Source organism: Chromobacterium sp. W521, from assembly GCF_052805975.1.
This window is the reverse complement of record NZ_JBRBAF010000004.1, coordinates 226,082-404,162: the sequence shown is the minus strand read 5'-3', so window position 1 is coordinate 404,162 and position 178,081 is coordinate 226,082. Positions and strand designations below refer to the sequence as shown.

Sequence of the window (178,081 nt, the reverse complement as noted above, 5' to 3'; positions counted from 1 at the left end):
ACCCGACTATCCATGAAAAACGGGCCAAAGCTTAGCTTCGACCCGTGTTCGACTCCATCCTAAATGATGGAAGTCACGGCAAAACCGGCAGTCTTTCCAAAGCCTGGACCAGCTCCACCTCGCTCAGACACCAATCGCTGCCCTTATCCATTACCTTGCCTAAGGAAAGCTGAAAATGCTTACCCTTGGCCGTCATGTAGAACTCTTTGCCCAATACATATAAGGAGAGCGGCAGCAGCAAAGCGTTGACCACCTTGCCCGAACGCTGACAAGGCACGAACAAGGCGATATGCCCTGCCAGCCAAACTTGCTCAGGCGGCAGCGTCGGATCGATCAATCTCACATCGGTTGGCCGCAACGAAGCCGCCACGGGTCTTCGGCTCAGGGTTTCAACTCCCAGATAGATCTGATCCGCAGAGTTCCGCTTCACTCGACGCACCACGCCCAGGCTCCAACCATCCACCGACTTCTCGCGAAAGCCAATCAGCGCGCCCAAGCCCACCCATTCATTCCCCATCGCGCCAAGGGTAACGCCAAGCCCGGTTTGGCTGACATTATCTACCTCCCAACGCGAAAACTCCTCTTTGGCCGGCGGAGAAACGGCCTCCCCAGCCGAGGCGAGCCCAGGGATGGGAGCCCCCTTGTCCCGCTTCCTCGTGGTAACGAAGCCGTAAATACGGATATTGGCAGCGTCATCGAAGTTGCCCTCTTCCAGCGAGCCCGTTTGCTTGGCCTCGTCCACACTCCGAATCAAACGGTGCAGCACAGGCAGGCGATACGCCACTTCTATGCTCTGGCCGGAAACAGGCACTCGTTCAGCTCTCTCGAAACGCATTTGCTGGGGAGACCACTCACGCATCAAAGCGCGCAGGGTATTGGCGTCGATACCCGGTTCCATCATTCTTTTGATTTCGGGCGGCACTCTGCCGGCATCCAGCACAATGCTCCAGCCGTGCAGAATCTCGACCAAGTCCGTCGTACCCCAATAGCGGGCGGCCTCATCCACCAAACCGCCTGTCACTCTCGCCGCGGGATGAGGTCCTTTTAAAGAGACCGCAAAACTCGAATATTCCGCGCATACACGCGTCAAAGACATGCGGTTACTCAAAACCTGCAGCAGTTGATAGGCAAAATGCAACTGTCTGGCGCTAAGATTGCCCCCGGACAACACAGCGAGCATATGCAAGATGAGAAATTGATCCTGAACCGTGGTCGCCGGCTGGCCATCTCCGAATAAAAACACCGGCACGGAATCGCAACCATGGTGCTCTGCAAACCAATAGAGTTGGTTTACTCCCAGCCAAAAAGCCTCCTCCGGATTAAAGCTCCGGATCCAGTGCCAGCGCGCATGCTCTCCAAGATAGAACATCATTCGCGCCAGCACGATGGGCAATAGGGTCAGCACTTTGGCACCCTCAACCGAGTCGGCGTCGACAGTCAGCACATGCTGATAGCTATCTATAAAGCATTTTCCGTACGCCAGTATCTGGCTTCTGAGCTGCGCTTCCAGCGCTTTGGGCATGCGCGTATTCAGCAAGTATTGCGCGCAGAGGTTTTCATGTAGCGATTCCGTCTCTTGGTTGAGCGCTAGCAGCGCTTCGACGCGATCCACTGAAATATTGTGCCAATCCAACTCCAATGGCGACAGCAATGCCACCACGCGCTCATGCGCGGCCGCACCGTGTTCCTTCTTCAAAGCCGCCACAAACTCCCTGGCCGCTTCCGCGCTAGCCAAAGGATCGGAGCGACCTTTAGCCCCTCTTGAAAAAAAATCCAGCATAGCCGCCCACTCTCAAGACAATGTCAGCACATTTCAATCACTACACGAAACAGCTTGAACGCTACATCCATTTATAGCAAGCCTCAAGCTGGACCGCTGGCCGTCAGATAAAGAAAAAGCGCCCATGACAGGCGCTTTTGAAATTCATTGCAAACCTGCTGTTTGCTTAGATAGCCAGAGCTTCCAGCGCTTTGCCGCTGGAGATCCACTCTTGTACCCACACCGGCTTGCGGCCGCGACCGGTCCAGGTCAGTTCCGGGCTAACCGGGTGACGGTACTTGGCTTCCACCGGCTTGCGCACGCCGCCGGTTTTGCCCAGTACTTCTTCAACGCTCAGGCCGTAAGCGCGAGCAAGCTCAATGATTTGTTTCTTGGCTTTGGACTTTTCTTCGCTTTCGCGGCGCTTGATTTCAGCTTCGACATCGGCGCGCAGAGCCACCAGCTGGGTAAAATCCAATTTCGACAGTTCCATTAGCATGTTCCCAAATATATTGTAAGAGTAGTGGTGCATTACAGATGATAATGTAGCCAAGCCTTTCTACTCAAGTCAAGGAAACAAAACAGAAATTATCAATTAATTCTCAAGCCCCTCATTCAAGGAATAGGGCAGGTCCAGTTGCTGAAGCCTTATTGTATAGGCCTCGTCAGCATAAATACCCTCTTCCCAAGCTTGAAATTGAACAACCGCCAAACCTTCATATTGTTCCGGAGCCACTTGGCAAACCGCCGACAACATGCCAATCGACTGACCCGCTACAGATGGGCTATAGAGTTTAGCGCCGATGGCAAGCGGCTGTTTAAATGCTACTTTGAACAAACGACGCTTCAATTTTCCCAAATACTGCGATCTGGCGACGATTTCCTGCCCCGGGTAGCAGCCTTTCTTAAAGCTCACCCCTCCAATCAACTCCATATTCGCCATCTGCGGCACAAATTGCTCCTGAGTCGTCAGATGGACCCAAGGAATACCCGCGTCGATATCCCGCCATTCCCAAACACCGGAAGAAATCAGGCTGGCGTCGTCCGTCAGCTTTTCCCCCACCCACTCTGCGCCTGCCTCGTCCACAACCAGCACCCAACCTGTCCCGGGCAAGCCTATCAACAGGCCCGGCTCAACCCGAACCATCTCTCGCGGCCCCGGTGTTGAGGCCAATGCGGACTCGATCGTCAGCGCCGCCAAGGCCGCCTTGCCCGCAAGGCCTATCAAGGTCAGGTTATCCGCAATCGATACCTTCACCTTGGAGCGCAGCACAAACATGCTCAAGCGCTTGGCCACGTAATCGGCCAAATCCGCAGATACCGCCAGGTAATAAGTTCCATCGCAACGCCAAACCAGAAAACTGGCCAGCATCCGTCCTTTGGCCGTAGAGTAACTGCTGTACTGAGCGCGGTTTTCATCCGACAACTCACGCACATCGCTAGAAAGCTGCCCTTGTAAAAAGGCCTCTGCGTCCTCTCCCGTCACCTGGATGACTTTGTGCTTATCCAAAATCGATATTGCGACGCCGGCGCGCAATGAGTCCAACTGCCGCAGATGAACATTCATTTCCACCGCATCTTTATTTGCCCGCTGCGCGCGCGCATCCAGCGTGAGCTTCCCGTCCAGATTCATTTAACCCACCTCAAAAACGCGGCTATTCCCGCATGGTCAACAAACGAAATTTTAACGCGCCGCAGCCCCCCTTCGCCAGCGATGAATTGCCGGCGCATGCCCCGCCTTCGCGCCGCTTGGCGGGCCCAAGCGATTTTCAGCCGCGCAAGTGTTGACAGCCCGACAGGCTGAAGCTATAGTTCGCCCTCACTCAAATCCCTGATAGCTCAGTTGGTAGAGCGACGGACTGTTAATCCGCAGGTCGCAGGTTCGAGCCCTGCTCGGGGAGCCATTACGGCCCTGTTTGAGAATTGCTTGTTTTCCATTCCCTGATAGCTCAGTTGGTAGAGCGACGGACTGTTAATCCGCAGGTCGCAGGTTCGAGCCCTGCTCGGGGAGCCAAAACAAGACAGCATTACTGAATGATGATCCCTGATAGCTCAGTTGGTAGAGCGACGGACTGTTAATCCGCAGGTCGCAGGTTCGAGCCCTGCTCGGGGAGCCAAGTTTCCAAAAGCCACAATCGCCGGATTGTGGCTTTTTCCATTTCCGCTTCCGTTTTACAATCGGCCCACCTTCCCCATTGGAATAATAATGATTTCCAAACCGATTGCTTTTGCCGGCGGCGCTATCTTGCTATGGGCTTCGCTGGCCACGCTTGGCACCCAAACCCGCTCGCTTCCCCCATTTTTCGTGGTTGGCGTCTGCCTGTTGATCGGCAGCCTGCTCAGTATCCGCCATTGCCGCGACTGGAAAGTGCCGCCGCGCACCTTACTGGTCGGAATCTATGGCTTGTTCGGCTACCATTTCTTGCTGTTCTTCGCATTTCGGCACGCGCCGGCCATGGAAGCCAATCTGCTAAACTATCTATGGCCCTTGTTGATCGTGATGCTCGCGCCCATCCTGGTTCCCGGCACCATACTGCACGGCCGTCACATTCTGGCCGGCGCGCTGGGTTTCAGCGGAGCGGCGCTGATTGTCAGCGGAGGCAAGCTCGCCTTGTCCAGCAACTATCTTGTCGGTTATCTGCTGGCCATCGGCGCCGCCGTTGTGTGGTCGACTTTTAGCCTGCTGACGCGCAGGCTGCCCAGCTTCCCCAATAGCGCGGTCGGCGGGTTCTGCCTGCTGTCCGGCTTGCTTTCCCTACTATGCCACGCCCTGTTCGAACCCAACGTCGCCCCCAGCGCTGGTCAATGGTTGGCCTTGATCCTGCTGGGAATCGGCCCGATGGGCGGCGCCTTCTTCCTATGGGACCGCGCGCTGAAGGAGGGCGACCCCAGACAGATTGGCTCCTTGTCCTATGCCACGCCCTTGCTGTCCACCCTGCTGCTGATAAGCACCGGCCAAGGGCAATTGAACGCTATTGCAATAACCGCCATCGTGCTGATTCTTGGCGGGGCTCTACTTGGCAGCCTGCCCGTTCGTCCACGTTCGCTTGCTTGAGAATGCGCTTGAGGTGGAGCGCCGGCAATTGAATACCTTATAATGCTTAACGCTATTTAAACAGAGGTTAACCATGTCCATTATCAAAGAATTCAAAGAATTTGCCATGAAAGGCAATGTCATCGACTTGGCGGTCGGCGTGGTTATCGGCGGTGCCTTCGGCGCCATCGTCAAATCGCTGGTCGACGATGTGATCATGCCCCCCATCGGCCTGCTGGTCGGCAATGTCGATTTCTCCAATATGTTCTTCGTACTAAAAGAGGGCAGCAAGCAGCTTGGACCTTATGTGTCGGTGGCCGCGGCCAAGCAAGCCGGCGCCGTCACGCTGAATATCGGCCTGTTCATCAACGCCATGGTCAGCTTCACCATAGTGGCCTTCGCTATTTTCATGCTGGTCAAGGCCATCAATCGGCTGAAGCGCGAGGAGCCTGCCGCCGCCGCGCCGGCTCCCGCCACCAAAGAGTGCCCGTTCTGCGCATCCAATATTCCGGAAAAGGCTTCTCGCTGCCCTCAGTGCACATCTCAACTCTAAGCGCCTGCCCAAAGTCTCGCGAGTAAGAGCGAGACAAGGCGAAACAGGCTGAGAAAGCGGAGCGTACACACGGCACATGAGTATTTCGAAGACGTACTCACCGTGTAACGCTCCACAACGCGTGGCGGATCGTGAACAGGTTCAAAGCGCTCCGATTGCCCTGATACGCCAACTGATTTAGAATTTGCTGGTTCTGGGGGAGTAGCCTCGGCGCGATTTTCAGCGCCGGCATGCATCAACAGGCTTGGCCGTCACGGCCATGGTGCATGCGACGAAAACTTCCGTTTGGCAAGACCCATGACATGTCTGCGCAATGCGGGGCTGCGGCGCGGGCTTGTCATGGCGCATGCGCAGCCCCCGGAGTCTTCATGGAAGCCTTTCTCATTTCCACCGGAATCGTCGCCCTGGCTGAAATCGGCGATAAAACTCAATTGCTCGCCCTGATGCTGGCCGGCCGCTACCGTAAGCCGGTTCCCATCGTTCTCGGCATCTTCGTCGCTACTTTGTTCAATCATTTCGCCGCCGCAGCGGTAGGTCACTGGCTAATGAGCAAGATTGGACCGGATCTCATGCGTTGGGGGCTGGGTCTTTCCTTTCTCGCCATGGCGGGCTGGATGCTGATTCCGGACAAGCTGGATGAAGATAGCCGGCTCCTGGAGCGGTTTGGCGTGTTCGGCACCACCTGTATCGCTTTCTTTATCGCGGAAATGGGCGATAAGACGCAGTTGGCCACCGTAGCCCTGTCCGCGCGCTTTCCCGACGCCTTGCTGCTGGTGGTGGCCGGCACTACTTTGGGCATGATGCTGGCCAATGTGCCAGCGGTGCTCTTGGGCGAGGTGGCCGCGAAGAAGTTACCGCAAAAAATGGTGCACACCATTGCCGCGCTGCTGTTTGCCGGCCTGGGCGTCGTCACTCTACTGACCCCGCTGCAGATTTGAAGCACAGCTCAAAATAAAACGGAGGCCGCGGCCTCCGTTTTGTTTTGCTTCCAGCCGGCAACATATCAGTTCCGGCCAACTCCGCGTCCAAGCGACTCCAGCAGTTCCTCCGGGTTGAAGCCCAGTCGGAAGCCGCCCCAATGCTTGCCTGACAGCATGATGGGCAGCACCACCTCCGACAACACTTCTCCAGTATCGCGGGTGTACGTCTGCAACAGGAAGGATTGTGTGCTGCGAGCCGCGCGCAGGCCGGCGACGTCGGCAAACTTGCGCTTGTCTCGGCTATTGATCAAGTCCTTGGCCGGATCCCCGCTCAAGGGCTGGCTATACCAACTATTGTGAGTCGGCGCGTAGCCATTGGTATCCACCGCCAGACAGAACACGCCGCCGGGCACGGACTTGGCGGCGCGGTCGTACACTGGCTGCATCAGCTTTTCCAGCTTGGCATCGTACTGTGTGCGGAACTTGGCAGGCTTGGCGCCAGCGATGGGCTGGTAGTTTTGATCGAACAGCGGTACGCCCGCGGCCAGCTGCGCAGTCATGATGGCTTGCAACTCATCCCGCGCCCCCCGGGCCGTCTGCATGATCTGGTCGAACTCGCCCTCGCCCAAAATGAAGCGCGCCACTAACTGCTGCACCTGCTCCGCAGCGCCGGACAGCTTGGTGGCCGACTCTTCCGTATGGTTCAGGCGGTCCGTCACTTGATGACCTAGCTCGTGAATTTCCGCCACATGGAGATTGACCTGTCCATTAGAGGCGACGAACTCCGACATGGTGGCGGCGATCTGACTGAGACTATTCGCCGTTGTTTCAAAGTCTCCCATCATCTTGCTGAAATGCTCCGACGCCTTGGAGACGATTTCGCGAGCAGACTTGGTGTCCTCGGTGATCTGGGCGGTTTCCACCTGGGTTTCCGACACCAGCCCCAGCATATCGTCGATATTATGCGAAATCTCGTCCGTCGCTTTTTTGACTCGCTCCGCCAGCTTGCGCACTTCATCGGCCACCACGGCGAAACCGCGTCCGCTCTCGCCGGCCCGCGCCGCTTCGATCGCCGCGTTCAAAGCCAACAGATTGGTCTGGTCCGACACATCCTTGATCAGATCCACAATGGTCTTGATGCTGGACGAGCGCTGGCTCAAATCATCCACAGTGTGGTTGAAATGGCCCACCTTCTGATTAATGCCGTAAATGCTCTCAGCCACGGACTTGAGCTCGGCGTAGGACTCCCGCGCCACGTCCAGGTTGGCCAGGGTGGTGGATGAAATGGCCTGGGTCTGCTCCGTGACCTGGCCCACGCCCTCGGTGCTCTGATCACTGGCGGCCCGGACTTGTGTCGCCAACTGATCCTGTTTGCGCGCCCCCTCCAGCGACTCAACCACATTCTTTCGGGTGCGCGCCGAATCCATCGCGATCCGCACCGTCATCAACCGCACATTGCTGATGATTTCGCGCATTTTCAGCAGAAAACGGTTATACGACAGCGACAGTTCGCGGATTTCATCGTGGGTGATGGTGGGAATGTCTCTGGACAGGTCGCCCTCGCCGGCGCCTATTTCATTGAAAATCCGGATAATCATTTTTAGAGGCCGGACAATCAAAAAACGAAGATACCAGACCATAAAGGCAATGAAGACGAAGCTGACCATCCACAACGCCATCGTCCAAAACAGGGCTCCGTCTATGCTGGACTCGATGCCCGCCAACACTTGGGGCGAAGCGACTTGCCCTTTCAGCAGGCTCCGAATGTCTTCCAGAACATAATAAACATAAGCCACCATGCCCAACTGAAACAGGCTGATAAAAAAGAAACTGCACAATTTCTTGGTCAACGTATCCCAGAAAGTCTTTTCCACCAGGGTATACACGCGCCAGAACCACTGCATGACTTCTCCTCTTGCTCCGCAATCCTGTTCAGCGCCTGATTCAGGCCCCGCGCCATCCGGCGCTTTGGACCCGATTGCCGCTGTTATCTAGAATTATTGTTGTTTATTGACTTCAGTCAGCCATCCTAAGCGATGGCGGCCTTGTTTTTGGAATAGTTGGCGGACTATTGATTATCATCAAATAGGCAATGCCAATGTATTACAAATCTTCGCTTCCGTGTTGCCTTCTCCACACCATCCAGAACTCCTGACCGCCAAATACCGGCACGCCGTCCTCCTGCGGCTGACAGCTCTCCAACGCGAAAGCCGGCTCCAGCAAAGCGCTCAAGGCCGACATGCTCAGGCCGAACGGCGGGCCGCGCGGGGTGTCCGCGATGAAGAACACGCCCGCCAGCGCGCCGCCGGGGCGCAGCAAACGAGCCATGTGCTCCGCATAGCGTGTATGCCGGCGGGGCGGCAGCGCGCAGAGAAAGGCACGCTCAAACACCGCGTCGAAAGGCGGCTCGTGCTCGACGGCGAAAAAATCCGCCTGCTGGATATGAGCGGCCGCCTGCGGCCATTGCGCGCGCGCGATCGCCACGGCCTGCTCGCTGAAATCGATGGCCAACACCTGATGGCCGCAGTCCAGCAACAAGGGTAAATCTCCGGCGCTGCCGCAGCCTGGGAGCAGGATTCGGCTAGCCGGCTGACGCTGAAAAAACGCCAAGGCCTCCGGACTGGTTTGCGCGCCCTCCCAAGGGGTCACGCCATCGCGATAACGCACATCCCAAAACTCGGTCAAAGAACTGTCCTGCGCCATCTCTCCTCCTAGTGATGCTCAGCCCCTGCCTGCTCTCTCAGGAAGGCGGCAACCTGCGCCGGGCTCCAGCCGGCGCAATCCCGCTGGCAAACCGCACCTTCCCTCTCTCGCCAAAACAGGCAGTCTCCATCCATGCGGAACCATAAGGACAGGCAACGCACGCTCATCCACTCGCCGTCCTCAACTTGGTGAAGCTCCGGCAGGCAAGTGAAGACCGCGGCGATCTTCAACCCTCGCTGGCGCAGCGGCAGTTGCAACCAGACCCGTTCCCGCTCCTCCGCGTCCATAAAACACCAATTCGAGATTTCATCGAAGCTGCGCGCGCAGCCGCGGCAGATATCGTCGCCCACTGCGGTGGAACACACAGCGATGCAAGGCGAGTCAGGCCGTTCTGTCGTCATGCCCGTCCCTTGAAACAATAATGTCATATTTCTTGACGCGCCAAACTAAAGTGTCAGATAAATGAATAGTCATAAAAATAAAATATCCGCTGTCATGACCCGCAACGAAACCTTGATTTTCCGCACGCTGCGCCTGCTGCAGACCATGCACATCCAGTACCTGGACGAACACAAACTGTTTCTAGCGCTCTCTCGCGAATCCGGCGGCGAATACAGCGCGGACGACGTTCACGAGCATCTAGTCTACATGGAGCAAAACGGCTTGCTCAAACCCATCCGCACCGCGGACAACCATACCGCCTACGCGCTGGATTGGGGCGGCTACGATTATCTGGACCCCTCCTGAAAAGCAAAAAGGCAGCGCGAAGGCTGCCCATGATCCGCAACGCGTCAGCGCCGGTTCATAAATAATCCCGCATCCGGAAGTAAGCCATGCCCAGCACCAAAGCCGGCGTGCGCAACCAGCGGCCGCCGGGAAAGTGATTATGACGAATCTTGGCGAACAGGTCGAAGCGCGAAGCGTCGCCGGCCACCGCCTCCGCCACCACCTTGCCGGCCAAACCGGTGATGTTGACGCCGTGTCCGGAAAAACCCTGAAGGTAATAGATATTACCGTCCAAGCGTCCAAAATCAGGGGCGCGGTTTGCCGTGATATCGCAGAATCCGCCCCAAGCGTAGTCGATCTTGACGTCTGCCAGTTGCGGGAACACCCGCAACATGTCGCTGCGCATGCCTGCGGCCAGATTGCTTGGCTCGCGTCCGGAATAGCTGACCTTCCCGCCGAACAACAAACGGTGGTCGGAGGACAAGCGATAGTAATCCAGCACGAAATTGGTGTCGCACACCGCCATGTCGTTGGCGATCAGAGCCTCGGCCCGCTCCTTGCCCAAGGGTTCGGTGGCAATTACATAGGTGCCGGCCGGCATGATCCGCCGCTCCAATTCCGGCACCAGCGCGCCAATATAGGAGTTGCAAGCCAACACCACCTGGGTGCAATTGACCACGCCCTGCTCAGTCGCCACTTGCGGCCGCGCGCCGCGGCTCAGGCGTAATGCCGGGCTTTGCTCGTAAATGGCGACGCCCGCCTCGCGCGCGGCTCGGGCCAGCCCCAGCGCATAGTTCAAGGGATGCAGATGGCCCGAGCGCGGATCGTAAAGGCCTCCCTGATAGCGCTCGCTGGCTAGCCGCGTTCTGAGTTCGGCCTTATCCCACAGCTGCATGCCGCTGTAGTCATAGGTCTGCGCCGCCTCGCGCTGCCAGTCCTCCAATTCCTGCATATGCCGCGGCTTGACCGCCACGCTGACATAGCCGCGTCGCCAATCGCAGTCGATACGGTGCTGACTCACCCGCTGCTCAATGATCTCCACCGCCTCCACCGACATATTCCACATCTGCTTTGCCAGGCTGTCGCCCAACTGCGCGCGCAACGTGTCAATGCCGCAGGCGAACCCGGAAATCACCTGTCCGCCGTTGCGCCCGGAAGCGCCAAAGCCTATCTGCGCGCCTTCCAACAACACGACGGAAAATCCTCGCTCCCGCAGGTTCAACGCCGCCGACAAACCCGCCAACCCGCCGCCCACCACACAGACATCGCAGTCGACCGCGCCTTGCAACGCCGCCCTGGGCTCCCAAGGTTGAGCGGTGGCGGCGTAATAGGATGGCGCATGGGCTTGATGGGCAAAACGGAGCATGGAAACCTCTCATGAAGACAAATGATGCGGCGGCAGGACAAGGGATGGACAAATGCGTCAAAGCCTTCCCTTTCGCGATGGAAGATGAAAAAAGCGGATACCCGGCCGCGGGCATCCGCTTGCGGGCAGTTCTTACCGGGTCAAAACCACTGGAACATCCTGCCGCCAGCTGACGAACACCGCGTCGCCCCAGGTTGGCGCGGTTTCGCCCGCGTCATACCAGCGCGAAGACGGCACCACCGATTTGACGACCTTGCCGCTGGCCAGTTTCACGTGATAGATGGAATAACTGCCCAGATAGGCAATGTCCTCCACCACGCCGGCTGCGACATTAGGCCCCGCCGGCAGCGGTTTGATGTCCAGCCGCACATCTTCCGGGCGAATGCTGGCCCAAACACGCATGCCCTTGGGGCCGGTAATCCCGTGATCGATGCGGATGTCCCCGCCCAGCTCCGGCGAGCGGATTTCCACCAGGTCCGGCTCGTCCACCACCACCGCGCCCTCGAAAATATTACTCTCGCCAATGAACTCCGCGGTGAAGCGACAGTTGGGGTAATCGTAAATTTCAGACGGCGTGCCCACTTGCAACAAAGAGCCCTCGCTCATGATGCCGATGCGGCTGGCCATGGTCATCGCCTCTTCCTGATCATGAGTCACCATGATGCAGGTCACCCCCACCTGTTCGATGGTGTTGACCAGTTCCAGTTGGGTCTGTTGGCGGAGTTTCTTGTCCAGAGCGCCCAAGGGCTCGTCCAGCAGCAGCAGCTTGGGGCGCTTGACCAGGCTGCGCGCAAGCGCCACGCGTTGCTGCTGACCGCCCGACAACTGATGCGGCTTGCGGTTGGCGTACTTGCGCATCTGCACCAGGTCCAGCATCTTGCCCACCCGCTCGGCGATCTCGTCCCGGGACACCTTATCCTGCTTCAAACCAAAGGCCACGTTCTGCTCCACCGTCATATGCGGAAACAGCGCGTAGCTCTGGAACATCATGTTCACCGGCCGCTCGTACGGCTGCAGGCCCTGCATGTCTTCCCCGTCGAGGATGATGCGGCCCGAAGTCGGCGTCTCCATCCCCGCCAACATGCGCAACAGCGTGGACTTGCCGCAGCCGGAGCTGCCGAGCAAGGCGAAAATTTCATTTCTGCGGATATCCAGATCGACATGATCCACCGCGACATGATCGCCGAACTTTTTCAGCACGCCGGCAATGCGCAGATAAGCCTTGTCTGCGTCGGTCTGCGCCTCGGCGGCTTGGGCGTTGTGGGCGGAAAAAGCGGCTTGGGCCGGTTTGGCGGCAACAGCTTGCGTCATTGAGTCGTTCCCTCTATTGCAGTTCCGCAGCGGCGCGGGCCTGCTGCGTCCGCCGCGCGGCCCTCGTTTCGAGGCGGCGCGGCGGCAATCGAATGCCTTGCTTGATGATCGCGCCGGCCGGGGCTGGCGCGCATGGGGTCAAGAGTCCGTCCGGCTTTCCGCGCCGGCCGGCGGCCCCGCCGCGAGAGCGCGTGGCCATGCCGCCACCGCCGTGTCCGTTGCCAACATGATGTCTCCTCTGTGCGGCGCCGATAGCTGCCGCGGCCGGACGGCCGCGACGATAGCAAGCGCCTTTGTCGTTTTAGTCTTGAACAGAAGCCTATGCCACGTTTAATAAATTTGACAACATCTAGTGCAAACACTCTCGAAAAATTATCTCCGCTGTGGCGCGCGCGCCTCACCCGGACAGATCAGCAGGGCGCGCCAATCCGGCGGGCGCGATCAAGATGGCCGGCAAACGCGGCATGATCGTTATTGTTTAATTCGTCAAACACTTTACCCTTATCCAACGCTTGGGAACCGCCCGCGTAAATGCCGGCGTTGCGCCGGCCCGTCTTCCTGAGCCCGCGCCGCCAGCAAATTGCCCCGCAAGCGCCGGCGCGCTCTAGAATGAAGCATGCATGTTGACGTCGCCCAACGCCTGACCAAAGGAAAAACGCCATGCCCTATGCCGAAATCTCAGGACACAATGTCTATTACGAACTCAGCGGGCAGGGCGCCCAAGTGCTGGTGCTATTCAATGGCATCACCATGTCCACCGCAGCCTGGGCTCTGCTCCAGCCTCAATTGGAGCCGCATTTCCAGCTGTTGCGCTTCGATTTTCTCGGCCAGGGCCAAAGCGACCACCCCGGCGGCGACAAATATCCGCTCGGCGAACAAGCCGACCTCGCCGCCGGTCTGTTGAATCATTTGGGCATTGCCGAGGTCTATCTCACCGGCTTGTCTTACGGCGGCATGGTGGCGCAGCACTTCGCGCACCGTCATCCCAACCGCGTGTCGCGCCTGCTGTTGGCCGCCACGCTGGCTTGGGCCGACAGCGTCAACAATCACATCAGCGACAGCTGGATCGCGGCCAATCAAAGCGGCGGGCTGGACTTGCGCTACGCGGTCAGCGTCCCCTGGCTGTTTTCCAGCCGTTTTCTCGCCAGCAACGCCGCCATGCTGGACGATATGAAGTTGATTGCCGGCATGGTGGACTGGGACGCGGTCATCCGGCTGATCGCCGGCGTCACCGAGCACGACGCGCGCACCTGGCTGCACGAGCTGGCCATGCCCTGCCATATACTGGTTGGCGACGAAGACCGCCTGACGCCCTTGTATCAGGCCGAATTGCTGCGCGAACGCCTGCCTGGCGCGCAGCTGGAAATCCTGCCGGGCGCCGGCCATGTATTGCATATCGAGGCCGCGGACGCCTTTGTCCGCAGCATTATCCGTTTTGGCCACAGCTAAAACGCCCATCGTCAGAACAAGGAGAACCGAATGACCGTCGAGTCCGTTTTGCTTGCCGTTGATCCAAAGGGAATCGCCACCATCACCCTCAACCGCGCCGAGCTGCTGAACGCGCTGGACGACAACACCGTCGGCCTGCTGACCGCGATGCTGGAAACCCTGGCCGAAGACCCGAGCGTGCGCGCCGTGGTATTGACCGGCAGCGGCATCAGCTTTTCCGCCGGACACGATATCGACTGGATGCGGCGGATGGCCGGTTTCGGACGCGAAGAGCTGGAACGCCACGCCCGCCTTCTGGCCAAGCTGCTGCGCACGCTGGACACCTTGCCCAAGCCCACCATCGCCAAAATTCAGGGATCCGCCTTCGGCCTGGGCGCAGGGCTGGTCGCCTGCTGCGACGTGTCCATCGCCAGCTCGGAAGCGCTGTTCAGCTTTTCCGAAGTCAAACTGGGGGTCATCCCCGCGCTGGTGGCGCCCTATATGGTCCGCGCCATCGGAGAGAGATCAACGCGCCGTTACTTCATGACCGCAGAGCGCTTCAACGCCGGCAAGGCCAAGCGCCTGGGACTGGTGCACCAAGTGGTGGAAAGTGATGAGCTGGACATGGCGGTGGACTTCCTGATCAACCATCTGCTGATCAACGGCCCGGCGGCCATGCTGGAAGCCAAACGCTTGCTGGCCGACATCGCAGGCCTGGGCGTGGGGGAAGACAGCATGGAAATCTGCATCCAGCGCATAGTCTCCGTCCGCCTGAGCGAAGAGGGCCGCGAAGGCATCCAGGCCATGCTGGAAACACGCAAACCCTCATGGATGGATTGAGCGCCGCGGACGCACGAGAACGGCGCGGCTGGCCCCGCCGCCCCTATGGATGCGACAATGCGGCCAACTTCACCGCATTGTTGCCGCCATGTCCAATCACAGCTTCTTTTGGCACGATTACGAAACCTTCGGCGCCGTGCCCCGCCAGGACCGCCCGTCGCAGTTCGCCGGCATCCGCACCGACGCCGATCTCAATGAAATCGGCGAGCCGGTCATGCTCTACGCCCGGCCGGCGCCCGATTACCTGCCGTCTCCGGTGGCCTGCCTGCTGACCGGCATCACCCCGCAGTGGTGCTTGCAGCATGGCGTGGCCGAGCACGAATTCGCCGGCGTGATCGAACGCGAACTGGCGACGCCGGGCACGATTGGAGTTGGTTACAACTCAATCCGCTTCGACGACGAAGTCACCCGCTTTCTGTTCTGGCGCAATCTGATGGACCCCTACGCGCGCGAATGGCAGAACCAATGCGGCCGCTGGGATCTGCTGGACCTGGTGCGCGCCACCTTCGCGCTGCGCCCGAACGGCATTCAATGGCCGCAACACGAAGACGGACGTCCCAGCTTCAAACTGGAACATCTAAGCGCCGCCAACGGCCTGGCCCACGAAGCCGCCCACGATGCGCTCTCCGATGTGCGCGCCACCATTGCGCTGGCGCGCCTGATCAAACAGCATCAGCCCAAGCTGTTCGACTTCTACCTGTCGCTGCGCAAAAAAGACGCGGTCAAGGTTCAGCTCAGCCTTCACGCCCCCAAGCCCGTGCTGCACGTTTCCGGCATGTACGGCGCGGAGCGCGGCAATATGGCCGTGGTCTGGCCGCTGGCGGCCCACCCGTACAACGCCAACGAGGTCATCGTCTGGGACTTGTCCCACGACCCCCGCGAACTGCAAGGCCTGGGGCCGGACGCCATCCGCGAACGCTTGTACACCCGCAGCGAAGACTTGCCCGAAGGCGTGCAGCGCCTGCCGCTCAAAACCGTGCATATCAATAAATCGCCCTTCGTGGTCGCCAATCTCAAGGTGCTGAGCCCGGAACGCGCCGCGCATTGGGGCCTGGACATGGAGCAAGTCCAGCGGCACGCCGACGACGCCGGCGCCTTGCCGGACCTGACCCCGGTCTGGAGAAAAGTCTATAAGCGCGAGTCAGGCGAGCCCCGCGACGTCGACGAGAACCTCTACGGCGGATTCGTTTCAAATAACGACCGCAAAGTGCTGACCAAGCTGCGCCGCATGTCGGCCGACCAGCTCGCCGGTGAAATGGCTTTCTTCGAGGACCCGCAACTGGCCGAACTCTTGTTCCGTTACCGCGCGCGCAACTTCCCGCGTTCCCTGTCCGGCGAGGAGCAACAGCGCTGGCAGACATGGCGCCAAGCCAAGCTTAACGGCGGCCCCGGTCGTGATTTTCAGCAATTCCGTCAAGAACTGGCGGAGGCCCGCGCCGGCGAGCTAAACGAACAGGCGCAAAGCGTGCTGGCACAGTTGGAGGCCTACGCCGCGCAGCTGTAAGAACCCAATCACAGTCTCGCGAGCAAAAGCAAGACAAGGCGAAAACAAGCGAAAAAGCGGAATGGTCGAGGGGTACATGAGCATTTTGAGCTTGTACTCACTGTGCGACGCTTCACGAAGCGCAGCAGACTTTGAACAGGCTCCAAGACTACAGCGTCCGCACATAACGCCTGGCGACGAACAAAGCCGCCAGGCTCAAGCCCACGATCATGATCATCGCCAAGGTCGATGCGCCTTCATAGCCCCAATAACCAGACATATATCTCCCTTTAAAGCCTGTTCATAAATCTGTCGCTCCGTGAAGATACGACGTTGCAGCGCCTTCGAAAGGCTAATGCCTCATCGCCATGCCGCCGCCTCAGAACCCGTTCAAAGTCTCGCGAGCCAGAGCGAGACAAGGCGAAAACGAGCGAAAAGCGGAATGGTCGAGTGCATTTTGAGCTTGCGCTCACCGCGCAGCGCCTCACGAAGCGCAGCAGATGATGAACAGACTCTTAGCCATTCACACCTTGTCTCGCCGTTACCCGCGCGGTAGCTAACAGGTTCTCAAGCCAAACCGGTCTGGCGCATGCGCTCCAGCCCAAAATCGCTGACGCGATAGTTGAACAGCAGACGCGCCCCCTCTTCTTGCCAGCGCTCGCACAGCGCCACCACCAGGCCGCTGGCGCTCAAATCCGCCAGGCAGGCCCGTACCATGCCCAAACAATAAGCATCATCCGGTTTGTGGTACTCCCAGCAGATGCGCCGGGCCAGCTCCACATCCCACAAACCCGGTTGCCCGGCCAGGGTTTGCAGAATGAAACCTTTGATATGCACCTTCATGCCCCCTCCTCCACATTGCGCACCGCGCCCGGATGGCGCTCACTGTCCGACACCATGACGAAGCCGCCCAGAATCACCAAGGCCAGGCCAATCAGAAAATGCCACTCGGGAAAGTTCAAGGTAAACGCCGCAGTGAACAGCGTCGCGAACAGCGCGTAGAAAGCGCCGATTGCCTGGCCGCGCCCAACACCGATCAAGGGAAAGGATTTGTACCAGGCCACCGCGCAGAAAGCGAAACTGAGACCGCCCACCGCCAAATAGAGCATAGGCCGCCACGACCATAGCTCGCCGGCCAGCGAATACACCGGCAAAGGGGTCAACCAGGCCAACGCCGGCAAAATCAGCAACACCCAATACAGCGCCTCTGCCAGATAACGGATCGCCACCCCGCAATCGGGATCGGTCACATCCATCGCCCGTCCAACGATGGCGCCCTCCAGCCCCCAGCCCAGCGCGGCCAGCGCGCCGCCCAGATAGCCCAGCCAGCGCGCGGCGCCCTCTCCGGCCAGGTCGCCTGACAGGCCCGGCGCGTAAATCGCCGCCCCTCCCAGCACGATCACCGCGATGCCCAGTGCCGCGCGGCGGCCTATCCGCTCGTGATACCACAGGCGCGCCAGCGCCGCGCCCACCACCGGGTACAACAGGCCAGCCACTGCGGCGAACACCGCGCCCACATAGCCCATCGCCAGGTAGGAGCCGAAATTGGCCATCAAACCGCCCAATACCGCCGCGAGGAAATACCACTTGGAAATGCCGCCGAAACGCCATAGCGTGCGAAAGAAGTCGGCCAGCTTGCCCAAGGCCGCCAGCCATAACAATTGAAACGCCGCCACCAGGCAAGCGTGAAAAGCCGTCAACACCGCGGCCGCCATCAAAAACGGTTCGGGCCGCCCTTGCGCCAGCCCGGCCAGCGGCGCCTCGTGCCACACCGCGGCGCCCGGCACATACCATGCGCCCCACAATACCGCCGCACAAAGCGCCCAGCCATAGCCCCAGCGGGTCCGGCGGCGGAGATACTGCTGTCTGTGGATGCTGTTCATAGCGCGTCAGCTCCGGTTATCGGACGCCGCCCACACACTCTGCGGCGCCTACTCTGGGTTGAAACGCAACAAGACTCTATCCATCTGCCTTGCCAGACGAGGCACAAAAATTACCATAAGTTAATTTTTTTACCAACAGTAAATCAAAATGCCGTCGCCAATATGTGACCGCAAAGCGGGCGCAAAAAAGCCCGCCGACAAGCGGCGGGCTCCGTATCCCCCTTGGCAAACCGCAGGAATCAGCGCGGCCCCAGGGCTCCGATCAAGCGATCCACCACGCCGTCGCTTCCCCGCTCCGCCGCCAAGGACAACACCAGCGGCAAGGTTTTGCCGCCCTCGGCATGCCATAGCACATCCAGCTGCGCGCGGCTGGACATATTGAATATCCCTTCCAGGCTGTCCAACCAGCCCTGCCTCGACACGATGCGCAAGCCATCCAGAAAACGCTGTTCGGGGGCCTCCTCCAAGGCTTCGCCGAACAACAGCCGCGCGGCCTGCGGCGACAAGCGCAAGCGCCCGGCGGCAAGGTCCCACTCCCAGCTGGCCATGGCTATGGACTGCAGCGCCAGCTCGCTACGGAGCCGGGCCTCCTCCAGCGCGCGGCGGGCGGCGCGGCGCTCGGCCGCCTCCTCCACTACGGCAATCAAATGCCATGGCTCGCCGCTCACGGGATGACGGCTCAGCGAGACGCTGACATTCACCCAGACATGGCCGCCCTGTTTGCGCAGCAAACGCTTCTCCAGCGAAAAACTGGCCACCTCCCCGCTCAGCAGCCTATCCAACCTCAATAGATTGTCTTCCAGATCCTCGGGATGGGTCAGTTGCTGAAAGCTCATCCCCTCCATCTCCTGCGGCGGATAACCGGCCATCTCGGCCAAGCGCCGGTTCACCTTGAGCCAACGTCCGTCCAGGCCCAGATGCGCCAACCCCAGCGCCGCCTGTTCGAAAATCTCCCGAAAGCGCTCCTCGCTCTCGCTGTAGGCCAGCGCGGCCTGTCGGGTGTCGGTCACGTCTTGGGTAGCGCCTATCATCGCCTCCGCCCGCCCTTCCCCGTACAAGACCTCGCCCTCTTCGTGGATATGTCGGCGACGGCCGTCAGGCAGTAAGATGCTGTACTCCACGCAATAGGGTTGGCGCTCGTCTATCGCCCGTCGGATGGCCTGATCAATGCGCCCCCTGTCCTCCGGCGCCATCGCGGCGAAGTAGCGCTCCATCGTTACTTTGAAGGCCTGCGGTTGCCAGCCGAAAATCCGGTAGGCCTCGTCCGACCAGATACAGTCGTCGTTGCGCACGTCCCAAAACCAGCTTCCCAGATGAGCAATGGACTGCGCCTTGTCCAGAATGGCCTGGTTCTGGCGCAGCGCCTGCTCGGCCTGGCAACGCTGGGTGATGTCGAAGCTGACGCCTATCATCTTGACCGGCCGGCGGTCCGCGTCCGGCACGCAAGTGGCGCGCGAGGCGATCCAGCGCGTTTCGCCCGTCGGCCAGCGCACGCGGAACTCCGCCTCGTAAGCAAGGCCGGAACTTAAGCATGTCTCCAGTTTGGCGCGCAGCGCTGGCGCGTCGGCCGGCTCCAGGGCTAGCCAGAAATCCGTCAGCTCGCGGACGGGGCGGCCGAACAGCTGTTCCGCGTTGGCGGAATAGGCCACCGCATCGCTCAGGATGTTCCATTCCCAAGTCACAATGCCGGACACCTCCTGCGCAAACTTCATCCGCGCTTCGCTTTCCATGATCTCGGCCAGATGCTTGCGACGGATCTCCGTCAATTGCGCGTCCGTCGTTGCCGCCGTGGCGAGATCCAGCACCGCTTGTTCGCCGTAGCGCAGCCATATCCAGTTCACGCCTAGAAAGTCCGCTAACACCCGCAACTTGCGGTATTCGATCTCCCCCCCGCGTGTCCATTTGTGAACGGCCGCGGACGACACGCCCAGGGCTTCCGCCACTTGTTTGAGCATGACGCGCTTGCGTCCCAGCACGTCTTTCAGACGAACGGCGAAGGTTTCATCCCCAGCGGGAACTGCGGCTTGACTGAGTTGATTTGACGACACGGAACTGGTAGCGGCGGCGGGCCGCGCCTCCTGGGTAATTGAATGCGAACGGGACGCGGCGATGCGCGCGCGCCACAGCCTACGGCTGTCGACCCGCCATGTTAACCCAGGCTAGAAAAATCCCGAAGCGGACTAAAGAATCCGGCGCAGCCAAACCTCAACGGGCCTCCCCCCTGGCGGGAACACGAGCGATATAGCCAAAGCAAATCAAGCCATCGCCGCCATAGCCGGATCTGGATTGCAGTCCATGGCTAATCGACACTACAATTAAACCAAAGGTAAATTAATTTACCAATAGTTAATTTTACATTCTGTGCGAGGCTGCCATGATCTCAACCCAGCTCTTCATCGATGGCCAATGGCGCGACGCCGCCAATAGGCAAACCCGTCCGATTCTCAACCCCTGCGATGAAAGCGTGATCGCCGCCGCCGCGGACGGCGGCCGTGCCGACGCCCGGGCCGCCATCGCCGCAGCGCGCGCGGCTTTCGATCACGGCCCCTGGCGCTCCAGCACTCAGCGACAACGCAGCCGTCTGCTGCTGGACATCGCCCAACGGGTGGAACGCGAGAGCGAAAGCCTCGCCGCCTTGGAGACGCTGAACACCGGCAAGACCTTAAGCGAGAGCCGCACCGACATGGGCGACATCGCCGCCACCTTCCGTTATTTCGCTGGCCTGGTGGCCACCGAAAGCGGCCAGGTCAATTCCGCTCCTGAGCACGTGATCAGCCGAACCTTGCACGAGCCGGCGGGCGTCTGCGGCCTGATCACTCCCTGGAACTACCCCTTGCTGCAAGCGGCCTGGAAGATCGCGCCGGCCCTGGGCGCCGGCAATTGCGTGGTGCTCAAGCCCAGCAGTCTGACCCCGCTCAGCAGCTGGCGCTTCACTCAGTTGCTGGCCGAGCTGGACTTGCCTCCCGGCGTGTTCAACCTGGTCAGCGGCAGTTCCGAGGTAGGGGCCGAATTGGCGGAGCATGCCGATGTCGACCTGCTGTCCTTCACCGGCGGCGCCCAGGCGGGGGCCAGCATCATGCGCGCCGCCAGCGGCAACTTCAAACGCATCGCTCTGGAGCTGGGCGGCAAGAACCCCAACATCGTCTGCGCCGACGCCGATCTGGACGCCGCCGTCGACTACGCGCTGAATGCCGCCTTCTTTCACGCCGGCCAGGTCTGCTCGGCCGGTTCGCGGCTGCTGCTGCAAGACGAGATTCACGACGACTTCGTGAAGCGGCTGGCGGAACGGCTGCCGCGCATCGTCGTCGGCCCGGGCCAGCAGCCGGACACGCAAATGGGACCAGTGCAGTCGTCCCAACAACACGACAAGATCCTGAGTCTGATCGCCGCAGGCGTGAAAGAAGGCGCCCGCCTGGTCTATGGGGGAGGCCGTCCGGACGGCGAGCGCTACCGCAAGGGCTACTGGCTGCAACCCACGCTGCTGGTCGACGTCCACGCGGACATGCTCATCGCCAAGGAAGAGATCTTCGGCCCGGTCATCACCGTGGAGCGCTTCCGCGACGAGACCGAGGCGCTGCGGCTGGCCAACAACACCCCTTACGGCCTGGCGGCGGCGGTGTGGACCCAAGACCTGGCGCGCGCCAACCGCATGAGCCGCGCGCTGCGCTTCGGCACGGTTTGGGTCAACGACTACCACCCCTACTTCCCGGAAGCGCCGTGGGGCGGCTTCAAATCCAGCGGCATAGGCCGCGAGCTTTCGCGCATCGGCCTGGACGAATACACCGAGCTGAAGCACAGCTACATCAATCTGGCGCCCAAGCCCATGGGGTGGTTCGGCGCTTGAACCTCCCATCGCCCGGCCCCCGCCTTCGTTCACGTCCGAGGAGAATCAAGATGAGCACCACTCAGGAATACGACTACATTATCGTCGGCGCCGGCTCCGCCGGCGGCGTGCTGGCGGCGCGGCTGAGCGAGGACAGCGACGTCAGCGTGCTGTTGCTGGAGGCGGGCGGCCCGGATTGGCGGCTGGACTGGCGTACCCAAATGCCGGCGGCGCTGGCTTATCCCTTGCAAGGCACCACCTATAACTGGGCCTATATGACCGAGCCGGAGCCGCATATGGGCGGACGGCGCATGGCCCAGGCGCGCGGCAAGGGGCTGGGCGGCTCCTCTCTGATCAACGGCATGGTCTATATCCGCGGCAATGCGCTGGATTATCAGGGCTGGGCCGAGCTGCCGGGTCTTGGCGACTGGAGCTACGCCGATTGCCTGCCTTATTTCCGCAAGGCGGAAACCTATGACAAAGGCGCCAACGACTATCACGGCGGCGATGGGCCGCTTCACGTGACCACGCCCAAGGCCGGCATCAGCCCTCTGTTCGAAGCCTTCATCGAGGCCGGCGAGCAAGCCGGCCACCACCGCACCGACGACCTCAACGGTTACCGCCAGGAGGGCTTCGGCCCGATGGACCGCACCACCACCGCACAGGGACGGCGCTGCAGCGTGTCTCTGGCCTATCTGGACGCCGCCCGCGACCGCGCCAACCTTTCGGTGAAAACCCGTGCGCTGGCGGACCGCGTCTTGTTCGACGGCGCGCGCGCCGTCGGGGTGCAATATCTGCAGGGCGAGCGCAGCCAACGCGCCCGCGCCTTGCGCGAAGTCATCGTCTGCAACGGCGCGATCGCCTCGCCGCAGCTACTGCTGCGCTCCGGCGTCGGCGACGCCGCCGAGCTCGGCCGCCACGACATCGCCGTGGTCGCCCACCTGCCCGGGGTCGGCGCCAACTTGCAGGACCACCTGGAAATGTATCTTCAGTATGAATGTCTGAAGCCGGTGTCGCTGTACCCGTCGCTGAGCTGGTGGAACAAGGCCCGCATCGGCGCCCAGTGGTATCTGAACGGCAGCGGCCTGGGCGCAAGCAATCACTTCGAAGCCGGCGGCTTCATCCGCAGCGACGAGGGCTTCGCCTTCCCCAATCTGCAATACCATTTCTTGCCGCTGGCGGTGAATTACGACGGCAGCCACGCTGTCAAGATGCACGGTTTCCAATGCCACGTCGGCTCAATGCGCTCGCCCAGCATCGGCCACGTCAAACTGGCCAGCCGCGACCCGCGCGACCCTCCTCAACTTCAATTCAATTACATGGCCCACGACACCGACTGGCGGGAGTTCCGCGCCGCGGTGCGGCTCACGCGCGAGATCATCGGCCAACGCGCGCTTTCCGCCTTCCGCGGCCGGGAAATCCAACCCGGCGCGCGGGTAAGCAGCGACAGCGAAATCGATCACTTCGTCAAAACCCACGCCGAAACCGCGCTGCATCCGTCCGGCACCTGCAAGATGGGCAGCGCCGACGACCCGGCGTCTGTGGTCGACCATCAGGGCCGCGTGCACGGCTTGTCCGGCCTGCGCGTGGTGGACGCGTCCATCATGCCGCGCATCGTCACCGGCAATCTGAACGCGCCCACCATCATGATGGCGGAGAAGATCGCCGATCAGATCCGCCAATTGCCGCCGTTGCCGCGCTCGAACGCGCCGTTCTACCAGGCCGCCCGCGAGCAAGCCTCCGCGACGGACGATGCGCAAGCGCTTCCCCTATAGCCGTTTTCCCAGGAGCTTCGCCATGTACGACCTTATCGGCCTGATCGGCGTCATCAGCTATCTGGGCGCTTACTTGGGCAGCCAGCTATTCGGCTTGCGCACATCGGACCTTCGCTATTTCGTCCTGAATCTGCTGGGTCCGGTCTGTATCCTGGTTTCGCTGTCCAACCACTTCAACCTGGCGTCCTTCGTCAACCAGTGCATGTGGTTCCTCATCACCCTGGGCGGCTGGTGGCGCGCCAGCCGCCGCCGGGCACTGCCGGCGCCAGAATCCGGCTCTTGAGAGCGTGTTGACGATCTGCGAGCAGGGCGAGACAAGGCGACAACGGCCGGGAAAGCGGAATGTACGCGTGGTATATGAGCATTTCGAAGCCGTACTCACCGTGGGGCGCCTCACGACGCGCAGCAGATCGTAAACAGATTCTGAGTCATGGGCGGCGCTGTCCGCCCATGATCCACTTATGCGACAATCCGCCGATTGAACCGCAAGACCCGCTCATGAACGACATTCCGCACGCCATCCTGCTGATGGGCCCCACCGCCTCCGGAAAAACCGGCTTGGCGCTGGAGTTGGCTCGACATTTTCCGGTGGAGATCATCAGCGTGGACTCCGCGCTGGTCTATCGCGACATGGACATCGGTACCGCCAAGCCCAGCGCGGCGGAAATGGCGCAATGTCCGCATCACCTGATCGACATCATCAGCCCGCTGCAAAGCTATTCCGCCGCTCAGTTCCACGCCGACGCCAACAGGCTGATCCGCGAGATCAACGCCCGCGGGCGGCTGCCCTTGCTGGTGGGCGGCACCATGCTTTACTACAAGGCCTTGCTGGAAGGCTTGTCCGACCTGCCTCGCGCCGACGCCGCGCTGCGCGCGCAATTGGACGCCGACGCCGCGCAAGCCGGCTGGCCGGCGATGCACGCGCGTCTGGCGCAACTGGACCCGGACACCGCCGCCCGCCTCAATCCCAATGATTCGCAACGCATCCACCGCGCGCTGGAAGTCTGCCTGCTCAGCGGCGAGCCGATGTCGCGCTTGCTGGCTCGCGGCAAGGAAGCCGCGGCGGATTTCCGCCTGCTGTCGCTGGGTCTGGTGCCTGCGGAACGCGGCTGGCTGCACCAACGCATCGCACAACGCTTCGAACTGATGCTGGAACAAGATTTCCTGGCCGAAGTGCGGCGCCTGCGCGCCGATTATCCGGCGCTGACGCTGGAGCTGCCGTCGATGCGTTGCGTCGGCTATCGCCAGGCCTGGGAATATCTGGACGGCGCCGGCGATGGGCAAACCTTCATCGACAAGGGCGTCGCCGCTACCCGCCAGTTGGCCAAGCGCCAGCTGACCTGGATGCGCAGCCTGGACCTTGTGCCGGTCAACGCCCAGCGGGCCGACTTGGCCGAAGAGCTGGGCGCCGCCGTCGCCGCCTTCCAGGCCGGCGAGCCCATGCCCGCCGGCCTGCGTTTCAACGGCGTGTATTAATTGCTCACCAGGGCCGGCTGGCCGACGCGCACAGCGGCACCACCGGTCCGTTGCTGCCTGTGTCGAGGAAGCCGTCGCTGATCCAATCGCCTCCGCGGGTGCGGTTCCACACATCGGTGCGGCCCCATACGCCCTCCACCGCTTCGGCGCGCACATGGCACTGCAAAGCGACGCTCTCTCCGCGATTGACCGTGCCGGTGACGCCGGCGCTCAGGCTGGGCGCGCTACGCAGATTCACCCTCCCCTCGCCCTGCGCCGGCGTCGCCACCCCGCTGGCGCCCGCGGGCGCGCCGCCGCCGTAGTTGTTCAGCAGGCCGCCTACATTGACCCGCGTTCCGTTGCGCAAAGCGTACCCTTGGTAAGCGCGGTTGCCGGCGAAGAACTGCCAGCCGCCGAACAGCTTGCCGTTCACCGGCTCGGCCCGGCCCTGATACAACAAGGAAAAATGCACGTGCGGGCCGGTGGTGCTGCCGCCGCAAGGCAGGCCATTGCCGATGGTGCCCAGATAAGCGCCCGGATTGACCCGCGTACCGTCCGCCAGCGTGTTCAGATTGATCATATGGTAGTAAGTGGACGAGAAGCCGTTGTCGTGCACCAGCTTGACCAAGCCGCTACCGCCGCGCACGCAGCTCTTGTAGATCACCCCTGCCTGCGGCGCGAGCACCCTGCCGTCTCCGCCGGCGAAATCGATGGAATCGTAAGGCTGACTTTCGCCGCTGTAGCCGTGCGGGCCGCCGGTCATGCGCCAAGCCGCGCCCTGACGCCACGGCAGCCCCAGGCCGGTGGCGTTGGGCGCGAACGGCTGTCCCGGCCGGACCGACTGACTGCCCCAGGCGCGGCGCTCGTCCGCGCTGAGCCAGTTCGCCGGCACCTGGGTCAACATCGCCGCGAAACCCGGGCTGCCTTCCAGCTCCAGCGTCCAGCCTTGCGCGTCCCGGCGCGCCAGGAACAGCTTGGACACCGGCACATGATCCATCGCCGCGATCGTGGTCATCGTCGGCAGGGGCTGGGTTACCGACCCCAGCACCCAGCGTCCGTCCTCGCTGTCGCGGTTGACCTCCACCAGCATATCCAGCGCCTCCCCCTTGGCCAGCGGCAACAAGGGCTGCAAGGCGTTGGCCGCCGCCTGACGCAACAGCGGGTCCGGCTGCTTCGATTCCGCCTGCGCGCCGCCGGCCAAGCTTGCCAATACCGCCATCATTAGAGCTGCTTGTTTCATTTTGGGCTCCATTCCTGGTTGGGAAAAACCAAAGCGACGCAATGCCAATGACATTACGTCGCGAACCATAGGGTTATAGAAAGACCCGTTCTTATTTCCTGCTGGCCTTTGGCCCAGCAGACAGCCTGCAAAAATCAATAAAAAAGCCCACGTCGCATGACGTGGGCGGTGGCGGCGGCAAGGACCTTTTAGAACCTGTTTACGGTCTGCGGCGCATCGGCGGGATGGATATAGAAAGGGGCATTGAAAACGGCTTCGAAATGCTCATCTAACACGCGTACATTCCGCTTTCTCAGCCGCTTTCTCAGCCGCTTTCGCCTTGTCTCGCCTTAGCTCGCGAGATCGTAAACACGTTCTTAGCGTGCGGCCACCAGCTTGATTTCCACTTTCCAAGCCGGATTGGCCAGCTTGGCTTCCACCGTGGCGCGCGCAGGCACGCTTCCGGCCGGCACCCAGGCGTCCCAGGCGGCGTTCATCGCATCGTAATCGGCCAGGCTGGCCAAGAAGATGGTGACGTCGACGATCTTGCTCTTGTCCGAATCCAGCTCCGCCAACAGCGCGTCGATCTGGCCCAGCACGTTTTCAGTTTGCGCCTTGGCGTCGGCGTCGGTGTTTTCCGGCACCTGGCCAGCCAGGAAGATCAGGCCGTTGGTGACCACGGCTTCTGCCAGACGCGCGCCTTGCTTGTGACGATAAATGCTCATGCGGATTCCCCTTGGTGAGTCGGATCAAGACAAAGATTCTAACCCGGTCGCGCAGGCTATTGCCATGCCTGACGCAAGTCCTCGATCAGCGCGGCCTCGCCCTCGATGCCCACCGACAAACGGATCAGATTATCGGCAATGCCCAGCTCGCGCCGACGTTCAAGCGGAATCGACGCATGCGTCATCGCCGCCGGCAGGCACACCAGGCTCTCCACTCCGCCCAGGCTTTCCGCCAGCGTGAACAACTTCAAACGCGCCAGCACCCGCCGGGTTTCTTCGGCGTCGCCTTTCAAATAGAAAGACACCACACCGCCGAAACCCTGCATCTGCCTGCGCGCCAGCTCATGTTGCGGATGGCTGGCCAGGCCCGGATACAATACCCGCTCCACCTGCGGCTGGGCTTCCAGCCAGCGCGCCACCGCCAGCGCGTTGCTGTTGTGGCGCTCCACCCGCAGGGCCAGCGTGCGCAAGCCGCGCAACACCAAGAAACTGGCGAACGGGTCCAGCACCGCGCCGACGGCGTTGTGCAGGAAAGCCAGCTGCTCGGCCAGCTCAGGCCGCCGCCGGCTCACCACCGCCGCGCCGGCGATCACGTCGGAATGACCGTTCAGATATTTAGTGGCGGAATGGACGACGATGTCGAAACCGAAAGCCAGCGGCCGTTGCACCACCGGCGAGGCGAAGGTGTTATCCGCCACCGTGATCAGGCCGTGCCGCCGTCCCAGCTCGGCCACCGCCGCCAAATCCACCAGCTGGTTCAGCGGATTGGACGGGGTTTCCACCCAAATCATGCGGGTGTTCGGTCGGATCGCCGCCTGCAAGGCCTCTAAGTCCTCCGACGCCACATAGCTAATCTCCAGCTGAGCGCTTTGCTTGCGCACCTGCTCGAACAATCTATAAGTGCCGCCGTACAGATCGTTGACCGCGATCAGGTGGCTGCCCGCCGGCAGCAGCTCCAGCACCGTGGCGATGGCCGCCAGGCCGGAGGGAAAGGCGTAGCCGCGCACGCCGTCTTCCAGCTCCGCCAAAGCGCGCTCCAAGGCTTCGCGCGTCGGGTTCTGCGAACGTGAATACTCGTAGCCGCTGTGTTCGCCCGGCGCGTACTGCCGGTAAGTGGAGGTGGCGTAGATGGGCGGAATTACCGCGCCGAAGGCGTCCTGATGCAGTCCGGCGGTGATGGATAAAGTGTTGAAATCGGTCATGGCGTTTACTTTCAATACGGATGGCCGGTCCCGTTCGGACCGGCGCTTAATTAGGACTAAACGGAGCGCGAGCGCGGCTGACGGCGCCAGAAAGCCAGCAGGTCGGCCTGAGTGATCAGGCCCAGATAGCGCTCGCCGTCCACCATCAAGGCAACGTGGCCGTCGTTGAAAATATGCAGCAGATCCTGCAAAGAAGCCCGCGGCGACAGGGTGCGCACCTCGCTGGTCATCGCGCTGCGCACGTTCTGACGGAAGTTTTCCGGCTCGCCGTGCACTGACAGCAGCAAATCCCACTCGTCCAGAATGCCGACCACCTTGTCATCGGCCAGCACCGGCAACTGCGACACATCGTGCAGGCGCATGCGTTGATACACCACGTTCAAGGGCTCGTCCGGGTGGCAGGAAACGGTGCTGCCGTCGGCGTGGCGGCGCACGATCAAGTCGGTCAGATCGCCCAGCCGCGGCAGCTCCACCAAGCCGTTGTCCACCAGCCAATCGTCGTTGTACATCTTGGATAAATACTTGTTGCCGCTGTCGCACACCAGCGTCACCACCCGCTTGGGCTCGGTTTGGGCGCGGCAATAACGCAAGGCCGCCGCCAGCAGCGCTCCGGACGAGGATCCGGCCAGAATGCCCTCCTGGCTCAGCAAAAGACGGGCGCTGTCGAAGCTTTCCTGATCGCTGATGCGATAAGCGCGCTTGACCAGGCTGAAATCGGTTTGCGGCGGGATGAAGTCCTCGCCTATGCCTTCGATCAGCCAGCTGCCGGCCTCGCCGTGCCGCCCGGTTTCAACATGGTCGGCCAATACCGAGCCCACCGGATCCGCCAGCACGATCTCCACTTGCGGCGCCTCTCGGCTGAAAAAACGCGTCAGCCCGGTCAAGGTGCCGCTGGAGCCCACGCCCACCACCACCGCGTCCAGTTCATGACGCATCTGCTCCCAGATCTCCGGGCCGGTGCCGGTTTCATGCGCCAGCGGATTGGCCGGGTTGTTGAACTGGTCGATGTAATAAGCGTCCGGCGTTTCCTTGGCGATACGCGCGGCCAAGTCCTGGTAATACTCCGGATGCCCCTTGCCCACGTCGGACCGGGTCAGCACCACTTCCGCACCCAAGGCCTGCAGATGCAGAATCTTCTCCCGACTCATCTTGTCCGGCACCACCAGCACCAGCCGATAGCCTTTTTGCGAAGCCACCAGCGCCAACCCCAAACCGGTGTTGCCGGCGGTGGCCTCGACAATGGTTCCGCCCGGTTTCAGCTTGCCTTCGCGCTCGGCCGCGGCAATCATCGACAACGCCACCCGGTCCTTGATCGAACCGCCCGGATTGTGGCTTTCCAGTTTCAAATACAGCTCGCACAGGCCGGTGTCCAGATGCGCCACCTTTACCAGCGGCGTATTGCCGATCAAGGACAAAACGGATTGGTCTTGCATATTGAAATCTCCTAGCTACCGCATATAAATATTATTTTTAAAAACTTGTAGTTATATAGAGAGTAAAAAAACCGCCGCTTCACACCACGGCGGTGGCTTGCAGAAAACTATAGAAAAACACCAGCTCCGGATTGCTGCGCAATTGGCGCAGTTCCCGCGTCATCGCCGCCACCAGCCCGGCGTCCACTCGTCCGGCCTCGATCAGTTGATCCGCGGCCGACAACAACAGCTCGGTCCAGTAGTCCAGCACTTGCTGTCGGCGGTGCGGGTCGCGGCTATCCAGATGCCAGGTCTTGACCTGGGTTTCGACATGGCGGAAACCCAGCCGCAGCAGCATATTGCCCAGCTTGGCGCCAACGAAGGGATCTCCTCCTACCGCCAGTTGATGATCATTGAAAGCCAGCCAGTATTGCTGCAGATGGGAGGAATAAGGCGACAGGAAGAAAGAGGCGTTCATCGCCTCGGTGGCGTAGAGCCGCGCGCCAGGCTTCAAGACGCGACGCACCTCGGCCAACACCCGCTCCGGCGACAATACATGCTCCAGCACCCAGCACAGGAAGGCGGCGTCGAAGCTGGCCGGCTGGAAGTCCAAATCCTCGGCATCCATATGCAGCAGCCGAGCACGGTCCTGCCATGGGCTGCCTTGCAGACGCTGGCGGGCCACAGCCAACTGACGCTGGCTGAAGTCGACGCCGGTCACCTCCAGATCAGGATAGCGCCGCAACAGAATCTCGGTCTGCGCACCGACGCCGCACCCTACTTCCAGCAGTTGGCCGACGCCGGAGAAATCGATGTCCCGGTACACGACGGATTCTGAGAAGCGCGCCTGGCGCACCAAACGCGCCTGCTCGGTAGCGGAAAAACCATGAATATAGGGCAGCTCGCTCGCCCCGTCGGTCAGTTGCAGTGTAGCCATGTCCATCTCGCAGAGTTGCATCAAGATGGCCCATTATATTTCCAAATATTATTACAAATATAAATTTTATTTCTTATTTTTATATAAAAAACAAATCTAATTGGCATGCAAAAAGCATGGTTGCCAACCCGCGCGGACGCAAAAAAACCCGCAGCGCGCTGCGGGTTTTTATCGAATCAAACCGGCTTAAACCATTGCGGCCTGACGCAAGCTTATCGAGAAACGCTGCAAGGCGGCGATGCCCGAAGCCTCGGCGCGGGTGCACCAGTCCTGCAGCTCCTTGAGCAGTTGCTCGCGGCTCAGCGTGGAGCGCTCCCACAGGCGGGTCAGCTCCTGACGCATCGAATACACCGTGGCCAGCACCTGGCTGTGTTCCATCAAAGCGGCCAACTGCATGCGCTCGGTTTCCGGCGTGTCCTTGGCGTCCTGCTTCAACCACACTTTCATCTTGCGGCTCAGCTTGCTGCCGGAAAAGTCGGGCAGATTGATCTTGTCCAACTCGCTGCGATACACCTCCTTCAACTCACGCGCGTAACGGGAAGCGATGGCGTAGCGGTTGGAAATGATGGCCTGCAAATGTTCAAGATCCAATTGCGGACGCGAAGCGTCCTCGGCCAAGCGCGGCGCCACCTTGCGCACCTTGGCCAGCCCCAGGATTTCCAGAATGCGGATATACATCCAGCCGATGTCGAACTCGTACCATTTATACGACAGCTTGGCCGAGGTGCCGAAGGTATGGTGGTTATTGTGCAACTCTTCGCCCCCCACCAGGATGCCCCAGGGGAAGATATTGGTGGACGCGTCCTCGTTCTCGAAGTTGCGGTAGCCCCAGAAGTGGCCAATGCCGTTGATGACGCCGGCCGCCCAGAACGGGATCCAGATCATCTGCACCGCCCAGATCGTCAGCCCAATAGGCCCGAACAACACCAGATTGATCAGCAACATCAGCACGATGCCCTTGGCGCTGTGACGAGTGTAGACATTGCGTTCCAGCCAATCGTCCGGGGTGCCGTGGCCGAACTTGTCCATGATGGCCTGATCCTTGCAGGCGCCGCGGTACAGTTCCGCGCCCTCCCACAATACCTTCTTGATGCCCAAGACCTGCGGGCTGTGCGGGTCGTCCGCAGTCTCGCACTTGGCGTGATGCTTGCGATGGATGGCGGCCCACTGTTTGGTGACCATGCCGGTGGTCAGCCACAACCAGAAACGGAAGAAGTGGCTGGGAATGGGATGCAAATCGAGCGCGCGGTGCGCTTGGTGACGATGCAGAAAGATGGTGACCGCTGCGATGGTGACGTGGGTCAGAGCCAAAGCGACCACGATATAGCCCCACCAGGGGAGGTCAAGCACGCCGTTTATCCAATTCATGTACTAATCGCGCCTCGTAAATCAAACTAGAAGAAAGACTCTATTCTATACAAGCGGTCCGCCAATGTCAGACCGTTTTGCGTTTTCGCCGATTATCCATCCGCCGCAAACGCGAGTTTGGACCCCGCCAGCGCCCTTGGGTTCACTCGCCGGCAGTAACGCAAGCGGCGGACGATGGTGTACCATAGGGCTTCATTCCATCCTAGTTAAGAAAAAGCGCTAGTGTTGCCAAATCGTCGTCTGATCATTGCCGGCGCCACCCTCGGTGGCCTGTTCGTTCTGTATGGAGGCGCAACCCTGTGGGCCGGCGTCAAGGCGGAGCAGACCTTGCAGGAACAGCACAAGATGCTGGCCGACCTGCCGCTGTTCAAAGTCAAATCCCACAGCTACCAACGCGGTTGGTTCTCCTCCACGGAAACCACAGAACTGGTGTTCAACCGCCATTTGTCCGGCCCGTATGAAAACATGCTGCCCGACAATGTGAAGCCCTTGTTGAACGCCACCATCAAGTTCACCAACCACGTCAAGCACGGCCCCCTTCCCGGCATCGGCGATTTCGACTTCCGGCCCGGCCGCGCGCTGGTGCGCACGGAGTTCGCGATGAGCGACTCCACCCGCAAGACGCTGGCCAGCTTCTTCGGCGACAAGGAACCCATCACCATCTTCAACCGTCTGGGCTTCGGCGGCGGCGGCGAACTGGACGTCAAGGTTCCGGCCTTCGACTATGAGGAAGCGCTGTCCGGCGTGAAGATGAAATGGAAGGGCTTTGACCTGAAGCTCGACTACGCAAACGGCTACAAGGAATACAAAACCGAAGCGCTGTCTCCCGGCTTCCTGCTGGAAGCCGCCAGCAAAGGCACGGTCGCCTTCGACGGCGTGCGCTACGTTTCCGACATCCGTCCGGGCAGCACCGGCGTCAAGCTGGGCACCAGCGAACTGACCGTGGGCAATGTCCGGCTCAACTCCCGCGAAAGCGTGCCCTACAGCATCAAGCTGAACGAGCTGGTCTATCTGATGACCCGCGTGCGCGTTGGCGAGTTCATCAACCCGTCCGGCGAATTCAAGCCGTCCGCGGTGACGCTAAAGGATTTCCGCTATCAAATCGTCACCAGCGAGCAGGACGACTACGTCAACACCCGCGGCAAGCTCAACTTCGCCGAGTTCAACTTCAACGACCACCGCTACGGCCCGATGCGCCTGGATATCTCGGCCAACCACCTGCACGGCCCGACGCTGGTCAAACTGGACCAGGCCATCGGCCAAATCCCGTTCGAGGGCGTAGACCCCGCGCTGCTGCGCAAGCAATACATCGACACCATCAAGAAGAACGGCATTCCGCTGCTGCAGAACGACCCCAAGGTGGTGATCAACGAGTTCTACCTGAAAATGCCCAACGGCGAAGCCAAGCTGGAAGGCAGCCTGGGCGTCAAGGGCCTGCAGCCCGCGGACCTCAACGACGCGGCGCAGTTCATCCGGCGCTTCGAAGTGGACGCCAAGCTCAGCCTGCCGCGCCAGACGCTGGAAGACCTGGTGATCGCCCAAGCGCGCACGCTGTTCACCGTCGATCAGAGCGCCGAGGACCAGCCGAACATGAAGGAAGTGGAAGACCTGGCCAAGAACCTGCTGGACAGCCAGTTGGCGCAGTGGAAGAGCGAGCAGTACATCGTCGAGGACAAGGGCCAGATCAACACCGAGCTCAATTACGGCAGCGGCGTGCTGACCATCAATAAAAAGAAAGTGGCCCTGCCTTGGGAGGAAGCCGAGGCGGAAAGCCCGCGCGACGCCTCCCAGCCCAGCACCGACAAGAATACGGACAAAAAGAAATAAGGCGGCGGGCGCCGCATGCAAAAAGGGCTGTCGCAAGACAGCCCTTTTTCTTTCCCGACCCGGTCGAAACCTGGCCGCGTTTAATCGTCGTGCATCTGGCTTTGCAGGTAGTTCTGCAGCCCCACGCTTTCGATCAAGCCCAGTTGCGTCTCCAGCCAGTCCACGTGCTCTTCCTCGCTCTCCAGAATGTCTTCCAGCAAGTCGCGGGTCACATAGTCCTTGGCGCTTTCACAGTAGGCAATGGCTTCGCGCAACACCGGCAGCGCGTCCATTTCCAACTTCAAGTCGCATTCCAGCATTTCCTTCGGATTCTCGCCGATATGCAACTTGCCCAGGTCCTGCAGATTCGGCAAACCTTCCAGAAACAGCACGCGCTCGATCAACGCGTCGGCATGCTTCATCTCATCGATGGACTCGTGGTATTCGTGCTCGTTCAGTTTCTTCAAACCCCAGTTCTTGTACATGCGGGCATGCAAAAAGTACTGGTTGATCGCGGTCAGTTCGTTCTTGAGGATCTGGTTCAGATACTTGATAACTTTTTTATCGCCTTGCATCGCGCTCTCCGGGAAGAAATGATTCTTCCATTATGACATAGCGCGAGCCAGTCTCAAGTTATCACAAGCAAAATAAAGGACTACGCGCCGCGGGGTGCGGTGCGTGGGAGATTTGCAGTTCGCTCGGCCTTGGCCGAGACTAGCAACAGGCGAGGTCAGGAGTTAGGCGGCGCTGCGAGCGGTCGAAGCCGGTCCAAGCGCGTGGACAGCCTCCTTGCGAAGTTGGTTAGCCATGCAGGCGCATTTGCCGCACTCTGTCGCCACCCCGAGCTCGCGGCTCAGATCGCACATGCGGGTTGCTCCATTGTGCACCGCTTCGCGGATTTGCTTGTCAGTCACAGCGTGGCAGAGGCAAACGTACATGGCAGTTCCGGTGGTGAGTTAACTCGGGATTGAGTTAAAGTAATCGAGAATCGTTATCAAGAATATAGATTCAAACAAGAATCATTGTCAACAAGAAAGCGCAGACCATGACGCAGTGGAAACCAAATGCGACAGTTGCGGCAGTCATTGAGCTGGATGGGCGCTACCTGATGGTGGAAGAGGTGACCAGCGATGGCATTTGTTTCAACCAGCCCGCCGGCCATCTGGAATACGGCGAAACACTGGAAGACGCGGTAAAGCGCGAAGTTTTGGAAGAAACCGGCTGGCACTTCCGGCCCTTGGGGCTGGTGGGCATTTATCTGGTGGACCGCCCCAACAGCGACATCACCTATCTGCGTTTCGCCTTCTACGGCCACCCCTTGCGCCGCGAGGACTACCCGCGGCTGGACGAGGGCATCCTGTCCGCGCAATGGCTGAGCCACGATGACATCGTCGCGTTGCGCCCCCGGCATCGCAGCCCCGTGGTGCAGCAATGCCTGGACGATTACCGCGCCGGCAAGCGCCACCCCCTGTCGCTCATCCACCACCTCGACCGCTAGCGGGCGCCTTAGCCCGCAGCCCGGAGTCTGCATGTCCTTGAGATCATTGCCTTTCCTATTGGCTATGCTGGCCTGGTTTCCATGGGCCGCGCAAGCCAGCGCCATCAATATCTGCTACCATTACGGCTGTTCCAGACATGCCTACGTAAACATCTCCGCCGAGGCCGACGCCTGGCTCGCCGCTCGCCTGTCCGAGGCCAACAGCCCGGAAACCGAACGTTCCGCCGTCGGCGCCGCGGTCACCGCGCTCTATCACATCGCCGCGCGCACGCTGCCCATCTGGCAGGACAAGGGCGGCAATTTCCGCGACGGACCCGCCGAAGGCCGCATGGACTGCGTGGACCACAGCAGCAATGTCACCACTTTCCTCACTTATCTGCAGGATCACGGCTGGCTGCAATACCACACGGTGGGCAAACCGGCCTGGCGCGCGCCGCGCCTGCTCGATCTGCATTACACCGCGGTGCTGCGCGACATGCTTTCCGGCCAGGACTGGGCGGTGGACAGCTGGTTCAAGGACTTTGGGCAAGCCCCGGTGGTGCTTGCCCTTGATATTTGGATGGAAGGATATTCCCCGTGACGGGTAAGAAAAGAATTGTCGTCGGCATGTCCGGCGGCGTGGACTCCTCGGTGACCGCTTCGCTGCTGAAACAGCAAGGGCACGAGGTGATCGGCGTCTTCATGCAGAACTGGGAAGACGACAACGATGACGAGTACTGCTCGATCAAACAAGATGCGCTGGACGCGATGAGCGTGGCCGACATCGTCGGCATCGACATGGAAATCGTCAACTTCGCCAAGGAGTACAAGGACCGCGTGTTCTCCTACTTCTTGAAGGAATACTCCGCCGGCCGCACGCCCAACCCCGACGTGCTGTGCAACGCCGAAATCAAGTTCAAGGCCTTTCTAGACTATGCGATGGAGCTGGGCGCCGACTGCATCGCCACCGGCCACTATGCGCGCAAGCTGGAAAAAGACGGCACCCACTATCTGATGAAGGCGGTGGACCACACCAAGGATCAGAGCTACTTCCTGTACCGGCTGCAGCAGCATCAGTTGGCCAAGGCCATTTTCCCGCTTGGCGACATCCGCAAGACCGAGGTGCGCAAGCTGGCCGAGGAAGCCGGCCTGCCCACTGCGGCCAAGAAGGACTCCACCGGCATCTGCTTCATCGGCGAGCGGCCGTTCCGCGAATTCCTGCAGCGCTATCTGCCCACCAAGCCCGGCGAAATGATCCTTCCGGACGGCAAGGTGGTGGGCGAGCACATCGGCCTGATGTATTACACCCTGGGCCAGCGCAAGGGGCTGAACATAGGCGGCGCGCGCGACGGCACCGGCGAACCGTGGTTCGTCGCCGGCAAGGACATTCCCGGCAACAAGCTGATCGTGGTGCAAGGCCATGACCACCCGCTGCTGCTGAAGCCCACCTTGGCGATGGCTGACCTGAGCTGGACGCTGCCGGCACCGCCGGCGGCAGGCGAATACGCCGCCAAGAACCGCTACCGCATGGCCGACGCCAACTGCAATCTATCCGCCATCGTCGACGGCCAGGCCACGCTGACCTTCCGCGACAAGCAATGGGCGGTCACCCCCGGCCAGTCCGCGGTCCTGTACGACGGCGATGTCTGCTTGGGCGGCGGCATCATCCAATAAGAAGCGGTTCAAAGTCCGCTGCGTGCCGACTGCACAATGAATAAGCCCTGCGCCAAGCCGCAGGGCTTTTTTCTTTCAGGCTCAAGGTTGCGGCAAGGGCTGCAGCCGCCTCAAGCCCAGGCTGATCGCCAGCATCGCCGCCAGGCTGGCCGCCAGCACCGCGGCAACGCCTTGCCAACCGCCCCTCCCCCACATCAGGCCGGACAAAGACCCCACCAAGCTGGAGCCCAGATAGTAGGCACTCAGATAAATGGCCGAGGCCAGCGCCCGCCCCTGCCGCGCCCGCAGCCCCACCCAGCTGCTGGCCACCGAATGACCGGCGAAAAAACCGAAGGTGAACAAGGCGATGCCGGCCACCAGCAGCGTCACGCGGTCGCTCAGGGTCAAGCCCAGCCCCAGCAACATGGACAGGACCATCAGCCACAGCACATTGCGCCGGCCCAGGCGGTCCGACAACTTGCCAACCCAGGCCGATGACCAGACGCCGACGATATACAGCGAAAACACCAGCCCCAACAAGCTCTGGCTCATATTGAACGGCGCGGCCAGTAGACGAAAACCCAAATAGTTGTACAAGCTGACGAAACAACCGGACAACAAAAAGGCGCTGACGAACAACCAGGGCAGTCCTGGATCGCGGAACAAGCCCTTGGCTTCCCGCCACATGCGGCCGAAATCATGCCTGCGCGGCTGGAAATGACGCGACGGGGGCAGATTGCGCCAGAACAAGCAAGCCCCCGCCACGCCAAGCAAGGCCAGCGTCAGCAACGCCCAGCGCCAGCCTAGATGATCGGCCAGCAAGGAAGCGATGAAACGGCCGCTCATCCCGCCCAGCGCATTGCCGGCGATATACAGGCCCATAGAGTGGCCCAGCGACTTGGCGTCCACCTCTTCGCTCAAATAGGTCATCGCCACCGCAGGCAAGCCGGCCAGAGCCACCCCGAACGCCGCGCGCAGCCACAGCAGATGCTGGAAGCTGTCCGCCAGCGCAGACAGCAACATCAGCAGCGCGCCCAGCGCCAGCGCCGCGTTCATCAAGGGGCGCCGGCCCAGGCGATCCGCCAGCAGGCCGGCGGGAATCAGGCTCAGGGCCAGACTGCCGGTGGCCAGCGACACCACGCCGCTGGAGGCGGCCGGCGACAGGGCGAACTCCTGAGCGAACATCGGCATCAGCGGCTGCGCGCCGTAAAGCATGGCGAAGGTGCAATAGCCGCCGACAAACATGGCTCGCGCGGTGGCGCGAAATTCTGGGGTGCCGGCATGCAATTTGGCCGGGGGAAAGCTGGGTTCGGACGGTGGCGGCGCAAGGCCGCGAAGGCAAGGAGACGACGAATCGGCGGACATGAAAAGCTTTCAATGCGAAATATGGCTTTGAGCTTAGTCTTGGCCGAAAGCGCAGTCCAATATATATTTAAACATCATTTGATACTTTTGAAATATCAATCATGGAACTGCGCCATCTACGCTACTTCGTTGCGGTTGCCGAGGAGCTCCACTTCACCCGCGCGGCCCAGCGCCTGCACATTGGCCAGCCTCCGCTCAGCCAGCAGATCCAGGCCCTGGAATCCGAACTGGGTGTGCGGCTGCTGCGCCGCCACCAGCGCAAGGTGGAGCTGACCGAGGCCGGCCGCCAATTCCTGGGCCGCGCCCAACGCATTCTGGCCGACGCGGAACTGGCCGCGATGGAAGCCCGGCGTGCCGCGCGCGGCGAAATCGGGGAGTTGAGCATAGGCTTCACCTCCTCTTTGCCGCTGTCCCCCATCCTTCACACCGGCTTGCACGATTATCGCCAGCGCTTTCCGGAAGTGCGGCTCAAACTGCGCGAGATGTTCACCACAGACCAATACCAAGCCTTGCAACAACGGCGACTGGACATCGGCTTCGTGCGCTTCAACGGTCTGGAGCCCATGGCGGACATCGCGATGGTGGAATTGCAGCGGGACGCTTTGCGGGTGGTGATCAGCGCCGATCATCCGCTGGCGGGCCTGCCGGCGCTGCGGCTCGAGCAATTGCGCGGAGAGAGCCTGATCGGCTATCCCCAGGAGGCCGGCACCGGCTTGAATACGGTGCTGCGCGAACTGGCGCGCCGCCAAGGCATGGACTGGCGGCCGCGACAGGAGGCGGGCGAGGCGATCACTCAAATCGGCCTGGTGGCCGCCGGACTCGGCATCGCCATCCTGCCCTCTCCGCTGGAATGCGTGCGGCTCCCCGGCGTGCGCTATGTGCCGCTGTTGGACGAGGGCGCTTATCTGGCGATGGGCTTGGCCACCCGTCAGGACGAAGATTCGCCGCTGGTGGCCCAGTTTCTCAACTTGATGCGAGAGCGCTGGCTCAACGACCGCCGCTGACGTCCAGCAAGCTGCCTGTACAGAAAGAGCTGGCGTCGGACAACAGCCAGACAATGGCGGCCGCCACCTCCTCGGCCGCGCCGCCGCGCCCCATCGGCACGCTGCCGGCCAGGCGCTCCACCCGGCCGGGCTCGCCGCTGGCGGCATGAATGCCGGTATGGATCAGCCCCGGCCGCACTGCGTTGACGCGGATGCCTTCGGCGGCCACCTCCCGCGCCAGGCCCAGGGTCAGGGTATCGATGGCCCCCTTGCTGGCGACGTAATCGACATACTCTCCGGCCGAGCCCAGCCGCGACGCGCCGGAAGAGACGTTGACGATGGCGCCGCCAACGCCGCCATGGCGGGTGGACATCCGGCGCACCGCCTCACGACAACAGAGGACGGGGCCCAACACATTGCTGCGCAAGACTTGCTCCACCCGTTGCGCCGAGTAATCCTCCAGCCGGCCAATCGGCGCGGTGACGCCGGCATTGTTGACCAGCGCGTCCAGGCGGCCAAAATGCGCCGCCACCGCGTCGAACAAGCCCACGATGTCCGCCTCGAGCGAGACATCAGCGCAAAACGCTTCGGCGTCCGCGCCCGCTTGCCGCAGTTCGGCCACAACCGCCTCCGCTCCGGTTTGGTCAAGGCGGTAATTGACTGCAACGCGCCAGCCCTCCACTGCCGCCAGACGCGCCGTCGCCGCGCCTATGCCGCGCGAAGCGCCGGTAATCAACACCACTTTGACGCCCATCTTCACCCCTTGCGCATGAATTGCTGATGCCAGCGCGTGCGCGCGCCGCGCGCCGCGCCGAAACGCTCCGCCAAGCGCTCTCCGTCTCCCGCCGCCAGCATTTGACGCAATTGGTCCAAACCGGCGCGATAGCGGTCGAGTTCCTCAAGCAAGGCGTCCCGGTTGGCCAGGCTGATGTCGGTCCACATTTCCGGATGGCTGCCGGCAATGCGGGTGAAATCGCGAAAACCGGTGGCGGCGAAATCAAAGCAGCGCTCGGAGTCGGCCTTGCCCGCCACCATGTCCACATAGGCGAAGGCCAGCAAGTGCGGCAGGTGGCTGACGGTGGCGAACACCGCGTCGTGCTCCTGCGCCGTCATGCAGTGGATTTCCGCGCCGCAGGCGCGCCATAGCGCCGCCACTCGCTCGGCGACGGAAGGCAGGGTCTCCGGCAACGGCGTCAGCACGACTTTGCGGTTTTCGTACAAGCCGTACTGCGCGGCGGCGGCCCCGGATAGATCGGAGCCGGCAATGGGATGCGCCGGCACGCAATGCGCCAACTGGTCCGGCAAATGCCGGCGGTACAACTCCACCACGTCGCCCTTGGTGCTGCCGGCGTCGGTAACGACCGTCTCCGGCCGCAGCCGCGGCGCCATCGCCGCCATCAGCGCGCCCATCTGCCCCACCGGCGAGGCCAGCAACACCAGATCGGCGCGCCCGGCCACCTCGGCCAAATCCTGGCTGATTTCGTCCACCACGCCCAGTTCCAGCGCCCGCTCCAGGTTTTCCCGGGTGCGGCCGACGCCGATCACATGCCGCGCCATCCCGGCGCGCTTCAGCGACAGGGCGAACGAACCGCCAATCAGGCCCACGCCCACCACCACCAGGGTATCCATCCCTTGCTGCACCGCTTCTCCTCTATCCATCGCCTTGGAACCTAGAACGGCTATCATACCTGCCTAGTGTTGGCTGACAACCACTCCGTTGCGACGCATCAAGCGCGCGCCCTGCATAGGACATCCGATGAGCTACAGTTTTTATTGCTATTTCAAGGTCGACACGGACAACGCGCCCCTGCTTGCGCGGCTGCGGGCGCTGCAAGCCGGCGTTCTGGCCCGCGCGGGTGTCGCCGGCCGCCTGCTGCGTCGACGCGACGACGCCGGCACCTGGATGGAAGTTTATGAGGAGATAGCCGACGCGGACGCTTTCCGACGCGTCTGGCAGGAGGTCAGCGCCGAATGCGGACTTACGGCCTTAAGCCGCCATGAGGAGTGGTTTCAGCCGCTGGATTAAGAAGCTGTTCACGATCCGCTGCGCGTTGTGGGGCGTGACACGGTGAGTATCCCTTCGAAATGCACATGCACCGTGTCAGCCGTTTTCAAGGCGGTATCGCCGAAGCGCAGCAGACTTTGAACTGGTTCTAAGAGCCTGTTCACGATCTCGCGAGCAAGCGCGAGACAAGGCGAAAACGAGCGAAAAAGCGGAATGTACACGTGGCACATGAGCATTTTGAGCTTGTTTTTAACGCCGTATCGCCGCAACGCAGCAGATCGTGAACAGGTTCTAAGAAATCGGCCAGCTCAGGGTATCTGCCGGCCGCGCCAAGTGAAATCCCTGGACAAAGTCGCAGCCGGCGGCGCGGGCGATGTCCAGTTGCATCTCGCTTTCTATGCCCTCGCCCACCACCTTGGCCCCGTGCAGCTTCAGGATGGCCACCAACTCGGCCAATTTGTCTCGCAACGCCGGCCGCATCAAGGCCCGCCGCATTAGCACCTTGTCCAACTTGACGTAATCAGGCTCCAGCAGCCACACCCGTTCCAGATTGGACGCGCCCTGGCCAAAGTCGTCCAGGGAAATCAGGAAGCCCAGATCGCGGTAGCGTTGCACCGCGCCATGCAGCCGCACCGGATCGCTGACCGCGTCCTCGACAATCTCCAGGCACACATGGCTAGGCTGCACGCCCAGCAGTTGCAAGACCTCGGCGAAAAACTGCCCATGCGCCTCGCTGACGTTCACCAAGTGCTGGGCATTGACGTTTAGCGACAGCACCAGGCCCGGCGGCGGCGCTTGCAACAAGAAATTGAGCAGATGCAGACAGCGCAGTTGCCGGTCCACATACACGGTGCGGCGCGGCGTGGTTTCCGCGGCGAACAGCACCGTGGGAATCAATTGGCCCCCAAAGCGGTCCGACACCCGCGCCAGCGCCTCCACCGACCACAACTTCGGCTCGCCGTCCTGCAAACGAAACACCGGCTGGAAGACGCTGCGAAAACGCCAGTCCTCGTGCTGTCCGCGCACGCGCTCATCACGCCAGGACAAGGGCTCCTCCTCGAAGCCATGCCGCGCCAGCATCTGATTCAAGCGCGGCAACGCCGCCTGCGCGCGCGGCGCGCCCAGGTCCCAAACCGCCACCTCACACTCCGCCATCGCCGACATCGCGCCTCCCGGCATGCGCCAAGAAAACAAACAAGAAAAAGGCCGAACATCGTTCGGCCCAAACAGGATACGAGAGAAACCTGCATGCGGTTCCATTGAACCGGCAAACAGAAAAAGGCCGGCTTTCAGGCGACAGCGCCGCCGAAAGCCGCCAGCGCTCTACTGCGCCAGAAAGACCGGCTCAATATACATGGCTCTCTTTATCTCTAAAAATAATTAAATGCTCGTTGTATAGTTCGTATAAATCTATGAGTCGAATTCAGGCTTGCTGCGAAGCCGGCTTGGCTTCCGCCTCATCCGTCTCCCCCGCCGGCCTTCCCATGATGCGGTCCAGCCACAGCGCGATCACGCCGTCGCCGGTGACGTTGCAGGCTGTGCCGAAACTATCCTGCGCCAAATAGAGCGCAATCATCAGGGCCAGGCTGGCCTCGGGGAAATGCAACATGCTGGCCAGGATGCCCAGCGCCGACATCACCGCGCCGCCCGGCGCGCCCGGCGCCGCCACCATGGTCACGCCCAAGAGCAGAATGAAGGGGAACATCACATCCCAGCTAGGCACATCCAGACCGGCCGTCATCAACATCACCGCGGTGGCGCAAGTCACCAGCGTGATGGTGGAACCGCACAGGTGGATTGTGGCGCACAGCGGCATCACGAAATCCGCCACCGGGCCGGAGACTTTCATCTGCTTGGCCGAGCGCAACGCCACCGGAATCGTCGCCGCCGACGACATGGTGCCCAACGCGGTCAGGTAGGCCGGCAGCATATTGCGGATCAAAGACCAGGGGTTGCGGCCGCTGGCGAGGCCCGTCACCGTGTACAGCAGGGTCAGCCAGATCCAATGCATGGCGATGGCCAGCACCAGTACCACCCCAAAGGTCTTCAACGTGGAGAACACGGAGCCGTCGGCCGCCATCTCCGCGAAAACGCAGGCGATATAGGCAGGCAACAACGGAATCAGCACTTTGGCCAACACCAGTTCGACGATGTCCTTGCCTTGATCCACCACTTCCTTGAGGCGCTGCGCGCGGGTGACGGCGATGCCCAGGCCAAACACGAAGGCCAGCATCAAGGCGGTCATCACATCGAACAGCGGCTTGATCTCCAACGTGAACAAGGCCTTGATCGCCGCCGGCTTATCGGTGGCGTGCACCCCCTGAGCGATCAGCGACGGCAGCACGCCGGAGGAGACGGCGAAGGCCGCCAAACCGGACAGAATAGTGGAGCAATAGGCCAGCCCCACGGTCCAGCCCAGCATCTTGCCGGAGTTGGACTCCAACGCGGCGATGCCGCTCATGATGTAAAACACGATAATCAGCGGAATCATGAAGCCGATGAACTGCCCGAACAGGGCTTTGAAAGTCATCAGCAAGGCCAGCGGCCCATCCGGGGCCCATAGCCCCAGCGCCAGGCCAACCGCCATGCCGGCCAGTAGTTTAAGGATCAATTTCACGGCAACCTCTCTGAGCTTGGTCTTAATGTTGTTCGCGATCCGCGCATGCGCTTGCCGCCATGCCCGGTCCGGACACGGCGCGCCAGTCGGAAGAATGGAATCCGCCCGGCAAGGGCGGCTTGGACAAGAAAGCAGACGCGGTCTGGGCAGGCCTGCCGACAACACCGGGAACTGCCCTCCCGGCGCCAGGCTTCAACCTTCAGGCTTGAAGCGACAGGCTGTGTTGCAGGGCGCGCAGCAGTGGATGAGGTGTCCAGCTGCGCTCGCCCAAGCGGGTAATCTGCCAGATACCCATCAGGCTATTGGAGAGAAACACCGCATCGGCGTCAATCAAGCGCGACGTGGAAAGTCGCGTTTCAGTAAAAGAGCGTCCGATATCCAAACAATACGCGGTCAACCAATCCCGCACCGCTCCGTTCACACCGCAACGGTCCAGCCTCGGCGTGACGATCGCTTCGCCTTCCAGCACGTAGACATTGCTCATCGTGCCCTCGGCCACCCAACCCTCCATGTCCAGCATCAGGCCCTCGGCGACAGCGGGATCTTGCCACTCAGAGCGCGCCAGCACGTTCTCCAGCCGGTTTAGGTGCTTGATGCCGGCCAAAGCCGGCTGCAAGGCCAAGCGGGTTTCGCACCAGCGCGCCGTCACGCCCTGTTCAGATCGCTCCGGCGGATAGCCGTTCCAGGCCGCGGCGCTGACGATGCGAGTGCAGGACGGGGCCTCCGGCATCGCATAACCACGCGCGCCTGCGCCGCGGGTCAGCATAATCTTGGCCGCAGCGCGCGGCAGGCCGTCTCCCGCCGCGGCCAATTCCGCCAGCAGCAAGCTCTCCTCCGGCGGGGGCAGACGCAGCCTGCGCGCGTCGTCGCACAAACGCGCGTATTGCCACGCCCACAACCTGGGCTTGCCCTCTCTCAGCTCCAGCGTCCGAAACACGCCGTCGCCGTAGGCCAGGCCGCGATCCGCAGCAGCGACCCTCTCGTCGGCGCGGCCGTTGATCAGCATCGCCATCAGGCCTGCTCCACGCCCAGCGCCCGCAGCAGGCCGCGCGCCTTGTGGCGGGTTTCCTGCAGTTCGCGCTCGGGATCGGAATCGGCGACGATGCCGCCGCCGGCGCGAAAACGCAGCGAGGCGCCCTCTTGCATGAAAGTGCGGATCAGGATGTTCAAGTCCATGCTGCCGTCGCGGTTGAGGTAGCCAAGGCTGCCGGTATAGGCGCGCCTAGCGCTGTTTTCCAGTTCGCGAATAATTTGCATGGTGCGCACCTTGGGGCAGCCGGTGATGGTGCCGCCGGGAAACAACGCACGCAGCGTGTCAGCCGGACCCACGCCGGAACGCAGGCGGCCTCGAACATTGGATTCGATGTGATGGACATAAGCGTAGCTTGCCACGGCCATCAATTCGTTGACCTCAACGCTGCCGGGCAGGCAAATACGCCCCAGATCGTTGCGCTCCAGATCGATCAGCATCACATGCTCCGCCCTCTCCTTGACGCTGGAAATCAAACGTTGCTTCAAGGCGGCGTCTTCCACCGGGTCCTTCGAGCGCGGATGGGTGCCGGCGATCGGCCGCGTTTCCGCCCATCCCTCGCTCACCCGCACCAGTCTCTCCGGCGAAGAGCTGACGATCTGCGCGTCGCCAAAGTCCGCTAAGGCCGAAAACGGCGCCGGGTTGGCGCGGCGCAGAGCGGAGAACAGATCGACGGCGGCCACGCCGGCTTCCAGCTCGGCGCGCCAGCCGCGCGAAATATTCACCTGGAACACATCACCTTCGTAGATGTAGCGCTTGAGACGGACGACCGCGTCGGTGTACCACTGCGGCGGATCTTCCTCCAAACCCCGCAGGGCCACCGGACGCGGCGCGAACACCGGCGCAGCTTGGGCCAGGCTCAACGCCCGCTGCCACAGTTCGGCGCTTTCCGCCACGATCCAGCCGCAGCCCTCGCGGCGATCCACCAGCACCGCGGCCGGGGTGCGCGCCAACGCCGCCAGCGGAAAGCTGTCCGGCAACGCTTCGGGTACGCTGGGCTCGAACTCGGACAGCAGATCGTAGCCCAGGTAAAGAAAATGCCCGCCGACAAAAGGCAGTTGGTGGCGGTTATCGACCGCTTGCGGCTTGAACTCCGCCAAGCGGCGCAGGAAATCGCCGCCTTCCCCCGCGTAAAACAGCTCGCGCCCGTCTTCCAGCAACAAAAGATCCCAGCCAGTGTCCCCGGAGGACATCATCAAGTAGGGAAAGGTTTGCGGATCCGCCGCATGTATCGCCAGCAAGTCCGGCGCAAAATCCAGTTTCTGAGTGAACATCGAGAAAGTCCCGGGCCGGCAGCCCGGCGCAGCTTGCCGCCCGCTTTGACCCGGACGGCGTGAAAACAAAGAAAAACCGCTGCGAGTGTAGCGCAGCGGTTCGGGCAGTCAATCGACAAGACTACGATCAGACGCGCTTGAACACCAGCGTGCCGTTGGTGCCGCCGAAACCGAAGGAGTTGGAGATGCCGATGTCGATCTTCATCTCGCGAGCGGTATTGGCCACGTAGTCCAGATCGCAGCCGGCCTCCACATCCTGATCGTGCAGGTTGATGGTGGGCGGCGAAACCTGGTTGTGCACCGCCAAAATGGTGTAGATCGCCTCCACGCCGCCAGCGCCGCCCAGCAAGTGGCCGGTCATCGACTTGGTGGAGTTGACCACCAGCTTCTTGGCGTGGTCGCCAAAGGCCAGTTTGAGCGCCGTGGTTTCATTGGCGTCGCCCAAAGGCGTGGACGTGCCGTGAGCGTTCACGTACTGCACTTGGTCGGCGTTGATGCCGGCGTCGCGCAGCGCGTTGCTTATGCCGCGCGCGGGACCCTCGGCGCTGGGCGCCGTGATGTGGTGGGCGTCCGAACTCATGCCGAAGCCGATCAACTCGGCGTAGATCTTGGCGCCGCGTTTGACCGCGTGCTCATAGTCTTCCAGCACCAGCACGCCGGCGCCCTCGCCCATGACGAAGCCGTCCCGGCCCTTGTCCCAGGGACGGGAAGCCGTGGCCGGGTCGTCGTTGCGCGTGGACAAGGCCTTCATCGCGGCGAAACCGCCGATGCCCAGGCGGGAAACCGCGCCTTCGGCGCCGCCGGCCACCATGACGTCTGCGTCACCGTACTGGATCATCCGCGCCGCGTCGCCGATGCAATGCGCGCCTGTGGTGCAGGCGGACACGATGCCGTAGGTCGGCCCCTGATAACCTTTCAGGATGGATACCTGGCCGGCGATCAAATTGATCAGCGAGCCCGGAATGAAGAACGGGCCGATCTTGCGCGGGCCGCCTTCCTGCAAGGCCACGCCGGTTTCCTCGATCAGCGGCAAGCCGCCGATGCCGGAGCCGATGTTGACCCCGACCCGGGTCTTGTCCAGGCCCGGAATATCATCCAGCCCAGCGTCCGCCACCGCCTGCAAGGCCGCGGCGATGCCGTAATGGATGAACAGGTCGTTGCGGCGGGCTTCCTTCGGCGAGATATAGTCGCTGATCTCAAAGCCCTTCACTTCGCCCGCGATCTGGCAAGCCATATCGCTGGCGTCGAAACGGGTAATCTTGGCGATGCCGCTGTGGCCGGCCAGCAAATTGGCCCAACCGGTGGCGACGTCGTTGCCGACCGGGGACACATGGCCCAGGCCGGTTACTACAACTCTGCGTTTTGACACGAAGAATCTCCGTGAGAGATGGGAGGGCAGTCTCCCGACGAGACCGTCCACGCATTACGATGCCCTACGGTTTGGCAGGGATCAAACGCGCGTTTGGCATCCTCTTGGCAAAAGACCTCTGCGAAGAGACCAGAAGGCTCCGGGCAGAGGTCCTAATACCCCTCGAAAGGGAAGGAATTACTTGTTCAAGTGAGCAGTGACGTAGTCGACGGCTTGCTGAACGGTGGTGATCTTCTCGGCCTCTTCATCCGGAATTTCGCACTCGAACTCTTCTTCCAGAGCCATTACCAGCTCAACGGTGTCGAGGGAGTCGGCGCCCAGATCGTCCACGAACGAAGATTCGATTTTCACTTCGGCTTCGTTCACGCCCAGTTGTTCGGCAACGATCTTCTTAACGCGCGCTTCGATGTTTTCCATTTGTTTAAACCCTTGACCTTTCTGATTCGGGATAACAAAACCCCGGTATTCTACAAAAAAAAATTAGAGCAGCCTACCTAAATCTCCAGGCGGGCCGCAAGCTCGTTCACGGCATCAACATGCCGCCGTTGACATGCAGCGTCTGGCCGGTGATATAGCCAGCGCGATCCGACGCCAAAAATGCGGTGGCGTCGGCGATATCCTTGGCGTCGCCCAGGCGGCCCAGGGCAATCTGCTCGACCAGCGCCGCGCGTTGCGCTTCCGGCAGCGCGCGGGTCATGTCGGTATCAATGAAGCCGGGCGCCACGCAATTGACGGTGATGTTGCGGCTGCCCACTTCGCGCGCCATCGACTTGGTGAAGCCGATGATGCCGGCCTTGGCCGCCGAATAGTTGGTCTGGCCCGGATTGCCGGACACGCCCACTACCGAGGCGATATTGATGATGCGGCCGAAGCGCGCCTTCATCATGCCCCGCAGCACAGCCTTGGACGCCTTGAACACCGATTTCAAATTGGTGTCCATGATGTCGTCCCAGTCTTCGTCCTTCATCCGCATCAGCAAGCCGTCGCGAGTGATGCCGGCATTATTGACTAGGATCGCGATTGCGCCGAATTCTTTCTCGATGGATTCGACCAGCGCGTCGATCGCGCCGGCCTCGGTCACATTCAGCACCCTGCCGGCGCCGCCCTGTGCGGACAGACGCTCATGGATGCTCGCTGCGCCGGCCTCGCTGGTTGCGGTGCCGATCACCACGGCGCCTTCGGCGGCCAGCGCCGCGGCGATCGCCGCGCCGATGCCGCGCGATGCGCCGGTGACCAATGCCACTTTGCCTTGCAGGCTCATTGCAGTCTCCTTATCGTTATTCCCGGCCCCGTCTTGGCGAGGCCGCATTACATTCAGTTCAGTTCGCCGCGAGCGGCTTCCAGCGCCGCCACATCAGTCAGCGCCAGACATTTGACGTTACCGTCGATGCGCTTCGCCAAGCCGGCCAATACCCTGCCCGGCCCGCATTCCGCCATCTGCGTCACGCCATCGGCGGCCAGCTTCTGGATGGTCTCGGTCCAACGCACCGGCATGTACAACTGGCGCGTCAGCGCGTCGCGAATCTGCGCCGGCTCGGTGTAGCTGGCGACGTCTGCGTTGTGCAGCACCGGAATGGCCGGAGCGCTGATGTCCGCCTGTTCCAGCGCCGCGGCCAGCTGCTCCGCCGCGGGCCGCATCAGCGCGCAATGCGAGGGCACGGACACCGGCAAGGGCAGCGCGCGCTTGGCGCCGCGGGCCTTGCACTGCTCCATGGCCCGTTCCACCGCGCCTTTATGCCCGGCGATCACCACCTGGCCCGGCGAATTGAAATTGACCGCTTCCACCACTTCGCCCTGAGCCGCTTCCGCGCAAGCGGCGCGGATGTCCTCGTCGGACAAGTTCAGGATGGCGGCCATCGCGCCGACGCCCACGGGCACCGCGGATTGCATCGCCTCGGCGCGCAGACGCACCAGTTTCACCGCTTCGGCGAAGGGCAGCGCCGCCGCCGCCACCAAGGCGGTGTACTCGCCCAGGCTGTGACCGGCCACCAGCGTCGGCTGCCGGCCGTTCAACTCCTGCCAGGCCAGGTAAGTGGCGTAGCCGGCGGCCAGCATGATGGGCTGGGTGTTGACGGTGGCGTTGATCTCGTCGGCCGAGTCCGCCTGCAGCATCGCCCACAGGTCGACGCTCAAGGCGTCCGATGCTTCGTCAAAAGTGTGTTTCACCACGGGCAAATCGGCAAAGCCATCCATCATTTTCAAGCTTTGCGAGCCTTGGCCCGGGAACAGAAATGCAAACGCCATAGTCGACTCCTGAGAATTCGACGCAAGAATGACGCAAACCGGCGACGTCTGCCAAGCCTAACGATCAAATATCGCTCAGACTAGTGACCTCACGGTCAGCCGTCGGCGGCTTGCGCGCCAATGTTTGGATCAGATCTTCAACAATACAGCGCCCCAGGCGAAACCGCCGCCTATACCTTCAAGCAATACGGTCTGGCCCCGACGAATGCGCCCGTCGCGCACCGCGCTGTCCAAGGCCAGCGGAATCGATGCGGCGGAAGTATTGCCCTGTTGCGGCAATGTGACGATCACGCGGTCCATCGGCAAGCCCAAATGCTTGGCGGTGGATTCGATGATGCGCAAATTGGCCTGATGCGGCACCAGCCAGTCCACTTCGCTCTTGTCGACGCCGGCTTCCGCCAGCGTCTTGACGGCGATGTCGGACAAGGCCTTGACCGCGAATTTGAACACAGCCGGGCCATCCATGTGCAGATAGGGCATGCCCTGGATCTTGCCGCCTGAAATCTGGGCCGGGGTGTTGAGAATGTCCTTGTAGCGTCCATCCGCCGCCAGCTTGGCGTGCAGGATGCCCGGCTCGTCGGAATCGCCGAGAATCACCGCGCCGGCGCCGTCGCCGAACAGCACACAGGTGCGGCGGTCGTCCCAATCCAGCACCCGCGACATGATTTCCGCGCCCACCACCAAGGCGCGACGGGCCATGCCGCTCTTGATGTAGTTGTTGGCGGTTACCAAGGCGAACATGAAGCCGGCGCATACCGCCTGCACGTCAAACGCCGCGCAGCCGGGAATGCCCAGTTTTTCCTGCAGCAAACAGGCTGTGCTGGGGAAAACCATGTCAGGAGTGGTGGTGGCGACGATGATCAGATCGATCTCGTGCTTGTCGATGCCCGCGCTCTGGATCGCGGCTTCCGCCGCCTTGAGCGCGAGATCGCTGGTTTTGTGTTCGTCTGCCGCAATATGGCGCGCGTGGATGCCAGTGCGCGAGACTATCCACTCGTCGCTGGTATCCACGCGTTCGGCCAACTGCGCATTGGTGAGCACCTGCTCGGGCAGAAAGCTGCCGGTGCCTAGAATGCGGGAATAGCCCATGGTTGTCAGTTCGCTTCCGCCTCGGACTGCTTGAGATTATTTAATTGGTGCGCAATCCGGTCGGCGATGTGACCAATCACGTCGGAGCCGGCTTCCTCGCAAGCCTGCTCCAGCGCGTAACGGAATCCTGTGACATCGGTCCCGCCGTGGCTTTTCACCACGATGCCGCGCAGGCCCAGCAAGCTGGCGCCGTTGTAGCGGCGAGGATCAATGCGTTTCTTGAAGAGCTTGAGCACCGGCAGCGCGGCCAGCGCGCACATGCGCGTCCACCAACTGCGGCCAAACTCTTCTCTCAGGAACACGGCGAACATGTGAGCCAGCCCCTCAGCTGTCTTCAAAGCCACATTGCCGGTGAAACCGTCGCAGACTACCACATCCACCGTGCCTTTACAGATGTCGTCGCCCTCCACGTTGCCGTGGAAATTGAGTTCGGACTGGCGCAGCAGTTCAGCGGTCTTCTTGATATTGTCGTTGCCCTTGATGTCTTCCGAGCCGATGTTCAGCAGGCCCACGCAAGGAGTGGCGATGCCGCTAAGGCACACCACCAGTTCGGACCCCATGATGCCGAACTGCAACAGTTGTTCTGGAGTGCAATCGACGTTGGCGCCCAAGTCCAACACGCAAGACAAGCCCTTGACGGTGGGCAGCATCTTGGCGATGGCGGGCCGGTCGATGCCGGGAATGGTCTTGAGCACGAAACGCGCGGTCGCCATTAGAGCGCCGGTATTGCCGGCGGACACGGCGGCCTGAGCCTCGCCTTCTTTGACCAGATTGATGGCCACCCGCATCGACGAGTCTTTCTTGTTTTTCAAGGCGAGCTGAGGCGCCTCATCCATGCCCACCACTTGGGTAGCGTGCTGGATGCGGATGCGTTCACGCGCGACGCCTTGGTGCGCGTCCAGTTCCGCCTCTAGGGCAGGCTGGTCGCCAACAAGAATCAAACGGGTGTCGGGATGGTTCTGCAGGAATTGGATCGATGCAGGGACGGTAACCTTGAGGCCAACGTCACCGCCCATTGCATCAACCGCGACGGTGATAGTCATCAACGAGTGCGGTAATAGTGCTGCCTAATCAGTGAGGAAAGTAGGAAAACGGGGAGATTACTCGCCCTTGGTCTTCACAACTTTGCGGCCGCGGTAAAAACCGTTCGGGCTGATGTGGTGGCGCAGGTGTGCTTCACCGGTGCTGGCTTCTACGGCCAATGCCGGGGCGGTCAGAAAATCGTGTGCACGATGCATGCCGCGCTTGGACGGGGACTTTTTGTTCTGTTGAACAGCCATGGTCGACTCCTAAGAAATTCAAGTAGATTCGGTTCGAATCCGGGTTTTACTCGGACTTGGGTCTCTTAAGCGCCGCCAGCACCGCAAACGGATTGGGCTTGTCAGCCTTGGCGAGCGAGAGAGTTTCCCTGCCGCAATCGTCGTGTTTCGGCGACAACGGCAAGCCCATAATGATTTCGTCTTCGATCAGCGCAGTCAGGTTCAGTTCCGGTTCGGCGATGATTGCGTCCAGCTCTTCGTCTTGCTCGCAAGCTTCTTCCAGCTTGTCCGGATCGGTAAACAAGGTGACCACCGAATCGGTGTCCAGGCTGTACGGCATGCTTTCCATGCAGCGCTGGCAAGTCACTTTGAGTTCCGCCGACAAATGAAGACGCAGCGACAAACGGTTCAACCGGTCGCGAAAACCGTCCAGGGCGTATTTTACTTCCCCGGAGGCGTCGGACAGGTCGCTGTGCACACGCTCATCCAGCTCGCCAACCGGCAGTTTGCCGGCTTGCGAACGCCCTTCCCGGGCGAACTTGAGCGGATCGATCAAAATCGGTTTAGACATAAACCTCGCATGGTACAATCCATTCCCCTGATTTGTCAAAAGAAACAAGGAGCCCTCCGCGCGCGCCGCCAGGCCGCCCCGGCTCCGCAACAAGCGACGTCCACACCATGCAGATCGTACTGGCCTCCACTTCCCGCTATCGCCAAGAAATCATCGCCCGTCTGGGCCTGCCCTTCCACGCTGAACCGCCGGTGTGCGACGAAACCCCGCTGCCGGGCGAAACCGCGCTGGAAACCGCGCTGAGGCTGGCGCGCGCCAAGGCGCAATCGCTGGCGGAGAAGCATCCGCAAGCGCTGATTATAGGTTCCGACCAAGTGGCTTTGCTTGACGGACAGCAGATAGGCAAGCCAGGATCGTTTGAAAACGGCGTCAAGATGTTGCAATGGATGAGCGGCCGTACCGTCGTCTTCCATTCGGCGCTGGCCTTGTACAACAGCGCCGAAGGCCGCCTGCAGGAAACGGTGGGCATCACCCGCGTTACCTTGCGCGAACTGAGCGAAGCGCAAATCCGCAACTACCTGGAACGCGAACCGGACGCGCTGCACTGCGCCGGCAGCGCCAAGAGCGAAGGCCTGGGCGGCGCGCTGCTGGAACGCGTGGAATCCGACGACCCCAACGCGTTGATCGGCGTGCCCTTGTTCAAATTGATTACGATGCTGGCCAACGAAGGCGTGGAGATTTTGCGATGAGCGGCACCCTGTTTCTAATCCCCGCCCCCTTGGGTGACGAATCCATCGCCTGGCTGCCCGAAGCCGAACGCGCCAAGGTGCTGCACCTGACCCGCTTCGTGGTGGAGGCCGAAAAAACCGCGCGCAAGCATCTGAAGGCGCTGGGCGTCAGCGCGCCCATCCGCGAACTCGCCATGAGCACGCTGAACGAGCACACCCCGGCCGCCGACGTGGCCGCCTTGCTCCAACCGCTGCTGGACGGCCACGACCTCGGCCTGATTTCCGAAGCCGGCTGCCCGGCGGTGGCCGACCCCGGCGCGCAACTGGTGGCGCTGGCGCACGAACGCGGCTTGCGAGTGGAGCCCTTGATCGGCCCCTCTTCCATCCTGCTGGCGCTGATGGCCAGCGGCGCCAACGGACAGTGCTTCGCCTTCCACGGCTATCTGCCGGTGGACGCGGCGGACAAGGCCAAAATCGTCAAGGAACTGGAGCTGCGTTCGCGCCAGCGCAACGAAACTCAAGTCTTCATCGAAACGCCGTACCGCAACAATGCCTTGCTGCAACAGCTGCGGGACACGCTGTCCCCCGCCACCCGGCTGGCAGTGGCTTGCGACCTGACTTTGCCGAGCCAGACCATCGTCAGTCGCCGGGTCAAGGACTGGCCCAAAGACGCGCCGGATCTGCACAAACGTCCGGCCATTTTCATCATTCACGCCGCCTGAGCCCGCCCATGGCCAAAATTCCGCCGCTGATCCACTCCCTGCTGGACACCGATCTTTACAAGTTCACCATGCTGCAAGTGGTGCTGCACCAGTTCCCCGCCTCGCACGGCGAATACGAGTTCAAGTGCCGCAACCGTCCAGACATGCCGCTGACCCAGCTGAAGAAGGAGTTGGAAGCGCAACTGGACTGGCTGTGCCAGTTGCACTTCACCCAGGAAGAGCTGGCCCATCTGCGCACGCTACGCTTCATCAAGAGCGATTTCGTCGATTACCTGGAGCTGTTCCACCTGCAGCGGCGCTTCATCACCGTGTCCTGCCAAGACGAGGAACTGGTGATTCGCATCAAGGGCCCGCTGGTGCAAGCGATGTTCTTTGAAATCTTCGTGCTCGCCATCGTCAACGAACTGTATTTCCGCCGCCTCGATTCAGCCGAGGTCCGCGCCGAGGGCCTCCGCCGGCTGGAAGCCAAGATTGCCGTGCTGGAACGCTTCCGCGACAGCGAGGCCGAACAGCAACGCTTCCCCTTGCTGATCGCCGATTTCGGCACCCGCCGCCGCTTCAGTCGGGAATGGCAGCAGCACGTGGTGGAACGCCTGAACAACGCGCTGCCGGACATTTTCCGCGGCACCAGCAATGTTTATCTGGCCTGGAAACTGGGCATCACCCCGATAGGCACCATGGCGCATGAGTTTTTCCAAGCCTTCCAGGCGCTGGGGGTGCGACTGCGCGATTTCCAGAAGGCGGCATTGGAATCCTGGGTGCAGGAATATCGCGGCGACCTCGGCATCGCGCTGACCGACGTGGTGGGCATGGACGCTTTCCTGGCGGACTTCGACCTTTATTTCGCCAAGCTGTTCGACGGCCTGCGCCATGATAGCGGCGACCCCTATCAATGGGGCGAAAAGGCGATCGCACATTACCGCAAGCTACGCATCGACCCGGCCACCAAAATGTTGACCTTCAGCGACGGCCTGAGCGTGGACAGCGCGCTGGACCTGCACCGCCACTTCAGCCCCAACATACAAGTCAGCTTCGGCATCGGCACTCATTTCACCAACGACATGGGGCTTGAGCCACTGCAAATTGTCCTCAAATTGGTCAGCTGCAACGGCCAGCCGGTGGCCAAGCTGTCCGACAGCCCGGGCAAGACCATGTGCAGCGACGAAACCTTCCTCGCCTATCTGCGCCAGGTGTTCAAGGTGGCGCTGCCAACCTGAGAGCGTACTCAAAGTCCGCTGCGCGTCGGAAGGGAAATTGTGCGATGAGCGCCGGCTTCGAAATGCTCATGTACCACGCGTACATTCCGCTTTCTCAGCCGTTTTCGCCTGTCTCGCCCTAGCTCGCGAGACCTTGAACAGGCTCGGAGCCCTCCTCGAACGCCAGCGCGCTTAGCACTTGCCGGCGCGCCGGTTCTGGCAACCCTTCGCCGGCCAGCGCGACCGTCTGTCTGCCCAAGGCTTGATAGACGGCGCGCAACTCGCCATCGTCCATCGCCTGCAAATGCAGGGCCACCGTCGACGCGTCGCCCCGCGCGATCGGCCCGGTCAAGGCCGCTTGCGGCCCTAGCGCCAGCGCGTTCTCCAAGGTCTGCCGCATCAGACCGCCCAGCAAGGGCGTAATCAATTCTTCCGGCACACCGCCCTGCCCGGCCAAGTGCCGCGCGATGGCGGTCAGCGTCACCAGATAATTGGACGCCACCGACAAGGCCGCGTGATAGGCCGGCTTGCCGCCGTTGGTTAGTTCAAACGGCCGCCCGCCTATGGCCTGCGCCAGCGCCCGCAAAGCGACGCACGCCTCGGCGTCGCCCTCCAGCGCGCACAGCACGCCGGAAAACCCTTCAAGCGCGACAGCGGGATCGGCGAAGGAAAACGCCGGATGCAGGCTGCCGATATGCGCGCCGCGCGCCGCCGTCGGCCGCAATAATTCGGCCCCGCTAACACCGCTGGCGTGAAACACCACAGCGCCGGACGGCACGCCGGACGCGGCCAGCCGCTGGGCGCAATCGGCGATCGCCGCATCCGGCACCGCCAGCAGATAAAGATCGGCGGCGGCCAAATCCGCCCACTCCGTCACCGGCCGGCCCATGCCGATGAAGGCGCAGGCGGCGGCGGCGGAGTCCATATTACGCGTCATCACGTCCTGCACGCTGTAGCGGCCGGAACGCCGCGCCAACGCCGCCAAGGTCTTGCCCAGGCGCCCCGCGCCTATGATGTTGATCCGAATCACGCTTCCCCCTGAATATCTCAACCGCCTGGGCGAGACCCGACCCGGGCGCAGACAAAAAAACATCGTTGCACGATAATGCGGTGCATGGACGCCGCGCATCGGCGACGCCTGCCTCCGGAGAGATCCCACCATGAAGCTCGCCGTTTTTCTCGGCGTCATCGCCGCCGTCTTTCTCTACCTGATCACGCTATACAACGCGCTGATCAATTTGAAGCACCAGTTGACGCAAAGCTGGGCCAATATTGATGTCATCCTCAAACAGCGACACGACGAGTTGCCTAAGCTGGTGGAGGTGTGCCGGCAATACGCCCAGTTCGAACAGGAAACCCTGACTCAGGTCATGGCCGCCCGCGGCGCGGTGGCCGATTTCGCCCGGGCCCGGGATCCGGAAGCCCTCGGCGCAGCGGAAGGCCGCCTGCACGGTCTGATCAGCCAGCTGTACGCGGTGGTCGAAGCCTATCCGGCGCTGCAGGCGGATCAGCAATTCTCGCAATTAAGCGCGCGCATCAGCCAACTGGAAGAAGCGCTGGCGGATCGCCGCGAACTTTACAATGAGGCGGTCAAACTCCACAACGCCCGCATCGAACAGTTCCCCGATGTGCTGCTGGCCCGATTATTTCACTTCCCGCCGGCCCGGCCCCTGCGTTTTGCCGCCGCGGAAACCCGCGACGTGGACATGAAAGCGCTGTTCGCGCGCGACTGACATGCCGGCGCTCCCCTCTGTGCTGCAAGTCCTGGGGCTGACCCTGTATCTGCTGGCCGCAGCCATATGGCTCCTTGGCGGAGAAGCCCGCCACGGCCTGCTGATCGCGGCCATCGTCGGGCTGATAAGCTGGCGCATGAACTACCGCCATTATCGCCAGGTGGCGGACACGCCCACCTCCAGGCTGGGCAGCGCGGCGTTGGGTCAGGTCGAATTATGCGGCCGGGCCCGCTGCCATCCCGGCGCGCCCAACTACAGCCCCTTAAGCGGCCGGCGCTGCGCCTGGTATCGCTGCTGGCGCGTAGACGAGCGCCGCAAGCTGGACTGGGATGACTGGCTGGCCTGGGCCTTACAACGCTCCAACCGAATGGCGACCAGTGCCAACCCGCCGGAAATCAGCAGCGACGACAGCTTCCTGCTAGTAGACGGCGACGCGGAAGCCACCATCCTCCCCGGCGCCGCGCAAGTGGTCGCCCGCCACCGGCGCCGCTGGCACGAAGATGGCATGCTGCTGATAGAGGAATGGATAGATGAAGACGAGGCCATCTATGTCCGCGGCCAGTTGCGACGCCTGGATTCTCGCGCCACCGCTCTGGACTTGCGCCTGGACATCGGCGCCAAACTGGCGGAATGGAAAAACGACAAGGAAGACCTGTTGCGCCGCTTCGACCTGGACGGAGACGGCCAACTCAGCGAACAGGAGTGGTCGCTGGCGCGCGCGGCGGCGCAACGCGAAGTCATCGCCCTGCAGCAGGAACTGGCGCGACAGCCGGCCTCCTTGCTGCTGAGCGGCGATGAGCAAAGCGGGCCACTCATCATCACCACCTTGTCGCCGGAGCAAAGCGCGCGATGGTTCCGCCGCCGAGCCTGGCTCCACGCCGCCGTGGCGTTTGCCTGCGTATTGGGCTGGCTCAAGCTGGCTCGGCTCTAAAAACCTGTTCAAAGTCTGCTGCGCGTCGGCGATACGGCGTTAAAAACAAGCTCAAAATGCTCATGTGCCACGCGTACATTCGGCTTTCTCAGCCGTTTTCGCCTTGCCTAGCCTTAGCTCGCGAGATCGTAAACACGTTCTAAACCTCTATACTGAAACCAGAGCAATCGCCACGCGGCAGGAGCGCACATGATCCGCCTGATCTATAGCAGCGCAGCCCACCACCCGGTTTCAGCCGAAACCATGCATAAGCGCATCCGCCATTTTCGCGACTACAACCAAAGCCAGGGCATCGCCAGCGTGCTGCTGATGCTGAACGACGACTTTCTGCAAATACTGGAAGGCCCTGAAGAAAACATCGATGCGCTCTATCAACGTATCGCGCGCGACCCGCTGCACCATCAACTGACCTTGCTGTCGCGCGAGGAGATCGAACACCCCATGCTGGCGAACCATCCGTTGGAATACCTTGCTCCGGTGCCGCAAGCCGATGGCAAACCGCTATCCGCGGCCGCCATCGCCCGAGACGCCGGCTGGACCCTGCACGGCAAGGTCCAGCATGTGATTCAAAGCTTTCTCGACGGCAAATGGCATCACCACCTGCCCAACGGCATGAATCCGCAAGTGCTGCACCGCGGCTGAATCCATCTATATATATAGTGTCTTCGCGATCAACCGCGGCTTGCCCCCCCCCTCTTCGGCCCTCCATCTTGCCTCACACATCCGCAAACAAGCGTTACCTCGCCGCAGCAGTCAGCGCCTGGTCGATGTCGGCCAGAATGTCGTCGATATGTTCGATGCCTATCGACAAACGCACCATTTCCGGCCGCACCCCGGCGCGCAATTGCTCATCAGCCGACAACTGGCGATGAGTGGTGGTGGCCGGGTGGCAGGCCAGCGATTTGGCGTCGCCGATATTCACCAGCCGGGTCACCAGTTGCAAAGCGTCGATGAAGCGCCCGCCTGCCGCCGCGCCGCCTCGGATGCCGAAGGACAGCACACCGGAAGCCCGGCCGCCGAAGTAACGCTGGGCAAGGTGGTGGTCCGGGTGATCTTCCAGCCCGGCGTATTCAACCCACTCCACCGCAGGATGAGCTCGCAGATGCTCGGCCACTTGCTGCGCGTTGGCGCAGATTCGGTCCATGCGCAACGCCAGTGTCTCTATGCCTTGCAAAATCAGAAAGGCGTTGAACGGCGCCAGCGCCGCTCCCATATTGCGCAAGGGCACCACCCGCGCCCGCGCGATATAGGCCGCCGCCCCCAGCGCTTCCACATAGTTGACACCGTGATAGCTGACGTCCGGCGTGTTCAAGCGCGCGAAGCGCTCGGCATGCTCGGCCCAGTGGAAACGGCCGCTATCGACAATAGCGCCGCCTATGCTGTTGCCGTGTCCACCCAGATATTTGGTCAGGCTGTGCACCACGATATCGGCGCCGTGCTCGAACGGTCGGCATAGATATGGCGACGGCACCGTGTTGTCGACGATCAAGGGCAGACCATGGCGATGCGCTTGCTCGGCGAAAGCGGCGAAGTCGACTACATTGCCCAGCGGGTTACCAATGGATTCGCAAAACACCGCCTTGGTGCGCGCATCCGCCTTTTCTCCTATTTGCTCCGGATGACGGTGACTGACAAAGCGCACCTCGATGCCCAGCTGCGGCAGCGTGTGGGCGAATAAATTATAAGTGCCACCATACAGGGTGCTGGTCGCGATGATGTTGTCGCCGGCCTCGGCAACAGTTTGTATCGCGTACGTGATCGCCGCCATGCCGGAAGCCACCGCCAGCGCGCCAATCCCGCCCTCCAGCGCAGCCACCCGCTTTTCCAGCACGTCGGTGGTCGGGTTCATGATGCGGGTATAGATATTGCCCTGCACTTTGAGATCAAACAGATCCGCACCGTGCTGAGTGCTGTCGAATGCGTAGCTGGTGGTTTGGTACAAGGGCACCGCCACCGCCTTGGTTGTCGGATCCGGCGCATAGCCGGCATGCACTGCCAGGGTTTCCAGCTTCATCTTGTCGGTCCTTCCTTCTATCAGGGTAAGTGGCATACCGTTCGCCCATGCCACCCACCCACCTTAACCGGGAACCAAGACCAACAAAAGAAGCGAAACCTAACACCGCCAAACCAAACAATCTATGCGGACGCAAGAACAGACTGCAAACCTCATACAACTTCAAAACAGACAAAATAAAACAAAACATATTTTACAAACAACAAGTTAGCACTCACAGCCAATAGCATATATACAAGTGCGCCATCTCTTTTCAAGCTATTTACATAGACATCGCTTTCTATTATGATTCGATTGTGAATTCGTTCCGATGTGCGTCTTGCGGCATCGTGAATTCTCTTCAAGTCACGTTGATTTTTGAGCCCGCTCCTCGCGGGCTTATTTTTTTTCACCACCCCGAATCATTCTATTTCTTCCCCTCACCGCCGATAACCCTTTGGCATAAGGCTTTCCGCCGACAAGTGCATTTTTACAACACTTGCACGCAATGAGCCATTTTCATGATTTATCCATTTACTTCATTGGCTTAGCAAGACATTTCCATGTAAAACCACACATACAAAGCAACAATTGGTTGTTGATTTGCAACACCGTATTTACCTAAAAGTTGCATTTACACAACTTAGCCAATAGCATTTGCTCACATTCCTAAACCCATATAAAAGGATGACTTGACCATGAAAAAGAGTCTGATCGCCCTGCTGGTAGCTACTCTGCCGGCTGCAGCTTTCGCTGACGTGACCATCTACGGCAAAATCAAAGGCGGCGTTGAATACGTTGACAATGGTTCCACCAAGCAAACCAACATCGACGACCTGGGTTCCCGTATCGGCTTCAAAGGCAAAGAAGACCTGGGCAACGGTCTGAAGGCTATCTGGCAAGTTGAAACCGGTTTTGGCATTGATGGCCAATCCCGTACTGGTTCCAGCAGCGGCACTTTCGCTAGCCGTAACTCTTTCGTAGGTCTGCAGAGCGATCTGGGCACCCTGCGTCTGGGTAACGTGTCCAACTTCCTGGACAGCGACATGGGCATCGTTGACAGCTGGGAATACGGCAGCGACGCGCTGGGCCTGGGTATTTTCACCCGCGATGGCAGCCGTCTGAAGAACTCCGTGCGCTACGACCTGCCGAGCATCGCTGGCTTCAGCGCCGCTCTGCAATACGGCACCAAGGAAGACAAGAGCAAGAACACCCAAGCTCGTGAAACCACTATCGTTGGCCTGGGCTACGAAAACAGCGGCTTCTTCGGTAAGTATGCTTACATCCACGAGAGCAAAGCTCAATCGGCCGCCAATGTAATTGTTGACACGACGACCGGCAAAGCCATCGTATCCGACAAGGCTGGCGCTGGTCAGGTCTCTCTGGGTTCCTTCGTTAATCCGACCTCCAACGATAAGCATCGCCTGGAAGTTGGCTACAACGCCAACAACCTGCTGGTTGCCTTCGGCTACCAACAGCAAAAAGGTGGTTTGGATATCGTAGGCAGCACTTGGGCTAACCAAATCATCAACGGCGCCAACTACCCGGCTTCTAGCGTTATCGATGCCAACGGTAAAGTGAAAACCCGTGAATACGCTTTGACCGCTGCCTATACCATCGGCGCATTCACCCCGAAATTCACTTACGCTCACGGCGACAAGATTGAAGTTAGCGGCGTAAAACTGAACGACTCGCAATACAGCCAGTACGTACTGGGCGTTGACTACGCGATCTCCAAGCGCACCACCTTCGGCGCGCAATACGGTCAGATCGACGTTAAAGGCGGCCTGGACAACGCCAATAAAGACCTGAAGGCCTTCGGCGTGAACATGATCCACGCATTCTAATTTGTCGGTTCGACGCAAGAACCTACGAACATGAATGAGAAAAAGGCCCGCGCAAGCGGGCCTTTTTCATTGCCGGAGCCCTCTTTCCGGCTCACAGCCATTCCTGCGATAGCTATAGACGATAGTCTCTAGCAGCAGTCAGTCTCCTCCACACCTCCAAGAAAAAAGGGCAAGCTGCACGCTCGCCCTGTGATGGCCCTGCTACGCGTCGAATCAGGCCGGCGCCGCCTCGAACGCCCAAGTATCCTCCAGCCCGAATTCCACCCAGCACTCGCCCTTGGGCTTGGCTTGCTGACCAAAGGCGCGCAAGCGCAGATCTCCATGCTGCAACAGGTATTCCCAGCGGTCGCCCAAATACATCGACGCGATCAAGTGGGCCGGCAGGCTGTTGCCGCCCGGCTCATCTTGCACGCGCAACCGTTCCAAACGGATCACCGCCTCAGCCTGCTGCCCCACCTGCAATGCCTGCCTCGCAGTGGCGCGAAGTTGCCAGCCCTCGCCCTGCAAGGTGACGCTGGCGCCGTCCCGAGCAGCCACCTTGGCCTGCAGCGTATTGTTGGCGCCCATGAATTGCGCGGTATAAAGGGAAGCCGGCGCGGAATACAGCTCGGTAGGACTGCCTGCCTGTTCGATGCGACCGTTCTTCAACAACAAAATCTGGTCCGACATCGCCATCGCCTCACCCTGATCGTGGGTGACGCACAAGGCGGACAAGTTCATCGACACGATCAGTTCGCGCAACCACGCGCGCGCCTCTTCGCGCAGCTTGGCATCCAGATTGGACAGCGGCTCGTCCAGCAGGATCACCGGCGGGTTGTAAATCAGCGCCCGGGCGATAGCCACGCGCTGCTGCTGGCCGCCGGACAATTGATGCGGATAGCGCTCCGCCAAATGCCCTAGCCCCAGCTTGTCCAGAATCTGCCTCACCCTTGCGGCGATCTCTGCTGTCGAAGTCTGGCGCAATTTCAAACCATAGCCGACGTTCTGCGCCACGGTGCGATGCGGCCACAAGGCGTAAGACTGGAACACCAGGCCGAGGGAACGCTGCTCCACCGCCAGATTACAACCGACGGACGCGTCATACAAAGGCCTGCCGTCCAGCAGGATTTGACCTGCCGACGGCTGCTCCAGCCCGGCGATAGCGCGCAGCAAAGTGGTCTTGCCGCTGCCGGAAGCGCCAAGCAAGGACACCACCTGGCCGGCGGCCAGATCAAAGGAAACACCCTTCAAGATTGGATTCTGATCGTAATTCAGATGCAGATCGCGCACGCTCAGCTTAGTCATGCAGTTTCACTCCCAGACGCAAGGCCAGCGCCAAGCCGGCGCCCACCATCAAAATATTGATCACAGACAGAGCCGCCACTTGGTCCACCGCGCCGGTGGCCCACAGGGACACCAGCAGGGAACCGATCACCTCGGTGCCCGGCGACAGCAAATACACCGCGGTCGAATACTCCCGCTCGAAAATCATGAAGATCAGCAGCCAACTGGACAGCAGACCAAAACGGATCAAAGGCAAGGTCACGTCCAGACTGGTCCGCCGCTGACTGGCCCCGGCGGTGCGAGCGGCTTCTTCCAGCTCCGGCCCTACTTGCAGCAAGGCGCTCTGCACCAAGCGCATGCCATAGGCCAGCCAGACCACGGTGTAGGCCAGCCAGATCGACAGCATGCTGTTCTTCGCGCCTTGTAGGCCGGGCACAAACAAGAACACCCACAGAAAGGCCAAGCCGGCCAGGATGCCCGGCACCGCGCGAGGCAACAGCACCAGGTAATCCAGCAAGCGCGCCCCCCAATCGTGGCGGCGATGACCCGCGAAACCGACCAGGGTGTAGAAGCCCACCGCCAGCGCGCCGCCGATCACGCCGACGCCCAGCGTGTTGACGATGGCGCGGACGATGTTGTCTTCCTCGAACACCAGCGCGTAATGATCCAGCGTCAAGGTCTCCAGCAAGGACACGCCCTCGCCCCAGTGACTGACCACGGAGCGCAACGCAATGCCGGAAATCGGCACCACCACGGTGAGAAACAGCCACAACAGCACGATGGCCAGCGCCAGATAACGCCAAGGCCCCAGCGATAGCGGATGCTGGCGGCCGGCCTTGCCCTTGAGCGCGACGAAACGCTGAGCGCTGCGCAACAATCGGCGCTGCAACAGGACCAGCGGGAAAGTAATGGCGATCAGACACACCGCCACCGCGGCCATCAGGTGATAGGACGGCACGCCGAGTTTATTGGTCAGCTTGTACAGATAAGTGGCCAGCACCAGATGCCCTTCCGGATCGCCCAGCACCAGCGGCAGGCCGAATACCTCGAAACCGAGAAACACCACCAGTACGCCGGCAAACAGCATGGAGGGCATCACCATCGGCAGGCTGACGTCCCGCGCCACGCGGAAGGGACTGGCGCCGGCCACGCGCGCGGCCTCTTCCACGTCCGAGCCCAGATTGCGCAAGGCCGCCGACGCGTACAGATAGACATGCGGCACATGAGTCAGCCCCGCCACTACCGCGATACTCAGCAGGGAATAGATGTTCCACGGCACCTCTTCCACGCCGAACCACTGCTTGAACCATAAAGAATAAAAACCCACCGGCCCGGCCGCCACCACATAACCGAAGGCCAGCACCATGGGCGACACGAACACCGGCGTCAGCAGCAAGGGCTCCAGCCAACGCCGCCCGGGCAAGTCGGTGCGCGCCATCAAAAACGCCAGCACCCCGCCCAGCGGAATGGCGATCAGCGCCATGCCGGCGGCGATCACCAGCGAATTGCCGAGCGCGGACCAGAAATCGGGATCGGTGAACACAAAGCGATAGGCGACCAGCCCCACATTCTTGTCCGCCATGAAAAAGGGCTGATCCAGCAGGCTTTGGTAGACCACCAACGATAGCGGGGCCAATACCAGCAGGGCCAGCACGCCCAAGACCAGCCAACGGCCGGCGGCGCTCCCGCGTGGCCAGCCGCCGTGGACGGCGGCCTTGGCCGTCTCAACGGGGACTGCCGGATTAATGGAAGAGTTCATGCTTGCTCCCAGACCTGCGCGCAGGCCTCTGCGCCGTCCGCGCGCGGCGGACGGCTGATTCTGTCATTGGAAATGTCGGCCGCTGCGGCCGAGGACACGCTACTTCTTCAGCGCTTGCTGCCAGCTGCGCATGAAGTCCAGCCGCTTGGCCTGGTCCAGATAGACCAACAGGCCGGTGCCCACCTGGATAGGTTTGGCGCTGCCGCCCAATTGCTGGTTCAAGGCAGCGATGGAAGCCGCGCCGCTCACGTCGCTGCGCAGCGAGAACAGCTCGGACTGATTGGCCAACACGCTTTGGCCGCGCTTGGACAGCAAATAATCCAGCCACAGCCGCGCTGCGCCCGGATTGCGCGCCTTCTTGGAAATGATGGCCAAGCGGCTGACCACTTGGGTGTAATCCTTGGGATAAACGTAGCCGATGGCCGGGTCTTTTTTCGCCTTGGCGTAAGCGTAGGAGCCAAGGATGTTGTAGCCGATCAGGTTCTCGCCCGAGGAGATCCGCTCCATCATCGCGCCGGTGGAGGTTTGCAGTTTGACCCCCGTGGCGCCCAGCGTACGCGCCAACTCCCAGGCCCCGTTGGCGTTATGGCGCACGTCCTGAGTCAGAAAATTGAAGCCGACGCCGGACTTTTCCACATCGTAAGTCGTGACCTTGCCTTTGAAACGGGCCGGGTTCGCCTTGAGGATGCGCACCAGGTCGGCGCGGGTCTGCGGGATTTCCTCCGGCTTCAGCAAACGCTTGTTGTAGACAATGGCCACCGGCTCGTAGGTGGTGCCGTAGGCTTGCTGTTGATAATGCGCCCAGGTCGGTATATTGGCCGCCTCCGGCGAGGCGTAGCTGGCGGCGTAGCCATCATTGACGAACTTCACCTGCAAATCCATCGCCGAGCTCCACACCACATCGGCGCTGGCGCTATTGGCCGCGTTCTCGCTGATGAAGCGGTTGTAGATCTCGGTGCTGTTCATATCGTGATATTCCACTTTGACGCCGGGATACAAGGCTTGGAAATCCTTGATCAAGGGCCTCGCCGCGGCACTGTCCGTGGCTGAGTACACCACCACCTTGCCCTCCTTGACGGCGGCGTCCACCAAATTCTGGTAAGCGGCGGGATAACCGGCTGGCAGCGCCGCCCAAGCGGCGGCGGAACCCAGCGCACAGCACAGCGCGGACAGGCTTCTGACTCTATTCATGGTGTTGCTCCTAGGTAGATGAAGATGTTCGCGACATCTTTCGAATCGCGCAGCTCTATTGGCTTCGCTTCCCCAGCCATGATATTAGAGTAAAGCTTTCAATCCGCTTTCAGTGACCCACACCATGCGCTTGCTCTTAGTCGAAGACAATCCAGCCTTGTCCGAATCGCTGGCCCAGGCCTTGCGCCAGGCCGGCTTCGCCGTGGACTGCATGCTCAACGGCAGCGACGCCGATCATGTGCTCCGCACCCAGGACTACGCGCTGGCCATCCTTGACTTGGACCTGCCCAAACTCAACGGCTGGGAAGTGCTGCGCCGGCTGCGCGGCCGCAAGCAAACGCTGCCGGTGCTGATACTGACCGCGCACGGCTCGGTGGAGGAGCGGGTGCGCGGGCTGGACCTGGGGGCCGACGACTATCTGGCCAAGCCCTTCGATCTCAACGAACTGGAGGCGCGGGTGCGCGCGCTGATCCGCCGCAGCCACGGCAGAGAGAGCCCTCTGCTGGAATTAGGCCCCCTTAGCTACGACAGCGTCGGACGCCAGTTTCAGCTGAACGGCGACGCGCTGCATCTGACGCCGCGTGAACACGCGGTGCTGGAAGTGTTGATGTTGCAAGGCGGCAAGGCCATCGGCAAGAACCAGCTGTCGGAAAAGATTTTCGGCCTGGATGAAACCGGCAGCGCCGAAGCCATAGAAATCTATGTGCACCGCCTGCGCAAGAAACTCGCCGGCCAGCCGGTTTCCATCTTGACCCTGCGCGGGCTGGGCTATCTGTTGACCACTCCGTAAATGCGAACCGCCCTTTCCCGTCTCAAACCCGCCAGCTTGCGCAAGCAATTGCTGCTCGGGCTGTCCGTTCCGCTGCTGCTGATGCTGGCGCTGGACGGCTGGATGACTTACAACCGCGCCTTGCAGGCGGCCAATACCGCCTTCGACCGCATGCTGCTCAGCTCAGGCCGCGCCATCGCCGACGGCGTCGCCGCCCATGACGGCGCCGTCAGCGTGGACATCCCCTATTTCGCTTTGCAAATGTTCGAGTCCAACGCTTCCGGCAAGGTCTTCTACCGCGTCAGCCGCGCGGACGGCGCGTTGCTCACAGGTTACGACGACTTGCCGCTGCCGCCGCCGAACCGGCGCGAGTCCATCCGCTACCAGCCCGATTACATGGACATCACCTACCACGGCGAAACGCTGCGCCTGCTGACCTTACGGGTATCGGTGCGCGACATGAGCACGCTGCGCAGCCAGGACGTGTGGATACAAGTGGCGGAAACGCCGGAATCCCGGGAGCAACTGGCGCGCACCTTGCTCATCGGATCCCTGGCGCAGGAAACACTGCTCGGCATCCTCATGCTCGCCATCGTGCTGCTGGCGGTTGGCCACAGCCTGCGCCCTTTGCGTCGTCTGTCCCGTAATGTGGTGGCCCGCAAGGAAACCGATCTCAGTCCCCTGCCCAGCCGCGAGCTACCCACCGAGTTGACGCCCTTGGTGGATGCCCTGAACCAGCAAGGCGTGCGCTGGCACAAATTGCAGGCGGCGCGCCGCCGCTTCATCGACGACGCCGTCCATCAGCTGAAAACGCCGCTGGCGGTGATGCGGACTCAAGCGGAGTTGGCGCGTCGCCAGGCGCTCGAACCCTCATTGCGCCAGCAACTGGACAAACTGCTCGCCTCGCTGGACAGCGCCAGCCATGGCGTGCATCAGCTATTGCAACTGGCGCGGGTAGAGCCGGACAACGGCCAATCCATCAAACTGGACGACATGGACCTGGCCGCCTGGGTCAGGGACTGGGCATTGGAGCAAGCGCCCTGGGCGCACGGCCAAGGCGCGGATCTGGGTTACGAAGGAGAAGATACGGTGCGGATACGCGGCAACGCCGGTCTGCTGCGGGAATTGCTGGCCAACCTCCTGGACAACGCCATCCGCTACCACCCCAGGGACAGGGATGCGCAAATCACGATCGCGGCCGGCGCGTTGCCGACGCCGTGGCTGCGTGTCGACGACAACGGCCACGGCATCGCAGAAACGGAACTAGACAAGGTATGGCTGCGTTTTTATCGCATCGCCGGCGCAGCCAGTAGCGGCAGCGGCCTTGGCTTGGCCATTGTCAGGGAGATCGCCCACCGGCACGGAGCGGCGGTGGAGTTAAGCCGCAACGCCGGGGGCGGGCTCCGCGTCAAACTGCAGTTCCCCCCGGCCGGCAACGAAGCGGTTTAGAACGGAAGCTGGTACAAAGGGTTACGGCTATCGGCGCCTTCCGCTCGGATGCGCTCCAGCTCGGTGCGCAAGGCGGTCAGCAACCACTGTTCGCGCATTTTGTCCCCTTCCGGATGCTCGTTCAGCATACGGTACAAGGCCATGCCGTGGAAGGTGGTCATCATGGTCAGCAAAGTAGCGAAGAAGCCGGTAGAGATCGCGTAACGCGGAAACAGCGATGCCATCATCGCGACGAAGCGATCACGGAAGTAGTTGCTGGAGCTGGCCAGGAAGATTTCCCGCAGGTCGGCGGTGGTTCGGGCCGCCATCAGCAGTTCCATCAACACGATGTGGCGCGGCGACAGCACCAAGGCCTTCATCAGCGCGACGATTCTCTCCTCTTCCGGCATCGTGCCGGGCATTTCCGCCGCCAGCTTGAGCCCGGCCTCGAAAATATCGTCGACTACCTTGCGCCCCACCGGCAGCATCAGTTCGTTCTTGGTAGCGAAATGGCGGAACAAGGCCCCCTGAGAGACGCCGGCCCGGCTGCAGATCAACTGCACGCTGGTACCGTGATAGCCAAACTCCAGCAGACACTCGATGGCCGCTTCCACCAGTTTCCCAATGGTGGACTCCCTACGACTTTGTTGTGTTCGTCTAGTTTGCATTATATTCTTATGTCATGTTTATCCCAACCAAGCTTTGATGATACGCGAAACTTTTGCCATAAGCGAGGGTGAGCGCACGCTAAATAGGCCAGTGAGTAGTTTCAACTAGGGACAACCCAAAAAACGCTGTCCTTTTTAAGATTATTTCCCAATAACACTTAAAAAGAGGTCGCAAAAATTAAAATAATTATTATTAAATTGCTTAGTTCTAATGATTTGGAACATTTTGCATGACAGGCTGTCTTCGCAGCCGCGTCCATCGTGGTCTAGCGGCCGGCGTGGCATCCGCGCAACGTGGGAAAATAGCGGCAAGATCGCCGCTGATATGCGAAAAACAGCGCCATCGCCAAGATAATCGCTTGCACCGGCCTTTGACTCCCCAGCCCTCAGCCCACTCGCTCTCGGCGCACTGCGCTTCTTCTCAAGATAACAAGCACACACTCAAGCAATGTCACCCTTAGGAAGCAGACAGTTTCTAATCGAAAAAATAAATACTCTAAAACAACATTTCAACAAAAATACGATGCTGAATTAGTTGATACGGGAAAATATTCACTTATAAGTTCGCATCCGAACATTACCCTGAGTCTAGCGCCAGATGCTGACAAAACCTGACGGACCAGCCGCAAGCGGCCAGTCCGTCGGACTCAATTCAACTGCGCCCGCCCAAAGTCCACCCGCCCAAACGGGCTAACCGCATAGCCGCTCAAACTCTTGCTTGCCAATGCGTAAGCGGTGGGATGCGCCAACGGCAGCCACAGGGCCTGTTCCTGGATCAACTTTTGCGCCGCCAGATACAGTTTGGCGCGCTGCGCGAAGTCGCTGCTCTTCTTGCCGTCGCTGATGAGCTTGTCCAGCTTGGCGTCGCAGAAACGCGCGAAATTGGTGCCGGACTGCACAGCCGAGCAGGAGAATTGCGGTGTCAGGAAGTTGTCCGGGTCGCCATTGTCGCCAGCCCAACCCATGAACAATAGCTCATGCTCTCCGGCTTTGGCGCGCTTGATCAGCTCCCCCCACTCGATCACCTTGATCTGCACCTTAACGCCGATCTTGGCCAGATCCGACTGCAACAGCTCGGCGCCGGCCTTGGGATTGGGGTTCAGCGTGCTGCCGCTGGGCCGCACCCATACCGTGGTTTCGAAACCGTCTGGATAGCCTGCCTGGGCCAACAGCTTCTTGGCTCGCGCCGTATCGTAGGGATAGGGTTTCACGCCCTTGTTATAACTCCACGTATTGGGCGGATAAGGCAGGTCCGCCGCGGTGGCGGTGTTGTCGAATACCGTTTTCAGGTAGCTGCTCTTATCGAAAGCCAGGTTGAGCGCTTGCCGCACCAAGGGGTTGTTCAGCGGCTTTTTCTGGCTGTTGAAGGCGATGAAGGCCGTCATGAAAGCAGGGGTCTGCAACACCTGTAGCTTGGAATCGGCCTTGGCCGCCAACACATCCTGCGGCTTGGGCGACAAGGCCAGCTGGCACTCTCCCGCCTTCAATTTCTGCGCCCGCACCGCCGAATCAGGAGTGATGGCGTAGATCAACGCGCCGACCTTGGGTTTGGCGCCCCAATAAGCGGGGTTTGGCGCGTAGCGCACCACCGCGTCCTTCTGGAAGCTACGGAAGACAAAAGGGCCGGTACCGATGGGCTTGGCGTTCAAGTCCGCCTGACGACCGGCCGCCAGCAACTGCCCGGCGTATTCAGCCGAGTAGATCGATGCGAAACCCATCGTCAGGCTGGACAGAAAGGTGGCTTCCGGATAGTTCAGCTCGAAACGCACGGTATTGGCATCGACCTTCTGCACGGCCTTGATCAGCTTGGGAAACTGCATCGACTGCGCGTGCGGATAACCGTTCGGCGCGCTCTTGTACCAAGGGTGCGCGGGGTTGAGCATGCGTTCGAAGGTGAACACTACGTCGTCGGCCGTCAGCTTGCGGCCAGGCTTGAAATAATCGGTGGCGTGAAACGCGACATTGGGACGCAGCTTGAAGGTATAGCTGAGGCCGTCCTCGCTGATCTGCCAGCTTGCGGCCAGCCCCGGGGTCACTTTGCGAGTAGCCGGATCGTATTCGACCAAGCGGTTCATCAGCACGTCCGCCGACGCATTGGTGGTGACGAGGGAGTTGTACTGCACCACGTCGAACCCCTCCGGATTAGCGTCCGTGCACACGGTCAACGGGCGAGCGGCCAGCGCCAGGGTGGGTGCCAGGGCCAAGGCCAAAAGCGTCAATTGCTTGTTCATCGGCATTTCCTTATCAAACTGCATGGCATCTTCGGTATCAGAAACGAAGGTTAAGCGAATAGGCGCAAAAAACAAACCATCGATTATGCATATCCATATTCGCACCGCGGGCCAGACCGAAATTTGAGCCCTGCGCAAATTGCCGCTACAGTCAAAGCGAACAGCCAGAATACAAAGCGCCATCGACATGACCCGCCGCCACTGCCTGCTTGCTCTGCTTTTGACCTGCCTTGCCGCCACGCAACCGCGGGCCGCGCCGGGTCCCGCGCTGGATATCCTCACCGAGGATGATCCGCCTCTGACGTTTGAGCAAGACGGCAAGGCTTCCGGCCTGGTGGTGGAGGTGGTTCAAGGCATACAGCGCCGCGTCGGCAACCATGACCCCATCTCCGTTGTGCCTTGGGCGCGCGGCTACCGCCAAGCTCAACAGCAGCCGAACACCGTGCTGTTCAACACCAACCGCACCCCAGAACGGGAACGCATGTTCAAGTGGGTGGGCCCGGTTACCGAAACCCTGGGCTGCCTGTTCGTGCGGCGGGACAGCCCGATCAAGCTGCAGACGCTGGACGACGCCCGCAAACTGCCGCAGATCATGGTGGTTCGGGACTGGTATCTGCAACAGCTGCTGAGCGCGCAGAACTTCTCCAATCTGGCCACCGTGGCCACGCCGGATCAACTACTGACCATGCTGATGCGCAAGCGCGCCGATGTCATCGTCAGTGAAAACACCACCCTGCCCCACCAACTGCGGCAACAGGGCTTCGACCCCTCTCAGGTACGCAAAGCGCTGACCTTCTCCCACACCTACGGCTATATCGCCTTTTCCCGCCAGACGCCGGATGCGGTGATCAAGGCCTGGCAGCAGGCGCTGGACGAGATGAAGCGCGACGGCAGCTTCGCCGCGCTGTACCGGCACTGGCTGCCCGGCGAGGCGGTACCCGGCATTAACCCGCCCGCCCCCTGATCACTCGAAGCGGCTTCGCCACCAGGCCACCAGCTCCTCGGCCGGTAAGGATCGCGAATAGAGGTAGCCCTGACCGCTATGGCAGCCGCGCGCCAACAGCAAGGCGTGCTGGGACTCGGTTTCCACCCCTTCGGCCAGCACTTGCAGGCCCAGGCTTTCCGCCATCGACACGATGGCCGCCACCATCGCCAGGTCGCGCTCGTCGCTATCCAGCCTAATGATGAAGCTGCGGTCTATCTTCAATTCATCGATAGGCAGCCGCTTGAGGTAGGACAATGAAGAAAATCCGGTGCCAAAGTCATCCACGCTGACGTGAAAGCCCATGCGTTTGAGCGTAGGCAGCGCCTTCATCGCGCTGTCCGCGTCCATCAAGGTGCCCTCGGTAATCTCAAGACACAGCTGCTCCGGCGGCGCCCCGCTTTCCTCGGCGATCAAACGCAAGCGCGACACGGCGTCCGGCAAACCAAAGAAGCGCGCTGAAAGATTAACGCTGACGCGCCAGGGCGGCAGCCCCTGCTCTCGCCAGGCCATGACCTGCTTGCAGACATTACGGAACACGTATTCGTCGATATCGATGATCAGGCCGGTTTTTTCGGCGATGGCGATGAACTCGGCCGGCGATTGCTTGCTCCCATCCAACTCCCAGCGCAACAAGGCCTCCACCCCCAACATATCCTGGCTGCGCAGCGTCAGTTGCGGCTGGTACTCCAGCCTCAGCTCCTGCCGCTGCAGAGCCTGGCGCAGGCCGGTTTCAATCTGCAGGCGCTGACGCACGCCGTCGGCCATATCCTCGGAGAAGAAACAATAGCCGTTCTTGCCCGCGTACTTGGCGCGGTACATCGCCATATCGGCGTCGCGCATCAAACCCTCCGGCGTGTCGGCGTCGCAGGGGCAGCAGCTAACCCCGATGCTGGCGGACAAAAAATAACGGTGATCCCCGTCCTGGCACGGCGTCGCCAGCGCCGCCAGCATCTGTTCGGCCAAGTGCTCGGCGTCGCCGTCCGCGGCGTTTTCGGCCAAAGCCACGAACTCGTCGCCTCCGATGCGGAACAAAAGGTCGTGCCCGCGCACGCAAGCGCGCAGCCGTTCGGCCACGATGCGCAATAGGCGGTCCCCCACCTCATGCCCCAAGTTGTCGTTGATAAGGCGAAAATCGTCCAAATCCACCAACAACAGATACAAGCGCCGGCCCGAACGCTGATGATTCCTCAAGCTCCATTGCAGCCGCTCATTCAACTGCACACGGTTGGGCAGCTGGGTCAGGCTGTCATGCTTGGCGAGAAACTCGATATCTAGCTGCGAACGCTTCAAGGTGGATACGTCGCGGGCAAAACCCATGGCGCGCCGAGGCCGTCCCTGCTCGTCTCGCCACAGGCTGGCGCTCACCTGCATCCAAACCTGCCCCTGCTCCGGCGTGGCGACGCGAAACTGGCATTCGTGCAGGCTCTCTCCGGCCTCCGCCGGCAAAGCCAGCCACCGCCGGCGCAGCTCATCCAGATCCTCCGGATGGATTTGCCCCAGCAAAGCGTCCAGGCTGTCATGGCGATAATCCTCGGCCCGCCCGAAAATACGCCCCACCGGCCCCTCCTCATGCAAGACGCCATCGACCAGATCCACCTCCCAGGCAATCTGCTCCGCCGCGTACAACGCTTGCTTCAGACGCATCGCCGAGCGGCGCCGCTCTCCAATCAATCGCCCCACCCGCGCCAGCAACTCCGCCACGGAAAACGGCTTGAACAAAAACTCCTGCACGCTGTTCTGCAGCATCCGCAGCCGCAGCGAGTCGTCGGCCCTCGCTGACAGCATCACCACTGGAATGTCCTCGGTCTGTCGATTGCCGCGCAGCGCCGACACCAGCTCTTCGCCGCCCATGCCCGGCATCATCAGATCGCTAATGATCAAGTCCGGCTGCTCGCTCAAGGCCAATTGCAAACCGCGGCCGCCCTCCGGCGCCGTCATGACTCGATAATGTTTGCCCAGCGCACCGGCGATGAAGGCGCTCATATCGGGATTGTCTTCCACCAACAGCACCAGCGCTTGGCCGTTCTTGTCCGGCAAGGCCGTGGTCTCGCCCAGTTGCGGCGCGGGCAAAGGCACCGCGCCGCCGGCCAGCAGATCGTCCAGCCGCAAGTATTCCGACACCACCGGCGTTCCCGCCGGCGCCTCCAAGGGCAGGCTCAGTTGGAACAAGGCGCCGCCGCCCTCCGCCGCGGACAAACGCACTTCGCCATGGTGCAGTTCGATAAACTCCTTGACGATGGCCAGGCCCAGCCCGGTACCGCCATGGCGGCCGTAATCGCCGTCCTCCACTTGCACGAAGCGCTCAAAAACCTTGTCGCGCATCTCGGCCGGCACCCCCGGCCCATTGTCACGCACCCGAATGTCGGCTTGCCGGCCTTGCAGTTCCAGCGCGATCTGAATATGACCGCCGTCCGGCGTAAATTTGAAGGCATTGGACAGCAGGTTCAACAAAACCCGCTGCAACTTGATCGCATCGACCTGAGCCGGCGCCGTTGTCGGCGCGGCCACTTGGTAATCGATGCGTCTGTCGCTGGCCAGAGAAGCAAAATAAGAGGCTACATGGCGCACCAACTCGGCCAGATCCAGCTGCACATAACGCAGCTTCAGCTCCCCCGCGTCCAGCTTGGCCACGTCCAGCAAATCGTTCACCTGCTGCAACAACATGCGCGCCTGCCTCTGGATCAGGGATAGATTGGGCGCCTCCCCCGGCTCGGCTTGCCCGGACAGGAAGCGTTCGACCTGCCCCAGAATCAGCGTCAGCGGGGTGCGCAGCTCATGACTGACATTGGCGAAAAATCGCGTCTTCATCTGGTCCAGCTCCCGCATTTGCTGATTCAAGCGGGCCAGTTCGCTATTCGATTCCTTCAAGTCGGTATTGGCGCGAGCGATCAGCGCGTGCTGATTCACCATTTCGGCTTCTAAGACCGCCGCATTATTCTTCAACCATTCGACGGAAAAATCCCGCACCGCGCTCTCGCCGCGCAAGCGCACAAACTCGCTGACATCCTGAACGCTGTGGATGATGCAGCTGACGCTGCCGTCGGCGCGCTTCACCGGCCAATTGGTCGGGCTCCAGTAGCGCTCCTCGAAGCTCCCGTCCGGTCGGGGAATATCGTATTTCTGCATCGCCATGCTGTCCTCAACCCCGGTGGACAGCACACGCTGCAAAGAAATGCGCAGATTGCGCGAGCCTTCGCCTTCCGGTTCGTCGGGATTGACCGGAAAGATATCGAACAGATTGCGCCCCAGGATGGACTCGCGCCGGGTCAGCGTCGTCTGCAGATAAATATCGCTGGCGGCGACGACGTTGAAATCGGTGTCCAGCACCAAGTACAGCCCTGGCGACCGTTCGAACAGCAGCTGAAAATCCGGCGCGGCAATCGCAGCCGGCACGCTCAACGCCAACGCAGCCTCCTATTGATAGGGTTTACATACCAACGGCAAGCAGACTGCCGTCATATCCTCCATTAAATATGATATTCGTATATTCACTCAACTCCAGTGTCAGATGGCCGCGTCTACACGCAAAAAAGCCCCGGCCAAGGCCGGGGCTGCTTTACGCTTGCCTGCGCGAATCAGGCGTAGCTGTCGGTGGAAGGGCAACTGCACACCAGATTGCGGTCCCCGTAAACATCGTCGATGCGGTTGACGCTGGGCCAGAACTTGTTTTCCAGCACATAGGGCAGCGGGAACAAGCCGGTTTCACGGCTGTACGGACGCTGCCACTCGCCTGCGATGTCCGCCTTGCTGTGCGGCGCGTTGCACAGCGGATTGTCGTCCGCAGGCCACACGCCGTTCTGCACTTTGTCGATTTCCTGGCGGATCGCCGCCATCGCCGCGATGAAACGATCCAGCTCCGCCTTGGGCTCGGACTCGGTCGGCTCAATCATCAGCGTGCCCGGCACCGGGAAGCTCATGGTTGGCGCGTGGAAGCCGTAATCCATCAGCCGCTTGGCTACGTCCACCTCGGTCACGCCGCTGGCGGCCTTGAGCGGGCGCAGGTCGATGATGCACTCATGAGCCACCCGGCCGTTGGCTCCGGTGTACAGCACCGGAAAGTGCTCGGCCAATCGCGTCGCCACGTAGTTGGCGGACAACAAGGCGTTCTCGGTGGCCTGCTTCATGCCCTCCGCGCCCATCATCGCGATGTACATATAGGAGATGGGCAAGATGGAGGCCGAGCCGAAGGGCGCAGCCGACACCGCGGTCTGGCCCGGCTGGGCGGTGGGCACCGACGCCACCACGTGGTTGGCGATGAACGGGGCCAAATGCGCCTTCAAACCAATCGGGCCCATGCCCGGGCCGCCGCCGCCGTGCGGGATGCAGAAGGTCTTGTGCAGGTTCATGTGCGACACGTCGGCGCCGATGTCGGCCGGACGGCACAAGCCCACCTGGGCGTTGAGGTTGGCGCCGTCCATATACACTTGGCCGCCGTGCTGATGGATGATCGCGCAGATTTCGCGAATGGGCTGCTCAAATACGCCGTGGGTGGACGGGTAGGTAATCATCAAGGCCGCCAGCTGCGCAGAATGCAGCTCGGCTTTCGCCTTCAGATCGGCAACGTCGACGTTGCCCGCCTCGTCGCAGTCCACCACCACCACCTGCATATTCATCATCTGCGCCGTGGCCGGGTTGGTACCGTGAGCGGAACGCGGAATCAGACAGATATTGCGCTGGCCGTCGCCGCGCGACTCGTGGTAGCGGCTGATTGCCAACAGGCCGGCGTACTCGCCCTGGGCGCCGGAGTTGGGCTGCATCGAGATGATGTCGAAGCCGGTGATCGCGCGCAGCTGCGTTTCCAGACCGGCGATCATTTCCAGATAACCCACTGTCTGTTCGCGCGGCGCGAACGGATGCATATTGGCGAACTCCGGCCAGGTGATCGGAATCATTTCGCTGGTGGCGTTCAGCTTCATCGTGCAGCTGCCCAGCGAGATCATCGAATGATTCATCGCCAGGTCGCGGCTTTCCAGTTTCTTCATATAGCGCAGCATCTCGTGCTCGCTATGATGGGTGTTGAACACCGGGTGGCTCATGAAAGCGGATTCGCGCTTCAACCCGGCCGGAATCGCATCGGCAGCCGCGGCGTCCAAGGCGGCGATATCGGCGCTCTTGCCTGTGAAGATTTCAATCAGACGCGCCAGATCGGTTTCAGTGGCCGCCTCGTGGAAAGCTACGCCCAACACATTGCCGCCTGCGCGGCGCAGATTGTAGCCGGCGGCCAAAGCCGCCTGATACACCGCGTCGGCCTTGGGCGCGTCAACTTGCACCGTGTCGAAGAAACGATCGAACACCAGCTTGCCGCCAGCGGCCTTGACCGCGTGCGCGAAAATGGCGGCCAGACGGTGGATGCGAGCCGCGATGCGCTTGACGCCCTCCGGGCCGTGATACACCGCGTACATGCCGGCGATATTGGCCAGAAGCACCTGGCTGGTGCAGATATTGGAGTTGGCTTTTTCGCGGCGGATGTGCTGCTCGCGGGTCTGCAGCGCCATGCGCAGCGCGGTCTTGCCTTTGGCGTCCACCGACACGCCGATGATGCGGCCAGGCGCCGAGCGCTTCATTTCGTCCTTGAACGCGAAATAGGCGGCGTGCGGTCCGCCGAAGCCCATTGGCACGCCAAAGCGCTGAGTGTTGCCGATGGCGACGTCCGCGCCCATCTCGCCCGGGGATTTCAACGCCACCAAGGCCATGATGTCGGCGGCCACCACCGCCACCGCGCCCTTGGCCTTGACCGCGGCGATGTGCGGGGTCAGGTCGATCAAGTCCCCGGCCTCGCCCGGATACTGGAACAAGGCGCCGAAGTATTCGCCCTTGCCCGCCTCTTCCGGGTGGCCCAGCACCAGCTCAAAGCCGAAATACTTGGCGCGGGTCCGCATCACGTCCAGGGTTTGCGGCAGCACGCGGCTGTCCACGAAGAACTGGCCGGACTTGGCCTTGGACACCCGGCGCGCCATCGCCATCGCCTCGGCGGCGGCGGTGGCCTCGTCCAGCAAGGACGCGTTAGCCAGTTCCAGGCCGGTCAGGTCGATCACCATTTGCTGGAAATTCAGCAAGGCTTCGAGACGGCCTTGGGCGATCTCCGCCTGGTATGGGGTGTAAGCGGTATACCAGCCCGGGTTTTCCAGCAGGTTGCGCAAGATCACCGTTGGGGTCAGCACCGGGTAATAACCCTGGCCGATGAAGGATTTGTTGACCACGTTCTTGGCGGCGACAGCCTTCAGCGCGGCCAGCGCCTCGGCTTCCGGCATGGGATCCGGCAGCTCCAGCTTGCGGTTCAGGCGGATGTCGGCCGGCAGCGTCTGCGCCACCAGTTCGTCAATGGAGGCCACGCCGATGGCGGCCAGCATTTGCTCGCGCTCTGCGTCGGACGGGCCGATGTGGCGGGAGATGAATTCTTTGCGGTTGAAAAGTTCGGAGAGAGACATGAGTACGAGACCTTCTGTGCTTGCCGTCCGCGCCGCGGCTTTCGCGGCCAATCGGGTGTTGCTGGATATCCGGGCGAAAAAAACGCCTCGCGGCCAATCAGGACTGCGAGGCGGTTTTCACCATCAGGCGCCAATTTCCTTGGCGTAGGCGGCGGCGTCCATCAGGGCGTCCAGGTCCGCCGGATTCGCCGGCTTGATCTTGAAGAACCAGCCCGCCCCGTAGGGTTCGCTATTGGCCAGTTCCGGTTCGGCTTCCAGTTCCTCGTTGATGGCCAGCACTTCGCCGGCAACCGGACAGTAAATGTCGGAAGCGGCCTTCACCGATTCCACCACGCCGGCCTGCTCTTCCTTGGCCAGCTTGGCGCCCACTTTCGGCAGCTCGACGAAAACGATGTCGCCCAGCAATTCTTGAGCATGCTCGGTAATGCCCACGGTCACGGAACCGTCAGCTTCCAGACACAGCCATTCGTGGCTTTCAACGTATTTGAGTTCGGCGGGGATGTTGCTCATGAGTGTCTCCAGTCAAATCCAGGTCTTAACGATTATTCCCGGCCGCGTCGCGCGGCCTGCCTGAGCAATCGGCTCAGGCGAAAACTTTCTTGCCGTTGCGCACGAAAGGCATCTTGACCACGCGCACTTCGGTCAAGGTGCCGCGCAGGTCCACCAGCGCCTTGTCGCCTGTGCCTGCCGGCACGCGCGCGATCGCGATGGAATGCTTGAGCGTGGGCGAGAAGGTTCCGCTGGTGATCACCCCTTCGCCCACCCCTTCCACCACTACTTTCAGACCTTCGCGCAGCACGCCGCGCCCTTCCAGTACCAGGCCCACTTGCTTGGTCTTCACGCCGGCGGCTTTCTGCGCCTCTAGCGCCTTGCGGCCGATGAAGTCGCGCTCAGCCGGTTCCCAGGCGATGGTCCAACCCATGCCGGCTTCCAGCGGGGAAACGGTTTCGTCCATATCGTGGCCGTACAGATTCATGCCGGCCTCCAGCCGCAGGGTGTCGCGCGCGCCCAGACCGATGGGCGCCACGCCGGCGGCCTGCAATTGTTGGAAGAAAGCGGCGGCTTCAACGCCGGGCAGCATCACTTCCAGGCCGTCTTCGCCGGTATAGCCGGTGCGGGCATAGAACCAGTCTCCTGCCGGCTGGCCTTGAAACGGTTTCAAGTTCTGGATGACGGCGGCGAGCTCGGGCTTGACCGAACAGACCTTGGCGATGGCTTGCGGGCCTTGCACCGCCAAGATGGACAGATCGCGTCTTACTTTGATGTCGACGTTGAAGTCCGCCTTGTGCCCTTCCATCCAGGCCAGATCCTTGTCGGTGGTGCCCGCGTTGACCACCATGCGATAGCCGTAGGAGGTCAGGTAGACGATCAGATCGTCCACCACGGTGCCGTCGGGCGTGAGCATGCCGGAATACAGCGCCTTGCCTTCGAAGCCCAGCTTGGCCACGTCGTTGGCGATCAGCCGCTGGAGCCAGGCCTTGGCGTCCGGCCCGCTGATGTCCAGCACCGTCATATGGGAAACGTCGAACATGCCGGCGTCGCTGCGCACGATTTCATGTTCTTTTAGTTGGGAGCCGTAATGGATGGGCATTTCCCAGCCGGCGAAATCGACCATCTTGGCGCCGGCGGCGATGTGGGATTCAAACAGGGGGGTGCGTTTCGGGGCCGTCATTGGTGCGTCCTTAGCAAAAGCGTGTAGTGTTGCTCTATTCCCTACACCCCTCTGTCCCTGCACCTGAGATTTTCCGGCCTTGCGACCGTTAGCCCCTTCGGTGGGCATCCGTGGACGCCGCTCTCCAGATTCGGCGAACTGGCTGCGGCCAGTCCGATAATGCAGTCCTTTTGCCTGAGCGATTGCGGGTGCGCTTGCGCCTTCGGCGGTGGCGCGGACGGCCACTCTCTCCTGCATGACGTGCCAGATTATGGTTGCTGGACCGGGCCTTGGCAAGCCGTGTTTATCTTCAACTTAAACAATGACTTAAAATATTCGAAACCGCAAATCATTGAACGGATATTGCTTCGTTTAAGATCGATTACGAACACATTTCACTTCGTTATCGATCACGCAATCGACAAATTCCCCCTCCAAGCAAAGCTGATCGTAAGATGACATCCATCTTTACCCAGCACGAGCTCTATCCGATATGGAAAGGAAACCGCGATGCGAAAACTAATCAACGATCCGCGCCATGTGGCGCGGGAAATGCTGGAAGGCCTGGCCGACACCCTGCCCGGCCTGGCCCTGCTCGAAGAGGAAAACGTCTTGCTGCGCGCGGATCTTCCGGCTGACGGTCAGCTCGACAAAGTGGCGCTGATCTCCGGCGGCGGCAGCGGCCACGAGCCCGCCCACGCCGGCTACATCGGCCACGGCATGCTGGACGCCGCCGCAGTGGGCGACGTATTCACCTCGCCCAGCGTAGACACCGTGCTGGCGGCGATCCGCGCCGTCGCCGGCCCTAAAGGCGTACTGCTCATCATCAAAAACTACACCGGCGACCGGCTAAACTTTGGCCTGGCGGCGGAGCTGGCCCGTGCCGAGGGCATTGCCGTCGACAGCGTGGTGGTGGCCGACGATGTAGCGCTTCGCGACACCGTGGAGCCGGCGCGCCGTCGCGGCATCGCCGGCACCGTGCTGGTGCACAAGATTGCCGGCGCGGTTGCCGCCAGCGGCGCCAGCCTGGCCGAGGTCGCGGCCGCGGCGCGGCAGGCGGCGGAACAGGTGGCCACCATGGGCGTGGCGCTGGGCGCCTGCACCGTGCCGGCAACCGGCCGCCCCGGCTTTCAACTGGACGACGACGAAGTAGAGTTGGGGCTGGGCATTCACGGCGAAGCCGGCGTACGCCGCGTGCCGCGCCAATCCGCCGACGCCTTGTGCGCGACGCTGCTCGACGCCATTGTCAGGGACCGCGGTTGGCAGGCCGGCCAACGGGTGGCAATGCTGGTCAACGGCCTGGGCGGCACTCCGCCGATGGAGCTCGCCATCGTGGCGCGCAGCGCGCTGGCCTCGGCGCGACGGCTCGGCTTGCATGTGGAACGGCTATGGAGCGGTAATTTCATGACCGCGCTGGAAATGCCGGGCTGCTCGCTGTCGCTGCTGGCGCTGGATGAGCAGCGCCTCGGCTGGCTGGATCAAGCCACCCAGGCTCCGGCCTGGCCCGGCTCCGGCTTTCTGCCGGCGCGACGCCAGCTGCGGCCGGCGCCGCCGCGCGCGGCAGCAGAAGCCCTCTCCACCGCCAAAGCCGACCCCCAGCTGCGCGCCGCGGCTTGGGCCGCGGCCAAGGCGCTGGACGCCGCCGAACCGCTGTTGACTGAACTGGACGGAGCGGCAGGCGACGGCGATCTGGGCGTCAGCATGCAGCGCGGCGCGGCGGCGATCCGCGCTTTGCCGGACAGCGCCTGGAGCGATCCGGCCACGGCGCTGCGCACCGTCAGCCAGGCCTTGCGCCAGGCCATCGCCGGTAGCTCCGGCCCGTTCTACTCGACAGCCCTGCTGCGCGCGGCGCGGCGGCTGGACTCATCGAACGCGCCCAGCCCGCTCGACTGGGCCGCGGCGTTCAAGGACGGCGTCGCCGCCATCGCGGAACTGGGCGGCGCGCAGGTGGGCGACCGCACCATGCTGGATACCTTAACGCCAGCCGCCAACGCTTTCGAAGCCGCTCTGAACGACGGCCAAAGTCCAAACGCGGCGTGGCGTTCCGCGCTGGAGGCGGCGGAACGCGGCTGCGCGGCCACCGCCGCCATGCGGCCGCGCTTGGGACGGGCCAGCTATCTGGGCGAACGAGCGCTAGGCGTGCCCGACGCGGGGGCCAGCGCCGCGCTGGTCTGGTTGAAGGCGCTGGCCGGCTAGCGCTTGACGATGCGGCCGCCGCAAGCACGCGGCGGCCGCGTCAAATCAGGACGGCTCCAGCTCCATGGACGGGTAAACCCAGTCCACGCCCAAAGCCTGCCCCCACAGGCAGTCGCCCAAGTCGTAATGCCACCATTCCTCGGCATAATTGCTGAAACCGGACTGTTTCATCAGATTGAACAAGACGCGGCGATTGTGACGCACCGCCAACCATCGCTCGGACGAAAAGCCCTGCGCGGGATCGTGCGGCGCTTCGAAGTAGTCGGTGCGCGACGCCGGCTCGGCCGCGTCGAAGGCGGTGCCGAAATCGCAGATCTCCCCGGTATCCCGCCGGCAGATCGCCAGATCAATCGCGCCGCCCGAATTGTGCGGCAGCACCGCGAAACGGGCGGTATCGTCGGGATGGGCGGCAAACAAGCGCGCCTGCCGCTCCACCGCCGCCGCGTCCCAATCCGGATGCGCGGCGCGCACCTCGTCCAACACCATTTGAAATAGATCGGCCTGGGTCTCGCGGCTGCGGTAAGCGTCGAACAACAACAGGCCGTAATCCGGGGCCAGCCGCGCCGCCGCCTCGCACAAGCGGCGCGCAACAAAGGCCCGTGCCGAAATTCGCTCGGCGCAGCCTTTGCGGCCGGCAAGGTAATAGCTGTTTTCCGGAAACAAACCGTCCGCGCGCTCCAGCGCGCAAGGCTCGTTTTCCTCCCGCATCCGCGCCAGCGTTAACGCGTCCGGCATCGGGTAAGCGAAATCGATGGCGACAAGCAGGCTATCGACGGCGGCTATCCTCATTGCAACTCCCAGTCTGAAACCAAAGCGCCCAAGTAAGCCACCAGCCAGCGGCATAGGCAAGTCCATTTCGCCATGACAATAGCCTTGATCCCAAAGAAAACGCGGCCGAGGCCGCGTGTCGGATCCTGCGCCGCCTCGCTCACGAAGGGTCGGCGTAACGTTCCTTCACTTGCCAGACATAAACCGGCAGGCCCAGCAGCAGCAGGATCATGCCCCACATCACGATGTCGGCTCCGGAGCCGTATAAAGCCCACACCGAATAGGCGAAGCCCACGCCGGCGAAGCACAGCGGTGCCAGGTAGTCCTTGCGCTGGAACTGCTGGGGGCGCATCAGCATGATGGCCAGCAACGCCATTGAGCAAAACGCGTAAGGCAGCAAGGTAGTGGCGGTGGCCAGCAGAATAATGAACTCGAAAATTTTGACGCCGCCGTCGCCCCCGGCGTATTTCATCGCCATCAGCACCGTCACCAAGCCGCTGGACAACAACAGGCCGAAAATAGGCACGCCTTGCGGGTTCATCTGAGCAAAGCGGCGGGGAAACAGGCCGTCGTGCGCGGCGGCGGCCGGCACATGTGCCTGCATCAAGCTCCAGCCGTTCAGCGCGCCGAAGCAGGAGACAATGGCGCCGAAACCCACCAGATAGTAGCCCCAATCGCCCCACATCAACCTGGCTGCGTCGGCGAACGGCGCCTGCGAGGCCGCCAGCATCGCCGGCGGCATCAAGCCCATCAAGGCCACCGTGGACAAGATGTAGAGCACCGTGGCGATCAGGGTGCCCAGCACCGTGGCGCGCGGAATGGTTTTTTCCGGCGCGATCACGTCGCCCGCCGGCACCGACGCCGACTCCAGCCCCAGAAAAGCCCACAGGGTCAGCGCCATGGTGGCGGACACCGAACTGAGCAGGGGCTTGTCGTGAGGGTTGAACACGATGTTGTCCGGCTGCAAATGGAAAAACCCGAAGAAAGTGACAGCGGCCAACGGCAACAGCTTGAGCAAGGTGGTCGTCACCGCCACTAGGCCGGAACTGCGCGCGCCGCGGCTGTTGATCCAGGTGACGATCCAGATCAGGCTGATGGCGAATACGCCGGCCAGCAGATTATCGTGCCCCAACACCGGAAAGAAGACCTGCATATAACTGGTGGCGGCCACCGCCAGCGCCGCGTTGCCGGCCCACAGCGCAATCCAGTAACCCCAGGCGATCCAGAAGCCGGCAAAACCGCCGAAGGCTTCATGAATATACGCGTAGGGCCCGCCTTCCTTGGGCAGAATGGCCGCCAGCCGCGCAAACACCAAGGCCAGGCAGATCGCGCCGGCGGCGGTGAGCAGCCAGCCTATCATCGACACGCCGCCGAACGGCGCCAGCGACGCCGGCAACAGGAACACGCCGGAACCGATCATATTGCCCACCACCAGGGCGGTGCACATCCATACCCCCAGCGCCCGGGTCTTGGTCTTGCTGTCTAAATTGGTATTGCTCAAGGCTTGGTCTCCATCGGGCCTGCCGATTGACGGGCGCGCCGCGCGCGCGTGTTTCTACGATCATGCGATGGCGCCGGCGGAGCGGGTTCTGCCCGTTCCGTTCGCATTCAGACTGATACGACTGAAAAAGCGCCCATGATAGAGGGCCGCGCCCGCAAGCTGGGCATGCTTTCTTTAAGCCGCTTGACCGGAGTCAACTGAAGCGGGACTTTGCGCCAGTGCGCGCGCATGAAAAAAAGGCGGCATTAGAACACAAATTCGACATAAAAACATGTCGCATTTTCCGTATGTCAACGAGAAGGCGATGGCAGTCCGCTTGTCGCGGCCAATGATGCGCAACAAGCGCGTGCGCAGATGCCAATATAGGTCAGCAGACAGGGAAAAAAACACGTCAAATGCATAGTTTTGGCATAAAAGGGCGCAATTCAGGCGACCACCACCGGCCCTGTCGGTACCCGCGCCAGCGACCAGTGAGCGCGCGCCCACTGCCACAACTCGGCTAAACCGCCGCACTCCTCCGGCGGCGCATGCCCCAGACGGCTCAAGGCCAAACGCAGTGAAGCGGCGGCGTCCTCCGCCGCCACCGCCGGCGCCAGCGTCTGCTTGGACAGTTTCTCTCCCGCGGCGTTAACCAGCACCGGCAAATGGCAATAAGTCGGCGTATTCGCGCCCAGCGCGCGCTGTACCGCCACCTGGCGCGGCGTGGACACCAGCAGGTCGGCGCCGCGCACCACATCGCTCACCCCTTGCTCCGCATCGTCCACTACCACGGCCAATTGATAAGCCCAGTAGCCGTCCGCGCGCAGCAAGACAAAATCGCCGATATCGGCCGCCAGGTTCTGCCGGTACGCTCCTTGCAGGCGGTCATCCACCACGGTCTCGCCGGGTTCCACCCGCAGGCGCCAGGCTCGCCCCCCCTCCTCCGGACGCCTCAGCCGGCAATGGCCGGGATAAACGTAACCGTCCAGACCGCGCCTCGCGGTCTCCGCGATCTTCTTGCGCGTGCAATTGCACGGATAAGCATGGCCGGAGGCGACCAATTGCTCCAACGCCTGCCGATACAAGTGGTGGCGACGGCTTTGGTACACCACTTCGCCATCCCACTCGAAGCCATAGGCCTCCAAGGTGCGCAGAATGGCGTCCGCGGCGCCGGCCACCTCGCGCGGCGGGTCCAGGTCCTCCATCCGCAGCAGCCACTCGCCTCCGCGCGCGCGCGCCTCCAGATAACTGCCGACGGCGGTGCACAGGGAGCCGGCGTGCAACAAACCGGTGGGACTGGGGGCAAAACGCCCGCGATAGGGAGAAGCGTTCATGACGGATAGGAAATTTACGGCGGCAATGCGTTGTGAAGGGAATTTCTGGCTAATAATGTTGACTGATACGCTCAAATCATCGCCCAGAGGCCGCGCCAAACGGCGCAGCCGGCTTTCGACGACCAAGGAGCCAATATGGCCTACGTTGTAACCGATGCCTGCATCAAATGCAAATACACCGATTGCGTCGATGTCTGCCCGGTGGACTGCTTTCACGAAGGCCCCAACTTCCTGGCGATTGACCCGGAGGAATGCATAGACTGCACGCTATGCGTGGCGGAATGCCCAGTGAACGCGATCTACGCGGAGGACGACGTGCCGCCCGGACAAGAAGGCTTCGTCGCGCTCAACGCCGAACTTTCCAAGCTCTGGCCCACTATCACCGAAAAGAAGGATCCGCTGCCGGACCACGAGGACTGGGCGGCGGTCGAAGGCAAGCTGCAACACCTGGAACGCTGAGAACCGGTTCAAAGTCTCGCGAGCAAGAGCGAGGCAAGGCGAAAACCGCTGAGAAAGCGGAATGTACACGTGGTACATGAGCATTTCGAAGTGGTTTTTAACGCCGTATCGCCGATGCGCAGCAGACATTGAACAGGTTCTGAGAACCGGTTCAAATGAACAGTTCTATATCCCCGGACTTGCCGGCCACCTCCGGCTGCATCACCTGCTGGCGATAGCGGTTCTCCTCGGTGATCACGGTGCGGCTGCGCTTGAGCTTCTTGACCAGCACCTTGCCGCTGTCGGTGAAGAAATACACTTTGCGCGCGCAGTCGCCCAGCAGGTCTTCGGCCAGGATGGGAATCCTTTCCGCATCCAGATAAGCGTGGATGAAGCGGCGGTTGCGCTCGCCCACGTTCATCACCGACATGCCGTCCAGCACGTTGCCCCCGCCAAACACCTTGGCCTCCATGCGGTGTCGCATCGCCCCCAGCTTCTGCATCTCGGTGATCATCAATTCCATCGCGTGAACGCCGAAGCGCGCGGCGGATGCGCCCTCACCCACCTCGATGCTGCCTTCCGGCAGCAGGAAATGGTTCATGCCCGCGACATTGGCAGCCCGGTCCAACATGCACACCGCCACGCACGACCCCAGCAGCGTTACCAACAGCTGCGGCTGGCTGGTGACGTAGAAGCCGCCGGGAAACACTTTCACCGCCTGGCTTTGAAAATGCTTGTCGAAATAGGAATGGCTGCTGAAATGCACCGCGCCGCTGTTCATAACATCGCCTTTTCCGCCCTGCCGTACAGGCAGGCCAAGATTTTGGGGGCCAGCGCTTCCAGTGGCCACTCTTGTTGCACGCCGCCGGCCTTCATCGCCTCGCGCGGCATGCCGTACACCACGCAACTGGCCTCGTTCTGGCCGAATGTGACGGCGCCGGCGTCGCGCATCTTGCGCAGGCCATCCGCTCCGTCCCGCCCCATTCCTGTCAGGATGACGCCGATGGCACGCTTGCCCAGGCCTCGCGCAGCGGAGTCGAACAGCACATCCACCGACGGCCGGTGTCGGTTCACCCTCTCGCTCTGGTCCAACTCAATGCGGAAACCGCCTGCGGCGGCCTGCACCCGCATATGCCAATTGCCTGGCGCGATATAGGCGACGCCCGTCTTGATCGGCTCGCCGGCTTCCGCTTCCTTCACTCTCATCGGGCAGTAACTGTTCAGCCGCGCGGCGAAACTGCCGGTAAAATACTCGGGCATGTGCTGAGCAATCAGGATGGGCGGCCCGTCGGCCGGCAAGCCGCTCAATAGGGTTCGGATCGCCTCCGTGCCGCCGGTGGAAGCGCCCACAAAAATCATCGCTTGCTGGGCGCTGGCGCCCAGAAAAGGCGTCTGCGGCGCCAAGACCTCGGCCGCGCGATGAAAGCGGTGCGGCGCACGCACCCTGGCTTCCGCCACCGTCCGGATTTTGTCTCGGATCTCGTGGGCGTAATCGCCCATCCGTCTGGCGATGTCGTGCGCCGGCTTGGACATAAAGTCGATCGCGCCCAGCTCCAGCGCCGTCAGCGTCGCCTCCGATCCTTGCTGCGTCAGCGAGGAAATCATCAGCACCGGCGTCGGCCGCAAGCGCATCAAACGCCGAAGAAACTCCAAGCCGTCCATGCGCGGCATTTCGACATCCAGCGTGATGACGTCGGGGTCCAGCTCGCGGATGCGCTCGCGAGCGATGAATGGATCGGAGGCGGTAGCCACCACCTCCATGTCTTGCGCCTCGTTAATGATGGAGGTGAGCAGATTGCGGATCAAAGCGGAGTCGTCTACCACCACCACGCGAATTTTCTTGTCGAACCCCATCCACGCTCCCGAATCGATAAAAGGGCGAACACGCCGGCTAGGCCAGCCGGTAGCTGGTTTTGCCGCAAGGCAGGAAGGCGTCGCTCAGATGCAGGATGTTTTCCGAATGGCCCAGCAATAGCAAACCGTCCGGGGCCAGATGCCGCGCCATATGATTGAGTATGGCCGCCTGTGTGGGCTTATCAAAATAGATCAACACATTGCGGCAAAAAATGACGTCGAACTCCCCTAGCGGAGGCCACTCTTCCGCCACCAGATTCATCTGGAAAAAGGTCACCGCTTCGCGCAGATGTTTCTTCAAGCGCACCTTGCCGTCGTTGGCGCCCACGCCCTTATCGAAAAAACGGCGCAATTGCGGCTCCGGCAACTGGCTGACGCGCTCGCGAAGATAGACGCCGTACATCGCCTGCTCCAATACATGAGTATCAATATCGGACGCCAACAATTCACAGGGGAATGGCCGTAAAGACTCCGCCAATTCCGCCATGGTCATGGCGATGGAGTAAGGCTCCTCGCCCGTCGAAGACGCCGCGCTCCAGACCCGGTACGGCCGGCCGCGCTTCCGCCAGCGCTCGGCGTGCGCGCGCAGCATGCTGAAATGATGCGGCTCCCGAAAAAACGAAGTCAGATTCGTGGTCAGCGCATTGACAAAGTTCTGCCACTCCCCCGATAAAGCGTCCTGGTCCAGCCGGTCCAAGTACTCGGCGAAGCTTTTCAGCCCCAAGGCCCGCACTCGCTTGGCCAGCCGCGCGTAGGCCATATGGGTCTTGCTGTCGTTAAGAGCGATGCCCACCCGCCGGTAAACCATGCCGCGGATGCGGCGAAAATCGTCTGGCGTGAACTTGATGTCCAGTTCCAGCCCCATCAACTCGATCCCCTCGGCTCCGCTCTCAGCCTAGCCCGCGTCAAAACTCCTCCCACTCGCCGTCCGTCAGGTCCACTTGCGGGCGCAGTCGTTCAGGCACCACGATCTTGCCGGCGGACTTGGGCGACACGGCCTTGGCTCCGGCAACGTGTGCAACGACATGCTCCGCCGTCTGCGCGACGTGCGCCTGCATGGGCCGCAAACGCTGTCCCGGCTCTCCCAGCTTGAATACCTGCACCGCGTCGTCCAAATAGCGCGCTTGCTCTTCCAGCGACTCCGCAGCCGCGGCGGCCTGCTCCACCAGCGCGGCGTTCTTCTGCGTGTTTTCGTCCATCTGCGTCACCGCCAGATTGACCTGCTCGATGCCCGAGCTCTGCTCAATCGATGCGGCCGAGATATCGCTCATGATATCGGCGACGCGGCGGATGGAAATCACGATCTCATCCATGGTGCTGCCGGCCTCGTCCACCAGCTTGGAACCGGACTCGACTTTAGCCACCGAGCTGCCAATCAAACCCTTGATTTCCTTGGCGGCGGCGGCGGAACGCTGCGCCAGGTTGCGCACCTCGCTGGCCACCACGGCGAAGCCTCTCCCCTGCTCGCCGGCCCGCGCGGCTTCCACCGCGGCGTTGAGCGCCAGGATATTGGTCTGAAAGGCGATGCCGTCGATCACGCTGATGATGTCGACAATCTTGCGCGCACTGTCGTTGATCTCGTTCATGGTGGCCACCACGTCGCCCACCACTTTGCCGCCGCGCGCGGCGATGTCGGAAGCGCCAGTGGCCAGCGTGTTCGCCTTTTTGGCGTTCTCCGCGTTCTGCCGCACTGTGCTGGTGATTTCCTCCATGCTGGAAGCCGTTTCCTCCAGGCTGGCCGCTTGTTGCTCGGTGCGGCTGGACAGGTTGGCGTTGCCGGAGGCGATCTCGCGCGCGGCAGTGTTGATCGCGTCGGTGGACTCCTTGATGTTGGAGACAATTTCCTTCAAGCGCTCCACCGTGGTGTTGGTGTCGTTCTGCAACTGGCTGAACAGGCCCTGGTAGTCGCCCTTGATCGCATGAGTGAGATCGCCCTTGGCCAAGGCCGCCAGCACCGTGGCGATATCGCCCAGGCCCTGGCTGGTCACCGCCAGCAGCTGATTGACGCTTTCGCCCAACTGTCGGAAAAAGCCGTCCTTGCCTTCCAGATTGATGCGTCGGTCGAAATTGCCGGCCGCGGCCGCGGAGATGATGCCGGCCACCTCTTTCTCGATCTCAACTTCCCCGGTGCGATCCTTCCACTCCACCACCGTGCCCAACCGCGAGCCGTCGGTGCCGAACACCGGATTGGCCACCAAGCCGAAAATACGCTCGCCAATATTGATCTGCGCGCGATAAGTGGAGCGCAGATTGGCCAACAGGTCGCGCTGATGCGCCGGATTGCTGTGGAACACATCCATATTGGTGCCCAGCAAGGCGCGCGCGTCGAAATTGGGCAAGGCTTTGCGCATGTCGGCCTCGGCGCGGCGCATCATCTCCAGCACGCTGTGATTGGTGTAGATGATGTTGCGATCATTGTCGGCGATCATCACATTGGTGGAGGCGTTGTCCAGGGCATTGCGCACTCTGATGTTTTCAACCGCTTTCTCGGCCAGCAAACTCATCGACGCGAACAGACTATGCTTGTCGCCCGACTTGACCTTGATCTCGGAACGTACCTGGCCCTCGGTCAACTCTCGCATCACCTTGACCAGCTCCGCAGGCTCGCCGCCCAACTGGCGCATCAGCGAACGGATAATGAAGACGCCGAAGCCGATGCCGATCGCCAGCGCCAACAAAGTGAAGCCAAACAGCAGCTTGTAAGCCTGTTGGGAATTGTCGCTGGCATCCTGTCCCGCCTTGCGCATCAGCCCCTCCTCAAATGCGATGTAGCGATCGATCGAGGTCATGTATTTAAGCTGGGTATCGCGCAGGGTGACGAACAAGTAATCGCGAGCCTGCGCATCCCGTCCCTGCGCTTGCATGCGTCGGAACACATTCAGTTCAGAGCGGAAACTGGCTTCATCGGAGCGCATCGCCTCGAACAGCGGCCGCCCGGCGTTGCCGACATTCGGCTCCAAAGCCGCCATTCGCTGCGTCAGATTGACCAGGCTCTCGTCAATCTGCTGGTTGAGCTCCTTGGTAAGCTGGACATCCTTGGTCAACAACAAATTACGCACGTCCCGCGACGCCAGGTCGACATTGGCTGCAATCTTGTGCGCGGCGCTAACCTGCGGGATATGCACGCTGGAGATATTGACCAGATCGCCGGCCAGGCCCTGCAGTTGTCTGACCGCCAGCGTCATCGCCACCGCCAGCAACAGAATCAACAGGCCAAAGCCCAACACCAGCCGATGGATCACTTTCATATTATTCATGCTTCGCCCCCTCAAAACAGGCTTGCGGCCGCGTTTATACGCGGCCAGCGGCGTCAGTCAACGCCATTTCCTCGCTGCCCATCAAACGCTCGATATCGATCACGATGATCATGCGCTCGTCCAGCGTGCCCAGTCCTTCGATATAGGCGGTGTCCACCGCCGCGCCAAACTCCGGCGCGGCTCGCAGCGCTTCCCGCTCCAGTTGAATCACATCCGACACCCCGTCCACTACCGCGCCGATGACACGCCCGCACACATTCAACACGATCACCACGGTGAACTCGTTGTACACCGGCTCCCCGATGCCGAATTTCAAACGCAAATCCACGATAGGCACGATATGGCCGCGCAAATTGACCACGCCCTTGATGAAGTCCGGCGCGTTGGCGATGCGGGTCACCGCGTCGTAGCCGCGGATTTCCTGCACCTTCAGAATATCAATGCCGTACTCTTCCGCTCCCAGCGTGAACACCAGCAGCTCATTGCCCGAACGCCTGTGCGCCAACCCCGGGTCGTTCCGTTCCGCCACCATTTTTTTTTCCTTGTTGTTTCATGCGTCCAGCGCCATCCGCTGGTTGTGCCGCGCAATCGCGGCGATATCCAGGATCATGGCCACCTGGCCGTCTCCGAGAATAGTGGCGCCGGAAATGCCGTCCACCTTGCGGTAATTCGTTTCAAGGTTTTTCACCACAAACTGCTGCTGGCCGATCAAATCGTCCACTAACAGCGCCAGCCTGCTGTTGCCGGCCTCCACGATCACCAGGATCGCCTCGCTCGGGGTCTGTTTCGCTTCGGGAATGGAAAAAAACCGTCCCAACGGCACAATCGGCAGGTATTCGCCGCGAATGCCCACCACCTGGCCGCGCGCGGCCACCGTTTTGATTTCATTCGGCGCCGGCTGCAGCGACTCCAATACCGCCCCCAAGGGCATCACATAGGTTTCCGCGCCGATGCGCACCGACATGCCGTCCATGATCGCCAGCGTCAACGGCAAATGAATGCTGATGGTGGTGCCGATGTCGGCCATGGAGTCTATCTCCACACGGCCGCCCATGCTCTGGATATTGCGCTTGACCACATCCATGCCCACGCCGCGGCCGGAAACCTCGGTCACCTCGGCCGCCGTGGAGAAGCCGGCCTCGAAAATCAGGTTCCACACCTCAACGTCGCTTAGCGAATCCGGCGCAGCCAAACCGTTCTGTCTCGCCTTGGCCAGTATCCGCTCCCGGTTAAGCCCGGCGCCGTCATCGCTGACTTCGATGACGATATTGCTGCCTTGGTGGAAAGCCCGCAGCGTAAGACGCCCCACCGGATCCTTCCCGCCCGCCTGCCTCGCTTCCGGGGATTCGATGCCATGATCCAGGCTATTGCGCACTAGGTGGGTCAACGGGTCGGACAATTTCTCGATGAAGCCTTTGTCCAGCTCGGTGCTTTCGCCCATCATCGTGAGCTCCACCCTTTTACCCAAGCGACCGGCCAAATCCCTCACCACTCGCGGAAAGCGGTTGAACACAAAAGAGATGGGCGTCATCCGGATCGACATCACCGCCTCCTGCAACTCCCTCGCGTTGCGTTGCAAAGCGCCGATGCCGCCAAGCAGGCGCTCATGCGCCACCGGATCCAGGCCCGCCCCGGATTGCGTCAGCATGGACTGGGTGATCACCAGCTCGCCCACTAGGTTGAGCAGCAAATCCACCTTGTCGATATTGACCCGGATAGAACTCTCGCTCGCCGCGCCTCCGCGCGCCGCAGGCTTGGCCGCGTCGAACTCCGGCGCCAGCGCCGGAACTTCGTCCCGCTCTGCCGCCTCGGCAGGCGGGGGCTCGAACAGGCCGAATCCGTCTCCTTCCAGCCATACCGAGGCGTCCGGTTCCGGAGCCGCATCGAGGAACAAGCCGAAACTGCTCTCCTCCTCTACGCCATGATCGACGTTGATGCGGAAATGCTCCTGCGGCACGGCGAACGCCAGCGACTCCGCCACCTCCGCCGCGTCCAGCGGCGAGGTGAACACGGCAACCCAGGGCAGCTTGTCAAGCTCCTCGCCGCGCTGCACCACGCTCAAGTCGCCATGCTCGGCCAGCGACTCCAACAAGGCGTCGATGTCGACGCCGTCCACCACGTCGATTTCCAGATACAGCGTCCAGTGCCGCGCCTCCTCCGGCGCCCGGCGCGCCTCGGTTTCCGCCGGAGCGGCCGCCAGCGCCTCCAACTGCGCCTTTAGCTCATCGGCTTGCGCTGTGTCGACATCGCCTTTGCCCTTGTGAGCCGCCAGCATCCCGTACAACACATCTTTGGCTCGCAGCACCAAGTCCACTAGATCCGAACTCAAGACGCGCGCGCCGCGCCTCACCTCGTCCAACAACCCTTCCAACACATGAGTCAAATCCGCCATGTCGGCGAAACCGAATGTGGCCGCACCGCCCTTGATCGAATGCGCGGCGCGGAACACCGCATGCAAATCCTCCTGCTGCGGACAGGACTGATCCATGCCCAGCAGCAGGCTCTCCATGCTGGACAAATGCTCATCAGCTTCATCAAAAAACACCTGATGAAACTGCGACATATCGATGGCCAAAAGCTCGCTCCTCGTCGTGCCCAAGATCAGCAGATTCAGCCGATCACGCGCTTGACCACATCCAGCAGCTTCTGCGGGTCAAACGGCTTGACCAACCAGCCCGTAGCCCCGGCCGCGCGGCCAAGCGCCTTCATTTGGTCGCTGGATTCGGTGGTCAGCATCAGGATAGGCGTCGTCGTATACGCCGGCAGTTTACGTAAGGAGCGGATCAGGGTCAGGCCATCCATGCCCGGCATGTTTTGGTCGGTCAGCACCAGATTGAACTGGCCTCCCTGCGCCTTGGCCAGGCCAGCGTTGCCGTCCCCCGCCTCCACCACCTCGTAACCAGCGCTTTTCAAGGTGAACGACACCATCTGTCGAATCGAAGCGGAATCGTCAACCGTCAGTATTTTTTTGTGCATAACATCCCCGTTTCAGGAAACCTCCCAGCGCTCGCTCGCCTGACGCGGCTCTTCGCCCATCGTCAGTCCGACACCGTCCGCGCCGGGTCCATTTTCCATTCTTTACCTTGCTCGCTCGTCGTCTCGTTCCGCACCCGCGAGACAACCGATTCGCCCAAGCGCTGAAATTCGCGCAGATATGAATGAGTGATCAACTAAAAAGCCCGCCGATTCAAGCCTGAATCCGCACGGCGTCAACGCATGCGGCCGAGAAACGTCGTTAAACCGGCCCCGGAGACGCCGACGACGGCACCGCGAAAGCCAGTGACGACATGTCGTCATTGTATGGGCTGCTGAAGCCTAGCGGAATTGACGGCAAGGGGCCATAGCCGTACGCATCGGCCGGGGAAACGCTGGACAAGCGCAGCAGACGCGATAGCAGGTATGGCAGATCCGATTCCTCCATGCCATCGCTGTGCGCCAGGAAGTGCTGACCCTCCGCCCAGGGCAGCGCCAGAGGCGGCTGCAACTCGATGTCGGCGCGCAAGCCCAGCGGGCTGCACATGGAGGGAAAACGACGCTCAAGCCTGGTGGATAGAAACAGCAAGATATCCGGCATGCCGGCATTGACCAGCCGCACCTCGCGAGCGCCCCAGTCAATCTCCAGCAACGCGCTGCCAACGTAGCGCCCGTCGGCCACATGACGATGCATGAAGGCATTGAGTTCGCGCAACGCCGACAAGGACAAAGGCTGCCCCAACAGCACCCGCGACACCCCCAGCGCCAGCAGCGCGGCGTCCAGGGCGGATCCTTGCCCGTGACCGGACGCGTCCCCAAGGATCAGCAAGGTTCGTTCCGGCAAATCCGCGCGCAGCACAACATCGCCGCCCACCGCCTCTACCGGCTTGACGGACACCTCCAAGGGAAACGAGCGGACCGTAGCCTGTTTCGACGGACGATACAGAGACATGGCGCCGTTGATGATGTCGAACGCCGCCGCTCCGAATAAACACGGGCACAACGCATGTTGCTGCCAATGCCAGGCCAACAGCCGGCTGCGCAGCAAGTCCGCGTCGAAGTCCCCGCGCAGAAAGTGAATATTGGGCGTGGCCAGCCAGGGCGCAGGACGCCCTGACGAAAACACCCACAAGGGCTTGTCGCCCTCCCACTGCTCGAACAGTTCGGCGGGAGCGTCCGCCAGATTCGTCAGCCAAAGGTCCTGCCTGCCGCCCACTGCAAAGTCGGCGCCACCGCAAAACCACCAATCCAGCGCTGACAACCAAGGATCGCCACGAACCCGTGCCTCGGCATCAGCGGACAACCAGGCCCGGATGCGCACAGACGCTCCAATGCTTGAACTTACTTAATGGTGAACATCTTGTTGAAGCAGGCGATTTCGAACACCTGCATCACCGCCTCGCGACAATTGATCAAGGTCATGCTCTTTTTCTGCCCAGCCGCACGCTCCTTCAGCAACAGCAACATTCCAAGCGCGGAACTATCCAGAAACGGAACCTGATCGAAATCAATCTCAATCTCTTGCACCTCCGGATTGTCCAGCAGCTCCTGGCTGGCCTGACGGAATTCCCGGTGCAGGTTGAAATCGAACTGTCCGATCAGGATCATCTTCCCAACTCTGCCCTCTACTTTGACAATGGGTCTCATCCGGCGTCCTCGGCTTTCTTCTGAATAAACGGCACATCCATCACGGTTGCATCATCGGAAGGCTAAGCTCGAAACAGGCTCCGCCCTCCCCCTTGTTGAAACAACGCACTTGTCCGCCCAGCTCGTCCACCACTTTCTTGACGATGGCCAAGCCCAAGCCTGTACCGCCGGGGCGGGTTGTGAAGAACGGTTCGAACATCTTCTCCAACTCCTCCGGATTGAACCCGGGGCCCGAGTCCTCCACCCGAAACAGTAAAGCGGTCTCACCTTCCTCCACCGATAATCGCACCACATCCCCGCTTGCGGAGAAGTGCCAGGCGTTCTCCAACAGATTCACCAAGGCCCCCTGCAAGGCTTTGCGGTCCACCAAGACCTTTATGGCAGATGACACCACCACATTGCAATCAAAAAGCACGCCTTTTTCATGACATTGTGGTTGCATGACCGCGCGCAAATCCTCCAGCAGCCCTTCCAGATCCAAAGGCTCCAGCGTCGTTACCTGACCGCGGACAAAACTCAGCATGTTCTGGATCAAACTCTCCAGCGCCCGCATCCGCGCCAGGCTCTTGTCGACGAAACGGGCGCGGTCCTCGGCCCGCGGAATATCCTGCTTCAGATTCGCCGTATACAACATCGCCGTGGCCAAGGGCGTGCGCAGCTGATGCGCCAATGCCGCCGCCATGCCTCCCATGGACGCCAACTTCTGCTGACGGGCCAATTCTCCGGTCAATTGATGCAAACGAGATACATCGTGAATAAGCACAATCTGCCCTCCGACAGATGGCAGGTCCTGGCATTGCATCGTCAACACCAAACCCGGCTCTCCATGCCGATGGCAATAGGTGTCGTCCAGTTCCGAACGCGACAGCCCCGCTAGCATGTCCCGCCATAAAGCGCCTACAGAACAACCGTTTAGCATCCGGCTGGCCGCGGGATTCACCGCCGTGACCACGCCTTCGGCCGAGACTTGGACCACGCCCGCGGGCAGCGCCTCCAGCAGCAAACCCAAGCGCTCGGCCAGCATCGCGTTCTCGTCCCGCTGTTTGCGCAGCTGATTATTGGCTTCGTCCAATTGCGCATTGAGAACTGTCACTTGGCTCTCAAGTTGTCTATATGCATCAATAAGTTGGCCGGATACCGCATTGAATTGCTCGAACGCGGCTTCTAGTTGCTGCTGATCTTTGAGGCTTGAAACCATATGCCGAATCGCTTGCGAGTTATTTGTAAAAACCACTTAAACAGTATGATAATGAATGGGTATCGCTGAGCCAACCTGTTATCTGGCATGAGGCTCAGCAAAAAAAACCGGGCAAAACCGATATCTGGCGTATAAAGGGTAGTAGTACGCCACTTCAAAAGAATGCAGCGGAGGTTTCTGTGTCAGAGCTTCTCAAAAAAATCGACGCCAGGACGAAACTGGCCGGCACCAACAAGCTGGAAATCCTGCTGTTCTCGTTGGGCCAGGATCAGCGCACGGGGCGCAAGGAAATCTTCGGGATCAACGTGTTCAAAGTGCGCGAAGTCATGCGCACGCCGGAAATCACCTCCGCCCCTGAAATGCCCTCCTCCGTGGAAGGCATGGTCAGCCTGCGCGGCGCGCTGGTACCGGTCATCGACTTGGCCAAATACACCGGCGTCGTGACCAGCAACAAGCCGGAAATCATGATCGTCACCGAGTACAACGCCCACACCCAGGGCTTCCTGGTGGAAGCGGTGGACACCATCCTGCGTCTGGACTGGTCCGCAATGCGCGTGCCGCCGGAAATGATCACCAACCGCATGGCCGGCCTGGTGACCGCCGTCACCGAACTGGACAACGGCACGCTGGTGATGATGATGGACGTGGAAAAAGTGCTGGCGGAAACCACCATCATCGACGACGGCCACACCTTCCTCGGCATCGAGCCGGTCAAGGAACCGCGCCGGATCTTCTTCGCCGATGACTCCGCCGTGGCCCGCAAACAGATCGAGCGCACGCTGGAAGCGATGAACATCCAGTACACCTCCGCCATCAACGGCATGCGCGGATGGGAAGAATTGCAGAAAATGGCCAACCAGGCCGACCTGGCCGGCAAGAAGCTGTCGGATTCGCTGCACCTGGTGCTGACCGACGTGGAAATGCCGGAAATGGACGGCTATATGCTGACCAAGATGATCAAGAGCGATCCGCGTTTCAACGGCATTCCGGTGTTGATGCACTCCTCCCTTTCCGGTTCCTCGAATCAGAAACTGGGCGAATCAGTAGGCGTTGATTCTTACGTCGCCAAATTCGAACCGCAGAAACTGTCGATGAAACTGCGCCAGATGCTGAATCTGGAACCCAAAGACTAAGATCAAGTAAGCAAAAGCATTAAGGGAGAGGGACAGATATGGCAGCCACAGACGCCTCCTTGCTTGCAAGCGTTGACGCCAGGACCAAACTGGCGGGTTCCAACAAAATGGAAATCCTGCTGTTTTCGCTTGGAACGCGGGAAACCTTCGGCATCAACGTTTTCAAAGTGCGCGAGGTGTCGCAGACGCCCGCCATCACCAAAACGCCGAACATGCCTTTTGGCGTGGAAGGCGTGCTGTCGCTGCGCGGCAACATCATCCCGGTCATTTCGCTTGGCAAATTCATCGGCGCCGACCAGACCCGCAGCTACGAAACCATGATCGTCACCGAATTCAACAAGAGCACCCAGGCCTTCCTGGTTGACTCGGTGGACCGCATCATCCGCGTGGACTGGGACAAGGTGCGCGCGCCGGAAAACATGATGGCGGCCAGCGGCACCAATCAGAATCTGATCACCGCGATTACCGAACTGGAAAACGGCAAGCTGGTATCCATCCTGGACGTGGAGCAAATCCTGGCCAGCGTGGTCGGCGAGCCGCGTCTGCCCGACGTGCCCACCGCCCAGCTGGAAAACGATCAGTACATTTTCTTCGTCGACGACTCTGTCGTGGCCCGCAAGGAAATCACCGGCGTGCTGGAAAAGATGGGCATCAAATTCCAGCAGGCCACCAACGGCCGCGAGGCATGGGACCGGCTACAAACGCTGGCCAACCGCAACTTCGGCGAGGACGAGTGCCTGCACGACCACCTGAAGATCATCCTCGTGGACGCCGAAATGCCGGAAATGGACGGCTATGTGCTGACCAAGCTGATCAAATCCGATCAGCGCTTCCGCGGCATCCCGGTCGTGATGCACTCCTCGCTGTCCTCCAACGCCAACCGCGCGATGGGCTCCAGCGTGGGCGTGGACGCCTATGTCGCCAAGTTTGACCCCGGCGTGCTGGCCGAAACTTTGATTCCATTCCTGCAGAGGTAGTCGCTACAATATGCGGCTCGATGAATTTCAGATAAATCAGGACACACCTCAATGGCAGACAAGAATATTCGCTTCCTAGTCGTAGACGACTTCTCCACGATGCGGAGAATCGTGCGCAACCTTTTGAAAGAGCTAGGATTCACCAATGTCGACGAAGCCGAAGACGGCATGGTTGCGCTGCACAAGTTGAAGACTCAGCATTTCGACTTCATCGTTTCCGACTGGAACATGCCCAATATGACCGGCATCGAACTGCTCAAGGCGGTTCGTGCCGACGCCCAGCTCAAACACCTGCCCTTCATGATGATTACCGCGGAAGCCAAACGCGAAAACATCATTGAAGCGGCCATGGCCGGAGCCAGCGGTTACATCGTGAAGCCTTTCACTGCCGCCACCATGGAAGAGAAAATGAGCAAGATCTTCCAGAACATGAATAAACCAGCCTGAGTGCCGAAAAAAAACGGTCTGCGTCAGTATTGAGGAGGATTTACCGTGTCCAATCACATCATGGAAAGCGGGGATAACCCGGAGCTTGAGGCCCTGTTCGACAGCATCTCGATGCAACAGAGCGCCCCTCCGGAGCCGGAACCCGCCGCGTCGGAAGCCGCGGCGGCCTCTCCGCAGCCAGCCGGGACTGCCGGCAGTCCTACCTCGATGTACGAACAAATTGGTCAGTTAACCCGCAAAATGCATGATGCGCTACGCGATCTAGGCTACGACAAATCTCTGGAAAAAATGGCGGACGCGATTCCGGATGCCAAGGACAGGCTGACTTACATCGCCACCCTGACGGAAAATTCCGCCGAACGCGTGCTCAACGCCACTGACCTGGCCAAACCGTATCAGGACCAGCTGGAAAGCAAGGCGCTGGAATTGTCCTCGCGCTGGGAACGGCTGTACGCCAACCTGTTGACCGTGGAAGAGTTCCAGCAACTTGCAGCCGACACGCGCACCTACTTAAATGAAGTGCCGGCCCAGACTCAGGCCACCAGCACACAGTTGCTGGAAATCGTCATGGCGCAGGACTTTCAGGATCTGACCGGCCAAGTCATCAAAAAGATGATGGGCATGGTCAAGCTGCTGGAAAGCGAGCTGGTCAATTTCCTGATCGAGTTCTCGCCAGAGGCGAAAAAAGAAGAGCTGGGCATGGGCACCAATCTGCTGAACGGCCCCGTGATCAATCCGGAAGGGCGCACCGATGTGGTCAGCAGCCAGCAACAGGTCGACGACCTGCTGGAAAGCCTGGGCTTCTAACGAACAACACGCAGAACAGAGCACGCGAGCAAGGCGTGGCGGGAGTGGAAAATGAGCGAATTCGCCGGCATGGAAGAGCTGCTGCAAGACTTCTTGATGGAGTCTACGGATCTCCTTTCCGATGTAGACAATAAACTGGTCGAACTGGAAAAGCGTCCGGAAGACAAGGCACTGCTGAACGACATTTTCAGAGGCTTCCACACCATCAAGGGCGGCGCCGGCTTTCTCAACGTCGGCCCGATGATCAATCTATGCCATCGCACCGAAAACTTGTTCGACAAACTCCGCAACGGCCAACTGCACATCACCGCCGGCATCATGGACGTGATTCTTGACGCCACGGGCATCGTGCGCGACATGTTCGGCACCATGGGCCAGGGCCTGATGCCCAGCGAAGCCGATCCGCGCATCCTGGCGGCTTTGGACGCGGCACTGGCAGGCGAAGCGCTGTCCGAAGATACCGCGGCGGCCGAACCCGCCCCAGCGGCAGCCCCTGCTCCGGTTGCAACGCCAGCCCCGGCCGCTGCGGCCGCGCCGCAGCCCGCAGGCAACGGTCAAGGCCCGGACTGGAATCAGCTCTATCAAGCCGTCTCCCCCGGCGGCGCGCCCGCCGCCCCGACGGCTGCGCCCGCCCCCCAGGCGGCGGCTCCCGCTGCGCCACCGGCCCCGGTTGCCGCCGCCCCGGTAGCAGCCGCCCCGGCGGCTAAACCGGCGGCCAAGCCGGCTCAGAACAAACCGGCCGCCAGTGCGCCCAGCAGCAGCGGCCCCCAGGAAAACACCATCCGCATCGATACCGTGCGTCTAGACATGGTGCTTAACCTGTCCGGTGAAATCGGCCTGACCAAGAACCGCCTGACCACGCTGCGCACCGAGATCCTGCAAGGCAACCGCGACACCAACACACTGCGCTCGCTGGACGAGGCGATCAGCCAATTGGACCTGCTGGTGGGAGATCTGCAGAACGCGGTGATGAAAACCCGCATGCAGCCGATTGGCCGCCTGTTCCAGAAATATCCGCGCTTGGCGCGCGACCTCGCCCGTCAGTTGGGCAAGGAAGTCGAGCTGGTGCTTTCCGGCGAAGAAACCGAGCTGGACAAGACCATGATCGAGGATTTGAACGATCCTCTGGTCCACTTGGTGCGCAACGCCGTGGATCACGGCATCGAACAGCCTGAAGACCGCATCGCCGCCGGCAAGAAGCCTCAGGCTCTGGTGCAACTGACCGCGGAGCAAGTGGGCGATCACATCCTGATCGAGATCACCGACGACGGCAAAGGCATGAATGCCGACGCCCTGCGCCGCAAGGCGATCGAAAAAGGCCTGATCGACCAGGAAAGCGCCAACTCCCTGGATGAGAAGCAGTGCCTGCAGCTGATTTTCCTGCCCGGCTTCTCCACCAAGGACCAGATTTCCAGCGTGTCCGGCCGCGGCGTGGGCATGGACGTGGTCCGCACCAACATCCAGAAGCTGAACGGCCGCATCGACATCAATTCGGTGCCGGGCGAAGGCACCCGCATCAGCATCTCGCTGCCGCTGACGCTGGCCATCCTGCCGGTGCTGGTGGTGCGCGCCTGCAACCAACCGTTCGCCGTGCCTCTGGCGATGGTGCGCGAAATCATCACCATCGACCCGAACGCGATCCAGGAAGTGTCCGGCAAACCCACCATCGTGGTGCGCGACGAAATCCTTCCGCTGAAAACCCTGGCCGGCCTGCTGGGCTGGGAGCCAACGCAAAAGCCCTACTTCGGCGTATTGATGCAGTCCGCGGAAAAGTCCTTCATCCTGGCGATCGACTCCTTCGTCGGCCGCGACGACGTAGTGATCAAGCCGCTGCAGAACATTCGTCCGAAAGGCGTGGCAGGCGCCACCCTGTCCGGCGACGGCTCCGTCGTACTGGTTCTCGACATGGAAGATCTGCTTTCCTCCAGCGAGGCCAACAACAGCGTCACCCGATCCACGGACCTGATCGCCACCTGAGCAAAGGCATACCGGGACAATGACCTCGACGAGCGCCTTCATAGGCAGGCAGGCCGTTCTCAACCGCAACCAGCAGCTCATTGGCTATGAGCTGCTTTTTCGTCCCAGCGGCGAGGCCTCAGGCGTCGGCAAGCATACAGAACTGCAAGCCGACACTCAGGTGCTGGTCAACACCCTCAACAATATGGGCACCAGTTGGCTGATCGGCAGCAAGCTGGCCTTCATCAACATCGGCGAAGCCATGCTCAGCAGCGAGTTTCTTGAGCTGCTGCCGCCGCGCCGCGTCATTCTCGACATCTCGCCGCGCATCGTGCCCTCCAACGAACTGCTGTCGCGCGCGCGGCACCTTCGCTCGCTGGGTTTCGGCATTTCTCTGGACGACTTCAGCTTCGAATCGCCGGCTGCGGCCTTTCTGGAACTGGCCAACTACGTCAAGCTGGACATCCAGCACCAAGACACCAACCGCTTCCAGATGCTGGCGTCGCGCTTGCGCAGCTATCCGGTGATCCGCATCGCCGAACGCGTGGAAACCCACGCTCAGTTCCATCTATGCAAGGAACTGGGCATGGACGGTTTTCAGGGCTTCTACTTCGCCCAGCCGGAAACGCTGTCCGCCAAGGTCATCCACCCATCTTTTCGCAACACCCTGGAGCTGCTCAACCTGCTGCGGCTGGACGCCGACATCCGCGACGTCGAGCAGGTTCTCAAACGCGACCTGGCCCTGTCTTACAAGCTGCTGCGCTACGTCAACTCCGCCGCCGCCGGCCTGAACACCAGCATCAGCTCCTTCTCCCACGCCGTCACCGTGCTGGGATACCAAAAGCTCTACCGCTGGCTGACTCTGCTGCTGGTCACCGCCTCCGAGGAAGGCCACGCGCCCCCGGCGCTGCAAAAAACCGCCGTCACGCGCGGCCGCTTCATGGAGTTGCTGGGCAAAGCCCACGGCGAGCGCCACGACACCTGCGACAATCTGTTCATCATCGGCATGTTCAGCCTGTTGGACGTGCTGTTCGACATGCCGATGGCCAACATCATCGAGCACCTGCAGCTGCCGGAAACCATCACCGAAGCCTTGTTGCACGAAAAAGGCACGATGAGCCGCTTCCTCAAACTGGTCAAAGCCTGCGAGGACGGCCAACTCACCGGCGTGCCAGAACTCTGCGCCCAATTGAACCTCAGCAGCGAACAGTTCAACCAGGCCCATGTCTCCGCGCTCGCCTGGGTGGAAGAACTCGGCTTATAATTCGCAGTCTTGCAGTACGCGCTTAAGCTTGAGACCGAATTCCCCGATGAAATTGCTTGCCATTGATTGTTCCACCTCGTTTCTATCCCTAGCCATTGACAACGGCTCGCGTATTTTCTCCTTCCACGAGAAAATCGAGCAAAAGCACGCGGAACGCGCGCTGCCGGAATTGGCTCGCCTGTTGGAACAGGCGGAACTGCGCCTGGAGCAACTCGACGCCATCGCCTTCGGCCAGGGCCCCGGCTCCTTCACCGGCCTGCGCATCGCCTGCGGCCTGGCTCAAGGGCTGGCTTTCTCCGCCGGCATTCCCGTCATCGGCATTCCCACGCTGGACAACGTCGCTCAACAAGCCGGCGCTGGCACGGTGCTGGTCTGTCTCGACGCCAGGATGCAGCAGGTTTACAGCGCCTGCTATCGAGTCGCCGAAGGCGCCGCGCCGGAACGGCTGGACCCGATAAGCGTCGGCGCGCCGGAAGCCGTGCTTTGGCCGGAGCGAGTTGATATTGCCGCAGGCGACGGCTTTGAACGCTATCCCGGTCTGCAAGACAATGCCGGCGCCGCTATTGTCCGCGCGGATCTGCTGCCCAACGCCGTCGCCTACTTCTCCATGGCGCGCAGCGGCCGTTATCCGCAAACTCACCCGCGTGAAGCGGAACTGCTGTACGTGCGCAATAAAGTCGCCCTGACCGCACAGGAACAGCAGCAGGCGCGCCAGAAATGACCCCGGACTACCGCACCTTCCTGCCTGACGACGCGAGGCAGCTGGCCGAGCTAGAGAGCCGCGCCTGCGCGCACGGCTGGTCCGCCGCCCAATACCAGGACTCCGTGCGCTGCGGTCACCAGTTTCACGGCCTGTTCGCCTCGAACCAGCTACAAGGCTTCGCCGTTACCCAGAGCGTGCTGGACGAAGCGGAACTGCTCAACATCGTGATAGACCCACAATGGCAAGGCCAGGGCTTGGGCAAACAACTACTGCGAGAACTAAGCGCCACTCTGGCCGCAAGCGGTGCACGGCGCCTATTCCTGGAAGTACGGGCCGGCAACGCCGTTGCCCGCAGCCTGTACGCAAGCCAAGGTTTCATTGAAAACGGCAGACGCAAGAACTACTACCCCTGCGCTGACGGCCGCGAAGACGCGGTCCTGATGGAGACCACGCTATGAACCGCGCCGCGCTGATTCAAAGCGTGATAGGACTAGGCCCATCCTGGGAAGCTCGCCCCGGTTGGTTCGAGCAGCATCCTGCGGCGCTAAGCCGTCCACCGGAAACACTGTTGGAAACCGATATGGTGCCGGAGGAGTGCCTGGCGCCGCCGCGCGAGGACGCCGTCACGCCGGCCCAGCCGGCCGTACTGCTTGCCCCCTCGCCTGCAGCCGACATCGTCCCGCCCGTCGCGTCTCCCGCGCCTCAAGTCCACACCTCGCCTTTGCTAGAGTGGGACGCGCTCGAACGCGCGGTACGCGACTGCCGCGACTGCCGCCTTTGCCAAACGCGCACTCAAACCGTTTTCGGTCGCGGCAACAAGCAGGCGCGCTGGCTGTTGATCGGCGAAGCGCCGGGCGAACAAGAGGACAGACAAGGCCAGCCCTTCGTCGGCCGCGCCGGCCAGTTGCTGGACAATATGCTGAGCGCGACCGGACTGGACCGCGACCGCGATGTATATATCGCCAACGTGCTCAAATGCCGCCCGCCGGGCAACCGCAATCCTAGCGGCGATGAAATTGCCTCCTGTCAGAACTATCTGATCCAGCAAATTCAACACATCCAGCCCACATTGATTCTGGCGCTTGGCCGTTTTGCCGCCCAAACTCTGCTGCAAACAGAAAAAGGCATTGGTCAATTGCGCGGCAAGCTGCACAGCTACCAGGACATCCCTTTGATCGTCAGCTATCACCCGGCCTACCTGTTGCGCAATCAGCCGGACAAACAAAAAGCCTGGCAAGACTTGGTATTCGCCAAAAAGACTTTCAGCCGCCTAAGCGCCGATTAAACGCAAAACCCCGCCAAGCATGCTTGACGGGGTTTTTTAGTCCCGAACCATAAAGAAAAAACCCTTCTCCGTGCACCAGAGAAGGGCTCTTTACTTTCGCGTTCCCGCGGAAACCGGCTTATTTCAGCTTGGTTTCTTTGTACAGAACGTGTTTGCGAGCAACGGGATCAAATTTCTTGATCTCCATTTTTTCCGGCATCGTACGCTTGTTCTTCGTAGTCGTGTAGAAATGGCCGGTGCCAGCAGTGGACTCAAGCTTGATTTTATCGCGCATGTTATTACCTCAGTAGCTTTCTGGTTGACCGCAATCAGATCTCGCCGCGAGCGCGCAGATCAGCCAGCACTACATCGATGCCAACCTTGTCGATGGTACGCAGTGCCGCGTTGGATACGCGCAGACGCACCCAGCGGTTTTCGCTCTCAACCCAGAACTTGCGATATTGCAGGTTGGGCAGGAAACGACGTTTAGTCTTATTGTTGGCGTGGGAAACATTGTTCCCGGTCATCGGACGCTTGCCGGTGACTTTGCAAACACGCGCCATGTTAAACACTCCCAAAACCGGTAAAAGCTGGCTTTATATCATAGATAAAGCCAGACACTCAAGCAGAAAACGCACCCTTTTACTGCATGGGCGCGATCGTGTATGAAACAGTCGGCGGCAATTGTACCGTATTCGCCACAGAGATGCGAGCACTTCTTTGCCAAGCCGCGCGACGCGACCGGCGGCGGCTCGGGGTGTCGGCGCGACTTGCAACAACATGGTTCGAAGCGATTCAAATCGCAACGATTTCAGGGTAGAATCCCGGATTCCCATAGAGCCGTAATCTCATGACCAAGTACATCTTCGTAACCGGCGGTGTGGTGTCCTCCCTGGGTAAGGGCATTGCCGCTGCGTCCATCGCCGCCATCCTCGAGTCTCGCGGGCTGAAAGTCACCATGCTGAAGCTCGACCCCTACATCAACGTCGATCCGGGCACAATGAGCCCTTTCCAGCATGGCGAGGTGTTCGTCACCGAAGACGGCGCGGAAACCGACCTTGATCTGGGCCACTACGAGCGCTTCATCCACGCGAAGATGAAGAAAAGCAACAACTTCACCACCGGCCAGGTATACGAGTCCGTGATCACCAAGGAGCGCCGCGGCGACTACCTGGGCGGCACCGTGCAAGTGATCCCGCACATCACCGACGAAATCAAGCTGAAGATGCACGAAGGCGCGGCCGACGCGGACGTCGCCATCGTCGAGATCGGCGGCACCGTGGGCGACATCGAATCGCTGCCGTTCCTGGAGGCCATCCGCCAGATGCGCTCCAATTTGGGCCGCAAGAACACCCTGTACGTGCACCTGTCCTATGTGCCTTACATCGCCACCGCCGGCGAGATCAAGACCAAACCGACCCAGCACTCGGTAAAAGAATTGCGCGAGATCGGCATTCAGCCGGACATCCTGCTCTGCCGGATGGACCGCGAACTGCCGGAAGACGAAAAACGCAAGATCGCGCTATTCTGCAACGTGGAAGAAAACGCCGTTATCGGCTGTTACGACTCCGACTCCATCTACAAAGTGCCGGCCATGCTCCACAACCAGGGCATCGACGAGATCATCGCCGAGCAGCTGCAGCTGGACCTGCCCAAGGCGGATCTGTCGGTATGGGGCCGCATCATCGACGCGATCGAGCACCCGGACCACAGCATCAACATCGCCATGGTCGGCAAATACGTTGACTTGACTGAGTCCTACAAGTCGCTGACCGAAGCGCTGAAGCACGCCGGCATCCACACCCGCACCAACGTCAACATCATCTACGTCGACTCCGAGGAAATCGAGCGCGACGGCGCCGATTCGCTGAAGGACATGGACGCCATTCTGGTGCCGGGCGGCTTTGGCAAGCGCGGCGTGGAAGGCAAGATCAAAGCGGTGAAATTCGCCCGCGAAAACGATATTCCCTACATGGGCATCTGCCTGGGCATGCAGATCGCGCTGATCGAATACGCCCGCGACGTGGCAGGCATGGCCGGCGCCAACTCCACGGAGTTCGACCTCGACACCAACTTCCCCGTGGTGGCGCTGATCGACGAATGGGTCAACCACGACGGCAAGGTAGAAAAGCGCGACGAAAACTCCAACCTGGGCGGCACCATGCGCCTGGGCGGCCAGCAATGTGACCTGCTCCCGGAGTCCCTGGCGGCCAAGATCTACGGCTGCGGTGAGATCGTAGAGCGCCATCGCCACCGCTACGAAGTCAACAATTACTATATTCCGCGCTTGGAACAGGCCGGCCTGACCATCAGCGGCCGCTCCGCAGGCCATGAGAAGCTGGTCGAAACCATCGAGCTGGCGAACCACCGCTGGTTCTTCGCCTGCCAGTTCCACCCGGAATTCACCTCGACTCCGCGCGACGGCCACCCGCTGTTCATCTCCTACGTGAAAGCGGCGCTGCAATACCAAGCGGACAAGCAAGGACCCAAGGCATGAAACTGTGCGGATTCGAAGTCGGCCTCAACCAGCCGCTGTTCCTGATCGCGGGTCCCTGCGTGATCGAGAGCGAACAGATGGCGCTGGATACCGCGGGTCAGCTCAAGGAAATCACCGCAGAGCTGGGCATCAACTTCATCTACAAATCGAGCTACGACAAGGCCAACCGTTCCTCCGGCTCTTCCTTCCGCGGCTTCGGCATCGATGAAGGCCTGCGCATCCTCTCGGAAGTGAAACGTCAGATCGGCGTGCCCGTGCTGACCGATGTGCACAGCGAAAATGAAATCGTGCAAGTCGCCAGCGTGGTCGACGTGCTGCAAACACCCGCCTTTCTGTGCCGCCAAACCGACTTCATCCGCGCCGTCGCCCAGTGCGGCAAGCCGGTGAACATCAAGAAGGGCCAGTTCCTGGCTCCTGGCGACATGAAGAACGTGATCGACAAGGCCCGCGCCGCCGCGCAAGAGGCCAACCTCGAACCGGACAGCTTCATGGCCTGCGAGCGCGGCGTATCTTTCGGCTACAACAATCTCGTATCCGACATGCGTTCGCTGATGATCATGCGCGACACCCAGTGCCCGGTGGTTTACGACGCCACCCACTCGGTGCAGCTGCCCGGCGGCCAAGGGACTTCTTCCGGCGGCCAGCGCGAATTCGTGCCGGTGCTGGCGCGCGCCGCGGTGGCGTCCGGCATCGCCGGCATCTTCATGGAAACCCATCCGGACCCGGCCTGCGCAATGTCCGACGGCCCCAATGCCTGGCCCTTGCCGCGCATGAAGGAACTGCTGACTACGCTCAAGGCGCTGGACGAGTTAGTCAAGCACAATCCCTGGCCGGAACACACCCTGTAAACCGGCAGGCGCAGATCGCAACCGGCTCCGGCCGGTTGCTTGCCCTCCGCCCGAACACAACCAGCCTTTGAAGGAAATGTAAATGAGTTCGATCATCGATGTGGTAGCTCGTGAGATTCTGGATTCGCGCGGCAATCCGACCGTGGAAGCAGACGTATTGCTGGAGTCCGGCGTCATGGGCCGCGCGGCGGTGCCCAGCGGCGCCTCCACCGGCGAAAAAGAAGCGCTGGAACTGCGCGACGGCGACAAAAGCCGCTATCTGGGCAAGGGCGTGTTGAAGGCGGTGGAAAACATCAACACTGAAATCTGCGAAGCCATCATCGGCCTCGACGCCAGCGACCAGGCCTTCATCGACAAGACCCTGATCGAACTGGACGGCACCGAAACCAAATCCCGCCTTGGCGCCAACGCGCTGCTGGCCGTGTCCATGGCGGTGGCCCGCGCCGCAGCCGAAGACGCAGGCCTGCCGCTGTACCGCTACCTGGGCGGCGCCGGTCCGATGGCCCTGCCGGTTCCGATGATGAACGTCATCAACGGCGGCGCTCACGCCAACAACACCCTGGACATCCAGGAATTCATGATCATGCCGGTGGGCGCGCAAACCTTCCGCGAAGCGCTGCGCTGTGGCGCCGAAATCTTCCACAGCCTGAAGAAGATTTGCGATCAAAAAGGCTACGCCACCACCGTGGGCGACGAAGGCGGCTTCGCGCCCAACCTGAAGAGCCATGAAGACGCGATCAAACTGATCCTGGAAGCCATCGACGCCGCCGGCTACGTGGCCGGCCAGGACGTGATGCTGGCGCTGGACTGCGCCTCCTCCGAGTTCTACAAGGACGGCAAGTACCACCTGACCGCAGAAGGCCTGCAGCTCACTTCTGAGCAGTTCGCCGATTACTTGGAAACCCTGGTCAACAACTACCCGATTCTGTCGATCGAAGACGGCATGAGCGAGCATGACTGGGACGGCTGGAAGCTGCTGACCGAGCGCCTGGGCTCCCGCGTGCAGATCGTCGGCGACGACTTGTTCGTCACCAACCCCAAGATTCTGGCCAAGGGCATCGAAGGCGGCCTCGCCAACTCGCTGCTGGTCAAGGTCAACCAGATCGGCACGCTGTCGGAAACGCTGAAAGCGGTTGATCTCGCGAAGCGTTCCCGCTATACCAGCGTTATGAGCCATCGCTCCGGCGAAACCGAAGACAGCACCATCGCGGATCTGGCCGTTGCCACCAACTGCATGCAGATCAAAACCGGCTCGCTGTCCCGCTCCGACCGCATGGCTAAATACAATCAGTTGCTGCGCATCGAAGAAGAACTGGGCGATGCGGCCTACTACCCGGGCAAAGCTGCCTTTTACCACCTGAAGTAATCGTATGCGCTGGCTGACCCTGACTCTGGTGACAGTAATACTGGCCCTGCAATGGCCGTTGTGGTTTGGAAAAGGTAGCTGGCTCAGAGTCTGGCAGCTGGACAAGCAACTACAGGAACAGCGGGCGACCACCCAAAAGCTGGTGGCCCGCAACGCCGCGCTGGACGCGGAAGTGCGTGACTTAAAACAGGGGACGGACGCCATTGAGGAGAGAGCCCGCAATGAACTTGGCATGATTCGGAATGGTGAAGTTTTTTTCCAATTGCTGGATCCGGTGAAGCCAACGCCTCGCTAAATATCCGCCCGGACCGCACTGTAGAGCTGAACAGACAACAAGAATGACGTCCGGTCTAAAAAAGTCCAAGGTTTGGGCAATGACAACACAAAACCCCATCGAAGTCGCACGAGAAACGCTCAAACAGCTGACGGTGCGCAAGCTGTTGCCGACGCCGGAAAACTTTGAGCGGGTCTATCACGAGTTGACGCAAACGCCGGTCGACCGCGACAACAAGCTTGCCGTGTTGCTGCTGCGCGCACTGGAAACCCTGCCCCAGGAAAGCGTGCAGGCCAAAGTCACTCTTACCCGCCTCAAGCAAGTCTGCGACGAAAATCGCTGGGAACAAGCCCCGCAACTGATCATCGACTTTCTGCGCGCCTCTCTCAGCGCCAGCCAGCAACAACACAGCTGGGGCATGCTGATCCAAAATCTGATCCGAAACTGGGACCTGCGGCTCCCCAATATGCCGCAGCACCACAAGCAGTCCACGCTGGAACGAGTGCTGATCAATTACGGCAACCAGCCGGACGAACTGAACCAGAAACTGGCCACGCTGATTCAGAACTGGACCCAGTCCATGCCCCCGTCCAATGGCAACGGCGCGGCAAGCTCCGACACCCCCGCTCCGGCAGCCGGCCTCGATGAAGACGGGGCCGACGCGCCCAGCAACAGCTGGCTGGCCTGGCAGCGCACGCTAAGCTTCGCCCTTAAGCACGGCCTGGAGCCGCGCCTGATCAATTACCCGGAATTGGTGGATGCGCTGGAGGCGCTGCTGGGCGAACTGAATCAGGTGGCCGACGACGCCACGCTCAACGCCTACATGCCCAAGCTGCGGGCCTTCATGATCAAGCTGGAGCTGCAATCGCAGCAAGACGACCGCTTGGTGTCCGCGATGACCAATCTGCTGCGCCTGCTGCTGGAAAACATCGCCGAGCTCAACCACACGGACACCTACCTGGTGGGGCAGGTTCATTCGCTGCAAGACATCCTTAGCCATGAGCCGCTGTCCATGCAGCAGGTCTACCAGATGGAGTCCAGCCTCAAGGACGTAATCCGCAAGCAAGGCCAACTGAAAACCTCGCTGGACGAGGCGGCAAGCTCGCTGCGCTCCTTGCTGGACCGCTTCATCTCGCGGCTGGCGATGATGACGGACAGTACCGACGACTTCCAGAACAAGATCAAGGACCACAGCACTCGCATCAAACAGTCGCAGAACGTCGAGGAACTGGGCAGCATCATCGGCTCCTTGATGGAAGATACCTCGCTGATGCAACTGGACCTGACTCGCTCCCGCGATGAGCTGCTGTCCGCCAAGGAGCAAGTGGAAGCCGCCGAACAAAGAATCGCCGAACTGGAAACCGCGCTGGAAGCCGCCAGTGCCAAGGTGCGCGAAGATCAGTTGACCGGCGCTTTCAACCGCCGCGGCCTGGCTGAGCATTTCCAGCGCGAAATCAGCCGCGCGGAGCGCACCGGCGCGCCACTGTCGGTCGCCCTGCTCGACGTGGACAACTTCAAGCAACTGAACGACAAATACGGCCACCTAGCCGGCGACGATGCCTTGAAATACTTGGTGGACACGATCAAGCACAGCCTGCGTCCAGCCGACATCGTCGCCCGCTTCGGCGGTGAGGAATTCGTGATCCTGATGCCGGACACGCCGGAAGAAGAAGCCGTCGCCACCGTGCAGCGGCTGCAGCGCGAACTAACCAAAACGTTTTTCTTGGCCAACAACGACCGCCTGCTGATCACCTTCAGCGCCGGCGTCGCCAAATGGCATTTGGGCGAACAAGAAGCCGACGTGCTGGAGCGCGCCGACCAGGCAATGTATCAAGCCAAACTCAACGGCAAGAACCGCGTGCACTCGGCGGAGGAGCAGCCACCCTCACTGATGTCGCCCCAGCTATAAACAGCGCTCGGACATCCTCTCGGCGGCGGCTAGTTCCCGCCGCCTTTTTTCATCTGTTTTCCAGCCTCGGCGCGTTGACGCCGCACCGTCTTGGGGTCCGCGATCAAGGGTCGGTAAATCTCCACCCTGTCATGCTCGCGCAGCGGCACGTCGTCCTTGACCGCCTTGCCGAATACGCCCAGCTTCAAGCTCTCAGGCGCCCATTCAGGGACGCGCGCCAGCAGGCCGGACAGCTCCACCGCCTGGCGCGCCGTTGTGCCCGGCGCCACCCGCAAAACCACCAGCTCCTGACGCTCGGGCAATGCCAACGCCACTTCCACCTGCAAAACTTCAGTCATCACCGTACACCTTGTCCGCTTCCTTGATGAAGGCGTCCACCAGCGTGCCGGAAATATGTCCGAACACAGGGCCGATGATCATTTCCAGTATCTTGCTGGAAAACTGATAGCTGAGCCGGAACTCCACCTTGCAGCCGATCTCGCCCAAAGGCAGGAAACGCCAGCGCCCCTCCAAATGCTCGAACGGACCATCCACCAACTCCATCAGAATGGCCTCGCCCGCTTGATTGGTGTTGCGAGTGGTGAAATGCTGCTTCACTTTCAGATAATCGATGTGCAAGCTGGCCACCACCTGATCGCCCTCGCGCGACAACACCTCGGCCTTGCCGCACCAGGGCAGGAACCGGCTGTAATGCTCGATATCATCCACCAGCGCAAACATCTGCGCCGGCGTATGCGCCACCAACACGCTTTTTTCAACCACCTGCATCCATCGCTCGCTTATCGTCTCCGCTGCCCCATCCCTGGCCGGGAAATTGTCAGCATCGGTAAAAACCGCAAGTTTAACAAAATCCGGCGCGCCCTACCCGGCCTCATCCCGGCTTCGCGTCAAAGCGCTGTGTTTTCATGGCTTTGGCAAGCCGGCTGCTTCTGATACAATAGAGGATTCATTCAAAAAACATCCCGTAGGCGACATGAGCATCATCCAGAACCGCAAGGCCTTCCACGACTACTTCATCGAGGAAAAGCTCGAAGCCGGGCTCGTGCTGGAAGGTTGGGAGGTCAAGGCCATCCGCGCCGGCCGCGTCCAACTGAAGGAAAGCTACGTGGATTGGAAAAACGGCGCGTTCTGGCTGATCGGCTGCCACATCACGCCGCTGCAATCCGCGTCCACCCACGTCAAAGCCGACCCGGTTCGTCCGCGCAAGCTGTTGCTGTCCCAAGAACAGATCAACCGCTTCATCGGCAAGGTGGAACGCGCCGGCTACACCATGATGGCGCTGGACCTCCACTACACCCGCGGCAACATCAAGGCGGAAGTGGGGCTGGCCAAAGGCAAAAAGCTGCACGACAAGCGCGACACTGAAAAAGACCGCGAATGGCAGCGCGAGAAACAGCGCTTCATGAAAAACCAGCGTGGAGCCGCCTGATGAACCGCAGCGCGGCCTTGCCCATCGTGCTGATTTGCCTGGGATCGGTCTGGTTTCTGAAAAGCACCTCGCTGCTGCCCAACACATCCACCCTGCTCGCCTTGCTTCTGGCCGCCGCCGGAGTCTTGTTGTTCATCGTGGACGGCTTCAACAAATCCACCCTGGTCACCAGCCCGCTGCTGGTCTACGCCGGCGGCGCGATCTATCTCTACGACAACCTGGGCCTGCGCCCCAGCCATCTGCTGTCCTTCGGCATGATCGTCGCCGGCCTGCTGATGCTGCTGGCCCGCAGCGAGCATATACCGGAACGCAGCCGCAGATTCCGGCTGCCGTCGAGGGACGGCGAACAATGAAAGCAGGCCCGCGCCGCCGCGCGCTCAACCTCCTGCGACACACTCTCAATCATCATGGCCGCACGGCCCACAACATTTCCTGAAGGATAGGCATGGACAAAGTCCTCATTCTCGATTTCGGCTCTCAGGTCACCCAGCTGATTGCCCGCCGCGTACGCGAAGCTCACGTTTACTGTGAGCTTCATTCATTTGACATGCCGCTTGAAGAAATCCGCGCATTCGCGCCCAAAGCCATCATCCTCTCCGGCGGCCCGAACTCGGTGTACGAATCCGACTACCAGGCAGATCCGGCGCTATTCGAACTCGGCGTTCCCGTGCTGGGCATCTGCTACGGCATGCAGTTCATGGCCCAGACCCTGGGCGGCAAGGTGGAAAGCGGCGACAAGCGCGAGTTCGGCTACGCCCAGATCAAGGCGCGCCACCACTCCAAGCTGCTGGAAGGCCTGCAGGATCAGATCGACGACGCCGGCAACGGCTTCCTCGACGTATGGATGAGCCACGGCGACAAGGTGACCGCGCTGCCGGCCGGCTTCCAGGTGATCGCCGAAACCCCGTCCTGCCCGTATGCTGCGATGGCGGACGAAGCCCGCGGCTTCTACGGCGTACAGTTCCATCCGGAAGTGACCCATACCAAACGCGGCACCGAGATGATCCACCGCTTTGTGCTGCACGTAGCGGGCTGCAAACCCAGTTGGACCATGCCCAACTACATCGACGAAGCGGTGAAAAAAATCCGCGAACAAGTGGGCGACGAAGAAGTCATCCTCGGCCTGTCCGGCGGCGTAGACTCCTCCGTGGCAGCCGCGCTGATCCACCGCGCCATCGGCAATCAGCTGACCTGCGTTTTCGTGGATCACGGCCTGCTACGCCTGAATGAAGGCAAGATGGTGATGGAAATGTTCGCGCAGAACCTGGGCGTGAAAGTAGTGCATGTGCAGGCGGAAGCCGACTTCATGAGCAAGCTCGCCGGCGAAAGCGATCCGGAGAAGAAGCGCAAGATCATCGGCGCGGAATTCATTGAGGTGTTCGACCGCGAATCCGGCAAGCTGACCAACGCCAAATGGCTGGCTCAAGGCACTATCTACCCGGATGTGATCGAATCCGCCGGCGCCAAGACCAAGAAAGCCCACACCATCAAGAGCCACCACAATGTGGGCGGCCTGCCGGAAGACATGAACCTCAAGCTGCTGGAGCCGCTGCGCGAGCTGTTCAAGGACGAAGTTCGCCAGTTGGGCGTCGCGCTCGGCCTGCCGCACGACATGGTCTACCGTCACCCCTTCCCGGGCCCGGGCCTTGGCGTGCGCATCCTTGGCGAAGTGAAGAAAGAATACGCCGACCTGCTGCGCCAGGCCGATGCCATCTTCATCGAAGAACTGCGCAATACCATGGACGAGAAAACCGGCAAGAACTGGTACGAGCTGACCAGCCAGGCCTTCGCCGTGTTCCTGCCGGTGAAATCCGTTGGCGTAATGGGCGACGGCCGCACTTACGATTATGTCGTCGCGCTGCGCGCCGTGGTCACCAGCGACTTCATGACCGCCCACTGGGCGGAACTGCCTTACAGCCTGCTGGGCCGCGCGTCCAACCGCATCATCAATGAGGTGAAGGGCATCAACCGCGTGGTTTACGACGTGTCCGGCAAGCCGCCGGCCACCATCGAGTGGGAATAAGCGCCTTTCTATCAACCCCGGCCCAGCGCCGGGGTTTTTTCTTGTCCATGTCCGGTGTCATTTATGCCGTTAAAATGCAATTGACTATCGCCACATTTCCCGACACGCGCTAAACTGGCGGCATGTTTGCCATATCGCCATATTCGCATTGCCTTAAGCAGATCCGAGCCCCCCGACTAGCCACCGTCGGCGTGCATTGAATCCGACCCCAGCCCCTCCTCCGCCGTCGCCCCCGAACCCTCATGAACGCCATCTCCACGCCTGCCGCCGCACTTTCACGCACCGACTACCGCACCCTGGGACTGGCCGCATTGGGTGGCGCGCTCGAAATCTACGACTTCATCGTCTTTGCCTTCTTCGCCGCCACGCTCAGCCACCTGTTCTTCCCGCCGCAAATGCCGGAATGGCTGCGCTTGCTGCAAACCTTCGGCATTTTCGCCACTGGCTATCTGGCTCGCCCGCTGGGCGGCATGCTGATGGCCCACTTTGCGGACCGCCTGGGCCGCAAACGGATGTTCAGCCTCAGCATGCTGATGATGGCCGGTCCCTGTCTGCTGATCGGCCTGCTGCCCACCTACGCCCAGATCGGTTATCTCGCGCCGCTGCTGCTCTTATGCCTGCGACTGCTGCAAGGCGCGGCGGTGGGCGGCGAAGTGCCCAGCGCCTGGACTTTTGTCGCCGAGCACGCTCCGGCCCGCCACCGCGGCTACGCGTTGGGCCTGCTGCAGGCCGGCCTGACCATGGGCTACCTGCTGGGCGCGCTCACCGCCACCCTGCTGGCCGAAATCTTCAGCCCGCAGCAAATGCAGGATTACGCTTGGCGCATTCCGTTCTTGCTCGGCGGCCCGCTGGGCCTGTTCGGTGTCTGGCTGCGCCGCTGGCTGAATGAAACACCGGTATTCCTGTCCCTGCGCTCTCAGCGACAGGAACGCGCCTACCCGCTGTTGGAAGTGCTGCGCTCTCACCGGAGCACGCTGCTGCCGGCCGCGCTGCTGACCTGCGTGCTGACCTCCGCTGTAATAATCCCGGTCGTGGTAACGCCCACCTTGCTGCAGCAACACTTCGCCTGGTCGGCCAAGGATGCCTTCGCGCTAGGCAGCCTCGGCATCGTGTTTCTGAACATCGGCTGCGTGATCGCCGGCCGCGTTACAGACCGTGTCGGCCCTTTGCACAGCCTGATCCTCTACAGTCTGTTGCTACCCGTGGGCGTTGGCCTGCTCTACGCCAGCCTGATCGGCGGCTGGCGCTGGCCCGGCGTCGCCTACGCCATCGCCGGCTTATGCTGCGGCATCGTCGGCGTGGTGCCTTCGGCGATGATCAGCCTGTTCCCCGCGGATATCCGCGTGTCCGGCATCGCCGTCACCTACAACATCGCCTATTCGCTATGGGCCAGCGCCGCGCCGCTGCTGCTGATCGCCGCCGCACCCTGGAGCCCCTGGGTCTCCGCCTGGTTCGGCCTGGCCATGGGCGGCGTCGGCCTGTTCGCGGCCAGCCGCTTCCGCGCGCCTAGCGTTCCACATTGGGAAAACGCAGCCTATAGCCGGATTTGACGCAGTCGAAATCGGTCAAATCCAGTGTTTGACGTCACTGGCCCAGCCTGATAGGTTGATGGTAGTCAGCTTGATTGCTGCACCGCGAGAGCCGTGCCATCGCGGAGTTCCCATTCATTTTCACCAGGAGATCTTTATGTCCAATGCCGCTGCAATCGCCAAGGAAAAAGAACAATTACTGGATGACGTGCGCCAGGTTCTGGTCAGCACCGAAGAGCTGATCGACGCCTCGCTGGACGACGGCAGCCAGAAAAGCAAGGAAATCCGCCAGCGCGTCAGCGAAAAACTGAAAGTGGCCAAGGCCAAGTTGCTGGATGCCGAACAAGTGGTGGTCGGCAAGGCCAAGGTCGCCGCCAAGGCGACAGATCAATACGTGCATGAAAACCCTTGGAAATCGATCGGCATCGCCGCTGGCGTCGCCTTCCTGCTGGGCATGCTGGTTTCCCGCCGCTAAGGCATGCCGCAACGCCCATCCCCACCCCGTCCCGGCAGCCTGCGCTCCTTCGCCGGCGGGGTGGCTTCCCTGCTGCTGACCCGAGCGGAGTTGCTGTCGCTTGAAGCCCAGGAACTGAAAGACGACATCATCGGCAGCCTGTTCACCGGCATGCTGGCGCTGATTCTCATCGCCGTAGGCCTGACGGCCGGACTGCTGCTGGTCTGGACGCTGACTCCGCCGACTCTGCGCGCTTGGGTCCTCGCCGTCTGCGCACTGTCGTTCTGCGGCGCCGGCGCCTGGCTGGGCTTCAGCTTGCGCCGACGTCTTCGCGACCAAGGACCGGCCTTCGCCACCACCTTGGAAGAAGTGCGCAAGGACTGGGCGGCCCTGGGTGGAGGAGACGCTCCGTGAACCCAAGGGACCGCGCCATCAAGAAACAGTTGCTGGTGATGAAGGGCGAAGCGCTCAGAGTCAAACTGCGCCTGGAGTTGGATACTCTGCGGCGCCATCCTCTAGGCGCCGCCGGGGAAGGTTTGAAGGCCTGGAGCCGGCAGCGCGGCCTCGGCAAGATTCTGGCCACGCTCGGCAGCCTGCTGCCGCCCGGCGGACGACTGCAATCCTGGCTTGGCACCGGCGCGCGGCTATGGGCGCTATGGCAACTGGGACGCCGGCTCTGGCGCAGCCGCTGATCAAGCCTGGACGTTCACGCCCGCGCCGGCCTCCGCCTCAACGTGGACCTGAACGTCCATCTCTCCGTTCTCCGCTATTTCTCCAGTCGCCAGCATCTTCTCGATGCCCTCCATGTCCTTGTCCATCTCCTTGATCATCTTCCGAAGTTCCTGATCCGCTTGCAGCTGGCGCGTCTGCTGCTTGAGCCAGTTTTGCAGCTGCTTCAGCTTCATCATGATGTCCTGGATCACCGGGTCTCCCGCCACCGGATTGCCGCCGGAAAGCGGATTACCGCCCCCCGTCCGCGGCGCGGCGCCATCGTCGCGAGCCACGCCCCCTGCGTTCTTGTCGCCGTTGGCGGCAGCCGCGTCGCCTCGCGCTCCTGCGGCCGAGGACGCTTCCCCCGCCCCGTCCTTAGCCTGCCGCGTCTCATCCTCGGCGGCGGCGGCTTGAGCCTGAACCTGGGCCGCGGCGCCGGACGCGTCTCCGCCGGCATCCGCCGGTTCGGGCACCGCCGCATCCGAGGCGGCCGCGCTTGCCGCCTCCGCGTCGCCGCCTACGCTCACCGACATCATGGAATCGGCTGCGTTTTGCGTCATGCTGGCCACTAACTGTTTCAGCTCCTTAACCGCGCGGGCCAGTTCCCCCGCCAGCGCTTTCAGGCTGGCCTTGTCTCGGCCCGCCATCTGCGCCATCTTCAGCAGCATGTCCACCTTCTTCTTCAACATCTCCTTTTGCATGCCATCCACTTCGGGCGAACGCTTGGGCAATGGTCGCAAAGTCACTTTCAGTTGCTGCATGAATTTGCCCAAGCTTTGCTGCAAAGAAGATTGCAGCTGCTGACGCGCCTGTTGCGCCGGACTGGCCGGCAAGGAAGCTGTTGGGGAGGCCGCCTGGGCCGCAGCGGATTCGGCGAAAGAAGCTGCCGCGGCGCGGCCGGCCGATGACTTGGGTTGGGACGGCGTATAGGAGGCGGAATAGGGCTTTATCACGGGCATATAAGAAAAAACCTATGGTTATGACATTCTATCGGCCGTGAAAGGGATTTCTTTACGCTAAAATCGACATCATGCAAGACAAACCCCTCCCGTCCGCCAAGACCATCGCGATCAGCTCGCCGCTGACCTCGCCTCCTCTGCCGCCCGCGGCCATCGCCTGGCTCGCCGAAATCGGCATTATCGACGCCGACACCCTGCGGCAACGGGGCCCCGTCTTGGCTTTCTTGCAATTGAAAAGCCGCGGGCACACCGCCACCCGCAAACTGCTGTTCGCGCTGGAAGCCGCCTGCCGCGGCATTCATTGGAACCAGCTTGGGGACGAGGCCAAAGACGCCTTGCTGCGACAACTCGCCGCGCACCCGCCCGTGGCCGCGCCGCCGTCCGACACCGAAATCGCCCTCCATCTGACCCAAGCCCTGGAACTGGCCGCCCAGGCCGGCCAGGAAGGCGAGATTCCTGTGGGCGCAGTGGTTGTCCGACAAGGCGAAGTGATTGGACGCGGCTACAATCAACCTATAGGCCGGCATGACCCCAGCGCCCACGCAGAAATCATGGCCATGCGCGATGCGGCCGGCCAGCTGGGCAATTACCGCCTGGACGGCTGCGATCTATACGTGACGCTGGAACCTTGCCTGATGTGCAGCGGCGCCATCATGCACGCCCGCATCGCTCGGGTGATTTATGGAGCGCCGGACGCCAAGACCGGCGCCGCCGGCAGCGTGCTGGACGTTTTCGCAGACAGCCGTCTCAATCATCACGCCGCGGTGTTCGGCAAGCAGCAGGCGGAGGCCTGCGTGCAACCATTGACGGCGTTTTTCCAAACCCGTCGGAAAGGCTGATGCCATGCTGCGACTGATGCTCGTCCTATCCTTGAGCGCATCCGCTTTCGCCGCGGGCATGGAAGACGACGCCTCCCTGACAGTGGACCCGCTGGCGGCGGCGGCATTCGCTGCTGGCCAGCAAAGCGCCGCGCCCTTGCTGGACACCCGCCCCAATCCTCGCCATTACGGCGCGCCCTGGATTCTGGTTGGCGTACGCAGCCAAACCCTGCGTCATTACGACGGCTGGGGCCTGCTGCAGCGCGAATACCAGGTATCCACCGCGCGCAACGGCGTGGGAGAAGCCAGCGGCAGCTATCAGACGCCTCGCGGCTGGCATCGGGTCTGCGAACGCATCGGCGCCGGCGTAGAGGCCAATACCATTATTTTTCGCCGCAAAGTGACGCCCTGGAAATACACGCCGGAACTGCACGCACAGTATCCTACCAAGGACTGGATCCTCACCCGCATCCTGTGGCTTTGCGGCGAAGAGCCAGGAAAGAACCAAGGCGGCGAGGTAGACAGCTATAATCGAGCCATTTACATTCACGGTGCCGGGGACCATGTGCCTTGGGGCACCCCCAGCTCCCTCGGCTGCGTCCGCATGAAAAACCCGGACGTAATCGAACTGTTCGACGCCACCGACAACGGCATTGATGTCCTGATTGATGAGAACGCCTGATGCATTCCGCGCTGACCCTGACCACACCCGCCCTGCTGTTTCCCGCCATCTCCCTGTTGCTGCTGGCTTATACCAACCGTTTTCTCGGCCTGGCCGGCATCATTCGCAATCTGTATGAGGAGTACCGCGACAGCCAGGATCCAAAAATCCTGCGCCAGATCGGCAATTTGCGCACTCGCATCACCTTGATCAAATGGATGCAGTGCCTGGGCATCGCCAGCCTGTTCCTGTGTACCGTGGCGATGTTTCAGGTCTATACCGGCTGGCAGGCCTGGGGGGAGCTGACTTTCGGCATCAGCTTGCTGTGCATGATCTGCTCGCTGGCCGTGTCCTTGATAGAGCTACTGCGCTCGTCGGACGCGCTCAACATCCTGCTTTCCGATCTACAGGCGGAATACGACAAGCGCCGCTAAAAACCTGTTTACGATCTGCTACGCGTCGTGGAGCGTTACACGGTGAGTACACCTTCGAAATGCTCATGCCCCCCTCGACCACTCCGCTTTTTCACTCGTTTTCGCCTCGTCTCGCTTTTGCTCGCAAAAACATGAACGGCTTTACGCTGGGCGCCGCGCCACCAGCAAGCTTAACGGCATGCTCACTTGACGCGCTTGCCCGCCATCGCCCCAGGCCCGGGCGATGCGGCCAGAGGCATCGTCCAGCACATGCTCGCCCAAAGTCTGCTTGCACAGCTTGCTGGCGGAAAGCGTGTTGAGAAAACCCAGGTATTGTTCCAGCGTCCAATCGCAGCTAATCGCCAGCTCCGGCGTTTCAAGCGTAGGCAGCGGGCAACCCGCGGTACTGTAGCCGTCCCACAGAATCTGGCAGCGGCTAGACCAAAACGGCTCGATAATGGAAGTCAAAATCGCCGCGGCGCGGTCCACCTCGGGGGAAACCCGGCATAGATGATAGCCCCAAGCGGCGAATACCCCGCCCGGCTTGAGCACCCTGACCACTTCCGGCCAAAACGATGGGAAATGAAACCAATGCAGCGCCTGCGATACCGTGATCAAGTCGAAAGCGGCATCGTCAAAGGGTGTGACCTCGGCGGGACACTCCCGGTAATACACTTGATTATGCGCCTCGGCTTGGCCCAGTTGCGCGGAGCTGATGTCGGTGGCATCTACCCGCGCAAAACTCTCCCCCAGCCTCACCGCGGTCTGGCCGTTGCCGGTTGCGCAGTCCCAGGCCCGTTCACGCTCGAAGCACTGCGGCAACAACCACTGATACAAGGCCTCTGGATAAGCCGGACGAAACCGGGCATATAAATCCGAATACAGGCTGAAAGTAGCAACGGAATTGGATAGCATGTTCGCTCTCTACAATTGCTGTAGCTTTCCATTAGATGACAGCCTAGACCGTCATGTCCATTCGTCATAACAGACGTTCACAATATATTTCAGCCCAGGCGCATTCTCAAGTTGTCGCCGGCACCGGTAGGGCCGCTCATTCAGCACGCCCGCCGATAAAATGCTTATATCATATTCGACATGCAATCACCAGCCGTCGCAACGGCATCCGTGGCAGGAATTTCAAAGCGCACCAACGCAAATGAAACAGGCGGGAATGAAGAAACCAACAGCAATGGCCGCCGGAAATGCAAAAAGCCCGCGGCAGCGGGCTCATTGCAGTTTCAGAAGAGGATTGTGGTGCCGGTAAGAGGAGTTGAACCCCCGACCTTCGCATTACGAATGCGCTGCTCTACCAACTGAGCTATACCGGCACATCACTCCGCCCTGAAGCAGAGCGCATAATAATAAACAGTTTCCATCGATTTGAAAAGGGGCGGCGCGCGTTTCCAAATATCAGATTTAATTTATCCGCGCTTTAATGCAAAAACCCTGAATTCAAAGAATTGAATTCAGGGTTTTGAATCTGGTCGGAGTGAGAGGATTCGAACCTCCGGCCTCTACGTCCCGAACGTAGCGCTCTACCAGGCTAAGCTACACTCCGTTTACTGCTTTCAGCGCGGTAGCGCCGAGGAGCAGAAATTTACTACATCCAATGCTTTTTGACAAGCTATTTCTATTTGACTGGTCGGAGTGAGAGGATTTGAACCTCCGGCCTCTACGTCCCGAACGTAGCGCTCTACCAGGCTAAGCTACACTCCGACGACCATCCAAAGCTTGTCTGAAAACCGCCCCGCTGCCGTCTTGGCTGCGGTACAATCTGTGGCATCAGAGGACGCGCATTATGGAACAAATATGTGGTTTAGGCAACTATCTTTTTACCGTTTGAATCAAGACGACGCCCCTAACAACGAGCAACTTTCCGCCGCGCTGGAAAAGCGTCCATTCCAGCACTGCATGGGTCTGGACTGGTTCAGCGAGGGCTGGGTGCCCGCCGCCAACCATCTGGACGCGCCGGTTTACGCAGTGCGCGGCTGCCAGATGGTCTCGCTGCGCCGCGAGGACAAAGTGCTGCCCTCGTCGGTGATCCGCGATTTCGTCGAGCTGAAAGTCGCGGAAATCGAAGACAAAGAGCTGCGCAAGGTGGGCCGCAAGGAAAAGCTGGCGCTGAAAGAGCAGATCACCGACGACCTGCTGCCGCGCGCCTTTGTGCGCAGCAGCAGGATGAGCGCCTATCTGGACACGCGCCGCGGCTGGCTAATGGTGGATTCGGCCGCCGCCAGCAAGGCGGAGGCGTTGGTGTCCAAGCTGCGCGAAGCCTTGCCGCCTTTCCCCGCCGCGCTGCCTCGCACCAAGATTGCTCCGCACACCGCGATGACGGACTGGCTGGCGGCCGGCGAAGCCCCTGCCGGTTTTGAGTTGGACTCGGATTGTGAATTGAAGGACAGCGGAGAAAACGGAGCGGTGGTGCGTTGCGCGCGCATCGACTTGACCGCGGACGAAATCCGTCAGCACATTGCCACCGGCAAGCAAGTTACGCGGGTAGGCCTGATCTGGCAGGAAAAAATCCGCTTCCAGCTGACCGACATGCTGCAGCTGAAGCGGCTGCAATTCCTGGACCTGCTGCAGGATGAAGCCAGCCAGGCGGGCGATGATAGAGAAAGCCTGTTCGAAGCCACCTTCACCTTGATGAGCGAAGAACTGGGCGAACTGGTAGACGCCCTGGTCGCCGCCCTGGGCGGATTGGAAGAAGCATCCAGCCCGACAGTCTCACCCGCGGCAAACAGCACGGTTGCCGCCGTAGTTGAAAACTCGGCGGAAGTCCCCTGGGATTGATCCCTGACCCGCCCCGCAAACGAAGCGCTTGCGGGGCGCATTTTCCTCTCCCATTCTCACAACTTCATTTCTTGAGCCCCACGCTCATAGCTCCTGGCTAACCAAAAACAAAAAACAATCAATTTCACTGATAAAAACCGCTGAGCGATACTGAAAACAATCTAGCAACGGAGCCCCCGATGAAACAGGTCAACTGGCAAGCGTTCTGGCTGGAATTGTGCGCCAACTTCGCCTGGCTGCAATAAGCACAGCCCCCTCTGAGGAATACGCAGGTTTTCGCGACCCGCCTGCCAATTGCAGATTCCTCTCAGCTCCAGCCGCTCCACACAGGAGCGTTTATTTTGACATTCAAACAATAATGATTATCATTCAAATATAGGAGCGTCAAATGACCATGTATCGACAACAGCTCAGAAGGTTGAAGCGGCAGCCGCTTACCGGCAGGCAAGGCAGGCGCAATTGGCGACGCATCGCGGGCTTCCTCATCTTCATTGCGGGCTGCGCCATCCTGCTTGCCGGATGAAGTTAGGTCCGGCATCCGATCTCCGCCTAGCCGCCCCTCCGCCAAATTATTTCCAAAGAGTAAACAATAAAACCAATAAACTGCGGTTTATCAGAGAATCGGCGTGGCTTAAGCTGAAGCATCTCTTGAATGAAAGCTTCAGTCATGACCACTCGCCTACCCGCGCTGTTCATCTCGCACGGCGCTCCAACCTTGGTGCTGGAAGACAGCCCAAGCCGTCACTTCATCTCCCGACTGGGAACGGAGCTGCCCCGCCCTCGCGCCATCGTCATCGTTTCCGCGCACTGGGAAACTCGCGGCCTGGTGGTCAACCACAGCCCGAATCCGGAAACCATTCACGACTTCTACGGTTTCCCCGAAGCCTTATACCGCCTGAGCTACCCGGCACGCACCGATGCGCCGCTCTGCGCGCGTCTGCATGAATTGTTCGCCGCGGCCGGTCTTCCCGCTCAAAGCACCGAACAAAGAGGATTGGATCACGGCGCCTGGACGCCTCTGATGCTGATGTATCCGCAAGCGGATATTCCCATCGTCAATCTGTCGCTGCCGCATCAGGCGCCCGCATCCGAGTTGATGCGCATTGGCGAAGCGCTGCGCCCGCTGCGCGACGAGGGTGTTCTGATCATCGCCTCCGGCAGCTACACTCACAATCTGCGCGCACTGGCGCCGGAAGGTTCGGAACCGGCTCCGTGGGCGCTGGCTTTCCGGGACTGGCTGGACTTGCAGTTGGAAACCGGCGCGCATGAAGCATTGGCGGACTGGCTGAGGCTGGCCCCCGACGCGCGCCGCAACCATCCCAGCGACGAGCACATCGCCCCTCTGTGGATTGCGCTGGGCGCCGGGGGCCGCGACGCCAAGGCTTCCAAACTGCACGACGACTGGCGCATGGGCAATCTGTCCATGGCTAGCTGGCGCTTCGACTAGCCGCCCGCCGCCGGCGGCCCAGCATCGCCGTCTTGATCCTCATCGTCCCAAGCCAGCGGCTTGACGCTTGCCGGCAGCTCCGGCGGCGGCTCTCGCCTGGCCAACCGGATCAGAATACCCAGCGCCGTCACCGCTGGCGCGGCGGCGATGATCACCCAGAACAGGGTGGAATGCATCAAATCCATATCCGCTCCCATGCAAAACGCCCCGGTCTGAGCCGGGGCGCGATGGCTTGCCTTCCTGCGTTTAGCCTTGGCGCAGCAAGCGCGCAGCGTCCAGCGCAAAATAGGTCAGGATGCCGTCGGCGCCGGCGCGTTTGAACGCGATCAGGCTTTCCAGCATGCACTTTTCCTCGTTCAGCCAGCCGTTCTGGAACGCGGCCTTCAACATCGCGTATTCGCCAGACACTTGATAGGCAAAGGTCGGCACCCGGAAAGTATCTTTTACCCGACGGATCACGTCCAGGTAAGGCATGCCCGGCTTGATCATCACCGCGTCCGCGCCTTCCTCCAGGTCCTGCGCCACTTCCTGGATTGCTTCGTCCAGATTGGCAGGATCCATTTGGTAGTTGTTCTTGTCGGCCTTGCCCAGATTACCGGACGAGCCCAGCGCGTCGCGGAACGGGCCGTAGAAACCGGATGCGTACTTGGCCGAATACGCCAGGATTTTGGTGTGGATGAAGCCTTCCTCCTCGAAAGCCTCGCGAATCGCGCCGATGCGGCCGTCCATCATGTCGGACGGGCCGAACATGTCCACGCCGGCCTCGGCGTGACAGAGGCCTTGCTTGATCAGGATTTCAGTGGTTTCGTCGTTGAGCACGTAACCGCTGTCGTCCATCACCCCATCCTGGCCGTGAATGGTGTAGGGATCCAGCGCGCCATCCGTCATCACCCCCAGTTCGGGAAAGCGTTTTTTCAACTCGCGCACCACGGTCGGCACCAAGCCTTCGGGGTTGTAAGCCTCTTGCGCGCTATTGTCCTTGCCGGACTCGATCACCGGAAACAGCGACAGCATCGGGATGCCCAATTCCAGCGCCTGTTCGGCGGTGTACAACAGCTTGTCCAGCGTCTGGCGCGGCGCGCCCGGCATCGACGGCACTTCCACCACCCGGTTCTGCCCCTCCATCACAAATACCGGATAGATCAGATCGTTGGCGGTCAGCACGTTTTCACGCATCAAGCGGCGGGAGAATTCATCTTTGCGCATGCGACGCATGCGAGTGGCGGGAAAATAACGATTGGCGAAAATCATGACAATTCCATTAGAAGGATCAGCCCGGCCATTGTACGCCTGTTGCCGCCGCCCCGCAGCGGATGCCGGCCGGCAAAACAGAGTGTTCTGAATTTTGCACGCCCGGCCTGCGGACAACGTCGACACCGGCGCCGTCCGCATCCTCCTTGGCTCAGCTCTCACGCGGAGCAAGCTTGCCCTCACCCCCCTCGTGGCTGGCCTTCGCCGCCAATTCCGCGGCCAGATTATCCTCCGCGCGCCGCCCTTCCCAGTAGGCGGCATTGACGATGCCCAGTTTCTCCGGATGGAACACCGGGTCCAAGCCCTGCGCCTTCTGCGCTTCGTAATCGCGCAGACAGGCCAGCGCTGGTTTTTGCATGAGGATGATGGCGATGATGTTGAGCCAGGCCATCAGGCCCACGCCGATATCCCCCAACCCCCAGGCCAGATCCGCGGTTTTGACCGTGCCGTACACCGTGGCCGCCATCAGCGCGATCTTCAACACGAAGCTCAGCCAAGGCAGCTGTATCTTGCGGTTGATGTAGGCGATATTGGTTTCAGCGATGTAGTAGTAGGCGACGATGGTGGTAAAGGCGAAGAAGAACAGCGCCAGCGCGACGAAGATGGAACCAAAGCCCGGCATGATGCTTTCCATCGCGATCTGTACATAGCCAGGCCCCGCCGCCACGCCGGCGATGCCGGTGAACATGGCCTGGCCCTCCGGGCCCTGCACATTGTATTGGCCGGTGATCAGCAGCATGAAAGCAGTGGCGGAACAGACGAACAGGGTGTCGATATAGACCGAGAAGGCCTGCACCAGGCCCTGTTTGGCCGGATGCGACACCGCAGCGGCGCTGGAGGCATGCGGGCCGGTGCCCTGACCGGCTTCGTTGGAATACACGCCGCGCTTCACCCCCCATTGGATGGCGAGGCCTAGAATGGCGCCGAAGCCGGCCTCAAAACCAAAGGCGCTTTTCAGCACCAACGCTATCACGCCGGGCAGTTGCTCTATGTTCAGCGCGATGATCACGCAGGCGACGATGATATAACCCAGGGCCATGAACGGCACCACCGCGCCGGCGAACAGCGCGATGCGCTTGACCCCGCCGAAGATGATAAAACCCAGGATGATGGCCAGGACCGCGGCGGTGACGGTGGGCGCGATGCCGAAGGCGGTATCCAGCGAGGCGGCGATGGAGTTGGCCTGCACCCCCGGCAAGAGCACGCCGGTGGCGACAATGGTGGTGATGGCGAACAGCCAGGCATACCACTTCATGCCCAGACCCTTCTCGATGTAGAAAGCCGGCCCGCCTCGGTACTGGCCGTCTATTTTCTCCTTGTAGACTTGGCCCAACGTCGATTCGACAAAGGCCGAGCTGGCGCCGAGAAAGGCCACCATCCACATCCAGAAGATGGCGCCCGGGCCGCCGAAAGTAATTGCGGTGGCCACGCCGGCGATATTGCCGGTACCCACGCGGCCGGCCAAGGTCATCGCCAGCGCCTGAAACGAGGACACGCCGCTGGAGGTGCTCTCCGTATTGAACATCAGCCGCAGCATTTCCTTGAAGTGGCGCAACTGCAGGAAGCGCGTACGCACAGACAGGTAAAGCCCCACGCCCAGACACAGGTAAATCAGTGCCGGGCTCCAGATAACGCCGTTGACGGCGTTGACGAATGCATCCATGAAACTCTCCTTTGAGCGAAGCCGGGTGTGCTTCGCCTGACGGCGGACACCCGGATATTTTTATGTTCTCGCCCCGGAGCGGGGTTCCGGAGCCCCTCCAAGATAAGGCCGTAAACCGGAACCCTCCAGATAATTCATTTTAAAAAAACGCTCATTACAACAAGTTACCCAAAAACATTTGACCAATAGACAAAATGATGAAACAAAAAAAACGGCAAGCTCGCTCGCTTGCCGTTTTGCGCCTACGCCCGCGGAGGCCGCTCGGATATCCCTTTAGCCGAAGAAATCCTTCAGCTTGTCCATGAAAGACTTGGAACGCGGGTTATGAGTCGCCACGTCGCCCTGGCTGATGGCGTCGAATTCACGCAGCAGCTCTTTCTGGCGATCGGTCAGCTTGACCGGGGTTTCCACCACCACATGGCAGTGCAGGTCGCCATAATCGGCGCCGCGTACCGCCTTCACGCCTTTGCCGCGCAAGCGGTAGACTCGGCCGCTCTGGGTTTCCGCCGCGATTTTGACCTTGGCCATGCCGTCCAGCGTGGGGATTTCCACTTCGCCGCCCAGCGCCGCGGTGGAGAAGGAGATCGGCATCTCGCAATGCAGATCCATGCCGTCACGCTGGAACACCGGGTGCGGCTTGATGTGGGTGACCACGTAGAGATCGCCGGACGGGCCGCCGTTCTGGCCCGGTTCCCCTTCGCCGGATAAGCGGATGCGATCGCCCTCGTCCACGCCGGGCGGAATCTTCACGTTCAGCGTCTTGTTGGTCTTTTTCTGGCCCGCGCCGTGGCAGCTGGTGCAGGGATCGGAAATCTGCTTGCCGGTGCCGTGGCAGGTTGGGCAGGTTTGCTGGATGGAGAAAAAGCCCTGGCTCATCCGCACCTGGCCGTGGCCACCGCAAGTGGTGCAGGTCTTCGGCTGGGTGCCGGGCTTGGCGCCGCTGCCGTGGCAGACTTCGCACTCTTCATGCGAAGGGATGCGGATCTGCTTCTCGCAACCGCGCGCGGCTTCTTCCAGCGAGATTTCCATGTTGTAGCGCAGGTCCGCGCCGCGATAGACGTTGGAGCGCCCGCCGCCGCCGCCGGAGCGTCCGCCGCCGAAGATGTCGCTGAAGATATCTGCGAAATCGCCGAAGCCTCCGAAGCCCGCGCCGCCGCCAGCGCCAGCCTGCGGGTCCACCCCGGCGTGGCCGAATTGGTCGTACGCGCCTCGCTTCTGGCTGTCAGACAAAACCTCGTAGGCTTCCTTGACCTCTTTGAACTTCTCTTCCGCTTCCTTGCTGTCCGGGTTGCGATCCGGGTGATACTTCATCGCCAGCTTGCGGTAAGCCTTTTTGATGTCGTCGTCGGAGGCGTCGCGATTGACGCCCAACACATCGTAGTAATCTTTCTTGGACATGTTCCTGTCTCTCTCAAAATTCAGCCTGCACGGGAAGCAAGCCCCCTGCGCGGCCGGCCACCATACGCCAATGACCGGTCCGAGCCGCGGAACACTCCGGCGGGCCCGGCCCGGTCATCAGGCGTCAAGACATCGGCTGGCGATTAAGCCTTGTCTTTCTTCACTTCTTCAAACTCGGCGTCGACGACGTTGCCGTCTTCCTGCTTGCCCGCCTGCGCGTCCGCGCCGCCCTGCTGGGCGCCGGCTTCAGCCTGCTGAGCCTGGGCATACATGATTTCGCCCAGCTTCTGGCTGGCCTTGGCCAGTTCTTCGGTCTTGGCTTCGATCGCGGCCTTGTCTTCGCTCTTGGCCACTTCCTCGGCCGCCTTCACCGCGTCTTCGATCTTGGCCTTCTCGGCAGCGTCGATCTTGTCGCCGTGCTCGGCCAGAGATTTCTTCACGCTGTGGATCAGGCCTTCCGCCTGATTGCGCGCGGTGACCAGCTCGTGCAGCTTCTTGTCTTCCTCGGCGTTGGCCTCGGCGTCCTTCACCATTTGCTGGATCTCGGCTTCGGACAAGCCGGAAGAAGCCTGGATGGTGATGTTGGCCTGCTTGCCGGAAGCCTTGTCCTTGGCCGACACATGCAGAATACCGTTGGCGTCGATATTGAACTCCACTTCGATCTGCGGAATGCCGCGCGGCGCCGGCGGAATATCGCCCAGGTTGAACTGGCCCAGGCTCTTGTTGGCGGAAGCCTTCTCGCGCTCGCCTTGCAGCACGTGGATGGTCACTGCGGTCTGGTTGTCGTCGGCGGTGGAGAACACCTGCGACGCCTTGGTCGGGATGGTGGTGTTCTTCTGGATCAGCTTGGTCATCACGCCGCCCAGGGTTTCAATGCCCAACGACAGCGGGGTCACGTCCAAGAGCAGCACGTCCTTGCGGTCACCGGACAGTACCGAACCCTGGATCGCCGCGCCGACAGCCACGGCTTCGTCCGGGTTCACGTCCTTGCGCGGTTCCTTGCCAAAGAACTCTTTAACCTTTTCCTGCACCTTGGGCATGCGGGTCTGACCGCCGACCAGGATCACGTCGGAGATGTCGTTGACCGACAGGCCGGCATCCTTCAGCGCCACGCGGCACGGCTCGATGGAGCGCTCCACCAAGTCTTCAACCAGGCTTTCGAACTTGGCGCGGGTAATCTTCATCGCCAAGTGTTTCGGGCCGGTAGCGTCCATGGTGATGTAAGGCAGGTTCACCTCGGTCTGGGTCGCGCTGGACAGCTCGATCTTGGCTTTCTCCGCGGCTTCCTTCAAACGCTGCAGCGCCATCACGTCGTTCTTCAGGTCCACGCCCTGTTCGCGCTTGAACTCGGTCACGATGTAGTCGATCACGCGCTGGTCGAAGTCTTCGCCGCCCAGGAAGGTGTCGCCGTTGGTCGACAGCACTTCAAACTGGTGCTCGCCGTCCACATCGGCAATTTCAATGATGGACACGTCGAAAGTACCGCCGCCCAGGTCGTACACCGCGATCTTGCGGTCGCCTTCCTGCTTGGACAGGCCGAAAGCCAGTGCCGCGGCGGTCGGTTCGTTGATGATGCGCTTCACTTCCAGACCGGCGATGCGGCCGGCGTCCTTGGTGGCCTGGCGCTGGCTGTCGTTGAAGTAAGCCGGCACGGTGATCACCGCCTCGGTCACTTCCTCGCCCAGATAATCTTCAGCGGCCTTCTTCATCTTGCGCAGTACTTCGGCGGAGATTTGCGGCGGAGCCAGTTCTTGGTCGCGCACTTTCACCCAGGCGTCGCCGTTCTTGGCTTTCAGAATTTCAAAAGGCATCAGGTCGATGTCTTTCTGCACTTCCTTATCTTCGAAGCGGCGGCCAATCAGGCGCTTGGCGGCGTAGATGGTATTGCGCGGATTGGTCACGGCCTGGCGTTTGGCCGGCGCGCCGACCAGGATTTCGCCGTCGTCCATGTAAGCAATGATGGACGGGGTGGTGCGAGCGCCTTCGGCGTTCTCGATGACTTTCGGGTTGCCGCCTTCCACTACCGATACGCAGGAGTTGGTGGTGCCCAAGTCGATGCCAATGATTTTACCCATGTCGAAGTTCCTTTATCTTAATTCGTTTCAGCGGCCATTTGTTCGATAGCGACCGCCTGTTGTCTCAATAGGTATTGGCTATGCCCATTATTTCAAGAGGAGCACGCCGCCCTTTTTTATGCTTTCGCCTTAGCCACCACCACCATCGCCGGACGCAGCACGCGGTCCGAGATCTGGTAGCCTTTTTGCATCACTCGCACGATGGTGTTGGGCTCGGCGTCTGCTTCTTCCGCGCTCATCGCCTGATGCTGATGCGGGTCCAGCTTGTCGCCCGTCTGAGGGGCGATGTCCTTGATCTGCGCCTTGTCGAAAGCGGAGACCAACTGCTTCAGCGTCATGTCCACGCCCATCTTCAGGGTGTCGATCTGGCCGCTCTGATCCAGCAAGGCCATTTCCAGATAGTCCTTCACCGACACCAACTCGCCGGCAAACTTGGTGATCGCGTACTTGTGCGCGGCGGCGACGTCTTCCTGCGCGCGGCGGCGCTGATTTTCCAGATCGGCGCGGGCGCGCAGCAATGCGTCCTTCAGTTCGGCCACTTCCGCATCCAGAGCGGCGATCCGCTGCTCTGCGCTCAGTTCTTGCTCTACGGCCTGCTCCGCCACCGTTGCGTCGATATTGTCATTGTCCACGGCGTCTGCCGCGATGTTTTGCTTGTCCTGCATGGCAATTCCTCGGATTTGGATTCAGCGGTACGAATAGTCCCGACTCAAGGTAGGGGCTTCATCGCGGAATTCAAGCCCTGAAAACGACTGAACCGCTTCAGACCGCCGCGCCCAGGCTGCCAAACGCGGATGTGCGTTTGCGGACTTTTATTTTCTAAAAGCAAACGCTTGAGCGAGCCGCAATATTCGTTTTAGGAAAGTTGCTGTTAGCTTTTGAAAATCAACAATTTTCTTTGTGCTGCACTGCACACAAGCGTTTTTTTTTGTGCTAATAATTGAGCCACACCCGCAAGTGCACTGCCGGGCGGCCCTCTATCCACAGGGTCTGAGCGGCGGGCATGCCGAGCCGGCGCCATGAGGGCCGGCCGCAAGAAAATCCGGAAAAACCGGATGAAACAGATCGCTTAATGAGGACGCCGGCGCCTGCCGGCGCGCACAGAAACGTATCGAGAAGGGCTTTAGCATGACGACTCGCGAACAACGCATTGCAGCCATCCAGAAAGACTGGAACGAAAATCCCCGCTGGAAAGGCATCAAGCGCGGCTACAGCGCCGCTGATGTGGAACGACTGCGCGGCTCGCTGCAGATTGAGTACTCGTTGGCGCGCAACGGCGCGGACAAACTGTGGGGCCTGCTCCACAGCGAGCCTTACATCAACTGTCTGGGCGCGCTGACCGGCGGTCAGGCCATGCAGCAGGTCAAGGCCGGCGTCAAAGCCATTTATCTGTCCGGCTGGCAAGTGGCCGCCGATAACAATGAATACTCGGCGATGTACCCGGACCAGTCGCTGTATCCGGTGGACTCGGTGCCCAAGGTGGTGGAGCGCATCAACAACGCCTTCACCCGCGCTGACGAAATCCAGCATTCCAAGGGCGTGGCGCAAGGCGACGCCGGCTTCATCGACTACTTCGCCCCTATCGTGGCGGATGCCGAAGCCGGTTTCGGCGGCGTGCTGAACGCCTATGAATTGATGAAGGCGATGATACGCGCCGGCGCCGGCGGCGTGCACTTCGAAGACCAATTGGCCTCGGTGAAGAAATGCGGCCACATGGGCGGCAAGGTGTTGGTTCCGACCCAGGAAGCCGTGCAGAAACTGATCGCCGCGCGCTTGGCCGCCGATGTTTACGGCGTGCCCACTCTGGTGATCGCCCGCACAGACGCCGAAGCCGCCGATCTGTTGACCAGCGACTGCGACGAGCGCGACCGTCCCTTCCTGACCGGCGAGCGCACCGCCGAAGGCTTCTACAAGACCAAGAAAGGCTTGGAGCAGGCGATCAGCCGCGCCATCGCCTATGCCGACTACGCCGATCTGGTCTGGTGCGAAACCGGTACACCGGATCTGGAATTCGCACGCAAGTTCGCCGAAGCGGTTCACGCCAAGCATCCGGGCAAACTGCTGGCCTACAACTGCTCGCCGTCCTTCAACTGGAAGAAGAACCTGGACGACGCCACCATCGCTAAATTCCAACGCGAACTGGGTGCGATGGGCTATAAGTACCAGTTCATTACCTTGGCTGGCATTCACAACATGTGGTACAACATGTACGACCTGGCTCAAGATTATGTTGCCCGCGGCATGTCCGCCTATGTTGAAAAAGTGCAGGAGCCGGAGTTTGCCGCCCGCGAACGCGGCTACACCTTCGTATCCCACCAACAGGAAGTGGGCACCGGCTACTTCGACGACGTCACCACCGTGATCCAGGGCGGCCAATCCAGCGTCACAGCGCTGACCGGCTCCACCGAGGAAGAGCAGTTCCACTAAGCCGCGGCACAGGCTTCAGACCGAGAAAACGCCCACCTTGCCGTGGGCGTTTTTATTGACCTGCCGCTGCGCCGAAAAGCTACTATTCAAGCCCACGGCTCGCGATACCGAAAACGCGTCAAGCCGTCTAGATTGTTTAATGCGACTAAATAATTAATTTATCCGACGACGCTTTTTCAATTCACCATCATCGCCAATACTTGCACAAGGCCCACCTCGCTGCGGGCCTTTGTTAATTCACGGCAATATGAAAGGCTCGCCATGGCGAAAGTCGTCGTTGTATATCACTCCGGTTACGGTCACACCCAGCAAGTGGCCCAGCATGTCGCCGAAGGCGCAGGTGCGCAATTGCTGGCCATTGACGCCGAGGGTAATCTGCCCGCCGGCGCCTGGGATCTGCTAAATAGCGCCGACGCCATCATTTTCGGCTCGCCCACGTATATGGGAAGCCCAAGCTGGCAGTTCAAGAAATTCGCCGACGCCAGCTCCAAAGTCTGGTTCACACGAGGCTGGCAGGACAAGGTGTTCGGCGGCTTCACCAACAGCGCCAGCCTGAACGGCGACAAGCAGGTTTCGCTGATTTATCTGCAAACCCTGGCCTCTCAGCACGGCGGTCTGTGGGTCAGCCTGGGCTTGCTGCCCAGCAACGCCAAGAACGCCAGCCGCGAGGACATCAACAATCTGGGCGGCTCGGTAGGCCTGCTGGTGCAATCGCCGTCCGACGCCAGCGTCGACGAAATCCCGCAGGGCGATCTGGACACCGCCAAGGCCTACGGCCAGCGCGTGGCCGGCATTGCCGCCAAACTGCGCGGCTAAGAACCTGTTTACGATAAACTCCGCGTCGTAAAAGACAAAGGGGGCCAACGGCCCCCTTTCTTGCGTCGACGCTTGTCGCTCAGCCGCGCATGGCCAGTTGGTCCAGCAGCTTCTGATGAATGCCGCCGAAGCCCCCGTTACTCATCACCAGCACATGGTCGCCCGGGCGCGCCGCGGCCACCACCGCTTGCAGCAGCGCGTCGAAATTGTCGAAGGTTTGCGCGCGGGCGCCCAGCTCTGCCAAGGCCTCGCCGGGGTTCCACCCCAGATTGGCGGCGGAACAGAACACCAGGTCGGCATCGGCCAGAGAGGCCGGCAGCGCCGCCTTCATCGTGCCCAGCTTCATGGTGTTGGAGCGCGGCTCCAGCACCGCCAGGATGCGCGCCCCGCCTGCCTTGTGGCGCAGGCCGGCCAGGGTGGTGGCGATGGCGGTGGGATGATGGGCGAAATCGTCGTACACCGTGACTCCGGCCGCCACGCCGCGCACCTCCATCCGCCGCTTTACGTTTTGAAAGCGCGACAATGCATCAATGGCCTGGCTCACTGCCACGCCGACATGGCGAGCGGCGGCGATTGCCGCCAAGGCATTGAGACGGTTGTGTTCGCCCATCAAATCCCAACGCACCCGGCCCTGAATCTGGCCGTTGAGCAGCACATCGAAATGGCCATTGTCCTCCAGCGCGCCCAGCTGCCAGCCGGCGTCCGCGCCAAAGCGTTCCACCGGCGTCCAGCAGCCGCGCTCCAGCACCCGATCCAAGCTCGCCTCCCGGCCATTGCTGACGATCAGGCCCTGGCCCGGCACGGTGCGCACCAGGTGGTGGAACTGAGTTTCTATCGCCGCCAGGTCGGCGAAGATGTCGGCGTGGTCAAACTCCAGGTTGTTCAGCACCGCGGTGCGCGGCCGGTAATGGACGAATTTGGAGCGCTTGTCGAAGAAGGCGGTATCGTATTCGTCAGCCTCAATCACAAAGAAGGGGCTGACGCTCGCCGCGTCCTGACGCGGCGCGCCAGGCAGGCGCGCCGACACGCCAAAGTTCTGCGGAATGCCGCCGATCAGGAAGCCCGGCGCCAGGCCGGCATCTTCCAAGATCCAAGCCAGCATTGAACTGGTGGTGGTTTTGCCGTGAGTGCCAGCCACCGCCAGCACCCATAAATCCTTGAGCACGTTTTCCGCCAGCCACTGCGGGCCGGAGATATAAGGCAGCCCGCGATTGAGGATTTCCTCCATCAGCGGCTTGCCGCGCGTCACCACATTGCCCACCACGAAGATGTCCGCGCCGATGTCGGCCTGCTCCGCGCCGAAGCCCTGGATCAGCTCGATGCCCATGGCTTCCAGCTGGGTACTCATCGGCGGGTATACATTGGCGTCGCAGCCGGTGACCTTGTGGCCGGCCTGTTTGGCGATAGCGGCGATGCCCCCCATGAAGGTGCCGCAAATGCCCAGGATATGGATGTGCATAGTTTGGTTCAGCGTATTGAAAACGGCAAAACGGCAAGCATACCGGAAAGCGGCGGGGCCGACATCCATGCCCTCCGGCTCGAACAAGACAAAGCCCGCGACAGCGGGCTTTGTCTGCAACAGGACGGCGGGTTCAGAAGAAAATCAGCGTCATCAGCACAAACAAGGGCAACAGAATGGCGCAGGACCAGCCCAGATAGCCGAAGAAGCTCGGCATCTTCACATGACGATGCTCGGCGATGGCCTTGACCATGAAGTTGGGCGCGTTGCCGATATACGTATTGGCGCCCATGAACACAGCGCCCATGGAGATCGCCAGCAGGGTGTCCGCCATCGGGCCCATCAGCACCTGAGCGTCGCCATGCGCCAGGTTGAAGAACACCAGATAGGTGGGCGCATTGTCCAGGAAGCTGGACAGAATGCCGGTCATCCAGAAATACATCATGTTCACCGGCTGGCCGTTGGCATCGGACACCATGCGCACCAGGCCGGCCAAGTGGCCGTCGGCGCCGGCGCGCAGAATGGCGATCACCGGGCCGATGGTGACGAAGATGCCGGCGAACAACTTGCCCACTTCCAGAATGGGATCCCAGTTGAACTCGTTACCGGCGCGCACTTGCTTGGGAGTGATCCACAGCGAGGCGAAGGCCAGGCCGATCAGCGCCAGATCGCGAATGATGTTCTGCAGCTCGACATGCGTGCCCATGATGTCGAACTCCACGCCCGGCTTCCAAACGCCGGACATCAACACCGCGCCGACAATGCCGGCCAGCAGGAACAGATTACGCTTGCCATGCAGCTTGATCGGCTTGTCCTTGGAGCGATCCACCTCCGGCAGCGTGCCCGCCTGGGCTTCTTTCTTGAAGAGATAGCTGTCCAACACGTAGAAAATGGCAAGCAGCGCCAGCGACAACACCAATACCGGCAGCGCCATGTGCTGCACCGTCCAGCCGAAGCTCACGCCCTTGAGGAAGCCGAGAAACAGCGGCGGGTCGCCCAGCGGAGTCAGGCCGCCGCCGATATTCGCCACCAGAAAAATGAAGAACACCACCACGTGCACATTGTGCTTGCGCTTTTCATTGGCGCGCAGCAAGGGGCGGATCAACAGCATCGCCGCGCCGGTGGTGCCCATGATGGAGGCCAGCGCGGTGCCGATCGCCAAGATGGCGGTATTGAGCTTGGGCGAGCCGTGCAGCGAGCCCCACACCAGAATGCCGCCGGACACTGTGTACAGCGAAAACAGCAGCACGATGAAGGGAATATATTCGGCGAACAGGGCGTGAACGATCAGCGCCATCGAAGTGCCCAGGCCATATGCCACCGCGAAGGGCGCCAGGAATAGCACGGTCCAGACCGCGGTGATCTTGCCGAAGTGGTGGTGCCAGATACCCGGCGCGAATATGGGGAACAGCGCGATGGACAGCAAAATGCCGGCAAACGGCAGTCCCCAGGCCAGGCTCAAGGTGGCGCCGTCCAGTTCAGCGGCTTGCGCCAGCGTCGGCAGCAGGGCCAGCGCGGCGGCGCTAAAGAGTTTTTTGGTCATCTATCTTCCCGAGGGCATGACGCCCATTGATAAAAGCGCCATCGCCTGCGCCGCGTAAGGGCAGGCTATGCAAAGAGTGGATTCCGGCAGTGTTATCGACGCGAAACGGCAGCCGGATGCCGTTGCGCTGACGCTTAGCCGTCAGGCCGGCGCGGATCTCGTCTCCGGGGGAGCGGCGCCTCCGTTTCGGCCAGAACGGTTACAAAGCGTTACATCGTCCCATAACTCGGGCAGTCCGGACAAGGAAAACCGGAATCGGAACCAAGAGTTTTTGCGCAATTGCCACGCTAATTAAGCATTTGATGAAACAAGGCCGGCGGCTCATTGCCGCCGGCCTTGTCTTGAAAGTTGTTCAAGGGACCTCGAACAAGAATGCTTAGGGCCTATTCACAATCTCGCGAGCTAAGGCGAGGCAAGGCGAAAATGGCTGAGAAAGCGGAGTGTACATACGGTACATGAGCATTTCGAAACCATTTTCAACGCCGTATCGCCGACGCGCAGCAGATCGTGAACAGGTTCTCAGCGCTGAATGAACTCGATCTTGTAGCCGTCCGGATCCTCGACGAAGGCGATCACCGTAGTGCCGTGCTTCATCGGGCCGGCTTCGCGGGTGACCTTGCCGCCCTTGGCGCGCACCATGTCACAGGCGGCGTAGGCGTCCGGCACTTCCACGGCGATATGGCCGTAACCGGTGCCCAGTTCGTAGGACTCGGTGTCCCAGTTGTGGGTCAGCTCCAGCACCGTCTGCTCCTCTTCCGCGCCGTAACCCACGAAGGCCAGGGTGAAGCGGCCTTCCGGATAATCCTGGCGGCGCAACAGTTTCATATCGAGCACCTCCTGGTAAAACGCCAGCGAGCGCTCCAAGTTGCCCACTCGCAGCATGGTATGTAGTAAACGCATCATTCTTCTCCTTAGAACCTGTTCACGATCTGCTACGCGTCGGCGATACGGCGTTGAAAACGTCTTCAAAATGCGCATGTACCGTATGTACACTCCGCTTTTTCAGCCATTTTCGCCTTGTCTCGCTCTAGCTCGCAAGATCATGAACCGGTTCTTTATTCATTAATCAAAATGGAACAGCTCGGCGCCGCGCAGCTTCAGCCAACGCCGTGCCGCCTGCCAGTCCGGGTACAGACGCGCAGTCTCCGCCCAGAAGGCGGGCGAATGGTTCATGTGTTCCAGATGGGCCAGTTCATGGGCGATCACATAGTCCAGCACCGTCGGCGGGGCTTGCAGCAAGCGCCAGTTCAGCCGGATGATCCCGGCGGAGGTGCAACTGCCCCAACGCGTGCGCGCCGACGACAGCTGCAGGCCGCAGGGCTGGCGACGACAGCCGCGCGCCAGTTCCGCCATCCGCGCCGGAAACCGCAAAGCAGCCTCTCGCTTGAAGAAACGGCGGACCGCCTGCGTCAAGGCCGCCGCGTCGCCGTGCGCGATACCGGTAACAATCAACCCGTCCGCCGTCAGTCTGGCCGTGCGCCTCACGCCGGGCGTCAGCACGATGGGCAGCGCCTCCCCCCGCCAGCGCAGCTGGCTGAGATCTTCGGCTTGCCTCCGCTCTAGCCTCTGCCGCGTCACATGGCCGGCGATCCAGTCTCGACGCTCCAACAACACTTCGCGCAGACGGGCGGCGCTAACCGCCGGATGAGCCACCAGCTCCACCCTGCCCGCGCTCACCCTAATGCCCACGCTCTTGCGCGGACGACGGGTCAACACCACATCCACCTCGCCGTCAGGCAGCGGCAGACGCAGCCAGACGCTTGCGCTTTTCATCCTCGTCCGCAAACGGGCCGACGCCGCCGATCTCGCGCTGACGCGCCTCGATCCACTGCTCGGCCTCCTTCATCATCGCCTCCGGCCCCAGCTCTTCGCTCGGCACAATGGGCTGGCCCACCACCACGGTGATTTCACCAGGGTATTTCAGGAAGGCGTTGCGCGGCCAGAACTCGCCGGCGTTGTGCGCCACCGGCACCAGCGGCATGTCGAACTGCTTGGCCATGCGCGCGGCGCCCAGCTTGTATTTGCCCGCCACGCCCGGCTTGGTGCGAGTTCCCTCCGGGAAGACCGTGATCCAGAAACGGTGGCGTTTGCGCTCCAAGCCCTGCTCCAGCAGACGCTGGTTGGCGTTGGCGCGGTCGGAGCGGTTGATGATGATGGGGTTCATCAGCACCAGGCCCCAGCCGAATACCGGAATCCAGGTCAGCTCTCGCTTGGCCACGTACACTTGCCACGGGAAAATCTTCTGCAAGGCCAAGGTTTCCCAACCGGACTGGTGCTTGGAACAGATCACCGACGGCTGCTCAGGCAGATTTTCCGCGCCCAGCACCTTGTATTTCAAGCCGATCACATGCTCCAGCATCCACAACAGGCTCAAGGCCCAGCTGACGCCGAACACATGGCGCGCGCGGCGCGGCAGCGGCGCGGACAGCAGCAGCAGAAAGAAGAAGAGCGGCGTGATGATGATCAGCACCAGCCAATACAGCAGGTTACGAAGCCATAAACTCAGCATGCTTGGAACACTATCCTTTTCTGAAGTCAACGCTCGCGGGAATCGATCAGATATTCCGCGGCGTCGTACAAATCGTCGAACACCAGGGTGCCGGCCGGCAGCTCGCCGTCAGCCAGCGTCTTGGCCCCCTTGCCGGTCTTGACCAAGATGGGCAGGCCGCCCACCGCCGCCACCGACTCAAGATCGCGGCGGCTGTCGCCGATCAGCGGCAAGCCGTCCAGTTTCACATTGAAGCGCTCCGCAATCTCCAGCACCATGCCCGGCAACGGTTTGCGACAGTCACAGCCGGCGCTGGGGCCGTGCGGACAGAACAGCACCGCATCGATGCGGCCGCCGGCCTGGCCCACCAGCCTGTGCATTTTCTCATGCATGGCGTTAAGCGCTTGCATGTCGAACAGCCCGCGGCCGATGCCGGATTGATTGGTGGCCACCACCACCCGCCAGCCGGACTGGGTCAGGTTGGCGATCGCCTCCAAACTGTGTTCGATCGGCACCCACTCCGCCGGCGATTTGACGAAATCGTCGCGGTCCTCGTTGATCACGCCGTCGCGGTCGAGTATCACTAGTTTCACGGTTGTCCCCGTCTAGAGCGCCGGGGCGGCCGCCGGCCGCCCCATCGAATCACTCCGCCAGCAGCGAGATGTCCGCCACGCGGTTGAACAAGCCGGCCAGACGCGCCAGCAAGGCGATGCGGTTGTTGCGCACCGCGGCGTCGTCCGCCATCACCATCACGCCGTCAAAGAAAGCATCCACCGGCGCGCGCAGCGAAGCCAACTGGGTCAGCGCGGCGGCGAAATCGCGGGCGGCGAATTGGCCGTCCACCTGCGGCGCCAGCTGCTCGACGGCGGCGAACAGCGCCTGCTCGGCCGCTTCGCTCAGCAGCGCGGGATTCACCGCGCCCACTTCGCCTTCGGCCTTCTTCAGGATGTTCTTCACCCGCTTGTTGGCGGCGGCCAGCGCGGACGCTTCCGGCAAGGCCTTGAAGGCGGCCACCGCGGACAACACCGCGCGCACTTCCGCCAGCCGGCTAGGCGCCTGCGCCAGCACCGCGTCGATCTCGTCGCCCTTGTAATCGGCTGCGAGGAAGTTCTTCAGACGGTCCATCATGAAGCCGAACACCTCGTCGGCCACATTGGCGGACAGCTTGCCTGCCGGGAAGGCGGCGGCGACGATGTTCAGCAGCGCCTTCACATCCAGGTCCGCTTCCAGCGCCATGCGCACCACGCCCAGAGCGGCGCGGCGCAATGCGAACGGGTCCTTGTCGCCGGTGGGGATCAGGCCGATGCCCCAGATGCCGACAATGGTTTCCAGTTTGTCCGCCAGCGCCACCGCGGTGGCGATCTTGCCTTCCGGCAGCGTGTCCCCCGCAAAGCGCGGGTGGTAATGGCCTTCGATGGCGGCGGCCACTTCGGCGTGCTCACCGTCGTGCTGGGCGTAGTACATGCCCATCACGCCTTGCAGTTCGGGGAATTCACCCACCATGTCGGACACCAGATCGGCCTTGGCCAGATAGGCTGCGCGGGCGGCCAGCGCGGCGTCGGCGCCCAATTCATGGGCGATGGCGCCGGCAATGCTCTGCAGACGCTCCACGCGCTCCAGTTGCGAACCAATCTTATTGTGGTAGACCACATTGGCCAACCGCGGCAGCCGGCTGTCCAAGCGCGCCTTCTGATCCTGCTCGAAGAAGAACTTGGCGTCGGACAGACGCGCGCGCAATACGCGCTCGTTGCCGCCGACGATAAAGGACGGATCGGCGGTTTCCAGGTTGGACACCAGCAGGAAGCGGTTCATCAGCTTGCCGGAAGCGTCCAGCAGCGGGAAATACTTCTGGTTCTGCTGCATGGTCAGGATCAGGCACTCCTGCGGCACGCGCAGGAATTCGGCTTCGAAGCCGGCCTCCAGCACCACCGGCCACTCCACCAAGCCGGTCACCTCGTCAAACAAGGCCTCCGGCGCGGCGATGGTGGCATTCAGACGGGCGGCGGCCTCGGTCAGTTTGTGGCGGATCAGTTCGCGGCGCGCGTCGAAGCTGGCCACCACCTTGCCGGATTCATGCAAGGTGCGCGCGTAGGCGTCGGCGTTGGCCACCCTCACCTCGCCCTCGGACAAGAAACGATGGCCGCGGGTGCTCTGCCCGCTTTGCAGGCCCAGCACCTCGCCCGGCACCACCGCGTCGCCGTGCAGCATGATCAGGCCATGCACCGGGCGCACGAACTGCACGTCCAGGCTGCCCCAGCGCATCAGTTTGGGCACCGGCAGCTTTTTCAGCGCCAGCGCCACCACGTCGGCCAGCACCGCGGCCAGCGGCTGGCCCTGCTTGACGCTTTCATAGGCGTACACATCCTGCTTGCCGTCGCTCATCGTGGACAGCGCGGACACCTCCACGCCGCAGGAACGGGCGAAACCGGCCAGCGCCGGCGTGGGTTGACCGTCCTTGAATCCGGCGGTCACGGCCGGGCCTTTGCGGGTGATCTTCTGGTCCGGCTGCAAGGCGGCCACATTGGCCAGTTGCACCGCCAGGCGGCGCGGGGAGGCGTAAACAGTCGCCTCGGCGTCGGCCGGCGCGAACTGCATTTTCTTCAATTCTTCGCCAATGGTCTGGGCAAAGCTGGCGGCCAGCTTTTCCAGCGCTTTGGGCGGCAGCTCCTCGGTGAGCAGCTCAATCAGCAATGTCTGGTTCATATTCACTCGAAAACTTAACGCTTGGCGGCCCCGGCGGCTTCGCAGATCACCTTCATCATGGCGTCGGCGACCGATCCCCCATAAACGGGCTGCCATTTCCAGGCGTGACGCGGCACTGGAAATAGGGTTGAGAACAGGTGCTTGTTGTTGCGATCGAAATAATCGGAGCTAACAAACACGTACTGGTACTTGCCGCAGTCGGCGTAGCCTACGCTGCGGCGGATATTGAATTTCAGCTTGTAGTTTTTCTCGTCCTGGACCTTGTCGAACCGTTCCTGGTTGACGAAGTGCACCAGTCCGTCCTGCCCCAGCCATAGCGAATTGCCGTCTATCGCCAACTGCAGCGCCTTGCCGTCCTGATACGCCACCCAGTCGGCGGCGGGTTCGGCCAGCGCCGGCAAGGCCAACGCGGCGCACATGCATGCGAAAATAGCTTTCATACGCATTCCCTCTTTCGAGAAGCGGCCGGGGCGGCAAGCCAAGCTCAGGCCTGCCGGCACATTGGGAAGCCCAGCGCTTCGCGGGCGTCGTAATAGGCCTGCGCCACGCCGCGAGACAGAGTGCGGATGCGGCCGATGTAGGTGGCGCGCTCGGTCACGGAAATTGCGCCGCGCGCGTCCAGCAGGTTGAACGTGTGGCCGGCCTTGAGGATCATTTCGTAGGCCGGCAACGGTAGGCTGGCCTCCAGCAGCGATTTGGCCTCGGCCTCGTAATCGTTGAACTGGCGGAACAACAGCTCCACATTGCTGTGTTCGAACGCGTACTTGGATTGCTCCACTTCGTTCTGGAAGAACACATTGCCGTAAGTCACCGGCTGGCCGTCCGGCAAATGGGTCCAGATCAGATCGTAGACGTTCTCCACGCCCTGCAAATACATGGCCAGGCGTTCCAGGCCGTAGGTGATCTCGCCCAACACCGGCTTGCAGTCGAGGCCGCCCACTTGCTGGAAGTAGGTGAATTGGGTCACTTCCATGCCATTCAGCCATACTTCCCAGCCCAGCCCCCAGGCACCCAGGGTCGGGTTTTCCCAGTCGTCCTCAACAAAGCGGATATCTTGCATCGTCGGGTCCAGGCCCAGCTCCTTCAAGGAGCCCAGATACAGTTCCTGAATATTGGACGGAGACGGCTTCAGCACCACCTGGAATTGATGATGCTGGAACAGGCGGTTGGGGTTTTCGCCGTAGCGGCCGTCCTTGGGACGACGGGACGGCTGCACATAGGCCGCGTTCCACGGCTCCGGCCCCAGCGCCCGCAGAAAGGTGGCGGTGTGGGAAGTCCCCGCGCCCACCTCGGTGTCGTAAGGCTGCAGCAAGGCGCAGCCCTGGCGGTTCCAATAGTGCTGGAGCGTAAGGATGATTTCCTGGAAGGTAAGCATAGACGTGGCAAGCAAAGTGAAAAGTCAAAGGCCGATTCTACCGCCTAGCGCCCCCCGCGCAAAGCCAAGCCGTTGGCGGCAAATCAAAAAGGCCGGCGAAATCTCCTCCCGCCGGCCCTCCTCGCGTCGCGTCGCCGTCATTTGCCCGTCGCCGGCACCATGTCCCGAAACTTGCGCTTGGTGTATTTGGCGTAGATACGTTCCACGCTGCCGTCGCGGATCAAATCGCCAATCGTCGCGTCCAGCCGGGCGGCCAGCGCCGTCTGTCGAGCGCTGAAATTGGGCGATAAATCCGTGCGGTCTATCACCGGCTGCAGGATATCCACATTCGGCCGCAAGGACGCGCCCCAGACATCGCACAATACAAACTGGCGGTGGCCGCCGATCAGCATCGCGTAAAGCTGATCCTCGTCGTTGCTCGGCTCCAGCTTCCAGTTGGGGTAGTTCAGGATTTTCGGTGTATAAGTATAGCCGCGCACCATGCCCACGGCCTGGCCCTGCACCAGCTTCCAGTCGAAGGACTTGACCGGCGAGCCTCGCTTGACGCACAAGGCCACCGGATAGCTGGAGTAAACATTTTTGAAACGCGGCGTCTGCGCCGCGACTTCATTGTCGATCACCGCGTCGTAATCGCCGGTTTTGATACCTCGCAGGCAACGCTCCCACGGCGCGGCCTCCATCGTGACCGGCACATTCATCCGGCGGAAGGCCTCCTGCAATACGTCGTGGCTGATGCCGGAGTCCACTTTGCCGTTTTTCACATAGGTGAACGGCTGCCACTCCACCCCGCATAGTTTGATCGGGGCCTGCGCCGCCGCGCCCGCCGCCAGCAAACCGGCTCCGGCAGCCGCCATCCATAGACTCGCCCGCATCGCCCGCTCCTTTCGCCCGGCTGTCCGCGACGATTTGTTATATGCCGTATCCACGGCAATGCAAAGCCCGCTCCGCCAGCCGGTCGGCCAGCGCCCGGCCCTTGGCCAGGCAATCCGGCAGCGACACCCCATCCAGCCAGTTGGCGCACACATGCAGACCGCGCTCGCTCGCGGCCGCCGCCAGCGGCCGCAAGGCCGCCATCGCCGAGGTGCCCTGCGGCAGCGCCTGCGGCCAACGCACGATGCGCTGGCTCAAGGGCTCGCCCTCCAGACCGAACAGGCGCGCCAGTTCCAGGTTCAAACGCCGCAACAAGGTCTGATCCGGCAATCCGGCCAACTCCGCCTGGCGACGGCCGCCGATAAAACTGGTCACCAGTTTCAAACCGGGCGCCGCCGTGTGCGGAAAAATCCGACTGGACATCAAATGTCCCAAGGCCAAAGCCTGCTCGCTGACGGGGTGCAAACCGCCAAACCCATTCAGCGGCCGGCGCAGCGCTTGCTCCTCCGTTACCGTGGCGACTACGGTCAGCGGCGCATAGGGCAGCGCCGCGCAGGCGCCCGCCCAATCCGGCTCGCAATCCCTCAACAGCAAGGCCGCCTGCGGCGCAGGCAAGGCCAGCACCACGGCACTGGCCAGTTGCGGCCCCCTCGGCGTCAACACCCGCCAGCCCTCGTCTGCGCGCTCCAGCCCCAGCGCCGGACAGTCCAGCCTCACGTCCAGATCGCGCGCCAGCCGCTCGGCCAGGCTGGACAGCCCGCCCGCCAGCGTGAACATCCGTTTGCGTCTCACCTCCCCGCGCCGCCAGCGCCGCCACATGCCCAAGGCCAGCGAACCGGCCTCCCGCTCCGCGGCCGCCAATGCGGGCAAGCATTCCGCCATCAGCAACTCGTCCGGATCGCCGGCGAATACGCCGCCGATGAACGGGTCCACCAGAGTGGATAGCGCTTCCTCTCCCAGCCGACGCCGGAAAAAGGCCGCCACCGTTTCCGCCTGCGCCGGCGCGGAACAACGCCAGGGCTCGCTCAATAAACGCCATTTGGCGCCCCAGCTGAAGTAGGAGCCGGTCAGCACAGCGGCCAGGCCGTCGGGCAAGGCTCGGTAATGACCGTGCCGCAACACGAAACGCCGCTGCGGCCCCGGCGCCGGCGACAAGGGCGTCAGCCCAAGCTCCAGCAGCCATTGCCACAAGGCTTCGTCCGCCAACACGGTGTTGGGCCCCGCCTCCATCAGGCCCGGTGCCAAGTCCAGGCTCAGCACCTTGCCGCCCACCCTGCCGGACGCTTCGAACACCACCGCATCCACCCCGTGTCGGCGCAACTGCCAGGCGCAGGCCAAGCCGGACATTCCCGCTCCTATCACTGCAATCATTTCCCGTCCTCTCTAAAAATATGAGCCTGCTCAAAGTCTCGCGAGAGCAAGGGAGACAAGGCGAAAACGGCCGGGAAAGCGGAATATACATAGGGTACATGGGCATTTCGAAGGGGCTACTCGCCGTGCAAGGCTCCACGAAGCGCAGCAGACTTTGAACAGGTTCTTAGCCCCAGTATGCCTAGAGCGGTCCACACGCCAGTTGATCCGCGGCAAGCCGGCTCGCGCGCAAGTTAAACATCGGCAGGGAAGGCCCCCCTTAACCCCAAACGGATTTACATCACGGCCACCGTGCGCGGACGACTCTGCAGGCTGAAGCGATTCAAGCTTGCAATGCGTATTGGCACTTCCGCCACCGGACCATCGAAACGACAGGCCGCCCGACCTCGTTCCCCCCAACGTGAGAACCTGTTCTAAAGTCTCGCAATCAAGAAAGACACAAGGCGAAAACGACGGCATGAAGCCGAGTGTGCTCGTGGCATATGCGCATTTTGAAAGAGCCCTCGCTGTGTCACGCTCCGCAAAACCCGGCAGGTCGTGAACAGGTTCTAACAGCCAGGCTCCAAGTAGGAGCCGAAATGGCACAATCGGAGTCTTGATCCTTCCCCGCCCTACACGGAGAACCGCCCCATGTTACGCACCCTATCCGCCATACTGTACTGTCTACCCGTTCTGGCCCTGGCCCAAAGCGTGGAACTGTCCTTCGTCGATGCCAAGGGCAATGCCGGCCCCGCCGGCAACATCGTCATAGAGGACACGCCCTACGGCGCGCTGCTGACGCCCAACCTGGAAAAACTGCCGCCAGGCCTGCACGGTTTCCATGTGCATGAGAAACCTTCCTGCGCGCCGTCCATCGGCGCCAACGGCGCGGCCACCCCGGCCGGCGCGGCCGGCGGCCATTGGGATCCGGACAAAACCGGCGTTCACGCAGGCCCATACGGGCAAGGTCATAAGGGCGATCTGCCCGCGCTATACGTGGGCGCCGACGGCAAGGCGAACTATCCCGTGCTGGCGCCGCGCTTGAAAGCGGCGGACTTCTCCGGACATGCGCTGATGGTGCATGCCGGCGGCGACAATCACAGCGATCATCCGCAGCCGCTGGGCGGCGGCGGCGCGCGCATGGCCTGCGGCGTGGTCAAATAAACCCATCTTCGACAAAGAAAAACCGGCGCGATTGACAAGGCCGGTTTTTTTATTGACGATGGCAGAATTCAAACAAGTGTTTTAATACAATGCGCCCACCCGCCTGGCTGTTCAGACTGTTGCTCAATTTGTGGCCGCCCTTCTTGGGCGCCGGCATCCGCGTCAAACGGCTCGCCGTCGACTTCAGCGATATCGAAGTGCGGTTGAAGCTGGGCTTCAGCAACCGCAACTACGTCGGCACCCATTTCGGCGGCAGCCTGTACGCGATGACCGACCCCTTCTTCATGCTGATGCTGATGCGCCAGTTGGGACGGGACTACTATGTGTGGGACAAAAGCGGCAGCATAGACTATGTCAAACCAGGCCGAGGCACGGTATGCGCGCATTTCCGGATGGAGCCCGCCATGCTGGAGGAGATCAGACTGCACACCGCCGCCGGAGACAAATACCTGCCGAAATTACAAGTGGATATTCTGGATCAGCAGGGCGAGCTGGTGGCGAGGGTATTCAAGACCTTGTACATCAAACGCAAGAAGAAATGAGGCGGCGCGCCGCCCCTCTGTTCAATGCGTGGAAAACGGCAGCAGATAGCGCTTGCCGTTCAGGCTAAAGACAGCGAACCAGTCGCGGCTGTCGCTGACGCACAGCGGCAGGGTGACCACCGCCTTCCAATCGGCGCCGTCGCGCACAAAGGTATACCGATTGAAGCCCATGTCCATATCGGCCATATTGAATTCCACCTGTGGCGCTTCCCGCGCCGCGACGCCTTCCAAACGAATCTCGAACGGCTTGCCATTTTGCGGCGGCGACGCGAAACGCCACACGCCGCCGCCGGGCAGATCACAGGACGGACGGCCGGCAACGCAGGTCAACGGCGTCGGCTTGGCCGGCTGCCGCTCGCCGTACCAGCGGTAGATCAAGCTGAACTTGAGGCTGGCCAACAGCAGCAAGGCGCCGCCCAGAGCCAGCCATTTACGCTGCTTGGCATTCATCGCCAAGCTCCCCGCATCAAGGCGACGCCGTGCGCGCCATGACGACGGGCGGCATCCAGATCGTCCAGGCTCATGCCGCCCAGCGCGTAGACCGGCACGGGCGCGCCGGCGGCCAGGCACTGCCGGAAACCGTCCCAGCCCAACGGCGCCGCGCCGGGATGACTGGGGGTAGCCGCCACATGGCCGAGCAAGGCGTAGTCCAGGCCCAGCTCTCCGATCCGCGCCACTTGCGCCGCATCATGCGCCGATGCCCCCACCCAGGCGAACGCCGGGCGCTCCGTCAGCGAAGCCAGCCGCGCCGCGTTAAGATGCACGCCGTCCACCGGCCATTCCATCGCCCAGGCCGGATCGGCATTGACCAGCAGCTTGCCGCCGCGGCCATGAACGATAGCCGCCGCTTTGGCGACAAAATCGGCCAGCTCCTCGCGCGGCATCCCCGGCTCGCGGATCTGCACCATGCTCCAGGCTGGCCCCTGCTCCAGCCGCCGCAATTGGGCATCGACGCCGATCTCGTGCGCGCAGCTGATCGCATAAACCGCCGGCAATTCAAGCGATTTGAGAATCGGCCCGTTGGCCGGCAGCATGGGCTGCACCGTGCACGCCCCCGGCGTCTGCCAGGCGAAGCGCTGGCCTTCCCGCGACTGCGGCTCCCCTCGCCAGGCCCAGACCCGGAAGAAACTCAACCGCACCGAAGCGTGTTCGTAATGGTGGACCTTGGTCAGCCACGGCGTCGCGGCTTCCATCTCAATGCCCATTTCCTCGTACAGCTCTCGGGCCAGCGCCTGTTCGCCGCTCTCACCCGGCTCCACCTTGCCGCCGGGAAACTCCCAATAACCGGCGTAGGGTTTGCCCTCCGGCCGGCTGCCCAGCATGAAACTGCCGTCCGGCCGCATCAACGCGCCGGCCACTACCTCTATGATCTTGCTGTCGCTCATTGCTTGGTCTTGCCCGGTGAAAATCGTCCCGGCTCTCAGCGGCCGGCAGCGCATTTTACCCCAAGCGCCGCCCAGCATTAAGGGCGCCTCGGCGCCCTTATTTTCACAAACCCTAAAGTTACGCACTTAGAACATGTCGAGCCTAATCAGCCCGGACGGCCAGGAATGCGGCAGCCCGCGTCTTTGTAAGGAATGTTATTGAACAAAACCCACCCCGGGCCATAGGAGAATTGCGAGCACACCAGCTGGCCGTCAAACTTGCTTTCCCATCTGTACCAAGGAGCCATGGCAGCAAAAGCCATCCAGGAGACGCTCAGCCCCACAGCCAGCAAGGCGATTTTACGAAAAGTCATACACACCTCAATATATTTATTTATCATTAATTTACAAATATAAAATGCATAACAAATATACATTGCATCGAACAAAAAATAAACACTACGTCATATAGTCGGCATTATTGCCAAGTCAGAAAAAACATAATAAGCATTAAAAACGCAAAAAAATGAGCCGATTGCTGGTTTCAGGCGCGGCTGATAAGTCTCAAAGTGTTACCATTAGCACTGTAAACCTGCGAAATCTGCATATTTATCCCGATTGTCATTCCATCTCGTGGCGACACAAGGCAAGCCATCCGCGCTCCGCCTACGGGCTTGATCGATTTCGTCATGACCTCCCCCATCCCGCTGAAGGAGCATGCACTTGGACACCTTAAATTCACTCATCCTGGCCGGCTCGCTGGTATTCCTGGCCAGCCTGGTGGTGTCCTCCATCGCTTCCCGCTTCGGCGCGCCGCTGCTCCTGGTATTCCTGGCCTTGGGCATGTTGGCCGGCGAGGACGGCCCCGGCAAGATCGTGTTCAGCAATTACCAGCTCAGTTACGTGGTCGGCACCATTGCCCTGGTGGTGATCCTGTTCGACGGCGGCCTGCGCACGCGCCAGGACAGCTTCCGCATCAGCCTCAAACCAGCCGGGGTGCTCGCCACGCTGGGGGTGTTGATCACCACCGGCGTGACAGGCCTGTTCGCCGCATGGGTGCTGAACCTAAGCTGGCTGGAAGGCTTGCTGATCGGCGCCATCGTCGGTTCCACCGACGCCGCCGCGGTGTTCGCCCTCCTGTCCGGGCGCGGTCTGGAAATCAACCGCCGCGTCGGCAGCGCGCTGGAGATAGAGTCCGGCAGCAACGACCCGATGGCGGTGTTTCTGACCTCAGCGCTGATCGGGGTGCTGGGCCAGCAGGGCCAGGATGCCGGCGTCGCTTCCATGCTGTGGCTGTTCGTCAAGCAAATGGGCCTGGGCGCGCTGGCCGGCTGGGCCGGCGGCAAAGCCATGGTTTGGCTGTTCCAACGACTGGGTCCGCGCGGCGCGATGCTGGCGCTGTTCAGCCTGGGCACCGCCGGCGCGCTGTTCAGCCTGACCACCGCGGCCGGCGGCAGCGGCTTCCTCGCCATCTATCTGGCCGGCATCGTGGTGGGCAACGCCCGAGTGGCGGATCTGCCCAATCTATTGAACATCCACGACGGCTACGCCTGGCTGGCCCAGGTAACCATGTTCTTGGTATTGGGGCTATTGGTGACGCCGTCCAATCTACTGCCGGTGGCGCCCTACGCGCTGGCGATCTCCATCGTGCTGATGCTGGTGGCGCGGCCGCTGGCGGTGTGGCTGTGCATGCTGCCCTTCCCGGTGCCCAAGGCGGAAAAACTGTTCATGAGCTGGGTGGGCCTGCGTGGCGCGGTGCCGGTGATTCTGGCCATTTTCCCGCTGATGGCGGGCTTGCCCAATAGCCAGCTGTTCTTCAACGTGGCCTTCTTCGTGGTGATGATGTCGCTGCTATTCCAGGGCTGGACCATCGCGCCGCTGGCGGAGAAATTGAAGCTGAAGCTGCCGGCGCGGCCGGACGTCGAACACCGGGTGCCCGTGGTCAGCGGCCAGGAGGCCCGCTACGAGGCCGCCTCCTGCCTGGTGCGCGCCGACAGCCCGGCCGAAGGTCAACTGGCCGGCGAACTGGCCTTGCCCAGCGGCGTGCGGCTGGCGGCGCTGTATCGCGATGAACAAGCGCTTGAGCCGGCAGCAAGCCAAACGCTGCGCGCCGGCGACTGGGCCTGCCTGATCGGCCCCAGCCCGGCGCTGGAGACGGCCGGCGAGGCCTTTCATCCGCCCGGGGACGATCCTTATTACGGTTACTTCACCGTGTCCGGGCTGGCGCGGCTGGGCGATCTGGCCGACAGCTACGGCCTGACGCTGAGCGAGCGCGACCGCGCCGACAGCATCGCCGAATACTGCAAACGCGCCTGCGGCTATCCGCTGGTGGCCGGCGACGTGCTGCGGCTGGACCGGCTGGAGATGGTGATCCGCGCCGCGGCCGACGGTCAGGTCAAGAGCGTGGGCCTGCGCTATCTGAAGTCATAGCAAGGCCTTGCGCTCCTTGGCGCTGCGCCCGGCCCAATCGCAGGCGAACTGCCAGGCGACGCGGCCGGAGCGACTGCCGCGCAGGTGGCTCCAGTGCAAGGCCGCTTTTTCCGCCTCGGCGTCCAGCTTCAGGCCGAAATGCGCCAGCCACTCGGTCGCCGCCGCCAGGTAGGCGTCCTGATCAAACGGGTAGAAAGACAGCCACAGGCCGAAGCGGTCCGACAACGACACCTTCTCCTCAATCGCCTCCCCCGGATGGATTTCGCCGTCCTGCACCCAGCCTTCGCGGTTTTCGCTCATTTTTTCCGGCATCAGATGGCGGCGGTTGGAGGTGGCGTACACCAGCACATTGTCGACGCGGCGCGCCAGGCCGCCGTCCAGCGCGGTCTTCAGCGCCTTGTAAGCGTCGTCGCCCTGCTCGAAAGACAGGTCGTCGCAAAACAGAATGAAGCGCTCCTTGCGTCCAGCCACCAGGTCGACAATGCGGTTCAAGTCGCCCAGTTGCGCCTTGTCCACTTCGATGAGGCGCAGGCCCTTGGCGGCGAATTCCGGCAGCAGCGCCTTGACCAGCGAGGATTTGCCGGTGCCGCGCGCGCCGGTGAGCAGCACGTTGTTAGCCGGCCGCCCCTTGACGAACTGGCGGGTGTTGCGCAGCAGCTGCGCGCGCTGGGCGTCGATATGGGTCAGCCGCTCCAGTTCCGGCGCGTGCGGCTCCGCCACCGCCTCCAGCCAGCCGGCCATGCCCTGGCGCTGCCAGCGGAAGGCCAGCGCGCCCCAGTCCGGCTCCGGCCGCGCCGGCGGCAGCAAGGGCTCCAAACGCGCCAGCATGGCTTCGGCGCGGGTCAGCAAAGCTTGCAACTGCTCCATGATTTCCCCTCGATGCGAAACGACAAAAACAAACAGCCTGGCAGAAAGCCGCCAGGCTGTCGATGTTGCGGCCACGCCGGCCGCAGGCGCTTAATCCGCCAGATGCTGGAACAGCGGCGTGGACAAATAGCGCTCGCCGAAAGAAGGAATCACCACCACGATCAGCTTGCCGGCGTTTTCCGGACGCTTGGCCAGTTCCAGCGCCGCCCACACCGCCGCGCCGGAGGAAATGCCCACCAGCAGGCCCTCGCGCGCCGCTACCGCGCGCGCGGTTTCCATCGAATCCTCATTTTTCACCCGGATGATTTCATCGTAAATGCCGGTGTTGAGGATGGCCGGCACAAAACCGGCGCCGATGCCCTGGATCGGGTGGGGGCCTTTGGGGCCGCCGGACAGCACCGGAGACGCGTCCGGCTCCACCGCTACGATGCGCACGCCGGGCTTGCGCGCCTTCAGCACTTCGCCCACGCCGGTGATGGTGCCGCCGGTGCCGACGCCGGCGACGAAGATGTCGACCTTGCCGTCGGTGTCCTTCCATACTTCTTCGGCGGTGGTGTTGCGGTGGATGGCCGGGTTGGCCGGGTTCTCAAACTGCTGCGGCATGAAGTAGCTGTCCGGATTCTGTTCCACCAGTTCGCGCGCCTTGGCGATGGCGCCGCCCATGCCGTCGGGTCCAGGGGTCAGAATCAACTCGGCGCCGTAGGCGCGCAGCAGTTGACGACGTTCCCGACTCATGGTTTCCGGCATGGTGATCACCAACTTATAGCCGCGCGCGGCGCAGACCATGGCCAGGCCGATGCCGGTATTGCCGGAGGTGGGTTCGACGATGGTCGTATCCGGGCCGATCTTGCCGGCCTGCTCGGCAGCGTCGATCATCGCCACCGCGATGCGGTCCTTGACGCTGTGAGCCGGGTTGAAGAACTCCAGTTTGGCGACCACGGTAGCGCCGCAGCCTTCGGTCACCCGGTTAAGCCGCACTAGCGGGGTGTTGCCGATCAAATCCGTCACAGCATTGGCAATTCGCATCTTTATTCTCCACAGACTGTTTTGAAGAAAACCTTATTACCCAGCATCATAAACAAGCTGAGCAACGAACCAAAATATTGTTTGCTTATAATCGACAAACTTGGCAGTCTCAGCCGGCCCCGCGCGCGCCGCGGTCCGGCAGCTACACTGAAACCATTGCCCACCACCCGCAGACCGAGGTCCATTCCCCGCTTATGCCAACACAGGAAACCCTGATCCCCCTCACCGGCTGGCGCCGCAAGCTCTACATCATCATTTACGAGGCAGACACCCGGCCGGGCCGCATCTTCGACCTGGCGCTGATCGTCGCCATCCTGCTGTCGGTGCTGACGGTGATCTTGGAGAGCGTGCAAAGCATACAAGCCGCTTGGGGGCCCCAACTCAAGATTCTAGACTGGTGTTTCACCATTCTGTTCACTATCGAATACGCATTGCGGCTGATCTGCATCCACAAGCCGATGCGCTATGTGAAAAGCTTCTTCGGCGTCATCGATCTGATGTCGGTGCTGCCGCTGTATCTTGGGCTGCTCATCCCGGAAAGCCGCTTCCTGGCCGATATCCGCATCCTTCGCCTGCTTCGCATGTTTCGCATTCTCAAGCTGACCCGCTACATCGGCGAGGCCAGCGAGCTGAAACGGGCAATGCTGGCCAGCCGCCGCAAGATCACGGTGTTTCTGGTCACCGTGGTCTTGCTGGTGGTGATTCTGGGCACGATGATGTTCGTGATAGAAGGCCCGGAGCACGGCTACACCAGCATCCCGGTCAGCATTTACTGGGCCATCGTCACCCTGACCACGGTGGGCTTCGGCGACATCACGCCCAAGACGCCGCTGGGCCAGGCGCTGGCCAGCGTGGTCATGATTACCGGCTACGGCATCATCGCGGTGCCCACCGGCATCGTCACCGCGGAAATCGCGCGCGGCAGCGGCGCCAAGGCCAAGACCGTGGAAGCCGTGTCCGGCACTCGGCTGTGCCCTCATTGCTTCACTGAGGGCCACGACTGGGACGCCCGTTTCTGCAAACACTGCGGCGGCCAGTTGCCGCGCCCGTCCAAGGGCGAGGTCAGCTAGCCTAGCCGGCCAGCAAGCGCCGGTAGCGGTCGGCCATCGCGTCGTCAAAGGCCACCAGCAGCACGCGCCGCAGCGTATTCGGCTCCTGCGCCAGCCACTGACGGACGGTGCCAACCGCGATATCGCTGGCCTCCGTTGCCGGGTAGCCGTAAACGCCGCAGCTGATCGCGGGGAAGGCAATGCTGGCCAGCCCGTGCCGCGCCGCCAGCGCCAGACTGTTGCGGTAGCAGGCGGCCAGCAACTCCGCCTCTCCTTGAGCGCCGCCCTGCCAGATCGGCCCCACCGTATGAATCACATGCCGCGCCGGCAGCTGGTAGCCGGCGGTCAGCTTGGCCTCGCCGACGCGGCAGCCGTTCAAGGTCAGGCATTCCGCCAGCAGTTCCGGCCCGGCTGCGCGGTGGATGGCCCCGTCCACCCCGCCGCCGCCCAGCAAGCTGGCGTTGGCGGCATTGACAATGGCGTCCAGCGCCAGCGTGGTGATGTCTCCCTGCCATGCCGTCAATTCGGTCTTCGCTTCCATCGTTTCCCCTCCTCCGTCCATGCCGCCATTATCCGCCCGCGGTCGGCCGCGGGCGCAAAAAAAGCCGGCTTTTGCCGGCTTTTTCACACTCTGCCTCAGGCGGGATTGTTCAACAGCGAATTCCGCCGCGAATACCCAAAATACACCACCAAGCCTATCAACAACCAGGCCATGAAACACAGCCAGGTCAGCAGCGACAGCTGGGTCATCAGAAAGCCGCAGCACAGAATGGCCAGCGCCGGGATGTAAGGCACGCCCGGGCAAACGAATTTGCGCGGCAGATTGGGTTCGCGCTTGCGCAGCACGATCACGGACAAGGCGATCAGGGTAAAGGCGGCCAAGGTGCCGATGTTCACCAGTTCCGCCAGGGTGTGCAGCGGCACGAAGCCGGCTAGCAGCGCGATGATGGTGCCGATCAGCCAGGTGGCCTTGTACGGCGTGCCGTACTTGGGGTTCACTTCGGAAAATATTTTGGGCAGCAGGCCGTCGCGCGACATGGCGAACAGGATTCGAGTCTGACCATAGGTCATCACCAGGATCACCGTCATCATGCCGAGGATGGCGCCCAGATCGACGAAGCCGGCGAACCAGTCCAACTTGGCCACTTGCAAGGCCAGGGACACGGGATGATCAACGCCGGCGAACTGCATATAAGGCACGATGCCGGTCATGATGGCCGCCACCACCACGTAGAGCAGGGAGCACACCCCCAACGACCAGATCACCCCGCGCGGGATGTCCTTGGCCGGGTTCTTCACTTCCTCGGCGGCGCAGGTCACCGCGTCGAAGCCGATGAAGCTGAAGAATACAATGGCGGCGCCGTGGAACACGCCGGAAAAGCCGAAGGGCAGCGCCGGCTGCCAGTTCACCGGTTTGACGTGCCACACGCCGATGCCGATGAACAGCAACACCACGCCCACCTTGATCAGCACCACCACATTGTTGACGCGCTTGGACTCCTTGATGCCGAAGGCCAGCAAAGCGGTGATCACCATCGCCACGCAGAAGGCCGGCAGATTGAACAGCGTCTGCTTGCCTGGCAGCGAGCCTGCGGCGGCGGTCAAGTATTCCGGCAGGGTCACGCCAAAGCCGGACAGCAGGCTCTGGAAATAGCCGGACCAGCCCACCGACACCGCCGACGAAGCCAGCAGGTATTCCAACAACAAGTCCCAGCCTATGATCCAGGCGATCATCTCGCCCAGCGTCGCGTAAGCGTAGGTGTAAGTGGAGCCGGAAACCGGCAGCATGGAGGCGAACTCGGCGTAGCACAAGGCGGCGAAGCCGCAGGCGAAAGCGCTGATCACGAAGGAAAGCACCAGTCCGGGGCCGGCCACAGTGGCGCCGGTGCCGGTCAGCACAAAGATGCCGGTGCCGATGATGGCCCCGATGCCGAGCATGGTAAGGTCGAAAGCGGAAAGCTCCTTGCGAAGCCCACGCGAGGTCTGAGCGGTAGCCAGCATTCCCTGGACGCTCTTTTTGCGCATCAAACTCATTTGTTTCACTGTCCCGTAACGGCCGTCCGGTACAACGACAAAGCGCCCGCTGTCCCGGCGGGCGCTTCATACTCGGATGGGGCCTGTATGATCTGTTGTGTCCTCTCCCCTGCTGTCCTGTCCGCCGTCGGCTTAAAACGGCACGACAAAATCCTGATGCGGCGTTGCGTCGACTCGCCGTACTCTGTGTACGATCTTCGTCGACGCGCCTTGCCTTAAGAAGCTGTTCAAAATCCAGCGAGCAAGGGCGAGACAAGGCGAAAATGGCTAAGAACGCGGAATGTACACAAGTACATAAGCATTTCTAAGCTGATTTCGACGCTGTATCGCCAACGCACAGCAGATATTGAACCGGTTCTCAGACGCTACGCTGATTTTGTTCGCCGTTCTTGACTAGCCGCCGATCCACGCAGTTCATGCCGGGGAAGAATGCGATAGTACCGCAGGGCCTGAGGCCGGCAATACGGGAAACCCCATATAGCACGCCATTGGCAAACCCTGCACGTCATCATAGCGCAAAACAAATCATGGCAATGGCATCAAATCTATCAATTTGCGCGCCGCGTTCTCCAATTGCTGGCGCCCGTTGTCCCCATCGCCCAACTCCTGCTGGCCCTGCCACAACACCGCGCCGTCCGCGCTGTTGACCACTTCCAGCGCCAACGTGCGCACTGTTCTCACCTGATAGTCCGGCGACCAGTACATGCCGCCGCCGTAGCGCCAATCTCGCCAGCCGCCGGCATACCAACCGTCCGCCGGCCAATACACCTGGCGCTGCTGGCTTTGCTTGAAACACAGCTTCCATTGAGGCCGCGTCTCATCCACTGCCGCGCCCTTCAAAGCCAGCCGATCCAGCAGCCATTCGCGCATGTCCACGCCGGCGCCGGCCGACGGCAGGCAGCTAAGCCCCACCGTGCCCGCGCCGGCCCAGGCCGGAGCGGCGGCCAGCGCCGCCAGGAGCGCCACCATCGCTGTTTTCATCTTCATCGCCTCAATTCCAATAAGCCGCGTCAGCATACACTGACCGCAGATAGTCGACGAAGTGCCGCACACGCGCCGGCAGCAAGCGCCGCTGCGGCACCACCGCGCATACCGGATAGTCCGGCGCGGAGAACTCGTCCAGCACCGTCACCAAGCGGCCATCGGATAGATCGTCCTTCACTTCCCACAGCGAACGCCAGGCCAAACCCAAGCCCTGCAACGCCCAGTCGTGCAACACCGCGCCGTCGTTGCACTCCAGCCGGCCGGACACGCGCAGGTTCACCGCCTCGCCCTCGCGACGAAACGCCCAGCCGCGGCTCTGACTCTCCCCCAGCGACAGACAGTTGTGCTCGGCCAGGTCTTCCAGCCGGAGCGGCAAACCGTGACGCGCCAGATAGGCCGGGGCCGCCACCACCACGCGACGGTTCTCCGCCAGCCGGATCGCCACCAACGAGGAATCCGCCAGGTCTGAAATGCGGATTGCGCAGTCGATGCGGTCTCGCTGCAGGTCCACCAAGCGGTCAGACAGATCCAGCGTCACCTTCACGTCCGGGTGAAGTTGCTGAAAGCCCGCGATGTGCGGCGCCACGTGCTTGCGGCCGAAACCGGCCGGCGCCGAAACCCGCAAATGACCTCGCGCGCGGCCGCTGCCGGAAGCCACCGCCGCCTCCGCGTCTTCAAGATCGGCGAGGATGCGCTGACAGTCTTCGAAAAAGGCCGCCCCCTCCTGAGTCAAGGCCAGGCTGCGCGTGCTGCGGGTCAGCAGCTTGACGCCCAGCCGATTCTCCAGCGCGTCGATGCGCCGGCCAATGATGGCTGGCACCACCCCCTCCTGGCGCGCGGCGGCCGACAAGCTGCCCTGCGACACCACGGCGACGAAGGTCTCCATTTGTTTCAACATTCAGGCCGCCCCACGATTAGCTAACAAAAAGTAAAAGATGATATGTCTATATATGCATTTTTTTTTATGCTTTGCCTAGCTAGACTAGCCAGGTCCCGTTTCATTGTCCCAGGTCCAAACGCGGGCGCCTCCCGCCCCGGCCAACACTGCAAAGGAGTCCCAACATGGCAGCCACGCTTCCTCAGGGGATCGAAATCCTCGCAACGCTCACCCCGGCCTACGCCGACATCCTCAGCCACGACGCGCTGGCCTTCGTCGCCAAGCTGCACCGCCGCTTCGAACCTCGCCGCCGTGAACTGATGGCCGCCCGCGCCGCGCGCCAAGCCGAGCTGGACGCGGGCAAGCTGCCGGACTTCCTGCCGGAAACCGCCGCCGTACGCGCCGGCGACTGGAAGATCGCGCCGCTGCCGGACGATTTGCTGGACCGCCGCGTGGAAATCACCGGCCCGGTAGACCGCAAGATGATGATCAACGCGCTCAATTCCGGCGCCAAGAGCTTCATGGCGGATTTCGAGGACTCCAACTGCCCCAGCTGGGACAACCAGATCAACGGCCAGATCAATGTCCGCGACGCCTACCGCAAGACCATCTCCTTCTCCAACCCCGACGGCAAGCAGTACCGGCTCAACGCCGATACCGCCACCCTGCTGCTGCGTCCGCGCGGCTGGCACCTGATGGAAAAACACGTCAAGGTGGACGGCGACATCGTCTCCGGCGCGCTGTTCGACTTCGCCTTGTCCTTCTTCCACAACATCGCCTATCTGCGCAGCGTGGGCAGCGCCACCTATTACTACCTGCCCAAGATGGAAAGCCATCTGGAAGCGCGGCTGTGGAACGAGGTATTCGTGTTCGCCCAACAGGAGCTGTCCATCCCGCAGGGCACGATCAAGGCCACGGTACTGATCGAAACCATACTCGCCGCTTTCGAAATGGACGAAATTCTGTACGAACTGCGCGAGCACAGCGCCGGCCTCAACGCCGGCCGCTGGGACTATATTTTCAGTTGCATCAAGAAATTCCGTCAGAACCGCGACTTCTGTCTGGCCAACCGCGCACAGATCACCATGACCGTGCCCTTTATGCGCGCCTACGCGCTGCTGCTGCTGAAGACTTGCCACCGCCGCGCGGCGCCGGCGATAGGCGGCATGGCGGCGCTGATCCCGATCAAGAACGATCCGGCGGCCAATGAGAAGGCGCTGGCCGGCGTCCGGGCGGACAAGGAGCGCGACGCCGCCGACGGTTACGACGGCGGATGGGTGGCCCACCCCGGCCTGGTCCCCATCGCCGCCGAGGCCTTCGGCAAAGTGCTGGGCAACGCGCCCAACCAGATCGCCAAACAACGGCCGGACGTTCAGGTCGGCGCCGCCGAACTGCTGGACTTCCGCCCGGAAGCGCCGATCACCGAAGCCGGACTGGCGATGAACATCAATGTGGGCATCCAGTACCTGGGCGCCTGGATTTCCGGCAACGGCTGCGTTCCCATCCATAACCTGATGGAAGACGCCGCCACCGCGGAGATCTCCCGCTCTCAGATCTGGCAATGGATACGCAGCCCCAAGGGCGTGCTGGACGACGGCCGCAAAGTAACAGCCGAGTTGTTCCACCAGTTGCACGCGGCGGAAGTGGCCAAGCTCAAGGCCGAGTACGGCGCGCGCTGGACCCGCCAGTACGACGATGCCGCCGCGATGTTCTACCTGCTGACCACCTCTGACGATTTTGTCGAGTTCCTGACGCTGCCTGGATACGAATACCTGGCCTGACAGGACAAATGGATCCCGACGGCGTGAATGTCGGGATTTGTCAGCCTGGCTGCGTAGCTTTGCGGATTGAAGCTCATGGACAACGGCCCTATCATGGGCCGCTTGTCATAATTCACCTTGCAAAGCGCGCCCGCCAGTCATCTGTTCAAGCTCTGGCCACCGCTCGCGAGACAAGACGCCGCGCCCGCCGCGCGAGGTTTCACGACGCACAGCAGACTTTGAACAGACCCCACATGCAAAGCATCCTCGACTTCCAGGCCACCGTGCTCAGCACCACCGGCTACGGCCTGGCGCTGACCGCCATTATCACGATGTTCTGGCTGCGCAACCGCGGTGAGCGGGCCTTCCTGTATTTCTGCGCGGCCGGCGCCAGCGTCAGCCTGGGCGGCATGTTCAGCCTGCTGCCCATCGGCCTGCCGCCATGGCCGCAACTGGTATTCAACAATCTGCTGTGGATGCTGTTTCATCCCCTCGCGCTCTGCGGCATCCGCCATCTGAACGGCAAAAGTCCGCGCGTCTGGCAAAGCCTGTTGCTGGTTGCCGCCGGCATGGCCGCCTATCTTCAAGCCGGCCCGGCCGATATGGGACAGCGCACCATCGCGATCTGCCTGGTCTATCTGGTCGCCTGGCTGCTGGCCGCCCGCGAACTATGGCCTGGACACTCCCGCATCGCCGGCGCCGGTCGCAAAATGGCGCTGGCGGTCAGCCTGCTTTATGCCCTGCTGGCGCTGGCGCGCATCGTGCACGCCATCTGGGCCGGCAACGTTTACAACGCCGACTCCATGAGCTTTTCCATGCTCAGTTCTCTAGGCATGCACTGGCTTAGTTTCAGCTTCATCTTGTGCGCGCTGTACATCTGCTACGAACGCGCGCTGGAACGGACCCAGCACCAGGCCAGTCACGACGGCCCGACCAATCTGCTCAACCAGCGCGGCTTCCGCGAACTGGCCGAGGCCGCCTGCCGCCGCGCCTAGCGCGAGCGCAAGCCGCTGGCCCTGCTGCTCTTGGACGTCGATCACTTCAAAAGCATCAATGACCGCCACGGCCACCAATGCGGCGATCTGGTGCTGCAACAACTGGCCGCCTGTCTGCGCGCCCAAGCGCGCGCCGGCGACATAGTGGGCCGTTACGGCGGCGAGGAATTCGTGATGCTGCTGCCGCGCACCGGCTTGCACGACGCTCACGCGGCAGCCCAACGCCTCATGCGAGCGGTGGCCGATCTGCGGCCGCAACCTACCTCAGCCGCCCCGCCCTTGCGCATCAGCGTCAGCATTGGCGTCGCCAGCACCAGCCAGCAGCCCTATGATGGCCTGTCCAGCCTGTTCCGCGCCGCGGACAGCCAGCTCTATCGGGCCAAACGTAACGGCCGCAACCGGATAGAACTGGCCGAAGGACAGTATGCCGTCGGAAACTTTTCTCGGGCATGATGGGCCTACACACTGCGAATCGGACTTTTCCGATCAAGACAACAATGTCATGGGAATCGACACATGAACAAACAGACTCTCTTGCTTGCCAGCTTAGGAACCCTGCTCGCCGTCAGCGCCGCCCCGGCCCTGGCCGACGCCACCCAGCTCAATCTGTCCGCCAGCGCCCAGCGTGAAGTGCCCAACGACCAGATCAGCGCCACCTTCTACCAGCAGTTGAGCAACGCTCAGCCGGCGGTGTTGGCCGACCGCCTGAACAAGGCCGCCGCCCAGGGCATCGCTCTGGGCAAAACCTATACCAAAGTGCAGTTGTCCAGCGGCGGCTACAACACCTGGCCCAATTACGACAAAAACGGCAAGATCCAGGGCTGGCAAGGCCGGGTGGAAATCCAGCTGAAAAGCCGCGATTTCGCCCAGGCCGCCGAACTGATGGCCAAACTGCAACAGAACCTATTGCTGCAAGGGCTGCAGTTCAGCGTATCCGACCAGGCGCGCAAGGAAGCGGAACAGAGCATGCTGCCGGAAGCCATCGCCAACCTGGAAGCCCAAGCCAAGATCGCCGCCAAGGCCATCGGGAAAAATGTCAGCAATATCAAGGAACTGGATATTGGAAGCCAGTCGCCCATCTTTCGTCCGCCTATGATGATGAAGGCCGCCGGCATGGCCGCCAACGCGGAAGTGGCGCAACCGGACCTGCAGCCAGGACAATCTCAACTGCAACTGCAAGTCAGCGGCAAGGTGGAGTTGAAGTAAGCCTTCCAGCCGCCACGGCATTGCGCTAAAGTAGTCGCTCGCCGGGCCTTATCCGTCCGGCGAGCACTTCGCCTGCCATCATCCAGAACGACCCGAAACATGAAACTGATCGCCTCGTTGACCAGCCCCTACGCCCGCAAGGTGCGCATCGTGCTGGCCGAAAAGAAAATAGACTGCCCGCTGGAGGAAGACGTGCCATGGAACGCGGACACCCGCGTTGGCGACTACAATCCTCTGGGCAAGGTGCCGGTTCTGGAACTGGATGACGGCTCGACGCTCTACGACTCGCGCGTCATCGCCGAGTATCTGGATAACATCTCGCCGGTATCGCGCATTCTTCCCCAGGAAAACCGCCTGCTGATCGCCACTCGGCGCTGGGAAGCGCTGGCCGACGGCATCGTCGACGCCGCGGTGGCCATCGTGCTGGAAAAACGCCGCCCGGACGACAAGCAGATGCCGGAAGCTATCGCCCGCCAACGCGGCAAGATAGACCGCGGCCTGGCCGCGCTCGCCGCCGATCTGGCCGACCGCCAGTGGTGCAACGGCGTGGGCTACAGCCTGGCCGACATCGCCGTCGGCACCTGCCTGGGCTATCTGGACTTCCGCTTCCCGGAAATAGACTGGCGCGACAGCCACCCCAATCTGGCCAGCCTGCTGGAGCGGCTGATGACGCGGCCGTCCTTCGCCGACACGCTGCCTCCGTCCGTTTGAATCGCGCCGCCGTCAAAAAAAACCGGGCCCAAGCCCGGTTTTTTCATGCCGCCGCGCAATGCGGCGGATCATAAACTGGTTCTCAGCCCGGCCGCGGCGCCAGCATGATGATGGCCATCCCGCACAAGGCCACCGCCGCGCCAGCCATGTCCCAGGCGCTGGGCCGGATGCCGTCCACCAGCCACAGCCACAACAGCGCCACCGCCACGTAGACGCCGCCGTAGGCGGCATAAACCCGGCCCGCCGCCGCCGGGTGCAGGCTGAGCAGCCAGACGAACAGCATTAAGGCCAGCGCCGCCGGCAATAACAACCACCACGGCCCCTCTTTGCGCAGCCACAGCCAGGGCAAGTAACAACCGACGATTTCCGCCACGGCGGTCAGGCCGAACAACAACAACAATTTCAAAGCGTTCAACATGGGGTCTCGCTGCGCGCCGGCATCAGATCAGGCCGGCGGCGATATTAATCATCAAGGCCAACACCGTGGCGTTGAAAAAGAAGGACAGCACGCAATGCAGCGTGCCCACCTTGCGCATGGCGCTGGTGGTGTAGCTAACATCGGCGGTCTGCCCGGACGTGCCGATAATGCAGGCGAAATAGAGGAAGTCGCCGTAATCCGGCTCTTCCTTGCCGGGAAACTCCAGGCCAGGAGCCAGGCCGCGCGCGTGAGCGTTGTAATAAGCGCGCGCGTAATGCAGCGCGAACATCACGTGGATGAAGGCCCAGGAGGAAAAAATGGTCAGGATGGCCAGCGCGACGTGGCCGGCGCGCGGCCAGCCGTGCAGGTCCTTGACGACCGCCAGTTCCAGCACGATGGCGGCCAGGCTGGCCATCGCCGCCAGCACGGCCAGCGTCATCACCAACGTCTGCCCCTCGTCCTCCAGCCTGGCCCAATGACGAATATGCTGGCGACCCTCGCTGAACATCATCCAGGCCACTAGCGCCAAGTAGAGCAGCACGCCGATGTTCCACGCCACGATGTAGCGGGTGATGTCCTGCAACGGCAATAGCCACGGCAGCGTCTGCAAAGCCAGCAGGCCGACGGCGGCGGCCCCCACCAGTCGTGGACGGGCCAGCAGCATGCGGGTCGGGGCAAAACGACGGGCGGCGCGTAACAGGGCGGACATAGCGGCTAAGCTCCCCTTGAAGGAATGGACCAGCGCCCAGTGTACCTGTCCGGGCGCTGGCGGCAAGCCCTCGCCGCTTAAGCCGGCAACTTGCTGAAACGCCGGGTGAACAGACGGCGGAAGGTCTCAAACTCGCCCGGGGCCAGGGCCAGCCGACATTGCCTGCCGTTGCGAGTCTCGGTCAGCGTCTCCTCGGTCAGTACCCGGCTGCCTTCGGCGGTCAGCAAGGCCATTAGCCGGGTCTTGTTGAACGGCGAGCGCGGGTCTTCGGCGATGCGGCGCTGGATCTCGCTCAGCGCGCCGCAATCGGCAATCTCATCGTCCAGGTCAAAACCGTAGGCGATGCGCCAGCCCTCGCCCTCACCCGGGGGCCGCCGTTCCAGTTGCGCGAAGCCGGCGCCGGCCGGCCAGGCCACCCGGTAGTCGCCGTTGGCGGAGCGCGCCACTTCGCCGCACAGCGGCACCATGCGCAGCGGTTGCTTCAGGCCGTAGCCGCAATCGAGCAAATAGCCCTGACCTTGGTGCCACAACAGAATGGCGACATGGGTGCCGCCCAGCGGCAGCCAGTCCTGGCTGTTCTCGTCGAAGATCGTGGCGCGGATCAGGCTGGCTTCCAGGCCGTTGCGGCGCAGGAACAGATAGAGCAAGGGGTTGAGCTCGTAACACAGGCCCCCTTCGTCGCGTAGCGCGATTTTTTCAAGCAAGCCCCGCTCGCTGATCGGTTCGGGACCACCCTGAAACAGGCTCAGATTTTCAAACGGCAGACTCAATGCCGTCTCGCGCAACAAAGCGTCAATGTCTTCGAAGGCCAGTGGCCGCTGCGCATCCCAGCCGATGCGAGCCCGAAATAGAGCGTTGATGTCCGGCATAGTCCCTCCCGTCTAGCTTCAGACAGGCAATCTAACAGCCGCCGGGCGGGATCGACAGATCAATTATCCGGGCGAGACATTCAAAAAATTTGATGGACCTCGCCCGCTGCGCTCAAACATTGCTCACCACCAGTGTTCCAGCTGCACCCCGAAGGTGGAGCCGCTCAGCGCATGGCCGAAGGCGCCGCCGTCGGCCAAAGTCGAGCCGGGCGCGGCCGCCTGCTGGGCGGCGCGGTTCCAGCGCGCGTAGGTATAGAAGAAACGGAGTTCCGGCCGGCTCCAGAACGCCTTGTCCAGCGCCAGCGTCGGCGCGATGGTGAACTTGCTCAGAGTGCGGACTTGGCCATCGGCGGCCTTGACCCGGTCGAAGCCCACTTCGGCCGCCAGCTTGAAGCGCTCGCCAAAGGCGTAGACCGGCCGCGCGCCGGCCGACCACCAGGTCTGCCCGCCGTCCGGCCGCGCGTCGCGTTGCCAGGCCAGCATCAACTGGCCGCCGAACTCTCGCGTGGCTTGCCAGTCCAGCGCCTCCACCAGCCGGCTTCGCCGCGTGCCGCTGTCGCTGACGAGACTGCCGGTGCCGCCCAGGCCGGTGCCCGGCCCCACCCCGTATTGCAGCGCAAACAGATTGCGTCCGCCCAACACGCCTTTTTGCTCGTGCAAGGCGCTGAGCGACCAGCCGCTGTTCGCGCCCGTCACCTGGCCGGCGCGCTGGATGTAGCTGAGGCCCAGAGTCAACTCGCCGCCGGGATTGACGGCGATGCCGCCCAATTGCAGATCATGCTTATTAGCCTGATCCGCCTGCCACCAATTGTCGTTGCGCGAGAAGGCATAGCTGAGCTTGAGCGCTTGGCCCAATTTGAAGTCCTCCAGACCGAAACCGGTGCCGCTGGGGTTCCAGAAATAGAAGTCGGCGATATGCACGTCGTGCCGCTTGTAATAGCGCCGGCCCGCCCACAGCGTGGCGCCGTTCAGTTCCGGGATATCGCTCCATTTGGCGTAGGCCTGCGGCAAGCGGACATTGCCGTTGTCGCCCTGAAAAGTCAGCGAATGGCCGTTGCGGTTGTACAGGCTGGCCATGCCCACCACGCTGAGCTTGCTGCCGTTCTCGGCCTGGAATAGCTGCTGGCCCAGTTCCAGCTCGGCGTACTGTTCGCATTCGTTGCCCAGCCGGTACTTGGTTTCGGCGCCGGCCAGTTGAAAGCAGCTCTGCTTGCCGCCGCTGTCTGAACCGCCGGCGCCCAGGCGGGCGTAGCCGTGAAAATCCAGCGCTTGCGCGGCGGCGGGCAGCAGCAGGGGGGCGGACAAGGCCAGCAAGGCCAGGCCGCGGGGGGTGAATTGAGTCATTGTTCTCTCCATTTCCCTTAGTTTTGGGCACAACGCGGCCTGCCGGCCGGGAATGCCGGCAGCTCGCAGAGGATTAACTCCTCGAAAACTCTGAGGCTCAGTTCAAAACGGCGCGGTAGATCAACGATTCGTAAGGCCGCAGCCGCGCCCGGGCGGGATGAGCCGCCGCGTCGGCGTAATTGGCGCACAGCAACTGCCAGGCATGGTTCGGACTCAGGTAGTCGGCCGGCGGCGAGTAATCTCGCTCCTCGGCGCTGAAATTGCTGATCACCAACAGCTTCTCGCGCTCGCCGGTCCGCGCGTAGACCCACAGCGCCGGATCGTCCGGCGTCAGGCAGCGGTAATCGCCGTCGCTGAAGATCGGGTATTGCTTGCGCAGCGCGATCAAGCGCCGGTAGTGCTGCAGCACCGATTCCGGATCGCGACGCGCGGCGGCGACGTTCACCGTCGCCGCGTCCGGCGCCAGCCCTATCCACGGCTCACGCCGCGAGAAGCCGGCGAAGCGGCTGTCGTCCCATTGCATCGGCGTGCGCGAGTTGTCGCGCGACTTCTGCCGGATCGCCGCCATCGCCTGCTCGCGGTCCAGGCCGCTAGCCAGCAACTGGCGATAAGCATTGTGGGTTTCCACGTCTCGGTAGTCTTCGATGTCGGAGAAACCGGGGTTGGCCATGCCGATTTCCTCGCCCTGATAGATGTAGGGCGTGCCTTGCAGGCCGTGCAGCGTGGACGCCAGCATCTTGGCGGACTCCACGCGGTAGCGGCCGGAGTCGCCGAAGCGCGACACCACTCGCGGCTGGTCGTGGTTGCACCAGAACAGAGCGTTCCAGCCGCCGCCCTCGTGCATGCCGCGCTGCCAGTCAGACAGAATGCGCTTGAGCGCGATGAAGTCGAAGGGCGCGGCCCGCCACTTCTCGCCGTCCGGATAATCCACCTTCAGATGGTGGAAATTGAAGGTCATCGACAGTTCGCGCCGCTCGGGGTGCGAATAGGCGACGCAATGTTCCAGCGAGGTGGACGACATCTCGCCCACTGTCATCAAATCCCGGCCGGCGAACACTTCGCGATGCATCTGCTGCAGGTACTCATGCACTCGCGGGCCGTCGGTGTAGAAATGGCGGCCGTCGCTGTCGTCCTCGGAGAAAGCCGGATCCTTGGAGATCAGATTGATCACATCCAGCCGGAAGCCGGACACGCCCTTATCCGCCCAGAAATTCATCATGTCGAACACCGCGCGCCGCACCGCCGGGTTGTCCCAGTTCAGGTCCGCCTGCGTTTTGTCGAACAGGTGCAGATAATACTGACCGCTGGCCTCGTCCCGCTCCCAGGCGGAACCGCCGAACTTGGAGCGCCAGTTGTTGGGCCTGTCCCGCCAGATATAGAAGTCTCGATAGGGATTGTCCCTGCCCTGCAACGCCTGACGGAACCAGGGGTGATCGGTGGAGGTATGGTTGACCACGATGTCCAGCATCACCCCGATGCCGCGCAGCCGGGCCTCGGCCAGCAATAGCTCGAAATCGGCCATGCTGCCGTAAGCCGGATCGATCGCGTAGTAATCGCTGACGTCGTAGCCGTTGTCGCGCTGCGGCGAACGATAGAACGGCGTCAGCCATATATAATCCACCCCCAGCCAGGCCAGGTAGTCCAGCTTGTCCGCCACGCCCAGCAAATCGCCGGTGGCCGCCCCGTGGTGGCTGTAAAAGCTCTTGGGGTAGATCTGGTACACCACCGCGGATTTCAGATTCTTCTTCATCGGAACGGCTTTCGTATCAGGACTGCGGCAACTGGCGGCGCGCCAATACCCAGGTCAGAGCGAACGGCGCCACCAGGGCCACCACCATGCCCACCATGAACATCGGAATCTGCTGCGGGATGATGGAGATGAAGGCCGGCAAGCCGCCGACGCCGATCGCCGAAGCACGCACGTGGCTGAGGGTGATGGTGGCGGCCGCCAGCGCCGAGCCGACAAGCGCCGCGTAGAACGGCAGCTTGTAGCGCAGGTTGACGCCAAACATCGCCGGCTCGGTGATGCCGAAGAAGGCGGAAATCGCCGAAGTGGACGCCATGCTCTTCTCATTGCTGGCGCGCGCCAGCCAGAACATCGCCAGCGCGGCGCTGCCTTGGGCGATATTGGACAAGGCGATCATCGGCCAGATGAAGGTGCCGCCCTGATTGGCGATCAGCTGCAGATCCACCGCGATGAACATATGGTGCATGCCGGTCAACACCAGCGGCGCGTACAAGGCGCCGAACAACATCGCGCCCAGCAGCGGCGCCAGGTTGAACACATAAACCAGCGCGTCGGTGATGGCGATGCCCAGGTGGCGCGCCACCGGACCAATCACAGCCAGCGCCAGCACGCCGCTCACCACGATGGTGACGATGGGCACCACCAGCAACTGGATGGAATTGGGCACCCGCGGCCGCAGCCACAGCTCCACCTTACACATCACCCAGGTGGCGGCCAGGATGGGCAGGATCTGGCCCTGATAACCCACTTTCTCGATGCGGAACCAGCCCAGCACATCGAAATACGGCAGCGCCGCGCCATCCAGCCCGGCGGCGGCCTTGCCGTAGTTCCAGGCGTTGAGCAGATCCGGATGCACCAGCAGCAGACCCAGCACGATGCCCAGCACCTCGCTGCCGCCAAAGCGCTTGGCAGCGGACCAGCCCACCAGCGCCGGCAGGAACACAAAGGAGGTGTTGGCCATCATATTGATCAGCCCCCACACCCCGTCCAGGCCCGGGTAGGCGTCCAGCAGGCTCTTGCCGTCGATGAACATGCCCTTGGCGCCCAGGAGATTGTTCAGCCCCATCAGCAGGCCGGCCACGATGATGGCGGGCAGGATGGGCATGAACACATCGGAGAACACTTTGACCAGCTGCTGCAAACGACCCTGCTTCTGATCGCCGCTGGACTTGACCTCGGCCACCGTGGCGCGTTGCAGCGCCGCCAGCTCGATCAAGGGCTGGTAGACCCGGTCCACGTCGCCGGAGCCGATCACTATCTGGAACACGCCGCCGTGGCTGAACTGACCCTTGATCAACTCCACCTGGCGCAGCGCCTCCTGGTCCACCCGGCTTTCGTCCTTCAAGGACAAGCGCAGCCGGGTAATGCAGTGCGCGGCCTGTTGCAGGTTGTCGCGGCCGCCCACCGCTTCGAGTATCCGCGCGGCGATCTTCTGGTAATCGTGGCTCATCTGAGGGTCCCTGTATCTCTCGGCCTGCCGGTCTGCGCCGTCTAGCCCGTTATCAAACCTGGCGGCGGTATTGGCAAGCGCCGCCGATGCTGATGGCACGCTAACTGGTACAGACGAGTTGTGTCAATACTCGTATAGACGAGTTTGCGCAAAATCAAACGCGCCGGTGCGCTAACGCAACAGGCGCCATAAATCGCTTCAGGTCAAGGAATGACGGCGCGCGCCACCGGGCCGCTATTTACGGCGGGCGACGTCGGAGAAGAAGAATTTGTCCAGCCGATGGCGGGATTCGGTGTATTCGAACTGCCGGCCGTCATAGAGATGGGTGTGGTTCTTGACCACGATCACGTGGTCCATGCCGTTCAGGTCCAGGTAGCGGCGGTCGTCGTCGTTGCAGGCCTGCGCCTCTATCACCCGGCGGGCGTAGCTGATGTTCAGGCCCAGCCGCTGTTCGATGAACTCGTAGATGGAGCCGGCGGCGGCTTCACGGTCCAGCCCCGGCACCAGGCTGGCGACGAAATAGTTGATGTCCAGGATCACGTTTTCATTGTCGATATTGCGCACCCGCTTGATCTTGAGCAGCGGGGTTTTCTCGCGCACGTCCAGCAGCCTGGCCAGTTGCGCATCCGCCGGCACCGTCTCCATCTCCGCCACCCGGGAACTGACGCGGCGGCCTAGATGCTGGTGCGCCTCCTTGAAGCTGACAATGCCGCTGAGCTGGAACTCGATATTGCCGGAGCGCAGCACAAACACGCCCTTGCCGTGGATCTTCTGCACATAGCCGCGCTCCTGCAGCATGTCCACCGCCTTGCGCACGGTGCCGCGGCTGGCCTCGTAGCCCTGCATCAACTCGGTTTCGGAAGGAATGCGGTCGCCCTGCTGATAACGCTGGTTGTCGATGTCGGCGACGATGTCGGAAAAGATTTGGCTGTATTTGTTCACGGCGTGGATTCGGCAAGATCTGGCGGAGCGCCCCAGTCCGGCAGTCTGCCTCAAGCGCGAGCGGCGCGCCAGTCCGGCCCGGGCGCTCTTGCGCCATGCGCAATAGTGCATTGCTCGCAGCGGCTATTCCGCCCGCTGCTGCGGCGGCGCACACTGGCCCCTCCTTCACACATCCCCATGGAGAACAAAATGTCCCCGTCCGATGCCCTTCGTCCGCCGCTGCCTCCCTTCGACCGCGCCGGCGCAGTACTCAAAGTCCGCCTGGCCGAAGACGGCTGGAACAGCCGCAACCCGGAACAAGTGGCTCAGGCCTATACCGAAGACAGCCAGTGGCGCAACCGCGCCGAATTCCCGCGCGGCCGCGCGCAGATCGTCGACTTCCTCGCCGGCAAATGGCGGCGCGAACATGAATACCGGCTGATCAAGGAACTATGGGCCCACGACTGCGAGCGCATCGCGGTGCGCTTCGCCTACGAATGGCGGAACGAGGCCGGCCAGTGGTTCCGTTCCTACGGCAACGAAAACTGGGAGTTCGCCGCAGACGGCCTGATGCGGCGTCGTTACGCCTGCATCAACGATCTGCCCATCCGCGAGGACGAGCGCCTGTTCCACTGGCCGCTGGGACGCAGGCCGGACGATCATCCCGGCCTGAGCGAGCTGGGCTTGTAAACAAGCCCTCACTCCGCGAAGCAGGCATCCTCCAGCAACATGTCCTCAAAGAAGGCGCCGAAAGGCCGCGACGGGTGGCGAATGTGGATTTCCAACACCCATAACATCCTCGCCGGGGTGAAATCCACCTCCGCCAGCGGCCCCTCGTGAATGGCCGCATGCGGGAAGTCCGCCAGCCGATGCCCGGACAGGTCCAGGTTCAGCGTCCAGCCGCGGCCGGCGGCGCAGTCCTCGACAAACCGGTACAGCTCGCGCCCGCTACAGCCCTCGCTCGCCCATTTGCGCCTCACCTCGTGGAAGATGGCGCGGGCGTCGGCGGCGCAGCGCGCCATCTCCGGGTCCGAGCCGGTAACGAAGCTGTCGCCGCCGTCGCCCTCCCACTGCTTCCACACCGGGCCGATATCTATGAAGAAAATGTCATCGTCGCCCAGGCGCACGCCGGGATCGGACGCCGCGCCGAAAGTCTTCAGCGTGTTGCGGCCAAAGCGCACATAGACATCGTGCCAGCCCCGCAACATGCCGCGCTCCGCCAGAATATCCTTGGCCAGTTCCACCGCGTCCTCTTCCAGCATTCCGGGTTGCATCGCCGCGGCGATCAGCGCAATCGCCTGTCGGGTTTTATCGCGCACCGCCATCAATTGCCTCGGGTCAAAAGCCGGCCCCACGCCTTCCAAAGCCGATTGCTGAATATTTGCTTCCATTTCATGCTCCTTTGCTAAATACGGGCAGGCGGCCGCCTACCCTGGAATGACAACGCTCAGACCCTGCAAACGCGGATGCAAGGCGATCTGGCAGGCCAACCGGCTGTGGCCGTCGCCGGCTTCCAGCGCCGCCAACAGCCGCCGCTCCGCACGCTCCATCGCCGGCAAACGCCGCAGCCAGTCCCGCTCGACGCGAACCAGGCAAGTGCCGCAGGCGGCCTGCCCGCCGCAAACGCCGCGCATCAGCCCGGCGGCGGCCAGCGCCTGCATCAGGCTGCCGGAAGCGGCTACCTCCAGCCGCTGCTCCCCGCCATCCGCGACGCGCACGCTTACAGCCATCGCTTCCAAGGCTGGCGCGGCGGAAACCGCCGGCTGAAACGCGTCCGCCAGGAAGCGCTCCTCCGGCAGGCCGCACTCCCGCGACAACAACTGACGCGCCGCGTCCACCATTGCCGGCGCGCCGCAGGCGTAGGCCTCGGCGGCGCGCAAACAGGGGTAATCCTCCGCCGCCGCCTGTGGCACGAAGCCGCGCCGTCCATGCCAGCCCGGCCCGGCCTCGGACAGCACCGGCTCGAAACGAAAGCCCGGACGCTCGCGCTCCCACGCCCGCATCTCCTCAAGCAAATACAGGTCGTCCGCGTTGCGGCCGCCCCAATACAAGGTCACCGGTCGCGTTCCGGGCACTCCCAGCCCCTGCTGCAACATCGCCCGCAGCGGCGCGATGCCGGTGCCGGTCGCCAACATCAACGACCGCTCGGCGCCGGAGTCCTCCCGCCACATGCAATCGCCGTGTGGCCCCTCCAGCCATAGCGTGTCCCCCAGCCGCGCTTGCCGGCGCAACCACTCGGAAAAAGCGCCGCCCGGCTGTAGCCTCACATGCAGCTCGATACCGCCATCGGCTCGCGGTGCCGCCGCCATCGAATAACTGCGCGTCAGCCCGCCCGGAGCCGTCACCGAAACGAACTGCCCGCTGCGAAAACGCAGCGGCGCCGCGTCAACGCACTCCAACCGCAATCGGCAGACATCGCGTCCCAAGCGCTCCATCACCGCCAGCCGGTAGCCGCGCGCGCCGCTGTCTTCCTGCTCCCTCATTTGCCGCTCCTTGATCTCTCGCGCGCCGCGTCGGCGGCGCAGATGAACGGCTAGACTTTAGGCCGCCCTTGGACCAGCAAAAACATCCAGTTTTGATAAGATTGATGGTCCAGAACCAAAATGCACACATTAGGGAAGGAGGCCGCGCATGCTGCGCAAATGGGACTTGCAACTCAGCCTGGATAGAGACGGCGGGCTGCCGGTGCATCTGCAAATCGCCCAGCAGATCAGCGCCGACATCCAGCGCGGCCGGCTGCGGCCGGGCGCGCCGCTGCCGGGCAGCCGCGAGTTGGCCGCGCAACTAGGCGTCAACCGCAAGACCGCGGTGCTGGCCTATGAGGAACTGACGGCTCAGGGTTGGCTGCTGACACAGGGCCGGCGAGGCACCTTCGTCGCGCCCAGCCTGCCGCTGCTGGCGCCGCGGGCCGCGCCGGCCGCCGCGCGGACGCCTACAAACATCCCTGCAAACGACGACATCGACTTTGGCGACGGGGTGCCGGATTCGCGGCTGATTCCCTTCGACGTGCTGGGCCGCGCCTACCGCCGCGCGCTGATCGCCGCGGCCCGCGCCGGGCGGCTGGCCTACGGCGACCCGCGCGGCGAACTGCCCTTGCGCCAGGCCTTGGCGGAAATGCTGGACATGGAGCGCGGCCTCAACGCCGACGCCGAGCCCATCTGCGTGGTGCGCGGCAGCCAAATGGGCATTTATCTGGCCGGCCGCGCGCTGTTGCGTCCCGGCGACGCCGTGGGGCTGGACGCGCTCAGCTATCCGCCGGCGCGCGAAGCCTTTCGCTCTCTGGGCGCGCAACCGCTGGACGTGGAGCAAGACGCCGCCGGCATGCGGCCGGACGCGCTGGAACGGCTATGCCGGACTCAAGCAGTCAAGGCCATCTACCTGACCCCGCACCACCAGTACCCAACCACTCTGATGATGCCGGCAGAACGCCGACTGCAACTGCTCGCCCTGTCGCGGCGCTACGGTTTCGCCATCATCGAAGACGACTACGACCACGAATTCCATTTCAGCCACAGCCCGGTGCTGCCCATGGCCAGCCTGGACGCCGCCGAACGCATCGTCTACGTGGGCTCCCTGTCCAAAGTGCTGGCGCCTGGCCTGCGCGTAGGCTACTTGGTGGCCGACCCCGCCCTCATCCAGCGTTTCGCCGCCGACATCATGCTGATAGACCGCCAGGGAAACGCCGTCACCGAGCTGGCGGTGACGGAATTGATGCATAGCGGCGAGTTGAAGCGCCATCTCCGCCGCGCGCTGCGCATCTACCGCGCACGCCGCCAAGCGCTGGCCGACGCGATAGACCGTCACCTGGCCGGCCTGGCCGAATACACGCTGCCGAAAGGCGGGCTGGCGCTATGGCTGCGGCTGCCGTCCTGGGTGGACATGCCGCGGCTGAGCGCGGACGCGCGGAGCGCCGGCGTGCGTTTCCTGCCCGGCGGCGCCTTCGGCAGCGACGGCCGCGACATCCCCGCGCTGCGTCTGGGCTTTGGCGCGCTGGAACCGGCGCAACTGGAACAAGGCGTCTCTCGTCTGGCTCAGGCGCTGCGCCGGCAAATTCCAGCGGCGGGATTGCAGTCGCCATGACGAAGAACTAATCTGAGCCGATACCCCCGCCTGAAAGATCCGCCATGAACCACGCCAATGGCCCTTACCGGCTCACGCTGGAACGCCTGATCGACGCCCCTCCGGAACTGGTTTACCGCGCCTGGACCGAAGCCCGACTGCTATGCCAATGGTTCACCCCGCGTCCGTGGACCGTGGCCTCGGCCGAACTGGACGTCCGGCCCGGCGGCTCCAGCCTCGTGGTAATGCGCAGCCCGGAAGGACAGGACTTCCCCAATCGCGGCGTCTACCTGGAAGTGAAGCCGGGACGGCGCCTGGTCTTCACCGACGCCTATACCGAAGCCTGGCTGCCGTCGGCCAAGCCCTTCATGACCGTGACCTTGGAATTCGAGCCCCTCGACGGCAAGACCCATTACCGCGCCGACGTTTTGCATTGGACCGAGGCCGACTTGCGTGAACACGAGGCGATGGGCTTCGCCAGCGGCTGGGGCCAGGCCACCGATCAATTGGAAGCCTTGCTGGCCGGACTGCGCGCAGAGCATTGAGCGCGTATTCTTTTTTTATCAATCGCTTAGCTAAAATCGCCGTCGCCGGCCCCCTTCGGGGCCGCCGCGCGCCTTGCCAAAACAGACAAAAAACGCTACATTCGGGCGCTCTAGCCGAAAATGCGCGGGTGTAGCTCAATGGTAGAGCAGAAGCTTCCCAAGCTTACGACGAGGGTTCGATTCCCTTCACCCGCTCCAGTCCGATTCCCCAACCAGTAACCTAGATCAAACCGCTGGCATGGCCCATCCGAGCATCCACCAATGAAATTGAACTCCGGCCGGCTGTGGCTTCGCATCGCTGTTTACAGCCTCACCGCCTTGGTCGCGGTCGTCGTGCTGGTGCAATCGCTGATCTATTGGCAGTTCGATGAAGCCCAAGTGCGCGGCACCCTGTCCCACGCCCTGCAAGATACCGGCCGCGTCATCAGCATCGAAGGCCGTGTCACCCCCGTATTGTTTCCCGCCCCCGGCATCCAGATTGAAAAGCTCTCCGTCTCCGAGCCGGGCCAGCAAACGCCCTTCGCCCGAGTGGAAGAACTACGCGTCGGCCTGGCCTGGTGGCCACTGCTGTTCGGCAACCGCGAAGTCAGCTCAGTGGCGCTGTACGGCCCCAGCGCCAATATCAGCCGCGGCGAAGACGGCCGCCTATCCATCGCCGACCTGTTTCAACGCCATAGCCAGAGCAGCTTCTCCATCAAGCTGGACACGCTGAAGATACGCGAAGGCACTCTGGTGCTGTCCGACCAGATGACCCATACCGACAGCCGCGTCGCCAGCATCAGCCTGGACGCCGAGGATCTGCGAGGCGGCGCCAGCCTCAGCGCCGGCGCCATCCTGGAACAGGGCTCGCGCCCGGTGCGGCTGGCGGTCAACACCCCGCTGTCCATCCAGGACGATCAGGTCAGCCTGGAAGCGCTGGACGCGGTGGCGATGACCCAAGTACCAGGCCTGGGCGAAAGCAAGCTCACCGTCAGCGGCCAGTACAAGCTCAACTTCGCCACCTTGCAAGCCACCGGCAGCAATGTGGCGCTCGCCTTCAGCAGCGAGCGGCCCAGCAGCGAAGTCCACCTGGCGCTGCCTCAAATCAACGCCAGTTTCGACGAGCTCACCATGCCCTCCGGCCAGCTGAGCGCCAAGCTCAGTTACGCGCGCAGCCAGTACCAGCTGGAAGCCGCGCTGGAAAACCTCAAGCTCAACGAGGCAGGCCTGTACGCCGACAAGCTGCACGGCGACTTCAACTGGCTGGCCGGCTCCACCAAGGTCAACGTCAAACTCAACGCGCCGCTGTCGCTGGCCGGCATGAACCAATTGCGAATGCAGCCGCTGGCGCTGACCTCCACCATCACCACTCCGCTGCTGCCGCGCGGCAAGCTGGTCTCCACCATGGACGGCGCTTTGGACGGCGACCTGGACGAACCGCGCTTCAATCTGCGCGTCGCCGGCAAGATGGACGGTTCCGACCTGGCGGTCACCGTCAGCCAGTACGGGCTGATCAAACCGCGCCATGAGGCAACAGTGTCCGTGGGCCGGCTGGACCTCAACCGCTACCTGCCGGAAAGCAAGGGCGACCCGGTGGCCATCTTCCAAAACACTGGCGACATCCCGCTGGACTGGCTGGACCTGTTCGACCTCACCGGCAAG

Annotated in this window: 169 protein-coding genes, 7 tRNA genes, 1 pseudogene and 3 riboswitches (1 of these 180 only partly in view); of the genes and pseudogenes, 74 read left to right on the top strand and 103 right to left on the bottom strand. The window is 61.8% G+C overall.

The window, feature by feature from the left end:
* Nucleotides 1-73: 73 nt before the first annotated feature.
* The 3 genes from ACUXV1_RS08480 to ygfZ all read right to left on the bottom strand — a co-directional run bounded on the left by ACUXV1_RS08480 (nt 74) and on the right by ygfZ (nt 3,392).
* Nucleotides 74-1,780 carry a hypothetical protein gene (locus ACUXV1_RS08480; protein ID WP_446014923.1) on the bottom strand — a complete coding sequence of 569 codons (1,707 nt, stop codon included), beginning with the start codon at nt 1,778-1,780 and terminating at the stop codon, nt 74-76.
* Nucleotides 1,781-1,946: 166 nt separating this feature from the next.
* The gene (locus ACUXV1_RS08475; RefSeq protein WP_019103433.1) at nt 1,947-2,252 is read right to left on the bottom strand and encodes an H-NS histone family protein; all 306 of its coding nucleotides are present in this window, start codon (nt 2,250-2,252) and stop codon (nt 1,947-1,949) included.
* A 102-nt stretch (nt 2,253-2,354) separates the two neighbouring features.
* Nucleotides 2,355-3,392, bottom strand: coding sequence for a CAF17-like 4Fe-4S cluster assembly/insertion protein YgfZ (ygfZ, locus tag ACUXV1_RS08470; protein WP_446014921.1), 1,038 nt, complete (start codon nt 3,390-3,392; stop codon nt 2,355-2,357).
* A gap of 195 nt (nt 3,393-3,587) precedes the next feature.
* Here ygfZ and ACUXV1_RS08465 point away from each other — a divergent pair.
* The 6 genes from ACUXV1_RS08465 (at nt 3,588) to ACUXV1_RS08440 (ending at nt 6,284) form a co-directional block, all read left to right on the top strand.
* Nucleotides 3,588-3,663 (top strand) — tRNA-Asn (locus ACUXV1_RS08465).
* Nucleotides 3,664-3,697: 34 nt separating this feature from the next.
* Nucleotides 3,698-3,773 (top strand) — tRNA-Asn (locus ACUXV1_RS08460).
* 27 nt (nt 3,774-3,800) lie between these two features.
* Nucleotides 3,801-3,876: transfer RNA gene (locus ACUXV1_RS08455), tRNA-Asn, on the top strand.
* 89 nt (nt 3,877-3,965) lie between these two features.
* Nucleotides 3,966-4,814, top strand: a complete 849-nt coding sequence (locus ACUXV1_RS08450; RefSeq protein ID WP_043635760.1) for a DMT family transporter — start codon at nt 3,966-3,968, stop codon at nt 4,812-4,814.
* Between the two features lie 73 nt (nt 4,815-4,887).
* Entirely contained in the window at nt 4,888-5,346 is a 459-nt protein-coding gene (gene mscL / locus ACUXV1_RS08445) for a large conductance mechanosensitive channel protein MscL (protein ID WP_019104144.1), read from the top strand.
* A 184-nt stretch (nt 5,347-5,530) separates the two neighbouring features.
* A riboswitch (yybP-ykoY riboswitch) is annotated at nt 5,531-5,713 on the top strand.
* Between the two features lies 1 nt (nt 5,714).
* Nucleotides 5,715-6,284 (top strand): TMEM165/GDT1 family protein, encoded by a 570-nt coding sequence (locus ACUXV1_RS08440; protein WP_081554220.1) that lies wholly within the window; start codon nt 5,715-5,717, stop codon nt 6,282-6,284.
* Nucleotides 6,285-6,349: 65 nt separating this feature from the next.
* Here the strand turns inward: ACUXV1_RS08440 and ACUXV1_RS08435 are convergent, their stop codons facing one another.
* The 3 genes from ACUXV1_RS08435 to ACUXV1_RS08425 form a co-directional block, all read right to left on the bottom strand.
* Nucleotides 6,350-8,170, bottom strand: coding sequence for a methyl-accepting chemotaxis protein (locus ACUXV1_RS08435; protein WP_337883239.1), 1,821 nt, complete (start codon nt 8,168-8,170; stop codon nt 6,350-6,352).
* 199 nt (nt 8,171-8,369) lie between these two features.
* A complete protein-coding gene (locus tag ACUXV1_RS08430) occupies nt 8,370-8,969 on the bottom strand; it encodes a methyltransferase domain-containing protein (protein ID WP_446014919.1) in 600 nt (199 codons plus the stop codon).
* 8 nt (nt 8,970-8,977) lie between these two features.
* The gene (locus ACUXV1_RS08425) at nt 8,978-9,370 is read right to left on the bottom strand and encodes a DUF1289 domain-containing protein (RefSeq protein WP_446014918.1); all 393 of its coding nucleotides are present in this window, start codon (nt 9,368-9,370) and stop codon (nt 8,978-8,980) included.
* Between the two features lie 94 nt (nt 9,371-9,464).
* Here ACUXV1_RS08425 and ACUXV1_RS08420 point away from each other — a divergent pair, with 94 nt between their 5' ends.
* Nucleotides 9,465-9,716 carry a hypothetical protein gene (locus tag ACUXV1_RS08420; RefSeq protein ID WP_019104139.1) on the top strand — a complete coding sequence of 84 codons (252 nt, stop codon included), beginning with the start codon at nt 9,465-9,467 and terminating at the stop codon, nt 9,714-9,716.
* 55 nt (nt 9,717-9,771) lie between these two features.
* On the opposite strand, the gene ACUXV1_RS08415 is transcribed toward ACUXV1_RS08420, so the two are convergent.
* Both ACUXV1_RS08415 and ACUXV1_RS08410 read right to left on the bottom strand, forming a co-directional pair.
* On the bottom strand, nt 9,772-11,061 hold the full coding sequence (locus ACUXV1_RS08415) for an NAD(P)/FAD-dependent oxidoreductase (protein ID WP_446014916.1): 1,290 nt from the start codon (nt 11,059-11,061) through the stop codon (nt 9,772-9,774).
* Nucleotides 11,062-11,193: 132 nt separating this feature from the next.
* Nucleotides 11,194-12,372 carry an ABC transporter ATP-binding protein gene (locus ACUXV1_RS08410; protein WP_114153014.1) on the bottom strand — a complete coding sequence of 393 codons (1,179 nt, stop codon included), beginning with the start codon at nt 12,370-12,372 and terminating at the stop codon, nt 11,194-11,196.
* Between the two features lie 660 nt (nt 12,373-13,032).
* Here ACUXV1_RS08410 and ACUXV1_RS08405 point away from each other — a divergent pair.
* From ACUXV1_RS08405 to sbcB, 3 genes are all read left to right on the top strand, one after another.
* Complete coding sequence (locus ACUXV1_RS08405) at nt 13,033-13,821, top strand: alpha/beta fold hydrolase (protein ID WP_337883242.1); 789 nt, start codon at nt 13,033-13,035, stop codon at nt 13,819-13,821.
* 30 nt (nt 13,822-13,851) lie between these two features.
* Nucleotides 13,852-14,640 (top strand): enoyl-CoA hydratase-related protein, encoded by a 789-nt coding sequence (locus ACUXV1_RS08400; RefSeq protein ID WP_043635796.1) that lies wholly within the window; start codon nt 13,852-13,854, stop codon nt 14,638-14,640.
* Nucleotides 14,641-14,728: 88 nt separating this feature from the next.
* Nucleotides 14,729-16,144 (top strand): exodeoxyribonuclease I, encoded by a 1,416-nt coding sequence (gene sbcB / locus ACUXV1_RS08395; RefSeq protein ID WP_081554227.1) that lies wholly within the window; start codon nt 14,729-14,731, stop codon nt 16,142-16,144.
* Nucleotides 16,145-16,690: 546 nt separating this feature from the next.
* Here sbcB and ACUXV1_RS08390 read toward each other — a convergent pair.
* The 3 genes from ACUXV1_RS08390 to ACUXV1_RS08380 form a co-directional block, all read right to left on the bottom strand.
* Nucleotides 16,691-16,966: a hypothetical protein gene (locus tag ACUXV1_RS08390; RefSeq protein WP_043635805.1), complete on the bottom strand. Its 276-nt coding sequence runs from the start codon at nt 16,964-16,966 to the stop codon at nt 16,691-16,693.
* Nucleotides 16,963-18,006, bottom strand: a complete 1,044-nt coding sequence (locus ACUXV1_RS08385; protein ID WP_052370442.1) for a DMT family transporter — start codon at nt 18,004-18,006, stop codon at nt 16,963-16,965. The genes ACUXV1_RS08390 and ACUXV1_RS08385 overlap by 4 nt, the downstream gene beginning before the upstream one ends.
* A gap of 239 nt (nt 18,007-18,245) precedes the next feature.
* Nucleotides 18,246-19,961, bottom strand: a complete 1,716-nt coding sequence (locus ACUXV1_RS08380) for a PAS domain-containing protein (RefSeq protein ID WP_446014915.1) — start codon at nt 19,959-19,961, stop codon at nt 18,246-18,248.
* A 419-nt stretch (nt 19,962-20,380) separates the two neighbouring features.
* Between ACUXV1_RS08380 and ACUXV1_RS08375 the strand changes: the two genes are divergently transcribed.
* From ACUXV1_RS08375 to miaA, 4 genes are all read left to right on the top strand, one after another.
* Nucleotides 20,381-21,850 (top strand): aldehyde dehydrogenase family protein, encoded by a 1,470-nt coding sequence (locus ACUXV1_RS08375; RefSeq protein WP_446014913.1) that lies wholly within the window; start codon nt 20,381-20,383, stop codon nt 21,848-21,850.
* 50 nt (nt 21,851-21,900) lie between these two features.
* The gene (betA, locus tag ACUXV1_RS08370; RefSeq protein WP_446014912.1) at nt 21,901-23,604 is read left to right on the top strand and encodes a choline dehydrogenase; all 1,704 of its coding nucleotides are present in this window, start codon (nt 21,901-21,903) and stop codon (nt 23,602-23,604) included.
* 22 nt (nt 23,605-23,626) lie between these two features.
* Nucleotides 23,627-23,887 (top strand): CBU_0592 family membrane protein, encoded by a 261-nt coding sequence (locus ACUXV1_RS08365; protein ID WP_019103463.1) that lies wholly within the window; start codon nt 23,627-23,629, stop codon nt 23,885-23,887.
* 215 nt (nt 23,888-24,102) lie between these two features.
* Complete coding sequence (miaA, locus tag ACUXV1_RS08360; protein WP_446014911.1) at nt 24,103-25,080, top strand: tRNA (adenosine(37)-N6)-dimethylallyltransferase MiaA; 978 nt, start codon at nt 24,103-24,105, stop codon at nt 25,078-25,080.
* A gap of 4 nt (nt 25,081-25,084) precedes the next feature.
* Here miaA and ACUXV1_RS08355 read toward each other — a convergent pair whose 3' ends face one another.
* From ACUXV1_RS08355 to ACUXV1_RS08330, 6 genes are all read right to left on the bottom strand, one after another.
* A complete protein-coding gene (locus tag ACUXV1_RS08355) occupies nt 25,085-26,299 on the bottom strand; it encodes a peptidoglycan DD-metalloendopeptidase family protein (RefSeq protein ID WP_446014910.1) in 1,215 nt (404 codons plus the stop codon).
* A 356-nt stretch (nt 26,300-26,655) separates the two neighbouring features.
* The gene (locus tag ACUXV1_RS08350; RefSeq protein WP_043591820.1) at nt 26,656-27,003 is read right to left on the bottom strand and encodes a RidA family protein; all 348 of its coding nucleotides are present in this window, start codon (nt 27,001-27,003) and stop codon (nt 26,656-26,658) included.
* A 56-nt stretch (nt 27,004-27,059) separates the two neighbouring features.
* Nucleotides 27,060-28,205, bottom strand: a complete 1,146-nt coding sequence (locus ACUXV1_RS08345) for a trans-sulfuration enzyme family protein (protein WP_019103973.1) — start codon at nt 28,203-28,205, stop codon at nt 27,060-27,062.
* 56 nt (nt 28,206-28,261) lie between these two features.
* A complete protein-coding gene (locus ACUXV1_RS08340) occupies nt 28,262-29,638 on the bottom strand; it encodes a pyridoxal-phosphate dependent enzyme (protein ID WP_019103974.1) in 1,377 nt (458 codons plus the stop codon).
* A gap of 79 nt (nt 29,639-29,717) precedes the next feature.
* On the bottom strand, nt 29,718-30,554 hold the full coding sequence (locus ACUXV1_RS08335; protein WP_019103975.1) for a class I SAM-dependent methyltransferase: 837 nt from the start codon (nt 30,552-30,554) through the stop codon (nt 29,718-29,720).
* A 186-nt stretch (nt 30,555-30,740) separates the two neighbouring features.
* Nucleotides 30,741-31,922 carry a DesA family fatty acid desaturase gene (locus ACUXV1_RS08330; RefSeq protein ID WP_019103977.1) on the bottom strand — a complete coding sequence of 394 codons (1,182 nt, stop codon included), beginning with the start codon at nt 31,920-31,922 and terminating at the stop codon, nt 30,741-30,743.
* 222 nt (nt 31,923-32,144) lie between these two features.
* Here ACUXV1_RS08330 and ACUXV1_RS08325 point away from each other — a divergent pair, with 222 nt between their 5' ends.
* Nucleotides 32,145-33,749, top strand: a complete 1,605-nt coding sequence (locus ACUXV1_RS08325) for a YdgA family protein (RefSeq protein ID WP_019103978.1) — start codon at nt 32,145-32,147, stop codon at nt 33,747-33,749.
* 80 nt (nt 33,750-33,829) lie between these two features.
* Here ACUXV1_RS08325 and bfr read toward each other — a convergent pair whose 3' ends face one another.
* Nucleotides 33,830-34,303, bottom strand: a complete 474-nt coding sequence (gene bfr / locus ACUXV1_RS08320; protein WP_019103979.1) for a bacterioferritin — start codon at nt 34,301-34,303, stop codon at nt 33,830-33,832.
* Between the two features lie 162 nt (nt 34,304-34,465).
* Complete coding sequence (locus ACUXV1_RS08315) at nt 34,466-34,666, bottom strand: (2Fe-2S)-binding protein (RefSeq protein ID WP_043635824.1); 201 nt, start codon at nt 34,664-34,666, stop codon at nt 34,466-34,468.
* 107 nt (nt 34,667-34,773) lie between these two features.
* Here ACUXV1_RS08315 and ACUXV1_RS08310 point away from each other — a divergent pair, with 107 nt between their 5' ends.
* From ACUXV1_RS08310 to mnmA, 3 genes are read left to right on the top strand one after another with little or no spacing between them, the layout of a single operon-like run.
* Nucleotides 34,774-35,226 carry an NUDIX hydrolase gene (locus tag ACUXV1_RS08310; protein ID WP_043635827.1) on the top strand — a complete coding sequence of 151 codons (453 nt, stop codon included), beginning with the start codon at nt 34,774-34,776 and terminating at the stop codon, nt 35,224-35,226.
* A gap of 31 nt (nt 35,227-35,257) precedes the next feature.
* Entirely contained in the window at nt 35,258-35,806 is a 549-nt protein-coding gene (locus ACUXV1_RS08305; RefSeq protein ID WP_231138230.1) for a hypothetical protein, read from the top strand.
* Entirely contained in the window at nt 35,803-36,879 is a 1,077-nt protein-coding gene (gene mnmA, locus ACUXV1_RS08300; protein ID WP_194426846.1) for a tRNA 2-thiouridine(34) synthase MnmA, read from the top strand. Before ACUXV1_RS08305 ends, mnmA begins: the two co-directional genes overlap by 4 nt.
* Before the next feature lie 81 nt (nt 36,880-36,960).
* Here mnmA and ACUXV1_RS08295 read toward each other — a convergent pair whose 3' ends face one another.
* The gene (locus ACUXV1_RS08295; protein ID WP_446014907.1) at nt 36,961-38,223 is read right to left on the bottom strand and encodes an MFS transporter; all 1,263 of its coding nucleotides are present in this window, start codon (nt 38,221-38,223) and stop codon (nt 36,961-36,963) included.
* Between the two features lie 101 nt (nt 38,224-38,324).
* Here ACUXV1_RS08295 and ACUXV1_RS08290 point away from each other — a divergent pair, with 101 nt between their 5' ends.
* The gene (locus ACUXV1_RS08290; protein WP_043635838.1) at nt 38,325-39,227 is read left to right on the top strand and encodes a LysR family transcriptional regulator; all 903 of its coding nucleotides are present in this window, start codon (nt 38,325-38,327) and stop codon (nt 39,225-39,227) included.
* Here the strand turns inward: ACUXV1_RS08290 and ACUXV1_RS08285 are convergent.
* Together ACUXV1_RS08285 and ACUXV1_RS08280 are read right to left on the bottom strand one after the other, a co-directional pair.
* A complete protein-coding gene (locus ACUXV1_RS08285) occupies nt 39,211-39,960 on the bottom strand; it encodes an SDR family oxidoreductase (RefSeq protein WP_446014906.1) in 750 nt (249 codons plus the stop codon). The two genes, ACUXV1_RS08290 and ACUXV1_RS08285, sit on opposite strands and share 17 nt — an antisense overlap.
* A gap of 2 nt (nt 39,961-39,962) precedes the next feature.
* Entirely contained in the window at nt 39,963-40,892 is a 930-nt protein-coding gene (locus tag ACUXV1_RS08280) for a prephenate dehydrogenase (RefSeq protein ID WP_446014905.1), read from the bottom strand.
* A 70-nt stretch (nt 40,893-40,962) separates the two neighbouring features.
* Between ACUXV1_RS08280 and ACUXV1_RS08275 the strand changes: the two genes are divergently transcribed.
* Nucleotides 40,963-41,232 carry a DUF4936 family protein gene (locus ACUXV1_RS08275; RefSeq protein ID WP_114153766.1) on the top strand — a complete coding sequence of 90 codons (270 nt, stop codon included), beginning with the start codon at nt 40,963-40,965 and terminating at the stop codon, nt 41,230-41,232.
* 270 nt (nt 41,233-41,502) lie between these two features.
* On the opposite strand, the gene ACUXV1_RS08270 is transcribed toward ACUXV1_RS08275, so the two are convergent.
* From ACUXV1_RS08270 to ACUXV1_RS08215, 12 genes are all read right to left on the bottom strand, one after another.
* Entirely contained in the window at nt 41,503-42,375 is an 873-nt protein-coding gene (locus ACUXV1_RS08270; RefSeq protein ID WP_446014903.1) for an EAL domain-containing protein, read from the bottom strand.
* A 259-nt stretch (nt 42,376-42,634) separates the two neighbouring features.
* Entirely contained in the window at nt 42,635-43,828 is a 1,194-nt protein-coding gene (locus tag ACUXV1_RS08265; RefSeq protein ID WP_114153768.1) for a dicarboxylate/amino acid:cation symporter, read from the bottom strand.
* 199 nt (nt 43,829-44,027) lie between these two features.
* Nucleotides 44,028-44,840 (bottom strand): aminodeoxychorismate lyase, encoded by an 813-nt coding sequence (pabC, locus tag ACUXV1_RS08260; protein ID WP_446014902.1) that lies wholly within the window; start codon nt 44,838-44,840, stop codon nt 44,028-44,030.
* A complete protein-coding gene (locus tag ACUXV1_RS08255) occupies nt 44,840-46,132 on the bottom strand; it encodes an aminodeoxychorismate synthase component I (protein ID WP_446014901.1) in 1,293 nt (430 codons plus the stop codon). The genes pabC and ACUXV1_RS08255 overlap by 1 nt, the downstream gene beginning before the upstream one ends.
* A gap of 127 nt (nt 46,133-46,259) precedes the next feature.
* Nucleotides 46,260-47,501 (bottom strand): beta-ketoacyl-ACP synthase II, encoded by a 1,242-nt coding sequence (gene fabF, locus ACUXV1_RS08250; RefSeq protein ID WP_039756356.1) that lies wholly within the window; start codon nt 47,499-47,501, stop codon nt 46,260-46,262.
* A gap of 177 nt (nt 47,502-47,678) precedes the next feature.
* Nucleotides 47,679-47,918 (bottom strand): acyl carrier protein, encoded by a 240-nt coding sequence (gene acpP, locus ACUXV1_RS08245; RefSeq protein ID WP_019103041.1) that lies wholly within the window; start codon nt 47,916-47,918, stop codon nt 47,679-47,681.
* Nucleotides 47,919-48,024: 106 nt separating this feature from the next.
* Nucleotides 48,025-48,762: a 3-oxoacyl-ACP reductase FabG gene (fabG, locus tag ACUXV1_RS08240; RefSeq protein WP_019103321.1), complete on the bottom strand. Its 738-nt coding sequence runs from the start codon at nt 48,760-48,762 to the stop codon at nt 48,025-48,027.
* Between the two features lie 53 nt (nt 48,763-48,815).
* Nucleotides 48,816-49,745: an ACP S-malonyltransferase gene (gene fabD / locus ACUXV1_RS08235; RefSeq protein ID WP_019103320.1), complete on the bottom strand. Its 930-nt coding sequence runs from the start codon at nt 49,743-49,745 to the stop codon at nt 48,816-48,818.
* A 129-nt stretch (nt 49,746-49,874) separates the two neighbouring features.
* On the bottom strand, nt 49,875-50,834 hold the full coding sequence (locus tag ACUXV1_RS08230; protein ID WP_446014899.1) for a beta-ketoacyl-ACP synthase III: 960 nt from the start codon (nt 50,832-50,834) through the stop codon (nt 49,875-49,877).
* 5 nt (nt 50,835-50,839) lie between these two features.
* A complete protein-coding gene (gene plsX, locus ACUXV1_RS08225; protein WP_446014898.1) occupies nt 50,840-51,877 on the bottom strand; it encodes a phosphate acyltransferase PlsX in 1,038 nt (345 codons plus the stop codon).
* Nucleotides 51,878-51,934: 57 nt separating this feature from the next.
* Nucleotides 51,935-52,114, bottom strand: coding sequence for a 50S ribosomal protein L32 (gene rpmF / locus ACUXV1_RS08220; RefSeq protein WP_011136965.1), 180 nt, complete (start codon nt 52,112-52,114; stop codon nt 51,935-51,937).
* Nucleotides 52,115-52,160: 46 nt separating this feature from the next.
* Nucleotides 52,161-52,664, bottom strand: a complete 504-nt coding sequence (locus ACUXV1_RS08215; RefSeq protein ID WP_043591833.1) for a YceD family protein — start codon at nt 52,662-52,664, stop codon at nt 52,161-52,163.
* A gap of 107 nt (nt 52,665-52,771) precedes the next feature.
* Between ACUXV1_RS08215 and ACUXV1_RS08210 the strand changes: the two genes are divergently transcribed.
* The 3 genes from ACUXV1_RS08210 to pncB are packed head-to-tail and all read left to right on the top strand — an operon-like array spanning nt 52,772 to nt 55,271.
* Nucleotides 52,772-53,353 (top strand): Maf family protein, encoded by a 582-nt coding sequence (locus tag ACUXV1_RS08210; protein ID WP_043591835.1) that lies wholly within the window; start codon nt 52,772-52,774, stop codon nt 53,351-53,353.
* On the top strand, nt 53,350-54,054 hold the full coding sequence (locus ACUXV1_RS08205) for an SAM-dependent methyltransferase (protein ID WP_081546160.1): 705 nt from the start codon (nt 53,350-53,352) through the stop codon (nt 54,052-54,054). Before ACUXV1_RS08210 ends, ACUXV1_RS08205 begins: the two co-directional genes overlap by 4 nt.
* Before the next feature lie 17 nt (nt 54,055-54,071).
* On the top strand, nt 54,072-55,271 hold the full coding sequence (gene pncB, locus ACUXV1_RS08200; protein ID WP_039756072.1) for a nicotinate phosphoribosyltransferase: 1,200 nt from the start codon (nt 54,072-54,074) through the stop codon (nt 55,269-55,271).
* A gap of 118 nt (nt 55,272-55,389) precedes the next feature.
* Here the strand turns inward: pncB and ACUXV1_RS08195 are convergent, their stop codons facing one another.
* Entirely contained in the window at nt 55,390-56,280 is an 891-nt protein-coding gene (locus ACUXV1_RS08195) for a Rossmann-like and DUF2520 domain-containing protein (RefSeq protein WP_446014897.1), read from the bottom strand.
* Nucleotides 56,281-56,410: 130 nt separating this feature from the next.
* Between ACUXV1_RS08195 and ACUXV1_RS08190 the strand changes: the two genes are divergently transcribed.
* The 3 genes from ACUXV1_RS08190 (at nt 56,411) to ACUXV1_RS08180 (ending at nt 58,556) form a co-directional block, all read left to right on the top strand.
* Nucleotides 56,411-56,983 carry a LemA family protein gene (locus ACUXV1_RS08190; RefSeq protein WP_446014896.1) on the top strand — a complete coding sequence of 191 codons (573 nt, stop codon included), beginning with the start codon at nt 56,411-56,413 and terminating at the stop codon, nt 56,981-56,983.
* 1 nt (nt 56,984) lies between these two features.
* Entirely contained in the window at nt 56,985-57,914 is a 930-nt protein-coding gene (locus ACUXV1_RS08185) for a hypothetical protein (protein ID WP_446014895.1), read from the top strand.
* 189 nt (nt 57,915-58,103) lie between these two features.
* Nucleotides 58,104-58,556, top strand: a complete 453-nt coding sequence (locus ACUXV1_RS08180; RefSeq protein WP_043635871.1) for a BLUF domain-containing protein — start codon at nt 58,104-58,106, stop codon at nt 58,554-58,556.
* Between the two features lie 94 nt (nt 58,557-58,650).
* Here ACUXV1_RS08180 and ACUXV1_RS08175 read toward each other — a convergent pair whose 3' ends face one another.
* Nucleotides 58,651-59,928, bottom strand: a complete 1,278-nt coding sequence (locus tag ACUXV1_RS08175) for an O-acetylhomoserine aminocarboxypropyltransferase/cysteine synthase family protein (RefSeq protein WP_446014926.1) — start codon at nt 59,926-59,928, stop codon at nt 58,651-58,653.
* Between the two features lie 677 nt (nt 59,929-60,605).
* On the opposite strand from ACUXV1_RS08175, the gene ACUXV1_RS08170 reads away from it, so the two are divergent.
* The gene (locus tag ACUXV1_RS08170) at nt 60,606-61,754 is read left to right on the top strand and encodes a porin (protein WP_052370446.1); all 1,149 of its coding nucleotides are present in this window, start codon (nt 60,606-60,608) and stop codon (nt 61,752-61,754) included.
* Between the two features lie 213 nt (nt 61,755-61,967).
* Here the strand turns inward: ACUXV1_RS08170 and ACUXV1_RS08165 are convergent, their stop codons facing one another.
* From ACUXV1_RS08165 to ACUXV1_RS08155, 3 genes are all read right to left on the bottom strand, one after another.
* Entirely contained in the window at nt 61,968-63,038 is a 1,071-nt protein-coding gene (locus ACUXV1_RS08165) for an ABC transporter ATP-binding protein (protein WP_446014894.1), read from the bottom strand.
* Complete coding sequence (locus ACUXV1_RS08160; RefSeq protein WP_114153798.1) at nt 63,031-64,776, bottom strand: ABC transporter permease; 1,746 nt, start codon at nt 64,774-64,776, stop codon at nt 63,031-63,033. Before ACUXV1_RS08160 ends, ACUXV1_RS08165 begins: the two co-directional genes overlap by 8 nt.
* Nucleotides 64,777-64,875: 99 nt before the next feature.
* Nucleotides 64,876-65,967: an ABC transporter substrate-binding protein gene (locus ACUXV1_RS08155; RefSeq protein ID WP_081554252.1), complete on the bottom strand. Its 1,092-nt coding sequence runs from the start codon at nt 65,965-65,967 to the stop codon at nt 64,876-64,878.
* A 124-nt stretch (nt 65,968-66,091) separates the two neighbouring features.
* Here ACUXV1_RS08155 and ACUXV1_RS08150 point away from each other — a divergent pair, with 124 nt between their 5' ends.
* On the top strand, nt 66,092-66,757 hold the full coding sequence (locus ACUXV1_RS08150; RefSeq protein WP_446014892.1) for a response regulator: 666 nt from the start codon (nt 66,092-66,094) through the stop codon (nt 66,755-66,757).
* Nucleotides 66,758-68,185 (top strand): sensor histidine kinase N-terminal domain-containing protein, encoded by a 1,428-nt coding sequence (locus ACUXV1_RS08145; RefSeq protein WP_446014891.1) that lies wholly within the window; start codon nt 66,758-66,760, stop codon nt 68,183-68,185.
* Here ACUXV1_RS08145 and ACUXV1_RS08140 read toward each other — a convergent pair.
* On the bottom strand, nt 68,182-68,832 hold the full coding sequence (locus ACUXV1_RS08140; RefSeq protein WP_081546138.1) for a TetR/AcrR family transcriptional regulator: 651 nt from the start codon (nt 68,830-68,832) through the stop codon (nt 68,182-68,184). The two genes, ACUXV1_RS08145 and ACUXV1_RS08140, sit on opposite strands and share 4 nt — an antisense overlap.
* A 647-nt stretch (nt 68,833-69,479) precedes the next feature.
* The gene (locus ACUXV1_RS08135; protein WP_043635889.1) at nt 69,480-71,063 is read right to left on the bottom strand and encodes an ABC transporter substrate-binding protein; all 1,584 of its coding nucleotides are present in this window, start codon (nt 71,061-71,063) and stop codon (nt 69,480-69,482) included.
* 187 nt (nt 71,064-71,250) lie between these two features.
* On the opposite strand from ACUXV1_RS08135, the gene ACUXV1_RS08130 reads away from it, so the two are divergent.
* Nucleotides 71,251-72,027: a substrate-binding periplasmic protein gene (locus ACUXV1_RS08130; protein ID WP_043635892.1), complete on the top strand. Its 777-nt coding sequence runs from the start codon at nt 71,251-71,253 to the stop codon at nt 72,025-72,027.
* On the opposite strand, the gene ACUXV1_RS08125 is transcribed toward ACUXV1_RS08130, so the two are convergent.
* The 4 genes from ACUXV1_RS08125 to gcvT all read right to left on the bottom strand — a co-directional run bounded on the left by ACUXV1_RS08125 (nt 72,028) and on the right by gcvT (nt 80,148).
* Entirely contained in the window at nt 72,028-75,453 is a 3,426-nt protein-coding gene (locus ACUXV1_RS08125) for an EAL domain-containing protein (RefSeq protein WP_446014888.1), read from the bottom strand. It lies immediately after the preceding gene.
* 170 nt (nt 75,454-75,623) lie between these two features.
* Nucleotides 75,624-78,476, bottom strand: coding sequence for an aminomethyl-transferring glycine dehydrogenase (gene gcvP / locus ACUXV1_RS08120; protein WP_019103297.1), 2,853 nt, complete (start codon nt 78,474-78,476; stop codon nt 75,624-75,626).
* Between the two features lie 123 nt (nt 78,477-78,599).
* Nucleotides 78,600-78,986 carry a glycine cleavage system protein GcvH gene (gene gcvH / locus ACUXV1_RS08115; protein ID WP_194426863.1) on the bottom strand — a complete coding sequence of 129 codons (387 nt, stop codon included), beginning with the start codon at nt 78,984-78,986 and terminating at the stop codon, nt 78,600-78,602.
* A gap of 73 nt (nt 78,987-79,059) precedes the next feature.
* Nucleotides 79,060-80,148: a glycine cleavage system aminomethyltransferase GcvT gene (gcvT, locus tag ACUXV1_RS08110; protein WP_081554257.1), complete on the bottom strand. Its 1,089-nt coding sequence runs from the start codon at nt 80,146-80,148 to the stop codon at nt 79,060-79,062.
* A gap of 41 nt (nt 80,149-80,189) precedes the next feature.
* A riboswitch (glycine riboswitch) is annotated at nt 80,190-80,286 on the bottom strand.
* Nucleotides 80,287-80,300: 14 nt separating this feature from the next.
* Nucleotides 80,301-80,392: riboswitch (glycine riboswitch) on the bottom strand.
* A gap of 245 nt (nt 80,393-80,637) precedes the next feature.
* On the opposite strand from gcvT, the gene ACUXV1_RS08105 reads away from it, so the two are divergent.
* A complete protein-coding gene (locus ACUXV1_RS08105; RefSeq protein WP_446014887.1) occupies nt 80,638-82,323 on the top strand; it encodes a dihydroxyacetone kinase family protein in 1,686 nt (561 codons plus the stop codon).
* Nucleotides 82,324-82,368: 45 nt separating this feature from the next.
* Here ACUXV1_RS08105 and ACUXV1_RS08100 read toward each other — a convergent pair whose 3' ends face one another.
* The 3 genes from ACUXV1_RS08100 to gluQRS form a co-directional block, all read right to left on the bottom strand.
* Complete coding sequence (locus ACUXV1_RS08100) at nt 82,369-83,112, bottom strand: M15 family metallopeptidase (RefSeq protein WP_446014886.1); 744 nt, start codon at nt 83,110-83,112, stop codon at nt 82,369-82,371.
* Nucleotides 83,113-83,251: 139 nt separating this feature from the next.
* Nucleotides 83,252-84,592, bottom strand: a complete 1,341-nt coding sequence (locus ACUXV1_RS08095) for an amino acid permease (protein ID WP_446014885.1) — start codon at nt 84,590-84,592, stop codon at nt 83,252-83,254.
* Between the two features lie 425 nt (nt 84,593-85,017).
* Nucleotides 85,018-85,905: a tRNA glutamyl-Q(34) synthetase GluQRS gene (gene gluQRS, locus ACUXV1_RS08090; RefSeq protein ID WP_446014884.1), complete on the bottom strand. Its 888-nt coding sequence runs from the start codon at nt 85,903-85,905 to the stop codon at nt 85,018-85,020.
* A gap of 135 nt (nt 85,906-86,040) precedes the next feature.
* On the opposite strand from gluQRS, the gene fdxA reads away from it, so the two are divergent.
* The gene (gene fdxA / locus ACUXV1_RS08085; protein ID WP_019103290.1) at nt 86,041-86,364 is read left to right on the top strand and encodes a ferredoxin FdxA; all 324 of its coding nucleotides are present in this window, start codon (nt 86,041-86,043) and stop codon (nt 86,362-86,364) included.
* 151 nt (nt 86,365-86,515) lie between these two features.
* Here the strand turns inward: fdxA and cheD are convergent, their stop codons facing one another.
* The 10 genes from cheD to ACUXV1_RS08035 form a co-directional block, all read right to left on the bottom strand.
* Nucleotides 86,516-87,124, bottom strand: a complete 609-nt coding sequence (cheD, locus tag ACUXV1_RS08080) for a chemoreceptor glutamine deamidase CheD (RefSeq protein WP_019101361.1) — start codon at nt 87,122-87,124, stop codon at nt 86,516-86,518.
* On the bottom strand, nt 87,121-88,197 hold the full coding sequence (locus tag ACUXV1_RS08075) for a protein-glutamate methylesterase/protein-glutamine glutaminase (protein ID WP_446014883.1): 1,077 nt from the start codon (nt 88,195-88,197) through the stop codon (nt 87,121-87,123). Before ACUXV1_RS08075 ends, cheD begins: the two co-directional genes overlap by 4 nt.
* 37 nt (nt 88,198-88,234) lie before the next feature.
* Nucleotides 88,235-89,062: a CheR family methyltransferase gene (locus tag ACUXV1_RS08070; protein WP_043635912.1), complete on the bottom strand. Its 828-nt coding sequence runs from the start codon at nt 89,060-89,062 to the stop codon at nt 88,235-88,237.
* A 40-nt stretch (nt 89,063-89,102) separates the two neighbouring features.
* On the bottom strand, nt 89,103-91,454 hold the full coding sequence (locus ACUXV1_RS08065) for a methyl-accepting chemotaxis protein (RefSeq protein ID WP_205208404.1): 2,352 nt from the start codon (nt 91,452-91,454) through the stop codon (nt 89,103-89,105).
* Nucleotides 91,455-91,488: 34 nt separating this feature from the next.
* A complete protein-coding gene (locus ACUXV1_RS08060; protein WP_043635924.1) occupies nt 91,489-91,986 on the bottom strand; it encodes a chemotaxis protein CheW in 498 nt (165 codons plus the stop codon).
* Nucleotides 91,987-92,004: 18 nt separating this feature from the next.
* The gene (locus tag ACUXV1_RS08055) at nt 92,005-94,029 is read right to left on the bottom strand and encodes a chemotaxis protein CheW (protein ID WP_446014882.1); all 2,025 of its coding nucleotides are present in this window, start codon (nt 94,027-94,029) and stop codon (nt 92,005-92,007) included.
* A gap of 35 nt (nt 94,030-94,064) precedes the next feature.
* Nucleotides 94,065-94,430: a response regulator gene (locus ACUXV1_RS08050; RefSeq protein WP_043635932.1), complete on the bottom strand. Its 366-nt coding sequence runs from the start codon at nt 94,428-94,430 to the stop codon at nt 94,065-94,067.
* A 259-nt stretch (nt 94,431-94,689) separates the two neighbouring features.
* Nucleotides 94,690-95,748 carry a SpoIIE family protein phosphatase gene (locus ACUXV1_RS08045; RefSeq protein WP_156038915.1) on the bottom strand — a complete coding sequence of 353 codons (1,059 nt, stop codon included), beginning with the start codon at nt 95,746-95,748 and terminating at the stop codon, nt 94,690-94,692.
* A 20-nt stretch (nt 95,749-95,768) separates the two neighbouring features.
* On the bottom strand, nt 95,769-96,074 hold the full coding sequence (locus ACUXV1_RS08040; protein WP_039754785.1) for an STAS domain-containing protein: 306 nt from the start codon (nt 96,072-96,074) through the stop codon (nt 95,769-95,771).
* Nucleotides 96,075-96,114: 40 nt separating this feature from the next.
* Complete coding sequence (locus ACUXV1_RS08035) at nt 96,115-97,167, bottom strand: sensor histidine kinase (protein WP_240315031.1); 1,053 nt, start codon at nt 97,165-97,167, stop codon at nt 96,115-96,117.
* 284 nt (nt 97,168-97,451) lie between these two features.
* Between ACUXV1_RS08035 and ACUXV1_RS08030 the strand changes: the two genes are divergently transcribed.
* Genes ACUXV1_RS08030 through ACUXV1_RS07990 form a run of 9 tightly spaced genes read left to right on the top strand, consistent with a single transcriptional unit; the run spans nt 97,452 to nt 105,844 of the window.
* Nucleotides 97,452-98,405, top strand: a complete 954-nt coding sequence (locus ACUXV1_RS08030) for a chemotaxis protein (protein ID WP_019103159.1) — start codon at nt 97,452-97,454, stop codon at nt 98,403-98,405.
* A 38-nt stretch (nt 98,406-98,443) separates the two neighbouring features.
* Nucleotides 98,444-99,382 carry a chemotaxis protein gene (locus ACUXV1_RS08025; RefSeq protein WP_043635942.1) on the top strand — a complete coding sequence of 313 codons (939 nt, stop codon included), beginning with the start codon at nt 98,444-98,446 and terminating at the stop codon, nt 99,380-99,382.
* Between the two features lie 51 nt (nt 99,383-99,433).
* Entirely contained in the window at nt 99,434-99,829 is a 396-nt protein-coding gene (gene cheY, locus ACUXV1_RS08020; protein WP_019103157.1) for a chemotaxis response regulator CheY, read from the top strand.
* A gap of 45 nt (nt 99,830-99,874) precedes the next feature.
* Complete coding sequence (cheZ, locus tag ACUXV1_RS08015) at nt 99,875-100,636, top strand: protein phosphatase CheZ (protein ID WP_043635944.1); 762 nt, start codon at nt 99,875-99,877, stop codon at nt 100,634-100,636.
* 51 nt (nt 100,637-100,687) lie between these two features.
* Nucleotides 100,688-102,613: a chemotaxis protein CheA gene (locus ACUXV1_RS08010; RefSeq protein ID WP_446014879.1), complete on the top strand. Its 1,926-nt coding sequence runs from the start codon at nt 100,688-100,690 to the stop codon at nt 102,611-102,613.
* Between the two features lie 19 nt (nt 102,614-102,632).
* Nucleotides 102,633-103,856, top strand: coding sequence for an EAL and HDOD domain-containing protein (locus ACUXV1_RS08005; RefSeq protein ID WP_043635948.1), 1,224 nt, complete (start codon nt 102,633-102,635; stop codon nt 103,854-103,856).
* A 46-nt stretch (nt 103,857-103,902) separates the two neighbouring features.
* A complete protein-coding gene (gene tsaB / locus ACUXV1_RS08000; RefSeq protein WP_446014878.1) occupies nt 103,903-104,577 on the top strand; it encodes a tRNA (adenosine(37)-N6)-threonylcarbamoyltransferase complex dimerization subunit type 1 TsaB in 675 nt (224 codons plus the stop codon).
* The gene (gene rimI / locus ACUXV1_RS07995) at nt 104,574-105,017 is read left to right on the top strand and encodes a ribosomal protein S18-alanine N-acetyltransferase (RefSeq protein ID WP_446014877.1); all 444 of its coding nucleotides are present in this window, start codon (nt 104,574-104,576) and stop codon (nt 105,015-105,017) included. Before tsaB ends, rimI begins: the two co-directional genes overlap by 4 nt.
* The gene (locus tag ACUXV1_RS07990) at nt 105,014-105,844 is read left to right on the top strand and encodes a uracil-DNA glycosylase (protein WP_446014876.1); all 831 of its coding nucleotides are present in this window, start codon (nt 105,014-105,016) and stop codon (nt 105,842-105,844) included. The genes rimI and ACUXV1_RS07990 overlap by 4 nt, the downstream gene beginning before the upstream one ends.
* A 118-nt stretch (nt 105,845-105,962) precedes the next feature.
* On the opposite strand, the gene rpmG is transcribed toward ACUXV1_RS07990, so the two are convergent.
* The gene (gene rpmG / locus ACUXV1_RS07985; RefSeq protein WP_017506994.1) at nt 105,963-106,118 is read right to left on the bottom strand and encodes a 50S ribosomal protein L33; all 156 of its coding nucleotides are present in this window, start codon (nt 106,116-106,118) and stop codon (nt 105,963-105,965) included.
* A 34-nt stretch (nt 106,119-106,152) separates the two neighbouring features.
* Entirely contained in the window at nt 106,153-106,386 is a 234-nt protein-coding gene (rpmB, locus tag ACUXV1_RS07980; RefSeq protein WP_011137003.1) for a 50S ribosomal protein L28, read from the bottom strand.
* Between the two features lie 287 nt (nt 106,387-106,673).
* Here rpmB and ACUXV1_RS07975 point away from each other — a divergent pair, with 287 nt between their 5' ends.
* The 5 genes from ACUXV1_RS07975 (at nt 106,674) to ACUXV1_RS07955 (ending at nt 112,717) form a co-directional block, all read left to right on the top strand.
* Nucleotides 106,674-108,320 carry a CTP synthase gene (locus ACUXV1_RS07975; RefSeq protein ID WP_043635965.1) on the top strand — a complete coding sequence of 549 codons (1,647 nt, stop codon included), beginning with the start codon at nt 106,674-106,676 and terminating at the stop codon, nt 108,318-108,320.
* Nucleotides 108,317-109,168, top strand: a complete 852-nt coding sequence (gene kdsA / locus ACUXV1_RS07970) for a 3-deoxy-8-phosphooctulonate synthase (protein WP_043635969.1) — start codon at nt 108,317-108,319, stop codon at nt 109,166-109,168. The genes ACUXV1_RS07975 and kdsA overlap by 4 nt, the downstream gene beginning before the upstream one ends.
* A gap of 82 nt (nt 109,169-109,250) precedes the next feature.
* Nucleotides 109,251-110,534 carry a phosphopyruvate hydratase gene (eno, locus tag ACUXV1_RS07965; protein ID WP_043635974.1) on the top strand — a complete coding sequence of 428 codons (1,284 nt, stop codon included), beginning with the start codon at nt 109,251-109,253 and terminating at the stop codon, nt 110,532-110,534.
* Between the two features lie 4 nt (nt 110,535-110,538).
* Nucleotides 110,539-110,829 (top strand): cell division protein FtsB, encoded by a 291-nt coding sequence (gene ftsB / locus ACUXV1_RS07960; protein ID WP_019103546.1) that lies wholly within the window; start codon nt 110,539-110,541, stop codon nt 110,827-110,829.
* Between the two features lie 79 nt (nt 110,830-110,908).
* Nucleotides 110,909-112,717: a GGDEF domain-containing protein gene (locus tag ACUXV1_RS07955; protein WP_043635977.1), complete on the top strand. Its 1,809-nt coding sequence runs from the start codon at nt 110,909-110,911 to the stop codon at nt 112,715-112,717.
* 29 nt (nt 112,718-112,746) lie between these two features.
* Here ACUXV1_RS07955 and ACUXV1_RS07950 read toward each other — a convergent pair whose 3' ends face one another.
* Entirely contained in the window at nt 112,747-113,055 is a 309-nt protein-coding gene (locus ACUXV1_RS07950; RefSeq protein WP_446014873.1) for an RnfH family protein, read from the bottom strand.
* Nucleotides 113,048-113,485 carry a type II toxin-antitoxin system RatA family toxin gene (locus ACUXV1_RS07945; protein ID WP_019103543.1) on the bottom strand — a complete coding sequence of 146 codons (438 nt, stop codon included), beginning with the start codon at nt 113,483-113,485 and terminating at the stop codon, nt 113,048-113,050. The genes ACUXV1_RS07950 and ACUXV1_RS07945 overlap by 8 nt, the downstream gene beginning before the upstream one ends.
* Nucleotides 113,486-113,690: 205 nt before the next feature.
* Here ACUXV1_RS07945 and smpB point away from each other — a divergent pair, with 205 nt between their 5' ends.
* The 7 genes from smpB (at nt 113,691) to ACUXV1_RS07910 (ending at nt 118,844) form a co-directional block, all read left to right on the top strand.
* Nucleotides 113,691-114,146, top strand: coding sequence for an SsrA-binding protein SmpB (smpB, locus tag ACUXV1_RS07940; RefSeq protein WP_019103542.1), 456 nt, complete (start codon nt 113,691-113,693; stop codon nt 114,144-114,146).
* Nucleotides 114,146-114,499: a hypothetical protein gene (locus ACUXV1_RS07935; protein ID WP_019103541.1), complete on the top strand. Its 354-nt coding sequence runs from the start codon at nt 114,146-114,148 to the stop codon at nt 114,497-114,499. The genes smpB and ACUXV1_RS07935 overlap by 1 nt, the downstream gene beginning before the upstream one ends.
* Nucleotides 114,500-114,585: 86 nt before the next feature.
* Nucleotides 114,586-116,169, top strand: coding sequence for a glutamine-hydrolyzing GMP synthase (gene guaA, locus ACUXV1_RS07930; RefSeq protein ID WP_446014925.1), 1,584 nt, complete (start codon nt 114,586-114,588; stop codon nt 116,167-116,169).
* A gap of 242 nt (nt 116,170-116,411) precedes the next feature.
* On the top strand, nt 116,412-117,719 hold the full coding sequence (locus tag ACUXV1_RS07925; RefSeq protein ID WP_019103539.1) for an MFS transporter: 1,308 nt from the start codon (nt 116,412-116,414) through the stop codon (nt 117,717-117,719).
* Between the two features lie 136 nt (nt 117,720-117,855).
* Nucleotides 117,856-118,173: a DUF883 family protein gene (locus tag ACUXV1_RS07920; protein ID WP_019103538.1), complete on the top strand. Its 318-nt coding sequence runs from the start codon at nt 117,856-117,858 to the stop codon at nt 118,171-118,173.
* Nucleotides 118,174-118,176: 3 nt separating this feature from the next.
* Nucleotides 118,177-118,566: a phage holin family protein gene (locus ACUXV1_RS07915; RefSeq protein ID WP_081554271.1), complete on the top strand. Its 390-nt coding sequence runs from the start codon at nt 118,177-118,179 to the stop codon at nt 118,564-118,566.
* On the top strand, nt 118,563-118,844 hold the full coding sequence (locus ACUXV1_RS07910) for a hypothetical protein (protein WP_019103536.1): 282 nt from the start codon (nt 118,563-118,565) through the stop codon (nt 118,842-118,844). The genes ACUXV1_RS07915 and ACUXV1_RS07910 overlap by 4 nt, the downstream gene beginning before the upstream one ends.
* On the opposite strand, the gene ACUXV1_RS07905 is transcribed toward ACUXV1_RS07910, so the two are convergent.
* The gene (locus ACUXV1_RS07905; RefSeq protein ID WP_203390368.1) at nt 118,845-119,822 is read right to left on the bottom strand and encodes a hypothetical protein; all 978 of its coding nucleotides are present in this window, start codon (nt 119,820-119,822) and stop codon (nt 118,845-118,847) included.
* A 71-nt stretch (nt 119,823-119,893) separates the two neighbouring features.
* Between ACUXV1_RS07905 and tadA the strand changes: the two genes are divergently transcribed.
* The 3 genes from tadA to ACUXV1_RS07890 are packed head-to-tail and all read left to right on the top strand — an operon-like array spanning nt 119,894 to nt 121,735.
* Nucleotides 119,894-120,661, top strand: a complete 768-nt coding sequence (gene tadA / locus ACUXV1_RS07900; RefSeq protein WP_446014871.1) for a tRNA adenosine(34) deaminase TadA — start codon at nt 119,894-119,896, stop codon at nt 120,659-120,661.
* Between the two features lie 4 nt (nt 120,662-120,665).
* Nucleotides 120,666-121,322 carry a L,D-transpeptidase gene (locus ACUXV1_RS07895; protein ID WP_043632614.1) on the top strand — a complete coding sequence of 219 codons (657 nt, stop codon included), beginning with the start codon at nt 120,666-120,668 and terminating at the stop codon, nt 121,320-121,322.
* A complete protein-coding gene (locus tag ACUXV1_RS07890; protein WP_019104308.1) occupies nt 121,322-121,735 on the top strand; it encodes a DUF2721 domain-containing protein in 414 nt (137 codons plus the stop codon). The genes ACUXV1_RS07895 and ACUXV1_RS07890 overlap by 1 nt, the downstream gene beginning before the upstream one ends.
* A gap of 141 nt (nt 121,736-121,876) precedes the next feature.
* Here the strand turns inward: ACUXV1_RS07890 and ACUXV1_RS07885 are convergent, their stop codons facing one another.
* The 4 genes from ACUXV1_RS07885 to ACUXV1_RS07870 form a co-directional block, all read right to left on the bottom strand.
* Complete coding sequence (locus ACUXV1_RS07885) at nt 121,877-122,629, bottom strand: class I SAM-dependent methyltransferase (protein WP_081554275.1); 753 nt, start codon at nt 122,627-122,629, stop codon at nt 121,877-121,879.
* 337 nt (nt 122,630-122,966) lie between these two features.
* Nucleotides 122,967-123,042, bottom strand: a tRNA-Thr gene (locus ACUXV1_RS07880).
* Between the two features lie 153 nt (nt 123,043-123,195).
* A tRNA-Pro gene (locus tag ACUXV1_RS07875) sits at nt 123,196-123,272 on the bottom strand.
* 81 nt (nt 123,273-123,353) lie between these two features.
* Nucleotides 123,354-123,430, bottom strand: a tRNA-Pro gene (locus ACUXV1_RS07870).
* Nucleotides 123,431-123,523: 93 nt separating this feature from the next.
* Here ACUXV1_RS07870 and ACUXV1_RS07865 point away from each other — a divergent pair.
* Complete coding sequence (locus ACUXV1_RS07865) at nt 123,524-124,504, top strand: recombination-associated protein RdgC (protein ID WP_043632609.1); 981 nt, start codon at nt 123,524-123,526, stop codon at nt 124,502-124,504.
* 307 nt (nt 124,505-124,811) lie between these two features.
* Here ACUXV1_RS07865 and ACUXV1_RS07860 read toward each other — a convergent pair whose 3' ends face one another.
* Nucleotides 124,812-125,042 carry a hypothetical protein gene (locus ACUXV1_RS07860; protein WP_446014870.1) on the bottom strand — a complete coding sequence of 77 codons (231 nt, stop codon included), beginning with the start codon at nt 125,040-125,042 and terminating at the stop codon, nt 124,812-124,814.
* A gap of 129 nt (nt 125,043-125,171) precedes the next feature.
* Here ACUXV1_RS07860 and ACUXV1_RS07855 point away from each other — a divergent pair, with 129 nt between their 5' ends.
* A complete protein-coding gene (locus tag ACUXV1_RS07855) occupies nt 125,172-125,951 on the top strand; it encodes a DODA-type extradiol aromatic ring-opening family dioxygenase (protein WP_194426901.1) in 780 nt (259 codons plus the stop codon).
* On the opposite strand, the gene ACUXV1_RS07850 is transcribed toward ACUXV1_RS07855, so the two are convergent.
* From ACUXV1_RS07850 to grpE, 6 genes are all read right to left on the bottom strand, one after another.
* Nucleotides 125,948-126,136, bottom strand: a complete 189-nt coding sequence (locus tag ACUXV1_RS07850) for a hypothetical protein (protein WP_043632603.1) — start codon at nt 126,134-126,136, stop codon at nt 125,948-125,950. The two genes, ACUXV1_RS07855 and ACUXV1_RS07850, sit on opposite strands and share 4 nt — an antisense overlap.
* Nucleotides 126,137-126,197: 61 nt before the next feature.
* Nucleotides 126,198-127,202: a porphobilinogen synthase gene (gene hemB, locus ACUXV1_RS07845; RefSeq protein ID WP_043632600.1), complete on the bottom strand. Its 1,005-nt coding sequence runs from the start codon at nt 127,200-127,202 to the stop codon at nt 126,198-126,200.
* A 151-nt stretch (nt 127,203-127,353) separates the two neighbouring features.
* A complete protein-coding gene (locus tag ACUXV1_RS07840; protein WP_114154091.1) occupies nt 127,354-128,865 on the bottom strand; it encodes an alanine/glycine:cation symporter family protein in 1,512 nt (503 codons plus the stop codon).
* Nucleotides 128,866-129,138: 273 nt separating this feature from the next.
* Nucleotides 129,139-130,263: a molecular chaperone DnaJ gene (gene dnaJ, locus ACUXV1_RS07835; protein ID WP_081554279.1), complete on the bottom strand. Its 1,125-nt coding sequence runs from the start codon at nt 130,261-130,263 to the stop codon at nt 129,139-129,141.
* A 143-nt stretch (nt 130,264-130,406) separates the two neighbouring features.
* Nucleotides 130,407-132,338 (bottom strand): molecular chaperone DnaK, encoded by a 1,932-nt coding sequence (gene dnaK, locus ACUXV1_RS07830; protein WP_019101051.1) that lies wholly within the window; start codon nt 132,336-132,338, stop codon nt 130,407-130,409.
* Nucleotides 132,339-132,454: 116 nt separating this feature from the next.
* Nucleotides 132,455-133,003, bottom strand: a complete 549-nt coding sequence (grpE, locus tag ACUXV1_RS07825) for a nucleotide exchange factor GrpE (protein WP_081554281.1) — start codon at nt 133,001-133,003, stop codon at nt 132,455-132,457.
* A 463-nt stretch (nt 133,004-133,466) separates the two neighbouring features.
* On the opposite strand from grpE, the gene aceA reads away from it, so the two are divergent.
* Entirely contained in the window at nt 133,467-134,765 is a 1,299-nt protein-coding gene (aceA, locus tag ACUXV1_RS07820) for an isocitrate lyase (protein WP_019101049.1), read from the top strand.
* A 261-nt stretch (nt 134,766-135,026) separates the two neighbouring features.
* The gene (locus tag ACUXV1_RS07815) at nt 135,027-135,581 is read left to right on the top strand and encodes a flavodoxin family protein (RefSeq protein ID WP_019101048.1); all 555 of its coding nucleotides are present in this window, start codon (nt 135,027-135,029) and stop codon (nt 135,579-135,581) included.
* A gap of 79 nt (nt 135,582-135,660) precedes the next feature.
* Here the strand turns inward: ACUXV1_RS07815 and mpl are convergent, their stop codons facing one another.
* From mpl to hemG, 11 genes are all read right to left on the bottom strand, one after another.
* Nucleotides 135,661-137,040, bottom strand: a complete 1,380-nt coding sequence (gene mpl, locus ACUXV1_RS07810) for a UDP-N-acetylmuramate:L-alanyl-gamma-D-glutamyl-meso-diaminopimelate ligase (protein ID WP_081575408.1) — start codon at nt 137,038-137,040, stop codon at nt 135,661-135,663.
* A 133-nt stretch (nt 137,041-137,173) separates the two neighbouring features.
* Nucleotides 137,174-138,583, bottom strand: a complete 1,410-nt coding sequence (locus ACUXV1_RS07805) for a sodium:proton antiporter (protein ID WP_043632591.1) — start codon at nt 138,581-138,583, stop codon at nt 137,174-137,176.
* A 519-nt stretch (nt 138,584-139,102) separates the two neighbouring features.
* Complete coding sequence (gloA, locus tag ACUXV1_RS07800) at nt 139,103-139,483, bottom strand: lactoylglutathione lyase (RefSeq protein WP_043591907.1); 381 nt, start codon at nt 139,481-139,483, stop codon at nt 139,103-139,105.
* Nucleotides 139,484-139,645: 162 nt separating this feature from the next.
* Nucleotides 139,646-140,356: a M48 family metallopeptidase gene (locus ACUXV1_RS07795; protein WP_446014867.1), complete on the bottom strand. Its 711-nt coding sequence runs from the start codon at nt 140,354-140,356 to the stop codon at nt 139,646-139,648.
* Nucleotides 140,316-141,092, bottom strand: a complete 777-nt coding sequence (locus ACUXV1_RS07790) for a lysophospholipid acyltransferase family protein (RefSeq protein WP_019103521.1) — start codon at nt 141,090-141,092, stop codon at nt 140,316-140,318. The genes ACUXV1_RS07795 and ACUXV1_RS07790 overlap by 41 nt, the downstream gene beginning before the upstream one ends.
* A gap of 26 nt (nt 141,093-141,118) precedes the next feature.
* Complete coding sequence (gene gmhB / locus ACUXV1_RS07785; protein ID WP_019103520.1) at nt 141,119-141,664, bottom strand: D-glycero-beta-D-manno-heptose 1,7-bisphosphate 7-phosphatase; 546 nt, start codon at nt 141,662-141,664, stop codon at nt 141,119-141,121.
* A gap of 49 nt (nt 141,665-141,713) precedes the next feature.
* Nucleotides 141,714-143,774 (bottom strand): glycine--tRNA ligase subunit beta, encoded by a 2,061-nt coding sequence (gene glyS / locus ACUXV1_RS07780; RefSeq protein WP_446014866.1) that lies wholly within the window; start codon nt 143,772-143,774, stop codon nt 141,714-141,716.
* A gap of 14 nt (nt 143,775-143,788) precedes the next feature.
* On the bottom strand, nt 143,789-144,214 hold the full coding sequence (locus tag ACUXV1_RS07775; RefSeq protein ID WP_081554283.1) for a surface-adhesin E family protein: 426 nt from the start codon (nt 144,212-144,214) through the stop codon (nt 143,789-143,791).
* A 44-nt stretch (nt 144,215-144,258) separates the two neighbouring features.
* Nucleotides 144,259-145,149, bottom strand: a complete 891-nt coding sequence (gene glyQ / locus ACUXV1_RS07770) for a glycine--tRNA ligase subunit alpha (RefSeq protein WP_043632582.1) — start codon at nt 145,147-145,149, stop codon at nt 144,259-144,261.
* A gap of 137 nt (nt 145,150-145,286) precedes the next feature.
* Entirely contained in the window at nt 145,287-146,021 is a 735-nt protein-coding gene (locus ACUXV1_RS07765; RefSeq protein ID WP_162788047.1) for a substrate-binding periplasmic protein, read from the bottom strand.
* Nucleotides 146,022-146,058: 37 nt separating this feature from the next.
* Nucleotides 146,059-147,390 (bottom strand): protoporphyrinogen oxidase, encoded by a 1,332-nt coding sequence (gene hemG, locus ACUXV1_RS07760; RefSeq protein ID WP_446014865.1) that lies wholly within the window; start codon nt 147,388-147,390, stop codon nt 146,059-146,061.
* A gap of 630 nt (nt 147,391-148,020) precedes the next feature.
* Between hemG and sodC the strand changes: the two genes are divergently transcribed.
* Nucleotides 148,021-148,533 carry a superoxide dismutase family protein gene (gene sodC / locus ACUXV1_RS07755; protein WP_043632573.1) on the top strand — a complete coding sequence of 171 codons (513 nt, stop codon included), beginning with the start codon at nt 148,021-148,023 and terminating at the stop codon, nt 148,531-148,533.
* A gap of 89 nt (nt 148,534-148,622) precedes the next feature.
* Nucleotides 148,623-149,075 (top strand): DUF4442 domain-containing protein, encoded by a 453-nt coding sequence (locus ACUXV1_RS07750; protein ID WP_446014864.1) that lies wholly within the window; start codon nt 148,623-148,625, stop codon nt 149,073-149,075.
* Between the two features lie 21 nt (nt 149,076-149,096).
* Here ACUXV1_RS07750 and ACUXV1_RS07745 read toward each other — a convergent pair whose 3' ends face one another.
* The 3 genes from ACUXV1_RS07745 to ACUXV1_RS07735 form a co-directional block, all read right to left on the bottom strand.
* A complete protein-coding gene (locus ACUXV1_RS07745; RefSeq protein WP_446014863.1) occupies nt 149,097-149,525 on the bottom strand; it encodes a hypothetical protein in 429 nt (142 codons plus the stop codon).
* Nucleotides 149,522-150,460 (bottom strand): Nudix family hydrolase, encoded by a 939-nt coding sequence (locus tag ACUXV1_RS07740; protein ID WP_446014861.1) that lies wholly within the window; start codon nt 150,458-150,460, stop codon nt 149,522-149,524. Before ACUXV1_RS07740 ends, ACUXV1_RS07745 begins: the two co-directional genes overlap by 4 nt.
* A gap of 146 nt (nt 150,461-150,606) precedes the next feature.
* A complete protein-coding gene (locus ACUXV1_RS07735) occupies nt 150,607-150,813 on the bottom strand; it encodes a hypothetical protein (RefSeq protein ID WP_446014860.1) in 207 nt (68 codons plus the stop codon).
* Between the two features lie 349 nt (nt 150,814-151,162).
* Here ACUXV1_RS07735 and ACUXV1_RS07730 point away from each other — a divergent pair, with 349 nt between their 5' ends.
* A complete protein-coding gene (locus ACUXV1_RS07730; RefSeq protein ID WP_043632847.1) occupies nt 151,163-152,869 on the top strand; it encodes a potassium/proton antiporter in 1,707 nt (568 codons plus the stop codon).
* Here the strand turns inward: ACUXV1_RS07730 and ACUXV1_RS07725 are convergent.
* Together ACUXV1_RS07725 and cysK are read right to left on the bottom strand one after the other, a co-directional pair.
* Nucleotides 152,864-153,736: an ATP-binding protein gene (locus ACUXV1_RS07725; RefSeq protein WP_081554288.1), complete on the bottom strand. Its 873-nt coding sequence runs from the start codon at nt 153,734-153,736 to the stop codon at nt 152,864-152,866. The genes ACUXV1_RS07730 and ACUXV1_RS07725 overlap by 6 nt on opposite strands.
* A 90-nt stretch (nt 153,737-153,826) precedes the next feature.
* Nucleotides 153,827-154,762: a cysteine synthase A gene (gene cysK, locus ACUXV1_RS07720; protein ID WP_043632551.1), complete on the bottom strand. Its 936-nt coding sequence runs from the start codon at nt 154,760-154,762 to the stop codon at nt 153,827-153,829.
* Nucleotides 154,763-154,956: 194 nt separating this feature from the next.
* Between cysK and ACUXV1_RS07715 the strand changes: the two genes are divergently transcribed.
* Nucleotides 154,957-155,832 (top strand): ion transporter, encoded by an 876-nt coding sequence (locus ACUXV1_RS07715; protein WP_081554289.1) that lies wholly within the window; start codon nt 154,957-154,959, stop codon nt 155,830-155,832.
* Between the two features lies 1 nt (nt 155,833).
* On the opposite strand, the gene ACUXV1_RS07710 is transcribed toward ACUXV1_RS07715, so the two are convergent.
* From ACUXV1_RS07710 to ACUXV1_RS07695, 4 genes are all read right to left on the bottom strand, one after another.
* A complete protein-coding gene (locus ACUXV1_RS07710; RefSeq protein ID WP_446014859.1) occupies nt 155,834-156,352 on the bottom strand; it encodes an O-acetyl-ADP-ribose deacetylase in 519 nt (172 codons plus the stop codon).
* Nucleotides 156,353-156,447: 95 nt separating this feature from the next.
* Nucleotides 156,448-157,812, bottom strand: coding sequence for an amino acid permease (locus ACUXV1_RS07705; protein ID WP_275888101.1), 1,365 nt, complete (start codon nt 157,810-157,812; stop codon nt 156,448-156,450).
* 558 nt (nt 157,813-158,370) lie between these two features.
* Nucleotides 158,371-158,832 (bottom strand): DUF4136 domain-containing protein, encoded by a 462-nt coding sequence (locus tag ACUXV1_RS07700; protein WP_143330137.1) that lies wholly within the window; start codon nt 158,830-158,832, stop codon nt 158,371-158,373.
* Between the two features lie 4 nt (nt 158,833-158,836).
* On the bottom strand, nt 158,837-159,727 hold the full coding sequence (locus ACUXV1_RS07695) for a LysR family transcriptional regulator (RefSeq protein ID WP_043632538.1): 891 nt from the start codon (nt 159,725-159,727) through the stop codon (nt 158,837-158,839).
* Nucleotides 159,728-159,891: 164 nt separating this feature from the next.
* On the opposite strand from ACUXV1_RS07695, the gene aceB reads away from it, so the two are divergent.
* From aceB to ACUXV1_RS07670, 5 genes and pseudogenes are all read left to right on the top strand, one after another.
* A complete protein-coding gene (aceB, locus tag ACUXV1_RS07690; RefSeq protein WP_446014857.1) occupies nt 159,892-161,487 on the top strand; it encodes a malate synthase A in 1,596 nt (531 codons plus the stop codon).
* A gap of 233 nt (nt 161,488-161,720) precedes the next feature.
* Nucleotides 161,721-162,461, top strand: a complete 741-nt coding sequence (locus ACUXV1_RS07685) for a hypothetical protein (protein ID WP_446014856.1) — start codon at nt 161,721-161,723, stop codon at nt 162,459-162,461.
* Nucleotides 162,462-162,473: 12 nt separating this feature from the next.
* Nucleotides 162,474-162,914 (top strand): annotated as a pseudogene (locus ACUXV1_RS07680) (GGDEF domain-containing protein); the annotation flags it as partial.
* 63 nt (nt 162,915-162,977) lie between these two features.
* Nucleotides 162,978-163,667 (top strand): SIMPL domain-containing protein, encoded by a 690-nt coding sequence (locus tag ACUXV1_RS07675; RefSeq protein ID WP_203389606.1) that lies wholly within the window; start codon nt 162,978-162,980, stop codon nt 163,665-163,667.
* A 99-nt stretch (nt 163,668-163,766) separates the two neighbouring features.
* Nucleotides 163,767-164,378, top strand: a complete 612-nt coding sequence (locus ACUXV1_RS07670) for a glutathione S-transferase (RefSeq protein ID WP_043632529.1) — start codon at nt 163,767-163,769, stop codon at nt 164,376-164,378.
* Nucleotides 164,379-164,460: 82 nt separating this feature from the next.
* Here the strand turns inward: ACUXV1_RS07670 and ACUXV1_RS07665 are convergent, their stop codons facing one another.
* The 7 genes from ACUXV1_RS07665 to treR form a co-directional block, all read right to left on the bottom strand.
* Nucleotides 164,461-164,796: a YnfA family protein gene (locus tag ACUXV1_RS07665; RefSeq protein ID WP_114152571.1), complete on the bottom strand. Its 336-nt coding sequence runs from the start codon at nt 164,794-164,796 to the stop codon at nt 164,461-164,463.
* 22 nt (nt 164,797-164,818) lie between these two features.
* The gene (locus ACUXV1_RS07660) at nt 164,819-165,505 is read right to left on the bottom strand and encodes a DUF1345 domain-containing protein (RefSeq protein ID WP_043632523.1); all 687 of its coding nucleotides are present in this window, start codon (nt 165,503-165,505) and stop codon (nt 164,819-164,821) included.
* Nucleotides 165,506-165,582: 77 nt separating this feature from the next.
* A complete protein-coding gene (locus ACUXV1_RS07655) occupies nt 165,583-166,374 on the bottom strand; it encodes an arylamine N-acetyltransferase family protein (RefSeq protein ID WP_081554296.1) in 792 nt (263 codons plus the stop codon).
* Nucleotides 166,375-166,497: 123 nt separating this feature from the next.
* Nucleotides 166,498-167,718, bottom strand: coding sequence for a maltoporin (locus tag ACUXV1_RS07650; protein ID WP_019104242.1), 1,221 nt, complete (start codon nt 167,716-167,718; stop codon nt 166,498-166,500).
* 97 nt (nt 167,719-167,815) lie between these two features.
* Nucleotides 167,816-169,468 (bottom strand): alpha,alpha-phosphotrehalase, encoded by a 1,653-nt coding sequence (gene treC / locus ACUXV1_RS07645; RefSeq protein ID WP_114152569.1) that lies wholly within the window; start codon nt 169,466-169,468, stop codon nt 167,816-167,818.
* A 16-nt stretch (nt 169,469-169,484) separates the two neighbouring features.
* Entirely contained in the window at nt 169,485-170,915 is a 1,431-nt protein-coding gene (gene treP / locus ACUXV1_RS07640; protein ID WP_043591953.1) for a PTS system trehalose-specific EIIBC component, read from the bottom strand.
* Nucleotides 170,916-171,149: 234 nt separating this feature from the next.
* Nucleotides 171,150-171,857 (bottom strand): trehalose operon repressor, encoded by a 708-nt coding sequence (gene treR / locus ACUXV1_RS07635; protein WP_203389602.1) that lies wholly within the window; start codon nt 171,855-171,857, stop codon nt 171,150-171,152.
* Between the two features lie 189 nt (nt 171,858-172,046).
* On the opposite strand from treR, the gene ACUXV1_RS07630 reads away from it, so the two are divergent.
* Nucleotides 172,047-172,526, top strand: a complete 480-nt coding sequence (locus ACUXV1_RS07630) for a nuclear transport factor 2 family protein (RefSeq protein WP_446014854.1) — start codon at nt 172,047-172,049, stop codon at nt 172,524-172,526.
* 8 nt (nt 172,527-172,534) lie between these two features.
* Here ACUXV1_RS07630 and ACUXV1_RS07625 read toward each other — a convergent pair whose 3' ends face one another.
* A complete protein-coding gene (locus ACUXV1_RS07625; RefSeq protein ID WP_446014853.1) occupies nt 172,535-173,227 on the bottom strand; it encodes a M24 family metallopeptidase in 693 nt (230 codons plus the stop codon).
* A 36-nt stretch (nt 173,228-173,263) separates the two neighbouring features.
* Complete coding sequence (locus ACUXV1_RS07620; RefSeq protein WP_114152566.1) at nt 173,264-174,319, bottom strand: FAD-binding oxidoreductase; 1,056 nt, start codon at nt 174,317-174,319, stop codon at nt 173,264-173,266.
* A 148-nt stretch (nt 174,320-174,467) separates the two neighbouring features.
* On the opposite strand from ACUXV1_RS07620, the gene pdxR reads away from it, so the two are divergent.
* The 4 genes from pdxR to ACUXV1_RS07600 form a co-directional block, all read left to right on the top strand.
* Nucleotides 174,468-175,916, top strand: a complete 1,449-nt coding sequence (gene pdxR, locus ACUXV1_RS07615; RefSeq protein WP_446014852.1) for a MocR-like pyridoxine biosynthesis transcription factor PdxR — start codon at nt 174,468-174,470, stop codon at nt 175,914-175,916.
* A 44-nt stretch (nt 175,917-175,960) separates the two neighbouring features.
* Complete coding sequence (locus tag ACUXV1_RS07610) at nt 175,961-176,440, top strand: SRPBCC family protein (protein WP_019104250.1); 480 nt, start codon at nt 175,961-175,963, stop codon at nt 176,438-176,440.
* Nucleotides 176,441-176,564: 124 nt separating this feature from the next.
* Nucleotides 176,565-176,638, top strand: a tRNA-Gly gene (locus ACUXV1_RS07605).
* A 63-nt stretch (nt 176,639-176,701) separates the two neighbouring features.
* A protein-coding gene (locus ACUXV1_RS07600) for an AsmA family protein (RefSeq protein WP_203389598.1) crosses the window boundary here: on the top strand, nt 176,702-178,081 show its 5' portion. The gene runs 771 nt beyond the window's last position; 1,380 of the gene's 2,151 nt are visible here — the first part of the coding sequence; its start codon is at nt 176,702-176,704; its stop codon lies beyond the right edge, outside the window.

Excerpts from the sequence above, each read along its gene's own strand:
- ftsB (WP_019103546.1), top strand. The coding sequence starts at position 110,539 with ATGCGCTGGCTGACCCTGACTCTGGTGACAGTAATACTGGCCCTGCAA.
- hemB (WP_043632600.1), bottom strand. The coding sequence starts at position 127,202 with ATGATTTTCGCCAATCGTTATTTTCCCGCCACTCGCATGCGTCGCATG.
- tadA (WP_446014871.1), top strand. The coding sequence starts at position 119,894 with ATGCAAGACAAACCCCTCCCGTCCGCCAAGACCATCGCGATCAGCTCG.
- ACUXV1_RS08050 (WP_043635932.1), bottom strand. The coding sequence starts at position 94,430 with ATGCACAAAAAAATACTGACGGTTGACGATTCCGCTTCGATTCGACAG.
- ACUXV1_RS08185 (WP_446014895.1), top strand. The coding sequence starts at position 56,985 with ATGCCGGCGCTCCCCTCTGTGCTGCAAGTCCTGGGGCTGACCCTGTAT.
- sodC (WP_043632573.1), top strand. The coding sequence starts at position 148,021 with ATGTTACGCACCCTATCCGCCATACTGTACTGTCTACCCGTTCTGGCC.
- fabG (WP_019103321.1), bottom strand. The coding sequence starts at position 48,762 with ATGAGCCTGCAAGGCAAAGTGGCATTGGTCACCGGCGCATCGCGCGGC.
- dnaK (WP_019101051.1), bottom strand. The coding sequence starts at position 132,338 with ATGGGTAAAATCATTGGCATCGACTTGGGCACCACCAACTCCTGCGTA.
- ACUXV1_RS07670 (WP_043632529.1), top strand. The coding sequence starts at position 163,767 with ATGAAACTGATCGCCTCGTTGACCAGCCCCTACGCCCGCAAGGTGCGC.
- kdsA (WP_043635969.1), top strand. The coding sequence starts at position 108,317 with ATGAAACTGTGCGGATTCGAAGTCGGCCTCAACCAGCCGCTGTTCCTG.
- ACUXV1_RS08075 (WP_446014883.1), bottom strand. The coding sequence starts at position 88,197 with ATGGGGTTCGACAAGAAAATTCGCGTGGTGGTGGTAGACGACTCCGCT.
- ACUXV1_RS08420 (WP_019104139.1), top strand. The coding sequence starts at position 9,465 with ATGACCCGCAACGAAACCTTGATTTTCCGCACGCTGCGCCTGCTGCAG.
- ACUXV1_RS08345 (WP_019103973.1), bottom strand. The coding sequence starts at position 28,205 with ATGACCGATTTCAACACTTTATCCATCACCGCCGGACTGCATCAGGAC.
- ACUXV1_RS07890 (WP_019104308.1), top strand. The coding sequence starts at position 121,322 with ATGCATTCCGCGCTGACCCTGACCACACCCGCCCTGCTGTTTCCCGCC.
- rpmG (WP_017506994.1), bottom strand. The coding sequence starts at position 106,118 with ATGCGCGATAAAATCAAGCTTGAGTCCACTGCTGGCACCGGCCATTTC.
- gluQRS (WP_446014884.1), bottom strand. The coding sequence starts at position 85,905 with ATGAACGCTTCTCCCTATCGCGGGCGTTTTGCCCCCAGTCCCACCGGT.
- ACUXV1_RS08215 (WP_043591833.1), bottom strand. The coding sequence starts at position 52,664 with ATGTCTAAACCGATTTTGATCGATCCGCTCAAGTTCGCCCGGGAAGGG.
- ACUXV1_RS07795 (WP_446014867.1), bottom strand. The coding sequence starts at position 140,356 with ATGAAAAGCGCAAGCGTCTGGCTGCGTCTGCCGCTGCCTGACGGCGAG.
- cheD (WP_019101361.1), bottom strand. The coding sequence starts at position 87,124 with ATGAACAGCGGCGCGGTGCATTTCAGCAGCCATTCCTATTTCGACAAG.
- ACUXV1_RS07955 (WP_043635977.1), top strand. The coding sequence starts at position 110,909 with ATGACAACACAAAACCCCATCGAAGTCGCACGAGAAACGCTCAAACAG.
- ACUXV1_RS07625 (WP_446014853.1), bottom strand. The coding sequence starts at position 173,227 with ATGGAAGCAAATATTCAGCAATCGGCTTTGGAAGGCGTGGGGCCGGCT.
- rpmB (WP_011137003.1), bottom strand. The coding sequence starts at position 106,386 with ATGGCGCGTGTTTGCAAAGTCACCGGCAAGCGTCCGATGACCGGGAAC.
- glyQ (WP_043632582.1), bottom strand. The coding sequence starts at position 145,149 with ATGCTTACCTTCCAGGAAATCATCCTTACGCTCCAGCACTATTGGAAC.
- ACUXV1_RS08205 (WP_081546160.1), top strand. The coding sequence starts at position 53,350 with ATGAGCGGCACCCTGTTTCTAATCCCCGCCCCCTTGGGTGACGAATCC.
- ACUXV1_RS08255 (WP_446014901.1), bottom strand. The coding sequence starts at position 46,132 with ATGTTCACTCAGAAACTGGATTTTGCGCCGGACTTGCTGGCGATACAT.
- ACUXV1_RS07665 (WP_114152571.1), bottom strand. The coding sequence starts at position 164,796 with ATGTTGAACGCTTTGAAATTGTTGTTGTTGTTCGGCCTGACCGCCGTG.
- ACUXV1_RS08155 (WP_081554252.1), bottom strand. The coding sequence starts at position 65,967 with ATGAATAGAGTCAGAAGCCTGTCCGCGCTGTGCTGTGCGCTGGGTTCC.
- ACUXV1_RS07950 (WP_446014873.1), bottom strand. The coding sequence starts at position 113,055 with ATGACTGAAGTTTTGCAGGTGGAAGTGGCGTTGGCATTGCCCGAGCGT.
- ACUXV1_RS07745 (WP_446014863.1), bottom strand. The coding sequence starts at position 149,525 with ATGAATGCCAAGCAGCGTAAATGGCTGGCTCTGGGCGGCGCCTTGCTG.
- ACUXV1_RS08100 (WP_446014886.1), bottom strand. The coding sequence starts at position 83,112 with ATGAGGATAGCCGCCGTCGATAGCCTGCTTGTCGCCATCGATTTCGCT.
- pabC (WP_446014902.1), bottom strand. The coding sequence starts at position 44,840 with ATGGCGATGCTGATCAACGGCCGCGCCGACGAGAGGGTCGCTGCTGCG.
- ACUXV1_RS07975 (WP_043635965.1), top strand. The coding sequence starts at position 106,674 with ATGACCAAGTACATCTTCGTAACCGGCGGTGTGGTGTCCTCCCTGGGT.
- ACUXV1_RS07840 (WP_114154091.1), bottom strand. The coding sequence starts at position 128,865 with ATGGATGCATTCGTCAACGCCGTCAACGGCGTTATCTGGAGCCCGGCA.
- gcvP (WP_019103297.1), bottom strand. The coding sequence starts at position 78,476 with ATGTCTCTCTCCGAACTTTTCAACCGCAAAGAATTCATCTCCCGCCAC.
- ACUXV1_RS08315 (WP_043635824.1), bottom strand. The coding sequence starts at position 34,666 with ATGTACGTTTGCCTCTGCCACGCTGTGACTGACAAGCAAATCCGCGAA.
- ACUXV1_RS07675 (WP_203389606.1), top strand. The coding sequence starts at position 162,978 with ATGAACAAACAGACTCTCTTGCTTGCCAGCTTAGGAACCCTGCTCGCC.
- ACUXV1_RS07740 (WP_446014861.1), bottom strand. The coding sequence starts at position 150,460 with ATGAGCGACAGCAAGATCATAGAGGTAGTGGCCGGCGCGTTGATGCGG.
- ACUXV1_RS08190 (WP_446014896.1), top strand. The coding sequence starts at position 56,411 with ATGAAGCTCGCCGTTTTTCTCGGCGTCATCGCCGCCGTCTTTCTCTAC.
- ACUXV1_RS07915 (WP_081554271.1), top strand. The coding sequence starts at position 118,177 with ATGCCGCAACGCCCATCCCCACCCCGTCCCGGCAGCCTGCGCTCCTTC.
- ACUXV1_RS08130 (WP_043635892.1), top strand. The coding sequence starts at position 71,251 with ATGACCCGCCGCCACTGCCTGCTTGCTCTGCTTTTGACCTGCCTTGCC.
- ACUXV1_RS08330 (WP_019103977.1), bottom strand. The coding sequence starts at position 31,922 with ATGAATTGGATAAACGGCGTGCTTGACCTCCCCTGGTGGGGCTATATC.
- ACUXV1_RS08180 (WP_043635871.1), top strand. The coding sequence starts at position 58,104 with ATGATCCGCCTGATCTATAGCAGCGCAGCCCACCACCCGGTTTCAGCC.
- ACUXV1_RS08375 (WP_446014913.1), top strand. The coding sequence starts at position 20,381 with ATGATCTCAACCCAGCTCTTCATCGATGGCCAATGGCGCGACGCCGCC.
- ACUXV1_RS08060 (WP_043635924.1), bottom strand. The coding sequence starts at position 91,986 with ATGGTGGCGGAACGGAACGACCCGGGGTTGGCGCACAGGCGTTCGGGC.
- ACUXV1_RS07860 (WP_446014870.1), bottom strand. The coding sequence starts at position 125,042 with ATGCCGGACCTAACTTCATCCGGCAAGCAGGATGGCGCAGCCCGCAAT.
- rpmF (WP_011136965.1), bottom strand. The coding sequence starts at position 52,114 with ATGGCTGTTCAACAGAACAAAAAGTCCCCGTCCAAGCGCGGCATGCAT.
- aceB (WP_446014857.1), top strand. The coding sequence starts at position 159,892 with ATGGCAGCCACGCTTCCTCAGGGGATCGAAATCCTCGCAACGCTCACC.
- ACUXV1_RS07695 (WP_043632538.1), bottom strand. The coding sequence starts at position 159,727 with ATGTTGAAACAAATGGAGACCTTCGTCGCCGTGGTGTCGCAGGGCAGC.
- tsaB (WP_446014878.1), top strand. The coding sequence starts at position 103,903 with ATGAAATTGCTTGCCATTGATTGTTCCACCTCGTTTCTATCCCTAGCC.
- ACUXV1_RS08170 (WP_052370446.1), top strand. The coding sequence starts at position 60,606 with ATGAAAAAGAGTCTGATCGCCCTGCTGGTAGCTACTCTGCCGGCTGCA.
- ACUXV1_RS08450 (WP_043635760.1), top strand. The coding sequence starts at position 3,966 with ATGATTTCCAAACCGATTGCTTTTGCCGGCGGCGCTATCTTGCTATGG.
- ACUXV1_RS07750 (WP_446014864.1), top strand. The coding sequence starts at position 148,623 with ATGCGCCCACCCGCCTGGCTGTTCAGACTGTTGCTCAATTTGTGGCCG.
- ACUXV1_RS08380 (WP_446014915.1), bottom strand. The coding sequence starts at position 19,961 with ATGCTCAAACAAGTGGCGGAAGCCCTGGGCGTGTCGTCCGCGGCCGTT.
- ACUXV1_RS07610 (WP_019104250.1), top strand. The coding sequence starts at position 175,961 with ATGAACCACGCCAATGGCCCTTACCGGCTCACGCTGGAACGCCTGATC.
- gcvH (WP_194426863.1), bottom strand. The coding sequence starts at position 78,986 with ATGAGCAACATCCCCGCCGAACTCAAATACGTTGAAAGCCACGAATGG.
- ACUXV1_RS08435 (WP_337883239.1), bottom strand. The coding sequence starts at position 8,170 with ATGCAGTGGTTCTGGCGCGTGTATACCCTGGTGGAAAAGACTTTCTGG.
- ACUXV1_RS08010 (WP_446014879.1), top strand. The coding sequence starts at position 100,688 with ATGAGCGAATTCGCCGGCATGGAAGAGCTGCTGCAAGACTTCTTGATG.
- ACUXV1_RS08410 (WP_114153014.1), bottom strand. The coding sequence starts at position 12,372 with ATGACGCAAGCTGTTGCCGCCAAACCGGCCCAAGCCGCTTTTTCCGCC.
- ACUXV1_RS08355 (WP_446014910.1), bottom strand. The coding sequence starts at position 26,299 with ATGAAACAAGCAGCTCTAATGATGGCGGTATTGGCAAGCTTGGCCGGC.
- grpE (WP_081554281.1), bottom strand. The coding sequence starts at position 133,003 with ATGCAGGACAAGCAAAACATCGCGGCAGACGCCGTGGACAATGACAAT.
- hemG (WP_446014865.1), bottom strand. The coding sequence starts at position 147,390 with ATGATTGCAGTGATAGGAGCGGGAATGTCCGGCTTGGCCTGCGCCTGG.
- dnaJ (WP_081554279.1), bottom strand. The coding sequence starts at position 130,263 with ATGTCCAAGAAAGATTACTACGATGTGTTGGGCGTCAATCGCGACGCC.
- ACUXV1_RS08385 (WP_052370442.1), bottom strand. The coding sequence starts at position 18,006 with ATGAACAGCATCCACAGACAGCAGTATCTCCGCCGCCGGACCCGCTGG.
- ACUXV1_RS07935 (WP_019103541.1), top strand. The coding sequence starts at position 114,146 with ATGAACCGCAGCGCGGCCTTGCCCATCGTGCTGATTTGCCTGGGATCG.
- ACUXV1_RS08105 (WP_446014887.1), top strand. The coding sequence starts at position 80,638 with ATGCGAAAACTAATCAACGATCCGCGCCATGTGGCGCGGGAAATGCTG.
- aceA (WP_019101049.1), top strand. The coding sequence starts at position 133,467 with ATGACGACTCGCGAACAACGCATTGCAGCCATCCAGAAAGACTGGAAC.
- ACUXV1_RS08440 (WP_081554220.1), top strand. The coding sequence starts at position 5,715 with ATGGAAGCCTTTCTCATTTCCACCGGAATCGTCGCCCTGGCTGAAATC.
- pdxR (WP_446014852.1), top strand. The coding sequence starts at position 174,468 with ATGCTGCGCAAATGGGACTTGCAACTCAGCCTGGATAGAGACGGCGGG.
- ACUXV1_RS08290 (WP_043635838.1), top strand. The coding sequence starts at position 38,325 with ATGGAACTGCGCCATCTACGCTACTTCGTTGCGGTTGCCGAGGAGCTC.
- ACUXV1_RS07855 (WP_194426901.1), top strand. The coding sequence starts at position 125,172 with ATGACCACTCGCCTACCCGCGCTGTTCATCTCGCACGGCGCTCCAACC.
- ACUXV1_RS07865 (WP_043632609.1), top strand. The coding sequence starts at position 123,524 with ATGTGGTTTAGGCAACTATCTTTTTACCGTTTGAATCAAGACGACGCC.
- glyS (WP_446014866.1), bottom strand. The coding sequence starts at position 143,774 with ATGAACCAGACATTGCTGATTGAGCTGCTCACCGAGGAGCTGCCGCCC.
- ygfZ (WP_446014921.1), bottom strand. The coding sequence starts at position 3,392 with ATGAATCTGGACGGGAAGCTCACGCTGGATGCGCGCGCGCAGCGGGCA.
- ACUXV1_RS08140 (WP_081546138.1), bottom strand. The coding sequence starts at position 68,832 with ATGCAAACTAGACGAACACAACAAAGTCGTAGGGAGTCCACCATTGGG.
- plsX (WP_446014898.1), bottom strand. The coding sequence starts at position 51,877 with ATGACTATCACCGTCGCGGTTGATGCAATGGGCGGTGACGTTGGCCTC.
- ACUXV1_RS07790 (WP_019103521.1), bottom strand. The coding sequence starts at position 141,092 with ATGCTGAGTTTATGGCTTCGTAACCTGCTGTATTGGCTGGTGCTGATC.
- ACUXV1_RS07700 (WP_143330137.1), bottom strand. The coding sequence starts at position 158,832 with ATGAAGATGAAAACAGCGATGGTGGCGCTCCTGGCGGCGCTGGCCGCC.
- ACUXV1_RS08070 (WP_043635912.1), bottom strand. The coding sequence starts at position 89,062 with ATGGGGCTGGAACTGGACATCAAGTTCACGCCAGACGATTTTCGCCGC.
- ACUXV1_RS08160 (WP_114153798.1), bottom strand. The coding sequence starts at position 64,776 with ATGAACTCTTCCATTAATCCGGCAGTCCCCGTTGAGACGGCCAAGGCC.
- ACUXV1_RS08135 (WP_043635889.1), bottom strand. The coding sequence starts at position 71,063 with ATGAACAAGCAATTGACGCTTTTGGCCTTGGCCCTGGCACCCACCCTG.
- ACUXV1_RS08295 (WP_446014907.1), bottom strand. The coding sequence starts at position 38,223 with ATGTCCGCCGATTCGTCGTCTCCTTGCCTTCGCGGCCTTGCGCCGCCA.
- eno (WP_043635974.1), top strand. The coding sequence starts at position 109,251 with ATGAGTTCGATCATCGATGTGGTAGCTCGTGAGATTCTGGATTCGCGC.
- gloA (WP_043591907.1), bottom strand. The coding sequence starts at position 139,483 with ATGCGTTTACTACATACCATGCTGCGAGTGGGCAACTTGGAGCGCTCG.
- ACUXV1_RS08400 (WP_043635796.1), top strand. The coding sequence starts at position 13,852 with ATGACCGTCGAGTCCGTTTTGCTTGCCGTTGATCCAAAGGGAATCGCC.
- ACUXV1_RS07805 (WP_043632591.1), bottom strand. The coding sequence starts at position 138,583 with ATGACCAAAAAACTCTTTAGCGCCGCCGCGCTGGCCCTGCTGCCGACG.
- rimI (WP_446014877.1), top strand. The coding sequence starts at position 104,574 with ATGACCCCGGACTACCGCACCTTCCTGCCTGACGACGCGAGGCAGCTG.
- ACUXV1_RS07710 (WP_446014859.1), bottom strand. The coding sequence starts at position 156,352 with ATGGAAGCGAAGACCGAATTGACGGCATGGCAGGGAGACATCACCACG.
- ACUXV1_RS08230 (WP_446014899.1), bottom strand. The coding sequence starts at position 50,834 with ATGGGCTATTCCCGCATTCTAGGCACCGGCAGCTTTCTGCCCGAGCAG.
- mpl (WP_081575408.1), bottom strand. The coding sequence starts at position 137,040 with ATGCACATCCATATCCTGGGCATTTGCGGCACCTTCATGGGGGGCATC.
- ACUXV1_RS07735 (WP_446014860.1), bottom strand. The coding sequence starts at position 150,813 with ATGACTTTTCGTAAAATCGCCTTGCTGGCTGTGGGGCTGAGCGTCTCC.
- ACUXV1_RS08165 (WP_446014894.1), bottom strand. The coding sequence starts at position 63,038 with ATGACTAAGCTGAGCGTGCGCGATCTGCATCTGAATTACGATCAGAAT.
- ACUXV1_RS08175 (WP_446014926.1), bottom strand. The coding sequence starts at position 59,928 with ATGAAGCTGGAAACCCTGGCAGTGCATGCCGGCTATGCGCCGGATCCG.
- ACUXV1_RS07905 (WP_203390368.1), bottom strand. The coding sequence starts at position 119,822 with ATGCCCGTGATAAAGCCCTATTCCGCCTCCTATACGCCGTCCCAACCC.
- ACUXV1_RS07765 (WP_162788047.1), bottom strand. The coding sequence starts at position 146,021 with ATGCGGGCGAGTCTATGGATGGCGGCTGCCGGAGCCGGTTTGCTGGCG.
- ACUXV1_RS07620 (WP_114152566.1), bottom strand. The coding sequence starts at position 174,319 with ATGAGGGAGCAGGAAGACAGCGGCGCGCGCGGCTACCGGCTGGCGGTG.
- ACUXV1_RS07685 (WP_446014856.1), top strand. The coding sequence starts at position 161,721 with ATGCAAAGCATCCTCGACTTCCAGGCCACCGTGCTCAGCACCACCGGC.
- ACUXV1_RS07725 (WP_081554288.1), bottom strand. The coding sequence starts at position 153,736 with ATGGAGCAGTTGCAAGCTTTGCTGACCCGCGCCGAAGCCATGCTGGCG.
- ACUXV1_RS07885 (WP_081554275.1), bottom strand. The coding sequence starts at position 122,629 with ATGCTATCCAATTCCGTTGCTACTTTCAGCCTGTATTCGGATTTATAT.
- ACUXV1_RS08475 (WP_019103433.1), bottom strand. The coding sequence starts at position 2,252 with ATGGAACTGTCGAAATTGGATTTTACCCAGCTGGTGGCTCTGCGCGCC.
- ACUXV1_RS07655 (WP_081554296.1), bottom strand. The coding sequence starts at position 166,374 with ATGCCGGACATCAACGCTCTATTTCGGGCTCGCATCGGCTGGGATGCG.
- sbcB (WP_081554227.1), top strand. The coding sequence starts at position 14,729 with ATGTCCAATCACAGCTTCTTTTGGCACGATTACGAAACCTTCGGCGCC.
- bfr (WP_019103979.1), bottom strand. The coding sequence starts at position 34,303 with ATGCAAGGCGATAAAAAAGTTATCAAGTATCTGAACCAGATCCTCAAG.
- ACUXV1_RS07715 (WP_081554289.1), top strand. The coding sequence starts at position 154,957 with ATGCCAACACAGGAAACCCTGATCCCCCTCACCGGCTGGCGCCGCAAG.
- ACUXV1_RS08415 (WP_446014916.1), bottom strand. The coding sequence starts at position 11,061 with ATGCTCCGTTTTGCCCATCAAGCCCATGCGCCATCCTATTACGCCGCC.
- ACUXV1_RS08270 (WP_446014903.1), bottom strand. The coding sequence starts at position 42,375 with ATGTCGGCGATGGCGGAGTGTGAGGTGGCGGTTTGGGACCTGGGCGCG.
- ACUXV1_RS07850 (WP_043632603.1), bottom strand. The coding sequence starts at position 126,136 with ATGGATTTGATGCATTCCACCCTGTTCTGGGTGATCATCGCCGCCGCG.
- ACUXV1_RS07925 (WP_019103539.1), top strand. The coding sequence starts at position 116,412 with ATGAACGCCATCTCCACGCCTGCCGCCGCACTTTCACGCACCGACTAC.
- ACUXV1_RS08405 (WP_337883242.1), top strand. The coding sequence starts at position 13,033 with ATGCCCTATGCCGAAATCTCAGGACACAATGTCTATTACGAACTCAGC.
- ACUXV1_RS08145 (WP_446014891.1), top strand. The coding sequence starts at position 66,758 with ATGCGAACCGCCCTTTCCCGTCTCAAACCCGCCAGCTTGCGCAAGCAA.
- fdxA (WP_019103290.1), top strand. The coding sequence starts at position 86,041 with ATGGCCTACGTTGTAACCGATGCCTGCATCAAATGCAAATACACCGAT.
- betA (WP_446014912.1), top strand. The coding sequence starts at position 21,901 with ATGAGCACCACTCAGGAATACGACTACATTATCGTCGGCGCCGGCTCC.
- ACUXV1_RS08335 (WP_019103975.1), bottom strand. The coding sequence starts at position 30,554 with ATGGCTACACTGCAACTGACCGACGGGGCGAGCGAGCTGCCCTATATT.
- ACUXV1_RS07660 (WP_043632523.1), bottom strand. The coding sequence starts at position 165,505 with ATGTCCGCCCTGTTACGCGCCGCCCGTCGTTTTGCCCCGACCCGCATG.
- ACUXV1_RS08210 (WP_043591835.1), top strand. The coding sequence starts at position 52,772 with ATGCAGATCGTACTGGCCTCCACTTCCCGCTATCGCCAAGAAATCATC.
- ACUXV1_RS08425 (WP_446014918.1), bottom strand. The coding sequence starts at position 9,370 with ATGACGACAGAACGGCCTGACTCGCCTTGCATCGCTGTGTGTTCCACC.
- ACUXV1_RS08310 (WP_043635827.1), top strand. The coding sequence starts at position 34,774 with ATGACGCAGTGGAAACCAAATGCGACAGTTGCGGCAGTCATTGAGCTG.
- ACUXV1_RS08365 (WP_019103463.1), top strand. The coding sequence starts at position 23,627 with ATGTACGACCTTATCGGCCTGATCGGCGTCATCAGCTATCTGGGCGCT.
- cheY (WP_019103157.1), top strand. The coding sequence starts at position 99,434 with ATGGCAGACAAGAATATTCGCTTCCTAGTCGTAGACGACTTCTCCACG.
- acpP (WP_019103041.1), bottom strand. The coding sequence starts at position 47,918 with ATGGAAAACATCGAAGCGCGCGTTAAGAAGATCGTTGCCGAACAACTG.
- ACUXV1_RS07990 (WP_446014876.1), top strand. The coding sequence starts at position 105,014 with ATGAACCGCGCCGCGCTGATTCAAAGCGTGATAGGACTAGGCCCATCC.
- ACUXV1_RS07705 (WP_275888101.1), bottom strand. The coding sequence starts at position 157,812 with ATGCTGGCTACCGCTCAGACCTCGCGTGGGCTTCGCAAGGAGCTTTCC.
- ACUXV1_RS08390 (WP_043635805.1), bottom strand. The coding sequence starts at position 16,966 with ATGAAGGTGCATATCAAAGGTTTCATTCTGCAAACCCTGGCCGGGCAA.
- ACUXV1_RS08275 (WP_114153766.1), top strand. The coding sequence starts at position 40,963 with ATGAGCTACAGTTTTTATTGCTATTTCAAGGTCGACACGGACAACGCG.
- ACUXV1_RS08350 (WP_043591820.1), bottom strand. The coding sequence starts at position 27,003 with ATGAGCATTTATCGTCACAAGCAAGGCGCGCGTCTGGCAGAAGCCGTG.
- ACUXV1_RS08280 (WP_446014905.1), bottom strand. The coding sequence starts at position 40,892 with ATGATAGCCGTTCTAGGTTCCAAGGCGATGGATAGAGGAGAAGCGGTG.
- ACUXV1_RS08065 (WP_205208404.1), bottom strand. The coding sequence starts at position 91,454 with ATGAATAATATGAAAGTGATCCATCGGCTGGTGTTGGGCTTTGGCCTG.
- ACUXV1_RS08305 (WP_231138230.1), top strand. The coding sequence starts at position 35,258 with ATGTCCTTGAGATCATTGCCTTTCCTATTGGCTATGCTGGCCTGGTTT.
- ACUXV1_RS07895 (WP_043632614.1), top strand. The coding sequence starts at position 120,666 with ATGCTGCGACTGATGCTCGTCCTATCCTTGAGCGCATCCGCTTTCGCC.
- fabD (WP_019103320.1), bottom strand. The coding sequence starts at position 49,745 with ATGGCGTTTGCATTTCTGTTCCCGGGCCAAGGCTCGCAAAGCTTGAAA.
- ACUXV1_RS08005 (WP_043635948.1), top strand. The coding sequence starts at position 102,633 with ATGACCTCGACGAGCGCCTTCATAGGCAGGCAGGCCGTTCTCAACCGC.
- ACUXV1_RS07815 (WP_019101048.1), top strand. The coding sequence starts at position 135,027 with ATGGCGAAAGTCGTCGTTGTATATCACTCCGGTTACGGTCACACCCAG.
- ACUXV1_RS08150 (WP_446014892.1), top strand. The coding sequence starts at position 66,092 with ATGCGCTTGCTCTTAGTCGAAGACAATCCAGCCTTGTCCGAATCGCTG.
- gcvT (WP_081554257.1), bottom strand. The coding sequence starts at position 80,148 with ATGACGGCCCCGAAACGCACCCCCCTGTTTGAATCCCACATCGCCGCC.
- miaA (WP_446014911.1), top strand. The coding sequence starts at position 24,103 with ATGAACGACATTCCGCACGCCATCCTGCTGATGGGCCCCACCGCCTCC.
- treC (WP_114152569.1), bottom strand. The coding sequence starts at position 169,468 with ATGAAGAAGAATCTGAAATCCGCGGTGGTGTACCAGATCTACCCCAAG.
- ACUXV1_RS07630 (WP_446014854.1), top strand. The coding sequence starts at position 172,047 with ATGTCCCCGTCCGATGCCCTTCGTCCGCCGCTGCCTCCCTTCGACCGC.
- treP (WP_043591953.1), bottom strand. The coding sequence starts at position 170,915 with ATGAGCCACGATTACCAGAAGATCGCCGCGCGGATACTCGAAGCGGTG.
- ACUXV1_RS08340 (WP_019103974.1), bottom strand. The coding sequence starts at position 29,638 with ATGCAAGACCAATCCGTTTTGTCCTTGATCGGCAATACGCCGCTGGTA.
- cysK (WP_043632551.1), bottom strand. The coding sequence starts at position 154,762 with ATGCGAATTGCCAATGCTGTGACGGATTTGATCGGCAACACCCCGCTA.
- ACUXV1_RS07775 (WP_081554283.1), bottom strand. The coding sequence starts at position 144,214 with ATGAAAGCTATTTTCGCATGCATGTGCGCCGCGTTGGCCTTGCCGGCG.
- smpB (WP_019103542.1), top strand. The coding sequence starts at position 113,691 with ATGAGCATCATCCAGAACCGCAAGGCCTTCCACGACTACTTCATCGAG.
- ACUXV1_RS08040 (WP_039754785.1), bottom strand. The coding sequence starts at position 96,074 with ATGAGACCCATTGTCAAAGTAGAGGGCAGAGTTGGGAAGATGATCCTG.
- ACUXV1_RS08480 (WP_446014923.1), bottom strand. The coding sequence starts at position 1,780 with ATGCTGGATTTTTTTTCAAGAGGGGCTAAAGGTCGCTCCGATCCTTTG.
- ACUXV1_RS07920 (WP_019103538.1), top strand. The coding sequence starts at position 117,856 with ATGTCCAATGCCGCTGCAATCGCCAAGGAAAAAGAACAATTACTGGAT.
- ACUXV1_RS07945 (WP_019103543.1), bottom strand. The coding sequence starts at position 113,485 with ATGCAGGTGGTTGAAAAAAGCGTGTTGGTGGCGCATACGCCGGCGCAG.
- ACUXV1_RS08025 (WP_043635942.1), top strand. The coding sequence starts at position 98,444 with ATGGCAGCCACAGACGCCTCCTTGCTTGCAAGCGTTGACGCCAGGACC.
- ACUXV1_RS07650 (WP_019104242.1), bottom strand. The coding sequence starts at position 167,718 with ATGACTCAATTCACCCCCCGCGGCCTGGCCTTGCTGGCCTTGTCCGCC.
- ACUXV1_RS08430 (WP_446014919.1), bottom strand. The coding sequence starts at position 8,969 with ATGGCGCAGGACAGTTCTTTGACCGAGTTTTGGGATGTGCGTTATCGC.
- mscL (WP_019104144.1), top strand. The coding sequence starts at position 4,888 with ATGTCCATTATCAAAGAATTCAAAGAATTTGCCATGAAAGGCAATGTC.
- ACUXV1_RS08285 (WP_446014906.1), bottom strand. The coding sequence starts at position 39,960 with ATGGGCGTCAAAGTGGTGTTGATTACCGGCGCTTCGCGCGGCATAGGC.